This is a genomic window from Maribacter litoralis (assembly GCF_902506355.1).
GTDB classification, from domain to species: Bacteria; Bacteroidota; Bacteroidia; order Flavobacteriales; family Flavobacteriaceae; genus Maribacter; species Maribacter litoralis.
This window is the reverse complement of the sequence record NZ_LR733271.1, coordinates 1,183,358-1,414,043: the sequence shown is the minus strand read 5'-3', so window position 1 is coordinate 1,414,043 and position 230,686 is coordinate 1,183,358. Positions and strand designations below refer to the sequence as shown.

Annotated in this window: 188 protein-coding genes (2 of these 188 cut by a window edge); 109 read left to right on the top strand and 79 right to left on the bottom strand. The window is 35.9% G+C overall.

The features are described 5' to 3' along the window. Window positions 1-290, top strand: partial view of a TonB-dependent receptor gene (locus EXIGUO8A_RS05885; RefSeq protein ID WP_159302376.1) — the end only. 2,392 nt of this gene lie to the left of the window's left edge; only the last 290 of its 2,682 coding nucleotides appear in the window; its start codon lies off the left edge, out of view; it ends in the stop codon at window positions 288-290. 92 nt (window positions 291-382) lie between these two features. Next, window positions 383-823, top strand: a complete 441-nt coding sequence (locus EXIGUO8A_RS05880) for a hypothetical protein (protein WP_159302375.1) — start codon at window positions 383-385, stop codon at window positions 821-823. A gap of 52 nt (window positions 824-875) precedes the next feature. Here the strand turns inward: EXIGUO8A_RS05880 and EXIGUO8A_RS05875 are convergent, their stop codons facing one another. Next, window positions 876-1,916: an endonuclease/exonuclease/phosphatase family protein gene (locus tag EXIGUO8A_RS05875; RefSeq protein ID WP_159302374.1), complete on the bottom strand. Its 1,041-nt coding sequence runs from the start codon at window positions 1,914-1,916 to the stop codon at window positions 876-878. Window positions 1,917-2,023: 107 nt separating this feature from the next. Between EXIGUO8A_RS05875 and EXIGUO8A_RS05870 the strand changes: the two genes are divergently transcribed. After that, window positions 2,024-4,765 (top strand): peptidase associated domain and porin domain-containing protein, encoded by a 2,742-nt coding sequence (locus EXIGUO8A_RS05870; protein WP_159302373.1) that lies wholly within the window; start codon window positions 2,024-2,026, stop codon window positions 4,763-4,765. 14 nt (window positions 4,766-4,779) lie between these two features. Next, window positions 4,780-6,147, top strand: a complete 1,368-nt coding sequence (locus tag EXIGUO8A_RS05865; protein ID WP_159302372.1) for a DUF5689 domain-containing protein — start codon at window positions 4,780-4,782, stop codon at window positions 6,145-6,147. An 8-nt stretch (window positions 6,148-6,155) separates the two neighbouring features. On the opposite strand, the gene EXIGUO8A_RS05860 is transcribed toward EXIGUO8A_RS05865, so the two are convergent. From EXIGUO8A_RS05860 to EXIGUO8A_RS05850, 3 genes are all read right to left on the bottom strand, one after another. Continuing rightward, on the bottom strand, window positions 6,156-6,557 hold the full coding sequence (locus EXIGUO8A_RS05860; protein ID WP_116771332.1) for a response regulator: 402 nt from the start codon (window positions 6,555-6,557) through the stop codon (window positions 6,156-6,158). A gap of 162 nt (window positions 6,558-6,719) precedes the next feature. Next, window positions 6,720-7,127 carry a response regulator gene (locus tag EXIGUO8A_RS05855; protein WP_116771331.1) on the bottom strand — a complete coding sequence of 136 codons (408 nt, stop codon included), beginning with the start codon at window positions 7,125-7,127 and terminating at the stop codon, window positions 6,720-6,722. Between the two features lie 12 nt (window positions 7,128-7,139). Next, complete coding sequence (locus tag EXIGUO8A_RS05850; protein WP_159302370.1) at window positions 7,140-9,335, bottom strand: PAS domain-containing sensor histidine kinase; 2,196 nt, start codon at window positions 9,333-9,335, stop codon at window positions 7,140-7,142. Window positions 9,336-9,470: 135 nt separating this feature from the next. Here EXIGUO8A_RS05850 and EXIGUO8A_RS05845 point away from each other — a divergent pair, with 135 nt between their 5' ends. Both EXIGUO8A_RS05845 and EXIGUO8A_RS05840 read left to right on the top strand, forming a co-directional pair. After that, window positions 9,471-9,935, top strand: a complete 465-nt coding sequence (locus EXIGUO8A_RS05845; RefSeq protein WP_159302369.1) for an ankyrin repeat domain-containing protein — start codon at window positions 9,471-9,473, stop codon at window positions 9,933-9,935. 3 nt (window positions 9,936-9,938) lie between these two features. Continuing rightward, on the top strand, window positions 9,939-10,724 hold the full coding sequence (locus tag EXIGUO8A_RS05840; protein ID WP_159302368.1) for a nitrilase family protein: 786 nt from the start codon (window positions 9,939-9,941) through the stop codon (window positions 10,722-10,724). On the opposite strand, the gene EXIGUO8A_RS05835 is transcribed toward EXIGUO8A_RS05840, so the two are convergent. Both EXIGUO8A_RS05835 and EXIGUO8A_RS05830 read right to left on the bottom strand, forming a co-directional pair. Further along, on the bottom strand, window positions 10,708-12,324 hold the full coding sequence (locus EXIGUO8A_RS05835) for an Ig-like domain-containing protein (RefSeq protein WP_159302367.1): 1,617 nt from the start codon (window positions 12,322-12,324) through the stop codon (window positions 10,708-10,710). The genes EXIGUO8A_RS05840 and EXIGUO8A_RS05835 overlap by 17 nt on opposite strands. 45 nt (window positions 12,325-12,369) lie before the next feature. Continuing rightward, complete coding sequence (locus tag EXIGUO8A_RS05830; protein WP_159302366.1) at window positions 12,370-13,077, bottom strand: ComF family protein; 708 nt, start codon at window positions 13,075-13,077, stop codon at window positions 12,370-12,372. Between the two features lie 40 nt (window positions 13,078-13,117). On the opposite strand from EXIGUO8A_RS05830, the gene EXIGUO8A_RS05825 reads away from it, so the two are divergent. Beyond that, on the top strand, window positions 13,118-14,017 hold the full coding sequence (locus tag EXIGUO8A_RS05825) for a coiled-coil domain-containing protein (protein ID WP_159302364.1): 900 nt from the start codon (window positions 13,118-13,120) through the stop codon (window positions 14,015-14,017). 37 nt (window positions 14,018-14,054) lie between these two features. Further along, entirely contained in the window at window positions 14,055-15,599 is a 1,545-nt protein-coding gene (locus EXIGUO8A_RS05820; protein ID WP_159302362.1) for a glycine--tRNA ligase, read from the top strand. On the opposite strand, the gene EXIGUO8A_RS05815 is transcribed toward EXIGUO8A_RS05820, so the two are convergent. Next, window positions 15,600-17,690: a TonB-dependent receptor gene (locus EXIGUO8A_RS05815; protein ID WP_159302361.1), complete on the bottom strand. Its 2,091-nt coding sequence runs from the start codon at window positions 17,688-17,690 to the stop codon at window positions 15,600-15,602. A gap of 26 nt (window positions 17,691-17,716) precedes the next feature. Further along, window positions 17,717-18,238 carry a DUF3575 domain-containing protein gene (locus EXIGUO8A_RS05810; protein ID WP_159302359.1) on the bottom strand — a complete coding sequence of 174 codons (522 nt, stop codon included), beginning with the start codon at window positions 18,236-18,238 and terminating at the stop codon, window positions 17,717-17,719. A 128-nt stretch (window positions 18,239-18,366) separates the two neighbouring features. Here EXIGUO8A_RS05810 and EXIGUO8A_RS05805 point away from each other — a divergent pair, with 128 nt between their 5' ends. Further along, window positions 18,367-19,131, top strand: a complete 765-nt coding sequence (locus EXIGUO8A_RS05805; protein WP_159302357.1) for an exodeoxyribonuclease III — start codon at window positions 18,367-18,369, stop codon at window positions 19,129-19,131. A gap of 70 nt (window positions 19,132-19,201) precedes the next feature. Continuing rightward, window positions 19,202-20,242, top strand: a complete 1,041-nt coding sequence (locus tag EXIGUO8A_RS05800; RefSeq protein WP_159302355.1) for an aldo/keto reductase — start codon at window positions 19,202-19,204, stop codon at window positions 20,240-20,242. A gap of 104 nt (window positions 20,243-20,346) precedes the next feature. Here the strand turns inward: EXIGUO8A_RS05800 and radA are convergent, their stop codons facing one another. The 6 genes from radA to panC form a co-directional block, all read right to left on the bottom strand. Further along, on the bottom strand, window positions 20,347-21,708 hold the full coding sequence (radA, locus tag EXIGUO8A_RS05795; protein ID WP_159302353.1) for a DNA repair protein RadA: 1,362 nt from the start codon (window positions 21,706-21,708) through the stop codon (window positions 20,347-20,349). 72 nt (window positions 21,709-21,780) lie between these two features. Further along, entirely contained in the window at window positions 21,781-21,951 is a 171-nt protein-coding gene (locus EXIGUO8A_RS05790; protein WP_157490896.1) for a hypothetical protein, read from the bottom strand. A 48-nt stretch (window positions 21,952-21,999) separates the two neighbouring features. Next, on the bottom strand, window positions 22,000-23,142 hold the full coding sequence (locus tag EXIGUO8A_RS05785; protein WP_159302351.1) for an alpha/beta hydrolase: 1,143 nt from the start codon (window positions 23,140-23,142) through the stop codon (window positions 22,000-22,002). A 28-nt stretch (window positions 23,143-23,170) separates the two neighbouring features. Next, window positions 23,171-24,136, bottom strand: a complete 966-nt coding sequence (locus EXIGUO8A_RS05780) for a lysylphosphatidylglycerol synthase transmembrane domain-containing protein (RefSeq protein WP_159302350.1) — start codon at window positions 24,134-24,136, stop codon at window positions 23,171-23,173. Window positions 24,137-24,138: 2 nt separating this feature from the next. Beyond that, complete coding sequence (gene panD, locus EXIGUO8A_RS05775; protein WP_071340572.1) at window positions 24,139-24,489, bottom strand: aspartate 1-decarboxylase; 351 nt, start codon at window positions 24,487-24,489, stop codon at window positions 24,139-24,141. 8 nt (window positions 24,490-24,497) lie between these two features. After that, complete coding sequence (gene panC, locus EXIGUO8A_RS05770; RefSeq protein WP_159302349.1) at window positions 24,498-25,343, bottom strand: pantoate--beta-alanine ligase; 846 nt, start codon at window positions 25,341-25,343, stop codon at window positions 24,498-24,500. 102 nt (window positions 25,344-25,445) lie between these two features. Between panC and EXIGUO8A_RS05765 the strand changes: the two genes are divergently transcribed. The 8 genes from EXIGUO8A_RS05765 to EXIGUO8A_RS05730 all read left to right on the top strand — a co-directional run bounded on the left by EXIGUO8A_RS05765 (window position 25,446) and on the right by EXIGUO8A_RS05730 (window position 37,513). After that, complete coding sequence (locus EXIGUO8A_RS05765; protein ID WP_071340570.1) at window positions 25,446-26,255, top strand: glycogen/starch synthase; 810 nt, start codon at window positions 25,446-25,448, stop codon at window positions 26,253-26,255. A gap of 5 nt (window positions 26,256-26,260) precedes the next feature. Further along, on the top strand, window positions 26,261-28,180 hold the full coding sequence (locus EXIGUO8A_RS05760; protein WP_159302348.1) for a DUF4270 domain-containing protein: 1,920 nt from the start codon (window positions 26,261-26,263) through the stop codon (window positions 28,178-28,180). 156 nt (window positions 28,181-28,336) lie between these two features. After that, entirely contained in the window at window positions 28,337-30,181 is a 1,845-nt protein-coding gene (glmS, locus tag EXIGUO8A_RS05755; protein WP_159302347.1) for a glutamine--fructose-6-phosphate transaminase (isomerizing), read from the top strand. 259 nt (window positions 30,182-30,440) lie between these two features. After that, complete coding sequence (locus tag EXIGUO8A_RS05750; RefSeq protein ID WP_116771313.1) at window positions 30,441-33,230, top strand: TonB-dependent receptor; 2,790 nt, start codon at window positions 30,441-30,443, stop codon at window positions 33,228-33,230. Window positions 33,231-33,248: 18 nt separating this feature from the next. Further along, on the top strand, window positions 33,249-34,883 hold the full coding sequence (locus tag EXIGUO8A_RS05745) for an SGNH/GDSL hydrolase family protein (RefSeq protein ID WP_159302346.1): 1,635 nt from the start codon (window positions 33,249-33,251) through the stop codon (window positions 34,881-34,883). 169 nt (window positions 34,884-35,052) lie between these two features. Beyond that, the gene (gene atpD / locus EXIGUO8A_RS05740) at window positions 35,053-36,561 is read left to right on the top strand and encodes a F0F1 ATP synthase subunit beta (protein WP_116771311.1); all 1,509 of its coding nucleotides are present in this window, start codon (window positions 35,053-35,055) and stop codon (window positions 36,559-36,561) included. Window positions 36,562-36,639: 78 nt separating this feature from the next. After that, complete coding sequence (locus EXIGUO8A_RS05735) at window positions 36,640-36,918, top strand: F0F1 ATP synthase subunit epsilon (protein ID WP_116771310.1); 279 nt, start codon at window positions 36,640-36,642, stop codon at window positions 36,916-36,918. A gap of 70 nt (window positions 36,919-36,988) precedes the next feature. Continuing rightward, the gene (locus EXIGUO8A_RS05730) at window positions 36,989-37,513 is read left to right on the top strand and encodes a hypothetical protein (protein WP_159302344.1); all 525 of its coding nucleotides are present in this window, start codon (window positions 36,989-36,991) and stop codon (window positions 37,511-37,513) included. Here EXIGUO8A_RS05730 and EXIGUO8A_RS05725 read toward each other — a convergent pair whose 3' ends face one another. The 4 genes from EXIGUO8A_RS05725 to EXIGUO8A_RS05710 form a co-directional block, all read right to left on the bottom strand. After that, entirely contained in the window at window positions 37,514-38,047 is a 534-nt protein-coding gene (locus tag EXIGUO8A_RS05725) for a GNAT family N-acetyltransferase (RefSeq protein WP_159302343.1), read from the bottom strand. Further along, window positions 38,048-39,847, bottom strand: coding sequence for a M61 family metallopeptidase (locus tag EXIGUO8A_RS05720; RefSeq protein WP_159302342.1), 1,800 nt, complete (start codon window positions 39,845-39,847; stop codon window positions 38,048-38,050). A 99-nt stretch (window positions 39,848-39,946) separates the two neighbouring features. After that, entirely contained in the window at window positions 39,947-40,348 is a 402-nt protein-coding gene (locus tag EXIGUO8A_RS05715) for a response regulator (RefSeq protein ID WP_116771304.1), read from the bottom strand. Beyond that, entirely contained in the window at window positions 40,345-42,999 is a 2,655-nt protein-coding gene (locus EXIGUO8A_RS05710) for a PAS domain S-box protein (RefSeq protein ID WP_159302340.1), read from the bottom strand. The genes EXIGUO8A_RS05715 and EXIGUO8A_RS05710 overlap by 4 nt, the downstream gene beginning before the upstream one ends. A gap of 297 nt (window positions 43,000-43,296) precedes the next feature. Here EXIGUO8A_RS05710 and EXIGUO8A_RS05705 point away from each other — a divergent pair, with 297 nt between their 5' ends. From EXIGUO8A_RS05705 to bioD, 3 genes are read left to right on the top strand one after another with little or no spacing between them, the layout of a single operon-like run. Then, window positions 43,297-44,454, top strand: coding sequence for an aminotransferase class I/II-fold pyridoxal phosphate-dependent enzyme (locus EXIGUO8A_RS05705; RefSeq protein WP_159302338.1), 1,158 nt, complete (start codon window positions 43,297-43,299; stop codon window positions 44,452-44,454). 5 nt (window positions 44,455-44,459) lie between these two features. Beyond that, window positions 44,460-44,843, top strand: a complete 384-nt coding sequence (locus EXIGUO8A_RS05700) for a putative signal transducing protein (protein WP_159302337.1) — start codon at window positions 44,460-44,462, stop codon at window positions 44,841-44,843. 6 nt (window positions 44,844-44,849) lie between these two features. Continuing rightward, a complete protein-coding gene (gene bioD, locus EXIGUO8A_RS05695) occupies window positions 44,850-45,467 on the top strand; it encodes a dethiobiotin synthase (RefSeq protein WP_159302336.1) in 618 nt (205 codons plus the stop codon). Here the strand turns inward: bioD and EXIGUO8A_RS05690 are convergent. Further along, the gene (locus EXIGUO8A_RS05690; RefSeq protein ID WP_159302334.1) at window positions 45,462-46,943 is read right to left on the bottom strand and encodes an ArnT family glycosyltransferase; all 1,482 of its coding nucleotides are present in this window, start codon (window positions 46,941-46,943) and stop codon (window positions 45,462-45,464) included. The two genes, bioD and EXIGUO8A_RS05690, sit on opposite strands and share 6 nt — an antisense overlap. Before the next feature lie 63 nt (window positions 46,944-47,006). Between EXIGUO8A_RS05690 and bioA the strand changes: the two genes are divergently transcribed. The 4 genes from bioA (at window position 47,007) to EXIGUO8A_RS05670 (ending at window position 51,618) form a co-directional block, all read left to right on the top strand. Next, window positions 47,007-48,281 (top strand): adenosylmethionine--8-amino-7-oxononanoate transaminase, encoded by a 1,275-nt coding sequence (gene bioA, locus EXIGUO8A_RS05685; protein ID WP_159302333.1) that lies wholly within the window; start codon window positions 47,007-47,009, stop codon window positions 48,279-48,281. A gap of 8 nt (window positions 48,282-48,289) precedes the next feature. Beyond that, the gene (locus EXIGUO8A_RS05680) at window positions 48,290-49,483 is read left to right on the top strand and encodes a beta-ketoacyl synthase N-terminal-like domain-containing protein (RefSeq protein ID WP_159302331.1); all 1,194 of its coding nucleotides are present in this window, start codon (window positions 48,290-48,292) and stop codon (window positions 49,481-49,483) included. An 89-nt stretch (window positions 49,484-49,572) separates the two neighbouring features. Then, complete coding sequence (gene bioB / locus EXIGUO8A_RS05675) at window positions 49,573-50,667, top strand: biotin synthase BioB (RefSeq protein WP_159302330.1); 1,095 nt, start codon at window positions 49,573-49,575, stop codon at window positions 50,665-50,667. 78 nt (window positions 50,668-50,745) lie between these two features. Then, on the top strand, window positions 50,746-51,618 hold the full coding sequence (locus EXIGUO8A_RS05670) for a cupin-like domain-containing protein (RefSeq protein WP_159302328.1): 873 nt from the start codon (window positions 50,746-50,748) through the stop codon (window positions 51,616-51,618). Between the two features lie 5 nt (window positions 51,619-51,623). Here the strand turns inward: EXIGUO8A_RS05670 and EXIGUO8A_RS05665 are convergent, their stop codons facing one another. From EXIGUO8A_RS05665 to EXIGUO8A_RS05650, 4 genes are all read right to left on the bottom strand, one after another. Then, window positions 51,624-52,100, bottom strand: a complete 477-nt coding sequence (locus tag EXIGUO8A_RS05665) for a regulatory protein RecX (protein ID WP_159302326.1) — start codon at window positions 52,098-52,100, stop codon at window positions 51,624-51,626. A gap of 26 nt (window positions 52,101-52,126) precedes the next feature. After that, entirely contained in the window at window positions 52,127-52,933 is an 807-nt protein-coding gene (locus tag EXIGUO8A_RS05660; protein ID WP_159302324.1) for a DUF3667 domain-containing protein, read from the bottom strand. A gap of 106 nt (window positions 52,934-53,039) precedes the next feature. Next, complete coding sequence (locus tag EXIGUO8A_RS05655) at window positions 53,040-54,587, bottom strand: Rne/Rng family ribonuclease (RefSeq protein WP_116771292.1); 1,548 nt, start codon at window positions 54,585-54,587, stop codon at window positions 53,040-53,042. A gap of 263 nt (window positions 54,588-54,850) precedes the next feature. Further along, a complete protein-coding gene (locus tag EXIGUO8A_RS05650; protein WP_027065813.1) occupies window positions 54,851-55,141 on the bottom strand; it encodes an HU family DNA-binding protein in 291 nt (96 codons plus the stop codon). A 127-nt stretch (window positions 55,142-55,268) separates the two neighbouring features. On the opposite strand from EXIGUO8A_RS05650, the gene mutY reads away from it, so the two are divergent. Genes mutY through EXIGUO8A_RS05625 form a run of 5 tightly spaced genes read left to right on the top strand, consistent with a single transcriptional unit; the run spans window position 55,269 to window position 59,666 of the window. Beyond that, entirely contained in the window at window positions 55,269-56,318 is a 1,050-nt protein-coding gene (gene mutY, locus EXIGUO8A_RS05645; protein WP_159302323.1) for an A/G-specific adenine glycosylase, read from the top strand. A gap of 27 nt (window positions 56,319-56,345) precedes the next feature. Continuing rightward, window positions 56,346-56,810 (top strand): single-stranded DNA-binding protein, encoded by a 465-nt coding sequence (locus EXIGUO8A_RS05640; protein WP_116771290.1) that lies wholly within the window; start codon window positions 56,346-56,348, stop codon window positions 56,808-56,810. A gap of 20 nt (window positions 56,811-56,830) precedes the next feature. Then, on the top strand, window positions 56,831-58,159 hold the full coding sequence (locus EXIGUO8A_RS05635; RefSeq protein WP_236564438.1) for a gliding motility-associated protein GldE: 1,329 nt from the start codon (window positions 56,831-56,833) through the stop codon (window positions 58,157-58,159). Next, a complete protein-coding gene (gene gldD / locus EXIGUO8A_RS05630) occupies window positions 58,149-58,709 on the top strand; it encodes a gliding motility lipoprotein GldD (protein ID WP_116771288.1) in 561 nt (186 codons plus the stop codon). Before EXIGUO8A_RS05635 ends, gldD begins: the two co-directional genes overlap by 11 nt. Window positions 58,710-58,718: 9 nt before the next feature. Further along, a complete protein-coding gene (locus EXIGUO8A_RS05625) occupies window positions 58,719-59,666 on the top strand; it encodes a pyridoxal-phosphate dependent enzyme (RefSeq protein ID WP_159302321.1) in 948 nt (315 codons plus the stop codon). A 6-nt stretch (window positions 59,667-59,672) separates the two neighbouring features. Here the strand turns inward: EXIGUO8A_RS05625 and EXIGUO8A_RS05620 are convergent, their stop codons facing one another. Further along, on the bottom strand, window positions 59,673-60,095 hold the full coding sequence (locus EXIGUO8A_RS05620) for a hypothetical protein (RefSeq protein ID WP_159302319.1): 423 nt from the start codon (window positions 60,093-60,095) through the stop codon (window positions 59,673-59,675). A 1-nt stretch (window position 60,096) separates the two neighbouring features. Further along, window positions 60,097-60,450 (bottom strand): heavy-metal-associated domain-containing protein, encoded by a 354-nt coding sequence (locus tag EXIGUO8A_RS05615; RefSeq protein ID WP_159302318.1) that lies wholly within the window; start codon window positions 60,448-60,450, stop codon window positions 60,097-60,099. Window positions 60,451-60,605: 155 nt separating this feature from the next. Between EXIGUO8A_RS05615 and EXIGUO8A_RS05610 the strand changes: the two genes are divergently transcribed. Together EXIGUO8A_RS05610 and EXIGUO8A_RS05605 are read left to right on the top strand one after the other, a co-directional pair. Continuing rightward, window positions 60,606-61,496, top strand: coding sequence for a DMT family transporter (locus EXIGUO8A_RS05610; protein ID WP_159302317.1), 891 nt, complete (start codon window positions 60,606-60,608; stop codon window positions 61,494-61,496). A gap of 68 nt (window positions 61,497-61,564) precedes the next feature. Beyond that, window positions 61,565-62,308, top strand: a complete 744-nt coding sequence (locus tag EXIGUO8A_RS05605) for a head GIN domain-containing protein (RefSeq protein ID WP_159302316.1) — start codon at window positions 61,565-61,567, stop codon at window positions 62,306-62,308. Between the two features lie 70 nt (window positions 62,309-62,378). On the opposite strand, the gene EXIGUO8A_RS05600 is transcribed toward EXIGUO8A_RS05605, so the two are convergent. Together EXIGUO8A_RS05600 and EXIGUO8A_RS05595 are read right to left on the bottom strand one after the other, a co-directional pair. After that, entirely contained in the window at window positions 62,379-64,451 is a 2,073-nt protein-coding gene (locus EXIGUO8A_RS05600; protein ID WP_159302314.1) for a M16 family metallopeptidase, read from the bottom strand. Between the two features lie 8 nt (window positions 64,452-64,459). After that, window positions 64,460-65,782: a M16 family metallopeptidase gene (locus EXIGUO8A_RS05595; RefSeq protein WP_159302313.1), complete on the bottom strand. Its 1,323-nt coding sequence runs from the start codon at window positions 65,780-65,782 to the stop codon at window positions 64,460-64,462. Window positions 65,783-65,964: 182 nt separating this feature from the next. Here EXIGUO8A_RS05595 and EXIGUO8A_RS05590 point away from each other — a divergent pair, with 182 nt between their 5' ends. The 6 genes from EXIGUO8A_RS05590 to EXIGUO8A_RS05565 all read left to right on the top strand — a co-directional run bounded on the left by EXIGUO8A_RS05590 (window position 65,965) and on the right by EXIGUO8A_RS05565 (window position 73,381). After that, window positions 65,965-66,420 carry a DUF4199 domain-containing protein gene (locus tag EXIGUO8A_RS05590; RefSeq protein ID WP_159302312.1) on the top strand — a complete coding sequence of 152 codons (456 nt, stop codon included), beginning with the start codon at window positions 65,965-65,967 and terminating at the stop codon, window positions 66,418-66,420. A 95-nt stretch (window positions 66,421-66,515) separates the two neighbouring features. Continuing rightward, the gene (rplU, locus tag EXIGUO8A_RS05585) at window positions 66,516-67,196 is read left to right on the top strand and encodes a 50S ribosomal protein L21 (RefSeq protein ID WP_159302310.1); all 681 of its coding nucleotides are present in this window, start codon (window positions 66,516-66,518) and stop codon (window positions 67,194-67,196) included. A 41-nt stretch (window positions 67,197-67,237) separates the two neighbouring features. Next, window positions 67,238-67,498: a 50S ribosomal protein L27 gene (gene rpmA, locus EXIGUO8A_RS05580; protein WP_116771278.1), complete on the top strand. Its 261-nt coding sequence runs from the start codon at window positions 67,238-67,240 to the stop codon at window positions 67,496-67,498. A 211-nt stretch (window positions 67,499-67,709) separates the two neighbouring features. Further along, the gene (locus EXIGUO8A_RS05575) at window positions 67,710-69,305 is read left to right on the top strand and encodes a tetratricopeptide repeat protein (RefSeq protein ID WP_159302308.1); all 1,596 of its coding nucleotides are present in this window, start codon (window positions 67,710-67,712) and stop codon (window positions 69,303-69,305) included. A gap of 166 nt (window positions 69,306-69,471) precedes the next feature. Next, window positions 69,472-72,339, top strand: coding sequence for a TonB-dependent receptor (locus EXIGUO8A_RS05570; RefSeq protein WP_159302306.1), 2,868 nt, complete (start codon window positions 69,472-69,474; stop codon window positions 72,337-72,339). 28 nt (window positions 72,340-72,367) lie between these two features. Then, window positions 72,368-73,381, top strand: a complete 1,014-nt coding sequence (locus tag EXIGUO8A_RS05565; RefSeq protein ID WP_159302304.1) for a phytase — start codon at window positions 72,368-72,370, stop codon at window positions 73,379-73,381. Here the strand turns inward: EXIGUO8A_RS05565 and EXIGUO8A_RS05560 are convergent. Then, window positions 73,373-73,894, bottom strand: coding sequence for a 5' nucleotidase, NT5C type (locus EXIGUO8A_RS05560; RefSeq protein WP_159302302.1), 522 nt, complete (start codon window positions 73,892-73,894; stop codon window positions 73,373-73,375). The two genes, EXIGUO8A_RS05565 and EXIGUO8A_RS05560, sit on opposite strands and share 9 nt — an antisense overlap. Before the next feature lie 154 nt (window positions 73,895-74,048). Here EXIGUO8A_RS05560 and EXIGUO8A_RS05555 point away from each other — a divergent pair, with 154 nt between their 5' ends. Both EXIGUO8A_RS05555 and EXIGUO8A_RS05550 read left to right on the top strand, forming a co-directional pair. Continuing rightward, entirely contained in the window at window positions 74,049-74,378 is a 330-nt protein-coding gene (locus EXIGUO8A_RS05555) for a CCC motif membrane protein (RefSeq protein WP_159302301.1), read from the top strand. A 126-nt stretch (window positions 74,379-74,504) separates the two neighbouring features. After that, window positions 74,505-75,089, top strand: coding sequence for a DUF3332 domain-containing protein (locus EXIGUO8A_RS05550; RefSeq protein WP_159302299.1), 585 nt, complete (start codon window positions 74,505-74,507; stop codon window positions 75,087-75,089). A 73-nt stretch (window positions 75,090-75,162) separates the two neighbouring features. On the opposite strand, the gene ahcY is transcribed toward EXIGUO8A_RS05550, so the two are convergent. After that, entirely contained in the window at window positions 75,163-76,479 is a 1,317-nt protein-coding gene (ahcY, locus tag EXIGUO8A_RS05545; protein WP_159302297.1) for an adenosylhomocysteinase, read from the bottom strand. A gap of 82 nt (window positions 76,480-76,561) precedes the next feature. On the opposite strand from ahcY, the gene EXIGUO8A_RS05540 reads away from it, so the two are divergent. The 9 genes from EXIGUO8A_RS05540 (at window position 76,562) to EXIGUO8A_RS05500 (ending at window position 83,572) form a co-directional block, all read left to right on the top strand. After that, window positions 76,562-77,200, top strand: coding sequence for a 4'-phosphopantetheinyl transferase family protein (locus EXIGUO8A_RS05540; protein WP_159302296.1), 639 nt, complete (start codon window positions 76,562-76,564; stop codon window positions 77,198-77,200). Between the two features lie 17 nt (window positions 77,201-77,217). Next, on the top strand, window positions 77,218-77,478 hold the full coding sequence (locus EXIGUO8A_RS05535; RefSeq protein WP_159302294.1) for a thiamine-binding protein: 261 nt from the start codon (window positions 77,218-77,220) through the stop codon (window positions 77,476-77,478). Continuing rightward, a complete protein-coding gene (pnuC, locus tag EXIGUO8A_RS05530) occupies window positions 77,462-78,094 on the top strand; it encodes a nicotinamide riboside transporter PnuC (RefSeq protein ID WP_159302292.1) in 633 nt (210 codons plus the stop codon). The genes EXIGUO8A_RS05535 and pnuC overlap by 17 nt, the downstream gene beginning before the upstream one ends. Further along, window positions 78,055-78,618: an AAA family ATPase gene (locus tag EXIGUO8A_RS05525; RefSeq protein ID WP_159302290.1), complete on the top strand. Its 564-nt coding sequence runs from the start codon at window positions 78,055-78,057 to the stop codon at window positions 78,616-78,618. The genes pnuC and EXIGUO8A_RS05525 overlap by 40 nt, the downstream gene beginning before the upstream one ends. Beyond that, a complete protein-coding gene (locus EXIGUO8A_RS05520) occupies window positions 78,615-80,153 on the top strand; it encodes a DUF4301 family protein (protein ID WP_159302289.1) in 1,539 nt (512 codons plus the stop codon). Before EXIGUO8A_RS05525 ends, EXIGUO8A_RS05520 begins: the two co-directional genes overlap by 4 nt. Window positions 80,154-80,348: 195 nt before the next feature. Then, window positions 80,349-80,651, top strand: coding sequence for a hypothetical protein (locus tag EXIGUO8A_RS05515; protein ID WP_159302287.1), 303 nt, complete (start codon window positions 80,349-80,351; stop codon window positions 80,649-80,651). 152 nt (window positions 80,652-80,803) lie between these two features. Continuing rightward, the gene (locus tag EXIGUO8A_RS05510; protein ID WP_159302286.1) at window positions 80,804-81,106 is read left to right on the top strand and encodes a hypothetical protein; all 303 of its coding nucleotides are present in this window, start codon (window positions 80,804-80,806) and stop codon (window positions 81,104-81,106) included. 621 nt (window positions 81,107-81,727) lie between these two features. Beyond that, window positions 81,728-82,045, top strand: a complete 318-nt coding sequence (locus tag EXIGUO8A_RS05505) for a hypothetical protein (RefSeq protein ID WP_116771262.1) — start codon at window positions 81,728-81,730, stop codon at window positions 82,043-82,045. Window positions 82,046-82,219: 174 nt separating this feature from the next. Further along, window positions 82,220-83,572, top strand: a complete 1,353-nt coding sequence (locus EXIGUO8A_RS05500) for a sigma-54-dependent transcriptional regulator (protein ID WP_159302285.1) — start codon at window positions 82,220-82,222, stop codon at window positions 83,570-83,572. Here the strand turns inward: EXIGUO8A_RS05500 and EXIGUO8A_RS05495 are convergent. Next, on the bottom strand, window positions 83,547-86,003 hold the full coding sequence (locus EXIGUO8A_RS05495) for an ATP-binding response regulator (RefSeq protein WP_159302284.1): 2,457 nt from the start codon (window positions 86,001-86,003) through the stop codon (window positions 83,547-83,549). The two genes, EXIGUO8A_RS05500 and EXIGUO8A_RS05495, sit on opposite strands and share 26 nt — an antisense overlap. Before the next feature lie 396 nt (window positions 86,004-86,399). Between EXIGUO8A_RS05495 and EXIGUO8A_RS05490 the strand changes: the two genes are divergently transcribed. Both EXIGUO8A_RS05490 and EXIGUO8A_RS05485 read left to right on the top strand, forming a co-directional pair. Further along, window positions 86,400-88,562: a TonB-dependent receptor gene (locus tag EXIGUO8A_RS05490; protein WP_159302282.1), complete on the top strand. Its 2,163-nt coding sequence runs from the start codon at window positions 86,400-86,402 to the stop codon at window positions 88,560-88,562. A gap of 96 nt (window positions 88,563-88,658) precedes the next feature. Next, a complete protein-coding gene (locus EXIGUO8A_RS05485; RefSeq protein ID WP_116771258.1) occupies window positions 88,659-89,324 on the top strand; it encodes a beta/alpha barrel domain-containing protein in 666 nt (221 codons plus the stop codon). Window positions 89,325-89,327: 3 nt separating this feature from the next. Here EXIGUO8A_RS05485 and EXIGUO8A_RS05480 read toward each other — a convergent pair whose 3' ends face one another. Continuing rightward, a complete protein-coding gene (locus tag EXIGUO8A_RS05480) occupies window positions 89,328-89,765 on the bottom strand; it encodes a Rieske (2Fe-2S) protein (RefSeq protein WP_159302281.1) in 438 nt (145 codons plus the stop codon). Between the two features lie 132 nt (window positions 89,766-89,897). Between EXIGUO8A_RS05480 and greA the strand changes: the two genes are divergently transcribed. After that, window positions 89,898-90,374 carry a transcription elongation factor GreA gene (gene greA / locus EXIGUO8A_RS05475; RefSeq protein ID WP_116771256.1) on the top strand — a complete coding sequence of 159 codons (477 nt, stop codon included), beginning with the start codon at window positions 89,898-89,900 and terminating at the stop codon, window positions 90,372-90,374. Between the two features lie 79 nt (window positions 90,375-90,453). After that, window positions 90,454-90,846, top strand: a complete 393-nt coding sequence (locus tag EXIGUO8A_RS05470; protein WP_116771255.1) for an HIT family protein — start codon at window positions 90,454-90,456, stop codon at window positions 90,844-90,846. Here the strand turns inward: EXIGUO8A_RS05470 and EXIGUO8A_RS05465 are convergent. Then, entirely contained in the window at window positions 90,833-91,189 is a 357-nt protein-coding gene (locus EXIGUO8A_RS05465) for a hypothetical protein (RefSeq protein ID WP_159302280.1), read from the bottom strand. The two genes, EXIGUO8A_RS05470 and EXIGUO8A_RS05465, sit on opposite strands and share 14 nt — an antisense overlap. Before the next feature lie 2 nt (window positions 91,190-91,191). Further along, window positions 91,192-92,340 (bottom strand): sensor histidine kinase, encoded by a 1,149-nt coding sequence (locus EXIGUO8A_RS05460; protein ID WP_159302279.1) that lies wholly within the window; start codon window positions 92,338-92,340, stop codon window positions 91,192-91,194. A gap of 126 nt (window positions 92,341-92,466) precedes the next feature. Here EXIGUO8A_RS05460 and EXIGUO8A_RS05455 point away from each other — a divergent pair, with 126 nt between their 5' ends. Together EXIGUO8A_RS05455 and aat are read left to right on the top strand one after the other, a co-directional pair. Further along, window positions 92,467-92,844 (top strand): DUF3127 domain-containing protein, encoded by a 378-nt coding sequence (locus EXIGUO8A_RS05455; RefSeq protein WP_159302277.1) that lies wholly within the window; start codon window positions 92,467-92,469, stop codon window positions 92,842-92,844. Window positions 92,845-92,980: 136 nt separating this feature from the next. After that, on the top strand, window positions 92,981-93,613 hold the full coding sequence (gene aat, locus EXIGUO8A_RS05450; RefSeq protein ID WP_159302276.1) for a leucyl/phenylalanyl-tRNA--protein transferase: 633 nt from the start codon (window positions 92,981-92,983) through the stop codon (window positions 93,611-93,613). Here the strand turns inward: aat and EXIGUO8A_RS05445 are convergent. The 5 genes from EXIGUO8A_RS05445 to EXIGUO8A_RS05425 form a co-directional block, all read right to left on the bottom strand. After that, window positions 93,605-94,294, bottom strand: a complete 690-nt coding sequence (locus tag EXIGUO8A_RS05445) for a DUF2490 domain-containing protein (RefSeq protein WP_159302274.1) — start codon at window positions 94,292-94,294, stop codon at window positions 93,605-93,607. The genes aat and EXIGUO8A_RS05445 overlap by 9 nt on opposite strands. Then, the gene (locus EXIGUO8A_RS05440) at window positions 94,281-94,868 is read right to left on the bottom strand and encodes a hypothetical protein (RefSeq protein ID WP_236564437.1); all 588 of its coding nucleotides are present in this window, start codon (window positions 94,866-94,868) and stop codon (window positions 94,281-94,283) included. The genes EXIGUO8A_RS05445 and EXIGUO8A_RS05440 overlap by 14 nt, the downstream gene beginning before the upstream one ends. Window positions 94,869-94,887: 19 nt before the next feature. Next, window positions 94,888-95,451 carry a DNA-3-methyladenine glycosylase I gene (locus EXIGUO8A_RS05435; protein ID WP_159302272.1) on the bottom strand — a complete coding sequence of 188 codons (564 nt, stop codon included), beginning with the start codon at window positions 95,449-95,451 and terminating at the stop codon, window positions 94,888-94,890. A 38-nt stretch (window positions 95,452-95,489) separates the two neighbouring features. Continuing rightward, on the bottom strand, window positions 95,490-96,449 hold the full coding sequence (locus EXIGUO8A_RS05430; RefSeq protein WP_159302271.1) for a sodium-dependent bicarbonate transport family permease: 960 nt from the start codon (window positions 96,447-96,449) through the stop codon (window positions 95,490-95,492). 294 nt (window positions 96,450-96,743) lie between these two features. Continuing rightward, window positions 96,744-97,058: a hypothetical protein gene (locus EXIGUO8A_RS05425; protein WP_159302270.1), complete on the bottom strand. Its 315-nt coding sequence runs from the start codon at window positions 97,056-97,058 to the stop codon at window positions 96,744-96,746. Window positions 97,059-97,155: 97 nt separating this feature from the next. On the opposite strand from EXIGUO8A_RS05425, the gene EXIGUO8A_RS05420 reads away from it, so the two are divergent. Then, window positions 97,156-98,079: a LysR family transcriptional regulator gene (locus EXIGUO8A_RS05420; RefSeq protein WP_159302269.1), complete on the top strand. Its 924-nt coding sequence runs from the start codon at window positions 97,156-97,158 to the stop codon at window positions 98,077-98,079. Window positions 98,080-98,084: 5 nt separating this feature from the next. Here EXIGUO8A_RS05420 and cutA read toward each other — a convergent pair whose 3' ends face one another. After that, entirely contained in the window at window positions 98,085-98,402 is a 318-nt protein-coding gene (gene cutA, locus EXIGUO8A_RS05415) for a divalent cation tolerance protein CutA (protein WP_159302267.1), read from the bottom strand. Window positions 98,403-98,615: 213 nt separating this feature from the next. On the opposite strand from cutA, the gene EXIGUO8A_RS05410 reads away from it, so the two are divergent. From EXIGUO8A_RS05410 to EXIGUO8A_RS05390, 5 genes are read left to right on the top strand one after another with little or no spacing between them, the layout of a single operon-like run. Further along, on the top strand, window positions 98,616-99,302 hold the full coding sequence (locus EXIGUO8A_RS05410; RefSeq protein WP_159302266.1) for a TetR/AcrR family transcriptional regulator: 687 nt from the start codon (window positions 98,616-98,618) through the stop codon (window positions 99,300-99,302). Next, window positions 99,295-100,977, top strand: a complete 1,683-nt coding sequence (locus EXIGUO8A_RS05405; protein WP_159302264.1) for a peptidase domain-containing ABC transporter — start codon at window positions 99,295-99,297, stop codon at window positions 100,975-100,977. Before EXIGUO8A_RS05410 ends, EXIGUO8A_RS05405 begins: the two co-directional genes overlap by 8 nt. Then, entirely contained in the window at window positions 100,970-102,322 is a 1,353-nt protein-coding gene (locus EXIGUO8A_RS05400; protein WP_159302263.1) for an HlyD family secretion protein, read from the top strand. The genes EXIGUO8A_RS05405 and EXIGUO8A_RS05400 overlap by 8 nt, the downstream gene beginning before the upstream one ends. Window positions 102,323-102,324: 2 nt before the next feature. After that, complete coding sequence (locus EXIGUO8A_RS05395) at window positions 102,325-103,728, top strand: TolC family protein (RefSeq protein ID WP_159302262.1); 1,404 nt, start codon at window positions 102,325-102,327, stop codon at window positions 103,726-103,728. A gap of 57 nt (window positions 103,729-103,785) precedes the next feature. Next, window positions 103,786-104,397: a thioredoxin family protein gene (locus EXIGUO8A_RS05390; protein ID WP_159302260.1), complete on the top strand. Its 612-nt coding sequence runs from the start codon at window positions 103,786-103,788 to the stop codon at window positions 104,395-104,397. Here EXIGUO8A_RS05390 and EXIGUO8A_RS05385 read toward each other — a convergent pair. The 6 genes from EXIGUO8A_RS05385 to EXIGUO8A_RS05360 all read right to left on the bottom strand — a co-directional run bounded on the left by EXIGUO8A_RS05385 (window position 104,380) and on the right by EXIGUO8A_RS05360 (window position 109,793). Further along, a complete protein-coding gene (locus EXIGUO8A_RS05385) occupies window positions 104,380-105,108 on the bottom strand; it encodes a hypothetical protein (protein ID WP_116771243.1) in 729 nt (242 codons plus the stop codon). The two genes, EXIGUO8A_RS05390 and EXIGUO8A_RS05385, sit on opposite strands and share 18 nt — an antisense overlap. 67 nt (window positions 105,109-105,175) lie before the next feature. Next, entirely contained in the window at window positions 105,176-105,886 is a 711-nt protein-coding gene (truB, locus tag EXIGUO8A_RS05380) for a tRNA pseudouridine(55) synthase TruB (RefSeq protein ID WP_159302258.1), read from the bottom strand. A 23-nt stretch (window positions 105,887-105,909) separates the two neighbouring features. Further along, window positions 105,910-106,707: an undecaprenyl-diphosphate phosphatase gene (locus EXIGUO8A_RS05375; protein ID WP_058104916.1), complete on the bottom strand. Its 798-nt coding sequence runs from the start codon at window positions 106,705-106,707 to the stop codon at window positions 105,910-105,912. Next, a complete protein-coding gene (locus tag EXIGUO8A_RS05370) occupies window positions 106,708-106,971 on the bottom strand; it encodes a DUF3098 domain-containing protein (protein WP_159302257.1) in 264 nt (87 codons plus the stop codon). 9 nt (window positions 106,972-106,980) lie between these two features. Next, window positions 106,981-107,859 (bottom strand): cell division protein FtsX, encoded by an 879-nt coding sequence (locus EXIGUO8A_RS05365; protein WP_116771240.1) that lies wholly within the window; start codon window positions 107,857-107,859, stop codon window positions 106,981-106,983. Window positions 107,860-107,921: 62 nt separating this feature from the next. Then, on the bottom strand, window positions 107,922-109,793 hold the full coding sequence (locus EXIGUO8A_RS05360) for a T9SS type B sorting domain-containing protein (RefSeq protein ID WP_159302255.1): 1,872 nt from the start codon (window positions 109,791-109,793) through the stop codon (window positions 107,922-107,924). 117 nt (window positions 109,794-109,910) lie between these two features. Between EXIGUO8A_RS05360 and EXIGUO8A_RS05355 the strand changes: the two genes are divergently transcribed. From EXIGUO8A_RS05355 to EXIGUO8A_RS05340, 4 genes are all read left to right on the top strand, one after another. Continuing rightward, window positions 109,911-110,771 carry a UbiA family prenyltransferase gene (locus EXIGUO8A_RS05355; protein WP_159302253.1) on the top strand — a complete coding sequence of 287 codons (861 nt, stop codon included), beginning with the start codon at window positions 109,911-109,913 and terminating at the stop codon, window positions 110,769-110,771. 82 nt (window positions 110,772-110,853) lie between these two features. Further along, on the top strand, window positions 110,854-113,832 hold the full coding sequence (locus EXIGUO8A_RS05350; RefSeq protein WP_159302252.1) for a leucine--tRNA ligase: 2,979 nt from the start codon (window positions 110,854-110,856) through the stop codon (window positions 113,830-113,832). Between the two features lie 258 nt (window positions 113,833-114,090). Continuing rightward, window positions 114,091-115,191, top strand: coding sequence for an alanine dehydrogenase (gene ald, locus EXIGUO8A_RS05345; protein WP_159302250.1), 1,101 nt, complete (start codon window positions 114,091-114,093; stop codon window positions 115,189-115,191). A gap of 135 nt (window positions 115,192-115,326) precedes the next feature. Continuing rightward, window positions 115,327-116,022: a zinc metallopeptidase gene (locus EXIGUO8A_RS05340; RefSeq protein ID WP_159302249.1), complete on the top strand. Its 696-nt coding sequence runs from the start codon at window positions 115,327-115,329 to the stop codon at window positions 116,020-116,022. Window positions 116,023-116,091: 69 nt separating this feature from the next. On the opposite strand, the gene EXIGUO8A_RS05335 is transcribed toward EXIGUO8A_RS05340, so the two are convergent. From EXIGUO8A_RS05335 to EXIGUO8A_RS05320, 4 genes are all read right to left on the bottom strand, one after another. Beyond that, on the bottom strand, window positions 116,092-116,598 hold the full coding sequence (locus tag EXIGUO8A_RS05335; protein ID WP_116771235.1) for a ferritin: 507 nt from the start codon (window positions 116,596-116,598) through the stop codon (window positions 116,092-116,094). Window positions 116,599-116,706: 108 nt separating this feature from the next. Next, a complete protein-coding gene (locus EXIGUO8A_RS05330) occupies window positions 116,707-117,021 on the bottom strand; it encodes a hypothetical protein (protein ID WP_116771234.1) in 315 nt (104 codons plus the stop codon). Window positions 117,022-117,060: 39 nt separating this feature from the next. Next, window positions 117,061-117,531: an Lrp/AsnC ligand binding domain-containing protein gene (locus EXIGUO8A_RS05325; RefSeq protein ID WP_116771233.1), complete on the bottom strand. Its 471-nt coding sequence runs from the start codon at window positions 117,529-117,531 to the stop codon at window positions 117,061-117,063. Window positions 117,532-117,669: 138 nt separating this feature from the next. Further along, on the bottom strand, window positions 117,670-119,043 hold the full coding sequence (locus EXIGUO8A_RS05320) for a saccharopine dehydrogenase family protein (protein WP_159302248.1): 1,374 nt from the start codon (window positions 119,041-119,043) through the stop codon (window positions 117,670-117,672). Between the two features lie 81 nt (window positions 119,044-119,124). On the opposite strand from EXIGUO8A_RS05320, the gene EXIGUO8A_RS05315 reads away from it, so the two are divergent. The 4 genes from EXIGUO8A_RS05315 (at window position 119,125) to pckA (ending at window position 124,038) form a co-directional block, all read left to right on the top strand. Beyond that, a complete protein-coding gene (locus EXIGUO8A_RS05315) occupies window positions 119,125-119,517 on the top strand; it encodes a DUF423 domain-containing protein (protein WP_159302247.1) in 393 nt (130 codons plus the stop codon). A gap of 62 nt (window positions 119,518-119,579) precedes the next feature. Continuing rightward, window positions 119,580-121,046 (top strand): SLC13 family permease, encoded by a 1,467-nt coding sequence (locus tag EXIGUO8A_RS05310; RefSeq protein ID WP_159302245.1) that lies wholly within the window; start codon window positions 119,580-119,582, stop codon window positions 121,044-121,046. Continuing rightward, window positions 121,047-122,168 carry a glycerate kinase family protein gene (locus EXIGUO8A_RS05305; RefSeq protein ID WP_159302244.1) on the top strand — a complete coding sequence of 374 codons (1,122 nt, stop codon included), beginning with the start codon at window positions 121,047-121,049 and terminating at the stop codon, window positions 122,166-122,168. A 253-nt stretch (window positions 122,169-122,421) separates the two neighbouring features. Next, window positions 122,422-124,038, top strand: coding sequence for a phosphoenolpyruvate carboxykinase (ATP) (pckA, locus tag EXIGUO8A_RS05300; protein WP_159302242.1), 1,617 nt, complete (start codon window positions 122,422-122,424; stop codon window positions 124,036-124,038). A gap of 56 nt (window positions 124,039-124,094) precedes the next feature. On the opposite strand, the gene EXIGUO8A_RS05295 is transcribed toward pckA, so the two are convergent. Genes EXIGUO8A_RS05295 through EXIGUO8A_RS05285 form a run of 3 tightly spaced genes read right to left on the bottom strand, consistent with a single transcriptional unit; the run spans window position 124,095 to window position 127,173 of the window. Further along, window positions 124,095-124,838 carry a uroporphyrinogen-III synthase gene (locus EXIGUO8A_RS05295; protein ID WP_116771227.1) on the bottom strand — a complete coding sequence of 248 codons (744 nt, stop codon included), beginning with the start codon at window positions 124,836-124,838 and terminating at the stop codon, window positions 124,095-124,097. An 8-nt stretch (window positions 124,839-124,846) separates the two neighbouring features. Next, window positions 124,847-125,500 (bottom strand): DUF4271 domain-containing protein, encoded by a 654-nt coding sequence (locus tag EXIGUO8A_RS05290; protein ID WP_159302240.1) that lies wholly within the window; start codon window positions 125,498-125,500, stop codon window positions 124,847-124,849. Then, a complete protein-coding gene (locus EXIGUO8A_RS05285) occupies window positions 125,500-127,173 on the bottom strand; it encodes an ArnT family glycosyltransferase (RefSeq protein ID WP_159302239.1) in 1,674 nt (557 codons plus the stop codon). The genes EXIGUO8A_RS05290 and EXIGUO8A_RS05285 overlap by 1 nt, the downstream gene beginning before the upstream one ends. A 135-nt stretch (window positions 127,174-127,308) precedes the next feature. Here EXIGUO8A_RS05285 and EXIGUO8A_RS05280 point away from each other — a divergent pair, with 135 nt between their 5' ends. The 3 genes from EXIGUO8A_RS05280 to EXIGUO8A_RS05270 are packed head-to-tail and all read left to right on the top strand — an operon-like array spanning window position 127,309 to window position 129,809. Then, complete coding sequence (locus EXIGUO8A_RS05280) at window positions 127,309-128,037, top strand: polyprenol monophosphomannose synthase (protein WP_159302237.1); 729 nt, start codon at window positions 127,309-127,311, stop codon at window positions 128,035-128,037. 3 nt (window positions 128,038-128,040) lie between these two features. Beyond that, window positions 128,041-129,378, top strand: a complete 1,338-nt coding sequence (locus EXIGUO8A_RS05275; RefSeq protein WP_159302236.1) for a dihydroorotase — start codon at window positions 128,041-128,043, stop codon at window positions 129,376-129,378. After that, a complete protein-coding gene (locus EXIGUO8A_RS05270; protein WP_159302234.1) occupies window positions 129,375-129,809 on the top strand; it encodes a DUF4296 domain-containing protein in 435 nt (144 codons plus the stop codon). Before EXIGUO8A_RS05275 ends, EXIGUO8A_RS05270 begins: the two co-directional genes overlap by 4 nt. Here the strand turns inward: EXIGUO8A_RS05270 and EXIGUO8A_RS05265 are convergent. Further along, the gene (locus EXIGUO8A_RS05265) at window positions 129,790-130,797 is read right to left on the bottom strand and encodes an NAD-dependent epimerase/dehydratase family protein (protein ID WP_159302233.1); all 1,008 of its coding nucleotides are present in this window, start codon (window positions 130,795-130,797) and stop codon (window positions 129,790-129,792) included. The genes EXIGUO8A_RS05270 and EXIGUO8A_RS05265 overlap by 20 nt on opposite strands. A 104-nt stretch (window positions 130,798-130,901) precedes the next feature. Between EXIGUO8A_RS05265 and tyrS the strand changes: the two genes are divergently transcribed. The 3 genes from tyrS to EXIGUO8A_RS05250 all read left to right on the top strand — a co-directional run bounded on the left by tyrS (window position 130,902) and on the right by EXIGUO8A_RS05250 (window position 133,347). Beyond that, window positions 130,902-132,197: a tyrosine--tRNA ligase gene (gene tyrS, locus EXIGUO8A_RS05260; protein ID WP_116771221.1), complete on the top strand. Its 1,296-nt coding sequence runs from the start codon at window positions 130,902-130,904 to the stop codon at window positions 132,195-132,197. A gap of 99 nt (window positions 132,198-132,296) precedes the next feature. Further along, on the top strand, window positions 132,297-132,830 hold the full coding sequence (locus EXIGUO8A_RS05255) for a hypothetical protein (protein WP_159302232.1): 534 nt from the start codon (window positions 132,297-132,299) through the stop codon (window positions 132,828-132,830). Window positions 132,831-132,900: 70 nt separating this feature from the next. Then, entirely contained in the window at window positions 132,901-133,347 is a 447-nt protein-coding gene (locus EXIGUO8A_RS05250; protein WP_159302231.1) for a hypothetical protein, read from the top strand. Between the two features lie 3 nt (window positions 133,348-133,350). On the opposite strand, the gene EXIGUO8A_RS05245 is transcribed toward EXIGUO8A_RS05250, so the two are convergent. The 6 genes from EXIGUO8A_RS05245 to EXIGUO8A_RS05220 form a co-directional block, all read right to left on the bottom strand. Then, window positions 133,351-135,789, bottom strand: a complete 2,439-nt coding sequence (locus EXIGUO8A_RS05245; RefSeq protein WP_159302230.1) for a DUF3857 domain-containing protein — start codon at window positions 135,787-135,789, stop codon at window positions 133,351-133,353. A gap of 168 nt (window positions 135,790-135,957) precedes the next feature. Beyond that, entirely contained in the window at window positions 135,958-136,935 is a 978-nt protein-coding gene (locus EXIGUO8A_RS05240; RefSeq protein ID WP_159302229.1) for a LuxE/PaaK family acyltransferase, read from the bottom strand. 74 nt (window positions 136,936-137,009) lie between these two features. After that, on the bottom strand, window positions 137,010-137,333 hold the full coding sequence (locus EXIGUO8A_RS05235) for a T9SS type A sorting domain-containing protein (protein ID WP_159302228.1): 324 nt from the start codon (window positions 137,331-137,333) through the stop codon (window positions 137,010-137,012). A gap of 178 nt (window positions 137,334-137,511) precedes the next feature. After that, window positions 137,512-137,820 (bottom strand): T9SS type A sorting domain-containing protein, encoded by a 309-nt coding sequence (locus EXIGUO8A_RS05230; RefSeq protein ID WP_159302226.1) that lies wholly within the window; start codon window positions 137,818-137,820, stop codon window positions 137,512-137,514. Window positions 137,821-137,968: 148 nt separating this feature from the next. Beyond that, on the bottom strand, window positions 137,969-140,788 hold the full coding sequence (locus tag EXIGUO8A_RS05225; protein WP_159302224.1) for a TonB-dependent receptor: 2,820 nt from the start codon (window positions 140,786-140,788) through the stop codon (window positions 137,969-137,971). 97 nt (window positions 140,789-140,885) lie between these two features. Next, a complete protein-coding gene (locus EXIGUO8A_RS05220) occupies window positions 140,886-143,255 on the bottom strand; it encodes an autotransporter outer membrane beta-barrel domain-containing protein (RefSeq protein ID WP_159302222.1) in 2,370 nt (789 codons plus the stop codon). Window positions 143,256-143,472: 217 nt separating this feature from the next. Here EXIGUO8A_RS05220 and EXIGUO8A_RS05215 point away from each other — a divergent pair, with 217 nt between their 5' ends. From EXIGUO8A_RS05215 to EXIGUO8A_RS05195, 5 genes are read left to right on the top strand one after another with little or no spacing between them, the layout of a single operon-like run. Next, window positions 143,473-144,159 (top strand): response regulator transcription factor, encoded by a 687-nt coding sequence (locus EXIGUO8A_RS05215; protein WP_071340491.1) that lies wholly within the window; start codon window positions 143,473-143,475, stop codon window positions 144,157-144,159. After that, complete coding sequence (locus EXIGUO8A_RS05210; protein ID WP_159302220.1) at window positions 144,160-145,230, top strand: sensor histidine kinase; 1,071 nt, start codon at window positions 144,160-144,162, stop codon at window positions 145,228-145,230. Between the two features lie 52 nt (window positions 145,231-145,282). Further along, window positions 145,283-145,951 (top strand): tRNA (guanosine(46)-N7)-methyltransferase TrmB, encoded by a 669-nt coding sequence (trmB, locus tag EXIGUO8A_RS05205; protein ID WP_159302218.1) that lies wholly within the window; start codon window positions 145,283-145,285, stop codon window positions 145,949-145,951. A gap of 4 nt (window positions 145,952-145,955) precedes the next feature. Continuing rightward, window positions 145,956-146,585 carry a LysE family transporter gene (locus EXIGUO8A_RS05200; protein WP_159302216.1) on the top strand — a complete coding sequence of 210 codons (630 nt, stop codon included), beginning with the start codon at window positions 145,956-145,958 and terminating at the stop codon, window positions 146,583-146,585. Window positions 146,586-146,592: 7 nt separating this feature from the next. After that, window positions 146,593-146,937, top strand: a complete 345-nt coding sequence (locus EXIGUO8A_RS05195; RefSeq protein ID WP_159302214.1) for an MGMT family protein — start codon at window positions 146,593-146,595, stop codon at window positions 146,935-146,937. A 2-nt stretch (window positions 146,938-146,939) separates the two neighbouring features. Here the strand turns inward: EXIGUO8A_RS05195 and EXIGUO8A_RS05190 are convergent, their stop codons facing one another. Together EXIGUO8A_RS05190 and EXIGUO8A_RS05185 are read right to left on the bottom strand one after the other, a co-directional pair. Beyond that, the gene (locus EXIGUO8A_RS05190; RefSeq protein ID WP_159302213.1) at window positions 146,940-148,286 is read right to left on the bottom strand and encodes a sensor histidine kinase; all 1,347 of its coding nucleotides are present in this window, start codon (window positions 148,284-148,286) and stop codon (window positions 146,940-146,942) included. Then, the gene (locus tag EXIGUO8A_RS05185) at window positions 148,286-149,650 is read right to left on the bottom strand and encodes a sigma-54-dependent transcriptional regulator (RefSeq protein WP_159302211.1); all 1,365 of its coding nucleotides are present in this window, start codon (window positions 149,648-149,650) and stop codon (window positions 148,286-148,288) included. The genes EXIGUO8A_RS05190 and EXIGUO8A_RS05185 overlap by 1 nt, the downstream gene beginning before the upstream one ends. 201 nt (window positions 149,651-149,851) lie before the next feature. Between EXIGUO8A_RS05185 and EXIGUO8A_RS05180 the strand changes: the two genes are divergently transcribed. The 13 genes from EXIGUO8A_RS05180 (at window position 149,852) to EXIGUO8A_RS05120 (ending at window position 176,755) form a co-directional block, all read left to right on the top strand. Further along, window positions 149,852-151,192, top strand: a complete 1,341-nt coding sequence (locus tag EXIGUO8A_RS05180; RefSeq protein ID WP_159302209.1) for a TolC family protein — start codon at window positions 149,852-149,854, stop codon at window positions 151,190-151,192. A 72-nt stretch (window positions 151,193-151,264) separates the two neighbouring features. Continuing rightward, window positions 151,265-152,515 carry an efflux RND transporter periplasmic adaptor subunit gene (locus EXIGUO8A_RS05175; RefSeq protein ID WP_159302207.1) on the top strand — a complete coding sequence of 417 codons (1,251 nt, stop codon included), beginning with the start codon at window positions 151,265-151,267 and terminating at the stop codon, window positions 152,513-152,515. Window positions 152,516-152,577: 62 nt separating this feature from the next. Then, window positions 152,578-153,273 carry an ABC transporter ATP-binding protein gene (locus EXIGUO8A_RS05170; RefSeq protein ID WP_058104953.1) on the top strand — a complete coding sequence of 232 codons (696 nt, stop codon included), beginning with the start codon at window positions 152,578-152,580 and terminating at the stop codon, window positions 153,271-153,273. A gap of 148 nt (window positions 153,274-153,421) precedes the next feature. Beyond that, window positions 153,422-155,839, top strand: a complete 2,418-nt coding sequence (locus tag EXIGUO8A_RS05165) for an ABC transporter permease (protein ID WP_159302205.1) — start codon at window positions 153,422-153,424, stop codon at window positions 155,837-155,839. 23 nt (window positions 155,840-155,862) lie between these two features. Then, complete coding sequence (locus EXIGUO8A_RS05160; protein ID WP_159302203.1) at window positions 155,863-158,337, top strand: ABC transporter permease; 2,475 nt, start codon at window positions 155,863-155,865, stop codon at window positions 158,335-158,337. Window positions 158,338-158,401: 64 nt separating this feature from the next. Beyond that, window positions 158,402-160,801, top strand: a complete 2,400-nt coding sequence (locus EXIGUO8A_RS05155; protein ID WP_159302201.1) for an ABC transporter permease — start codon at window positions 158,402-158,404, stop codon at window positions 160,799-160,801. Between the two features lie 154 nt (window positions 160,802-160,955). Beyond that, window positions 160,956-163,388, top strand: a complete 2,433-nt coding sequence (locus EXIGUO8A_RS05150) for an ABC transporter permease (protein ID WP_159302199.1) — start codon at window positions 160,956-160,958, stop codon at window positions 163,386-163,388. A 37-nt stretch (window positions 163,389-163,425) separates the two neighbouring features. Continuing rightward, window positions 163,426-165,855: an ABC transporter permease gene (locus tag EXIGUO8A_RS05145; protein WP_159302197.1), complete on the top strand. Its 2,430-nt coding sequence runs from the start codon at window positions 163,426-163,428 to the stop codon at window positions 165,853-165,855. A 254-nt stretch (window positions 165,856-166,109) separates the two neighbouring features. After that, a complete protein-coding gene (locus tag EXIGUO8A_RS05140; RefSeq protein WP_159302195.1) occupies window positions 166,110-168,509 on the top strand; it encodes an ABC transporter permease in 2,400 nt (799 codons plus the stop codon). Window positions 168,510-168,725: 216 nt separating this feature from the next. Then, entirely contained in the window at window positions 168,726-171,110 is a 2,385-nt protein-coding gene (locus EXIGUO8A_RS05135) for an ABC transporter permease (protein ID WP_159302193.1), read from the top strand. 34 nt (window positions 171,111-171,144) lie between these two features. Then, window positions 171,145-173,553: an FtsX-like permease family protein gene (locus EXIGUO8A_RS05130; RefSeq protein WP_159302191.1), complete on the top strand. Its 2,409-nt coding sequence runs from the start codon at window positions 171,145-171,147 to the stop codon at window positions 173,551-173,553. 15 nt (window positions 173,554-173,568) lie between these two features. Further along, window positions 173,569-176,022 carry an ABC transporter permease gene (locus tag EXIGUO8A_RS05125; RefSeq protein WP_159302190.1) on the top strand — a complete coding sequence of 818 codons (2,454 nt, stop codon included), beginning with the start codon at window positions 173,569-173,571 and terminating at the stop codon, window positions 176,020-176,022. 67 nt (window positions 176,023-176,089) lie between these two features. Further along, window positions 176,090-176,755 carry an ABC transporter ATP-binding protein gene (locus EXIGUO8A_RS05120; RefSeq protein ID WP_159302189.1) on the top strand — a complete coding sequence of 222 codons (666 nt, stop codon included), beginning with the start codon at window positions 176,090-176,092 and terminating at the stop codon, window positions 176,753-176,755. A 268-nt stretch (window positions 176,756-177,023) separates the two neighbouring features. Here the strand turns inward: EXIGUO8A_RS05120 and EXIGUO8A_RS05115 are convergent, their stop codons facing one another. After that, entirely contained in the window at window positions 177,024-178,700 is a 1,677-nt protein-coding gene (locus EXIGUO8A_RS05115) for an amidase (protein WP_159302187.1), read from the bottom strand. Between the two features lie 215 nt (window positions 178,701-178,915). On the opposite strand from EXIGUO8A_RS05115, the gene EXIGUO8A_RS05110 reads away from it, so the two are divergent. The 4 genes from EXIGUO8A_RS05110 (at window position 178,916) to EXIGUO8A_RS05095 (ending at window position 182,025) form a co-directional block, all read left to right on the top strand. After that, window positions 178,916-180,058 (top strand): Mrp/NBP35 family ATP-binding protein, encoded by a 1,143-nt coding sequence (locus EXIGUO8A_RS05110; RefSeq protein ID WP_159302185.1) that lies wholly within the window; start codon window positions 178,916-178,918, stop codon window positions 180,056-180,058. A 2-nt stretch (window positions 180,059-180,060) separates the two neighbouring features. Beyond that, window positions 180,061-180,300 carry a NifU family protein gene (locus EXIGUO8A_RS05105; protein WP_116771196.1) on the top strand — a complete coding sequence of 80 codons (240 nt, stop codon included), beginning with the start codon at window positions 180,061-180,063 and terminating at the stop codon, window positions 180,298-180,300. A 72-nt stretch (window positions 180,301-180,372) separates the two neighbouring features. Continuing rightward, a complete protein-coding gene (locus EXIGUO8A_RS05100; protein ID WP_159302184.1) occupies window positions 180,373-181,431 on the top strand; it encodes an NAD(P)/FAD-dependent oxidoreductase in 1,059 nt (352 codons plus the stop codon). 261 nt (window positions 181,432-181,692) lie between these two features. Beyond that, entirely contained in the window at window positions 181,693-182,025 is a 333-nt protein-coding gene (locus tag EXIGUO8A_RS05095) for a 2Fe-2S iron-sulfur cluster-binding family protein (protein WP_159302183.1), read from the top strand. A gap of 424 nt (window positions 182,026-182,449) precedes the next feature. Here EXIGUO8A_RS05095 and EXIGUO8A_RS05090 read toward each other — a convergent pair whose 3' ends face one another. Further along, window positions 182,450-184,189, bottom strand: a complete 1,740-nt coding sequence (locus EXIGUO8A_RS05090) for an ABC transporter ATP-binding protein (RefSeq protein WP_159302182.1) — start codon at window positions 184,187-184,189, stop codon at window positions 182,450-182,452. Window positions 184,190-184,373: 184 nt separating this feature from the next. On the opposite strand from EXIGUO8A_RS05090, the gene EXIGUO8A_RS05085 reads away from it, so the two are divergent. Genes EXIGUO8A_RS05085 through EXIGUO8A_RS05070 form a run of 4 tightly spaced genes read left to right on the top strand, consistent with a single transcriptional unit; the run spans window position 184,374 to window position 192,263 of the window. Beyond that, window positions 184,374-185,417, top strand: a complete 1,044-nt coding sequence (locus EXIGUO8A_RS05085; protein ID WP_159302181.1) for a TPM domain-containing protein — start codon at window positions 184,374-184,376, stop codon at window positions 185,415-185,417. Between the two features lie 48 nt (window positions 185,418-185,465). Next, a complete protein-coding gene (locus tag EXIGUO8A_RS05080; protein WP_159302180.1) occupies window positions 185,466-187,646 on the top strand; it encodes an acylase in 2,181 nt (726 codons plus the stop codon). A gap of 57 nt (window positions 187,647-187,703) precedes the next feature. Then, complete coding sequence (locus EXIGUO8A_RS05075; RefSeq protein WP_159302179.1) at window positions 187,704-188,591, top strand: ABC transporter ATP-binding protein; 888 nt, start codon at window positions 187,704-187,706, stop codon at window positions 188,589-188,591. A gap of 33 nt (window positions 188,592-188,624) precedes the next feature. Beyond that, entirely contained in the window at window positions 188,625-192,263 is a 3,639-nt protein-coding gene (locus EXIGUO8A_RS05070; RefSeq protein WP_159302178.1) for an ABC transporter permease/M1 family aminopeptidase, read from the top strand. Window positions 192,264-192,311: 48 nt separating this feature from the next. On the opposite strand, the gene EXIGUO8A_RS05065 is transcribed toward EXIGUO8A_RS05070, so the two are convergent. From EXIGUO8A_RS05065 to aqpZ, 7 genes are all read right to left on the bottom strand, one after another. Next, on the bottom strand, window positions 192,312-192,965 hold the full coding sequence (locus EXIGUO8A_RS05065) for a hypothetical protein (protein WP_159302177.1): 654 nt from the start codon (window positions 192,963-192,965) through the stop codon (window positions 192,312-192,314). Between the two features lie 116 nt (window positions 192,966-193,081). Then, window positions 193,082-193,249, bottom strand: coding sequence for a hypothetical protein (locus tag EXIGUO8A_RS05060; RefSeq protein WP_201304106.1), 168 nt, complete (start codon window positions 193,247-193,249; stop codon window positions 193,082-193,084). 449 nt (window positions 193,250-193,698) lie between these two features. Next, window positions 193,699-194,763 (bottom strand): dipeptidase, encoded by a 1,065-nt coding sequence (locus tag EXIGUO8A_RS05055; protein ID WP_159302176.1) that lies wholly within the window; start codon window positions 194,761-194,763, stop codon window positions 193,699-193,701. A gap of 2 nt (window positions 194,764-194,765) precedes the next feature. After that, window positions 194,766-195,878 carry a D-TA family PLP-dependent enzyme gene (locus EXIGUO8A_RS05050; RefSeq protein WP_159302175.1) on the bottom strand — a complete coding sequence of 371 codons (1,113 nt, stop codon included), beginning with the start codon at window positions 195,876-195,878 and terminating at the stop codon, window positions 194,766-194,768. A 5-nt stretch (window positions 195,879-195,883) separates the two neighbouring features. Next, window positions 195,884-196,351, bottom strand: coding sequence for a RidA family protein (locus EXIGUO8A_RS05045; protein WP_159302174.1), 468 nt, complete (start codon window positions 196,349-196,351; stop codon window positions 195,884-195,886). Between the two features lie 10 nt (window positions 196,352-196,361). Continuing rightward, the gene (locus tag EXIGUO8A_RS05040) at window positions 196,362-197,678 is read right to left on the bottom strand and encodes a gluconate:H+ symporter (protein ID WP_159302173.1); all 1,317 of its coding nucleotides are present in this window, start codon (window positions 197,676-197,678) and stop codon (window positions 196,362-196,364) included. Between the two features lie 97 nt (window positions 197,679-197,775). Continuing rightward, a complete protein-coding gene (gene aqpZ / locus EXIGUO8A_RS05035) occupies window positions 197,776-198,471 on the bottom strand; it encodes an aquaporin Z (RefSeq protein ID WP_116771183.1) in 696 nt (231 codons plus the stop codon). Between the two features lie 365 nt (window positions 198,472-198,836). Here aqpZ and EXIGUO8A_RS05030 point away from each other — a divergent pair, with 365 nt between their 5' ends. Then, window positions 198,837-200,102, top strand: coding sequence for an aminotransferase class V-fold PLP-dependent enzyme (locus EXIGUO8A_RS05030; protein ID WP_236564436.1), 1,266 nt, complete (start codon window positions 198,837-198,839; stop codon window positions 200,100-200,102). A 1-nt stretch (window position 200,103) separates the two neighbouring features. On the opposite strand, the gene EXIGUO8A_RS05025 is transcribed toward EXIGUO8A_RS05030, so the two are convergent. Further along, entirely contained in the window at window positions 200,104-201,000 is an 897-nt protein-coding gene (locus EXIGUO8A_RS05025; protein ID WP_116771182.1) for a metallophosphoesterase, read from the bottom strand. 111 nt (window positions 201,001-201,111) lie between these two features. Here EXIGUO8A_RS05025 and EXIGUO8A_RS05020 point away from each other — a divergent pair, with 111 nt between their 5' ends. Then, the gene (locus EXIGUO8A_RS05020) at window positions 201,112-203,484 is read left to right on the top strand and encodes a GAF domain-containing protein (RefSeq protein WP_159302172.1); all 2,373 of its coding nucleotides are present in this window, start codon (window positions 201,112-201,114) and stop codon (window positions 203,482-203,484) included. On the opposite strand, the gene EXIGUO8A_RS05015 is transcribed toward EXIGUO8A_RS05020, so the two are convergent. Further along, entirely contained in the window at window positions 203,473-204,690 is a 1,218-nt protein-coding gene (locus tag EXIGUO8A_RS05015; RefSeq protein ID WP_159302171.1) for a Pycsar system effector family protein, read from the bottom strand. The two genes, EXIGUO8A_RS05020 and EXIGUO8A_RS05015, sit on opposite strands and share 12 nt — an antisense overlap. Window positions 204,691-204,745: 55 nt before the next feature. Here EXIGUO8A_RS05015 and EXIGUO8A_RS05010 point away from each other — a divergent pair, with 55 nt between their 5' ends. Further along, the gene (locus EXIGUO8A_RS05010) at window positions 204,746-208,468 is read left to right on the top strand and encodes a metallophosphoesterase (RefSeq protein ID WP_159302170.1); all 3,723 of its coding nucleotides are present in this window, start codon (window positions 204,746-204,748) and stop codon (window positions 208,466-208,468) included. Between the two features lie 5 nt (window positions 208,469-208,473). Here the strand turns inward: EXIGUO8A_RS05010 and EXIGUO8A_RS05005 are convergent, their stop codons facing one another. Genes EXIGUO8A_RS05005 through EXIGUO8A_RS04985 form a run of 5 tightly spaced genes read right to left on the bottom strand, consistent with a single transcriptional unit; the run spans window position 208,474 to window position 218,183 of the window. Next, window positions 208,474-209,334 (bottom strand): hypothetical protein, encoded by an 861-nt coding sequence (locus EXIGUO8A_RS05005; RefSeq protein WP_159302169.1) that lies wholly within the window; start codon window positions 209,332-209,334, stop codon window positions 208,474-208,476. After that, on the bottom strand, window positions 209,327-210,226 hold the full coding sequence (locus tag EXIGUO8A_RS05000) for an AraC family transcriptional regulator (RefSeq protein WP_159302168.1): 900 nt from the start codon (window positions 210,224-210,226) through the stop codon (window positions 209,327-209,329). The genes EXIGUO8A_RS05005 and EXIGUO8A_RS05000 overlap by 8 nt, the downstream gene beginning before the upstream one ends. Before the next feature lie 5 nt (window positions 210,227-210,231). Continuing rightward, window positions 210,232-211,581: a vanadium-dependent haloperoxidase gene (locus EXIGUO8A_RS04995; RefSeq protein ID WP_159302167.1), complete on the bottom strand. Its 1,350-nt coding sequence runs from the start codon at window positions 211,579-211,581 to the stop codon at window positions 210,232-210,234. Between the two features lie 4 nt (window positions 211,582-211,585). Then, complete coding sequence (locus EXIGUO8A_RS04990; RefSeq protein WP_159302166.1) at window positions 211,586-214,837, bottom strand: VCBS repeat-containing protein; 3,252 nt, start codon at window positions 214,835-214,837, stop codon at window positions 211,586-211,588. Further along, window positions 214,830-218,183: a VCBS repeat-containing protein gene (locus tag EXIGUO8A_RS04985; protein WP_159302165.1), complete on the bottom strand. Its 3,354-nt coding sequence runs from the start codon at window positions 218,181-218,183 to the stop codon at window positions 214,830-214,832. The genes EXIGUO8A_RS04990 and EXIGUO8A_RS04985 overlap by 8 nt, the downstream gene beginning before the upstream one ends. A 275-nt stretch (window positions 218,184-218,458) precedes the next feature. On the opposite strand from EXIGUO8A_RS04985, the gene EXIGUO8A_RS04980 reads away from it, so the two are divergent. Next, entirely contained in the window at window positions 218,459-220,111 is a 1,653-nt protein-coding gene (locus tag EXIGUO8A_RS04980; protein ID WP_159302164.1) for a solute:sodium symporter family transporter, read from the top strand. Between the two features lie 356 nt (window positions 220,112-220,467). Here EXIGUO8A_RS04980 and EXIGUO8A_RS04975 read toward each other — a convergent pair whose 3' ends face one another. Both EXIGUO8A_RS04975 and EXIGUO8A_RS04970 read right to left on the bottom strand, forming a co-directional pair. Then, the gene (locus EXIGUO8A_RS04975; RefSeq protein WP_159302163.1) at window positions 220,468-222,078 is read right to left on the bottom strand and encodes a RagB/SusD family nutrient uptake outer membrane protein; all 1,611 of its coding nucleotides are present in this window, start codon (window positions 222,076-222,078) and stop codon (window positions 220,468-220,470) included. 19 nt (window positions 222,079-222,097) lie between these two features. Beyond that, entirely contained in the window at window positions 222,098-225,220 is a 3,123-nt protein-coding gene (locus EXIGUO8A_RS04970) for a SusC/RagA family TonB-linked outer membrane protein (protein WP_159302162.1), read from the bottom strand. 321 nt (window positions 225,221-225,541) lie between these two features. Between EXIGUO8A_RS04970 and EXIGUO8A_RS04965 the strand changes: the two genes are divergently transcribed. The 4 genes in view from EXIGUO8A_RS04965 to EXIGUO8A_RS04950 are tightly spaced (at most 52 nt apart) and all read left to right on the top strand, a layout consistent with a single transcriptional unit that may run on beyond the window. After that, complete coding sequence (locus EXIGUO8A_RS04965; protein ID WP_159302161.1) at window positions 225,542-226,564, top strand: LacI family DNA-binding transcriptional regulator; 1,023 nt, start codon at window positions 225,542-225,544, stop codon at window positions 226,562-226,564. Window positions 226,565-226,575: 11 nt separating this feature from the next. After that, a complete protein-coding gene (pgmB, locus tag EXIGUO8A_RS04960; protein ID WP_159302160.1) occupies window positions 226,576-227,238 on the top strand; it encodes a beta-phosphoglucomutase in 663 nt (220 codons plus the stop codon). A gap of 52 nt (window positions 227,239-227,290) precedes the next feature. Continuing rightward, window positions 227,291-229,594 (top strand): glycoside hydrolase family 65 protein, encoded by a 2,304-nt coding sequence (locus EXIGUO8A_RS04955; RefSeq protein WP_159302159.1) that lies wholly within the window; start codon window positions 227,291-227,293, stop codon window positions 229,592-229,594. Window positions 229,595-229,632: 38 nt separating this feature from the next. Then, on the top strand, window positions 229,633-230,686 hold the 5' portion of the coding sequence (locus EXIGUO8A_RS04950; RefSeq protein ID WP_159302158.1) for an alpha-amylase family protein. Its footprint extends 722 nt past the window's final position; only the first 1,054 of its 1,776 coding nucleotides appear in the window; it begins with the start codon at window positions 229,633-229,635; its stop codon lies beyond the right edge, outside the window.

Genomic DNA, 230,686 nt, shown 5'->3' with positions numbered 1-230,686 from the left:
ATAATCTTTATTCTGATGTTGGTGCGGTTAAGGAAAATTTAGAATTACCTTCTTATAACTTATTAGATGCAGGTCTTACATTTACAGTTCCTTTAGGAGCTGATAAATTGAAGCAGTTGAAAATTAGAGGTAACATTAATAACCTTTTCGATACTGAGTATTTGTCTACTTTAACTACTGCTAACTTTGCAGAAGCAGGAGAAGAGTTGTATGACGGTATAGCGGTTTCTAACCAAGGTTACTTTGGTTGGGGTAGAACTTGGAACCTTACATTGCGTTACGATTTCTAAGAATCCAATTACATAATTTATTAAACCCTGACTGCTAAGTCAGGGTTTTTTTTGCTCAAAATTCAGTACATTTAAAACCTAAATAACATACTATGTACGAAACTATACACATACTTCATTCTTACCTGGGCTATATAGCATTGGCCGTACTAATATTAGCGGTAGTTAATGCAATCTCGGGGCTCGTTTCAAAAAGAATCTTTGATATGGGTAAAGACTTAAGAGTAAGTCTTTTTGCATTAATTCTTTGTCATATTCAATTATTGGTAGGTTTAATATTATACTTTGTTTCTCCAAGTGGATTAAGCGCAATACAAGAATTTGGTATGGGTGGTTTAACTTCTGCGGCACGTTTGCTTGCGGTTGAGCATCCGTTTATAAATATTTTGGCGATTGCTGCAATAACCATTGGTTGGTCTAGGCACAAGAAGTTTGTAGAAGGAGACAAGAAGTTTAAAAGCATTGCTATTTTCTACGGACTAGGATTATTGCTGATATTAAGTAGAATTCCTTGGGGTCAATGGTTTAATTAAGGTTATTCAAATAATAATATAGGACCAAATTGAATTTCAATTTGGTCTTTTTTTATAGGTTCATTTTTCTAATAAGGTGTAAGTACACCGGAAAATGATCACTATATCCGCCAATATAACTTCCGCCTGCATAAGTCCGTAATGGGTAACCTTTATATTTACCTTTTGGATCCATTAAATAACTAGGGGTGAAAATTCCAGCTTTCCAATATCTGTAACCCTCATTTGGATTATTGATTAAACTAGAGGTCATATAAAGCTGATCAAATAAATTCCATTTATCTCTATAAGCCAAAGAGCCTCTACCTTTTCTAAATAGTTTTTCCATGGGTCCGTAAAGACTGGTTGAATCTAACTTTTTGGTATTCTTTTTAACCTTTAGTATTTTTTTAAAGCTTGGGTCAATGGGGTCGTCATTAAAATCTCCCATACTTATGATTTTTGAATCAACATCTTGTTTTCTCACCGAGTCGATAATGCGTTTGTTCAGCTTGGCAGCTTCTAGTCGAAAAGGTCTACTTCTTGCTTCCCCACCACTTCTAGACGGCCAATGATTGACCATAAAATAGATTTTTTCATTGTCCAATAATCCTTCAACAATGAGCTGGTCTCTTGTATAATCGCGTTTACCTTCCATATTGAACAACAGTAATCTGTGGCTATTAAAGCTAACTGGAACAAAAGCACTTTTTTTGTAGAGTAAAGCAACATCAATACCACGCTCGTCTGGGGAGTCGTAATGGACAATGCCGTAATTGAATTCAGATAAATTTTTATGATGCACCAAATCTTCAAGTACACCTAAATTTTCTACCTCACAAACGCCAATAACATCTGGGGCAGTTCGGTTGTCCTCAGAGCCAATTTCAGAAATAACTTTAGACATTTGATCAACTTTATGCAAATAGCGTTCCTTCGTCCATTGGTCTTTTCCCTCAGGCGTTCTATCGTCATCGTAAATTAATGTGTCATTTTTTGTATCGAAAAGATTCTCTAAGTTGTAAAATGCAATGGTTCTAATTTGATAAGAATTATTGTTCTGAGCAAAAGATAAAAAGGTCAGAAAAAAGAAAACTGATTGTACAAAGCGCATTTTTACAGGTATTTTGTCTTAAATATCCGTGAGTATACGGATTTTTCATGTTAATTATTTCTTAAATAGTATCTTAATGGCTTATTAGTAAGGCGTTAAGCTATAGAATGATTAAGCATACCCTGTTTTTAATATTAGTATTTAAAATATTTTCCGTTCAAGCCCAAGGTAATTTATCAATTAAGGGATTCATAAAGGATAGATTGAAAGTTGAAAGTATTGAAAATGCTCAAGTAACTCTAGAAGGTGAAAACGATGTAGTTAATACCGATGAATTTGGTGGCTTTATATTGAACTTTTCAAGTAGAGGAGAATACATACTTCGTATTTCAGCTTCAGATTTTAGTATTAAACGTGTTCCTGTTTTTCTTGAAGAAAAAAATATTGATTTGGGTGATGTTCTTTTGCAACGTGATATTACCATAGAAAAATCTATAAATCTGGTCACTATTACAGACGACGAGCTGTTAGATGATGAAGTAAACTCAAACGCATTGGCTTTGTTGCAATCCACAAAGGATATATTCTTAAATAGGGCGGCATTTGATTTTGGGCAAGCATTTTTTAGAGTAAGAGGTTATGATTCGCAGTATGGCGAAGTTCACCTAAACGGATTGCCAATGAACAAAATGTATGATGGCAGACCTCAGTGGAATAACTGGGGAGGCTTGAATGATGTTATAAGAAATCAGCAATATACAAACGGATTATCTGCATCAGATTTTACTTTTGGTGGAATTCTTGGTAATACAAATATTGATTTACGCCCAACTGGATTGCGACCCGGTACCAGATTGTCTTCCTCTATATCAAACAGAACATATAGTGGTAGACTTATGGCCACCTATAACTCTGGGCTTAACAATGAAAAATTCGCCTTTATACTTTCTGCCTCAAGAAGATGGGCGAAGCAAGGTTATATTGAAGGTACTTTATATGATTCTTACGCTATCTATGGTTCTGCAGAGTATTTGTTGAATGATAAAAGCACATTGTCTGCCACTGCAATTGTAGCATCTAATAGAAGGGGCCGTTCTTCTGCGATTACTGAGGAAGTTTTCGAAATTCAAGGAAATAGGTATAATCCGTATTGGGGGGTTCAAAATGATAAAATAAGAAACTCGAGAGAACGCCATATTCGTGAACCATTGTTTTTGCTCAACTACCAATACGAATCTAAAAAGCTACAGATTAAAGCTGGGTTGGCGTATCAAACAGGAATCTATAAAAGAAGCCGCTTAGGTTATTTTAATGCTCCCAACCCAGACCCTACATATTATCGTTATTTACCCAGTTTCTATCTGAATTCGCCTATCGGAGCCAATTTTGAAAGTGCCAATCAAGCAGAAGAAGGTTTTTTAGACCATCCGCAATTAGATTGGGAAAATATTTACAAAGCGAATACCAGTGGAGGTCAGAATGGTGAAGCTGCTTATGTCTTTTACGATGATACCACCAAAGACAATCAACTTACCGCCAGGTTAACTTCGAACATAGAAATTAATAGTCATTTGCAGTTAGATTTAGGCGCAACCTATAGAAAACTGAATTCTAAAAATTATGCTCAAATAGAAGATTTACTTGGGGCGGAATATCATAAGGATATTGATGTATTCTCAGAAACTTTAAATGACGTAACATCGGATATAAATAAAATTGAAGGTGACATATTCAATTACAATTATAATTTGAGTGGTAATGATACCGATATGTTTACGCAGCTAAGTGTAGATTATAATAAGGTGAAGTCATTTATATCTGGTAGGTATACTTTGGTCGACTACCAAAGAGAAGGTATGTTTAAGAATGAACGTTTTACAGATAATTCGTTAGGTAAAAGTCAACAAGTTAGTTTCTCTAATTGGGCGGTAAAAACCGGTGCATCATATACAATCACTGGAAGGCATTGGGTTTCGGTTAATGCGGCATATATTAATAAAGCACCTACACTTCAAAATGTATTTATTAATCCTAGAGAGAATAATAATGTGGTACCGAATATTCAAAGTGAAAAAATAACGAGTGTAGATGCAAACTATTATTTGAGGATGCCAAAACTAACGGGAAGATTGACTGGGTTTTTTACTCGTTTTCAAAATTTAACAGATGTCAATTTTTTCTTTGTTGATTCTGGTGTAGGTTCAGATTTTGTACAAGAAGTGTTGACAGATTTAGACAAGTTACATTTAGGCACTGAACTTGGTTTGGAGTATCAGTTATCTAGTGCCGTAAAATTATCGTTAGTGGCTTCTGTGGCCAAGCATATGTATGCTAGTAATCCGTTTGTGACCATAAATTTTGATACAGCTGGCGCTAATGAAGATTTAATCGATATATCTGGTGCTAAATTTTTGGGACAGTCTGCAGTTAAAGATTATAAATTGGCACAAGGTCCGCAAAAAGCAATTGCGGTAGGTATAGAATACAGGGATCCTAAATATTGGTGGGTAAGTGCTTCGGCAAATTATTTAGCAAACAATTATGCTAACATTTCTACGATAACTAGAACTCAGAGTTTTTTAATTGATCCAGAAACGCAATTACCATTTCCTGATGCTACAGATGAAAATGTGGAGAAACTATTGAAGCAAAAACCACTTGATAATTTTTATTTGCTGAATATCGTTGGCGGTAAATCATGGCTTAAAAAGGGAAAATATATAAGTGTGTTTGCAAGTGTCAACAATGTTTTCGATACGTCTTTTAGAACTGGGGGTTACGAGCAAAGTAGAAATGGAAATTATGGTCAATTAAAGCAAGATAATTTAAGTGGTAGTCCCTCTTTTGCTCCAAAATATTGGTACGGATTTGGAAGGTCCTATTTTCTGAATTTTGCATTTAGTTTTTAATACCGCATAGTAAAATGATTATTAAGAATATTATTTATAGGATATTGGGTATGGGCATTTTGCTCGTATTTATGTCATGTGTTAAAAACAGGAATTTTGATGCTCCAGAAATCATATGCTCAGAAGGGGAATTCGAAAATATAGACATTTCGGAACTTAAGAATTTCTACAAAGGGGAGACCGTTCAAATACAAGATGATTTGGTGATAAAAGGTTATGTGATTTCATCGGATAAGGAAGGTAATTTTTTTAATACTATATATTTTCAAGATGAGTCAAGTAATCCGTTAGATGGAATGCAAATCGAGTTAGAATTAAGAGATTCTCATTTGTTCTTTAATGTTGGTCAGCAAATAATTATAAAATTAAAGGGAATGTATTTGGGCGAATCTAATGGTGTTTACAAAGTTGGCGGTGTATTTACTTCTTTTGGAAATCGTAGCGTTGGTAGATTGCCTAAAAATGTTGTATTTGATCATGTTTTGCTATCGTGCAAAGCGAATGATGGTATTGTTCCCCTTAGTACTTCAATATCAGAATTAAATCAAACCATGATAGGCACTTTGGTTGAAATAGGTAATATTGAATTTAAAGAAGATGAGTTGGGTAAAACATTTGCCATAGAAGAAGAGGAAACAATACGTACTTTGATAGATTGCAATGATAATGAATTGTCTATATTGAATAGCGGTTATGCCGATTTTCAAGCAGAATTGCTTCCCGAAAAAATGGGAACGGTTACCGGAATTCTAACGTATAATGATAACGAGTATCAGCTAATTATTAGAGATGTATACGACTTGGATTTTAACGAAGAACGATGCGAAGATTTTATAGGCGAATTTACTTCTACCTCTATTTTAATATCTGAAATTGCAGACCCTAATAACAATGCAGGCGCCCGTTTTATTGAACTGTATAATGCATCAAGCGATAGTTTGTCATTAAAAGGTTGGACTTTGCAACGTTATACAAATGATAATGTAGAAGTTAGTTCATCAATAGATTTGTCTGAATTAACGATAGAGGCAAACGGATTATTGGTCATTTCACCGAATGCAGAGGAGTTTGAAATTGTCTATGGCTTTGTTCCAGACCTTGGGGTAGGTACCAATTCACCTGCAGATTCAAATGGGGACGACAATATTGTTCTTGTTGATCCTTTTGGTAAAATCATAGATATATTTGGGGTTGTTGGGGAAGATGGTAGTAATACCAACCATGAATTTGAAGATGGTAGAGCATTACGAAGACCAGAAATAGTAAACGGTAACGCCATCTTTAATGCAAATGAATGGCAAATATTTAATGATACCGGTGAGATGGGTACTGTAAACGAGCCAAAAAATGCCCCAATGGATTTTACACCCGGTGAGAGATAAGTTTAAGATTATTCCTTAGAAGCAATTATTTTTTTAATAGCATCTTCTGTTAATGGCTTAACAAGGTAATCTTTTACCAATTTATATTTTTTAGCTTTTTCCATAAAGCTTGGGCTTATGAAAGAACTGGTAATATAAATTTGAATATGACCAATTTTGTCTATGGGTAGCGCTTCAAATTCTTCTAAAAATGACCAGCCATCTCTGTTGGGCATATTTAAATCTAGAAATATTACATCTGGTAAGGTAATATTTTCCACAAGTAAACCTACTAGACCATCAATTGCTTCTTGACCCTCTGAGTAATACAAAATATTATCACAGAAATCATAGTGTTTAAGGGTGGTCTTTGTACTTACCGAGAAAAATTCATCGTCATCAATGATACAACAACTAGAAAATATGCTCATTTAAAACTGTTCAATAATAAATCTAAATTAGATTTAGGTTTTTAAATATAAAATATTGCTAATGACTAAGTTATATAAATATTTAGATTGATTTTCCTTATGGTAAATCAAAGTTCATCTAACTTATCAACAATTGTGGGTGGTTAAAATAACCAATATTATCTAACTCTCAACCGTAGCTCCTAGAATTTTAGAAAGATCATCTGGGGTAATAGGTTTTAATATGTATGTATCTACTTGCTCGTAGTCTTTAACACGTTCAAGATCTCTCGGATCTACCGATGAGCTAATAATGTAAATAACTATTTTTCTAGATTTTTTACTTTTACAGTTTTTAAACTCATCTAAAAATTCCCAGCCATTTAAAACGGGCATATTCAAGTCTAAGAATATAACATCTGGCAGAGGTTCATCTGTTAATGATATCTTCATTAAACCGTCAAGGGCATCTTGGCCATTAGAGTATACCATAACGGTATTTGCAAAATCAACTTCTTTTATAATTCTTTTGGTGCCGTAAACGAATATTGGGTCATCATCTATAATACAGCAAATGTCAACTTTCTTCATAGTTTGTAATAATTAACCTTGGTTTAGTTCAATGAAAATGGTTGTACCTTTGTCTACAACACTTTCAATATTTATAGTTCCGTTCATAGATTCAATTTGATTTTTGGTAATGAATAAACCTATTCCTTTTGCATCTTTATGCTTGTGAAAGGTTTTGTACATACCAAAAATTTTATCTCCATGTCTATTTAAATCTATTCCTTGACCGTTATCGGTAAAGGTAATAAGTACTTTGTCTTTTTTAGTTCTTGATTTAATTTCAATAACCGGTGTGCGCTCTACAGACCTATATTTAAGGGCATTTGTAAGAATGTTTAAAAATATACTTTCTAGGTAGGCAGGTACGGCATTTACAAAATGGGTCTTTGAAACATCTATTTTCAATATAGCACTATGTTCTTCAAGTATGCCGTTTATGCTTTTTGTAATTTGATTAATGGTGTTGAGAACGCTAATGCTTTGTAATTTTTCAAGCGCCCCGGTCTTAACCTGTACCACGTCGTTTAAATGTGCAATGGTTTCAGATAGGCTTTCTGTGGCACTGGTAATCATTCTATTCAAGTTTTTACGCTCGTCTTCATCTTCTTCCTCGTTTAAGAACTTGGTCAGCATGGTCATATTTGTTGAATGTGACCTTAAATTGTGTGAAACGATATGGGCAAAATTGGTAAGACTTTCGTTTTGGCTTTTGGTAACTTCAACAAGGGCTTCAAGTTTTTTTTGCGATTCAATTCTGCTTGTAATATCCAAAAATTGGACTATGGCATGACTTGGCTTATCATCATAATCAAAAACAGGTGTAACACCTATAATGGCGTGTACTATATTTCCGTTTTTGTGAAAATATCTTTTTTGTAGGTGCAGATTCTTATTGGATCCATTAAAAACTTTGGTTTTGAACAATTGGCTGTCGGTCAAATCTTCTGGATGTGTAATATCGGTGGCCTTCATTTTTAGAAGCTCACTTTCAGAGTATCCCAAGCTATACGATAAACTTTTATTTACTTTTAACCATCTAAGATCAGGGCTAACCAAAGCCATACCAATTGCAGCATGCTCAAAAGTTTCTGAAAATGACTTAGTACTTCTGGCAAGTTTTAATTCAGCACTCCTAAGCTCTGATATGTCCCAATTTGCACCGGTCATTTTAATCGGCTTTCCATTAATGTCTTTTATGGTTTTAGATAAGCCTTTAATGTATCTTACCGAGCCATCTTTAAGTTTGATTCTAAATTCTTCATCAAAGTCTTTTATGCCTTTAACTGCTTTTTGTGTGGCAAATAAAGTTCTTTCTTTATCATCTGGGTGTATAGTGTTTGACCAAGCTTCAAATGCTCCCGAAAATTCCTTTTCAGCAACATCAAAAATACTGTACATCTCTTTGTCCCACTGTAAAGTATTGTTGACTAAATCATATTCCCATATTCCTATATGGGCAGTTTCTGTCGTAATTTTAAGACGTTCAGATATTTCTCCATGCGCTATTTCCATTTGTTTGCGTTGGTCAATATCTTGAAATGTACCAACTAGTTTAGCGGCTTTCCCATTGAGCATTTCTACTTCCCCTTTTGCGCATACCCAAACTTCTTTTCCAGTGGCCGTAATAATGATGAGTTCTGTGTCAAAAGGTTTGCCTTCAGCTATGGCTGTACTTACTAAATTGGTGATATTCTCTCTATGGGCTCCTTTTTTGTAAAAGTTGATACCTTCTTCCAAGTTAGGTTCAAAATCTTCACTTACTTCGTGTATATCTTTGGTAGTTTTGGTCCAATACACTTGTCCGCTTTTAAGATCAAGTTCCCAACAGCCGATTCTGGCAACCTCTTCTGCTTTATGTAATAATTCTATTTCCTTTTTATAAACCGTAATGTCATCTAGAAAAATAATGATTCGGTCAGTTTCATTTAATTCATTCTTAATAGGTGTAATTTTCCATTTAAACCATTTAACATCGCCGTTAGGTAAAACAAATTTTTGGTCATCATTAATGTGCTCATCTCCATTTAAAGCATATTTTATTGCATCTTTAAAAGGTTCTGGAGTGTCTATAGTGACATCAAAAATATTTTTGTTGGATATATCTGTTTCATGGAAACTAAAATTACTTAGCCATTGGTTAGAGTAGCTAATATAGTTTAACTTAGTATCCACGATAGCAATTGCATTGGGGGACTCTTTTACAAGAAAGTCAACGGCTAATGTTTTCAAAGTATATGAATTTAGTTTTAAAGGTACATATTTCCACTTTAAGTAGGAAAAAATAGTTACTCAGTAAGAAAATACTTCAAAAATTAGTAAACTAACAATGTGATTAATTAATAAGATATTTAAAAATTCAATTTTATGAACGAGTTTTTTTTTAAATCCATAAGAGAAGGTAGTCTTGTCGAAGTAAAGTCAATGTTAGATAAGAACCCTGTACTTGTAAATAGTAAGGATACAAGAGGTTCTACGCCATTAATATTGGCAACTTATTACGATGAAATGGAAATTGCTGAATTACTGCTAGATAGAGGTGCAAAAATAGATGCAGTAGATGCTTCTGGCAATACAGCTTTAATGGGAGTCTGTTTTAAGGGATTTACCGACATAGCAAGATTGTTAATTGAGAGGAAAGCAGAAGTGAACGGGCGCAATGCAATGGGGGCAACATGCCTTATTTATGCCGCACAGTTCAACAGGTTGGAAATTGCTAAGCTTTTAATTGCCAATGGTGCAGATAAAACCATTAAGGACAATAGAGGTAATACTGCTCTGGATCATGCTAAAACACAAGGGTTGACCGCTTTTGTGAACTTGTTGGAATAAGGTATGGAAAGTACAGGTGATAGTTTAAAAATAGCAATGGTACAATCATTGCTTCATTGGGAAAACCCTAGTGCCAATAGGCAGATGTTCAGTAATAAATTTGAGCAGATTGCCGAAGATGTCGATATCATAGTACTGCCTGAAATGTTTTCAACGGGCTTTACCATGTCTCCAGATAATATTGAAAAGGAAGAAGGTGAAATTACTTTACGTTGGATGCAAGAAATGGCAACTTTAAAAAATAGTGCCATTGTCGGTAGCATTGTATTTAAAGAAAATGGCAGCCATTATAACCGGCTTTTCTTTGTTAAACCAGAGGGTGATTATTTAACGTATGATAAGAGACACACTTTTACATTGGCAGGTGAAAATGAAAAGTATTCGGCAGGTACAGAAAGGTTGGTGGTTGAGTATAAAGGTTTTTTAATTTGCCCTTTAATATGTTATGATCTTCGTTTTCCTGTTTGGAGCAGAAATACCGAAAATTTTGATATTTTGTTATACACGGCTAATTGGCCAGCAAAAAGAATTTCTGCTTGGGATGGTCTTTTAAAGGCAAGAGCTATTGAAAATATGGTATACTGTATTGGTGTAAACCGTATCGGTACTGATGCTGTTGGACATCACTATCCTGGTCATTCCAGTGTTTACAACCCTTTAGGTGAGCTTAAATCATTTACTGAAAAAGAGGAAATCATAATTGTAAAAGTTGATAAGTCTGAGGTGGGTCAAATAAGAAATAACCTAAGATTTTTAGACGATAGGGATCAGTTTACTCTATTAAATTAAAGGTTTCAATTTTTTCCCAATTTGCCCTTAGTTCTATTAAATTAGGATAATAGCTTATTTTTTCCGGTTGTCTTTTTTTCAATAAGCTACCAGTATCCCACTTTCCATTACCGTTCATATCATAAATAACACGCGCTTGATATTTACCGGGATTAAGGTTGTCAAAATGATATTCTTGTGGCTCTGTAGAATAAATTTCACGTTGTAACTCTCCTTTTTCATTGGTGAGCTGAACGATTATAGGGTAAACTATAGAATTGCCGTTTAAATTAAGGGTTAAGTTTCCATAATCTGCAAGCCCCTTTGTTTTAAAGGAAAATGCAACCGAGTCATTTGTGGTTTCAAAAAAATCGGTTACTGCCCCTGGTATCAATTCCATTCTATAACTTTGATCAGGGTCTATTTTAAAGTCAAAATTCAATAAGCTTTCTAAGGTGTCTAGTTTTACTTTATAGGCTATTTCTATAGAATCTTTATCCATTAATTTTATTTTGGTGCTATCAAAACTTACTAATGGTGTATTGCTTAACAGGTTAATAGGTTGATCAAATTCAATATTACCGTTTTGACTCATTGAAATTTTCAAAGAATCGAATGCTACCTTTCTGCTTTTCACCTTAAAAGTATCTTGTACTTTTAATTTTTCATTGGTAAGTGTAAACATTAACGAATCCATCTCATAAGGCGTAAACCAAAAATTTAAGGTGTCTTTCTCCCTATCCTTGGTTATTTTTGTTCTAACTGTATCCGGTATTTCTGTAAGCGTATTGATAACGATGTCAGAACCTTCTCCGTAATAACCAAAACTAATTTTATTACTGGCTTCCATACTTGGTACGGCAACACTATAATCGGGAATTTCCTTAAAGAGAGTCAATAAATAAATTGAATCTGTGGGTAAATTAATCGTGTCTCTTACAAAGGCTATTTTATCTGTTTTTTGGTCAAATACATTGTTATTTGCCACATCCTTTACCCCGAATAAGGCGTATTTTCCTTCCTTTAAATTTTTAAGATTAAAAATTACGGCACTATCAAGCGTATTGGTAATATAGTTTGGGGGTCTTTTGTAAATGGTAGAATCGGTATAACTAGTGTCAATTTTATATAGCATTACACTGATAAAATCGTCTGCTTTTTTGTTAAAAGCATCTTTTACCACCCCTTTAAGCTCTAACGAATCTATATAGTCTCCGGTGGAGAAAACATATGTAAAGAAAGATTTCGGGTTTTCTTCGTTGTTATCCACAATACCTTGTCCAAAATTCAGGGTATAGGTGGTGTTTGGTTCTAAAGTATCCTTAATGGTGATTTCTACATATTTATTGGCATTACCAATAGGGGAAAGCACTGGCGAATTTTTTAACGGAGGAGATATAATAAGTTGTTTTTGTATATCATTTAGTTTCACCAGTTCATTGAAATAAAGTCGAATTTTTTGACCTTTAAAATTGGTAGTCATATTAGGCGGTTCTGCCCTTGTTAACTCAGGTGGGGTAACATCTTTTGGTCCGCCGGTTGGGTTTCCGCGCTGTGCACATTGGTATGATACCAATATGATAATGAAAACAAATATAAAACCTAAAATTTTTCTGCTCATTAGTGTACTTATTGACCGCAAAGAAACAACATAATTTATAGAAAACTAGTTCTTAGGAACAACTGCCATACTTGAAATATAAATGTTTACTCCTTCGATGTCACTAAAAGTATTGGCGCAAATTTCCATAGTTGCACCGGTAGTAATTACATCATCAACTAATAATATATTTTTACTGATCAAAAGTTCATGATTTTTAATCTCGTATAGCGACCTATTGTCGTACCATCTATTTAATCTGTTTTTCTTTGTCTGTGTTTTAGTATTTGCTGTTTTTACGAGTATATCGTCTGCATAATCAGCGTTAATATGCGTAGCGATCTGTTTGGCAAAAAGGGCTACTTGGTTATAACCGCGTTTCTTTAATTTTTTACGGTGCAAAGGAACCGGAATTACGTAATCAATATGCAACAAGTCTCCTTGTTCTTTTAAGATTTGACCGTGCCAGTCTCCCAAAAATTTACCAATACCCTCTTGATTTTTATATTTCAAATGATGTATTAGGTTTTTGACAATTCCAATTTCGGTAAAGAATAAGAATGAATTTGCTTTTTTTATGTTAATTCGACCATAAAAAATACGGTCAACGGCATTTTCTTCGTTAAAAGTATACTCGGTAAGAGGTAATTGATGTCGGCAAGATGTGCAGAGAAGAACCTCTCCTCTATATAATCGTGCATTACATCCAAAACATGATATGGGTAACAGTATGTTGGTAACATCCTTTAGTATATTTGAAATTCTGTTTTGCATCAAACTTTACAGATTACTTAACCTACAGCCCGCTTATTAAATGGACAGTCAAGATAATAAATTCAATTATAAAATAATGCTTGCTGCATTTGCTGCAGTAATTATAGCATTATTAATTGCATTCTACTATAGCTACGCCCAGTCAAATGCTCAAATAGACTTTTTAGAGCAAGAAAAAGAGATTTTGGTAAGGGATCTTACTATTATGAAAGCAGATGTAGATCGTTTGTCTGCAAAAAGTGAAATGAACGAAATAGAATTACAAGATTCTAAATTTAAAGTTCAGGAGCTTTTGGATTCTGTGGGAAGATTAAATTTTACCGTACAAAAATTACGAGAGTTCAAAACAGAATTGCGTAGGTTAGAATCCAAGAATGATAGCTTAATCTTAAAGAATAATTTTCTTCGCTATAATAACATGCTACTTACAGATAAATACGATGAGTCTCGTAAGCAAATTGAAAAGCTTAGGGCGAACAGTAGTTCGTTGGCAGAGGCAGAGGCTTTACAAAGAAGAAAAATTTTAGAACTCAATCAAAAATTGAAAACCAAAAGCTATTTAAAACTGTCTAATGCAGAAGGTAGTGGTTTTAGATTAATAAGGGGTACAAGGCCGACCAAGACGAACAAAGCTTCTATCATTGAGAAGTTAAGGGGTTGTGTTACCGTTATGGCAGATGAGAGCGAAGCAAATAGTGAAAAGATAATTTACTTTCAGTTTCTTGATCCTAATAAACAGATAATAGAAGATAATGCCAATACCATAACGGTCAACGGTAACATATATAGTAAAAGAGTAGAGTTTGTTTTTACAGGATTGGAGACGCCTATATGTGAATCCATTACCATTCCCGAAGGCTCTTTAATTGAAGGTAACTACACTATTAATGTCTTTGAAGACGAACGATTGATCACTTCTTCAGAATTTCAATTGAAATAATTATTATTTTTTTAGGCTATTATCCTATTTTTGCCGCATGGCAAAGCAAGAAGATGATTTTAAGCGTGTAATTTCTCACGCAAAGGAATACGGTTATGTATTCCAATCTAGTGAAATTTATGATGGGTTAAGTGCTGTATATGATTACGGTCAGAACGGTGTTGAACTTAAGAAAAACATACGTGACTATTGGTGGAAAGCCATGGTTCAGCTTAACGATAATATTGTTGGGCTAGATGCTGCAATTTTTATGCATCCGTTAACTTGGAAGGCATCTGGGCATATAGATGCTTTTAACGACCCATTAATAGATAATAAAGATTCTAAAAAGAGATATAGAGCAGACGTTTTGGTTGAAGATTATGTAGCCAAAATTGATGCTAAAATTGAAAAAGAGGTCAAAAAAGCTCAAAAACGATTTGGAGAGGCTTTCAATAAAGAAAAATTCTTGCAAACCAATCAACGTGTTGTTGATTATCAAGAACAGGGCAAATCAATTTTAAGTAGATTGGGTAAATCTTTACAGAATGAAGATTTAGCCGATGTAAAAGCACTAATTGAAGAGTTGGATATAGCTTGCCCAATGTCTGGATCTAAAAATTGGACAGATGTAAAGCAATTCAATTTAATGTTCGGTACTAAGCTAGGGGCCAATGCAGAAAGTGCGATGGACTTGTTTCTTAGACCAGAAACCGCCCAAGGTATTTTTGTCAATTTCTTGAACGTACAAAAATCCGGCCGTATGAAATTACCATTTGGTATAGCTCAAACCGGTAAAGCGTTTAGAAACGAAATTGTAGCAAGACAGTTTATTTTTAGAATGCGTGAATTTGAGCAGATGGAAATGCAATTCTTTATTCAGCCGGGAACTCAAAAAGAGTGGTATGAAATTTGGAAAGAAAAAAGAATGAAATGGCACTTATCTCTTGGGTTAGGGCAAGATAATTATCGTTTTCATGATCATGAGAAACTAGCTCACTATGCAGATGCTGCTTCAGATATTGAATTCCGTTTTCCTTTCGGTTTTAAGGAGTTAGAGGGTATTCACTCACGAACAGATTTTGATTTGGGAAGTCATGAGAAATTCTCGGGTAAAAAATTACAGTATTTTGATCATGAGGTAAATAGAAATTATGTTCCTTATGTACTTGAGACATCAATTGGTCTAGACAGAATGTTCTTAGCGGTTTTCTCCAATTCACTACAAGAAGAAGAATTAGAAAATAATACCACTAGAACAGTTTTAAAGTTACCTGCAGTATTAGCGCCTGTAAAAGCTGCTATTTTACCATTGGTCAAAAAAGATGGTTTGCCAGAAGTGGCGCATAAAATAGTAGATGACCTTAAATGGGATTTTAATGTAACTTATGATGAAAAAGACGCGGTAGGTAGACGTTACAGAAGACAAGATGCTAATGGAACTCCTTTCTGTATCACTGTAGATCACCAAACATTAGAAGATCAAACGGTAACTATTAGACATAGAGATTCTATGGAGCAAGAACGTGTTGCAATTTCTTCGTTAAACGGTATTATTCACGATGCTGTAGATATGAAGACCTGGTTGAAAAAAATGGAATAGTTAAAGGGTGTAGTTTATTTTTACGCCGCCATAATAATTGATATTGTTCCCGGGGTAGAAATACCTTGGGGCATTTCCTCCAAATCCACTTGCGTTTATCAGTACCGATTGTGCATATCTAGTATCGGTAATATTATTGATCCCAAAATCGAACCCTACTCGTAGTTGTTCTGATATTTGGTTCTTGTAACCAAGCTTAAAGTTCAGTAGGTTAAAAGAATCGCTGTACAATGAATTTGCATCCGTAAGGGGTATTTCATCCACAAATTGATGGGTAATATTTAAAAAGAGTCCATTCCCGAAATTAGTTCGTATTCCTGAATTTATCTTGTTTTTTGGTACTCCCGTTAAGTCATTATCAGAATAGTCTTCGTTAGCTTCATCATCTATAAAATCAATGAATTTATGATTGCTGTAGGTGTAGCTGATGAAAGGTGAAATTTCTATCTTATCGGTAACATTGAACTTGTAACTCCAGTCAAAATCGATACCTTGGTGCTTGGTCTTTCCTGCATTTCGACCTATATACTGATTATCGCCGACACGTTTGGCCACCAATAAATTTTTAATTGGCATAACATATAGGGCAATATTGAATTTATGCCTATTATCCTTACTCTCGTGTTCAATACCTAGTTCGTAATTTGTGCCGGTTTCCTGTACAATATCCGGATTGATAATACCATCAGGCGCTAGGGTTTCCTCTAAACTAGGATTGGAAAATCCGCGACTGATATTGGCATATAATTGGTTGGTAGGAGACAGTGTATAGTTGATATCTAAACTAGGTAAAAACAAAGCTTTGAAATTCCTATTTGCACTGGTGTTAGACTCGCCCAAGTTGAACAGGTCTCTAAAATCATATTGCGTTTTATTTATATTAAGGCCTAATTGAGCGGTTAGCTGAGATGTAAATGAGTAAGATGCGGTGGCAAACCCATTGAATTGATGTCTAAATTCTTTGTTTTGAGATAATTTATCTCCTTCCAAACTACCATTGCCATCATTTTCTTCATAAAGGTTTTCAAATGTTTGCCAATTGTATTCGTCCTTATAAAGTTCACCACCAAAAGTATAAAATATAGAATTTTTCAAAATATCTAAATTTCCTGAAAATAATGTTCTTAAGCCATAACCATTGGTATATTCATCTAGAATATTAAAAGGGGCTGGTTCATAATGATCTAAATAGGTGTAGAATAAACTAGTGGTGTTTTTGAGGTTTGAACTGGCATAGTAGGTATGAGATAACCCAATAAGACTATAGTTGTTGTCCTCATAGCCTTGCGAAGCTTTCCATGTAAATGCAGCTTGGGTAGGGTCATCATTAAAGTTTTCTTCATTTATTGAACTTGCTATCTGGGCAGAATAATCTATATGATTTACCAATAGCCCTAGTTCGCTTTTTTCAGAAAGTTTAAAGATTGTATTTAAAAGATATCCGTCACGTTCAAACCTGTTGTTTTCACGATAGCCATCAATTTCCATATGTCCATATTGAAATGTCATATAGAAATTATCTTGTGCATGGGTGAAGCCTAAACTATTCTTAAACAATCCGTAAGAACCAATGGTAGTGTTATTGGTTAATTTGGTGGGTTGATTACTTAACTGTTTTGTGTTCAATATTATGGCGCCGCCTAGATTGGTGCCAAACCCTGTTCCTTTAGGTCCTTTAATGACTTCAACAGAAGTAAGGTTTTCTAGATCAAAAGCTTCAATGGTAGATGAACCTGTTCCGTTTGTGATAGGAATGTTATTGTAGTATAACCTTAATTTATCGGTACCGTATAAAGTTCGTGATCCAACCCCTCTTATGGTAATTCTATTGGTGTTTAAAGCTCCTGATAATGCATAAAGTCCGGATACTTGATTTAATGAACTTATGAAATCAACAGGACTATAGTTAGAGAATGTCGTTGTACCTATAATTTGTGAAGGAACAATGCCAATAGCATTTTTAGCAGTTAAGGTGTCTATTACTATGACTTCGTTTAAACGGGTAATGCTGTCATTTTCTGTAGTTACCTGTGTCAGGGCTATTAAGGGTGATATGAGAACGGATAGAAAGCAAAAAAGTGTCTTTTTCATAAGAGATTAAATCTCAAAAGTACCCATTAAAACCGGAAACCTAAAGATAATCCCACTCTGAACATAAAGTCATCTTGGAAATCTTCTGGATTAATATTTCTACCCAAACCTCCGTTTATTTCAATCGTGAATTTTTGACTTCTAGTAGCCCATTTATAACCACCTCCAAGTCCAAGGGCAACTGTAGAATAGTCATAGTTTCTGTTACCTAAATTGTCAGAATCATCATCATCTTCCCCAGTGTAGTAAAGTCCGAATACTTCTGCAAAAAGTCCGCTTTTGGGTTCAAAACCAAAGTAAGCCCTTAAATTGGGACCAATACCGAAGTTGCCATTGTAATCTGTAGATTTTCCATCAAAATAAATAGTACCTCCAATACTGGTATCTTCATTTAGATAATATTCATAACCCATTTCAACCGTAGTGGTCACTAAAAACTGACCAATGTTCAATTTAACCTCATGGCTGTTGTCGTCATTATAATAAGCTTGTGCAAAAGAAGAAGTTGTTGTAATTATCAAAAGAGTCGTAAAGAAGAACTTGTACATGAATAAATTTTTATTAAATAGAATTGGCTTAAGTAATTTCTTTTAAAGTTGTGAAATTATGATTTTATAAGAAAGTATGCACCTTTAATCCTTAACTCTTTTTTATTTTTAGGCTAAAATTTAGATAGATGAAAATCATATCCTATAACGTAAATGGTATTAGGGCGGCAATAAGAAAAGGGTTTTTGGATTGGTTGGTGGCTGTGTCACCAGATGTAGTGTGTCTTCAGGAAATAAAGGCTAATGAAGAGCAGCTGGACCTTACTTTGTTTGAAGAAGCTGGCTATAAATACAATTATTGGTATAGTGCGCAAAAGAAAGGGTATAGCGGGGTTGCCATTCTTTCAAAAACAAAGCCCGATGCTGTTGTATTAGGTACCGGTATAGAATATATGGATTTTGAGGGTAGAAATATAAGAGCTGATTTTGGCGATATTTCCATTATGAGCATGTATTTGCCTTCAGGAACAAACATTCAAAGATTAGAGCATAAGTTGATGTATATGGCAGATTTTAAGACATATGTTGATGACCTTCGGAAAACAAATCCAAATTTAATAGTGCTCGGGGATTATAATATATGTCATGAAGCTAGAGATATACATAACCCTGTAGGACTTAAAAATGTTTCTGGTTTTTTACCAGTTGAGAGAGAATGGATAGGGGATTTTATAGACAGTGGTTTTATAGATAGTTTTAGGGAGTTTAATTCTGAGCCAGATAATTATACATGGTGGAGTTATAGGGCAAATGCCAGAAATAATAATAAAGGTTGGCGATTAGATTATGCAATGGTAGCTTCTTCATTAAAAGACAGGTTGTTAAGGTCAGTAATATTATCAGAGGCAAAACATAGTGATCATTGCCCAATTTTAATTGAGTTAGATAGTTGAGCATATAGGTGCCATAACCCTGATTATATTTAGTAGTTTTGTAGTTGTTGAAAGCCATTAAAAGAGTTGAATGATCTATACCAAATTACCGCACACTGAAATTGAAGTAAGTAAAATTTGTTTAGGTACCATGACCTGGGGAAACCAGAATACCGAAGAAGAAGGTCATGAACAAATAAATTTTGCTTTAGATAAAGGAATTAATTTTTTAGATACTGCCGAGTTGTATCCGGTACCTGCACATAAAGATAGGTATGCCGATACCGAAAAGGTTATTGGAAATTGGTTTAAAAAGAATGGAAATAGGGAGAATATTGTTTTAGCCTCTAAAATTGCTGGAAAGGCAGAAATGACAAAGTTCATACGTTCTACAGGCTTTACAAGGGAATCAATTATAGATGCGGTTGAAGGAAGTTTGGCTAGATTGCAAACAGATTATATTGACTTGTACCAATTACATTGGCCAGACCGTAGTACCAATTATTTTGGACAAAGAGGGTATAAGCATGACATCTCAGATTATTGGGAAGATAATATTCATCAAGTTTTGGAAACCATGCGCGACTTAATTAGAGAAGGTAAAATTAAACACGTAGGGATTTCAAATGAAACTCCTTGGGGCACTATGCGTTTTTTGGAAGAAAGTAAAGTTCACGGAACTTTGCCTAGAACAATTACAGTTCAAAATCCATATAGTTTGTTGAATAGACTTTTTGAAGTTGGCATGTCTGAAATAGCCATGAGAGAGCAGGTAGGGTTGCTAGCGTATTCACCTATGGGCTTTGGTGCGTTAAGCGGCAAATATTTAGGCGATAGAATGCCAGAAGGTTCAAGGCTAAGTTTATTTCCTCAGTATAATAGATATATTGGCGATACGGCTGTTGAGGCAACCAAAAGGTATTATGAACTAGCCCAGGCAAACGATATGACTTTGGCGCAAATGGCATTGGCTTTCGTAAATACTAGACCTTTTGTAACTAGTACTATTATTGGTGCAACGAATTTGAGACAATTGGAAGAAAATATTGGAAGTATAGACGTTGAGCTGTCCAGTGATGTACTTAAAGGCATAGAAGCTATACATAATTCCATACCTAACCCTGCACCATAAATGGAAAATTTAGTTCTTCTTAAAATCGGGTTCGGACAAATTGTTCTTGTTGTTGTGGTAATCGTTATAATTATGGTTTTGGCCAGAATAATGAGAGATAAGCGCTAACCAAATAAGTTACCGGCAACTTCTTCAATTTTAGAAGCCAATAATATTCTTATTTTGGTGGCTTTAAGACCTATTTTATTATTTTTTGAAATGATAATAGTATCGTAGCCTAATTTTTCAGCTTCAAGAATACGTTGTTCAACCCTTTGTACGGGTCTGATTTCGCCGGCAAGACCAACTTCTGCAGCAAAACAAATGCCTTTATCGATTGGTATGTCTTCATTGCTTGATAAAATTGCAGCGATTACAGCCAAATCAATTGCTGGATCATCTACTGAAATTCCACCAGTAATATTCAAGAATACATCTTTAGCTCCTAATTTAAAACCCGCTCGTTTTTCTAAAACGGCCAATAGCATGTTCAAACGTTTTGCATTGTAGCCAGTTGTAGAACGTTGAGGTGTGCCATAGACCGCGGTACTTACCAAGGCTTGAATTTCTATGAGTAAGGGTCGCATTCCTTCAACGGTAGAGGCTATAGCGGTACCACTTAATCCGTTATCACTTTTGGAAATCAATACTTCAGATGGGTTATTGACTTCTCGTAAACCACTACCTTGCATTTCGTAAATGCCAAGTTCTGCGGTAGATCCAAATCTATTTTTTAATGATCGTAGAAGGCGATATACATAATTACGGTCGCCTTCAAACTGAAGTACGGTGTCTACCATATGCTCCAATATTTTTGGTCCTGCAATAGACCCATCTTTGGTGATGTGCCCAATAAGAATTACCGGAGTATTGGTCTCTTTCGCAAATTTTATAAGTTCTGCGGTACATTCCCTTATTTGAGAAATACTTCCCGCAGCAGACTCAATATAATCGGAATGAAGCGTTTGTATAGAATCGATAACAACGATATCCGGTTCGGTGGCTTCAATCTGTTTAAATATATTTTGCGTCTTTGTTTCGGTTAGAATAAAGCATGTTTCACTATTTGGGTGAATTCTATCGGCCCGCATTTTAATTTGCTTTTGACTTTCTTCACCTGAAACATATAATGTTTTATAGGGTAGTTTTAATGCAATTTGAAGTAATAGGGTACTCTTGCCTACACCTGGTTCACCACCTAGCAAAACCAAAGCTCCAGGTACCAAACCGCCACCAAGAACCCTGTTGAATTCAAGGTCAAAAGTATTTAGGCGAACTTCTTTTTCAATGCTGATCTCGTTGACCAAAAGCGGTTTTGATACTCGTTTTGCGGTCTGAGACGGAGTTTTCCAACTTGATTTTTCCTCTTTTTGAACAACCTCTTCAACTACGGTGTTCCATTGTTTGCAAGCAGAACACTGCCCGACCCATTTGGCATATTGGGTACCACAATTTTGACAAAAAAAGGCAGTTTTTGTTTTGGCCATCTTTAGCTTTTAAAAAGAGGCTAAAGGTAGCAAGAAGTTTGCGAGGAGTAAATTCTAGAATGAAATTTAGAATTAATTTTTACTCGACCTTTCTTTTTTAAAAGCGCTAAAGGCGAGAAAAAATGAAGCCCATGCCATAAAAAGGGCAATGCCGTTATAGGCTAGATTAAATTCTCCTTTTAATCCAAAATAGGTAAATAGTACTCCGGAGAACACGAAGTACATTGCGTCAATTTTAATCATAATTAAGTAGGTTAGGCTAATTTGGGAGTAGCCGTTTATTAATTCTGTTTAAAAGCCGAAATCGGCTTTTAGTGCGTCCATTTTTTCAAGGGCCATTTCTTTAGTTAAAAAATCTATTTCTTTCATTTGAAAAGACTTTTCAAATGTTCTTAATGCTTTTTTAGGTTCGCCAAGTTGTTCATAGTACTCTGCTTCAAAATAAAAACCAAGCATAGTCTCGGGGTATTCTTTTTTACAGAGGTCGGATAAAGGTTTTAACGATTCAAAATCTTCTTTTTTTCTAGAGGCAGCATAAATTGCCATAATGTCGTTCAATTCAACTGGTTTGCTAAAGCCAAACATATCAACAATACCTTGGTATTTATTCTCTAAATAATTGTAAACAGGTTCTTCACTGGTAAGAATCTGTGTTTTATATTCCTTAGGGCTTATGGGCTTAAACATGCCAAAGATATTGTCAAAGGCTTTGCCTATACCGTAAGTCGCTACAGAGATATGGTCAGCATTTGTATATTCATCAAAGAAATAATGTAAAGACTCTTTTTCTATAGATTTAATATCATTGTGCATAGTCAATATTCTCTGCTTGTCATTACTTGCTTCCCCTTCAACAATAAGTTGGTAAAAAATTTGATTGTCAAAAGCACCCAGTCGCATGGGTACTCTGCTTTCCATTTCTGGGGCAAGTGTGGGTGAAATACTTACATAGCCATCAAATATAGAATTGTCTTTAAAGAGCCAGTAGTTCATGAAGTTCGCAGTGATGTCATACCCTACGATCATCTTAAAAGGCGCTGTGCTGTAGTTAAGGTCTAGGTAAGGTATAAGTTCCATACCAATAAACTCATAAAAGCTTTTGCCTTTCTCAGAAGGTAAACCACTTTCTGGATCAAAAGCACAATCTTCATATCTAAGATCGTTTTTGCTTTGGTCAATACCTACAACTATACTTTGGGGCATACCATGAAATCTACTATAAAATTTAGAGGTAGCTACAACTTGCTCGAATAGATACTCGCCATCAAGTGCTATAATTATTGGGTATTTTTTGGTTTCGTCTAAATTCTCTGGAAAATAATAATGAACATCTCTACGTTCTTGAAGTTTAAACGATTCGAAAATTTCTTGTGTTACTTGCGCAAAGGAGGTTAAGCCAAATAAGAGTGCGAAAATAAAAGATAGATTACGCATAAGGGGTTATTGATTAGATGTAAGTAAACTACTTGCTTCTGTTCAATAACGGTAATAGCAGAAAAGATATTGCACCAAAAACAACTATCATTAAAGTCTGTGCGATCCAAATTATCCATCCAAAGGCATCACCCGATACAGAGCTAATACCAAAGATTGCCAAAGCACTGCTAACGGCAATAGGGTAAAGCCCTATACCACCGTTAGTTGTAGCCATGGCAAAAGCCCCTGCAACAAAGGCTACCAAAAGTTGGCTTAAGGAAAGTGAAATGGTTTCGGGAACGGTAAATTTTATTATCCAAAGCATACCGATATAGCATCCCCAAATGAAAAAAGTGTGTAAAATGAACAGCCATTTATTTTTCATTTTAAAAATGCTGAATACTCCGTCAAGAAGTCCTTTTACAAAGGTTTTTATTTTATTGGCAAATTCACTTTTAGATCTCTTGATGATAAAAATACAAACGAATAATAAAGCGATACCACCCAATGCCAAAAAAAGAAGTCCGGTAACATTAAAACCACGTTCTTGTAGTATGCCCATAATTACATCTGTCTGAAGTAGAAAAGCCAGGGTTACAACCAATAGAAGCATAATTACATCAATAACCCTTTCGGTTACAATGGTGCCAAAACCTTTTTCAAACGGAACGTTTTCATACGTGGATAATGCCGTTGCCCTTAGTATTTCTCCAGTTCTTGGAATACCAAGATTGGCAAAATATGAAGTTAGAATGATTAAAATGTTGTTTATGAGCTTGGGTCTGTAGCCAAGTGGTTCTAAAAGGTAGTTCCACCTTATGGCTCTAGACACGTGACCGAGTATACCTAGTAATACAGATAAGAATACATATAACGGATTTGCTTCCTTAATGTAAAAGATAATTTCCTTTCTATCTTCGGGTGTAGTGGAGTTGTAAGAATACCAAACTAAAAAAACTCCCAAGGCTATTGGGAGTATAATTTTAAGATTCTTTTTCAGTGTATTGGTCAACTTTAGGTCAATAGGTTGTTTGCTTCGTTAGGGAAAACTAAAGAAGGGTTAAATTTCTTTGCCTCTTCAATATCCATCCAAGTATAAGAAATTAATATTAAAACATCTCCTACGGCAACTTTTCTGGCCGCAGCACCATTTAAGGTTATTTCACCACTTTTTCTAGGACCCGGTATAATATATGTTTCTAGTCTTTCACCGTTATTATTGTTGACAATTTGAACTTTTTCACCACGAATAAAATTAGCGGCATCCATTAAATCTTCGTCAATAGTAATACTACCAACGTAATTAAGATCGGCACCGGTAACCTTTACACGGTGTATTTTAGATTTAACTACTTCTACTTGCATAACTTTTACTAATTTAAGGCTATGTTATCTATTAAACGTACGTTCTCTACGTAAACGGCAATAAACGCCCTGTATTTTATATTATTTATTTTATCAGTTACTGGTGTTAAGGTTTCAACATCGGTAATGTCGAAATATTCAAGCTCAAAATCGTTTGTTCTTTTAAACTCGTTAACTACCCAGTCTTTAATATTCAGTACATTATCCGTGCCAAATTTATTTTTGGCAGTCTTTAATGTCTCATAAATGAACGCAGCTTTTTGTCGTATTTCTTTACTTAACCTTTCGTTTCTAGAACTCATGGCTAAACCGTGGTCTTCTCTTACAATTTCACAACCAATTATTTCAACAGGTATTTGTCTTATTTCAGTAAGTTTCTGGATAATACGTAATTGTTGAAAGTCTTTTTCGCCAAAATATGCTTTTGTTGGGTGTACCACTATTAGTAATTCTTCAACAATTGTACCTACACCATTAAAATGGTCGTCTCTAAATTCCCCTTCCATCACCTTGTCCAGTCCTTCAAAATCATAAATTTTTGGAATAACGGTTTCAGGGTATATTTCAGAAACGTCAGGGGTGAATACTATAATGTCTTCTGAAATTTCAGAAATCAAAAGTAAATCTGCATCTAATGTTTTTGGGTATTTGTTCAAGTCCTCTAAGTTGTTGAACTGCGTAGGGTTTACAAAAATACTAACAACCACCTTGTCATTTTCAGAAACCGCTTTTTTTATCAACGATGCATGTCCTTGATGAAGGGCTCCCATAGTTGGCACAAGACCTAGGTTTAGGCTGCTACCAAGTTCGTTCAGTTTTTCTGTAAGTACTTTTTTGGTCTTAATTACCTGCATTGAAAATTGCATTAGCGAGCAAACTTACTATAATTACTGCTAATCTCTATATTTTTTGTAATTTTGCGGTTACGTTCCAGTGAAAAATAAAATATAACCTTTATGAATGGTAAAAAGATATTGTTTGTATCTTCTGAATTAGTTCCTTACTTACCCGAAAACGAAGTTTCCTTAATGTCTTATGAAGCACCTAGAATGGTCAACAGTAATGGTGGCCAGATTAGAATTTTCATGCCTAGATATGGAAACATTAATGAAAGAAGACATCAATTACATGAAGTAATTAGGCTTTCTGGAATGAATTTGGTCATTAATGATATGGATATGCCATTGATTATTAAAGTGGCTTCTATTCCAAAAGAAAGAATACAAGTTTACTTTATTGACAACGAAGAGTACTTTAAGCGTAAAGCCACTTTTACAGACAAGCAGGGAAACCTTTTTCCAGATAACGACCAACGTGCAATATTTTTTGCAAAAGGTGTTATGGAAACTGTAAAAAAATTGAATTGGTCGCCAGACATAATTCATGTTCATGGTTGGATGGCTAGCTTGCTTCCATTGTATTTGAAGAAATACTATGCTGATGAGCCGCTTTTTGGTGACAGTAAAATTGTTTTGTCGGTTTACGGTAAAACTTTTGAAGGGGCTTTGGATAAGGACATGATCAAAAGAATTTCTTTTGATGGTATACCAGAAGAAGAAATTGCTTCTTTAGGCGAGCCAACTTATAATAATTTGTTAAAGGTAGCTGTTGATTATTCCGATGCTGTAATTTTAGCTTCTGAGGATATTCCAGAAGAATTAGAGAGCCATATTACCAACCAAGAAAAACCCGTGTTGCCATATGTACCTGTTCAAGAGTTTGAAGAGGCGTATGCAAATTTTTATAACACCGAAGTTTTAAAATAATCTGCATGAATTTTATTGCTAAGTCCGCTTTCCCCAAATTTTTGGGATTGTTTTTGATGTTGGTTTTTTTAGTTTCTTGTGAGCAAGATTTAACAACCGTAGGTACTGGTGTAGTTGGTAATGAGCCTTTTGCTACTGGTAAAGAAGTCTATGATGTGTTTGCTTATAATAAAAACATAGAAGCGGTACAGACCAATAAGTTGGCTGTTTATCAATTGGGTACGTATAATGACCCAATTTATGGTAAAACCGAGGCGTCTGTAACTTCGCAATTTTTTCTTAGTACGGCAAATCCTACTTTTGGGAGTTTTTCTCAAGATAAGGAGGATAGGGCGGGTACTACAGATGAGGCTATAACAACAGTTCAGGAAAATGAGACGGTAAAAGAGGTATATCTTTATATTCCCTTTTTAACAAATTCGTTGGATACTGATGGAGATGGTGTTGCCGATGAGTACGATGCCGAGCCAGAGAATAGTGATAATGATAACGATGGCGATGGGGTTTCGAACATTATAGAAACCGCATCGAATACAGATCCTTTAGATGATACAAGTGTGGATGCTGATCGTGATGGTCTAAATGATACAGACGGCGCCACTATATTTGCTAACAATTTTGCTGAAAAGGTGGAGTTGGATAGTATTTATATTAACGGAGTTAATTATGATGATGTAGCTAAATCTCCATTGCCAAAATTTAATTTAAAGGTTGAGCGATCAACCTTCTTCTTAAGAGATTTGGATCCAAATGCCAGTTTTCAAGAAGCACAACAATATTATTCTAATCAAGTGTTTTCACCAGATTTTGTTACAGGTGATCCTTTGTTCCAGGGTGAAGTAGAAATCATTGATGAGGAAATTTTAATTCAGAATGAAGATGATGAATCTACAGAAGATGTAGATGAAGCGCAAACAAATACCAAGTTGCCACCAGGAATTAGAGTAGCATTGGACAAAGATTTTTTTCAGGAAAATATTTTGGATAAGGAAGGTAGTTCAGAATTAATCAGTCAATCTAATTTTACTGAATTTATTCGTGGTCTTCATTTCTCTATAGTAGATGGTGATGGTAACGATGTACTTTTCATGTTCGATTTAAGAAGTTCAAATATTACCATGACGTATAGTTACACAAACTATGATACCAATGGTACCATAGATGATACTAGTGACGATAACCCAAATAATATTTTAGAAAGAGATTTTACTTTTTCATTTTTAACTCAAAATACATCGACTGGTGTAATTTCTGGAAACGCTGTAAATACTTTAATTACTGAAAATTACGGACCGCAGATATTGCAGGCTTTGGATAACGATGAAAATGCAGCAAGAATATATGTTAAAGGGGGTCCTGGTACATATGCGGAAATTAATTTGTTTGAAGAAGATGGTGGTGAAAATATTCTTGAACAAATAAGAAGTGAAGATTGGGTAATTAACGAAGCAAATTTGGTGTTCTATATTGACAGAGATCAATTGGATGCTGCAGGTAGTACATTAGAGCCGCCAAGACTTTATTTGTACAACGCTGAAAACAAATTCCCTTTAATTGATACATCGACAGATGTTGCTTTGGCTGAAGCGGGTTCTCCTAATCTGTTTGCTTTTTACCCAAATTATGGTGGCGTTATAGAAAAGACTAATGGTAAAGGTGTACGTTATTCTGTAAAAATCACCGATCATATTAATGATATGGTCGTTAGGGATTCTACAAACGCTACATTAGGTTTAACTTTAGCTACAAATATCCAAAATTGGAATATATCAGATGCAAAAGTTGCAAATGGTGAAGAAGAATTGCCAATAACTTCAACGGTAACACCATTAGGGACTATTCTTTACGGTAGTAATTTAGAAGCCACTGATCCAAATTTTGATAAAAGATTAAAACTGGAAATTTTTTATACACAAGCAAATTAGTAAGTGTTTCTACATTTATTGAAATTAATTTAGCTGTCTACATACCACTTATACATAATTATCGTTGTTTAAACTAAATAATTAAATTCTAATGGTGTAATTAATTAGTTTTGCGACAATTAGAATTCAATATAAAATACTCAAATAGAAAGTAATATGTGCGGAATTGTTGGTTACATAGGACATAGGGAAGCTTTTCCTATAATAATAAAAGGACTTCAAAGATTAGAATACCGAGGTTATGATAGTGCAGGAATTGCATTGTATGATGGTAATCAGATAAATCTTTCCAAAACAAAAGGCAAGGTAGAAGACTTAAAGTATAAGGCAAAGAGTATTTCTCAGGCTGGTACTATCGGTATTGGTCATACACGTTGGGCAACACATGGTGTTCCAAATGATGTTAACTCTCACCCGCATTATTCCAATTCAGGTGATCTAGTAATAATTCATAATGGTATCATTGAAAATTATGAATCCATAAAACAAGAGTTGACCAAACGTGGTTATATCTTTCAGTCTGATACCGATACAGAAGTATTGATTAATCTAATTGAGGAGGTTAAGAAAACCGAAGATGTAAAGCTTGGTAAAGCGGTTCAAATAGCACTTAACCAAGTTGTTGGTGCATATGCAATTGCAGTATTTGATAAAAATAAGCCAGATGAGATTGTAGTGGCTAAGTTGGGTAGTCCTTTAGCTATTGGTGTTGGTGAGAAAGAATTTTTTATAGCATCGGATGCTTCTCCGTTTATTGAGTTTACTAATAACGCGGTTTACCTAGAAGATGAGGAAATGGCCATTATTAGACTTGGAAAAGAAATAAAGCTTAGAAAAATTAAGGATGATGCAGTTGCGTATCCAAGAATTCTAGAGCTTCAAATGAATCTTGAAGAAATTGAGAAAGGTGGTTATGATCACTTTATGTTAAAAGAGATTTATGAGCAACCTAGAGCTATAAAAGATACGTATAGGGGGCGTTTGTTGGCAGACCAAGGTTTAATTAGAATGGCGGGAATTGACCTTAATATGGAAAAGTTCTTAAATGCCAATAGAATTATTATTGTTGCTTGTGGTACATCTTGGCATGCAGGTTTGGTGGCAGAGTATATATTTGAAGATTTAGCAAGAATTCCTGTAGAAGTAGAGTATGCTTCAGAGTTCAGGTATCGAAATCCTGTTATTACAGATAAAGATGTATTAATTGCAATTTCACAATCTGGTGAAACTGCAGATACTTTAGCGGCAATCAAATTGGCTAAAGAAAAAGGTGCATTTGTATTTGGTGTTTGTAATGTGGTAGGTTCATCTATTGCAAGGGAAACAAATGCCGGAGCCTATACACATGCCGGCCCAGAGATTGGGGTTGCCTCAACAAAGGCGTTTACTACTCAAATTACTGTATTGACTTTAATGGCTCTAAAATTGGCTAAGGCAAAAGGCATTTTTTCAGAATCTAAGTACCATGAGTATTTAACTGAATTGGAAACTATACCAAGTAAGGTTGAAAAATCTTTGGAATCCAATACATTAATTGAAATTATATCAGATGTCTATAAAGATTCAACTAACTGTCTTTATTTAGGAAGAGGGTATAATTTTCCTGTTGCATTAGAAGGTGCGCTTAAATTAAAAGAAATCAGTTACATTCATGCTGAAGGATATCCGGCAGCGGAAATGAAGCATGGTCCAATTGCACTTATCGATGAGCATATGCCAGTTTTTGTAATTGCTACAAAAAAAGGACATTATGAAAAAGTGGTAAGCAATATCCAAGAAATTAAATCTAGAAAAGGTAAAATTATAGCAATTGTTACTGAAGGGGACGAACAGGTAAAAGAGTTGGCAGATCACGTAATTGAGGTGCCGGAGACTTTAGAAAGTTTGACGCCGTTATTGACTACAATACCTTTGCAATTGCTCTCGTACCATATTGCGGTAATGAGAGGTTGTAATGTAGACCAACCTAGAAACCTTGCAAAATCTGTAACGGTGGAATAATTAAAAATATTAATATAATTATCAAAAGGGGTATGATCTTAATCATGCCCCTTTTTTTATTCGTACTGTAACTTATTTTTTATTGACTAGATTGAGTTTTAGTCAATTGTAAACAAAAAGTTAATTATGGTTTTACCAACAAAAGAGGGGTAAAATTATTAAAATAATACTATGCATGCATAATTTTTTTCAAATTACTATTATTGGTATGAAATAATCTGTATCTTAACCCACAACTAATTTTAAACTTTAATTAAGAATGAGAGCAATACTACTTTTAGCATTGATGATTATGGGTACTGTAGGGTATTCCCAGACCAATATCAGTGGTAATGTTGTTGATCAAGACAACGTGCCTATCCCCGGGGCCAATATTGTAATTGTTGGCAAAACGATTGGAACAGTAACAGATTTTGATGGTAATTTTAATTTGGCAACGTCAGAAGTGCCTCCATTTAAAATAGAAGTGTCTAGTATTGGATATACCAGTAGCACAGAAGATATTACGAGTGCCAACCAAACTATTACTGTAATTTTAAATGAATCACAAACCTTTTTAGATGAGGTGGTAATTTCTGCATCAAGAACTCCAGAACGTATTTTTGAATCGCCGGTTACGGTAGAGCGTATTGGTATATCAGAAATTAAGAATTCTACTGCCGCAGATTTTTACGGTGGACTTGAAAACTTAAAAGGGGTTGATGTAAATACAAACAGTTTAACTTTTAAATCTGTAAATACAAGAGGTTTTGCGTCTTTTGCCAATACGCGTTTTATGCAACTTGTAGATGGTATGGATAACTCAACACCGGCATTGAATTTCCCTATTGGCAATTTGGTAGGTTTAATTGAGCCAGATGTTTTAAGTGTTGAATTGTTGCCGGGTGCATCATCTGCACTTTATGGAGCAAATGCCTTTAATGGTATTTTGTTCATGCGTAGTAAAAGTCCTTTTGATTATGAGGGTATAAGTGTCTCTATTAAGCAGGGTATTACATCTCAAAAAGCTGCAGGTGATAATTCGTATACCGATTTTGGTATTAGAGCGGCTCATAAATTCAGTGATAAATTTGCTGCAAAGGTTAATTTCGGTTACTTAAAAGGAACGGATTGGGCAGCTAATAATACCGATGATAAGATTGTTACTGGAGGTACAAGGGATAACTTGAACTATGATGGTGTCAATGTATATGGAGATGAAGTTTCTACAAATATAAAGGAAGTTGCCTTGACTCTTGAAGGTCTGGGTGTTTTACCTTCTGGTGCAAATGCATTGGTGCCTTCAGAAATTGTTAGTAGAACAGGATATAACGAAAGTGATCTTACCAATTATAATGCAGAAAGTATTAAAGCCGATTGGGGTTTGTATTATAGACCGATCGAAGATAATAGTTTAGAGATTTCTTATGTAGGTAAAGTTGGAACGGGAAATACAATATATCAAGGTACTAATAGGTATAATATTGCTGGTTTCTTTCAAGAACAACATAAATTAGAAATCAAAAATGACAACTTTTTTGTAAGAGGTTACGTGGTTGGCGATAAGGCCGGTGACTCATATGATATGGTGTTTACGGGTATTAACATCAACAGATCTTGGAAAGATGATAATACTTGGTTTGGTGAATATACTGGGGCATATGTACAGGCTACTTTGGCAGGTGCTACTGACCAACAGGCACATGCTGCAGCAAGGGCACAAGCAGAGTCTGGAAGATTGTTGCCGGGTACACCAGAATTCGAAGCAGCTTTTAATAGGGTGATAAAAGATCCAGATTTAAGTGTTGGATCACAGTTTTACGATCAGTCTAAATATTATCATGCAGATGGTAATTATAACTTCAGTCATTTAATTGATTGGGCAGAAATTCAAGTTGGGGGGTCGTTTAGAGAATATAGTTTAAATTCCTTAGGTACCATTTATACAGATTCTGAAGAAGACGGTCCTATTGATTATTCCGAATTTGGAATTTACTCTCAGGTTCAAAAGACATTGCCTATGGCCGGAGAAAAAAGTTTAAAATTAACAGGGTCTATTAGATATGATAAATCAGAATTTTTTGATGGTTTTTACTCTCCAAGATTATCTGCAGGTTATACGTTGAACAGAAATCATAACATTAGAGCGTCTGCTCAAACAGGTTTTAGAAACCCAACTACTCAAGATCTTTTTATTGGATTGGATGCTGGTAGGGCAATTTTGGTAGGGTCTGCACCCGATAATTTAGAGCAGTATTCAAGAGATTTCGATGTAAGTGCATCAGGTCAGTTGTTAGGTCAGCCTTCGTCGGTTACTCAGACAGGTGCTGCGCCTTATAATAATTCGTATTCTGCTGCTTCTGCAACGGCATTGGCTGAAACAGGGGATCCATCTGTACTTGAGGTTGCTAATCCAGATCTGGTAAAGCCAGAAAAAGTAACATCTTTTGAAATTGGGTACAGAGGTAAGGTCGATAAGTTAGTTATAGATTTTAGTACATATTATAACAGCTATGAAGATTTCATCTCACAAGAAGTGGTAGTTGCTCCTTACTATGGAGAAGTTGGTGACGGCGGACTTTCTGTAGCGGCAATAGCGAATGGAGATTTTCAGGCGTATAGTACTTATACAAATACCGATGCGAATGTTAATTCTTACGGAGCATCTTTAGGTCTTGATGTAAAGATTTTGGGCAATTTTGATTTAGGAGGTAGTTATACGTTTACGAAATTGGATTTCGATCGTGATGCCAACCCAGATGTCATGTTGAACTTCAACACTCCAGAACACAAATTCAAGGCTTCTTTTGGTAATAAAGAGCTTTTCGAAAATTTCGGATTTAATGTATCGTACAGATTTAGTGATGATTATTTCTGGGAAGCTACTTTTGGAAATGGTGTTATACCAGAGTTTCATGTAGTTGATGCGCAAATCAGCTATGAGGTTCCAAGTATTAAATCTGCATTCAAATTAGGGGGTACAAACCTTACGGGTAAAGAATATAATACTGCGTTCGGTACAGGACTTATTGGATCTATGTACTACTTATCTTGGACTATTAACAACTAATTAAAATCAAAAGTTGAAATGAAAAACTTAAAATATTTATATATTTCTTTGGGTGTCTTGGCTTTTACGGCTTGTAATGATCCTGAAGATGTAGACCTTGAGCCAGAAGTAATGGCTGAAGAACTTCCGGCGTTAACCGCTGGATCGGCAGATTTTTCTAACTATGTTTCTTTAGGGAACTCGTTAACGGCAGGTTTTACCGATGGAGCATTGTTTCAGGCAAGTCAAACATATTCTATGCCTAATTTATTATCGCAGAAATTTAGTCTTGCGGGTGGAGGTAGTTTTACGCAACCTTTGACCAACGACAATATTGGTGGCCTTGCTTTGGCTGGAACAAGAATTCAAGATCCAAGATTGGTCTTTGGGGGAGCAGGTCCGGTTTCTTTAGAGTCCTTGATTGGTGATGTAACTGTAACAACAGATATCGCCTTGAATAATCCAACAGGTCCTTTTAATAATTTAGGTGTTCCTGGTGCAAAAAGTTTTCATTTATTGGCGCCAGGCTATGGTAATATAGCTAATGTTCAATTAGGTTTGGCAAATCCATATTTTGTTAGAATGACCGGTACAACGCCAGATATTAGCGTGTTGGAAATGGCAGTAAGTCAGTCACCTAGTTTTTTCTCTTTGTGGATAGGAAATAATGATGTTTTAGGATATGCCACCACTGGTGGTGATGGTACAGATCCAATAACACCGGTGTCAGGTGCTCCGGGTCAAGGTTTTGATGGGAGTTATGGAGCTTTAATAGCTACTTTGACTGCAGGTGGAGCGCAAGGAGTTGTGGCCAACATACCTAATGTTACCGATGTACCTCATTTTACAACCGTGCCTCATAATCCTTTGGATCCTACAAATCCGGATTTTGGAGATCAGATTGCAACCTTAAATGGTATTTTTGGGCAGTTGAATCAGGTGTACGCTTTTTTAGGTGTGCCAGAAAGATCAATAGAGTTTTCTGAAACTGCAGCTAGTGAAGTGGTGATCAGAGACGAAACGTTGGTTGATTTGTCTGCTGAGATTGCGGGTGTGTTAGCAGCGAGTCCTACATTTCCAGCATTTGTTCAATCGTTTGGCTTGCCGGTTGAAGCGGCACCTTTGGTTGCAGGTTTGTTGGGTAGCACATATGGTCAAACCAGAGAAGCTACTGCAGATGATTTATTTGTATTGCCAAGTTCATCTATTATAGGTACGGTAAACACAGAATCGGTTGCTGCTCTTATGGCTGCAGGCTTACCTCAGGCATTGGCAGGTCAGTTTTCTGTTGAAGGAATTTCATTGCCGTTAGAAGACAAATGGGTATTGATACCAAGTGAGCAAGAAGAAATAGCGGTAGCTACGGCGGCATTTAATCAAATAATCGAAACAACGGCGAATCAAGCTGGTTTGGCATTGGTCGATGCCAACGGGTTATTAAATCGATTAGCTAATGGCGGAATTACAAGTGGTGATTTTACCTTAACTTCTAGTTTGGTTACAGGTAGTGCGTTTTCTTTAGATGGTATACATCCAACAGCTAGGGGTTACGCTTTGTTGGCAAATGAGTTTATGAAAGCAATAGATGCAACTTACGGTTCTAATTTTGAAGCATCGGGCAATTTGTTGAACGTGGGCGATTACCCTACGAATTACCCTGCAACGCTACAATAGTTGTATGTAAAATACTAAAATATAAAAGGTGCTTTAAGGGCACCTTTTTACTTTTGTAAAAAAGAAAAAAAACAATTTTTCTTTAAATCTGAAAACTATATCTTTGCAGCCTGAAAATGAGAGCATATTTTTCAGGTTTTATTAAACGTAATATATAAACATATAAGTAATGTCAAAAGTTACAGGTAAAGTTTCGCAAATCATTGGCCCCGTAGTTGATGTAGAATTTCAATCAGGTGCAGATCTTCCTAAAATCTATGATTCCTTGGAAATTGAAAATAAGGATAAATCAAAATTGGTTTTGGAAGTACAATCTCATGTTGGCGAGAATACGGTAAGAACTATTTCTATGGATTCTACCGATGGTCTTAGTAGAGGGGTTGAAGTTGTGGCTACAGGTAGTGCGATTCAAATGCCGGTAGGTGATGACGTATATGGTCGTTTGTTCAATGTAATTGGTGATGCTATCGATGGTTTAGGTGATTTGCCTAAAGCTGGTGAAGATGGTCTTCCTATACATAGAGAGGCGCCAAAATTCGAAGACCTTTCTACGTCTACCGAGGTTTTATTCACAGGTATTAAGGTTATCGATTTGATTGAGCCTTATGCAAAAGGTGGTAAAATTGGATTATTTGGTGGTGCAGGAGTTGGTAAAACCGTATTGATTCAAGAATTGATCAACAACATTGCGAAAGGTCATGGTGGTCTTTCTGTATTTGCTGGTGTAGGTGAAAGAACTCGTGAAGGAAATGATTTACTTCGTGAGATGTTAGAATCTGGTATTATAAAGTACGGTGATGATTTCATGCATTCTATGGAAGAAGGCGGATGGGATTTGACCAAAGTAGATAAAGAGGCAATGAAAGGTTCAAAAGCAACTTTCGTTTTCGGTCAAATGAACGAGCCACCAGGAGCACGTGCTAGAGTTGCACTTTCCGGATTGACAATTGCTGAGTATTTCCGTGATGGAGCAGGTGAAGGTCAAGGTAAAGATGTACTTTTCTTCGTAGATAACATTTTCCGTTTTACACAAGCAGGTTCTGAGGTATCGGCACTATTGGGTCGTATGCCATCTGCGGTAGGTTACCAACCAACATTGGCAACTGAAATGGGTGCTATGCAAGAGCGTATTACATCAACAAAAAGAGGTTCTATTACATCTGTACAGGCGGTTTACGTACCAGCGGATGATTTAACGGATCCAGCACCGGCAACAACGTTTGCTCACTTAGATGCAACAACGGTATTGTCACGTAAAATTGCAGAGCTTGGTATTTACCCTGCGGTAGATCCTTTAGATTCTACTTCTAGAATTCTTACAGCTGAAATTTTAGGAAAAGAGCATTATGCATGTGCACAGAGAGTAAAAGAGCTTTTACAACGATATAAAGAGCTTCAAGATATTATTGCTATTTTGGGTATGGAAGAATTATCTGAAGAAGATAAATCTGCCGTAGGTAGAGCAAGACGTGTACAACGTTTCCTATCTCAACCATTCCACGTAGCGGAGCAATTTACAGGTATACCAGGTGTTTTGGTAGATATAAAAGAGACTATCAAAGGATTTAACATGATTATGGATGGTGAATTAGATCACTTACCAGAATCTGCTTTTAACCTTAAAGGTACAATCGAAGAGGCTATTGAAGCTGGTGAAAAAATGTTGACTGAAGCGTAATTAAGTTCAGAGTTAAAGGTTCAGAGTTCAGAATTGAAACTCATAACTCATAGCTCATAACTCATAACTAAAAGAGATATGTATTTAGAAATTGTATCACCAGAAGCAACATTATTTGCAGGCGAAGTAACTTCGGTTACGGTACCAGGTATAAACGGTGAGTTTCAAATGTTGAAAGACCACGCCCCTATTGTTTCTTTGTTACAAGAAGGAAAAGTAAAGGTAGCTGGTAATATAACATTAGATAAAGATTATGCTTCTAAGTTTACTAAAGATGCTGCCGGAAATACGGTTTTAGAAATTTCTAGCGGTACTATTGAGCTTAAGAATAATAAAGTAATTGTACTAGCGGATTAAGTCACTAGTTATATTAGTTATAGAGAAAAAGCCATACGATAAGTATGGCTTTTTTCGTTATTCAATATAAGTGGTTAAGAAGAATATAATTATATCAGAAGGAAATCGTCCTCTATGGCAACTTGTCATTGCAGCTATACATTATACCGCAATAATTACATTGTTATTTTTTTATTTTATTGATTTTGAATTTTCTTTTGAAACAGAAGTACTAAAAAAAGGAATACGGACTATTGAATTAGTTATTTTTCTTCTACCTAGCGCACTGGCTTTTTCAGTAGTAAAGGATGTACTATTTGATTTGAATTATAAAAAGTACAAAATTCAGTATTGCGTAGGACCAATAAAATTTGGTAAATGGAAAAAGCTACCTGAAATTGAGTATGTTTCTGTTTTTAAACAACCTTTGGCTAATGGTAATTTTGTATTCGAAGCAAACTTATGGTATAGCACAAATAAGCATTTTAATATATTTGAAAGTGAATTAAAGAATCCGGTATTTTTATTGGGTAAAAACGTTGCAAAAGCTCTAAATGTAGATTTATTGGATGCAACTGTTCCTAATGATTATAAATGGATAGAAATTGAGAATTAATCAACCAGTCTTCAAAGAAATCAATTCCCAATCCTGCCCTAAAGAACTGTAAGTACAAATTTTCTCAAATCCTACGGCGTAATGTGCCCCAAGAGAACGGGCGTTAGTTGCGTCAACTTCGGTGATAATGGCATCATATTTTGGGTAAGAGGCAATTTTCATAGCGTTGTAAAGTCCGCGGAAAATCCCCATTTTTCTATGGGTCTTAGCAACACATATTTGACCCATGGTAATAAAATTTTGAATGTTTACGTTTTCTAATTCGGTAAACATCGGTCTTAAAACAGAGATTTCATGTTTAAAGTCATCGGTCATTGAAAGGGCATAACCAACTACCTTATCTCCATCTTTTGCAATAATATGCGGACAAGCATTATTCATTCTAGTAAGTACATCTAAAGTGTGGTGTACAGTAACGAAACCTTCTTTTTCCATTTCATCGCTAGAAACAGAAGATTTTAAATTCATCTGCTGTAAAGAAAGAATCTGTATTAATTCTTCATTTGTTGTGGCGGTGGTATATATCAAATTCATTTACTCAATTTTTAACCACTCTTTGCGGGCTTTTAATACTTTTTTTGAAGGAGCTTCTTCATTTTTCTCAATTAAACTAATAGTGTAGTTCGGGTTAGCGGTCAAGGTGACTTCGGTTTTCCTTTCCATACCATCCCGTAAAAAGGTTATTGTAAGATTGTCATTTGGCTTAAATTCATTTTCTATGAATTTGTTGAACTGAATGCCGTTGGGAAATTTATCTCCATTAATAGCGGTAATGATATCGCCTTTATCTAGCCCAGCAATATAAGCGGGACTACCAATTTTGGTGTTGCTTCGAATTTTACCATTAAAATCGTCTGTTATAGATACAGCGGCGCCAAAATAAGCAGCTTCTTTGTTTTGAGATAAACTTACCCCTACGGTTTTAAATAGTTCGGCATAGCTTGGCATTTCGCTTTTGTAGATGAAGCTATTAAAGAAGTTATTACCAAAATCTTCCCCAGCGTAGGTGTTCAAAGTTTTGTTCAAGTTTTCAATGGTATATGAATTTTCAGATTTCCCGTAGGTAGTCCACACCAGTTTCATAAAATCATCTAAATTTAAACCGCTCTCTCTTAAAGAAAGGTCTAGGGCTAAACCTAATACACTACCATAAGAATAATAAGAAATAAATGTGTTCTCTCTATTCACAGGATCTACAGAAGTTGCCGCATCTACAAATGGAGCTTGGTAGCTCATTTCTATAGGATTGAAAAATTGACGCGCAGGAGAGTTCCAAACATAATTGAATGTGCCGGTTAATCCTTCAACATACTTTTCGGGAGTAATCAATCCTGCTCTGCAAAGTATCAGATTGGTGTAGTAGCTAGTAAAACCTTCTGCAAACCAAAGCTCACCGCTCATGTTAGCTTCTTTAAAATTAAAAGGTTCTAAAGATTTTGGTCGTATACGTTCAACGTTCCAACTATGAAAAAATTCATGTGAAACTGTGCCGATATTACCATCCATGCCGCCATTTGCCAAAGTTCTAGTGCTAGTTAAAATGGTAGAATTTCTATGCTCCATACCATCACCAGAAGCATTTGGTATATAGCAGGCTAAAAATGTATACGATCCATAATCAAATGTAGGTAGTTCACCAAAAACCTCTTTTTCAGCTAGAACAACTTTTTTTACTTTCTCAAAATATTGATCAGCTTCTTCTTCGGTACCAGAGTCGTGCAAAGCTAATTTAATGGTTTGACCGTCTACAGTGAATTCGCGAACCTTATGGTTGCTCAACTCCGTTGGGCTATCCATAAAATAATATAGGTTAGGCGCGCTATACGTATTGTTGTTTACATGCGGTAGTTGCGTGGCCACCTTCCACTTAAGGTCATCTCTGGTTTTAAAATCTACTTCTATTTTTCTGTCTTTTAGAGAAGAGGCGTACATAAATGTAGCCGGTATATTTAAATGTGCATGGGTTTCGTCTATTTGCGAATAGGTGCCATCACCTCTATTTGCATATAGTGTATATGTAATTTTAACAGTACCGTCATGTCCAGAAACGTTCCATTCATATGGGGTAGTTCTGGTAATATTTAAACTATTTGCTTTACCGTCAGTTGCCTTGAAATCATATACATTTTTGGCAAATTCATGAAGTGCGTATCTACCTGGTGAGGTTCTACTCATTCTGAGCGATAAGGTGTCTTCAGCTACACCAACGAACGATGCCGTAATGTTCGCTTCATGATGAATAGCATTCTCAAATGATATGGTGTAAGCGTTGGTTTGAGCAAAAGTGCCAAAAGTGTGTAGAACAAAAAAAAGAAAAATAATTAGATAGCGCATACTTAGTTTTTTAGCTAAGATAATGAAGCTAATACACGAATTATGGCAAAGTGAATTTTAAAATGAATTTATGGTAGGTAAATGTAGGTTTTAAAGAACCTAGTGCTCCTCAAATTTTTCTACAATTATATTTTTAATGCCTTTTAAATGAAATTCAGTAATTGGTTTGGTAACAAAATCGGCAACCAGGTCCTTTTTCTTTAAGAGTTCAATATCATGTCTATAGGAAGATGAAGTTAGAACAAAAACCATGCAGTTATTTGTATTTGCTATGGTTTCTAGATTGTCCATAAATTCCCAACCGTTCATTACGGGCATATTGAGATCTAGAAAAATAATGTAGTTATAGGAGTCGGAATAATCGTTATTAAGATATTCCATAGCGGGTTTACCATTTGAAAAAATGAGCTGTTCACCTTTTATTTCAGCGTGATTAATTCCCTTTTCAAGCAAAAATGTAAAAATGGGGTCGTCCTCAACAATTATAAGTTTGTTTTTCATGTATTTTCGTCTAAATCGATCGCATTTATCGTATTGTCAACAATATCTTTAATGACATGATCAATTTCATCTGCAGATGTTAATATAAAATTGAGAATCTGTTCTCTTTCTTCTTGTTTTAATTTTTCTTTATCGTCTCGTAAAAGCTCAACTAAGCCCATTAAGCGTGCCACGGGAGCTCTAACGATATGAGATTGAGTCCAGGCAATTTTTTTCAATTGGGCATTTTGTTCTTCAATTGCTTTTAAATGTTGAACCTTGGTTGTAACATCTTTAGAATTGGCAACAATACCTTTTAACGTAGGTTCGTCAATTTTATTCGTAATAACGGTCTCTAGCCATACCCAATGACCGTCGCCATGCTTAAACCTAAACGGTTTTATATTTACCTGAGGTATTTTTAAAACCTTAATGAATTCGTTGTAAACGGTTTCATAATCATCTGGGTGAATATAATCGAAAGCATTAGTACCTATAAATTGTTCAGGTGTAATGTTCAATACTTTTATTGAGGTAGGACTAGCATAGGTGAAGTCGGCTTTTTCATCTATTAAGCAAATCATATCGCTACCTTCTTGTACTAAGGTTTTGAAACGTCGTTCACTTTGTATTAATTGCTCTTTGGCTTCTCGTTTTTCATGTATATCCCTAGATGTTACAATGACACCTTCTATTGTAGGTGAATTTAATTGGTTAGATGCATTAGCAATAAACCATCGCCATTCACCTTTTTTATTTTTAAATCTATATGGTGCTATTTGAACCGATTTTTGTTCAGCAATTAAACTAAAAGATTTTGCTACCTGTTCAATATCATCGGGGTGAACATATTCAAAAGCATTGGTGCCAATCAATTCCTCTGGACTTATTTGAATGACATTTATAGAACTTGGACTTACATATGTAAAATTGCCTTCAAGGTCTGTAATGGAAATAATATCACTACTTTCCTGTACTAATGTTTTAAATAGCCGTTCACTATGCGCTAACTGTAGTTCGGCTTTTTTCTTTTCGGTATTGTCTTTAGCAATGCAGTAATAAACACGATCTTTTTCGTCCCAGTTAGAAGACCAAAGCATAGGTACTACATGACCATTTTTATGTACATATCTGTTTTCAAAATTGACTACTTTTTCTCCAGACAATACCGATGCGGCAGATTGTTCGGTTACTAAATGGTCTTCTTGGTATACTAATTCTATATAATTTGTTCCAATAATCTCTTTGGGTGCATACCCCCATACTTCTTTGACTGCTTTGTTGATGCTTAAGAAATACCCTTCTTCATCAATTGTACATATTATATCTAAAGAAGTATCCATTATTTTTTGCATCTCCGCTTTTGCACTGATCAATACTTGTTGTGATAATATTTCTGAAGTAATGTCTTTTGAAAAACAAGCGATACCAATTGTTTCTCCCTCTTTATTATACATGAGGTCAAAAGAAGTAAGTCCGTAAGTTGTCCAAAATTTATCTGGATCCTGTATTTTTTGTTTTACCGAAAAGCTTCCCGTTTTAAGTGCTTTTTTATAGTAAGACCTCCATTTTTCGGTTACACTTTGTGGTACACTTTCAGAAAATACTGAGTTGCCTTCTTCAAAAGGCTTGCCTTGTATTTTCTTTACAAGTTCGTGAAATGCAGTGTTTGCGGTAATCAGGTTAAAATCCAAGTCAATTGACCACATGAGATCTCTTGTACTATTGATCATAGCTTCTTGGTTGTTCTTAACGCGTTGAAGCTCTGTGGTAAATGTTTTTTTCTGGGTGATATCTTGTATGGTGCCGTACATGGATAACGGTTCTTTAGCGTCGTTCCATTTAAGCACTTTTCCTTTTTCATGTACCCATTTATATTCCCCATTTTTTTGCAACAATCTATATTGCACGCTGCAATCTTTAGATGGGTATTTTAGGCACTCCAGCATTTTTTTCTGTACTAGGGGTAAATCGGCTGGGTAAATAAGCTTAAACCAATCATCGGTCTTAAAGTTGTCTAAGGTATTTTGGTCAATGCCAAAAATAGCGATGCCTTCTTCATTTAATGTGAAAGTATCTTTTACTAAGTTGCGTTCCCAAATTCCTATTCCGGTAGCAGAAACGACATTATCTAATAATCGACCTTTTTTTTCAAGTTCAATTTTTTGCTTTTGCTCAAGTACTTTGGCCTTTCGTAACTCTAACAGATGAACAACTTGTTTGGCTAGGGTTTGTAGTCCGTCTATTTGGGTGTCATTTAGTTGCCTTGATTCATAATCGATAACACATAATGTACCAAGTCGGTGTCCATCGGCTGTGGTTAATGAGGCACCGGCATAAAAACCTACATTGGGATCTTCTGTAACAAGTTTATTGTCTTGAAATCGTTTGTCTGCATGAGTGTCCTCTACTACTAGTACATTTAAATCGTCGGTAATAACATGCTTGCAAAAAGATTCTTTTAAAGGAGTACCATTACCTTCAAATCCGAAGTGCGATTTAAAAAACTGCCTTTTATCATCAACTAATGAAATTAAGCTTACAGGGGTGTTACAAATAGAAGCGGCTAAAGATGTAATTTCATCATAGATAGCTTCAGGATGAGTATCCATAACATCGAAAGAAATCAATGCTTCTAATCTATTCGTATCTAAAATATTACTCCCTTTCATTATTATCTTTGTAAGAAGATAGTTACTTATTCTAATACCTTAAAATTAAAGTAAGAAATTTCTTTAAAAAAAGACGCAAAAATAGTATTTGATTTTGTAAATCAATCATTTTCTATGACTTTTTATCTGATTTTTTTGAAAGGATAAGTAATTATTAATCAGATTGATAAAATGAAATTCGTAATCATTTTAATCAATGTTTAAAGTATATTCAATAGGTTTTGAATGTTGATATAAAATTTACCGGAAATCTTCGATTTAGTTATAATCAATTCAGAGAAAAGCTATTTTTGTGAAATGATCAAACTGCCAGGTAAATTAAAGAGTTTTTTAGAAACACGTAAGAAAGAAGATGCTTTTAGAACACTACAAGCTACAGATGGGTCAATAGACTTTTTGTCAAACGATTATTTAGGTTTTGCAACTAATGAAACCTTATTTTCAAAAACATTTCAATTGTTGCTTACAGAAAGTGTTGCAGCCAATGGTTCGGGTGGATCTAGACTTTTATCTGGAAACCATAAGTTGTATTCTAAGCTTGAATCACAATTGGCTACTTTTTATAAATCGAATGTAGCTCTAGTCTTTAATTCTGGTTATGATGCCAATATGGGGCTTTTTAGCTCTGTTCCCCAAAAAGGAGACTTGGTTTTTTACGATGAATTTATACACGCAAGTATACGGGAAGGTTTGCGTTTGAGTAATGCGAAGTCTTATAGTTTTTCACACAATAACCTATCAAGTTTAAAAGAAAAAATAGAACTAAATACGGCTCGAAATGAATATGAGGAATATACCGTGTATATTGTTACTGAAAGCGTTTTTTCTATGGATGGGGATTCGCCCGATTTAAAAGCATTTGCCAAATATTCTAAGTCAAACGGGTATTATTTAATTGTTGATGAAGCCCATGCCGTTGGAGTTTTCGGTGATTATGGAGAAGGGCTCGTACCTTCTTTAAAATTGGAAAAAGATGTTTTTGCCAGAACGGTAACTTTTGGCAAAGGATTTGGCTGTCATGGTGCGGCAATACTTGGTGCTGACGATTTAAAAGATTTTCTGGTGAATTTTGCGAAACCTTTTATATATACCACGGCACTAACACCACATACGCTAGCTACGATTATAACCGCACATGAATTTTTAGAAGAACTGGGAAAAGAACCCAAAAGAATATTAATGGAAAACATTGAATTCTTTAAAAAGCAGATTGTCACTCATAAATTAGAAGAATCATTTATACCAAGTAATTCGGCTATACAAGGTTGTATTATACCGGGGTCAAAAAGTGCAAAACAAGTAGCGAAAAAGTTATTGGATAAAGGCTTTAATATTAAAGCCGTTCTCGCCCCAACAGTGCCAAAAGGTCAAGAAAGATTAAGAATTTGCTTGCATAGTTATAATTCAAAGGAAGAAATTGGACTTTTGATAAAATTATTGGCTGGTTATATTTAAAGAATATGGAGAGTAAATTCTATCAATTGGCATCTTTTGAATATGTTGCAGATGTTCAGATTGTAAAAGGCAAATTAGAGTCAGAAGGTATACCTGTATTTCTTAGAGATGAAAATACCTTAAATTCAGACCCATTGATCAGTAATGCCATTGGTGGTGTAAAGTTACAGGTATATTCAAAAGATAAGGACAGGGCTATAGCTATATATGACAATATAAGAACTTATGCTTTGGGTAATGATGGTAAACCTATTGTATGCCCAAACTGCAAAGCTCAAAGGTCTGAACCATATTATAACAGGAAGGGCATATTTTATAAACTTTTTCCATTTTTCGAGAAAAGAAAATATAAGTGCCTAAATTGTAACATGATCACTAATTCAAAGTAAAAGTATATGCAAAAGATTTTTGTAACAGGAATTTCAACAGAAGTAGGTAAGACCATTGCATCGGCAATTTTTGTTGAAGCTTTACAAGCAGATTATTGGAAACCGGTTCAAGCAGGAGACTTAGATAATACTGATACGGATAAGGTAAAGCATTTAATTTCTAATGATAAATCTAAGTTTCACCCAAGTAGTTATAATCTTAAATCACCCATGAGTCCGCATGCGGCTGCTGAGATTGAAGGGATAACTATTGATAGGTTCCATATTACCGAACCTGAAACAGATAATAATTTGATCATAGAGGGGTCTGGAGGTATATTAGTGCCGCTTAATGATGAGGACACCATGTTTGATATCATAATGCCAGATTATAAGGTCGTTGTTGTATCTAGAAATTATTTGGGGAGTATCAATCATTCTTTATTGACCATAAAATGGTTATTACATAAAGGTTATGAGGTTTCTGTGTTGTTTAGTGGAGAACCTAACCCACACACCGAAAATATTATTTTGCATAAAACAGGTGTTTCCTTAATAGGAAGAATAGAAGAGGAAAAAGAATTTACAAAAGAGGTGATTAAAAAATACGCAGATAAATTTCAGGGTATTTTAAGTACTTTATAATCGCTGTAAGATTTCGGCATTATCAACTGTGGCGATTACCTTATAATGTTTAGCTAAATAGGTATCTATATATTCATTTTCCTCAATTTCTTTTTTGTCAAAAATTCGTCTTCCCTTTCGTATGACAACTGTTTGGGGTCGTAGTTCATGCATAATGTACTTAATTTCTTCAACGGAATTTTTTCTGGGGTTACCGTAAAAAGTAAATAATTCATTTCTGCAAATATTACTTGGGTGAGTAGATGCTGTTGTAGGTGGTAACGTGTTTAAATTCCAATACCCGATGTGGTACTCGAAAAACAGAACGTTTTCGGTTTCTAAATTATGTTCTAAAATATACTGGGGTACGGCAAAGCCTTCCCCGTTAAAAATTGTGCCTTTTTCAATTTTATTCTTTAACACGTTTACATACTCCAAATAACTTTCTGCAGGTATCAGTAAGGCGATGAAGGCTAAATAAGCAGGCAATTTTGGTTTATACTGTCTTATTAAATTGTAAACGACTATGCCTACCAAAATTAATAGCATGGGGTGTAGTTGGATCAGGTAGTGCCCATTTATCCTTCCTCCTTTTACAAAGGAAAATAAAACACCTATAATGGCAATCAACAGAAGTTGTACGTTTCTACTTTTAAATTTTAGTTTTTTGCTTTTGTATGCATAGAGCAAGAATATGCCCGTTATTACGAAAATGGGGGCAAGTTTAAAAACAGAATAACGTCTGGCTCCCGTATATTCTAAAGGGGCAAGAATTACAGATTCCCACCAAATATAGGTTTGGTTACTTAGGTAGTAAGGTATTATAGTAGCTAAAATAACGGTCAAGGCTCCAATTCCGAATAAAACCACATATAAAAAAGGAATATTCCTGTTGGTGAAAAAAGCTTCATAACATAAAAAAAGACCTATAAATAGAATAGGAAAAGCCATGTTTAGCTTTACCATAACCGTTGCACCCATCAACAATCCTGATAAGAATATAAAAAGGGCAGTTTTTTTATTCTGCAAAATATATAGTGCAGGTACAAAGAGCGCAATACAAATATGTTCGGACATTACTCCTTGTAAGCTGCCAAAGAGACTGAGTAAAAAAATACAGCATGCGCCAATAATGATCGATGCTTTTTTTGATACAAATGTCAATGCTATTTTATAAGTAAAGAATGCGGTAATAGCTACTAGAATAACGCCTGCAAACCGAATGGCTACAAAGCTTTTGCCAAATATGGATATGATAGTTGCAAAAAAGGCAAAGGTCAATGGTGGTTTTAGATCCCATAGTTGGGTATATGGTAAAAAACCATCTGCCCATGATTGTCCTAGAAGTATAAAGGTGCTTTCATCACGGTCTACATAGTCTCTAAAGAAAAAAGGAAAGCGAATGAAAAAAGTAATTAAAGAAAGTAGTAAGAATACGGTAGTATTCTTCAATTGGGAAAAATCTAAAAATGCATTTCTGTTTCTTTTTGAGGGCATCTAATTATTGCGGTTTATTTCCCGATCTTTGCAAGATAGATAAAATGGCGAATTATAAATTCTATGACTGGAGAAAATCTATCAACAAGAGATAAAAAACACTTATGGCACCCGCTAACACAACACAAGCTTGGTAAACCCCAGCTTCCCATTGTAAAGGCAAAAGGTACTTTGTTGTTTGATGAAGAGGGAAAAGAATATATTGATGCAATTGCATCATGGTATACCGTAATGTATGGTCATGCTAACGAACAAATAGTTGCAGCGATTACCAAGCAGATGCAAACGTTAGACTTTGTAATGTTCAGTGGTCTTACCCATGAGCCCGCAATTGAACTGTCTGAAAAGTTAATGGAAATTCTACCTGATAACCAGGCAAAAATATTCTTTAATGACAATGGCTCTACGGCAGTTGAAGCAGCTATTAAAATGGCGTTGCAGTTTTTCCATAATAAAGGCGAAAAGCGAGATACACTTATTGCTTTTGAAGACGGTTTTCATGGTGATACTTTTGGTGCTATGAGTGCATCGGGACTTTCGTCTTACAACGGACCGTTTGAGGATTTTTTGTTAAATGTTGAACGTATTCCTGTTCCGACCGACGATAATCTAAGCGAGGTAACAGATAAGCTCTCACAAACACTACATAAAAATAAGTGTGCTGCATTTGTTTTTGAGCCTTTAGTGCAAGGGGCTGCAGGCATGAAATTCCACTCCGCTAAAGGGCTAGACACTCTAATTGAACTATGTAGAGAACATGAAGTTTTATGCATTGCCGATGAAATAATGACCGGGTTCGGTAAAACGGGGAAAAACTTTGCCTCTGAAAATATAGCCAATGCGCCAGATATTATATGCTTAAGCAAGGCTTTGACGGCCGGGATGTTTCCATTAAGTATTACCAGTTGCTCCCAAGAGGTGTACAACGGGTTTTTAAGCGATGACGTACATAAGGGTTTTTTTCATGCTCATACATTTAGTGCCCACCCACTAGGTTGTGCAGCAGCTTTGGCAGGTATAAAGTTGCTTAATTCACCTCAAATATTAGAAAGACGGGAAGCTATTAACCTAGCGCATAATCAGTTTTTGTCACAGATAAAATCGCATAATAAAGTCAAAGATGTAAGGGTTATGGGTGTAATCTTGGCCATTGATTTAGATATTAAAACCGAGCGTTATGGTAATTTACGGGATGAGTTGTATAATTTCTTTTTGGAAAGAGGTGTTTTGTTAAGACCTTTGGGCAATACTGTTTATGTATTGCCACCATTTGTAATTACAAAAGAAGAATTACAAAAGGTGTACAAAGCAATAATTGAGGCGTTAAATACATTTTAGATTTTACATTGAAAGAAAAAATATCTATAACATCGATAGCTTCACTTTCCCCTTTGGGATCTTCTCAAGAAGAAATTTGGAAAGCTTATCAGAATAACGACCATTACTTTTCTTTGGCGGATATAAATAATGCTAAAACTTGGGTAGCTCCATTGGCAGAATCTGCAAATGCGCTGGTGAAAAAATTAAGGGAATCTGATAGTAAGTACAAAAAGTTAGATAACAGTGTGTTGTTTGCCATGGCAGCTTCTAGAATGGCCATTCAGCAATCTGGTTGGACTAATACTTCTGAATTCGGAATAAATATGGGGTCTTCAAGAGGGGCAACCAAATTGTTCGAAGAATATCATGCTGAATACTTAGAAACAGGTATTTCATCAACTCTAAGTTCTCCAACAACTACCTTGGGTAATATATCTTCATGGGTATCTCATGATTTAGGAGCTACAGGACCAGAAATATCACACTCCATTACCTGTTCAACAGGTTTGCATTCTGTTTTAAATGGCGTGGCGTGGCTAACAAGTGGTATGTCAACTAAATTTTTGGTGGGTGCCAGTGAAGCGCCGTTGACCGATTTTACCATTGCCCAAATGAAGGCATTGAAGATTTATGCAAAAGCATCCGAATTGAATGATGATTCGGATGTTAAGCGTAGCCAAAACTACCCTTGCCAGGCATTGAACATGAACAAGGAATACAATACTATGATTTTAGGAGAAGCAGCCTCGGTAGCTTGTTTGGAAAAGGGAGTTGTAGACCATGCTTTGGCAATTATTGAAGGAGTAGGATTTGCGACCGAAATTTTAAAACACAATACATCTATTTCTGCAAATGCTGTATGCTTTCAAAAATCTATGAAAATGGCTTTGGGTGGAATAAATCCTGCTGAGGTAGATGCCATTGTTATGCATGCACCCGGAACAATCAAAGGAGATTCTTCCGAATACAATGCTATCAAAGAGGTATTTGGGGAAAACATGCCGCAAATGACAACCAACAAATGGAAAATTGGTCATACGTTCGCCACTTCTGGTATGCTAAATTTAGAATTGGGGGTATTAATGATGCAAAACAATAAGATGATTTCAGTGCCATTTATAGACCATAAAAATAGAGGTGGGGATCTTAAAAAAGTTCTAGTAAATGCCGTAGGCTTTGGTGGTAATGCGGTTAGTATTTTAGTCTCTAAGAAAGAATAGAAAGTTTAAATCGTTAATTTAAAACTCTCCGATTATTTTTTCAATTTAAATTCAGTTATTTTTGAACCCTGGTAACAACCTAAGATTATATGAGCGAAGCAAGACATAATTGGTCAAAAGAAGAAATTTTAGAAATTTACAATAAGCCTTTAATGGAGCTACTTTATGAAGCTGCAACTGTGCATAGAAAAAATCACGACCCTAATACGGTACAGGTTTCTACATTACTTTCCATAAAAACCGGTGGTTGTCCAGAAGATTGTGGGTATTGTCCGCAAGCGGCACGTTATCATACCGATATTGAGGGTAATGACCTAATGGCTGTTTCACAAGTAAAAGCTCAAGCGCTAAGGGCAAAGGCATCTGGTAGTTCAAGAGTGTGTATGGGTGCTGCTTGGAGAAATGTAAAAGACGGTCCTGAATTTGAGCAAGTTTTGGAAATGGTACGTACCATCAATAAGCTTGACATGGAGGTTTGCTGTACCTTGGGTATGATTACCGAGAACCAAGCAAAACGATTGGCAGAGGCAGGTTTATACGCTTACAACCACAATTTAGATACTTCAGAAGATTATTATAAAGATGTTATTTCTACACGTGCCTTTGAGGATCGTTTAGATACTATTGAAAATGTTCGTAAAAGTAATGTAACCGTTTGTAGCGGTGGTATTATTGGTATGGGTGAGGCATTGGAAGATAGAGCAGGCATGTTGGTCGCTTTGACATCATTGAACCCGCAACCGGAATCTGTGCCTATTAATGCTCTGGTAGCCGTAGAAGGTACCCCAATGGAAGATATAGAACCTGTTTCTATTTGGGATATGATACGTATGGTAGCTACTACTAGAATAGTTATGCCAGAGACCCAAGTTCGTTTATCGGCTGGGCGTACTGAAATGAGTAGAGAAGGGCAGGCAATGTGTTTCTTTGCAGGAGCAAACTCAATTTTTGCAGGCGATAAGTTGTTGACTACTCCCAACCCAGATGTAAATGAGGATATGGAGATGTTTAAAATGCTAGGTCTTAATCCGCAAAAACCATTTACCAAAGTGTCACAACCAAAAACTGTAGAAGCAGAGGATTCACAATTAAAACCATTGGGCGAAAAACCTAAATGGACAAGACCGGGCCATTCAATTGAGCGTAACGAAAATGCCAAGCAGAAGGTCAAAATTGTTGAATAACACTACATTAATACATTTTTAAGAAAATATTTTCTTAACGTTAATTACCTTTGGCTTCCCTAAAAAAACCATGAGTAATTGAAGTTAGCAAACATTCCTAGGGTAAGTAATATTACTAAGGACAACTTTATTGAAAACTACTTTAAGCCTCAAAAGCCTGTTGTTTTGGAACAGGCTATTGCAGACTGGCCTGCATTTACCAAATGGAATTTGGATTATATGAAAGAGGTCGCAGGTGATATTACCGTGCCGCTATATGATAATAGACCGGTTCAGCATAAAGATGGTTTTAATGAGCCACACGCCAAAATGAAAATGGCGGAATATGTTGACCTTTTAAAAAAGGAACCTACCAAATACAGAATTTTTCTTTGGAATATTTTAAAGGAAGTACCGGCCTTGCAACAAGATTATCGTTTTCCAGATTTTGGATTAAAGATATTGAAAGGGCTGCCAATGTTGTTTTTTGGAGGAAGAGATTCATATACCTTTATGCATTATGATATTGATTTAGCCAATATTTTTCATTTTCATTTTGATGGAGAGAAAGAGGTAGTGTTGTTTCCGCAATCGGAAACAAAGAATCTTTACAAAGTGCCACATTCCCTCATAACTCATGAAAGTATAGATTTTTCAAATCCTGATTATGAGAAATGGCCGGCATTAAGAAACGCTAAAGGTTTTAAAACAACATTAAAGCACGGGGAAGTCTTGTATATGCCAGAAGGTTTTTGGCATTATATGAAGTATAAAACACCTGGTTTTTCTATGAGCCTACGCGCTTTGGCACGTAATCCTAAAAATTTAGGAAAGGCATTTTATAATATTTTGATCATGCGTCATTACGATGTGTTAATGCGAAAACTTAAAGGTCAAGATTGGATAGATGCTAAAAATGAGAAGGCTATTACAAACACAAATAAGAATACTAAGGTACTAGTAGAAAATTAAGACTTTTAGGGTATAAGTTCTTTTAGTTTTTCATAAACTAAATGACTTTCCCAGCCCCTGTATAAGAGGTAATCGGCTAATTTTTTTCTTCTTTTTTGAGTATTGGTTTCAGTAATTTGATCAAGTCTTTTTTTAGCTAAGTTATCTAAAGTAGTTAAGTATACTTCGGGTTCAATCTCCTTTAATGCTGTTGTTATATTGTATTTAGAAATATCTCTAAACTTAAGTTCCCTAACAATTCTATTTTTGCCCCATTTTTTAATCTTGAATTTGCCACGGGCAAAGCTTTTTGCAAAACGCTCTTCGTTTAAAAACCTATCTTCAATAAGTTGAGCTATAATGGTATCGATAGCTAATGGGATCATACCCATTTCCTTTAGTTTAGAAACCACTTCTTTATGGCAACGCTCTTGGTAAGCACAATAACTTTCTATCTTTTTAGTAGCTTCTTGAATGGTGTAGCCTTTAGTTTTTTGGTTCAATGGTGATATTTAAATAAAATTTGAAATTAGGAAGATAATGCAGCAAAGATATAACCAAAAGCTATAAGGAGTAAAAATATTAAGCCAACTGCTAGTCCTACTCCAACCAATATTAGTAAAAATAAAATCACCTTTAAAATTGATTGACCAATGGCAAGTTTATATAGTCTTCCATAAACATAAGTATAATAAAAAATCAATAGAGGATATATTAAAAGAAACAGGCTAGGATGAACCCAAATCGCTATAAAAAATATTAGAGAGGTAGTTAAAAAACTAAAACCTTGAATGTAACAATTGGCTACAATATGTTCTGCATAATTATAAGGTTTTCTGTATACTAAAAATGCTATCAATGTGTATATGGGAAGTAATAGGATAACCATTATGTTAAAATACTTAAGCATAAATTTTGAGCTTTCGGTTGATTTGGCCAACTGCTCTGCCTTAAATTCTGGATCTGCAAATGGTCCGCCCAGTGTTTCTGCATACCAATTAATTTGTGATTCATTAAAATCGTTCATTACTGATATGTACTCTTCATCAAAAGAATTAAATACAAACAAGTTGATTGCCATACATATGGTTAAGAAAGCAAAAGGATTCAAGAATTTTTTACGTGTGCCGCTATAATATTCTCTAAGTAGCACTCCAGGTCTTAAAATCAAGTATTTAATGGTAACAAAATACTTGTTGTCCCACCCAATATAATTTTGAAAGGCGTCTTCTATAATACGTTTAATGGTTATTCTTTCAGAGACTATTTTGGCACCACATTGGTTACAGTAAAATGATTGATGAACTAGAGCGGAAGAGCAATTTTTGCAGGACATTTGTAATGGTTGGTTAGGAATTTAATTGTTAAAATACGTAAAAACCCAAAACAAAAAAAGCGACTCTTTTTGGGAGTCGCTTTTTAACGTATAAAGCCATATTGACTTAATATATTGTTTTGCCGTCTTTATTTTTAAAACGGTATTCTAGATACGTATACGCATCGCGCGGTTGAATTTTAATCCATTTTTTATACTCTAAGAACCATTTTGTTCTCATTGATGGAAAACCTTTTGTAATATAGGCTGCTATAAAAGGGTGTATATTTAAAGTTATACTGCTATCCTTTTTAGGGCCTTTAAGAAGTTTTTCAAGGTCCGCTGTAATTTTATCTATTAAAACAATAGGTGCTTCCACCTGCTTCCCAGAATTATTGGGATCCTCTTCAGTTGTTTTAATATTCATTTCAGGTCGTACCCTTTGTCGGGTAATCTGAATTAAACCAAATTTACTAGGAGGTAGTATTTTATGCTTGGCACGATCATCTTTCATCTCATCTCTAAGATGCTCAAAAAGCTTTTTCCTATGTTGTGGTTTTACCATATCAATAAAATCCACTACAATAATACCGCCCATATCACGAAGACGTAATTGTCTTGCAATTTCTGATGCGGACAAGAGATTTACCTCTAAGGCAGTATCTTCTTGGTTTTTAGCTTTGTTTGATCTGTTGCCACTGTTTACGTCTATTACATGAAGTGCTTCGGTATGCTCTATAATTAAATAGGCGCCTTTGCTCATAGCGGCAGTACGGCCAAAAGACGTTTTGATCTGTCTTTCGATTCCAAATTTTTCAAAAATAGGTACATTGGTGTTATAGTGCTTAACAATGCTTTCCTTTTCAGGAGCAATTTCGGCCACGTATTCTTTTATTTCATTGAATAAGGTGGCGTCATCAACATGTATTCCTGTGAAACTATCATTAAATACATCTCTTAAAATAGAAGATGCTCTATTGAGTTCAACAAATACTTTTGCTGGTGTTTGTGCACGTTGTAATTTTTTACACATTGCTGACCATTTGTTCAGCAAGTTTTCTAGATCTTTGTCAAGTTCTGCGACTTTTTGTCCTTCTGCGACCGTTCTTATGATAACACCGAACCCCTTGGGTTTAATGCTTCTTACAAGTCTTTTTAACCTATCTTTCTCTTCTTTGCTACCTATCTTTTGAGATACTGATACGCGATCGGAGAAAGGAACCATAACCAAATAACGTCCGGCAATTGATAGCTCAGAACTAATTCTTGGTCCTTTTGTGGAAATAGGCTCTTTTACAATTTGCACCAATAAAGATTGGTTTGCTTTTATGACATCGGTGATGACACCATTTTTGTCAATATCGGTCTCGAACGGAAAATTACCTAAGGAGTAATCTTTTAGTTTTCCTGTGCTCACTTGTTTAATGAACTTCAGCATTGAAGACAATTGAGGACCAAGGTCGTGGTAATGCAAGAATGCATCTTTTTCATAACCAACGTTTACAAACGCTGCGTTAAGACCGGTCACCGGTTTTCTTATTTTAGCAAGAAAAATATCGCCAACAGAGAAATCATTACTGTTTTCCTCTTTATGCAGTTCAGTGAGTTTTCCGTCCTTCAACAAGGCAAAGTCAACAGATTGCGAACTAGATCTTACGATTAATTCTCTATTCACCTGAATATATTTTTAGTTGTTCCAACTATAGTATAGGGAACAAACTGATTAAACAATACCATAGACAAATACTAGTGTATTTGCCGAAATCCAATTACTGGATCTCTATGTCAATGAACGTTCTTTTAAAAAGAAAAAGTAGTTTTTAAAACTACTTTTTCTTGTGTCGGTTAGCTCTTCTACGCTTCTTGCGCTTGTGTGTAGCTACCTTATGTCTCTTTCTTTTTTTACCACTTGGCATAAAGTTCTTTTTTTAAGATTAATTATTTTACGTGTACGTTGCTCTTTACTCCTTCAACGAAAACCTTTGCAGGCTTAAATGCTGGAATGTTGTGAGCGGGTATTTTAATAGTTGTGTTCTTGGAAATATTTCTACCTGTTTTTTCAGCTCTTGTCTTAATGATAAAACTTCCAAAACCTCTTAGGTATACATTGTCACCACTTTCTAATGATGTTTTAACCTCTTCCATAAAGGATTCAACAGTTGCCTGTACATCTCCTTTTTCAATTCCCAGCTTATCTGAGATCTTCGATACAATTTCCGCTTTCGTCATCTTTCAATATTAGATTTTCTGTATGTTTTTTCGGGTTGCAAATATATAAATTAAATTCAATCTTTCTTTCTAATGGGTTAATTTTAAGTGTATAAACTGCTACTTTTATCACTTAGTATTACAGAGCATGTCATTTTCGGGTAAAATTTTAGATTGGTATCATAAAAATAAGCGCACTTTACCATGGCGCAAGTCCACCGATCCGTACAAAATATGGCTGTCGGAAATTATTCTTCAACAAACGCGAGTAGCCCAAGGAACCCCGTATTACCTAAGGTTTGTAGAAACTTTCCCTACCGTTGACGATCTTGCAAATGCAGAAGAAGAACAGGTTCTTAAGCTTTGGCAAGGTTTGGGTTATTACTCTAGGGCAAGAAATTTACATGCAGCAGCAAAAATGGTTGTGGATGAATATAACGGTAAGTTTCCAGATAATTATAAGAAACTTTTAACATTGAAAGGGGTTGGTGATTACACGGCCAGTGCCATTTCTTCCATTTGTTTTAATGAACCACATGCCGTTGTAGATGGTAATGTGTATAGAGTATTGTCTCGTTATTATGGTATAGATATACCTATAAATAGTACAGAGGGCATTAAGTATTTTAAAGCTTTGGCGCAAAAGGTCATGGATCCTGATCATATAAGAGATTACAATCAGGGTATAATGGAGTTTGGTGCCATACAATGTTCACCTAAAAAACCTTTGTGTTTACATTGCCCCTTAAACGATAGTTGCGTGGCACTTGAAAAAGGGTTGGTGCATCAATTGCCTGTAAAGTTGAAGAAAACAAAAGTGAGTAATAGATACTTCAATTATCTTATACCAATATATAAGGATACAAATGGAAAAAAATATACACGTCTTCAACAAAGAAAAGGGAAAGGTATTTGGCAAAACCTTTGGGAGTTTCCTTTAATAGAATCTAAGTCATCGTTGGAAAATAAAGATATCGTATTAAAGAGTAATGTGATTTTTGGCGATTTAGACATAAATGATATACATATATATAATGATACGGATATCGTGCACAAATTATCTCATCAACATTTATATACCAAATTCTGGATCGTTGATGTAAATACAGATTTTGATCATAAGATTTCCGTTGAAAAACTATCTGAATTTCCTGTTCCGGTTTTGATCGCAGATTTTATAAAAGCATTTAAATTTTAGTACTTTTGATTTTTATATCTTTAAGTTATGAGCGGTACATTAAATAAGGTAATGTTGATTGGGCATTTAGGCGACGAAGTTAAAATGCATTATTTTGAAGGTGGTGGTAGTATTGGTAGATTTCCAATAGCTACAAATGAAACGTATACCAATAAATCTACCGGCGAAAGGGTTACAAATACAGATTGGCACAATATAGTTGTTAGAAATAAAGCTGCTGAAATCTGTGAAAAATATCTTAGTAAAGGAGATAAGGTATATGTTGAGGGAAGATTAAAAAACCGTCAATGGCAAGGTGAAGATGGTAATACCAGATATTCAACTGAGGTGCACGTACAAGAATTTACGTTTTTGACGACCAAAAAAGAAGGTATGCAAAATAATGGTGGTTCAGCGCCAAGTGCACAGAAACCCGCTAGTACTGAAAACAGAACGCCATCACAAAGTCCTGCACCCTTAAGTCAAGACGATGATGATGATTTGCCATTCTAACAATATTTAAATAGCAACTATTGGATCCAGACCCCATACCGTTTTTAATGACAACGTTGGTTGTGAACGGTGTCTTTGCAATGAATATAATAGTACTGTTTGTACTTCTTCTTTGCTCTGCGCTAATTTCGGGAGCAGAGGTGGCCATGTTTGGTTTGTCTACAACTGAAATTAAAGAGTTGCAAGATGAAAAAACGGCAAAAAGCTCTATTCTTATCAAACTATTGGAACGCCCAAAAAAATTATTGGCTACCATTTTAATTGCCAATAATGCCATAAATATTGGGGTTGTACTTTTGTTTAGCGTAATTGGAGATACTTTATTTGAAAATGTAAACCAGACCTTGTTAGGTGTAGTATCGGTTCGCTTTTTGTTAGAAGTTGTTGTAGCTACTTTTTTAATATTGATGTTCGGTGAAATTCTACCTAAGGTTTATGCCAATAGAAATAGAATGAGTTTTTCGCACTTAATGGCTTTTCCGTTAAGAATATTGGACTTTGTTTTTTCTCCCTTAAGTTTACCCATGCGTTCAGGTACCTTGTTTTTGTATAATAAATTGGGCAAACAAAAATCTCATCTTAGTATAGATCACTTATCGCAGGCGCTAGATTTAACTTCGCAAGGCGATACCACTAAAGAAGAGAAGAAAATATTAGAAGGTATTGTAACTTTTGGTAATACCGATACCAAACAAGTAATGAGACCCCGAATTGATATTTTTGCCCTGAACGAACAAATGAAATTTCCTGAAGTTCTTGGGGAGATTAAAAAACACGGTTATTCTAGAATTCCTGTATTTGGCGAAAACATAGATTCGGTGAAAGGGGTTTTGTATGTAAAGGACTTGCTGCCATACTTAGATCGAAAAACATTTAATTGGATGACCTTGATCAGGGAGCCATATTTTGTGCCGGAAAATAAAAAGTTAGATGATTTACTTTCAGAATTTCAAGAGAAGAAAAATCACTTGGCAATTGTGGTCGATGAATATGGGGGCACCTCTGGTTTAGTATCCTTAGAAGATATAATTGAGGAAATAGTTGGTGATATTAGTGATGAATTTGATGATGAAGACCTAATTTATTCTAAATTGGATGACTACAATTATGTATTTGAGGGTAAAACACCTTTAAAAGATTTTTATAGGGTCATTCGCTTGGAAGATACAGACGATTTTGAGGAAAATAAAGGTGAATCAGAAACGTTGGCCGGCTTCGTTTTAGAAAAGGCAGGGAGTTTTCCAAGACGTGGTGAAAAAATTATGTTTGGCTCTTATACTTTTGTTGTAGAGGCAATGGATAAAAAAAGATTGAAACAAATAAAAGTAACCTTACCGCATGAAGAGTAAGTCATTAGTAGGATTTTTAATACTATTTCTTTTAATACTTAGCTGTAAAGACGAACAGGTGATACCTAAGCCGAAAGCTAAAATGCGCTTAGAGTATCCGCAGGGAAAATTGGCAGATTTAGAAACAGAGAATTTTAGCTTTAAGTACAATCAGTTGGCAGATGCTGAATTAAATGGTGATAATGCTTTTACCATTGCTTATCCAGAAATGAAAGGCGCTATTTTTCTTAGTTATAAAAAAATAAATGGCAATCTATCTCAGTTGATCAATGATTCTAAAAGGCTAAGTTATGAGCACGCCGCAAAAGCCGATAATATTGTTGAGCAGCCATATGTAAACCCAAATGAGAAAGTGTACGGTGCTTTGTTCGAAGTACAGGGCAATGCAGCTTCTCAATCCCAATTTTTTGTCACCGATAGTACAGAACATTTTTTAACAGGATCTGTATATTTTTATTCAAGACCTAATTATGATTCCATTCTTCCGGCGGCTTCTTATCTTCAAAATGATATTAGAAGCATTATTGAAACCTTAAGATGGAAAAAGTAACCACCAGTTATGACCAAGCAAAACCTTTTAGAATGTCATCAAAGAATAACCCCATTAGTACATAATACAGCTGTGCTAACATCTAGATTAATTGATAAAGAGATCGGTGCGCAAGTATTTTTTAAATGCGAGAATTTTCAAAGAGCGGGAGCTTATAAAATACGTGGTGCTACAAATGCCATATTGCAATTATCGGAAGAACAGAAGAAAAACGGAGTGGTAACCCACTCGTCTGGTAACTTTGCGCAGGCTTTATCTTTAGCGGCACAAAGTGTAGGTGTTACTGCGCATATTGTAATGCCCAATACTGCGCCAGAAGTAAAGAAAGTGGGTGTTAGGGAGTATGGTGGTAACATATATGAATGCGAACCAACGGTAGAAGCTAGGCAGGCAATGGCAGATGAAATCGCTACTAAAACTGGAGCTACGTTCGTGCACCCTTCTAATGATAATGATGTTATTTTAGGTCAAGGTACCGCCGCATTGGAACTTTTGCAAAAACAACCCGATTTAGATTTTATATTCTGTCCTGTAGGTGGTGGCGGACTTATTGCCGGCTCATCTTTGGCGGTAAAATACTTTGGAGAAAACTGTAAAGTGTATGGCGCCGAACCATTTGAGGCAGATGATGCCTATCGTTCGCTTTTAAGTGGAAAAATCGAAAGTAACGAGACTACAAATACAATTGCGGACGGATTAAAAACCATGTTGGGCGATAAGAATTTCCCGATTATTAAAGAATTGGTTTCTGGTATCGTCCGTATTACAGAAGATGAGATTGTTGAAGCTATGAAGCTGGTATGGGAGCGTATGAAAATTATTATTGAACCTTCTAGTGCCGTAACGGTAGCTGCCGTTATAAAACAAGCTAAAGAAAGCCCAGAAGTTTTTCAGAACAAGAAAATCGGAATCGTAATTTCTGGGGGCAATGTAGACCTTTCTAAATTGCCCTTTTAAGTTTTATTACTTGCTTAGAATTTTTTCTGCATTTGCTATGCTAGAATTGATGTTCTCTTTCACTTGCTTTACTTTTTCTTCCTCTTCTTCAAGCCATTGCTTTTTTTCGTCGGTAAGTTCTTTGCCGTTCAAAATTTCATCGGCATCAAAACGATCGCCAAATTCCTGCATCCAATCCATCATAGATCTATTGGCTTCCTGTAAATCTTTCATTGCTTTTGCCTCTACTGACCCTGATCCCAATGAATCTGCCATAGGTTTTAATTGACCTACAAGCTTTCCTATGGTTCCCATTTTGGGCATTACTTCGTCATGTATGGCCATTACTTCGGTCATTTTAGAAGTTTCTTCTTCGGCTTTCTTAGTTTCCTTGCAAGAAGTAAAGGATATAAAGATTGCTATCGTAACTATATAAAGTATATTTTTCATTCTATTTTTCTTGAAGGTTGACAGAGGTAATAGTGTAATTGTAGTCTTTAACTTTTGTATCGGTGATAATCGATTTTACTTCTTCGATAGATATTAGAGAAGGGTCAAAAACGATATTTCCATTTTTGTTGTCAAAACTGATATCGGCAGAAATAACACCGTCTTTCTCTTTTAGATTGGATGCAATTTTATCTGCACAACCTTCTTGGCATGCCATACCATCAATACCGATTTCTACAGACTTTGTTATTCTATTTTCGAGTTTAATAACTCCATTAGTATTATCCTGTGCAAATGAAACCGCAGTAGATAATGTGAAAACAGTTATAAAAAGGGCTAATAATTTTATTTTCATTACAAAGTTTTTGCGAATACTTCGTTGAAGTAAACTAGTTTGTATTGTAAAGATACCAAATATGTAAAATGCTTTGAATAATCATTTGTAAAAATAAGGACTTAACTAGATGGTTTTTTTAGAAAAAACCGCACTTTTGTTGTAAAGCAAAGCAATTGAAGAATATAGACCAAAAATGGATTTACCTGGTAATTCTGTCGTTTATTTGGGGTTCATCCTTTATTTTGATTAAACGGTCCTTAATAGGTTATACTCCTTTGCAGGTAGGTGGTTTACGCATTGTTTTTGCATCTTTGCTCTTGTTTGTGCTAGGTTATAAATCTTTGAGCACCTTATCTAAAACAGATTGGAAATGGGTCGCTATAGCAGGACTCTGCAGTTCTTTCTTTCCGCCGTTCTTTTTTGCATTGGCACAAACGGAGATCAATAGTGGTATTACTTCAATATTAAATTCGGTAGCACCTTTGTTTACAACACTGGTAGGTATAGCATTATTTGGTTTGGCATTAAAGGGAAGGCAAGTTTTAGGTGTGCTCATAGGTTTTTTTGGCACAGTTGTGTTGATAGCTGCGGGTATGGAGAATAATACGGAACAAAATTATTGGTATGCCCTTTTTATTATATTTTCTGCCTTAGGGTATGCATTCAATATCAATATTATAAAAAGATATTTGTCGCACTTAAGTCCGTTGGCAGTTACCACGGCTAGTTTTGGCGTAGCATTTTTTCCGGCTTTGATTATTCTCGTTTATACTGGAGTGTTTCAGCAGTTTGTTGGTAATGGTGCTATGCATGAAGCTGTATGGTATGTTATGGCATTGGCATTTTTAGGCACCGCTTTGGCCAATATACTGTTCAATAAATTGATAAAATTATCGAGTCCTGTTTTTGCAGCCTCGGTAACATATTTAATTCCTTTAGTGGCTGTTCTTTGGGGATTTTTAGATGGTGAGAATATAAGCCTACTTCAGTTGTTGGGTGGTCTTATAATCTTATTCGGGGTATGGTTGGTCAATCGAAAAAAAGTAGTGGTTCAACAGAAATAACCATGTGTACTGTAACAATATCTTCTTTAGGTTGTCTTTGTATAGAACTAATCAAAAAAACGGAAATCATGAAAAGAATAGTATTTGTAGCTCTGGCAATCACTTTTTTGGTAAATAATACTCAGGCACAAGAAAAACAAATCGAAGTAAAAGCATTCGATAAATTAATAGTTAGTCCGCATATAGAATTAAACCTTGTTGAGGGTGAAGAGGAAAACGTGGTTATTGAAAACGCAAAAGTTCCTTTAGAAAAAATAAATGTAGAAGTAGAAGGTAGAACTTTACGATTGTATTTAGATGGGGCAAAGGTGGTTACAAAGTCCGAGCGTATTTCAAGCGATAATTGGCGGGGTAGTAAACCTTTGTACAACGGTACTATGGCAACGATTACGGTAACCTACCGAAAATTGGAAAACTTATCGGTAAGGGGAGAAGAAATCGTTAGATGTAAAAATCTGTTTAATGCCGATGATTTTAAAATGTCATTGTACGGTGAGGCAAAAGTATACTTTAACGAAGTTTCAATAGATGAACTTACCGTTGCCATTTATGGTAGCAGTTATTTGGAAATGGGAGGTGGTAAAGTATCTCGTCAGGTATTTAGGGCATATGGTGAAAGTGAGGTAAATACTGAAAGTATGGTTGCCGATGAAACTAAAATTACGGCTTACGGAGAAAGTAATTTTAGGGTGAACGTAGTAGATAGGTTGAAAGTAACTTGTTATGGGGAAACGAATATTAATTATACCGGTAACCCAGATGTGGATAAGGGTTTAATTTTTGGTGAAGCTAGAATAAGAAAAATAGGCTAGTTAAAGCATTTATATATAAAGCAAAAAACCCGCTATTAGCGGGTTTTTTTAGTTGTAAGTTTCTTGATTATTATTCAAAATCGGATGGAGAAACGCCATCGTTTATCTTAATTTCAGAAACTATGAATTCAAATGATTGCGGACCTACGGTCTGTATGATTTTAAAAGGGAACAAAATACCCGATACCTCTTTATAATCTTCAAAATTGGTGATACTTGCAATCTGTTGTCCTTGCATTTCATTTGTGGTGATCTCTTGTAGTTTTAATCCGGTTTCTACATCGTAAAAAGCAGATTTTTTCTCGTTGATCATTACCTTATAGGCGTTTTTATCGCCAACCATTTCCATTCCTTCAAGAGAAAGAGATTTCGCCGTTAGGTACTGAAGTTCGGAAATAGGGGTAGATTCTCCTTTGAACGTGGTAACCTCCTCTTCGGTAAGGTCTTTTCTTTGTCCTTGAACGATCATATAGCCACTATCACCATTTAGAACTTGTTTACTTACGGAATTCCCCATCATTTGAACGTCTTGCATCAATTGATTGCTAGATGTTTTTTTGATATTTAAACTAAGCTTCATTCCTTGCATTTCGGCTTCGGCCATCATTGCATATGTATTCACGCTTTCAAGTTTATCTTTTCCGCCAACGGCCTCAATATTCTTTTCAATAATTGATTGTGCAGATACGCCCTCAGGAACTGAAGTTTCGTAATTAGGGGTTTCTACTCTGTCCGCCGTTTTAGAGTATGCAAGTACAGGCAATTTCTTACCCATAAACTGTACATTCTGAAGGTTGCTTAGAATTTCACTTCCTTTACCAACAACGATTACTCGGGCATTATTGACATTGAAATATTTTTTTGCCGCGGCTTCAACTTCCTCTTTGCTGATGTTTTCTAACTTTTCTAAAAAGGTTTTATAAAAATCTTTAGGTAGATTTTCCTTTTCAATGTTCAAAGCATAACGGGCAATGGTTTCCGGATCTTCAAGAGCCATAATAAAACTACCTGCATAGACAGCTTTAGTATTTTTTAATTCTTCGTCGGTAACCGGTTTGGTAATGATAAGCTCCAGCTCTTTTAGCATTTCTACTACGGCACTATCGGTAACCATGTTTCTTACTTCTGCTGTGGCTCTGAATCTGGATGGTCCGTACTTGTCGTTACCAATAGAAGAGTAGGCACCGTAAGTATAACCTTTATCCTCTCTTAAGTTAGAGTATAATCTGCTATCAGACCCTCCTCCTAAAATTTCATTTGCCAATAGAGCGGCAATGAAATCATCATCGTTCATTTTTAGGTTTACAATATTCTGAACCGTAATCTCAGATTGTACCGCATTTGGCATGTCGACAAAGTTGATCTGTGTATTGGGTACATTTTTTGGCTGAGAATAAGAGAAACTTGGTGGTACGGCCTTGGTCCATGATGTAAAATGAGTTTCTGTCAATGTTTTTACTTCATCAAAATTGACATCTCCAATAATGATTAAATATGCATTTGCCGGAACAAAGTATTCTCTGTAATATTCCTCAACATCGCTGAGTGTGACATTATTTACGGTTTCTTCGGTAACAAATTCACCATAAGGATGATTTTTACCATAAGCTAAGGCTCTTTGAACTCTACTAGAAACGGAAGACACTACTTTCTCTTCAGATTTAAGTCCCGTAATAAGTTTGTCTTTCTCCTTATCAAATTCCTCTTGAACAAATTTTGGATGTATAGCTGCATCTGCCATAAGTTCCATCATTCTTGAAAAGTATTTTGAAAGCGATTGTGCATATGCGCCTTGAGCGCTAAAATAAAGTCTAGCGCCTAAAAAATCGATTTCTTCGTTAAACGCTTCTTTGGCAATGTTTTTAGAACCTTGTCCTAAAAGGCTGCCGGTTAAACTGGCAACACCAGCTTTATTGCCCTCCAAAATTGGCGGATTGTCTATAGATAATTGCATAGATACCCTTGGTAATTTGTGGTTTTCCACTACCAATACTTTTAAGCCATTATTTAGGTTAAAGGTTTGTGGGGTGCCTAAATTTATTTCAGGGGCGGGACCTGGCACCGGCATTACCGTGCGGTCTATTTGTGCCTGTACAGCAATACAGGAGAATAATGCTAAGAGTAATATATATGTATTTTTCATGGTCGTGTTTAATTTGCGGTATTTTGTTCAGGTAAATATTCTAATACCAATCTTTGATTGGGTTTTAGATACTTATTGGCTACCTCTTTGATTTCTTCTCTGGTAATTGATCGGTATATTTCTATTTCTTTATTGATCAATGAAGTATCGTCATACTGCATATAATATTCCGCTAGCGAATTTGCGATACCCTCAATACTAGAATTGCTATTTACAAACTGATTCTCAAACTTGTTCTGTAATTTTTGATAATCGTTTTCAGAAATGAGCTCATTTCTCAACTTTGTTACTTCTTCTTCAATAGAAATATTAAGAGTGCTTAAACCTGTTTCACCAACGGGAAGGGCAAAAATGATATACATACCATAATCTTCTAAAGTAACGGGTATGGCACCAATTTGTAAAGCCTGTTTCTTGTCGTCTACCATTTTCTTATAAAGTTTAGATGATGGACCGTCACTTAGGTAGGTAGAAATCATTTTTAAAACCTGGCTATCTCTATTTTTAAGTCCGGGAGTTCTATAGGCGATCATAGAAGCCGGTATCTGAATATTAGAATCGTAGGCTTTTGCATTGATCTCAGTGGTTATTGGCTCTTCTATAGGGAAATTTCTTGTAATTTCTTTTCCTTTAGGAATATCTTCAAAGTAATCTGAAATCAATTTTTTAGCATTTTCCTTCTCAAAATCGCCTGCAATAACCAATACGGCATTATTTGGGCTATAGAATTTTTTCTGAAATGCTATGAATTCATCTAATGTTGCCGCATCCAAATCTTCCATTTTACCGATTACGGTTTCTTTATATGGGTGATTCTGGAAAAGGTTTTTCTTAATGTTTTCAATAAACTTACCGTACGGCGAATTGTCAACACGAAGTCTTTTTTCTTCTTTGACAACTTCATTTTGGGTATCCACCCCTTTTTGATTGATTACGGGATGAAGCATTCTTTCAGATTCTAACCACAGTCCTAATTCTAGGTTGTTAGAAGGAAAAACTTCATAGTAATAAGTTCTGTCCTCGTCTGTGGTTGCGTTTCCTGACCCTCCGTTAGAAGATACTATTTTGTCCCATTCGCCTTTTTCAATATTTTCGGTTCCCTCAAATAATAAATGTTCAAAAAAATGGGCGAACCCTGTTCTTTTTGGGTCTTCATCTTTAGAGCCCACATGGTACAAAACCGAAATGGAGATAATTGGGGCGGTGTTGTCTTGATGAAGAATAACATGTAGATCATTGTCGAGATCATACTCTTCAAAAGCGACTTCTTGTGCGTTTCCGGCAAATCCTTGTAGAAGCATTGCCGAAACCAGTAGTAATTTCATTTTCATTGAAACTGTATTAGGTTAGTGTTTAATTATTCTGTTCCATATGTATATGTTCATGTCATTTTGTTACAACATTTTATTTTTTTTGTAGGAACAATCCTCAATATAAGTATTCTTTAACATATAATTTTAAATTAATTGTTGTTTATTCTTTATCTTAAAAGTCTAAACAAAATTATTTTCAAATGAGCCATTACGCCCTACCTATAAGATTTGGAGTTGCCGCCAGCGGTTGTTTAATTGCGTATTTTTTAGTACTGTCATTACTTGGTCTTCATGTCAATGTTTTTTACAGCCTTTTCAATGCAGTTATAACAGGTTTTGCCATTTATGAAGCAATTAAATTCTATAAGTTAAAGAAAGGTAATGCGTTTAATTATGCCGGTGGTTTTATGGCAGGTTTAATAACCGGTGGGGTAGCGACGTTAATATTTACCTTATTCTTTGCGTTGTATTCTACAGAGTTGCAACCAGGTTTTTTAGAAGAACTATCTACAAAATGGGCAAACAATTATAAGAGTTTTGAAGCTATCGTTTTTTTGGTAGTTGCCACAATGGGGTTTACTACAAGTCTTGTATTGACACTTGCTTTTATGCAACTGTTTAAGACTTCGAATACTACAAAAATAAAGAGTGTGTAAAATTCTAAAAAAACACTTGTAAATTCACGATTAAGAACTATATTTGCACCCGCCTATGGAAAAAATCCATCAGGTTTAATAATACATTTAACAATATGTACGCAATTGTAGAGATGGCAGGGCAGCAGTTTAAAGTTGCAAAAGACCAGAAAGTGTACGTTCACCGTTTACAAGCAGAAGAAGGTAAGAAAGTTACTTTTGACAACGTTCTTCTTTTGGATGATGGATCGAACGTTACTATCGGCGCCCCGGCTATAGACGGAGCCGCAGTAGAGGCTAAAGTCGTTAAACACCTAAGAGGTGACAAAGTAATCGTTTTTCATAAGAAAAGACGTAAAGGTTACAAAAAGAAAAATGGACATCGTCAATCTCTTACTGAGATAGTGATTGAATCTATTATTTCTAAAGGAGCTAAGAAAACTGAAACTAAAAAAGCGGCAGCGCCAAAAGCTAAAAAAGCAGATGGTAAAGCGGCACCAGTTGATGTTTCTGTAGCATCTAAGCCAAAAGCTAAAAAAGCTTCGGGCAAAGGTGATGATTTAAAAAAGATAGAAGGTATCGGTCCAAAAATTGCCGAAACCTTAAATAATGCAGGTATTTCTACTTTTGCTGATTTAGCAAAAACAGACGCAGCGAAAATTTCTGAAATTATTGCTGATGTTCGTGGAAATCACGTAACCGACACTTGGCCAAAGCAAGCTGAATTAGCTGCTGATGGTAAATGGGACGAGTTACAGAAATGGCAAGACGAATTAGACGGTGGTGTAGCAAAATAAGCTAAATCACTAAAGTATAACAATATTTAAAACCTCAGACAATGGCACATAAGAAAGGTGTAGGTAGTTCTAAAAACGGTAGAGAATCAGAATCGAAACGATTAGGAGTTAAGATTTATGGTGGTCAAGCTGCTATCGCTGGTAACATTATCGTTAGACAGCGTGGAACAAGACATAATCCTGGTGAAAATGTTTATGCAGGAAAAGATCATACATTACACGCACGTGTAGATGGTCTAGTTAAGTTTGAAAAGAAAGCAGGTGGAAAATCTTACGTTTCCATTGAGCCTTTTGAAGCTTAAATAAAGTTAAGTTTACAATATTAAAGCCTTTGCATTCAGTTGCAAAGGCTTTTTGTGTTTGTTGTTTTCGACGTTAAATTATCTTTAACGATAACTTAATATCCTTTGTTATTGTTCTAAGTATATCTATAGGCATATTTACTGGTTTAAATTTTGCTGAACAAGCAATGTTCTTCATTGGTAAAGTTTAAATGCTCAGTCAATAGATATTATGTATTCTAAATTTTTGCATGTAGTACTAACAGTAGCCTTTTCATTTTCAGGTTTGTTATCTGCGCAAAACAAACAAGAGCTTCTGCTTTTTGATAGCAAAGAGCTCGATTCAACCTTTCTATCTTACAAAAATCAACTGAAAATAGCCCAAGGGCAAAATGATGATTTTAAAATAGCAACGAGCTATTGGAGATTAGGAGAGTTTTATTTTAGGGTAGGTGTATATTCTGAGGCTACAGATCAGTTCAATAAGGCTTTGCTCATATTGCAGAAAAAGCCGAACGATACTTTGCAGGTACATATAAACAATGCACAAGGTAGTATGCATCTTGCATTAAAAAATTACGATAAAGCTGAGGCGAGTTTCTCTAAAAGTTTGAAAATATCAAAGGTTATTGATTTTAAAAAAGGACTAGCAAGATCTACTGGTCTACTAGGTAGTTGCTATGAAAAGAGAAAAGAGTATAAAAAGGCATTGGCTTTTGAAAAGCAAAGTTTGACGGAATTTAAACTGCTGCAGGATTCTATTGGTTTGGCAACGGCCAATGAAAATATAGGTAGTATTTATGAAGATTTAGAAAATTTTGATCTGGCCTCGCAATTCTTCAGCAAGGCTTATGGTTATACCAAGGGAAGTAAAAATTCTTTAGAGGCTAACATACTTAACAACATTGGCGATGTGTTCAGAAAACGTGGCTCATATGATCAAGCTATTGTATATACGACCAAAGCTATGCATTTAGCGAAAGAGATTAACGACAAGAATAGATTGTCAAGTGCATACAGAGATCTATCAAAAACTTACGCACTGTTAGGTAAGTATAAAGATGCTCTTGAATACTTAGAGATGGCCGAGCAAATAACTTCCAATATTTTTAACGGGCAGAATAGCAATCAAATAAATGTACTACAAACGGTATATGAAACCAATCAAAAAGAAACGAGGATAATGCTTCTCGAAGAGGAGAATAAAGTCGCAAAGGCAAATAGAAATTTTTGGATCGTTGCCGTGATTTTAATTTCTATAATAATTTTTGTTTTGCTTCTGTTCAGGGCAAAAAAACGCAAGGAAGAATTTAGGATACAACAATTTCAAAAACAGTTATTGCAAGCTCAATTAGAAAAAAAAGCAATACTGCAAGAAAACTTGCGCAATGAGGTGCAATTAAAAGCTTCTGCTTTATCAAAGTATAGTCTACATCTTTCGCATAAGAATAAATTATTATCTGATCTAGCTTCCACACTTATAAAGCTTGCTGATAGAAAGAATATGGACAAGTCGGCTAAAATAAAGCAACTGGCCAATGATATTAATGAAAATGTGAAGCAAGACAATGAAGCAAGGCAATTTCAAAACTACTTTAGTGAAATACATCCTGAATTTGGAAAAAAGTTGATTGATGTGTGTAAAGAAAAGTTGTCTCAAACAGAAATGCGTTTGGCTATGCTGTTACGCTTAAATTTATCATCTAAGGAAATTGCTTCAATTCTACGGGTTACACCAGATAGTGTGCGTGTGGCAAGATATAGGTTACGTAAAAAACTACGTATAGATCCAAAGACAAATCTGATACATTTTTTACTTCAATTGTAATCGATTTTAGGTGTTCTTATGTGTATGGTTAAGGTCATGTTAATTTAGTGTGATTGTTGCCTTCATGTTTCCTTTAAAAATGAAAATGTTTACGCTTTGTTAGAATGGGCTTAACCTTGTAAACAGCTGGTATACATATTTTTGTCTTAGTTCTAACAAACCTAAAATGAAAATGAAAAACCAACTGAATTTATTTTTTGTAACGCTATTATGTACAGTTTTTAGCTCAATGGCGGTTGCGCAATCTGGAAATATTCAAGGTACAATTTCAGATGAAAATGGACTTTACTTACCCGGTGCAAGTGTAATGATTTCTTCATTATCTAAAGGTGCAATTTCAAATTTCGATGGCAAATTTACACTGGTAGATATACCAGAAGGCACCTATATGCTAAAGGTTTCTTATTTGGGATATGATGATACCGAAAAAGAGGTTGTTGTCAACAATGGTGAAACAACCGATGTCGCCATATTTGTAGCTCCTAAAACTACAGAGCTAGAAGGTGTGGAAGTAACGGCATATGGTTTGGGAGGAACATCTAAAGCTTTAAATACCCAGAAAAACAACATTAATATTACCAATGTGGTTTCAACAGATCAGATTGGTAAATTTCCCGATGCCAATATTGGTGATGCCGTAAAACGTATACCAGGTATTACAATGCAAGTGGATCAAGGTGAAGCTAGAAATATTATTATACGTGGACTTTCTCCTCAATTAAATTCGGTTACCCTTAACGGTAGTAGGGTTCCTTCAGCGGAAGGAGACAATAGAAATGTACAGATGGACTTAATTCCTTCTGATATGATACAAACCATAGAAGTTAGTAAGGCGGTTACTCCAGATATGGATGCCGATGCATTAGGTGGGTCGGTAAATTTAATTACCCGTACGTCCCCACAAGGTTTTAGATTGTCCACTACCCTTGGTTCTGGTATTAACCTTATTACGGATAAGGCTATACTCAATGGTTCTTTTATTATTGGAGACCGAAGTGAAAATGGAAAATTTGGATGGATGGCTTCGGCTTCATTTAATGACAATGATTTTGGGTCGGATAATATAGAAGCGGAATGGACAGATGAATTTGAATATTATACAGGTGTAGATGATGCTGAAGGAGAGCCTATATTAGAGGAAGTGGACGTTGATCCTTATGCCAATGTGTTTGAACAGAGAAAATACTTGGTGCAAAGGGTGAGAAGAAGTTTTTCGGTAAATATGGATTATAAGTTCAATGCCAACAACACTATATTTCTTAAAACGATGTACAATTGGCGAGATGATAGGGAAAATAGATTTGCACTCGGACAAGAAATTTTAGACGCTGAAGATATTGAACTTGGCGATTTTACCATAACCGATGGTGTGCCAACAAGGTTTCCGGCAGAAATTGTAAGACAATCTAAGGGAGGTATAGATAATGATCGAAATAAGAATCGAAGGTTGGAAGATCAGCGTATGCAAAATTATAGTTTGGGCGGTGATCACCTTTGGGGATCATTAAAAGTAGATTGGATGGCTTCTTATGCAAAGGCTTCTGAAGAAAGATTAAATGAGCGTTATGCAGAGTTTGAAAGTGAATATATCGTTAATAGCGATATAACCAATTCAAGATATCCGCGTTTTTACGCTGCAGATCAAACGGATGCTACAGAATTTTCAAATTTTGAATACGGAGAAATTACTGAAGAGAATCAGTATACGGAAGAAGAGGACTTTAATATGTTTGTCAATTTTGAAATTCCTGTTGACTTATTTGGGTACGAATACGGAATAATCAAGTTTGGTGCAAGGGGTAGGTTTAAAACAAAATTAAGGGATAATGACTTTTTTGAGTTTGACCTAGAAGACACTTATGAAACCTTGGCAAGTGTGCCTTTAAAAGACTATACTGATCCAGATTTTTATGCAGGCAGCCAATATGCGATAGGTTCTTTTGCTAGCGAAGAATGGTTAGGTGGTTTAGATCTGGAGGATGGCGAATCTGTGCCTGATGAATTTTTGAGAGCTAATTTTAACGTAGAAGAGAATGTTTACGCTGGTTATGCAATGACCAACCAAAAATTATCGGATAAATTGGGACTTTTGGTAGGTTTAAGATTAGAGAATACCAATGTTACCGCTACCGGAAACCAAATAGAAGACGAAGAGAATGTAATAGGTGAAATTACCCAAGAAAGTAATTATACCAATATAATGCCTGGTGTTCATTTAAAATATGACATAAACGATAGAACCATTTTACGTTTTGCTTGGACCAATACTTTGGCAAGACCAAATTATGAAGATATTGTGCCTTCATTGGACATAGTTTCTGGAGATGAAGAAATATTTGTTGGAAATCCGGAGTTGGAAGCTACCACATCTATGAACTTCGATGTTATGGGTGAGCATTATTTTGAAAGTGTAGGTTTATTGTCTGCAGGTGTATTTTATAAGGATATAGATAAGTTTATATATACTTTTCAGCAAGAGGCTGCTGATGATAGTTTTGGTGTAGGCACAGAAGGTTTTGAGGTATATCAGCCATTAAATGGAGACGGAGCCTCTGTAACTGGTTTTGAAATGGCTTTTCAACGTCAGCTGGACTTTTTGCCCGGCTTTGCCAAAAACTTTAGTCTTTACATCAATTACACCTACTTGTCTTCTAGTGCAGATGGTATAAGAAATGAAGACGGTGATGAACGTGAAGATATAGACTTGCCGAATACAGCTCCTAATATGTTCAATGCTTCTTTAGCCTATGCTGATAAACGATTCTCATCAAGGCTATCGGCAAATTTTTCAGATAGTTATATAGATGAAATTGGAGGCAATGATTTTGAGGATAGATATTATGACACGCAATTGTTTGTAGATTTTAATGCATCATATCAAATAAACACAAACCTAAGTCTGTATACTTCAATCAACAATATAACCAATCAGCCATTAAGATATTTTCAAGGTGTTAAGGATAGAACAATGCAAGCGGAGTTTTATGGTCAAAGAATAACTTTTGGCTTAAAATATGATCTATTCAATAAATAGTAACGCTTTACAATAAAAGAATATCAAGATGAAAAAAGTACCCTTTTTACTAGTGTTACTTATACTATTCGTATCATGTAACCAAAGTAAATTACCAAAAATAGCACCAGATGTTATTACAGAATTTACCTTAAACGATACAGATGATCCCGCTATTTGGGTAAATCCAAATAATCCAAAAGAGAGTATAGTTTTTGGTACTGATAAGGAAACCAACGGCGCAATTTATGCCTTCGATTTAAATGGTGAAATTATAAAGGAGAAAACGATAAAAGGTATACAGCGTCCTAACAATGTCGATATAGAGTACGGATTTCGTTTAAATGATTCTACCACCACCGATATTTTGGTGTTTACCGAGCGTGAAAAGCAACAGGTCAGAATGTTTTCGGTACCAGAAATGCAACCTTTGGATCAAGGTGGTTTTTCGGTTTTTGAAGATGAGGATAACCAAAACAATAGACTTCCTATGGGCGTAAGTTTATATAAATCTTCTAAAAATGGGGCTGTTTATGCCATTGTGGGTAGAAAAACCGGGCCGGCAGACGGTTATTTATATCAATATGAATTAAAGTCAGACAGTACGGGTGTTTCATCAAATTTTATAAGGAAATTTGGTGGCTTTAGTGGTGTTAAGGAAATAGAAGCCATTGCTGTAGATGATGAAATGGGCTACGTTTATTACTCTGATGAAGGCGTTTGTATAAAAAAATATTATGCAGAACCTAGCATGGGAAATAAAGAGATTTCTTGTTTTGGTGGCGACTATTTTGATGAAGATATAGAAGGCATTGCAATCGCCGCTTATGACGATGGGCACGGTTATTTAATTGTTTCCAATCAACAAAAAGGGGAGTTCAATATTTTTGATAGAGAAACCAACCAATTTATTAAAGCCATAAATTTATCTACCACAGAGACCGATGGCTGTGAGGCAGTAACCATACCCTTGAACGAAACCTTTAAGAGCGGACTTTTCGTAGCCATGAACGACGAAAAGAATTTTTATTTTTTCGATTTGGGTAAATTGGGGTTACAATAATTTCTCCCCAATTTCAAACCAAGTATTTACACGTTCAAAACCGGTTGTGTTTACATTATGTGGAGATGTAAATTGTAGGCTTCTACCATCAAAAGTTTCTAAGTTGAAACTTCTGTCGTCTATGAGAACATCTCCTTTAAGAATGTGCTTATGACCACATAAAATGCGATTTTGCCAAGGTATAAAAGGAAAGTGTTCGTCTAACCATTCACTTTTTTCTTCTAATGAATTTGGAAACTGCATAGCTGCAGATGCTATATATACCTCGTGTTTATCGGCTAATCTTGCAAGAATTTCTTGACTGCCGGCTATTGGTTTCAAATTTCTAAAAAATCCTCTTCTGGTGGCATGTTTTCGAACACTTTCCTGGTGTGCTTCTGGCACCATATGCCATACTTCTGATCCTTTACATGTGTCTGAAGTAAGCTCACCTTTAAATTCTGTATTGTAGATTTCTATATGGGCGCCATAGGTATCGGCTATGACCTCGTCCATATCAACAAATATTATCATTATGCTATATTTTAAGCGAAGTACGTGAAAATGCCGATAACAGAAAAGAGTTAGCTAAAAAGTATCGGTCAATGGGCATAATCTTTACCAAAATATAAGATTGATTTAAAACTTAATGAATAACTTTAAGAAAACATTTCAATTAAATATCGCTATGGAAAGTAAAAAACTACCGAATTCTGCATTCATTTATGTATTGTCCGTTCTTAGTTGTATTATCTGTTGTCTTGGTGGGTTTGGTATTGTACCCGCAGTTATTTCTTATTATTTAGCTTCAAAATCTGAAGGGATATATAAAATGAATCCTGAGGCCTACGACAATTATGCAACCGTAAAAAAAGGTAAAATAATTGCAATCATAGGTGTTGTATTAAATGTTATAATAATTGGTATTGCTATTTGGACGTTAAGTACAATTGGCTGGGATGCATGGTCTGAAGAGTTCGTAAGAAAATGGAACGAAGGTTTGGAGAGGGGCATGTAGATAGCATAAGAACAATGTGTAATTATTTTTCGATTATAGCGATAGCGTTAAAAATCTGATTTAATCAGAGAACTGTCTTAATTAAAAGTGATTAAATTGTATCTCTAATTCTAAACAATAAATATCATGAAAAAGTCAGTTATCTGTATTGCTATGGCCGGTACGTTGTTATTCTCTAGTTGCTTGGGTTCTTTCAGTGCCTTTAATAATCTTAAAGATTGGAACCAAGGTGTTTCTGATAGTAAGTTTGTAAATAACCTGGTCTTTTGGGGGTTGAACATAATTCCTGTTTACGGTTTATTCTTTTTAGGAGATGCCGTTATATTCAATGTAATCGAATTTTGGAGCGGTTCTAACCCTATTGCAATGGAAGAAGGAGAGTCGGAGACTCAAATGGTAGAAAGAGACGGTAATACTTTTGACATGACCGCAACAAAAAATAGAATGCAAGTAACCGTGGTCGATGGTCCCAAAAAAGGAAAGAAAATTGATTTGGTATATAAGCCAAGTGAAAAATCTTGGAATGCCATTAGACCTAATGGTGAAATAATAAAACTATCTTCTTTTGAAGAAGGATTTTACATCGTTTACATGCCAAATGGAAAAGAGGTAAAAATAAATCCTTTAGATTCTAAAGAACAAGGTTTGGCTCAGATTAAAGAACAAACAGATTGCTATTATCTAGAAGGTATGTTAGCTGAAAATAACTAATCTAAAGAAAGTATAAAGCATAAAAAAAGTCCTGATGAAAATCAGGACTTTTTTAGTTTCTAAAACCAATGTTTTAGTATCTGTAATAGTCTGGCTTGAAAGGTCCTTCTACGGTAACACCAATATAGTCGGCTTGATCTTTCTTTAATTCGGTAAGCTCTGCACCTAAACGAGATAGGTGAAGTTTTGCTACTTTTTCATCTAAATGCTTAGGTAGCATATACACTTCGTTCTTGTAGTTCTCACTATTTTTCCAAAGTTCAATTTGCGCCAGAGTTTGGTTGGTAAATGAATTACTCATTACAAAACTAGGGTGACCTGTAGCACAACCTAAATTCACCAATCTACCCTCTGCTAAAATAATTATGTCTTTGCCATCAATAGTATATTTATCAACTTGTGGCTTAATTTCATCTTTAGTGCTTCCGTGGTTTTTGTTCAACCAAGCCATATCGATTTCATTGTCAAAGTGACCAATATTACAAACAATGGCTTTATCCTTTAGGGCTTCAAAATGTTCAGCTCTAATAATATCTTTATTTCCGGTTGTAGTGATTACGATATCTGCGTTACCTATAACCGTTTCCAGTTTTTTAACTTCAAATCCGTCCATACATGCTTGTAATGCACAAATAGGATCTATTTCGGTAACAGTAACAATAGAACCGGCACCTTTAAAAGAAGCTGCTGTACCCTTACCTACATCTCCGTAACCTGCAACTACAACTCGCTTACCTGCAAGCATAGTATCGGTAGCTCTACGAATAGCATCTACTGCACTCTCTCTACATCCGTATTTGTTATCAAATTTAGATTTGGTTACAGAATCGTTTACGTTAATAGCGGGCATTGGTAAAGTTCCATTTTTTACACGCTCATATAATCGGTGAACACCCGTGGTGGTTTCTTCAGAAAGTCCTTTAACACCAGTGGCCAATTCTGGATACTTGTCCAAAACCATGTTGGTAAGGTCACCACCATCATCTAAAATCATATTCAATGGCTTTCTATCTTCGCCAAAGAATAAAGTTTGTTCTATACACCAGTCAAACTCCTCTTCGTTCATACCTTTCCAGGCATACACAGGTACACCCGCAGCGGCAATAGCTGCAGCAGCTTGATCTTGTGTAGAGAATATATTACATGAGCTCCAGGTAACATCGGCACCTAATGCGGTTAAAGTTTCAATTAAAACTGCAGTTTGTATGGTCATGTGAAGGCAACCGGCAATACGAGCACCTTTTAAAGGCTGCTCGTCTTTATATTCTTCACGTAGCGCCATTAGGCCTGGCATTTCTGCTTCTGCCAATTCAATTTCTTTTCTTCCCCAATCTGCAAGGGAAATATCCTTTACCTTATAAGGCACATACGGAATAGTTTTCGTGCTCATATCTTTATTATTTTATACTTTCGTTAATCTATGTACAGCAATTTTTAATTCGTGCAAAGGTACGAATAACACTAAGAATCCCATGCCGCTTTACAAAACAATAACAGTAAACAAAGAAACCTCTGTAGCCATATGGAAGGTTGAAGAGTCTGAAGAAGATCTGTGGAAAGGAATTGAACTTACCGATCATTGTCAAAATAGGTTCAATGGTATGAAATCTGATCTTCACCGAAAGGCTTTTTTGAGTATTAGGCATTTGCTGTCTTTATACAATTATGTAGATGCAGATCTGGTGTATGACGAGAATGGCAAACCACATTTAAAGGATGGTAATTTTATTTCAATTACACATTCACATAATTTTACGGCGGTAATCATTAGCGCATCGGAAGAAGTAGGTATAGATATTGAAATGCAGCGCGATAAAATACTGCGAATAGCACATAAGTTTACTCCGTTCGAAGAATATCGTACGCTGGCGAATACGGCAGCAATCATTAGAAAATTGACTATAGTTTGGGGCGCCAAAGAATCTCTATATAAAATTTACGGGCATAGGGGCGTAAGTTTTTTACATCACATCAACGTACAAGATTTTATATTTAACGCAGGGCGAACAACGGCGCAAATAATTTTTAACGGGGAATCTTCGGACTACGGAATTAAATTTCTGGAATTCGAAAATTTCACCTGTGTATATGCCACTAAAAATAAGAATTAATATTTAGGCTACATTATATGGATATATCGGTAGAGTTGACGTTTTCGCCACTACAAGACGATTTTGAGCAACACATTATAGATTTTATAAAAAAATTAAGGGCAAGTGGATTAACCATACTTGAAAACCCGTTAAGTACACAGGTTTTTGGTACTTATGATGAAGTAATGGCAGTTCTTAATACCGAAATAAAAGCTGCTTTCGAGCTCATGAATCGCGGGTTGCTGTTCATGAAAATTGTAAAATCTGATCGTAGCGAATATGAGCCCCATTTTTGATTATCTATTTGGGCAATATGCCGATTATAGTACGTTGGATATTACCCTCGAGATTATAGCCGTAATATTTGGCTTGCTATCTGTAATATGTTCTAAGCAAAACAATATTTTGGTTTATCCTACTGGCATGATAAGCACATCCATTTTTGTATACCTGCTTTTAAAATGGGGGTTGTTGGGAGACATGATGATAAACGCATACTATTTTATAATGAGTTTATATGGTTGGTATATTTGGACAAGAAAGGTTGATGAAGACCATTATACCCCTATTACCAGAATAACGAAAAAAGAGAATGGTATATCGGTGATTATATTTATAAGTACCCTGGTATTTGTATTTACCGTCTACCAGATTTTCGATAAATGGACTAGTTGGACCGCCTATGTTGATACTATAACAACAGCTATATTTTTTGTGGGTATGTGGTTGATGGCCAAGAGAAAAGTAGAAAATTGGATATATTGGATCATTGGAGATCTTATATCTGTACCATTATATTTTTACAAGGGATTTACGTTTACAAGTTTTCAATATCTCATCTTTACAATATTGGCCGTTTACGGTTATAACGCATGGAAGAAAAATACAGACAAGAACCTTCAAATGTCTTAAAAGTTGTTCTTTTTGGACCAGAATCTACGGGCAAGACTACATTGTCAGAACAATTGGCAAGACACTACCATACCGTATGGGTGCCAGAATACGCCAGGGAATATTTACAGGATAAATGGAACAACGAACGTAAAACCTGTGAACCTCATGATTTATTGCCCATTGCCGAAGGGCAAATGCGCTTAGAGAACAATTTGGCCAAAAAAGCAACTGAAATTCTTATTTGCGATACAGATTTGTTGGAAACCAAAGTATATTCGGAAGCATATTATGTTGGTGATTGTGACCCTGTTTTAGAAAAGTATGCATTGCAGAATACATATGACCTTTATTTATTGACCTATATAGATATTCCGTGGGAAGAAGATGACCTAAGGGATAAGCCCAATGAAAGGGAAGAAATGTTCAATTATTTTAAAGATACTTTAGAAAAATACGGTAAAAATTTTATTACCTTGAAGGGAAACAAAAAGCAACGTTTAAATAAAGCCATTAACCATATAGATAAGTTATTAAATCAATGATAGAACTTACAGAAAAAGACCAAAAACAGCTAGAGAAAAAAGGAATTTCAAAAGAAACGATGCTTGGTCACATCAATACATTTAAAGAGGGCATACCCTTTGTTAATTTAGAGAATGCCGCTGTTATAGGTAACGGTATTCTCAAATTTTCTAAAGAAGAAGAAAAAGAACTCATTACTTTTTACGACTCAAAATTAAAAGATCTTGATATTTTAAAGTTTGTGCCGGCTTCAGGTGCCGCATCTAGAATGTTTAAGGCACTGTTCAATTTTTTAAATGCTTATGATCCAAATAAAGAATCTCTAGAAACTTACTTGGAAAGAACCAATGATAAGGATATAAACAAGTTTTCAGATGGTTTAGAACGTTTTCCCTTTTATGAAAAGGTGATGGATAGTATAGGTACTTCTTTTGATTCTCAAGGAGAAAAGGTATACAAGTTTATTTCTGAGCTATTAGGGGAGAATGCATTGAATTATGGTTTTTACCCAAAAGGGTTACTACCATTTCATAAGTATGAAAATGCTACTGCAACTCCATTTGAAGAGCATTTAAAAGAGGGTGCACTGTATGCTGGATCTAATGGAAAGGCAAAACTCCATTTTACCATATCTGAACAACATGAGGAAATGTTCGGGGAAGAGTTTAAAGCATCTGGACCAAAAGTTTCTGCAGATACAGGAATTACGTATGATGTAGATTACTCTTTTCAAAAGGCATCTACAGATACCTTGGCGGTAGATATGGACAATAAGCCTTTTAGAAATGAAGATGGTTCTGTATTGTTTAGACCGGGCGGTCATGGTGCATTGATTCAGAATTTGAACGAACAGGACGCTGATATTATTTTTATAAAGAATATTGATAATGTCGCCGTAATGAAAGATGCCCAAGCGGTGGCAGATAGTAAAAAAGTATTGGCGGGAGTCTTACTTAAAGAACAGGAAAAAGCATTTGAATATGCGGCTTTATTGGATAAAGGTGGGGTGAATGATGAAACCATTGAAGAAATTAGAAATTACTTGTCAACGAATTTAAATGTTCGTTTTTCAGATGAATTCGATGCGGCATCAAATTCGGATAAGGTAAATATATTAAAGGATAAGATAAATAGACCAATTCGTATTTGTGGAATGGTAAAAAATGAAGGTGAACCTGGTGGTGGTCCGTTTTGGGTAACCAATAGTACCGGTGAAATTTCATTGCAGATTATAGAATCTGCCCAAATAGATATGGATAACCCCGCACAAGCCGATATTTTAAAGAACGCTACCCATTTTAACCCGGTGGATCTGGTTTGTGCCGTTCGTAATTATAAAGGTGAAAAATATGACCTTCTTAAGTTCGTTGATGAAAAGCAAGGATTTATCACCGGTAAAACAAAAGACGGTAAAGAATTAAAGGCACTTGAGCTTCCCGGATTGTGGAATGGTGCAATGGCATTTTGGAATACCATATTTGTTGAGGTTCCTTTAGTAACCTTTAACCCCGTTAAAAGTGTGGTAGATCTTTTAAAAGAGTCTCACCAGGCATAGAACTAATAAGTTTTAAACGACAAAAAAGTGTGTAGATTCTACACACTTTTTTTGTTTACGCACATTTTTACTCACCTATACAAATAAAAGAACAAATGTAAACCACTTAAAATCAATTACTTATAATTTAAATTAGAGTTGGCATCATTTTTCTAATAGACATATCAAGAATGTTTAATTAAAAAATGTAGAAAGATGAAAAAATTAGTATTTGCCACAGCTTTAGCCATAGGTAGTTTAACAATAGGTACTGCCGCTACACCGATTATATTTCACGATGGTATTATGGAAGATGTCTTTATTCAAGATTATACCGAGATAAGTACATCAGATTTACCAACGCCGATTGTAAATGCCCTAGCATCAGATTATCAAGGGGCGATGTTGAATAAGGCTTATGTAGATGATGAAAATAACTATAAATTAGAAATTACTTCTCAAGATGGTTCTTCTGTAGTGCTTTATGCAGATGCAGAGGGTAACTGGTTAGAAATGTAGTATTTATAAGTTTGAGTTAGTTGTTTGTGAAAAGCTGCCTAGGCAGCTTTTTTCAATTTAGTGCTTGTTAATTATGGGAATGGAAAATCCATATGTCAGATTCTTCCGTAAATAATTATAGAAGCAGAGTTATTAACGATTAAAAAATTAGCATGAAGAATTACGCATTATTAGTATTCTTGACTTTAGGAATAACATTGAACAGTACAGCAATGACTGGTTCTAATTTTATAGAAAATGAAGTTGCTATCATTACAGATGAATACGTAAAAATAAAATCGAGTGAGTTAACACCACCGGTTATTGAAGAAATATTAAAGCAATACCCAACTTCTAAATTAGGAGGGGCTTATAAAAATGATAGAGGTGAATTTAAATTGATCATGGTGCTAAAAAGTGGTACTAGAAGAACCGTTTATATAGATCAGTACGGTAATTGGATCAGTAAAAAATAACTTGAAATAAGTTGTAGAAATAAAAAAAACTGCAAAAAGCGGTTTTTTTTTATTTAAAATGTGACCTATCAAAAAATGTTGTGTCTAAATAAGTGAAGCAAATTATGAAACAATGGTCACATTAGTATTTATTTTGATTTTAAGCACCGTTTTTATTTTCTCATTAGGGATGATATCTAAACTATGTTTTGAAAGATAAATAAGAATAATATCACTTTCGCGTAAACACTAACCGTTAACTATGAAAGTGCCACCAAATAATTGTATTTGAAATAATCCCCCGGATTAGCATTGCCAATATTAGTTGTTGTTGTTGAATTGATTGAGGTGTTGATTAAAAATTTTAAAACAAGAGTTTGATAGGTGGTTTGAGGGGGGCTGCGATTTTGCAGCTCCTTTTTTTGTCTTCAATAAGTTCTTAGGTCATATGATTATGTGACATTTTATTGTGTAAAAATTATACAGCAGATAGCATTGGGCACAGTTTTACCCAATCATTATTGTTATATAAAAAATATAAGCACTTCACTATCAGTTACTTGATGCATTGTAGATATAGTGGCATTCTTTTTTCATAGTTAATAGTATTGAAATGTATTATTAACTAAAAATATTAGAAAGATGAAGACTTTATTTTTATTAGGAGCAATGACAATAGGTGGTTTTGCAATGAATGCACAAGATGCATTATTAGCTGAAAACGGAATTCAACATAATCAAGTAAATGAAATGTTGGTAGTAGCAGATGACTTTAAAGAGATATCTGTATCAGAAGTTCCACAAGCAGTATCAGATGCGGTAGCGAAGAATTTTCCAACCGCAAGTTTAGATAAGGCATACACGAACGAAGAAAAACAATATAAGTTGGTCTTATCTCTAGAGGATGGTACACAAGGTACTGTTTATGCAGATGAAGATGGTAACTGGATAGATATGTAATTATAGAGAAACTTGTTTGTTCAAGTTGGTTTGGTCAGGAAAGGGTAGCTAAGTGCTATTCTTTCCTTTTTTTTTGCTCTATCGAAAGGATCAAAGAAGCTTTATGATAATTTTAAAAAACAAATAGTCGGCATATGGTATTTTTACGTAGATACATAGAATACCAAACTAACTATGCCCAGAATTTTAATTTTAGAAGACGATACATCTTTTGCCCAAATGCTTAAAAAGTTTTTGGAACGAAAGAATTTTGAAGTCGTACTGTGTCAGACTGGGGTAGATGGCGAAAAGCAACTTAAAGAACAAGAATTTCAATTGGTTATAACCGATTTGCGCTTACCGGACTATGACGGAATAAAGTTGGTGTCTCAATTAAAAGGTAGTATTCCGGTAATAGTAATGACGGGCTATGCCGAAGTGTCTACAGCGGTCAAAGCAATGAAAATGGGTGCTTATGATTACTTGTCAAAACCATTTACGCCTGATCAAATGTTAGCGGTTATAGACGGGGCATTACAGGCTAAGCCAATTATCCCAAAAGAAACAGAGGTTACTAGTAAATCAAAAACTACAGTTGATAAATCTAATAGTAACTCTGGGTCAAATGAATTGATTCTAGTAAGTGAAGCTACCAAAAAATTAGATGAGCATATTTGTTTGGTGGCACCAACAGATATGTCCGTTTTAATTATTGGAGAAAGTGGTACCGGTAAAGAGGTTACCGCAAAAACCATTCATAAAAAAAGTAATAGACGAGACAAGCCTTTTATAGCTTTAGACTGTGGGGCAATACCGAAAGAATTGGCTGCAAGTGAATTTTTTGGCCATTTAAAAGGAAGTTTTACCGGGGCCATAGCAGATAAGGTTGGAAGTTTTGAAGCGGCAAACGGCGGAACCTTATTTTTAGATGAGGTAGGTAATCTATCCTATGAAAATCAAATTCAATTACTAAGAGCTTTACAAGAACGTAAGATTAAAAGAATAGGCAGCAATACCGAGATACAAGTAGATGTCAGAATTTTGTCTGCCACCAACGAAGATTTAAAAGCTGCTGTGGAAAAAGGTGCATTTCGAGAGGATCTTTATCATAGGTTAAATGAGTTTTCGCTTCAGATACCTGCATTAAAAGACAGGCATGGAGACCTTACTGTTTTGGCATCTCATTTTTTAGAAAAGTTCAACCAAAAACTGAATAAACATATTGATGACTTTTCAGATGAAGTTTGGGATGTTTTTAATGCATATCACTGGCCGGGTAATATTAGGGAATTACAAAATGTCATTCAACGTGCCGTGTTATTGACCACAACTAATGAAATAGGGGTTAATACATTGCCAGTAGAATTAATGAGCCCCAAAACAGAAACTGCTGATTTAGGGAATATATCAAAAGCGGATTTTGAAAAAGAGCAAATAGTAAATGCTCTAAAACGTACCAATTACAATAAATCAAAAGCGGCTAAATTACTACAGGTAACAAGAAAAACGCTGTACAATAGAATTAACTATTATGATTTAGACTTGTAGGTAAGTCTTTTGAGAGGGAATTGACTAAGTCTTTTGCAATAGCATCAAATTCTTGATATTTTCTTTTTAATTGAATACTAGTAAGTTCATCTTTCTTCAATACTTCAAAAGTTTCTAAAATAGGAATAGCATGCTGAACTTCTAGTTGTCGAAACATGGGCAACATTCTATGCGCTGTTTTATTTAAAAGTTCAATGTCGAATTTATCTATAGCGGTTTGAAGTTGACTAAGATTTTCTTCAGTGTCTTTTTTGAAAATCAAGAGCACTTCGTCAATAGCATTTTGATCATCGCCCAAATATTGTTTCAAGGTAGATAAGCTATATGGTTTATTGGTGTCACTGTTCTTTTCTTCTGTAGTTTGTTTAACCGTAGAATCAAAATTGATATTTATAATTTCATTCAATTTTTGAAGTAATTCGGTTTTTGAAAACGGTTTTAAAATGAGTCCAGAGAATCCTTTTTCAGTAAAATGTTCCAATGAAAGATCTCGTCTTCCGGTCATTGCCAAAATTGGTTGGTTGCTGTAGTATTCGTTCGATCCAGAATTTAAGAACTCTACTATTTCATAACCGGTAATTGTAGGCATTTCAATATCGGTCAACACTACATCGAAATCAGAATCAGCTTTAAAATTATTAAAATCTGTAAATAGCTGTACTTCAATTCCGGCAGATTTCAGCATTTTTCCAATAAGTTTAAGAAAAGAAGAATCGTCGTCAAAAACAATAATTTTTAAAGTATTGGTCTGCAAAGAAATTTTTGGTGTATCGGTAATTTCTTCACCAATTTCAACTGGTATTTCAAGGGTAAACGTACTTCCTTTATTGATATCGCTTTCGAGAATAATTGTACCTCCTAATAATTCGGTTAATTTTTTTGTGATGGTAAGCCCTAATCCGTATCCTCCATATTTTTTATCGGTATCATTTTCTGCCTGGGTGAATTCCTTAAAAATCAGTTTTTGTTTCTCTTTAGATATGCCTATTCCGGTATCGGCTATTCGTAAAATGAGATTTTTCGACTTTTTATGATCTACAATTGCTCCGGTAACGGTAATAGACCCTTTATCTGTAAATTTATAGGCGTTTCCTAATAGATTGAATATAATTTGACGTAAGCGAAAGGCATCGGAGATTATAGGTTGTTCTAAAGAATCATCTAGGTTGAGAACCAAATCAATAAGCTTGTTCTGGTTTTGTGCAGCTATGCTTTGGGCACTTTCCGTAATCAATTTATCAACTTTAAAAGTAGTATTCTTGGTAACCATTTTTCCAGCTTCCAATTGAGAAAAATCTAACAAATCGTTCACTAGATTGTTTACATAAGTAGTAGCGGATTTTATTTGGTTGATGTACTCTTTGTTTTCTTTTTTGTCGTTGCTTTCCTCAATGATATTAGTGTAGCCGCTAATGGTGTTTAGGGGGGTTCGCAGATCGTGACTAACCGTTGCGATCAATTGTTCTCTGCTTTTTAACAATGATTCTGAGTATGCCTTTTCTTTTTCCAGTTTCTCTCTGTACAAGTTTGCTTTCCAAAAATCTTTATTTAAGATAAATGTAAAAATACCAACTACCAGAAAGCCGAGTATAGCGGCAATAACGGCTAAACGTATACTTCTTTTAAGCAGGTTTTCTTTTTTTATAGAGTTGGCTATGCTATTCGTAATGATTTCTTGCTCAAATGAAGAGAGTATGGTTCGTAATTGCTGAGAAAGTTCAAGGTCGGTTTTGTTAATATTGGTTTCACTGGTAGCCAATGTATTTTCGTTTATGGCATTTTCTTGTTTAACATCTTTTAAAATATTTTTAGAGACTTGAAGTACACTATCCATAGTCTGAGCATTATTTTGAGAATTTGCATCAGATGGTACATTGGCATTAAGATAATCGGCCACCTTTTTAATAGTACTTTGTGCTTTTGGCGAAAGCTCTTCTAAATTGGGAGCTAAGCCTTCAGGTTTTATAATTCCTAAAGATTCTTCTAGTTTGTCAAATTCTTCAAGAGCAGAATTTATAGCTGTTCCTGTTTGATCTTTTAGCCTAATGGACCGCAGGGCGTTAATATTGGTTACTTTTCTGTTTAAAAGGGCGCCAAGACTATCTAATAGACCGTGTTGGTAATCACTGTCGGTAAGGTTCTTTATTTCTTCAATATTGGTACGTATAGAATCTATTTTATTTTCATAGGCGGTAAAATTGATTTTGCTTTTGGTTTGTAAAGCAAGTTTAGACAGGCTTTCGGCTTCGTAGAGTTGAGCAAGAAAAGAATTCGTTTTAAGTAATTTATTGTCTTTTTCGGTCGTGTTCTCGGTAGCTATATATTCCTGGACCTCGGTATAAATGTAGTAAGATGCAATAATGCCCAATATGACCAAAAGAAAATAGCTAATGGTAATTTTAAGAGTGAATTTATTTTTTCTAGAGTCCATGTATTGTTTCTAATTATAAAGAAAATTGTAGAGTAAGTTCTTTATCTAAATACGATAAAACCATGGAAATAAGTTCTAAAATGATGTTAATTAAACAAGTTGTTATTTTTTTAAATTAATTTATGAGAGTTTAAATTACTGCATTACATTTGCGGCATCTCAAAGGGGTGCCGAATTCTAGAACTATTTTAGAATAAAGCTGAGATTATACCCAAAGAACCTGGGCGGGTAATGCTGCCAAGGGACCGAGCGTTAAAAAAATGTCCGGTGGACATTTTTAGCGAGGGGCCAGCCTGTGTTATGGCTGACTTCATTTTGGAAAACAAAGTCTTTAAATAGGCAAAAATCAATTTTAACTTAGAATAATAGCCCCTTTTATTCGTAATTATTTTACGAATGAAACTTACTATTTTCACAATTGCGGCGCTTTTCGCGTTTAATTTGGGTGTCAGTGCCCAAGAACAAGTAACCGATTCTTTAGAGGGTCAAAAAGTAGTCTTAGACGAGGTGTTCGTCTCTGCGATTAGGGTAACCAAACAATCACCCGTTACATTTACAAACCTTACGAAAGAGGAAATTAAACCAAGAAATCTTGGTCAGGATATTCCTGTGCTCATGAATTTTTTACCATCTGTAGTTACTACTTCAGATGCAGGTGCCGGTGTAGGTTATACCGGTATAAGGGTAAGGGGTAGTGATGCTACCCGTGTAAACGTAACCATTAATGGTATACCATATAATGATGCCGAATCTCAAGGTACGTTTTGGGTGAACATGCCAGATTTTGCTTCTTCTACAGAGAGTTTACAGCTGCAGCGAGGTGTAGGTACATCTACCAATGGCGCAGGTGCATTTGGTGCTAGCTTAAATTTGTTGACAGATGGTTTTTCACAAGATGCATATGGTCAAATATCCACTTCTATTGGTAGCTACAATACGTTGAGAAATAATTTAAAGTTCAGTACGGGACTTTTAAATGATCATGTTGAAATCTCTGGTAGGTTATCACAGATAAATTCAGATGGATATATTGATAGGGCCAGAACAGATTTGGAATCCTATTTTTTACAAGCCGCTTATAAAGATGATAATACATTGGTTAAAGCATTGATTTTTGGAGGTCATGAAATTACTTACCAAGCTTGGTATGGTATAGATGGTGAAACGTTGGAATCTGATAGAACTTTTAATCCTTCAGGAATTTATACAGATATAAATGGTAATACGCAATTCTATGATAATGAAGTGGATAATTACAAGCAAGATCATGCACAACTGCTGTGGAACGAACAGATTTCGGAGTTCTGGAGTACTAATATCGCTTTACACTATACCAGAGGAAGGGGTTACTTCGAGCAGTACAAAGAAGACGATGATTTTTCTACCTATGGTTTTGAGCCGATTACTGTTGATGGTGAAGAGGTAAATACTACCGATGTCATTAGAAGACGTTGGTTAGACAATGATTTCTACGGAACGGTCTTTTCGGCAAATTATAAAAAAAACATGCTCGACCTAATTATGGGCGGAGGTTTCAATACATATGAAGGCGATCATTTTGGTGAAGTTATTTGGGCTAGATATGCAAGTAACAGTAGTTATAAAGATCGTTACTATGACGATAGTTCTTCTAAAACAGACTTTAATCTGTATACAAAGGCAAATTATCAATTAACAGATCAGTGGTCATTATATGGAGATGTACAGTATAGAACTGTTGGTTACAAAGCGAACGGAGAAGATACAGGTCTTGTTGATGATACATTCAATTTTTTCAATCCAAAGGCAGGGGTAACTTTTGATTTAAACGCCAACAATAATTTCTATTTGTCATATGCTGTTGCCCATAGAGAACCTAATAGAAATGATTATGAAGGTGGAAATCCAAAACCTGAAAAGTTAAATGATTTTGAGTTGGGATGGAGGTACGTGTCTCCTTCCGTTCAGGTAAACACCAATATATATTATATGAACTATAAAGATCAGTTAGTATTAACGGGTGGTTTAAATGATGTTGGCGCACCATTAAGAGAAAATGTTGGTGATAGTTATAGGTTTGGATTAGAGGTCGATGCAAATATTAGATTAGGAGATAAATTCAATCTGCGTCCAAACATAGCTATAAGCGATAATAAGAATAAAGACTTTTTTATTGATAGGGATGACGAGCTACAAGGTTTAGGAGATACAAATATTGCATTTTCACCAGGGTTCGTGGCAGGGAATATTCTTAGTTACATGCCATGTGAAGCATTGAATCTTTCTTTGTATTCAAAATTTGTTGGAGAGCAGTATTTAAGTAATACCGATACTGAAGCCTCTAAGTTGGATTCTTATTTTACCAATGACTTTAACGTCACCTATGAAATAAAGATGAACGCTTTTGTAAAGTCTATCGTTGTGTCTGGGTTGGTTAATAACGTCTTTAATGAGAAATATGTTTCTAACGGGTATACTTATGTTGACAGTTGGTCTACACCAGGTAACTCTTTTGAGGTACAAGGGTATTACCCGCAAGCGGGCACTAACTTTTTGTTAGGCGCAACAGTTAATTTTTAATTGTCGAAATAAGAATACAAAGTTGTCTTAAAAATTTATTGATAATGTAGGGCGTATAGATTAATAATCTAAATTAGGATACTGATTTTTAAGATTATGGAGCGCAACATTCCGGTATTCGGCAGTAGGCTTAGAAACAATATAGTAACGGTACCAGAGGTCATATCCCAATGCTCTGGTATTCGTGTATTCGGGCAATCTATAAAGTCATTTCTGTTTAGCACAGATGTGGCGATTATTAGAAATACCAACGCCAATGCTATTATAGCAGTGTATCCTTTTACACCGCAACCGGTAATCTCAAATGCGTTGATTTTAGCTGCCGATAAACCAATTTTTTGTGGGGTTGGCGGCGGACTTACAACCGGTGTGCGATCGCTAGAATTAGCAATACATGCAGAATTTCAAGGTGCTTTAGGGGTGGTTCTAAATAAGCCTACCCCTAATAGCCTTATAACAATGCTCAAAGAAAAAATTGATATACCAGTAACCATAACCGTGGTTTCTGAAAACGATGATTTTAAGGGAAGGTTAGCTGCAGGGGTTGACATTTTTAATGTTTCTGGCGCAGGTAAAACAGCGGAAATCATTAAGCGGATAAGAGATTTAGATGCCGATGTGGGTATCATTGCAACTGGAGGAAAAACGGAAGAAACCATAGTTCGGGCAATTGATGCAGGGGCAAATGCAATATCGTATACTCCACCAAGTACGGGCGAGTTATTTAAGGAAATAATGGACAAATACCGCGCTGAAGAATAGCGTTTAGTTAGAGATAATTACACTGCCTCCGCTATAGTTGGCATTGTATTCTAACATGTCATAATATCGATTTTCATCATCTGGTCTATTCAATAGTTGACCGGTAAAAAGACTGTACTGATAATCTTCACAAGAACAAGTGGCGATCTGCCCGTCTAGTTCCATTGTAGAACAATCATTAGGGGCATGATTTGGGCAACTAGCTTCAAACGCCCTAAACTGATCAAAACCTGCATTGATAACAAAAACACCTCGTGTACCTGCAAGGTCACTTTGAATATAAACGGCACTCCCTGTATTTGTAAGAGGGCTGTAAGAAGGAAGGTTTAAATTTGCCTCAAATCGAAAACCAATTTCTTGTAAATACGGATTTCTGGTGGTGCCATCATTACTGCAAGCAGTGAAAATCAATAGAATTAGGATGCTTAATCTGCTAATCATGCTATAATTTTGTTTTAGGAAACTTCAGCAAATGTGCGTAAAAATTATGTATATTTGTGTTAAATCCTCTCTTAAAAAGCCGATTTAACAGGCATTTGCAGAGGATTTGTCTATTTATAAAACGAGGAAGTTATGAGTAATATATCATACTATACTGTTGAAGGTTTACAAAAGCTTAAGGCAGAACTAGATCATTTAAGAGATGTTGAACGCCCAAAGGCGTCGCAAGCAATTGCAGAAGCAAGAGATAAAGGCGATTTGTCAGAAAATGCCGAATATGATGCCGCAAAAGAGGCGCAAGGTTTATTGGAAATGAAAATTTCCAAAATGGAAAATACGGTAGCCAATGCACGTATTATTGATGAATCTCAATTAGATACATCAAAGGTATTGGTACTTTCTACCGTGAAGTTGAAAAACCAAAATAACGGTATGGAAATGACCTATAAACTGGTAGCTGAAAGTGAAGCCGATCTTAAGACGGGCAAAATTTCTGTAAGTTCACCAATAGGCAAAGGTCTTCTTGGTAAAAAAGTAGGAGATACTGCAGAAATAACTGTTCCTAGCGGAGCAATTAAATTTGAAATTCTTGAAATAACAAGAGCTTAAAATTTATAAATAACTATATTTAATCCTATCCTTTTTTAAAGGGGTAGGATTTTTTATTTCCATTAAATTGAATAGAATTATGCCAACGATTTTTACTAAGATCATTAATGGTGAAATACCATGCTTTAAAGTAGCGGAAGATGAAAACTTCTTAGCTTTTTTGGATATTAACCCTAACGCTAAAGGTCATACTTTGTGTATACCAAAAAAAGAGGTAGACAAAATATTGGACTTAGATGAAGAAACGTACATAGGGCTAATGTCATTTTCAAGAAAAGTGGGTAAGGCTCTCGAGAAAACAGTGGATTGTAAACGTATTGGAATGTCCGTTATTGGTTTAGAGGTTCCCCATGTTCATGTACATTTAATTCCGTTGACCGAAATGAAAGATGCTACATTTCAGCACAAGGTGAAATTAAGTGATGAAGAGCTGAGCGAACTTGCCGAAGCAATTGCCGCTAAAGTTGAATAGCTCCTGTAATAAAAAGGTAAACAGCCCCTGCAACCAAAGCGATCATAACCAACATAAGACTGTAAAACAGTAAAGTTGGCTTTGATGATTTTTTAGCGGGTATCGCTGTTTTTTCATAATAAGCGAACATACGTTCTATATCATCTGTCCAGCTTACCGGGTAAATGGTAGAATGGCAGGTATTACAAACTAATTTGTTGCTAAGATCACCGGTAATTTTATGAAAAAAGCTTCCGTAGGTATGTTTTTGATAAAAAGTAAGATTTAAATCCTGATTAAAACACTCAGGACAGTTATTGGTGAGTTGAGCTTCTTTAATAACTTCAAATTTTTCCTTCGCCATAATTAGTGAGCCACTTTTAAAGAAATTTGCATTATAGTCCCTTCTTTGCCAGATGATAACACCTTTATTTTGCCATCGTGGTACTCTTCCACAATTCGTTTTACCAAAGAAAGTCCAAGACCCCAGCCTCTTTTCTTAGAGGTGAATCCGGGTGTAAAGATACTATTATAGTTGCTTTTTGAAATACCGTGCCCGGTATCAGCTATCAAAATATTCACGAATTTGTTATCTGGCACTATTTCAATGGCAATACTACCCTTGCCTCGCATAGCATCTATACCGTTTTTTACCAAATTTTCAATAGTCCAATTGTATAATGAACTATTAAGCATAACAGGCAAATAATCTACTTTAGAACTAAATGAAAAATGAATGAGCTTAGAGCTTCTTCGCTTTAAATAATCAAAAGCGTCTTGGGTTTCTTTAACAATGTCGCTTTCAACAAGTTTTGGTAAGGATCCTATTTTAGAAAAACGTTCGGTAATGGTCTGTAATCGATCAATATCTTTTTCAATTTCTTTGGTAATACTCGGGTTGATGTCTTCAGTTTTCAAAAGCTCGTTCCAGCCTAATAGAGAAGATAAAGGTGTACCGATTTGGTGTGCGGTTTCTTTTGCCATACCTGCCCATAGTTTGTTCTGTTCAGAAGCCTTGTTGGTCTTGAACAGAAAATATATCACAGCGGCAAATAGAAAAATGATTAGAAGTAACGCAATGGGGTAATATTTTAATTTGGTCAAAACATCAGAATTGCCATAATATAGCGTAGCTAAATGTTCACCTTGTTGGTCAATTGAAATAGGGGTATTCTCGCTTTTGAATCTTTTTAACTGACTTTGAATGTAAACGGAATCTTGTGCCTTATTGGGCGGAAAATTATTGACCCTAATAGATTCGTCTTTGTTGATTAAGATCATTGGGGTAGAGGTATTGTTTTGAAATACCTTTAAGTGGAGACTGCCTAGATCTACGGTTTCAGACGATTGTAAAAATTCTGACTGCGCTGTTGCCCAAATTTCCATTTTTAAACGCTCTTCTTCTTTGAATTGTCTAAAAAAACTATTGGTATTCCATAAGATAAGACTAACCACTGCAAAGGAGCCTACCAATAGAAAAATGTTGGAAATTTTGTTTTTAGGAATAAAGTTCATCCAATAGTTATCTAATACTAAAGATAACCCTAATTGTGAATAATTGTTGTGTTGATATCATTGTACCATGTTTTATTACCGCATCATTTTATGTATTTTTGAGCTCTATTGTAAAAAGAGTTCAAGATGGAAATAGAAGGTAAAGTTAAATTGATAGGAGAAACCCAAACCTTTGGGTCCAACGGGTTTAGAAAAAGAGAGTTGGTAGTTACTACAGACGAGCAATATCCACAACATATCATGATAGAATTTGTTCAAGATAAATGTGATTTGTTGAACAGTTATGCTGTAGGGCAAGATGTAAAAGTTAGTATAAATCTTAGAGGAAGAGAATGGACAAACCCTCAAGGTCAGGTAAAATATTTTAACTCCATTCAAGGATGGCGTATAGAAAATGTTTCTCAGCTGGCACCAGCACCAGGTATGCCACCTGTACCGCCAATGGAAGCATTTGAACCAGCCGATAATTTGAACGAAGAGGATCATGATGATCTACCTTTCTAACGATTATAGCGTAAAACAGTAAAGGGTTTTACCTTTTAAATATTAAACTTGTTCAACTTTAATGGTTGAACAAGTTTTTTTGTTTTCACACCTTTGGTTATTTTGAACAAGAACTAAAAAAGCAGTAAAAAAAGCCATGTATTTTTTAACGGATGATTTAGTGTTTCCCCCGGTGGAAAGTGCCAATGTTGAAGGTTTATTGGCGGTAGGCGGAGATCTTTCTCCAGAACGGTTGCTATTGGCTTATCAAAACGGAATTTTTCCGTGGTTTGACAACGATTCCATTATTTTGTGGTGGTGTCCAGATCCTAGAATGGTGCTATATCCAAATGAGATTAAAATCTCAAAAAGCATGAAAAAGGTTATTAGGAATAAGCAGTTTAGCCTTACCAAGAATACATGTTTCGAGCAAATTCTAGAATATTGTTCTACTGTACCTAGAGAAGGGCAAAATGGCACTTGGATAACGGATGAAATGAAAATTGCCTACCTTAAATTACATGAAAAAGGTATAGCCAAATCGTATGAAGTCTGGGAGAATGATAATCTTGTCGGTGGTTTGTACGGTATAGATCTTGGTCATGTTTTTTGTGGCGAGAGTATGTTCAGTTTAACATCTAACGCTTCAAAATTTGCCTTTATAAAACTTGCCGAAGAGTTAGGGCAAAAAGGGTATAAAGTAATAGACTGCCAATTACACACAAATCATTTGGCAAGTATGGGCGCAAAAGAAATACCTAGAAAGGAGTTTATGGCATTGTTAAAGTGAGAAAACAATACTGTTCAAGAAAAGAAATACGTGTTCAGTGTTTTCTGTATAGTTTTCCATTCTGAACTGTACGCCCAATTGTGCTTTTAAATGGTTTGAAATAGACCAACCTATTTGCGATGTTATGCGCTGGTCATACATTGCTTTGGCACTTTTTTCAATGCTTAATAAAGATTCTGTGGTAGCCACTAAGTATGGTTCTCCAATATCTGTTCTTAAACCTTTTAAGGGAATGTCAATGGCAAAACGATATCTAAAACGATGAATAAGTGTAGAAGGTTGTATGCGCTGCTCAATTCTAAACCGGTTACCAAAGCGGACACTATTGGTAATTTTGGTAATGTTGAATTGTTGCGTTAACCGTAGTTCATTTTCCTTGTCATTTTCAAATACTTCTCTAAATCTATATTGTACTCCTAGGCCTATGCTCTTATAGGGATCTATTGTTAAAGAGGAAAAATGGGTTATTTCTATTTTGCGTACAGTTAACTGAGATTTGTTATTGTGATAGGTATAATTTCTATTCGATAAAGAAAAATTTTGTTTAAGTAAAGGGGTTACTTTGTAGTTTAAAGCTACTTCAGGCTCCCAATATGCAACAGTGTTATTTTGAGATTGAACATAACGTACACATAAGAACAGCAATAAGGTAAAAATGAACCGAAATCTAGTACAGTACATGGTCATAGTTAGGAGGAAGAGAGGTTCTTATATCCATGAAATTTCCATCGGCATCAAATAGAATCTCATAATCTAAATAGCCTTTTTCTTTTCGTCCAACAACTACCAGTTCGTAATTGTTAGAGGGTAGTATCAAGTTTTGAAATGCGTTTTTAAAAGTGTGATCAATAGGATCGGTATTTGAAGGATATTGCTGTTGCAACCTTTTAATACGATATTTAGTGAAATTATTGTTCAAATACTCTTCTATTCTGGCATAGGTATCATTAGGTATATCGTCTGGCTTAATTAGTATTTCAATATCTTCAAGATTGCCTTTTTTATCAAATTCAATGCTGTACCAAAGCTTGTCTTTTTTCAATTTCGCCTCATAACTAACTTTAGTGCTATCCGTCTCCTTATAAAACTTAATACGCCTATAATCTGTAACATTTTCTTCTATGGTAGTGATAGCTACAGCAGGAAACTGAGATTTTAAAATACGATGTTCCCTTTCGTATTTATACTGAGCCTGCCCAAATTGACTGTAAAAAAACAGAGTGGTTATTAGTAATAGCGTTTGAATATTTTTCATGATAACGGTGTTATGTTACTTATACTTCAGTGTATCTAAAACAATCTAGTTGATGATCATTTACCATGCCAGTAGCCTGCATAAACGCATAAATAATAGTACTGCCCACAAACTTAAAACCGCGCTTTTTTAGGTCTTTACTAATGGCATCTGATATGGGTGTATTGGCAGGGGCATCTTTGTAATCTACTACTTTGTTCTTAATAGGTTCATTGTTTACAAATTCCCAAATATAACTACTGAAACTACCAAATTCTTTCTGAATTTCCATGTAGGCAATTGCATTGGTCACCGTTGCCCTAACTTTTAATTTGTTTCTGATAATGCCCTCATCTTGTAGTAAAGAGAGGATTTTGGTTTCAGGATATTTAGCAATTTTCTTATAATCGAAATGATCGAATGCAACCCTAAAATTTTCTCGTCTTTTTAAAATAGTGATCCAGCTTAAACCAGCTTGAAAGGTTTCCAACACTAAAAACTCGAACAGTAAATCATCGTCTTTAACGGGTACGCCCCATTCTTGGTCATGATATGCTTCATAAAGCGTATCGCCTTTGCACCAACCGCATCTTTCTTTATTCATGAAATAAAAGTACTATTAATTGAGTTCTGGTCAAATTTTTACCAGTTAACAATATATAAATAAAGGGGCATACCCAGGGTTATGTTGAACGGAAACGTAATAGCTAGTGCCATGGGTAAATACAAGCTAGGGTTTGCTTTTGGTGCCACTAGGCGCATAGCGGCCGGTACGGCGATATAAGATGCACTGGCCGCTAAGATGGCAAATAGAAATCGATTACCGACGCTCACGGTAATTATTGAGCTTACCATAGCAACCAAACATCCGTTTATTAGTGGTATCACTATGGCGAAAAGGAAAGCGAACCAACCTTTTTTGAGAAAATCTGCTAATTTTTTGCCACTTGTAATACCCATGTCCAAAAGGAACACCGCTAAAAAACCTTTAAAAATATCAGTTGTAAATGGAGCTATGCCCCTTGCGTGTTGGTCACTGGCCAAAAAACCAATGATCAAGCTGCCAATAATTAGAAGAACACTACCATTGGTGAGAGAATGTCTTAAAACATTAGGTAAGGATATTTTATTTTGTTTGTTTTTTTGGAAATATGACATTAGCAGTACTCCAATAATTATAGATGGAGCTTCCATAAGTGCCATTACAGCTACCATATGCCCGCCAAACTCAATTTGTTCCATTTCAAGAAAAGATACCGCAGTTACAAAAGTTACGGCACTTACAGAGCCATAAGAAGCTGCTATGGCTCCAGAGTTGGCAACACTAAATTTTCTTCTTAATATAAAATAGGTGTAGATAGGTACGAACAGTGCTAAGAATACACCGAATAATAAGGACCATAGAATCTCTATGTCCAAGTTGCTGTGTGAAAGTTCCTGGCCACCTTTAAACCCTATTGAAAACATTAAGTAAAGTGATATGAATTTTGATGAATTAGGAGGAATTTCCAGGTCACTTTTTAGTTGAACGGCTATAACTCCCAAGAAGAAAAAGAGCAGGGCCGGGTTAGTCAGATTATCTAACAATAAATTTAAATCCATAAAAGTTTATTTGTAAAAAGGTTAAAGGGAGTTACTTGATCTAAATGTCATAAACATAACTCCCTTTTTTAAAAGAAAGATTGAATATTATTACAGGGCGTTCAGTTTTCGTTCACCCTGGTCTTAATAAATAATATTAAAGTGATTATACTACAAGAAACTAAGATTTGGGTTAAAAACAGCCCATTGTTTTTATAGGAAAGTAGGATAAGGGTTCCCATAAATAGAATGGTGGCTAACAGGGGTAGACTTACTTTTTTAAACATAATGTTTTTTTTAAGAAAGAAATTAAGACTATTCGTTTATGGTTATTTCTAGTACACCGTTAATTGTAACCGTTACGTTTTTACCAAATTGATCTCTAAAAAACTCATTTGAGATTTTCTTGTCATTTTGAAGTTGACCTATTCTACTGTCAGGAAATTCTGTGTTTGATTTTAAAAAACCTTCGCAAAGAGATAGGCGTTGTAATTTGTGAAAGTTTATTTTTTCATTGATGAGGTTCTTTACGATATCATTAGCCTCAGAAACTGTAAACTCACCATCTACGAGTTGAATGTTCTGTTTTTTGATAGTTTTTTTGACTTCGTCTTTAACTTCTGCGTTCATAATATTTAGTTTATAGAATTTGATTCGGGTACAAATCTTATATTTTTTATTCATTTAATTTTATTTATATTTATTATGTCATACATAAAAATATTTTATGAATTATACATTGCATCAGTTAAAGATATTCTTGCAAATAGCTGAAAGTAAAAGTATTACAAAGGCTTCTGAAGAGTTGTATCTAACACAGCCAGCAGTGTCTATTCAGTTAAAAAATTTTCAAGATCAGTTTTCTATTCCTTTAACAGAAGTTGTAGGGCGAAAGCTTTATGTAACTGATTTTGGTAAGGAAATTGCAGTGGCCGCCAAAAGAATACTTCAAGAAGTAGATGCTATTAATTATAAGATTCTATCCTATAAAGGAGAGTTGGTAGGTAAATTGAAATTTTCTGTAGTGTCTACCGGCAAGTATGTAATGCCGTATATGATTTCAAATTTTTCACACCAGAACAAGGGTGTTGATTTAGTAATCGATGTTACCAATAAATCTCAAGTAATAGAAAGTTTAGAATTGAATACGGTAGATTTCGCCATGGTGTCCGTTTTACCTAAAAAACTTAAGGTGGAACGTATAGAGCTTATGCAAAATAAATTATATCTAATTGCCGGAAAAAATGGATTAGGGAGCAAAACCCTTTCTAGAAAGAAAATATTTGAGCAATCACAATTAATTTATAGAGAGGCTGGCTCTGCAACAAGGGCCGCAATGGAAAATTTTATAACTAAGAAAAAATTCGAGGTTCGTAAAAAAATTGAACTTACCTCTAATGAGGCCGTAAAGCAGGCGGTAATTGCAGGTTTGGGTTTTTCGATTATGCCTATAATTGGGCTAAAGAATGAACTCAAAAATAAAGACGTGCAAATTATACCGATCAAGGGTCTGCCTATTGAAACCAAATGGAATTTAATTTGGCTTAAATCAAAAAAGTTGTCGCCCACCGCTTTGGCATTTTTAGACTATTTGGAGGAAGAAAAAAATCAAGTAATTGAAGATAATTTTAGTTGGATAGATGCTTACTGAGTTTTTTATATTTTTGCTGTTTGATCTCGTAGTAATTGAATTTGTTCATCATCCATGTAAATAATGGGAACAGCATAGATTAATGGCATGTTTTCAGGGTACTTTTGCCTTAATACCTTGTTGATCGTAGTAAATAATAGCGCTTTTGTTTTTCCTTCTATGATTGTTTTCTTCTCGAAAGTGATATCTCCGTTCTCTTCATTTTTATTGAAAGCTTTATTGCTTATGATGTTGGCGCTATATATTAACTTTTGAGTTAAAAGTAGTCTCGCAATTTCTTCTGCCTGTTTTTTTGTCTTGACAATTATACGTGCTAAAATCATATGTATAAATTTTATTGATTTCGATTATTTCCAATAAACCCAATTTTTCTTTTCATGTTGCAAAGTAAATAGTAAGAGGGTAATGAGAGTTTTTAGTTCGGAAAATAAGAATGTAAGGGCTGTCAAAAAGGTGTTACTATTATAAATTAATGTTAAACTATTAATATATGATAGTATTGCTATTATATTTGCAATCGACTTAATTTAAATATTATGGATAGGCTCTTACAAGGGGTACAAATAAGAATCAATGAGAAACTTTTTCTAAAAGATCCAGAGTCTTCTAGTCTGGGTAAAAGAATAATTGAGTTTAGTATTCAATTGATAGATGAAATAGGCTTTGAAAGTTTTACTTTTAAAAAACTAGGAAAGGAAATTGGTTCTAACGAAAGTAGTATATACCGTTATTTTGAAAATAAACACAAGCTTTTATTGTATTTGACCTCATGGTATTGGGGTTGGATGGAGTATCAATTGGTATTCGCAACCCACAGTATTAAAAATCCGAAAGAGAAATTATTAAAGTCCATCATAATCATTACAAGGGAAATCAAAGAAGATTCGGCATTTTCCCATGTTAATGAAGTGCTTCTGAATCAAATTGTAATTAACGAATATTCCAAAGCGTACTTGACAAAAGAAGTTGATGCTGAGAATAAAGAAGGATATTATGCTATCTATAAGAGATTGGTGGGGCGTTTATCAGAAATGATTGCAGAAGTAGATGCAGATTATGAATACCCAACAAGTTTAGCTAGCACCATTTTGGAAAACGGATTGCACCAGCATTATTTAAGAGAGCATTTTCCATCGCTTACAGATTGCAATGAGAGAGTAACGCCAACACAATACTTGACCCACCTTGTATTCAATACATTAAAACAAAACTTAAATGAGTAATAAAACACTAACTGCTTGGCAGCGATTTTTAGGTCTATTAAAATTAGATAAAAAAGATATTTTTCAGGTGTTTTATTACGCCATATTTGCAGGGGTTGTCAACTTATCATTACCATTGGGTATACAGGCAATTATAAATTTAATGCAAGGAGCCCAAATAAGTTCTTCTTGGATAGTGCTTGTAATATTAGTGACTTTAGGTGTTGCTTTTGTGGGCGTGCTACAACTTATGCAAATAAGAATTATTGAAAATGTACAGCAAAAGATTTTCACCAGGGCATCTTTTGAGTTTGCGTATCGTTTTCCGAAAATTAAAATGAGCGAGTTGCATAACTACTATCCGCCAGAATTGGCAAACAGGTTTTTTGATACATTGACCATTCAGAAATCCTTATCAAAGGTATTGATAGATTTTCCTGCTGCCTTATTGCAGATTGTATTTGGGTTGTTGTTACTTTCTTTTTATCACCCATTTTTTATAGTGTACGGCATGCTGCTGCTGCTGCTGATTTATGTAGTGTTCAAATTTACCGCACAAAGAGGATTAGATACCAGTTTAGATGAATCTAAGAGTAAATACAAAGTTGCGCATTGGCTTCAAGAAATAGCAAGGTCTATTGTAAGTTTTAAGCTGTCGGGCAAAACGTCTCATGCCCTCGATAAGAACGATACTTTGGTGGTCAACTATTTAAATGCAAGAGAAAGTCACTTTAGGGTTTTGGTGTTGCAGTTTATTCAAATGATCGGTTTCAAGGTATTGGTTACGGCAGGTCTATTGTTGATCGGAGGGTTGTTGGTGCTAAACCAAGAGATGAACATTGGTCAGTTTGTCGCGGCTGAAATTATAATCCTTTTAGTGATCAGTTCGGTAGAAAAACTGATTTTAGGTTTGGAAACATTTTATGATCTCTTGACATCTCTAGAAAAAATGGGGCAAGTGGTAGATAAAAAATTAGAGGCACAAGAAGGTGAAAAACCCTTTATGGAAAATCAAGCTTTTACGGTTGAGTTAAGTGAAATTACATATAGTGTACCACAACCAAAAAGGCAGATCATCAATAATTTAAGTTTAACCATTTCTCCTACGTGTACCATTCTCTTACGAGGTAATAGCGGTTCTGGAAAAAATACGTTGTTGCGTTTAATAGCAGGTATCATTGAGCCAGATAGTGGCGGTGTGTATGTTAACGGAGTATCTCTAAAAGGAATGAACTTAAATTATTACCGTTCTCACCTAGGTCAGTCTTTACCAGAAGAAACTCCTTTTGAAGGTACTATTTTGAATAATATCACCTTTGGTGATAAAGACACTACCAATGAGCAAGTTTATTGGGCATTGGATAAGGTAGGACTTACCGATTTTGTCAAGAAGCAACCAGAGGGTTTAAATACGGTGCTGTATCCAGAAGGTAAACAGATACCTTATACGGTTTCCAAGAAAATAGTATTGGCTAGAAGCATTGTTCGTAAACCAAAATTATTGATTCTCAAAGATCCTTTAGATCAATTTAATATAGAGGAGGCAGACCGTATTTTGAACTTTTTAAGCGATCCATCTAACGGTTGGGCATTGCTTGTAGTTAGTGAAAATGATAAGTGGATTAAAAAATGTTCACGAATCATAACCATGGAAAAAGGACAGATTATTAACGAAATCCAAGGAACAGATGCTTAATATATCTCATAATAAACTTAACGAAAAAGTCTCTATAGCGAGATTTAAATCGGTTACCAAAGTAAACCACAAGAGGCATTACAAGCATTTTAATAGATTTCTCTTTGCATTTGCCGCTGTAGGTATTATCGTATTGTTTTTGCCTTGGACCCAAACCATTACCGCTAGGGGCAATTTAACTACGCTGACCCCGGGGCAAAGACCACAGACCATTCAATCTCAGATACCGGGTAGAATAGAAGAATGGTATGTTCAAGAAGGGGATTATGTTGAAAAGGGAGATACCATATTGTTCATTTCTGAAATAAAATCGGAATACTTTGATCCAGATTTGGTCGAGCGCACGGGGCAACAGTTAAAATCTAAAAGTTCATCGGTTAGCTCATATGGCGAAAAAGTGAAATCGTTAGATAATCAAGTTGCCGCCTTAATCAATGAAAGAAGATTGAAATTAGAGCAGGCAAAGAATAAGTTAATGCAGGCAAAGCTAAAAGCACAGAGTGATAGCATCGATTTTGAAGCCGCAAAGACCAACATTCAAATTGCGGAACGGCAGTTTGAAAGAACCGCTCAACTACAGAGCGAAGGTTTGAAAGCGGTAACCGATGTGGAAGAAAAGCGTTTAAAGTTGCAAGAAACACAGGCGAAATTACTTTCACAGGAAAACAAGTTATTGGCCGCCAAAAATGAGATTATCAATGCCGAGGTAGAAATTAACAGGGTAGAGGCTTCGTACACCGATAAAATCTCTAAGGCACAGAGCGATAAATTTACTGCAATGTCCAATCAATTCGATTCTGAGGCACAAGTAAGTAAGTTGGAGAACGATTATACCAACTACCAAATGCGAAGCGCATTGCGTTATATTAGAGCTCCACAAAATGGGTACATCAACAAAGTACTAACGGCAGGTATAGGTGAGACATTTAAAGAAGGAACGCCTTTAGTAGGTATTATGCCGGCAGAGTACGATATGGCGGTAGAAACATTTATAGAACCCATTGATTTACCTTTAATTCATTTAGGGGAAAAAGTTAGGATACAGTTCGATGGATGGCCGGCCATTGTATTCAGCGGGTGGCCTAATGCTTCATATGGTACCTATGCAGGCAAGGTAGTAGCAATAGAAACCTTTATTAATCCAAATGGAAAATATAGGGTGTTATTATCTCCTGATGAAGAAGACCAGGCATGGCCAGAAGCGTTACGAGTGGGTTCTGGGGCAAATACCATTGCATTATTGGAAGATGTGCCAATTTGGTATGAACTATGGCGACAGTTAAATGGTTTCCCACCTAACTATTATCAGCCAGAAGGCGCACAAGATAAACCCGTAAAAAAATAATGATGAGAAGCGTTTTTTTCTTTTTCTGTTTATGTGTCAGTTTTTTTGCATCGGCCCAAAATGCAGATACTATTCCGTTGGGGTTTAAGGAATATTTGGGTTATGTAAAAAAGTATCACCCAATTACCAAACAGGCCGAAATGGTTATGAGTGTTGGTCAAGCCAATCTTATGAAGGCCCGTGGTGGGTTCGATCCCAAAATATCGGTAGATTATTCAACAAAGGAATTTAAGGGAACCGAATACTATGATCTTTTAAATTCTACATTTAAGATTCCTACATGGTACGGCATAGAATTAAAGGGGGAATTTGAGCAATACTCGGGTGAATATTTAAACGCGGAGAGAAATGTGCCGGATGACGGACTCTACAGTGCTGGGGTAGCCCTTTCCTTAGGTCGCGGTTCTTGGATCAACGAGCGTATGGCCACTGTGAAAAAAGCCAAAATTTTTAGGGAGCAGTCAAAAGCGGATAGGGATTTGTTGGTCAATCAAATTTTATTCGATGCTTCTTTGGCATATTTCAATTGGCTGCAAGCCTACAGGAATAGTTTACTGTTCAATGATTTTTTAGAAAATGCTAAAGTAAGACTAGAAGGCGTCAATAAAAGTGCCGATGCAGGTGAAATTGCCGCCATTGATACTGTAGAAGCTAAGATTGCCGTGCAAAATAGAGCTTTAGAAAGAGAACAGGCGAATGTAGTTTTGCAAAACGCACAATTAGAGCTCTCCAACTTCTTATGGATGGGAGAAAATATTCCGATGGAATTACAACCAGGTGTGGTGCCAGATCTGTCGTTGGATGTAGAGATAGATCAAGCGTTGGAAATTTTAGGAAAACCGTTGGATAGTTTTCAGCTAGAGAATCATCCCAAATTAAAATCGCTAGGATATAAAATAGATGGTTTGCGGGTAGATAAGCGATTAAAGACTAATAAGCTCTTGCCTAAAATAGACGTGGAATACAAGTTTATTACAGATGAGCCAGAGTATTTAAACTCTTTTGAAACGCAAAACTATAAAGGCGGATTGAATTTTGAGTTGCCTTTATTTCTTAGAAAAGAACGAGGGGATCTTAAATTGGCAAAATTGAAATTACGGGATGCACAGTTTGAAATGGATAATGCCGAGGTGCAAATACAGAATAAGATTTTGGCTATCTATAATGAGTTGGCCTCTTTTGAAAATCAGAACATATTGATTGATGATATTGTTGCCAGTTATGAAGCGTTGTTGGCTGCCGAAGAACGAAAATTCAGTTTCGGGGAAAGTTCGCTGTTCTTGATAAATTCTAGAGAATCTAAATTGATAGATGCAGTTTTAAAGCAAAATCAGGTAGAGAACAAATATTTTAAAGCTAAAGCAAAGTTGTTCAATAGTCTAGCTGTCAATCCTGAAAATTTGTAAGTAATCTGTTTTTACTGCTACTAATGTGGTCGATCAAAATGTGAAAACATAAATATTATGGAGTTGTTACAGGAAGATAGTATTGCAGAAGGATTAAAAAATAGTTTTAGTTACATTGAATATAGGACACTGGTTTCAGAATTAGCTGAAAAAGGAGCATCTACAGGTCCTGAACAAACCGAGGCATTATCTCAATACACGCAATTGAACAATAGTCGAATGCGTAGATGGGACAAGACCTTGAAGTTTACCGATGAGGTCATTCAAAAGATTAAGGCTGTTGACCAAAAAGTTTCATGGGTTGTATTATCTGAAAGTTGGTGTGGAGATGCCTCGCCTGCACTACCTGTAATGCATAAATTCACCGAGATAAATCCTAATATTTCTTTGTCAATAATTCTTAGGGATGAAAATTTGAATATAATGGATCAATTCTTGACCAATGGAGGTAGGTCTATTCCGAAATTGATAGCCATAAATGTGAAAGAAAATAAAGTTGTGGCCACATGGGGGCCTAGGTCTAAGAAAGCTACAAAACTGGTGGAAGATTACAAGACAGCGTATGGCAAGTTAACGCCGGAATTTAAACGAGATCTTCAAATCTTTTATAATAAGGATAAAGGGCAAAGTATTATTAAAGATTTACTAGAATTACTTCCCTTGAAATAAATAGGTAATTGTGCCTTTTTGCGTGTCTTTTTCAGAACTGTTGAAACGTGCTTTTAAGGCGTATTTTATAGCGTTTTCAACCAAACATCCGTTAGATGTACCTGAGCTTTTAGCGTTAAAATCAGCTTCGGTAACATAACCTAGGGCATTTACTTCAATATTAATGACAACTTTACCTCCTTCGATACAAGTATATATTGGAGGCGGTAATTTATAGTTATTTCTGTCAACCAATGAATAGGATACAGATGTTCGTCTGGCTGCAAGATTATTGGTGAATTCTTTTTTCTGCGCTTCTTTTTCTCCTAAAAGCTGTTTTTTTTCCTCTCGCTTTTTGGCTAAGGCCTTAACCCTTTCAGAATACCCGGTGTCGTTATAAATGCTTTCGGTAGGGTCACCGTCGCTCATTTCACTACGTTCTTCCATTAACTCTTCTAAAGTCTGTAATGGCTCTGGGTTGCCGTAACTAGGTTTTGCAGTTTCGTTAAAGGCTAAATGACTTTTAATAGGGTCAGATGCTACTTGTTCTTCCAAAGGTTCTTCTTCTTTCAGAATTTCTTCCAAAACTTCTGGGTCCATCACCATTTCAACAACATAGTCTTCGTGAGTCTCTTCTTGGCCGCCAAACTGAATACCATACAATACCAACACTACAATAGACAAGCTAAAGATAGTGGCAAGTAGAGATAATTGTTTTCTGTTCAGTTCCATGAATATATAACCTTAATAATACCAAAATATTTTAGAAGATCGATAAATGACAAGCAATAGTTTGTGGCTAGTTTTCTTCTGAACCTAATAATATATCGGCAAAGACCAAAGGGTCTTGAGCATTATCTACGTTAAAATCACCTATTTTGGTTCTTCTTAATGCAGTTAAATGTGCACCAGAATGTAATGCTTTTCCAAAATCATGTGCCATAGACCGTATATAAGTACCCTTGCTACATGCAATTCTGAAATGGACATTTAATTTGTCAATACTGGTAATTTCAAAAGCGCTTACATGTACTTTACGCTTAGGTATATCAACGGTTTTGCCTTCTCGTGCCAACTCATATAAACGTTTGCCATCTTTCTTTAAGGCAGAAAAAACAGGCGGTGCTTGTTCAATGTCACCTGTAAATTGGGCGGTTGTTTGTTGGATCAGTTCCGGGGTAATATGTTCAGTGCCGAAGGTTTCGTTGATTTCTGTCTCAAGATCATAAGAGGGTGTTGTACCGCCTAAGGTGATGATACCGGTATATTCTTTTTCTTGACCTTGGTATTCGGTAATCTTCTTCGTGAACTTACCGGTACAAATGACTAAAAGTCCTGTCGCCAACGGGTCTAGAGTACCTGCGTGCCCAATTTTAAATTTCTTTAAACTGAATTTTTTTCTAATCGCCCATTTCAATTTGTTGACCGCCTGAAAAGAGGACCATTCTAGAGGTTTGTCGATCAATAATACCTGACCGTTTAAATAGTCTTCTTTGGTCAAATCTTGCATGTATAAGGGGTGTTTTTTAAGTACTACGGATTAGTAAATCCGTATATAACGGCAATCAATCCTACAATAAGGCAATAGATGGCGAAATAGGATAGCTTGCTTTTTCTTACCAATTGGATCATCCAAGTACAAGCGGCAAGTCCGGCAACAAAGGCTGCAATGAAACCAGCGCCCATGGCTACATTATTTTCTCCATCAAAAGTTAAATCGCCACTCATAAGGTCTTTTGCAATTTTTCCAAAGATCAATGGTACAACCATTAAAAAAGAAAACCTAGCCGCTTTAGATTTATCCACCCCCAAAAGAACGGAAGTAGAAATAGTAGCACCGCTACGTGAAATACCGGGTAACATGGCTATCGCTTGTGAGATGCCAACAATAAAGGCATTGCCAAAACTTACTTTTTTATCTGTATCCTTGGCTTTGTCGGCGAAATATAAAAGTACAGCGGTAATGATCAGCATAAAGCCTACAAATCTAATGTTGCCACCAAAAAAGGCTTCTAATTGTTCTTCAAAAAAAAGACCTACAAAAACAGCAGGTAACATGGAAACTATGATTTTAGCAGAGAACTGACTTTCTTCGTTCCATTTAAACTGAAACAATCCACTTATAATTTCCCAAATATCTTTTCTAAAGACAACAATGGTACTTAGTGCCGTAGCAAAGTGGAGAACCACGGTAAACAATAAGCTTTCTTCTTGCACGGAGTTGTCTCCTAAAATGGCTTTCCCCAATTCTAAATGACCACTTGATGAAACAGGTAAAAACTCGGTCAATCCTTGTATGATACCGAGTATAATAGCATCTAAAGTATCCAATTAATCTTTCTTTTTATGCGGGTTCAACAAAATGGCATATATCTCTATACCCAAGCCAATAAGTACTAGAGTAGGGGCAAGTCTAATTCTTCTAAAATTAAATATTTCAGGATTGAATACATTAGGGTCGTCACTTCCACCACCGCTCATTAAAATAAAACCTAATGCAATACAGGCAAGTCCAATGAACATGAACATGTAATTTTTCTTTTGAAAAATAAATTCCTGTTTAGGTTGCTGTTCAACTTTGTTCTTTTTACTCATGCCGCAAATTTAATAATATAATTCGTCCGTTCTAAGATTTAAGAAACGTTGGGTAGCGAAATAGGTGCTAATGAAAGAAATAAGTATGCCTAATAGAAAAACACCAACAAATAAGGTGATTAAAATATAAGGTTCTTCTAAAAGTCCTAAATCCTCAAAATTGGTATTTACATAGTATACAACACCACCTATAGCTAATAATGCAATGGTTGCGCCGATCATACCCAATTTAATATTTTGCCAAATAAAAGGTTTACGAATAAATGTTTTGGTTGCGCCGACCATTTGCATGGTTTTAATGATAAATCTTTTTGAGTAGATAGATAACCGAATAGAGCTGTTGATCAACAATACCGCAATAAAAGTAAAAATTGCACTGGCTACTAAAATCCAAAATCCGATTTGTTCTACGCTTTTTGCGACCATGCTTACCAATACCCGGTCATAGCTAACTTCATCGACGAAACTTTTTTCAGAAAGTGTTGCGGCAATCTCTTCTACTTTTTCCGCGGTTACAAAATCTGCGTTAAGCTTTACATCTATAGAGTTTTTAAGCGGGTTGTAACCTAGGTAATCCACAAAATCCTCACCAATTTCTTCGCTATGCTGTTTGGCAGCTTCTTCTTTAGAAACATAGGTTGAAGACTTGGTGTACTCTGACATTGCCAAAGTTTTTTGAAGTTGTTCCACTTCAATTTCCTTGGTGTTTTCTTTTAAAAATACAGAAATAGTAATCTGCTCTTTAGAACGATCTGCCATTTTTTTGGTATTCAAAACCAATAATCCTAATATACCTAATAGGAACAAAACCAAAGCAATACTCAGCACCACAGAAAAGTAAGAGGAGATAAGTTTGCGTCTTTGGTATTTTTCGAAAGAGTTTGCCATAGTGCTTAAAAGTGCAGTAAAAATAGCAAAGTAAAGTTAAATGGAACTTAAAAAAATAAGCCTTAACGTTTTAAACTAAAGTGACCCTTAAATTGGGAGGAATCTGCCTTAATAAGATACCAATAATCATCTTCTGGCATTTGTTCACCTTGAAAAGTACCATCCCATGAAGTCGAATCTGAATTCCCGAATTTTAAGAGCTTGCCATAACGGTCAAAAATAGATATGGCTATGTTGCTAAAGACTTCTAATCCGTCAGGTGCAAAAGTATCATTGAATGTATCGCCATTGGGTGTAAAGAATTTAGGAATGACCAAGTGATAAAAATCTTCTGAAACTACGCCACAATCAGTGTTGTCTTGTACATAAATGGTATAGAACCCACCTTCAACGGCATCGAATATGGGGCTGGGTTGAAAAGAAATTCCGTCTAATGAATATTCAAAATTACCGGTATTCATTGTAGCGACCAATATTGATGCGCCATCAGATTCAATTGTATCTATTATTGGTAGGTCTATCTGCTCTACATTAAAATTACGCATGGCAGAACACCCATTGGTATTCGTAATCAGAACATTGTATTCGCCGGCTGCGGTTGCATTGATTTGCTGGGTAGTTTCGCCGGTGTTCCATAGATAAGTAGCATCTTCCACTTCTGCATCTAAAGTTGTAAAAGAATCTTCACATAAAAATGTGCTCGTGTCATCTGGTACTATGGGTAGCGGGTTGACAGTTAAGGAAACAGCTGTTCTAGTTGTAGATGCACATTCAATTGCTGTGGAATTTGCTTCTGCGTAATAAGTACCACCAACACCAATTTCTAAGGTATTGTTTTCTGCCAATACTAAATTACCGCCGATCTCTGCATCATACCAATTAACAATATAGTTGCTTTGTGTGCTTACGGATAATGTGCCTAATTCTCCTTCGCAAATTATGATATCGCCATTGCTTGTAGGTGCATCTGGTAAAGGTAAGACGGTAATATCAAAAACATCTGAGACGACATTACAAAGGTCGTTGTTGATATTGACCGCATCTTCTGCAATTTTTGTTCTAAAATAGGTAGTGGTCGTTACGGCAGGGGTATTTAAAACCGCACTATTTTCCCCTGTAATATCTGTCCACGTTTGCTGATCTGTACTTTGTTGCCATTGGTAAGCATGGGTACTGAAAACAGACGAATCAGGTGTAGCGGTAAGGGTTCTTGAAACACCGCCTTGAGTTTCGCAGACCACTAAGCTGGCTTCATTATTTGAGGTTGAAACGGTAACATTATCTCCACAAGTTCTAAATAAAATATCATCTATGGCAAGGTCATTGCCACAACCGCCGTTACTATTGTTTCTCATTTTTAAAATGACCGATGTTTGTCCTGGTTCGGTTTTGAATACCAAAGCATACTGGTCCCACTCTGTGGTGCCGGTATTGGTAATGTTTCCGGTGTCACCTTGGGCAAGCAAGTTTGAATCCGTTTCGTCCCAAATTTGAAAACGAACATTTACCGGTATGCTATTGCCTTCGCAACTGTTTGCAGGTTGTAGGTTGATTAGCCACGAAGAAAATTCATAAGTGGTATTTTCACATAAACCGGTAACTTCACGTTGATAGAACTCCCCGGCAGTAAAACTGGCATTGACGATAAAGGCTTTACCATTGGTGTCTCCTGGGGTATGATCTTGTAGGGAAAGCCAATCAAAGTAATTTGTTGTACTAGTTATGGTGTAATCGCCATCATTAGGAGTGCCAGTAGTAAATTGATATGAAGTAGTGCCTGCCGGTAATTCCGGTCCATCAGTAGTGCCAGCCCCAAAATCTTCAGTAAAAATGGGGTCGCCAGAATTTCCTCCGCAAAAACCTAATTGTGCTTGCAATGAATTTATGCAGTAACACGTTAGTAGAATAGTGAGTATAAAAAATCTAGAGTACATCATATTTACTGGTTAAAGATATACTTTTTACTACGATGTATAAATAATCTTAAATCATGATAGAGTACCGATTTTTGGATTAGTGTTTTTACGAAAATTATAACCTAATTTTATCAGATGTTTAGTTTATTGGATTTAAAAATATCCAGACCCGGACTTTGGTTTCCTACAATTTGGATTTATTTAGTTCCTTTTGCGAATGAGGTAGATTTTTGGTTGAATGTTAATTTTTGGCTCGGACTTTTCTTTGTCACTTTCCCATTAAATTATTTGGTCTACGGTCTAAACGATTACAATGATATAGATGCTGATGCTGTTAACGCTAGAAAAGGAAATTTTCTATTTGGTGCAAAAGCTTCAAGGTCACAACTAAAAGGTGTACTTACTAAAATTACAATTCTCACATCCGTGTTTGTAGTTGCGTTCACTTTTATATCCGGATTTAAAATGTTCTTGCTTCTGCTGTTTATGGTCGTCGTAAATATCCTTTATAATTTTAAACCGTTCAGAATAAAGGAACGACCTCCTTTTGAAATACTAATTCAGGTAGGGTATGTAGTTACCGTATTCTTTTCAACAGAACTAAATAATTTAGAAACGCTGCCATGGCAAACATTGGTGTATTTGTCTTTGTTTGCATTTCAAGCACACATTGCGGGCGAAATAATGGATATGTATCCAGATTTAGCTTCGGGCAAGAGAACAACCGCTACATTGATAGGACGAAATAACTCAAAACTACTAATGCTCTTGATATTGGTATGCGAATCTGTTTTGGTTTGGTATTGGTTTGAAGATGTGGTGTTGGCATCATTTCTAGGTCTCTTTTCTGCATTTATGATATTAGATATTTTAGTGGTATTTAAGGGCAGGGCGTATACATTGCCAGAAATGAAATTGTTTGGTTATCTCATAAACATATCTGCATTGGCATCTATGCTTTGGGTACTCTATAGTGGTAAATTATTGATGGTTTAACCCAAAAGTATCAACGATGTTATTCTTTCGCTTTTAGCAGAATAAACCTATTTTTGCGGCTTACAGAAAAGAAGTAAAGATCATGCAATACAATTTCAACGAAATTGAAGCCAAATGGCAAAAATACTGGGCAGAAAATCAAACATTTAAAGCGGAGAACGATTCTGATAAAGAAAAATTCTATGTGTTGGATATGTTTCCTTACCCTTCTGGTGCAGGACTCCATGTTGGGCATCCGTTAGGGTATATTGCAAGTGATATTTATGCACGATATAAGAGGCATAAAGGTTTTAATGTATTGCATCCGCAAGGCTACGATTCTTTTGGTTTACCGGCAGAGCAATATGCCATTCAAACAGGTCAGCATCCTGCAATTACTACGGCAGCCAATATCAAAACTTATAGAAGGCAGTTAGATCAATTAGGTTTTTCTTTCGATTGGAGCAGGGAAGTAAGAACTTCTAGTCCCGAATATTACAAGTGGACACAATGGATATTCATACAGATATTCAATTCGTGGTATAATAAAGATACCGATAAGGCAGAAGATATAGAAACCTTGATTTCGAAATTTTCTTCGGATGGAAACGCCAATGTGAATGCCGTATGTGATGATGATATTGAGACATTTACAGATGATGAATGGAAAGCGTATTCTGATGTTAGAAAACAAGAAATTCTTTTAAAATATAGATTAACATATTTGGCGGATACTGAGGTAAACTGGTGTCCTGCACTAGGTACGGTATTGGCAAATGACGAAATCGTAAACGGAGTATCAGAGCGTGGTGGTCACCCAGTTATTCGTAAAAAAATGACTCAATGGAGTATGCGTATATCTGCCTATGCACAACGTTTGTTAGATGGGTTGGATAAAATAGATTGGCCACAACCTTTAAAAGATTCGCAAACCAATTGGATTGGAAGAAGTCAGGGAGCTTCAGCTATTTTCAATGTTAAGGATCATGATGAAAAAATAGAGGTATTTACAACAAGACCCGATACCATTTTCGGAGTCTCTTTTATGACTTTGGCTCCTGAGCACGAATTGGTTGGTAAGATAACTACGGCGGAGCAAAAAGCTGAGGTAGAGGCATATATAGAAGCAACTGCAAAGCGTTCTGAGCGTGATCGTATGGCAGATGTAAAAACCATATCGGGTGCATTTACAGGTGCTTATGCAGAACATCCATTTACCAAAGAACCTATTCCTATCTGGATTGGAGATTATGTATTAGCGGGTTATGGAACAGGAGCTGTGATGTCCGTTCCATGTGGTGATCAGCGCGATTATGATTTTGCAAAACATTTTAATATACCAATCCCTAATATTTTTGAGGGAGTGGATATTTCTGAAGAGGCATTTGCCGATAAGGAGAAGACTGTTATTGCTAATTCTGATTTCTTAAACGGATTACCATACAAGAAAGCAATGAAGCTGGCTATCTATGAGTTGGAAAAAATTGGACATGGCGAAGGAAAAATAAACTATCGTTTGCGCGATGCCGTTTTTAGTCGCCAAAGATATTGGGGGGAACCTTTCCCAGTGTATTATGTAGACGGAATGCCGCAGATGATTTCTCCAGAACATTTACCAATTGAGTTACCCGAAGTGGAAAAGTACTTACCTACTGAAACCGGTGAACCACCATTAGGTAATGCTGAGGTTTGGGCATGGGATACCGTTGCAAATAAAGTTGTCAATAATAGCGAGATAAATAATACCACAGTATTTCCGCTAGAGTTGAATACCATGCCAGGTTGGGCAGGTAGTTCACAATATTTCAATAGATACATGGACCCGCATAATAGCGAAGAGATATTCTCCGAGAAAGCTATTAATTACTGGCAAGATGTAGATTTATATATAGGTGGTAGTGAGCATGCAACTGGTCACTTATTGTATTCTCGTTTCTGGCAAAAGTTCATGTTCGACAAAGGTTTGGTGCCTAAAGATGAATTTGCTAAAAAGCTTATTAATCAAGGGATGATTACGGGGACTAGTGCTTTTGTGTATCGATGGGATTATTCCGTTAATAATAATAGTGAGGTTAAGAGAATTCCAATTTTTGTTTCCTCGAGCATTGCTAAAAAAATGCTAGATGAGTCATTGTTACTTGAAGATTTAATTCCTGGCTACGAATCACTTCGTGAAGTAATATTCAAAAACCATCAAGAGAATAGAGATGAAAAAGGAATACTTAAAATCTCGGATTCTTCGAAATCTATAGCTAGAATTCATGCTGATGTATCATTGGTTAATGCTTCCGATGAACTTGATATTGAAGGTTTTAAAAAGTGGAGAGATGAATATGCTGGTGCGGAATTCATTACGGAAGAGGATGGTTCTTTCAAAGTAGTTCGCGAAGTCGAGAAAATGTCCAAGTCCAAATACAACGTTGTAAATCCCGATGCTATTTGTGAGGAATATGGGGCAGATAGCTTGCGTTTGTACGAAATGTTCTTAGGTCCGTTAGAGCAATCTAAACCCTGGAACACGGCAGGTATTACGGGAGCACATGGATTCTTGAAAAAAATGTGGCGTCAATACCATACTGGTACAGATGGTGCATTTGTTGTTTCTGAGGAGGAGCCTTCTAAAGAATCATGGAAAACATTACATAAGACCATTAAAAAGGTAGAAGAAGATATTGAGAATTTTAGTTTCAACACATCCGTATCTACATTTATGATCTGTGTAAATGAACTTTCATCACAAAAATGTGTAAGCAGAAAAGTATTGGAGCCATTGGCAATTTTAGTGTCTCCTTATGCACCTCATATTGCAGAAGAATTATGGAGCAAGTTGGGTCATACAACATCTATAGCTACGGCGCCTTTTCCGAAATTCGAAGAAAAGTATATTAAGGAAAGCGATAAGGAATATCCAATTTCTTTTAATGGTAAAATGAAATTCACCATGCAATTAGCTTTAGACTTAAGTAAAGATGAAATAGAAGCAGCGGTTATGGCACATGAAAAAACACAACAGCAACTTGCGGGTAGAACACCTAAAAAGGTAATTGTTGTACCTGGCAAGATTGTGAATATCGTCGGTTAATTCTTCGGTTTTAAAAACAAGAAAAGAGGCAATGAAAATTGCCTCTTTTTTTTGTTTAATTATTCGTTAAAGATGTTTCTGGTTTTTAGTGTTATATTGAATGATTAGGTATGAAATTAAATATACCCCTTAAAAAATAGGGGTGTGTTAGCTGTAATATGATAATTATATCAAGTAACCCCTATGTTTTATCGATTTATTGTTTGATATATGTATAATTAGTTTCAATTTTGCACCTTAATATAAAATGATAACATCATGATCGTTGGTATTCCAAAAGAAATCAAAAACAATGAAAGCAGGGTAGGTATGACACCGGCCGGAGTTTTCGAATTGGTAAAGAACAACCACAAAGTATATGTACAATCAGATGCCGGTGAAGGCAGTGGATTCTTTAATCAAGATTATCAACAAGCAGGTGCTATCATTTTAGATACCATAGGTCAGGTTTACGCCATGAGTGAAATGATCGTAAAGGTTAAAGAGCCTATTGAAGAAGAATATGATCTAATCCAAAAAGGGCAAATTCTATTTACATATTTCCATTTTGCATCTAGTGAGGCATTGACCAAGGCAATGATCAGGCAAAAAGCTATTTGTATAGCCTATGAAACCGTTGAGGATGAAGAGGGTACATTGCCACTATTAACGCCTATGTCTGAGGTTGCCGGTAGAATGGCCATACAACAGGGAGCGAAGTATTTAGAGAAACCTGTTAAAGGTCGTGGAGTACTCTTGGGCGGTGTTCCCGGTGTTGCTCCCGGTAAAGTTTTGGTATTAGGTGCTGGTGTAGTGGGTATACAAGCTGCTAAAATGGCAGCAGGTTTAGGAGCTCACGTTACTATACTTGATATTAATATGAAGCGCTTACGATATGTAAACGATGTAATGCCGCCACATGTGGTTACAGAGTTTTCAAATGAGTTTAATATTAGAAGGTTAATTAAAACGCACGACTTAATTATTGGTGGAGTGTTGTTAAAAGGAGCGAAGGCTCCCAATTTAATAACTAGGGATATGTTAAAGGAAATGCGACCAGGCACCGTCATCGTAGACGTTGCTGTTGATCAAGGTGGATGTGTTGAAACTACTAAGCCTACAACGCATGAAGACCCAATTTATATAATAGATGATGTGGTACACTACTCCGTAGCTAATATGCCAGGTGCGGTACCGTATACGTCAACTATGGCATTAACCAATGTAACCTTACCATATGCATTGAAATTGGCTAATTTAGGTTGGGAGGCAGCCTGTGCTAAAGATACATCTTTAAATAAAGGATTGAATATTGTAGAAGGAAAAGTTGTATATCAAGAAATAATTGAAGCTTTTGGTTGGGAAGAGGTCGTAGCCTAATCTGTACAATTTGTCAGTAAAATATGCCCCGTCATATCCGAAAGGAATTTGGCGGGGTTTTTGCTTTTAAATATCTAGATTCTAATTTAAGAATGAATCTTTAGTATATTTAATCGATTTAAAATTTGAAAAATTATGATGGGATATTATATATTGATCGGAGCAATAGCTTTGGTCAGCTGGTTAGTTAGTAATAAATTAAAGAGCAAGTTTAAGCATTATTCAAAAGTCCATTTGCAAAATGGGATGAGCGGTGCTGAAATTGCAGAAAAGATGTTGGCGGATCATGGTATACGCGATGTAAAAGTGGTTTCCACTGCGGGTATGCTTACAGATCACTATAACCCTGCCAATAAAACCGTAAACTTAAGCGAAGGTGTTTATAATCAAAGAAACGCTGCTGCTGCTGCGGTTGCAGCCCATGAAGTTGGTCATGCCGTACAGCATGCTCAAGCATACGAATGGTTAGGTATGCGATCTAAATTAGTACCGATTGTTAGTGTAACATCTAGCATGTCTATGTGGGTCGTATTCGGTGGATTAGCGTTAGGAGCCGCCGCCGGCGTAGGGTTTGGCTATTGGGTAGCTGTTGCCGGTCTTATAATGATGGGTTTGGCAACATTGTTCAGTTTTGTGACCTTGCCTGTTGAATATGATGCAAGTAATAGGGCATTGGCATGGTTAAAGAACAAGAACGTAGTTACTCCGCAAGAGTACAAAGGTTCTGAAGATGCATTGAAATGGGCGGCACGTACCTATTTAGTGGCTGCAATTGGTTCTTTGGCAACATTGGTATACTGGGGACTTCAAGTATTCGGTGGCAGAGACTAAGATTAAAGTATAACAATAAAAAAGGGAGTCTACATTGTAGACTCCCTTTTTTATTGTCGATAAAGCTATCTATTTAATACGCTCATCAATTAATTTGAGTGCAATACCTTCTCTGCCTATAACGTCAAAAAGGTCTAGAATGTCTCTCATGGTTTTTTCTTCTTCAAGTTGTTCTTTAACAAACCACTGTAAGAAGTTCTCAACAGCAAAATCTTCTGTTTTCTTAGCCTGGGAAATTATTTTATTGATCGATTTTGTTACTGCAATTTCTTGCTCTAAAGCAGTTTCAAAAATTTCCTCTAAAGAAGAAAAGTCATGGTTGATATTTGATATTTCTGGGGAAATAGCATTACCACCACAATCGTTGATGAATTTAAAAATTTTCATCATGTGCTCACGTTCCTCATTTGCTTGACGGTAAAAAAATTCTGCACTACCCGTATATGAATGCTGATCACACCATGATGCCATTGCTAAATAAGATGAAGAGGCTTTGCCTTCCATTTGTATTTGGTCATTAAGGGCATCTAAAGAAGTGACCTTAATACTCATGTTTAATCTCGCGATATCTTTCATTTCTCTTAAAATTTAGTATAAAAGTAATGACTATATAATGAAATATAGTATCTGCGCCTCAATTTGAATTTAATTTAAGACCAATTATAAATAAGAAACACGGTGGGTTTATGAAGTAGTTGCAATATGGTCTACATCTAACGATATAAAACTATATTCGACCAAAGATTTTAAGTCTAACAGCTCAACGGTATTTAATACGAATAAATGTTCTTTGTTGCAAAGCATCAGTACTTCAAATCCGTGTTTGTTGAGGTCGGAATCAAAGTGTTCTTCAATTGAAATGTTTCGCACTTTGCTTCTCAATGCCAAAAACTGGCAAAAAGATAATTTAATGGTCTTTTGGTTCATGTCAAGATAATGACACTTCTCCTTATCCGATTGATAAAGGGTATAAAATTTAGATTGAAAAACCACTTTCATGGGATCAAAGCTAAAGCTTATTTAGATTAAATCAAAATATTAAATTGTGATTTGCCTATCAATTTGTTGTGCCAAAGAAATAAAGGTTTCTGTTCTTGAGACGCCTTCTATTGCTTGAATTTCCTTGTTCAAAACCTGCATAAGATGTTCGTTGTCACGACAAAGAACTTTAATCAGTATTGACCAGTTGCCAGTAGTATAGTGGCATTCCAATACTTCGGGTATTTTTTCTAACTGCTTAACCGCCATTGGGTTGCTCATTGCTTTGTCTAAATAGATGCCTATATAGGCCATTGTGGTGTAACCTAATGATTTTGGATTGACAATGAATTTAGAGCCCGATAATAATCCTGATGCTTCTAGCTTTCGTAAACGTTGGTGTATGGCAGCACCTGAAATACCGATACTTCTAGCAATTTCAAGCACGGGTTTACGGGCATCTTCCATTAAAAATCGTAAGATTTTTTTATCGATTCCGTCAATTTTAGCCAAAGAAGAAGATGTTTTCATGTTTTGTTAAATCAATTACCTCAACCTAGCGGTTAGAGGTATGTATTATTTTAAGGCAAGCCTTAAGTAATAGAATTCTCAATGAGGGTTTAAAACATAAAAGTACTTATTTGCTTTCAATATGTTAGTTAAAATAACCTAGGTAACTACAGAATTGGGGTTGTAACCTAAATAGGGCACTTCATATTCCTTAAAATTAACGCCGTAAGATTCCAATTCTTTCAGAATAGGTTCGTATACCTCCTTTGAGATAGGTATTTGAACCCCTGGTGTAGTTATTTCGCCGTTTAAAATTTTTAATGCTGCCATGGCAACCGGTAAACCTACGGTTTTTGCCATTGCGGTAAAGGTTTGGTTCTCTCCGGTTACCACCAGTTTAGAATCTATTTGTTTCTTTTCCCCGTTCAATTCATAACCGAACTTATGGTACATAACGATCATATCTTTTTCTTCTGCCTTAAGTGTCCAGCTGTCTTCAAGAATTTTCTGTAGTGCTTGTGCAGGTGTAGCATTTGGTATGCCTATAACTCGGGTTTGGTCAAATATGTTGAGCTCTATTAATTTGTCCCATCGAATATCATCTTGGTCCAATTTTAAATAATGTCTAAGCTTAAGTTCTACAGAATCGGTTGGGGAATACGGTAGAAAGAGGTTGATGAAATCTCTATAGCTCATGTTTTCTGAGTTTTCTATAGTATAGGTATCATCTGTAACTCCTAGTTGTATAAACATATTCCATGCCTTTGAAAATCCTACACGACGCATGGTTCCCCTGTAAATTGTTAATGCATCTTCTAATTGATAAGCTTCCCGATAGTTGAGAGAATCTCTATTGGCATAGCCTTCAAATCTTCCGTAGCCTTCAATTTCAAAAAACTCGGTTCTTCTAAATAAGCGGTGGTAAGGTATATATTTATAGGTGCCTTCTTGTATAAATTTTGCGGTTCCTCCTTGCCCTGCTAGTACCACATTTCTTGGGTTCCAGGTAAATTTATAGTTCCAAAGGTTATTGTCGTGTTCAGGCGCAACCAATCCGCCACAGAAAGATTCGAAAAGAATAATTTTGCCGCCCTTGTCACGAATACGGTCAATTACTTGCATGGCGCTCATATGGTCAACGCCCGGATCTAAACCAATTTCGTTCATAAATACCAGTCCCGCATCCTTTACTTTTGAATCTAACGCCAGTAAATCAGCACTTACATATGATGCTGTAACCAAATGTTTTTTTAATGCTATGCAGTCTTCTGCTACCATGATATGAAAACGGGCAGGTAGCATAGAAATAACTATGTCCGCTTCTGCTATAGAATTCTTTCTATCTGTTTCCTTAAAGATATCCAAACCAATAACCGTACAATGTGTATGGTTCGAGATTGATGATGGTATAGTGGTCGGGTTGATGTCGCCAATGGTAATTTGCAGGTTTTCTGATGCTGCTTTGCCCAGTAGATAATCTAATAAGTAAGAAGTAGATTTACCAGCGCCTATAACAAGAATTTTTCGCATCATACGATTTCAGTATTTTTGATTGGTTAAGATTTACTAAGGTATCAAATTGTTACATTTATAAAAAAAGTTACAGATAAAGTTATGAAAAAAACAATTTTAGTCACTGCATGCTTGTTTGGGATGCTTGCGGTTGTGTTTGGAGCATTTGGGGCACACGGGTTAAAAAAGTTGGTCGATGCACAGGCGGTAGCAGCATTTGAGACTGGGGTGAGGTACCAAATGTATCACGCCTTTTTTCTGTTTGCACTGGGGTTATTGCCTGAGGGATTTATGAAATCTAATAAAACCGCCTATATATGCACTGTTATAGGGGTCATATTGTTTTCATTTTCCATTTACCTACTGTCATTAAATGCTTTGGTGGAGTTCGATTTTGCCGTTATAGGAATAGTAACTCCTATCGGGGGGCTGTTTTTGATTGCGGCATGGGCGCTTACAGGTTACGGAATATTGAAATCTAAAATGATAAAATAGAAAGACAAATACGTCATTATAGTACTTAAATAATGTATTTTCAACCCATTAATGGCGTTGAAATGAGTAAAACTAAATTATTGGGACTAGTCTTAGGTCCCGTTTCCTTTATTCTTATACTTTTCTTTTTTCATCCTGACGGACTTTCAGAACAGGCAAATGCTGTTTTGGCTTCTACCATTTGGATAGCTATTTGGTGGATAACCGAAGCTATTCCTATTGCTGTAACCGCATTGTTGCCACTAGTATTGTTTCCGCTGTCTGGAGGGTTAGATTTGTCGTCTACCTCTGGTTCTTTCGGGCACAAATATGTGTTTCTTTATATGGGCGGTTTTATTATCGCCATTGCTATAGAAAAATGGAACTTACATAGAAGAATAGCCTTGAACATTATTCAATTAATTGGTTCAGATGTTAGAAAGATTATACTGGGTTTTATGGTAGCCACCGCTTTTTTGTCTATGTGGATATCCAATACCGCAACTTCAGTAATGATGTTACCTATTGGCTTGGCGATCATTAAACAATTACAGGATAACCCAGAAACTGTTGAAGACGAAAACCAGACCTTTGGTAAGGCGCTTATGCTGGCGATAGCCTATAGTGCATCAATTGGTGGCGTGGCAACCTTAATTGGTACTCCGCCAAATTTAGTGCTGGCCGGAGTGGTGTTAGATACGTATGGCTATGAGATTACATTTATGCAATGGTTTGCATTTGGTTTGCCTATATCGATTATACTCATTTTTATTTGTTGGAAATACTTGATAAAGTATGCGTTTACTTTTAAACAGAAATCCTTTCCCGGAGGTAAGCAAGAAATACAGCGCTTGTTATCCAATCTTGGTAAAATTACCTACGAAGAGAAAGTTGTCGCATTTGTTTTCGCTCTTACTGCATTCTGTTGGATCACCCGTTCATTTTTATTGCAAAAGATATTACCTGGCTTAGATGATACTATCATTGCTATATTTTTTGCGATAGTATTGTTCTTGATTCCTTCAAAGAAAAAAGGTGAGCAGTTGATCAATTGGGAAGAAGCGGTAAAAATGCCTTGGGGAATTATATTACTTTTTGGTGGGGGAATGGCTCTTGCCAAAGGTTTTGAATCTAGCGGACTTGCAGTGTGGATCGGTGAGCAAATGACATCATTGTCTGGTTTGCCTATACTCATATTGATTTTAGTATTGATTGCCGCGGTTAACTTTTTAACGGAAATAACTTCTAATCTAGCTACCACGGCCATGCTTTTACCGGTTTTGGCACCTATGGCCTTAACGATAGATGTACACCCGTTCGTGTTAATGGTAGGCGCGGCTGTAGCTGCTTCTTGTGCTTTTATGCTGCCAGTAGCCACACCACCAAACGCCGTGGTTTTCGGATCAGGTTATTTAAGAATACCGGATATGGTAGGAAAAGGTTTTTTTATGAATATAATTTCTATTTTTATACTGACCTTTTTTGTATATTTTATTCTCCCAGAATTATGGGATATTTCAATAAATAGTTTCCCCCAGAAATTCGAATAAATGAAACTATTATTAATTCCAGATAAGTTTGAGGGCTCGTTAACAAGTGAGGCTTTTTCTGATGCTTTTGTTTCCGGTATGAAAAAATCGGGAGTGCCCTTTAGTACGCATTATATTAAGGCTACGGATGGTGGCGAAGGCTTTTTAAATACCATCTCGAAATACAAGCCCTGTATTTCTGTGGATGTAATCAGTGAGAATCCTAAAGGAAAACCCATACGATCATATTATTTGTACAATAAGCAAAGTAATTCTGCATACATAGAATTGGCAAATGCATCTGGTTTGCAATTGCTATCATATGATGAGCGCGACCCTATGGTTACCAGTACCTATGGAACCGGACTTCAGATAAAAGATGCGGTTGAAAAAGGGGTGAAGCATATTTATGTTGGTCTTGGGGCTAGTGCTGCCAACGATGGCGGTATTGGTATTGCCAGTGCCTTAGGATATGATTTTTTAGATGAAAGGGGAGAGGTGTTGATGCCTACAGGGTCTAGTTTGCAATTGATTCAGTCAATAACGGAAACCAGGGTCTCTGATAAATTAAAAGAAGTGAATGTGCATACGGTGCATGATGTTGTAAATCCGTTATTTGGTAAAAATGGTGCTGCCTTCGTATACGCAAAATATAAAGGAGCAAGTGAAAACACCATAACTGAGCTTAATAAAGGTTTAATACGTTTGAACCGGGTGGTTTCTGAAAAATATAAGGTACAGTATAATGATTTACCTGGAGCCGGAGCTGCCGGTGGTGCTGCTTATGGATTAAAAGCATTTTTAGGAGCCGAGTTTTTAGGGGCTATGGACTTTAGTACTGAGCTTTCTGGACTAAAAGAACTATTGAACCAAGAAAAATTCGATTACATCATTACTGGCGAGGGTAAAATAGACGAGCAGAATTTACACAGTAAGTTGTTACAAGGGGTAATCATGCTAGGTAAAAATTATAATATTCCGGTTATTACTATGTGTGGTGCACTGCAAATACCAAAAGATGCTTTAAAGGAAAAAGGCGTTTTTGATGTGGTTGAGATCCAAGATAAAGACAAAGATCTTGAATATAATATGAAGAATGCTGCTATGCTTTTAGCTGCTAAAACTGCAGAATATTTCATCTAAAAATAAACAAAAAAAGACGTTTTTTTTATTTATTTCTTAAAATTTTAAGGTGGAAATAACAATAATGCAAATATTGAGCGTTATTGCTTTATAATGTGTATTAAAAAGAATAAAGTACCTGCGAATAATTTTCCTTTTTCGTCTATCTTTAATTGAATTCGTATTTCTATAGGGGCATTTGCTAATTGAGCGCTGAAAATCAGTAGTTCAGCTTTTATTTTTTTTAGTTTTACACGAACAAATTTTCTAAAGCATGAAAAGCTCAATGACAAATGCGAATACCATATCCCTAGAAAACTACGGGATTACACACGCCAATTTTCATTATCAAGAAACCCCTGAACAGCTTCAAAAAGCTACTCTAGAAATGGATATGGGAGTTGAAACAAGGAATGGAACACTTGCGGTCAAAACTGGTGAATTTACAGGTAGGTCTCCTATGGATAGATTTATCGTAAAAGATGACATTACTAAAGATAAGGTCTGGTGGGGTGATATCAATATTGCATTTGAAAAGGAAAAATTCGATGCACTGTACACTAAAGTGATAGACTATTTAAATAGTAAAGAACTTTTTGTTCGGGATAGTTACGCATGTGCAGATGAAGACTATAAGTTGAATATTAGGGTCATTAATGAGTACCCTTGGTCAAATATGTTTGCCTATAATATGTTCTTGCGTCCTACGGAAGCCGAATTGCAAGATTTTACTCCTGAGTGGACGGTGATCAATGCTCCTGGTTTTATGGCTGATCCTGCTGTTGATGGCACAAGACAGCATAATTTTGCAATTTTAAACTTTACCGATAAAATAGCATTGATCGGTGGTACAGGTTATACCGGTGAAATCAAGAAGGGTATTTTTTCTGCGTTGAATTTTATATTGCCGGTCTATAAAGAGACTTTACCGATGCATTGTTCTTCCAACGTTGGGGAAAATGGTGATACCGCTATCTTTTTTGGATTGTCAGGTACAGGAAAAACAACGCTATCAACCGATCCAAATAGAAAGCTGATAGGTGATGATGAACATGGCTGGACCAGTAGAAATACGGTCTTCAATTTTGAAGGAGGTTGTTATGCCAAGGTTATTAATTTATCTGAAGAGCAAGAACCGGAAATTTACGGAGCCATCAAGCCTGGTGCAATTTTGGAAAACGTTGTTTTGGACGATAACGGAAATGTAGATTTTGCCGATACCTCAATTACTCAAAATACAAGGGTGAGTTATCCAATTCACCATATTGATAATATTCAGCAGCCATCTATAGGTAAGAATGTTAAGAATATTTTCTTTTTGACTGCCGATGCATTTGGTGTACTGCCTCCAATATCTAAATTAACCCCTAGTCAGGCTGCATACCATTTCATTTCTGGCTATACGGCAAAAGTTGCGGGTACAGAAGCTGGTGTGGTAGAACCGGTACCTTCATTTTCAGCATGTTTTGGAGCACCGTTTATGCCTTTGCACCCAACTAAGTATGCAGAAATGTTGAGTAAGAAAATGAAAGAATCTGGTGTAGATGTTTGGTTGGTCAATACGGGGTGGACAGGTGGTCCTTACGGTGTTGGTACACGAATGAAGCTGAAATATACAAGAGCTATGATATCTGCAGCATTAAGCGGTAAGTTGGGCTTATATTCCTATGATAAATACCATATACATTCCGTATTCGGTGTTGCGCAGCCAAGAGAATGTCCTGGTGTACCAACTTCGGTTCTGAGTCCTAGAGCTACTTGGAACGATGATGAAAAATATTATACCACTGCGTTTAAGTTGACAAATGCTTTTAGGGAAAACTTTAAAAAGTTCGAAAGCTACGCCAGTGAAGAAATAAGAAGAGGCGGACCACAACGGTACGCATTTTAAGACACAAAAAAAGCCTTGCATTGCAAGGCTTTTTTAATATGTAATTCTTTGCGTTATTATTTATTAACGCTCATAATATACTTTTGTAACGCCATGGTCATAGATGGTGTTTCTGGCGTTGGAGCTTTAATATCTATTCGGAGTCCTGCATCTGTGGCAGCATCTACGGTAGAATTTCCAAATACAGCTATTCGCGTATTTTTTTGGTCAAAATCTGGAAAGTTCTGTAATAAAGATTCAATACCGGAAGGACTAAAGAACACAAGAATGTCATAATAAACATTTCTTAAGTCAGATAAGTCGCTTATAACCGTTTTGTAAAAGATAGCTCTTTTCCAGTTGATACCTAAAGATTCTAAAGTCTCGGGTACAATAGGCTTAAGTACATCTGAAGAAGGAAGTAAGAATTTTTCATCTTTATACTTCTTGATCAACGGTACTAAATCAGAAAACAATCTCTTACCAACATAAATCTTACGTTTCCTATAGACCACGTATTTTTGAAGGTAATAGGCAACCGCTTCAGATTGGCAGAAGTATTTCATTGAATCTGGCACTTTAAAGCGCATTTCATCTGCAATTCTAAAGAAATGGTCTACTGCATTTCTACTTGTTAAGATAATCGCTGTAAAATCGTTCAGATCGATCTTTTGCTGGCGCACTGTTTTGGCGTCAACTCCTTCTACATGAATGAACGGTCTAAAATCAACCTTTACTTTCTCTTTGTCAATAAGCTTGGAATAGGGGGAGTTTTCCATTTTTGGCTCAGGTTGAGAGACCAAAATCGTTTTTACTTTCATATGCTGCACTATTTTAGAAAGCTTCCCATAATAACTAAGGGTGCAATTTCGAGTGCGCAAAGGTACAAAATAAAATAGAAAAAATACGTACTTATAAATTTTTGATAGTTGTTTAGAACTGCTATCCAGCCAATTGTGTTGATTGCAAAAAATAATATCAACGCGATAATAATGGTAATTTTTGAGTCTATAAAAACATAGGCTAAAAATACATTGGCAATAAATAGAATAATACCAGAATAATTAAAGTAGGTTAATTTCTTAAATATCAGCTCGTTAAAAGTTTTGTACGAATTGAAAATGAATCCGTTGAACAGTTGTGCCATGGTTTTTGCACCGATAAATAAGAAAACCCCTGCAAGTAGTAAAGGAAAAATATACGGGTTTTTTGCTTCGGTAGGATTGAAGTATGAGCGCCAAATAAAAAAAATAAAAAGTGTAGTATTGATCACTTGAAAGACACTCATTAGAAAATGAAACCAATTAAATAGCTTTTCTTTCTTCGTATATGTGCTAATGTACTTATTGTTGAACGGGAGTATAATGAAATTTAAAAATCGAGGATAATAGATACTTTTCGCAATTATTGGGAATAAAAGACTCACCACAAGTGTTATGGTGATCCAATCGGTTTGTCCAAATGTTCTTGCAATAGGTTCCATTATTTTACAGAAATTGGTTTACCGTTTAATCCGTATAACAGATCATTTTCAGATATCACGACCCTAAAGTACCCAATGTTTTCCTTTTTTGTTTTTGGTAACTGAAATTTAAATACCGTAGTATCCTGTTTTTTTAATCTTGTAATAGTATTTTGGGTCGTTTTAGGATGTATTCTTAGTGTTTCTAATGGGTGTTTGTAGTCATCCATATAGGTAATGGCGAATTTCAGTTTTTTTAGGTCAATGTCTTCTTTGTACGGGTTATACACTTTAAGAGTTAAAGGCTCATCAGTATTTAACGTTACCTCATCGTTCTCGATAATACAGTCTAATTTTCGGTAAGATTGAAAGTTAGAAATGTATTTTCCCTTATAGAGTCCGCCACTCTCCCTTGTATAAGTAAATGTTGGGTTGTTTAAATATTTAGAAACATAGGCAACATCTTTACCACGTACTTGTTCTTCTGCATCGTTAATTGAATATTGGTTTTTACGATACATAAAGTTGTTTAACGAAAATGTTGGTGTGCCGTTAGTGTAAAAGGCATACATGGGGGCGTTTCTGTATGAGTTTTCGAAAACTACAGGTATGTCTCCAACTTCATCTTCAATGGCTTTTGCCCATTCTTTATTACCATGGCTTTCATAATAGAAATTAAATAGAAGCGGTTGATAAGCAAGTCCTATTCTCAAATAGATGATCAACACGGTATTAACGAGTCCTAATCTAAAAATCCAGGTTAGCGCCTGTTTATTGTTTAACATGTAGTTAAAGGCGATAACTATTACAGGAATACAAACAATAATGATCCATTGCGTTTGCACTCTTCTATTGAAACTAGATACAAAGAAGAAAATTAACACGCCATACGTTAGGTATATCAATGCTTTATTGAACAGATCGTTCCCTTTGGTTTTAAATAATGCTTTATAGACAAACGGAAATGTTAAACCGAAAATGGCAACCAAGTTTACAAAGAAGCCTAAGGTATATTTCTCGAAACTATATGCTCCGTTCGGTCTTTCGTATAAATGATATTTTATGGATACAAAGTCATTTTCGTATAACCAGTAAAAATGCGGCACATAGCAACATAACGCAACAATTACGGCAAGCCAAGCATATTTGCTGGTGGTTAATTTTAAATTAGATAGTAGTACAAAGAAAATAACTAAAACCGCATGGTACTTACTATACATTAGTGCAGCCATAAAAACACCCATTATTATGGCCAAGCCCCAAGTTGGGTTTTTTATAAAATGCTTGTAAGTCAGTAAAAAGCAACTTGTAAAAAATAAAAGAGGGGTGTCTGGTAATGTAAAAAATCCGTAGGCATTTAGCAGCGTCATTGAAAACACCAGTACAAAAAAATGCTTGATGTAATCATTCTTTTTTGGGTTGTCGATCATTAGCCAAAGAAGAATTATGTTCACTGCAGAGAGTATACAGCTCATAAAACGTACGCCTAGCTCGCCGTTGAAAAAGAAACTACTGATCTTTACAAGTAGCGCTACCATGGGTGGGTGATCAAAATAGCCCCATGCCATGTTTTGGCTGTAATACCAGTAATAGGCCTCATCAAAAATGAGTTGCGTAAAACTAGATTGTAAAAGGTTTAGAATGAAAATAACAGCTAAAAAATAGTAAAACTGCTTAGGTATTTTAGTCAACATTTGCATAAAGTACTAAGTGGTAAAATTACAAATTTAAGACTACCTACCTAGTTTAAATATTTCATAAAGATATTGTAGGCCATTTTAAGACGACTTTTAAAACCTTACTTTTGTCGAAACACCTAGAAATAACTTATGTCCAGTAGTATAGTAATCATACCTACTTATAATGAAATTGAAAATGTAGAGGCTATAATTAGGGCTGTATTTGTCTTGCAAAAAGAGTTTCATGTACTTATTGTAGATGATAATTCCCCAGATAAAACAGGAGATTGTGTTCGCGGGCTTAAAGAAGAGTTCAAGGGGAAACTATTTTTGGAGACCAGATTGGAGAAGTCTGGTTTAGGTACCGCCTATATACATGGTTTTAAATGGGCAATAGCAAAAGGCTACGAATATATTTTTGAGATGGATGCCGATTTTTCGCATACTCCTTCAGATTTGCTGAGACTTTTAAAGGCATGTGAAAATGGTGCGGACCTAGCAGTAGGTTCTCGTTACAAAAAAGGGGTGAATGTAGTTAATTGGCCATTGTATAGGGTATTGTTATCTTATGGAGCCTCAGTTTATGTGAAGTTGGTAACCGGTATGCGCGTAGATGATCCCACTGCAGGTTTTGTTTGCTATAAAAGAGAGGTTTTGGAAGCTATAAATTTAGACTCCGTTCGTTTTGTGGGTTATGCATTTCAAATAGAGATGAAATTTAGGGCGTACTTAAAACATTTTAAGATAGAAGAAGTTTCCATTATTTTTAGAGATCGAGTATTGGGAAAGTCAAAAATGAGCTCTTCAATTATCAGTGAAGCTATTTGGGGAGTATTTATAATGAAAATGAGAAGTTTATTTTTGAAAAATAAGTTTTAAAATATGGGTAAAATAGTATTGAAGAACGGTACAATTGTTAATGAGGGAATAGTACAGGAAAGTGATATTCTTATTGTTGATGATGTAATTTCAAAAATAGCAAAAGATATTTCAGATGCCGATGCAGAAGTCATTGATGTTTCTGGCATGCATATTTTACCTGGGGTAATAGATGACCAAGTTCATTTTAGAGAGCCTGGCCTTACCCATAAAGGAACAATAGCTACAGAAAGTAGGGCTGCACTTGCGGGTGGTATTACCACGTTTATGGAGCAACCCAATACCACGCCACAAACAACGACCATAGAAAAATTGGAAGAAAAATTCGCTACTGCCTCAAATTCGGCCTTCGCAAATTATTCCTTTCTTTTTGGTGGCACCAATGACAACCTTGAGGAGTTAAAAAGGTTGGATAAAAACGCCTGTTCGGGCATAAAATTATTCTTGGGATCCTCAACGGGTAATATGTTGGTTGATGACGAAAAAGTCATTGAAAATATTTTCAGTAATACAGAAATGGTCATTTCTGCCCACTGTGAAGATGAAACCACCATACGTGAGAATTTAGCGAAGTATAAGTCGCAGTATGGAGACGATATTCCTGTTGAATTGCATCCTATTATAAGAAGTGAAGAAGCCTGTTATCTTTCCTCTTCAAGAGCAATTGCTTTGGCTAAGAAAACGGGAGCCAGATTGCATGTGTTTCATTTATCCACAGGAAAAGAGACCGATTTGTTCCGTAATGATATTCCGTTGGAACAAAAGAAAATTACCGCCGAGGTCTGTATTCATCATTTATGGTTTACAGATGCCGATTATGCAAATAAAGGCACATTGATCAAATGGAACCCGGCAGTGAAAACAGCAACCGATAGAGAAATGTTGTGGAATGCCTTATTAGATGACAGAATAGATGTTATCGCTACAGATCACGCTCCTCATTTATTGGAAGAAAAAAACAATGTATATACCAAAGCACCTTCTGGTGGACCATTAGTGCAACATGCATTGAATGCCATGTTGGAAAAGGTGAAAGACGGAACAATAACCTTAGAGAAAATGGTGCAGAAAATGTGTCATAATCCTGCGATATTGTTTCAGATAGAAAAACGTGGATATATCCGTGAAGGGTATTATGCAGATTTAGTTGTGGCAGATTTAAATAACCCATGGACGGTTACGAAGGAGAATATTGCATACAAATGTAAATGGTCTCCTTTTGAGGATACTACATTTTCATCTAAAGTAATACATACGTTCATAAACGGTCATTTAGGGTATAGCAAGGGTCAGTTTTCTGAAAAAAGAAATGCAAAAAGACTTACATTCAATAGACCATGAGAAAAATTTTATATCTAATCGTAGCGGTATTGATGTTTTATGCGTGTGCAGAAGAACTCATAGAAAAACCGGATAATTTAATACCAGAAGATAAAATGGTGACCATCATTAAAGATATGGCCATTGTCAATGCCGGTAAAGCTACAAACTTGGGTAAATTAAGAGAGAACGGTATAGATCCAACCTCGTATATATTTAAAAAGTATGAGATCGATAGCGCTCAATTCGTAAACAGTGATCGTTACTATGCGTCAAAACCACTGGTGTACGAGAACATGTATAAACAAGTGGAAACAGAACTGGAAGATCAACGGTTAAAATTGGAGGCAGAAAAAAAGATTCGTGATAGTATTAGCCAAGCAGCGAAAGTTAAAAAAGCGGTAGAACTTAAGGAGAAAGATTCAACTTCGCTTAAGAATGTTCAGCAATAAATAACTTTGAGGAAAAGACGACTTGTTTGTCAATAGGCTCAAAATTGGTTTGTATAACCTGTTTAATTTTAGAGTTGTCGAAAGTGCTAGGATGTTTTAATCCATAGATCGTATTTTTTGTAATGGTTCTGGTGCCAGAGGTAAAAATAGTTTTTAGTTTATCAAATATTCTTCCAATATTCAATTGCCAAAACTTAAGGGCTTTTGTAGGAGGTCTTTTTTCCATGGCCAAAGAAATTTTATGTAGTATTTCTTTGTAAGTTAGATTCTCGGACACTAGAATATAACGCTCACTATGTATACCAGAATTCATAAGGGTGATCATAATAGAAACAACATCCAACACGCTAATAAAACCAGAACCGCCAGGTGGATAATAACTATAGCCTTTTGATGCGGTTTTAAAAAAAGAACCACTACCGGAATTCCAAAATCCCGGACCAAGAATTACACCGGGATTTACAATTACCACGTTCAAATTTTCTTGTGCACCACGCCACACTTCCATTTCGGCAAGGTGCTTTGTAATGGCATACGGGTTTGCGTTCTGCCTAGTCCATTCGGTCTCTTCGTTAGCCGCTTCGCCGTTGAGTGTTCTACCAATGGTGCCAATGGTACTTACATGACATAATTTTTCTACACCCGCGTCTATGCAAATGTTAACGATGTTGGCAGTGCCTTCTCTATTAATTCGTTCCAGTTTTTTAAAATCAGACGGGTCAAAAGAGATAAAGGCAGCACAGTGGTATACATGTGTAATGCTCGTCATCGCATTTTCTAAAAAAGGAATATCTAAAATATCGCCCTTGATCCATTCAATTTTATTGAAAAGGGAAGTTGCTTCATTAGAATAATAACCAAACACTTTTTTTACCTGAGAAAGTTTGTCGGCAGATCTATATAATGCCCTAACCGGTATATTGTCCGTTGTTAATTTCAGTAGCAAATGCGACCCCACCAAACCTGTGCCTCCTGTTACTAATACCATATTTCAAATTTAGGGAATACAGGTGGATAAATTCATGCTTTAATCTACTGTGTACTGGCAAGAATTCCATTTATATTTGCAATTCAATTAAAATTAAGCAAGAGATGACAAATTTTGTCAAAGAATTACAATGGCGCGGTATGTTACATGATGCTATGCCGGGCACAGAAGAACATTTATTGGAAGGTATGCAATCTGCATACGTAGGTATTGATCCTACAGCAGATTCTTTACATATAGGTCATTTGGTTGGGGTAATGATGTTGCGCCATTTTCAATTGGCAGGGCACAAACCCTACGCATTGATCGGCGGCGCTACGGGTATGATCGGTGATCCCTCTGGTAAATCTGCAGAACGTAATTTACTTGATGAGAAAACATTACGCCATAATCAAGAGGCATTAAAAGAGCAATTATCGCGTTTTTTGGATTTTTCTGGAGAAGAGGATAATGCTGCAGTGTTGGTGAATAATTATGATTGGATGAAGAACTTCTCGTTCTTGGAATTCATTAGAGACGTAGGTAAGCATATTACCGTAAATTACATGATGTCTAAAGACTCTGTAAAAAAACGTCTTTCTGCAGAATCAAAAGAAGGTATGTCATTTACAGAATTCACATATCAATTGGTACAAGGGTATGATTTTCTTCACCTGTACAAAGAGCATAACTGTAGTTTGCAAATGGGTGGTAGTGATCAATGGGGTAACATTACAACAGGTACGGAATTAATTAGAAGAATTGCAGGAGGAAAAGGGTATGCCCTAACCTGTCCGTTAATTACAAAAGCAGATGGTACCAAGTTTGGAAAAACTGAAGGCGGTAATGTATGGTTAGATGCGGAAAGAACATCACCTTACAAATTTTACCAATATTGGTTGAATACATCAGATGAAGATGCCGATAAATATATAAAGATCTTTACGTTTTTAGGTCAGCAAGAAATTGAGGAACTAATTGCACAACACAAAGAAGCTCCGCATTTAAGACTGCTTCAAAAGAGATTGGCAGATGAAATAACCGTTATGGTACATTCGCAAGAAGACCTTGACAATGCTGTTAAAGCTAGTCAAATTCTATTCGGTAAATCTACAGCATCAGATTTAAAAGGGTTGAACGAAAAAACATTTTTAGAGATATTTGATGGCGTTCCACAAGCCGAGCTTACTAAATCTGAATTAGCCGATGGTCTTGATATGATCGGGGCTTTGGCCGCTAAAACTAATTTCTTGGGATCAAACGGTGAGGCAAGAAGAGAATTGAAACAAAATTCTATTTCAGTAAACAAAGAAAAGGTAAAAGAAGACTTTTTAATAACTGCAGATGATTTGATCAATGATAAGTTTGTATTGCTACAGAGAGGTAAGAAAAATTATTTTGTGCTTGTATTCAATGACTAATATATAGTTGTTTTTATCCTTAAGAGACTATTTAAGTATCCCCTTAGTTATTAAAATAATTAAGGGGATACTTCGTTATTATGCATAAACCCCTGAATTATGATTAAGAAGTACATCTCGATTATTTGTCTGTTCGCCATTTTTTCTTCGTGTGATAAACTAGATGAATTAACAAAATTTGATATGGAATATAGCCAGCGAGCTACCATACCTTCTTCTGCAGGTATTGATTTACCTTTTGATGTTTTTACCCCCGAAATGGAGACAAATTCAGAATCTACTTTTGCGGTCAACGATACTAGGAAAGATCTTATTGAAGAAATTAAATTAACCGAGTTGGAAATGGTGATGATATCACCTGATGGTGCCGATTTTAGTTTTCTAAATGCTATTGAGGTTTATATTTCAGCAGAAGATCTCGATGAAATACGAATTGCATATCTAGAAGAAGTTCCAGAAGATGCAGGCAACGTAATAACTTTAGATACGTCTGATGCAGATTTAAAGGAATATATTAAAAAAGATGAATTTAGTTTGCGTTTAAATACGGTGACGGACGAATTGATCAGTACGGATCATGAATTAGAGGTAAATTCTACATTCTTTGTAGATGCCAAAATATTAGGGCTTTAATTTAAAGCCTCTCTTAACGCAACTAAATAAGCATTAAGGTATCTTGTAACTACTTACAAGACTTGGTGCTATGAAAAAAATTACCGCTTTACTAGTATGTATTGTTTTACTGCTTTCCTGTTCCAGTGATGATGACTATGGTTTAGAGTCAACCCAGTTTGTGTATGCTGAACAGCAATGGACATTGGTTAAAATGACCGGTAGTTTTCAAAATTCAGAAACTATTGGCAGTGAAATGGAATGGCAAGAATATTATACTTTTTCACCAGAAGGTACTTTTATAAAATCTAGAACTGTTGATGAGGTGGTGTACGAAGCAACAGGTAGTTTTGAGGTGATTGAATTTGATAATGATCCTAATCATTATTTAGAGCTTACTTACCAAACCGGAAACACATTAGTAGGTAATTGTACAGCAGATGATAAAGAACTTTTAGTGTACAGAAATTCGACTATAATTTCTAGCCTATGGATGGCTTGCGATGGACCAGGTTTGGATTATGAGCTGGTCAAATAATACTTATTGTACCGTATTTTTTATAAATGATTCTTCTGTAATTGATTCACTATGCTCATAAGTAGTAACGAAAGTACGTTTAACCCTATCGGAATACAGAAAATAAGGAATCCAAATAGCGGTAGATATTGCTGCTCTGAAAATATCAGAAACAACAGTTGGATCGGGAATGCCAAATTGATTCAATAGAAAGCTTTCCAATAAAATAATACCAAGATTACAACCGTAAAAAATCATCATCATTTTTGGTGTGCTGGTTCGTTTTTTAAACAGCAGAATAATAGTAAGGATTACAAATACCAAAAATGCAAAGTTGTAAAAAAGTTCCATGCCTAAATACAGTTTTAGAAAACCTACGTTGTCATAACCCGAATATTCAAACCCTTCCCAAATACTACGGTCAAAATATCCTGTATCAAAAATTTGAACTATAATGTAGAAAGGAGTAAGTACTAAACCGATAATGGGCAAAATTAACCATCCACCAAATTGTTGGGCAGGTAAAGTTGCTATATCATCCTTACTTGGGTTAAAGTTTTTGAAAATTTTGAGTGCAAAAAATATGCTTATGGCAATGGCTGAAATTGCTATGATTATCGAAAGCCAGCTAATATCAGATGTAGAGGCGTTATACGTGTACGTTAATTGTGTACCAATATCTTCTCTTACACTGTCAAGACCCTTTAAAAATGTCTCAGTCTCATTTGCTGGTATAACATCTGTTTTTAATTCATAACTGTAATGAATGGTAACCATGTTTCCGTTAACATCTATACTTTTTTTAAAGCTGTAAAAGTCATTGTCTAATTCAATATCTTTTAAGTTTATGAACCATGGTTCTGGCATTAAAATACGGGTTACCTGGGTAAAACTAAACGGTATGCCGGCATTGTAGGGCATATTTCTTTTTAATGAGTTGTTATAACTAATTAAGCCATCTAGTACCAAAGAATTGGTATCGAAGTATATCGTCTCCTCTTCCTCAATGGTGTTCCATAAGTTTTCAATGGAATAGTATTCGTTTGTTGTAACTATATTTTCATAAGGTCTTGAATCGTCCAGTACCGTAACCTTGCCAATAGAACTTATGTTAGGGTAAAGATTACTGTAGAACCCTAAGTATTCTTTATTGATATTTTGTTCGGTATTATTTTTAAAATAAGATCTTATTTCGTCAGCTTTACTGCCAAAGTATTCTGTTTTAACTTCAAATTTTGCATTACCACCTATAGAGTCCAATGTGATATCTTCTACAATATTAATTCTTGGTGTTGTAGAAGTAGGTATTTTTTTTAATTCGTTACTGCCCTCTTTTAAGACTAATCCAAATTTGTAGTTTGGCGTGTAAAGACGATAAAGGTCTCCGCCTTGATTGGCTATGGTGGGGTCTACGAAGTATTCTTTTTTATTGTGTTCAAAATAGACAATACAATGATCAAAAATAAAGTGGCTAGGGGCGTACTCGTCTAAATGTTCATTTGATCCACTGTCAACCAAAATAGGATAAGCATCCACTCCCTGTTGTTGCAATAATGTAGATAATAGCATGGATTTGTCTTTACAATCACCATATCTACGGTTCAAAACATCATGTGGGTTGTGGGGTTTAAATGCATCTACACCGGCCTCAAAACCTAAATATCTAACATCATCTTGCACAAACCTAATCAGTTTTACAATAACATCTTGTTTGGAATCTAAATTTTCATCTATTGTTATGGGTAGTTTTAAAGGCTTTTTTGGTTTTTGGTAATGTGGAGTTAATAAGTTGGAAACATCTTTCCAACTATCAAAGGTTGAAATGGATATTCTTTTTTGCACATTATACCAGTAAGGGGTATTACTATCATAACTTACAAATTCATTGCTATTATTTTCCCATGAATATTCTGTCCCGAAACTGGTGTTTTCTATTTTAGGCTCATTAGCACCATTGAGTAATCTATAAAATATTGGCTGGTTTCTATCGGTTAAGACCTTGCTGTATATTTTGTTGATAGGTATAGTATATTCTTCATAAACCAAATTAGCGTAATTGCCTTTATTTATAGGGTTGAAACCTTTAAGCGTGTAGGCATATTCAACGATGTCTCCAACTCTTATATCTGAAAGATTGATTACAGCGGTTAAAGAACCGTCATATAATGAACGTTCTAAATTGGTCTCTCTTTGGAAAGTGTTTATAGCAGCGTTTTGTAGTTTATTGATTATATCACCATTTCGTACAACCTGTACCTTGTGAAATGCAATAGTTTGAAATGCAGGATCAAAAATGGCATTGATGTCAGACATTTCTTGTATGCCTTCGTTGTTTAAAATCTTAACGGCATAATGTACGTATTGTTCTTTTTGAATTATATTATCTTGATAGTCTAAAACCAAATATTTGTATGCACCTTCATTATTAGGATTTTTTTCTTCTTCGTATGTGATTGGGGTCACCCAGTTTGGCAGAGATGTTTTTTTAATATTTTGTGCATTAGTAGAAATGACGAATAACAGTTGGATGAAGAGAAAAGTATAAAAGCGCATTAACATTTATTTACTGTAAATATGTTAATAGACAACGTCTTGGTTTTACAAAACGTATAATTTATATAAATAGAGTTATTAAAGCACCATGAGGTTGCACCCCCGTATGTCACTGTTATCAAATCTACCGATAATTTCAAAAGTACCGTTATGATTTATTTTGCCAAGATCCTGTGTGGCAATAAAAGAGCAAGAATTAATATTCGCCAGGTCAATGACATTGATACCGCCAGATTTACCATTTTGTAGATAGGTAAGTGGGTCTTCGGTATCGCGTACTAAAATCTTCATCCAGGCTGGGCAATCAAAAACACCATTGCCTTTGGAGTATGCTTGAGAAAGTAACTCGGTCATTCCGTATTCAGAATGTATGTGCTCTACGCCAAAGCCTTTTGAAAGTAACTCATGTAATTCTTGACGCACAATTTCTTTTCGGCGCCCTTTCATACCTCCGGTTTCCATGATTACGGCATTCTTTAAGTTTAACTGATAATTCTCGGTAAATTCAAGCAATGCAAAAGAAACTCCTATAATCAATATTTTGGTATCTGTTTTTTGTAACTCTAACAGTAATCGGTACAGCTCTTCATATTCATTTAGAAAGAAACCACTTTTGGGGTGATTAGATTTTTTGATCAAATCATCTGCCATGTAGATCAAAGAAGACCCTGTACGTTCTAAATAAGAAGGTAAAAGGGCAAGCACGCAATAATCTTCGATGTCACCATAGAAATGGCTAAAAGCCTTTAGATAACTTTTCTCGTATAAACTTAAATCGGTAACATGGTGTTTGCTCGTTTCGCTACCCGTGGTTCCGCTACTTGTAAAGGTAATTTCAGTAGCATCGGTACTGCTGAGAACATTTTTAGATTTAAAAAACTCAATGGGTAAAAAAGGTATCTGTTCTAAGGTATGAACAGTGTTTGGGTTTACATTTAAAAAAGAGCAGAAAGCTTTGTATGCTGTATTGTTCGCATATTGAAACTTAAAAATACGCAGTGCTTGGATTAAAAAATCATCTGCTGTGCGTATATCAAAAATAGCATTATTGTTCATGGTTCTGACCGATTATGACAAAGGTACTGAACCAAATTATTTTAATGGATTTGAGTTGAAATTATGTCGGCAAATTATTTGACTACAAGTTTACGTGTAATCGATTTATCATTTTCCGTTACCTGCACTACATAAACACCTGGAGATAGGCTTGAGATATTCATGGCTTTGGCAGATAATTTTTCTCTCAAAACTAATTCGCCGAATACATCGTATATCCTTACATCTTTTAAAGAATTCTGTTGTGTAGTTACGTAAACAACATCTGCAATTGCTGGGTTTGGGTATAATTTAAAACCAGTAATTTCATCATTATGTAGGTTGTTGATATCTATGGTGTCTTGGGCATACAAACCAACGGAGACTGCCATAAATAGCATAAAGTAGATTTTCTTCATTTTTTATTGATTTGGGATCAACACTGTAAAGGTAGATAGAAGTGTAACTAGAACACTGAAAATGTTGTGAAAGCTAAATTTATGTAGGTCAATGAAATAGCCTTTGCATTTCGTCGTAAATATGTGCAGTTAACCGAAAGAGGTTTCTTTGAAAACTTGTGGGTAGTAGGGGCTAAGTTTATTTAACGATCAACTTACGTGTGCACATTTTGTCTTTTTCAAGAACGCGTAACACATAAACGCCGGCATCTAAATCAGATAAATTTAATTCTTTACCTAAAATGGTTGTCTTTAGTAATAATGTGCCAAAAACATCGTAAATGAATATTTCTTTTGGTGCATTTATGTTTGTGGAAATATAAACTTTACCTGTTGTAACCGGATTTGGGTACATACTAAAACCACCAATATCACCATTGCTTTGGGTGCTTTGCCCATAGCAGAAGGAAGTGAAAATAAAAAAGATGATTAGGTAAAGGTGCTTCATACGCTACTACAATACAAATGGTATACCACAAATATATAAATATTGATGACTGAATGTCAATGTGGTAGACCCTTTCTTCTAAATTTTTCGATGAAATGCAAAAAAGCCCGCAATTTGCGGGCTTTTTCTAAATGAATGCATTTTCTTTTTAGAAAGAAAGGCTATATCCTAAAGAGAATGATAATCCTGGATCTCTAAAAGAAGAACGGTTTGTGATTCCACCGAAAGACTCATATAAACTTTCTCGTTCATCGCCAAGTAAGTTATTCGCCTTAAAGCTAACTTTAGAACGTTGCTCTTCTCCAAATTCTTTAGAGATATTAAAGTTTAAGCTATTAAATGGCTGAATGAAAACATCGGCATTTTGACCGAAACCGATAATTTCCAAGGTTTTACCTTGAACATTATAAAAGAGACCGGTTTCAAATCCGTTCTCTCTATTATTATAGTTTAGGCCAACGTTTATCAAGTAAGGAGACTGACCTTGTAATTGTCTGGTGTCATCAATAGTTTCACCATCTCTAGCGAAAATTAATCTAGTTTCATATTCTTGATCTTCCCCTTTGGCCATTTCAATTTTAGAGTCTATAACAGATATGTTTAAGTTAAGACTTAAATCACTTAGGCTTTCGGAAATAAAATTAAAGTTTTTACGTGCTTCAAGTTCAACTCCAAATACATCTGCAGACGGTGCATTACGAGGTGTAATTTGATTAGGAGCAACATTACTATAGGCAACAATTTCGATTGGGTCTTCGAATTTTTTGTAAAAACTACTAAAAGCTACCATTTGGGCTCTATCTCCAAAAACTTCGAATCTAAAATCAAAATTATCAATATAGGTAGGGGTTAAATCTGGATTACCGATAAATAATCTACCCGTTAATAAATCTGTGATTTGAACAACAGAAAGCTCTTTAAAACTTGGTCTTGCCGTAGTTTTTGAATAAGAAAATCTAAAGTTTACATTTTCTTTTAAACCGTAAATTAAATTAGCGGATGGAAAGAAATCTAGTTCATCTATGGTCTTTTCATCATCATATACTTCTGTACCTGTATTATTTTGACCTGTAAAGTGAGTTATAAACTGCTCTGCTCTTACACCTAATATTGCTCTGAATTTTTCAGAAAATTTAAATTCGTTAGATAGGTATGCTGCGGTAGTTTGTTGATCGGAATCATAGCTGTTAGCAGGCTGAAAATTACCTCTAATATAAGATCCAGAACCACCTTCTACTGTCCATATATTTTCATCTGCTAATATTGCATCTGGATCTCCATTTAGATCTGCAGTAGCAAAATTACGGAAAGCTATATTGTAGTTTTGAATATCATACTCTCTTTGTTTGTAGCTATAAAGACCACCAAACTTAAGCATAGACTTATTACCGAACATTTCATAGCTTTTAGAAAAGTCAACTTTTCCAACAGCATTTACTTCTTTAAGATCTCTCCAAAGGCGTTGTGGAAAACCTGCATCAGAACTAATAGAGAAACCATCTGGATCAATAATGAATGTAGTTAATCTTACATCTTTATCATTAACATTTACCAAGGTTGGCGATAAACTCCACTCGGTTATAAATGAAGCATCATCAGATGTATGTTTTCCAGAAAGTAAAAGGTTAGATACTGCGCGTTCGTAATATTCTAAGTTATCTTTAACTACATCAATATCATTAGAAAGCTGTGTTTCTTGATTGAAAAATGCTGCTTTGGTTTCTCCATTTTGTATGTGCAGTAAATTCAATTTGTATTTTGACCTTCCGGTTTTATAAGACAAGCCTGTTAAAAAGGAAGTCAAAACATTATTAGAGCCTAAATCTCCTTGTTGTATTCTGTCGAATCGTAATTCATTAACATCAGAATCTGGACTTTTTTGGTAGATACCATTTTCAAATCCTTCATAAAAGGTAGTGGTGTTCTTGTGATCTATAGAAGCGATAAAGCCAAGTTTATTATCACCAACATCAAACTGATTTCCATAGCTGAATCCTAAGCTGAAATCTGGTTTCGAATTTTCTCTTTGGGTAGCAAGTGTTTTATCAAAAGAACGTGTAATACCTTCTAAAGTTCCGTTTTCTGCTGAATTGGAAGGATTAGGAATATCAGTTTCTTTAGATATCGGTAAGTCCCTAGTTCCATCGTCAAATCCTAAAAAGTCTGTTCCGCCACCTTCATAGGTAACATAGTTGTCCTTAAAATGCATGTCAGGATTAAAACCAACCGAAGCTGAAATAGACATTTGTTTTTGAGTTGGGAAATCTTTTGTAACGATATTTACAACACCACCGGTAAAATCGGCAGGTAATTCTGCAGCTGCAGATTTAAGAACTATTACATTTTCTAGAATATTAGTAGGGAAAATGTCCATTTGCACCGTATTCTTATCCGGATTTAAACCAGGTATATCCATACCGTTTAAGATAGATTTGGTATAACGATCTCCTAAACCTCTAACAAATACATATTTTCCTTCTTGTACAGATACCCCTGGTACACTTTTAATAGCGGAAGCAATATTACTTGCACCTGTAGTTTTTATCGCTTCAAGTGATAATCCGTCCATTAACGTAACCGAATTTTTCTGAAGATTTAAAACGGATGCTTCTGTGTTCTTGCTTACCGTAGTAGTAACGACTACTTCGTCTAATTGTGAAGATGCCGGCTCTAATGTTACATTGACTTCGACCGTTTTATCGGCTTCAACTACAATATCTGAAATTTGTTTTGTAGTATAACCAAGATAAGAGAATGTTAATGTATAGGTGCCTGGTTCGGCCTCAAGGGTATAAATACCGTCAAAGTCAGATGAGGAACCTATCGTTGTACCTTGTATTAATACATTGGCAAATGGGAGTACATCATTAAATTCGCCATCCATCATTTTCCCTGAAATGGTACCGGTTTGAGCAAAGGACCACTGTGCTAGTACAAGGGATGTTACAAAAAGAAATTTTTTCAACATTTTATTTAAATTTATAAGGCTCAGTTATTTAATAAAATAGTCCAAAGGCTTATTTAAAGCCTTTGGACATATTGTTTTTATTTTATGTTTTTTAGAATTATAAGCCTAATTCTGTTGCAGCCGAAGCCCATGCAAAGGCTGATAAATCAGCACCTACAGTTGCTGTTTCCACTGCAGTAGCGTTGTCTGTAAATTTAGTTTCGTCTCCTGCATTGAAGTCACCGGCAAAAACCTCACCGATTGTTGTCAATCCTTCAGGAAGAACTATTTCCCAGTTTGTGAAAGCGATACGATCTGCAGAAAGTTCAGTTGCAGAATCTTCTCCACTGATGCTTACTGTAGCTTCAGCATTGAATCCAGAAGCGAAAACATTGTTAAGGTTGGCGATAAGACCATCTCTTAAGTCAGCATATTTACTAGAAGTACCTGCACCTATAAGAGTAATGTTCTCCATTGTAAAACCACCTTCAGTAGCTGCACTACCTTCAGGACCGTCAAGCTCAAGACCAGAACCAGATTCAGTTCCCATAACAACAACACCATTGGTAAGTGTACCGCTCCAAGCTTGATCAGTATCAAAACCGTCATCACCTTGAGACCATACGATAGCGTTGGTTACGTTAACAGAACCACCGAACCACTCGATACCATCATCTTGGTTGGCAACAACTTCAATATTTTCTATAACTGTACCAGAACCAACACCACCAAGTGTTAACCCGTTGATTTCATTATCCTGTCCAATAGTGATACCACCGTGACGGATAGAGATGTACTTAAGGCTACCTGAGTTATCTTCAGAATCTGTACCACCGTACTGTCCATAAGACTCATCAGCAGGTAAACCTTCAATCTGAGCAGTTTCAAGATCACCGTTTACAGAGATAGGAGCGTAACCTAATACAATAATACCACCCCAAAGACCAGTATCTGCAACGTCTAAAGTACCTGTGGTTTCACCTTGAGAGATACCATCCAATACAGAAGTAAAGATAATTGGCTCGGTAGCTGTACCTTCAGCTATTAATGTAGCGCCTTGATCAATAACAAGAGCAGAAGCAAGAGTTTCTAAACCTTCTTCACCTTTAATGATAGTACCTGCCTCGATAGTAAGGGTTACACCTTCGTTTACGATAACTCTACCATCTAATATGTATATGTTTTCAGCTGTCCAAGTTTCGTCTGAGTTGATTATACCTGTTTTAGTGATCGTCACGCCTTCTGGTGAAACAGCAATAGCACCTTCGCTAGCAGCAAATGTCCAAGAAAAAGCATCAACATCAGCACCAACAGTTCCTGACCCTACTGCAGTAGCGTTGTCTGTAAATTTAGTTTCGTCTCCTTCATTGAAATCACCTGCGAAGATATCACCGATAACCAATCCTTCAGGAAGTACAAACTCCCAGTTAGAGAAAGCGATACGATCTGCAGAAAGTTCAGTTGCAGAATCTTCACCACTAATACTTACTGTAGCTTCTTCATTGAATCCGTAAGCGAAAACATTGTTAAGGTTGGCGATAAGACCATCTCTTAAGTCAGCATATTTACTAGAAGTGTTTGCACCTATAAGAGTAATGTTCTCCATTGTGAAACCACCTTCAGTAGCTGCACTACCTTCAGGACCGTCAAGCTCAAGACCAGAACCAGACTCGCTACCCATAACAACTAAACCGTTAGTAAGTGTACCGCTCCAAGCTTGATCAGTATCAAAACCGTCATCACCTTGAGACCAAACGATAGCGTTTGAAACGTTAACAGTACCACCAAACCACTCGATACCATCATCTTGGTTGGCAACAACTTCAATATTTTCTATAACCGTACCAGACCCAACACCACCAAGTGTTAACCCGTTGATTTCATTATCCTGTCCAATAGTGATACCACCGTGACGAATAGAGATGTACTTAAGGCTACCTGAATTATCCGCTGGATCTGTACCACCGTACTGTCCGTAAGACTCATCAGCAGGTAAACCTTCAATCTGAGCAGTTTCAAGATCACCGTTTACAGAGATAGGAGCATTACCTAATACGATAATACCACCCCAAAGACCTGTATCTGAAACGTCTAAAGTACCTGTAGTCTCACCTTGAGCGATATCGTCTAATACAGAAGTAAAGATAATTGGCTCGCTAGCAGTACCTTCAGCTATTAATGTAGCTCCTTGATCTACAACAAGAGCAGAAGCAAGAGTTTCCAATCCTTCTTCACCTTTAATGATAGTACCAGCCTCGATAGTAAGGGTTACGCCTTCATCAACAATAACTCTACCATCTAATATGTATATGTTTTCTGATTCCCATGTTTGATCTTCAGTTAAAACACCGGTTAAAGTAATTACTTCACCTGTTGGCTCTTCAACTATTGGATCGTCATCGGTAGTAGTTGGAGTGTCATCGTCGCTGCTACATGAGGTAAGAGCAAATGACGTAATTGTCAATAGAGAGAAAATTAATTTTTTCATTTTGTCTTTTTGTTTTATTAGTGTTGTAAGCATATTGAATATGCTGTTTATTAAACACGGCAAAGAAAGAGATGGGGTGTAATGTTCGGGTTAGATCAATGTTAAACATTTATTTTGTTAATGTTATCTAAACGTTACTACATTAAATCAATGTTAACTGAGGTATCAGTAATAGTATTATCTTTACTTTTGAGCGAATCAATCCATTTTAAAAACCATGAAAAAGAAGGATATTAGGATACTTTTAGTTGACGATGAACCAGACATCCTAGAGATTATAGGTTATAATCTATCCGCAGAAGGATACGACGTTTATACTGCTAAGAACGGTACAGACGGTGTTGCGAAGGCTAAGAAAAAACTTCCACACCTTATTATGTTAGATGTAATGATGCCAGAGATGGACGGTATAGAGGCCTGTGAAATTTTAAGAAGAACACCGGGTATGGAAAGTACCATAATCACCTTTTTGACCGCTAGAGGTGAAGATTATTCACAAGTAGCCGGTTTTGATGCCGGGGCAGATGATTACATTACCAAGCCTATTAAGCCCAAAGTTTTGGTAAGTAAGGTAAACGCACTTCTTCGAAGAATTAAAAATGAGGAAAACGCTCAAGAAGATATTACCAAGGTGGGCGATATTGTCATTAATAGGGAAGAATACAAGATCATTAAAAAAGGTAAAGAGATAATTTTACCTAGAAAAGAATTTGAATTGTTGGCCTTGTTAACTTCTAAACCAAGTAAAGTGTTTAAAAGAGAAGTTATTTTAGACAAAGTTTGGGGTAACGAAGTGGTTGTTGGTGGTAGAACTATCGACGTACATATTAGAAAACTTCGTGAGAAAATAGGTGAAGACCATTTTAAAACCGTAAAGGGAGTAGGATATAAGTTTGTACTCTAAATGGCTGCGCCCCTACGTTCTAAAAAATCATACCGCTTTGCATTTCGTTCTTCGCTATATATTGTAATAATTGGAATAGCCGCGCTTGCCGCATTACAATGGAAATTTAGTACCATAAATTGGGTTATTTTACTTTCTGCGGCATTGTTTTTCTTTATTATTTCATTTATTACCCTACAGTTAAGAATAGAGAAATTTATTTATAGACGAATTAAAAAAATCTATGACGATGTAGAGTTGTTAGAGTCAAGTACTATACCCTCGTATCCTGTAACTACGGATATGAGAACCTTAACGCAAGAAATTGAGAAGTTTGCGAAGGATAAGAAAATTGAAATCGATACCCTTAAAATTCGCGAAGAATATCGAAAAGACTTTCTGGGCAATGTATCTCATGAACTTAAAACACCATTGTTTACCGTACAAGGTTACATTGAAACCTTGTTGGATGGTGCGATCGATGATAAGAATGTACGTAAGAAGTATTTGATAAGGGCGAATAAAGCAGTAGATCGATTGATTTATATCGTAAAAGATTTGGACCTGATTACAAAGTTGGAAGTCGGGGATCTTAATTTGGATAAGCGCTCTTTTGATATTATAGATTTAATACAAAGCGTATTTGACCTTTTAGAAATGAAGGCGGCCAAGAAAAACATTACGCTGACATTTGATATGGAGTATGTTGATCCAATTTTTGTTTTTGCAGACAAGGAAAAAATTCAACAGGTACTTACAAACCTTTTGGTCAATTCCATTAAATACGGTAACAATAATGGTACAACCGAAGTAAGTGTGGAGAATTTGGTTAAAAACAAGGTCATTGTAAGGGTCACCGATAATGGAGAGGGTATACCGGCAGTACATATTCCTAGACTTTTTGAGCGATTTTATCGCGTAGATCAAAGTGGTAGCCGTCGCGAAGGTGGCTCTGGTTTGGGGCTTGCCATAGTAAAACATGTTATAGAGGCACACGGCGAAAAAATTTATGTGGAAAGTGCCGTTGAGGTAGGATCTGAGTTTTCTTTTACCTTAGAGAAAAGTATCGTTCAAATAGAGGAAGTACTATAATCGCTAACCCTTGCTTTTTTCTTAGATTTGTCGCAGTTTATATGTAAAGATTGTGGGAAGTAAGAATAAGTTAAAACGATTTCAAGAAAACGAGACCTTTTCAAATGTAATTCAACCAACCAGAGATGAGGTGGTAAATGGTTTTCCGTTAAAAGGAAAATGGAATACCCATTTCAAAAATGACAATCCTATTGTATTGGAATTGGGCTGTGGTAAGGGAGAGTATACCGTTGGCCTGGCAAAGAAATTTCCAAATAAGAATTTTATTGGTATCGATATTAAGGGCGCTCGTTTTTGGAAAGGAGCCAAAGAAGCTATTGAAGGTAATCTACCCAATGTTTGTTTTATACGTACACAAATAGAATTGATCGATCATATATTTGGTGAGGCCGAAGTTTCTGAAATCTGGATTACCTTCCCAGATCCACAAATTAAATATAAACGCACAAAGCACCGCATGACCAATTCGGTATTTTTAGAACGTTACAGACAGGTGTTAAAAGCAGATGGAACCGTTAATTTAAAAACCGATAGTGAGTTTATGCACGGTTATACACTAGGTCTGCTGCATGGTCTTGGTCTAGAGGTACTTTACGCCAACCATGATGTGTATAAAAATGAGGGTAGCCCTAAAGAAGTCTTGGAAATACAGACTTTCTATGAAAATCAGTATCTTGAAAAGGGAAAGCCAATAACCTTTGTTAGGTTCAGGGTAAACTAAACCAATGCAACAACTACCAACCTTATTTGTTTTTACTTTTGGTGCAGCCTTTTTTGCATCGTTACCACCGGGTCTACTTAATTTGAACGCTGCTAAAACCAGTGTCGAAAAAGGGAAGGCCAATGGTATTATTTTTGGGCTAGGGGTAGCATTGGCCGTAATGGTTCAAACCTATATTGCCGTTCGCATAGCTAAACTAATATCAAGAAACCAGCATGTTATAGTAGTTCTGCTTCAGTTGGCATTAGTGATTTTTTTAATTTTGGCGATTGTATTTTTGATAAAAGGGAAGAAGCAAAAAAGTAAACCTTTAATGCTCGTGGAGACCAAAAAACGCAATAGCTTTTCCAAAGGGGTATTCTTGGCGATGATCAATTTGTTGGCCATACCGTATTATAGCGGTCTTAATACCGTATTCCATTCCCAGGGTATAATGACCTATGAAATTATAGATGAAGTATTGTTTATACTTGCTACGGGTAGTGGTACTTTTTTAGCCATGTATCTGTATGTCATTTATTTTAATAGATGGGAACATAGAACAGCATCGTTCTCTAAAAACAGTAATTATATATTAAGCGGTCTAATGGTCCTGTTGTTTATATTTACTGCATTTAGATTATTCAAAAATTAGCATAGATATGAAACCTGAAAATGAGAATTTCTTTGAAAGGGTCTATCAGGTGGCTAGGTTAATTCCTGAAGGTAGGGTAACCTCATATGGTGCCATCGCTAAATATTTAGGTGCCGCACGTAGTGCCAGAATGGTAGGTTGGGCAATGAACGCATCGCATACTATGGAAGATATTCCCGCGCATAGAGTGGTAAACAAAGCAGGCATATTAACCGGTAAGCATCATTTCGACGGTACCAACCTTATGCAACAGTTGTTAGAGGCAGAAGGTGTTCAAATAAAAGATTTACAGATCGTTAATTTAGACAAACATTTCTGGGACCCGTTTACAGAGCTTAAAGCAGAATTATAGTATTATTGAAAGGTTAGTGTAAACGTTGTTGTTTCATTAGAAGTTACACGAATAGATCCCCCGTGCAAACGCATAATCTGTTTACTTAAACTAAGTCCGATTCCGGTACCAGTACTTTTGGTCGTAAAAAAGGGAACAAATACTTCATCTAACATTTCTGGAGAAATACCGGGGCCATTATCCGTAACCGTAATGTATTTTTTACCTTGAGGCGATATGCCGGCTATGATTACTATTTTGCCATCCTCTTGTCCTTCTAACGCTTGTTGTGCATTTTTTCCTAAATTAAGGAGTATTTGGGTCAGCTGTTTTTCATCAATATACAGCTCTAGATTGTCAGGTTCTATGGTTATTTCAAGAATTATATCATGTGCATTGGTATACTCTTGTAGCAAAAGGCGAACTTTCTCTAAAATTTTAGAGGCAGGTATTAATTCTCTATCAGGTTCGGGTACACTTAAAAATGTGCGGTAAGACTGTACAAAACTCATTAGGTCATTACCTTGTTCCTTTATCACTTCAAGACCTTTGGCAGAATTTTTTATTTGTAGTTCACCAAATTCATCGGGCGTAGAAAGTTCGTTTCCTTTTTTGAAATATTTTAAAATAGATTCAGAGATAGAGGTAATTGGGGTAATGGTATTCATGATTTCATGGGTAAGTACCCTGATCAATTTTACCCACGAATCCGTTTCCTTATCATCTAGTTCTTTTTGAATGTCATGTACAATGACCAATAACAGTTGTTTTCCTTCAATGGAAATGGGCGTACATTTTAGGGTCAATTCTTTTTTTCCTCGTTCATTGCCTAAAGAGTGTATGGTACTCTCAAAAGGTTGCAATGCTTCAAACAGTTCATAGAGTTCTGGGTCTATTTGCTTTAACTGTTTTACATGGTTCAGAGGTCTATAATTAAGAAGGTCTTGTACTGTAGGGTTGGCGTATAGAATATGCCCTTTATCGTTTACCGTGAAAATACCAATATCTGCCTGTCGTAAAATTTCTTGATAATATTGTTCTTGTGCCTGCTTTTTTAGGTGAATATCTTGAATCATATTGTTCAGCATATTCAGGCTATGGTTTAATTCTTCTATAGATTTTACACTTAATTTTTCAGGAAAACGCAGGGTAAAATCTTCATTTTTTATGGCATCAAAAAAATAGGCTATTTTTCTGTTGGTCTGGTTTACGTAATGTATAAGTGCGTATGTCTGTCCTATAAAAACGATACTTAAAATACCGCCAAGGAGATAATGTTCTTTGGCAAATAAAAATGCGGTTAACAACGCGCAAACGGCAATTAGAATAATCCTGAAAACCAGTTGGTAGTATATACTTTTGCTGACCATTATTTACCCGATTTTTTAAGTTTGTTATATAGGGTTTGTCTTGAAATACCTAATTGGTCTGCTGCAGCACTGTAATTACCATCATTATCGTTCAGTGCTTTGGTAATCATTAATAATTCCATTTCTTCAAGGGTTTTTGGTCCGGTTTCCATGGTAACGGTTGGTTTTGCGTCCAGTAGAAAATCGGTTGGTTTCAGCACATTTCCTTCCGATAAAATTACGGCACGCTCCATAGTATGTAAAAGCTCCCGTACGTTTCCTGGCCAGGGGTAGCCCATTAGTTTTTCTTGTGCCGTTTGGTTTATTTTTAAACTTGGTTTACCATATTTATGGGCATATTTTTTAAGGAAATAGTCTGCCAATACCAATACATCACCATCTCTGTCCCTAAGTGCTGGTACTTGTACTTGTATGGTATTTATTCTGTATAATAGATCCTCACGAAACAAGCCATCTGCCACCATTTGCTCTAGATTACAGTTGGTAGCACATACCAATCTAATATCTACGGGAATAGGTTTGTTAGATCCCACGCGAACGACTACCCTGTTCTGAATTACAGATAATAGTTTGGCTTGCATCTGTAGCGAGAGGTTTCCTATTTCATCTAAAAAAAGCGTTCCGCCATTAGCGGCTTCAAACTTACCGGCGCGATCGTCCTTCGCATCCGTAAAAGAACCTTTTACATGCCCGAAGAGTTCACTTTCAAATAAATTCTCTGAAATGGACCCCATATCCACAGAAATAAAAACCTCGTTATTTCTTGCAGATGATTTATGGAGTTCTCTGGCAATAAGTTCTTTACCCGTTCCATTTTCACCGGTAACCAAAATATTGACATCGGTTTTGGCAACTTTCTGTACAAGGCTCAATACACTATTAAGTGCTTTTGAATTGCCAATGATGTAATTGGTATTTTGGTTAATAACCTGCTTAAGGTTACTTTCTTTCTGCTTTAAGTGTTGCACTTCTTTTTGCGACTTTCTAAGTTCGTAGGCAGATTTTACCGTAGTTAAAAGTCGCTCATTGTTCCATGGTTTCAGTACAAAATCGGTTGCTCCCTCTTTAATGGCTTCAACAGCAAGCTCCACGGCACCATAGGCGGTCATCATAATAACCGATATATGAGGCGCCTTCTTTTTTATTTCCCTAAGCCAATACAATCCTTCATTTCCTGTATTTACTCCCGCAGAAAAATTCATGTCCAATAATATGATGTCTATTTCCTTAAGGTTGGGAAATGATGAAAGTAAATTAGGGTTAGATATGGTTTGCACACTTTTATACTCAAACTGTAGTAATATCTCAAGAGCACTAAGTACACTTTTGGTATCATCTATTACAAGGATATTCGCGTCGATCATGGGTATATGCTATTAACTCATTTAAATCTACATATAGAAGTTTGTATTTTCATACAAGTGTAAAAATATTTGACAATATCTGTACAACATTTTTACACTGGTAAATTATGGTTGATTTTTATTTAGTTGTAATAAACTGTAAATCAATTATTTAAAATTATGGCACGCATATAGTATAGAGAATGGCATACCAATTAAGAAATGAACAAAAAAATTATAATAACGACACTTTTACTTTGCTCCATTTGGGCATCTGTTTTTGCACAAGAGCGTTGGACGTTAGATGAATGCGTTGCCTATGCGTTGGAACACAATTTACAGCTGAACGATTTTAAATACACCAACCAATCTAATAAGGAAACCTACAGACAATCGGTTCGTAATTTGTTGCCTTCGGTAAATGCATCATCTAGCTATCTTGTGAATTATGGTAGAGCGGAAGATCCAAATACGGGTACATTTGTGAATCAAGATTTCTATTCCAATAATTATTCTTTAGAATCTTCTATCGATTTATTTCAGGGATTTCAGAAAATCAATGCTATTAAGGCTTCAAAATTATTGTTCAAGGCAACGGAAGAAGAAGTGCTTCAGCAAAAATACTTATTGGCATTTAGGGTCATGCAGGCTTTTTATGATATACAGTTTTTTGAGGGCTTGGTAGAAATTTCAAAAGAACAACTAACGGTATCACAAACAAATTACAACTTGGTAGAAAAGCAAGTGGAATTAGGTTTAAAAGCAGGTGCCGATCTTTATGAAGCAGAGTCTTTATTGTTGACCGATAAATTGAACGTAACACAAAGTGCCAACCAATTGGCATCGGCAAAACTGACCTTGATCCAACAAATGAATTTAGAAAATACTTCTGAAATTGAAATAGCGAAAGAATTGCCGGAAGTTGGCGTTGCGGAAATGGAAATGAAATCTGATTCAGTATACACCGAAGCCCGAGAATTTTTACCATTGATAAAAGCACAGGAGTTTAGAGCTAAAGCGGCAAAAAAGCAGGTAGCGGTTTCTAGAGGTAGACTGTACCCGTCGCTTTCATTTTTTGCTGGTATTGGTACCGGTTATTTCGAGACCACAAGAGATACCTTGGGCAAAACCTTACCTTTTAGACAACAGTTTAGAGATAATACTTCGCAGTATATTGGGGTAAATTTAAGCGTGCCAATTAGTAACGGTTGGTCGGCAAGATCGCAGGTGAAGCAGTCTAAAATAGAAAAGTTACGTGCCGAGAATAATTTAAAAACACAAGAACAAGAATTGTTTCAAACTATTCAGCAATTAGTACAAGATTATAATTCTTTACTGGTTGAGTTGGTACAGAGCAATCAAAAAATGGAGGCGCAAAATTTAGCCTTCACCATAGCGCAAAAAAGATATGAAAAAGGCTTGATAAATGCCTTGGAACTGTTTACCGCCAAAAATTTATACGCCAGTGCACAAAACGAAAATTTACAAGTGAAATTGCGATCGGAAATCAATAAAAGCACATTGGATTTTTACAGGGGATTACCAGTATTCAATATAGATTAGTATTAAGTAAATAGTATTAAGTAAATAGTATTAAGAGGGAGATTTAATACGAACAACGAACAAACGATTACCATGGATATAAAACTAGAAAAGAAAAAAGGATTAAAACCAAAACACTACGGCTATATTGCCTTAGGCGTATTGCTATTATTTGTTGGCTACCAACTGTTATTTGCCAGTTCGGTATCGACCTTTAGAACAGAAAAAGATAAACTGTCAATTGCCGCGGTTTCTGATGGTAAGTTTGATGATTACATTACTATAAATGGTAATGTAGCGCCAATAGCCACTATTTATATGGATGCCTATGAAGGCGGGCGCGTAAGTGAGAAACTGATTGAAGAAGGTGCCATGGTGAAGAAAGGCGATATCATCTTGAAGCTTGAAAACATGAATTTGTACGAGCAGATTTTGGCAAGCGAAAGTAATTTGGCATTAAAGCAAAATGATTTGCGTTCCACAAAATTGAATTTCGATTCTAGACAGGTAGAAGGAAGAAAATCTTTGGCAACGGCAAGTACAGATTTGCAACGCTTAAAAAGAAATTATGAACAGAACAAAGCATTGTTCGAAGAGGAATTGATTTCAAGAGAAGCTTTTCAGTTATCCAAAGAAAATTATGAGCTGTCTCAAAAACAGTATGAGATCGTAAAATTGCAAACCGAGCAAGATGATGAATTACGTGAAACATCATTAAGAGGCTTGGATACCGATTTGGCGCGTATGCAGAAAACTTTAGGTATGGTGTACCAAAGGTTAGATCACTTAAATGTACGAGCTCCAGCTGACGGTCAATTGGGATTTTTAGATGCAGAAATCGGTCAGAGCATTTCACAAGGGCAACGAATAGGTCAAATCAACGTGTTGACAGATTATAAAATTGAAGCGGATATTGACGAACATTATATTGATCGTGTAAAGAGAGATTTAGTGGCGGTTTTAGAGCGTAACGGTACCGAATTTCCATTACGATTGCGAAAAGTATATCCAGAGGTAAGAAACGGAAGATTTAAGGTTGATTTGGTTTTTACCGATAACAAACCAGAGACCATTCGTTCGGGTCAGAGCTATAATATTAAATTACAATTAGGCGAATCTAACGATGCATTATTATTGCCAAAAGGAAGCTTTTTTCAAAGTACGGGCGGACAATGGATTTTTGTTGTAAACCCTGATGGTGGAGAAGCCATCAAAAGAAATATTAGAATAGGGAAACAGAATTCTAGATACTATGAAGTATTGGAAGGCTTGGAACCCGGAGAAAAAGTAATCACCAGTAACTATGATAATTTCGGGGAAGCTGAGAGAATAGTTTTGAAATAGAGAACCAACTGTCACATCAGAGTAATCTGAGCGTCATTATAACAAACAAAAAACGCAGGAATATGATAACCATTACAAACCTAAAAAAGAGTTTTAGAACAGAAGAAGTAGAAACCTTGGCATTGAACAGTGTCAACCTAAAAGTAGAAGATGGCGAATTTGTTGCCATTATGGGGCCGTCCGGTTGCGGTAAGTCTACCTTGTTGAACATTATTGGAATGCTGGACAACCCTACGGAAGGCAGTTACAATTTTGCGGGCAATGAAGTAGGCGGACTAAAAGAGAGCGAACGTACGCAACTGCGTAAGGGAAATTTAGGTTTTGTATTCCAAAGCTTTAACCTTATAGATGAGTTAACCGTTTTTGAGAATGTGGAACTACCCTTGATCTATTTGAAAATGGGTAAAGCAGAACGTAAGGAGAAAGTAATGAAAGTATTGGAGCGTATGAAAATAGCACATAGAGAAAAGCATTTTCCGCAGCAATTATCTGGTGGTCAACAGCAGCGTGTGGCAATATCAAGAGCGGTAGTAACCAACCCAAAATTGATTCTTGCAGATGAGCCAACAGGTAATCTAGATTCCAAGAACGGTATTGAAGTAATGAATTTGTTAACGGAACTAAACCAAGAGGGAACCACCATAGTTATGGTAACGCATTCAGATAGAGATTCGCACTACGCGCACAGAGTAGTCAATCTATTCGACGGTCAAATAGTAACCGAAAGTCAGAACAGGGCAATCGGTGCTATGATGTAGAGAGTTTATTCATCAATCAATCATTTTGTTGGTACTGTTCACTGATCAGAACCGAAGTGAAAAAACAAGCGCCAGCAAACCAAGCCAACCAAACTTATCCCCTCATCACGGATAATTCATTTGTAATCAATCAATCAAAACGAGAGCCATGTTCAGAAACCATCTTAAAATTGCTTGGAGAAGTATTAAAAAGGATACGCTATTTGCCACCATTAAAATTGGTGGCTTTGCTGTTGGTATAGCGGCTTGTCTTTTAATTGCATTGTTCATTAACAATGAAGTAGGTTATGATCGGCATTATGCAAAAAAGGACCAATTATATAGGGTAGTGTTAGAGGGCATGTATAAAGGTGAGGTGATGAAAAGCACCCACTTTCAATTACCTTTTGCCGAAGTCCTACAGAACGATTTTCCAGAAATAGTAAAGGCTGGGAAAATTAATACCATTGGCATTTTTGGTGCAGGCAATCGTGGTTTTCGTTTGGCAGGGGAATCTCAAAATAATCTGGAAACAGGTTTTATACTTGCAGACCAAGAAGCGTTTGAGCTTTTGGAAGTGGAGTTACAACAAGGTAATCCTAAAACGGCATTGGCAAACCCTAAAAGTATTGTCATATCAGAATCCAAAGCGGCTAAGTATTTTAATGGTGGTAAAGTAGTGGGCGAGACCATTATTTTAGATAATGACCAGACCAAACCTTATACGGTAACCGGGGTGATGAAAGATGCTCCAAAAAACTCACATCTAGCCTATGATTTTCTGTTGTCCATAGAGGATACCAATGCAAACTGGACCAACCAGAACTACTTTACCTATGTATTGGTAGATGACCATACAAACGTGCGGGAGTTAGAGCTAAAAATGGTTTCCATTGTTGAAGATTATATAATTCCCGCTCAGCGAGAACGTGGGCGTGCACCAGATTTTATAGAAGTATTGAGAACCATGAAGTATAAACTTCAGCCCATAACCGATATTCATTTGTATTCCGATATTAAAATGGCAGATGGTCTTAAGCATGGCGATATTCGTTTTGTATGGCTTTTTGCTGCCGTTGCCGGTTTTGTACTATTGTTAGCAGTCATCAATTTTATAAATCTATCTACTGCAAAATCTGCCAATAGGGCAAAAGAAGTAGGGTTAAGAAAAACCATAGGTGCCTATAAAAGCAATTTGGTAACACAATTCATGACCGAATCTGTGTTGTACAGTTTTGTATCCTTTTTACTCGGTGTAGTATTGGCTTGGGCGTTATTGCCAACGTTCAATAACATGGCATCAAAAACAATAGAAATGCCATGGTCGGCATGGTGGTTTGCTCCGGTAATAGTACTATCTGCTCTTTTGGTAGGGGCTTTGGCAGGATTATATCCCGCATTTTATTTATCTGCTTTTAATCCGGTAAATGTTTTAAAGGGAAGTCTTAGTATTGGCAGTAAGAGTGGCAAATTAAGAAGCGGACTCGTTATTTTTCAGTTTACAACTTCGGTGATTTTGATTATAGCTACGTTGATTATATACCAACAAATGGATTTTATACTTCAAAAAGAATTGGGCTATGATAAAGAACACGTGGTAATACTTGAGGGCACTGGTATATTGGGTGATAGCGCTGAAAATTTTAAAGAACAGTTACTACAATTACCACAGGTAAAGTCGGCAACAATATCTAACTATTTACCGGTTGATGGCGGTAATAGAAATGGAAATACCTTTAGAAGGGAGGATGAAGGAAATGAAGGCAGGGGCATACCCGCCCAAATTTGGAGGGTAGATTACGATTACATTAAAACATTGGGAATTACCGTAAAAACCGGAAGAGATTTTTCCAAACAATTTGCGTCAGATGCTTTGAATTCCATCATCATAAATGCCAACATGCAAAGAGAGTTGGGCTTGGAAGATGCCATTGGTAAAGAAATCAATAACAACGGACAGATGTTCAAAGTAATAGGTGTAATAGATGATTTTCATTTTAAATCTTTAAAAGAGGATATCTCTTCCTTGTCTTTGGTAATCGGTAAAGATTTAGGGGCTATTTCGCTAAAGTTGGAAAAAGGCAATGTGAATGAGGCATTGGCATCTATAGCAACGGTCTGGGATAAAAATGTCCCCAGTCAAGCAATAAACTACAGCTTTCTTGATCAAGAATTCAGTCGCATGCATGATGATGTGGAGCGTATGGGCAAAATATTCAACAGCTTTGCACTATTTGCCATTTTAGTAGCCTGTTTAGGTTTGTTTGCACTATCTGCCTTTATGGTAGAACAACGAAAAAAAGAGATCAGCATCCGTTTAGTTTTAGGGGCACCATTCAAGAGTATTTATAAGCTGCTTACCCTAGATTTTATGAAACTGATAGTTATTTCAATTGCTATTGCCATACCTGTTGGCTGGTATTTAATGAGCCGTTGGTTAGAAGATTTCGCCTATCACATCACTATTGGTTGGGGAATATTCTTTACCGCAGGATTCATAGCACTGACCATAGCTATTTTAACTATAAGCTATCAATCTATTGGAGCCGCATTGATTCAGCCGTTAAAAAGCTTAAGGAAAGAATAATTCATCATCAAAAAACGAGAATCATGTTTAAGAACTATATAAAAATCGCTTTTAGAAATGCATTTAGATATAAGGGTAATAGTATAATTAATATTTCTGGACTTGCGATAGGTTTAACCAGTGTTATTTTGATAGCCCTTTTTATAAGCGATGAATTAAGCTATGATCGTTTTTTTAATGATGCCGACCAAGTGTATAGGGTCAATTTAAATGGTAAAATGGGCGATGATGAGTTTTATGCCGGTTATACACCTCCGCCAGCAGGTGAGACTTTGGTTGACAATTTTCCTGAAATTGAAAGTTTTACACGTATATACAGACCAGGAGTTGATGTTCTTGAATTTTCTGATGGTTCTGAAAAACAAGTTTTTAACGAAGAAAATGTATTTGCGGTAGATGCCAATTTTTTAGAGGTTTTAAGTTATCCTATGTTAAAGGGTGATCCAGAAAAAAGTTTACTAGAAGGGAATAGTATAGTTGTCACTAACAGTATTGCGAAGAAATATTTTGGAGATGTGGACCCGCTTGGTAAAATCCTTTTTTATGGAAAGGAAAGAAAACCGTTGAAAGTTACGGGTGTTTTAGAAGACATGAGCAATTTACATGCCTCTGTAAATTTCGATATATTAGTTCCTGTTTCAAATTTTTCAAATGTAAAACGATTTAACTGGAGTTGGGTATGGTTACAAATGGCTACTTATGTAAAATTGACTGAAAAAGCAGCGGCAAATCCTGAAGTAATTGATCATTTAGAATCACAGTTTCCTGAATTGATTAGGTTACATGCGGCAAATGCTTTTGATAGAATAGGTCAGCCTTACGAAGAGTTTTTAGAAAATGGTAATAAATGGGATTTGCACTTGCAGCCACTAACCGATATTCATTTACATTCTGGTGAGATAGAATCGGTAATTTCAGAACAGAACAGTATTAAAAACTTATACATTTTTGCCATAATTGCTTTTTTTATAATAGTACTGGCTTCGGTTAATTTTGTCAATTTGGCAACAGCACAGGCATCTAAAAGAAGTAAGGAAATTGGTATTAGAAAAGTGCTGGGTTCTCCTAGAATTCAACTTATAAAACAGTTTTTGGCAGAAGCCATTTTTTACACCGTAGTATCCACGTTTTTAGCACTAATGTTGGTTTGGGTATTTTTGCCTTTTTTTAATCAGCTAGCTGGTAAAACCATCACTTTCAATACGATATTTGAAAATGGTATTTGGTTATTTATTATCTGTCTTAGTTTACTAACCGCTCTTTTGGCGGGCATTTATCCTGCATTTTATTTAACTTCTTTTAAAGCAGCGAATGTTTTAAAAGGAGTTTCCAAAGTATCGAACAGTAAAGACGGTTTTATTAGAAACGGATTAGTGGTTTTTCAATTTACTGTTGCTATAATCATGATTATAGCAACTAGTATTGTCTATCTGCAATTGAATTATACCCAAAATCGTGATTTAGGATATGATAAAGAAAACTTGCTTGTAATTCGTAATGCAGAAAAACTTGAGGGTAGCGAAGAAACTTTCAGATCAGAACTTGAAGAGTTTTCAGAGGTAAAAAATGCCGCCATTTCTTCAGGTATGCTTACCAGAGGCAGTTTTGGTGATTTTTACTTTCCAGAAGCAACTAATTCAGACGAAAAGGTCGCTACGGATATTATATTACAATCTTACTTGGTTGATCAACATTTTATGTCGACCCTAGATCTGAAGTTAATAGAAGGTAGAGCGTTTGATAATAACTTCAATGATTCGTTGTCAGTTGTAATCAATGAAGCAGCAGCAAAGCAAATAGGATGGCAAAACCCTATTGGTAGAATGATTCAATATCCTGGCGGTAAAATGGAATCATACAAAGTGGTGGGAGTTTTAAAAGATTTTAATTTAGAATCGTTGCATAGCCATATTACACCATTTGCCTTGTTTTCGAATACTTCAAAGAGTTATGAAACAGGCGTATCATACATCACTTTAAAGGTAAATTCAGAAAATATCGGAAAATTGATGTCTTCTATTGAAAATAAATGGAATGCTTATCAGCCTACTGTGCCTTTTGAATATTCTTTTCTTGATGATGATATAAACACTGCTTATATATCAGACCAAAGACAGGCAAATTTATTTGGTGTATTCTCTTTCTTAACCATATTCATAGCCTGTATGGGTTTATTGGGATTAATAGCATTTATAGCCCAACAGAAAACAAAAGAAATAGGAATAAGGAAAGTCTTGGGTGCAAGTATTGGTGAAATTGTACAGATGCTTGCCCGCGATTTTGTAAGGTTAATTGTAATTGCCATGTTGATTGCGACCCCTGTTGCATGGTACTTTATGAATAAATGGCTACAAGACTTTGCATACAAAATAGAAATACCTTGGTGGGTATTTCTATTATCCGGTGGTATGGCTTTAGTTATTGCAATGATAACAATGGGGTTTCAAGCGATAAAAGCTGCTATAGTAAACCCGGTAAAAAGCTTGCGTACAGAGTAAATAATAATCACCAATCCGCTTACACTCCTTTGGAGAGAGATAGGGAGAGGAAAAAACGAGAACCATGTTTAAGAACTATCTAAAAATCGCTTGGCGTAACCTAACTAAGAATAAAGGCTATTCAATTATTAATATTGGCGGACTAGCAATTGGCATGGCTTGTTTTTTAATGATCTTAATGTTCATTAACAATGAGCTTTCCTATGATAAGTATCATACAAATGGCGATCAAATTTATAGAGTGGTACACCATATGGGATCGAGTGATGTAAAAGACAAGTGGATTTGGGGAAATGCACCTATAGGACCGGCTCTAAAAGAAGATTTTTCTGAGGTAATTGAAAAAGTACAGTTTTCGGGTAGGTCGGATGTTTTGTTGGAATACAACTCTAATTCTTTTCAAGAGAGTGATTGCTTCTATGTGGATGCTTCGGTCTTTAATGTTTTTACTTGGCCATTACTTTCGGGGAATCCTAAAACAGCTCTAGAAGCACCATATTCTGTGGTGTTGACAGAAAGTACGGCCAAGAAGTATTTTGGGGATGAAGATCCAATGGGTAAGGTTATGGAAGGAGTTGGCGGTAGAGCCAATGATGGGCAATATACCGTAACCGGTGTCATGAAAGATGTGCCCAAAAACTCGCATTTTAATTTTGATGTTTTACTCTCTATGAGTTCGTTTTACCAAACAAGACCAAATATTTTTGAGTCTTGGGGATATGTGGATTTTTATACGTATTTCTTGGTAAACAATAATTTTAATGTTGAAGATTTTCAATCAAAAATGCCTGTGTTTTTAGATAAACACAGGTCAGAGGAAGAAAAGGAATATTACTATGATGTAGCATTTGAACCGTTAAAGGATGCCTATTTGAATTCAGATGCTGTTCGCCAACCTGGTATAGTTGGCAGCCTACCCAACATCTATATTTTTGGTGTAATAGGCTTATTTATACTTGTCATTGCCAGCATAAATTTTATGAATTTGGCGACTGCAAGGTCTATGGAACGCGCCAAAGAAGTAGGAGTTAGAAAAGTTATTGGTGCCGATAAGAAAGGATTGGTCTATCAATTTTTGGGTGAATCCTTAGTAATGGTTTTAATATCTGCTTCCATAGGGTTATTACTTGTTTTTGTGTGCATGCCTTGGTTATCGAATATTACAGGTAAGCAGTTTATAATAGATGATATCTTTAGCTCTTATATGTTGCCATTATATTTTGGTACGGCTATAATTACCGGTTTATTTGCGGGAAGCTACCCTGCTTTAGTTTTGTCGGGATTCAAACCCGCCAGTGTTTTAAAAGGACTGATAAGTTCCTCTCCGCAAGGGGTGAACTTACGTAAAGGTCTAGTAATTTTTCAATTCAGTTTATCTATTGCATTGATAGCAAGTACGGTTATCGTTTATTTTCAACTAAGTTTTATGTTGAACAAAAATCTTGGGTTTGACAATGAGCAACAATTGGTCATCGATTATAATTGGGACGGTGAAGTTTTGGATAAGATAGAAACCGTAAAAAATGAACTTAAAAGTTTGCCAGAAGTAACATCTGTAGCTAGTTCGCGCACAGTGCCAGGAGGTCATTTTCCGGCTGCCGGAACAGAGATAGAAACATTTGAAGGCAGTATGGAACATTTTGAGCCATTTTTGTATGAAATAGATTTTGATTTTATACCACATTATAATATTGAAGTAGTGGCAGGCAGAGCGTACTCAAGGGAATTTGTTTCAGATTCGCTAAGTGCTATGGTCGTAAATGAAGCTGCAGTAAAATCATTTGGTTATGCAGACCCTTCTGAAATTATTGGTAAAAAATTTCAGCAATGGGGTCGTGAAGGAACCATTGTGGGGGTCGTTAAGGATTTTAATTACATATCCCTACATCAAGAAGTAGCTCCGCTATCCATGCGTTACTCTCAATATGGAAGGTATATTTCCTTAAAGGTAAAGACAGATGATATGCAGCGGTCAATAGCCAATATTGAGGAAAAATGGGCAACTTTAGCACCACACAGACCATTCTTGTACAGCTTTTTAGATGATAGTTTTAATGAACAGTACCAAGCGGATTTTAGATTTAAAAAGCTGTTTACCCTATTTTCTTTTTTAGCCATATTCATAGCATGTTTGGGCTTATTTGGCTTGGCAACGTATAGTGCCATGTTGCGAACCAAAGAAATAGGGATACGAAAAGTATTGGGAGCAGAAGTTTCTAGTATTGTCACATTATTGTCAAAAGACTTTATAAAGTTGGTCATCATTGCAATTGTAATTGCAACGCCATTTGCATGGTACGCTATGGATAATTGGTTGAATGTTTATGCTTACAAGGTAGAAATCAACTGGTGGGTGTTTGCCTTGGCAGGTATTATGGCGGTTGCCGTTGCTATTATAACAGTAAGCTATCATGCCATTAAATCTGCACGGGCGAATCCTATCAAAAGTTTACGTACGGAATAAAACTTTATTGTAAATAATTTAGACACATTTTGTCCAAATATTTGACACTCAGTATTTTATCTTTACATATAAATACCTGACAATCAATAATTTGTATTAATGGCATGAAATTAGAATTTGATGAGTCGTAATCAAGCACCAAAAAACGAGAACCATGTTTAAGAACTATCTAAAAATCGCCTGGAGGAGTTTAAAGAAGCAAGCCTTTTTCACTTTTCTAAATACATTCGGACTAGCCATTGGTATGGCTGGGGCATTAATTATATCGCTGTATATCTACGACGAACTTAGTTATGATAAAATGTTTGCCGATGCAGATAGAATTTATCGCATAGATTCTGATATAAAATTTGGTGGAGCGGAAATCAAAGCTGGTGAAGCCGCCGCACCAATGGCAGAAACCTTAAGAAGAGATTATCCGCAAGTAGAATCTACTGTTCGATTCAGAACCGTAGGTAGTGCGTATGTAAAAAAAGAAGGTGGAAACAGAAGTGCCAAAGAAAACCATATCACTTATGCCGATTCTACCATGTTTGAATTCTTTGGGATAGAGTTGCTCGCAGGTAATGCAAAAACAGCATTAACGGGTACCAACTCCTTAGTGTTGACCAAAACTGCAGCCGAAAAGCATTTTGGTGCTACAGATGTCATTGGTCAGAATCTACTGTTGGATAATACAGATACGTATACGGTAACCGGGGTAATAGAAGATATGCCGAAAAACTCCTATTTCAATGATTATAGTGTGTTTTTGGCAATGGCGGGCAACGTAGCATCTAGAGAAGATAATTGGGGTGGAAATAATTATTTTACGTTTATAAAACTAATACCGGGAGCATCGGTAGAAGATTTTCAAGGACCCTTGCAAGACATGTTAGAGCGTTACATGTTACCATGGGCACAGAAATATTTTCCGGGGATGACGGCGGAGTCGTTTGCGGCATCGGGTAATTACATTCGGTACCACACCATGCCCTTGACCGATATTCATTTGCATTCAGATAAAAGTTCGGAAATGAGTGCTACAAGCAGTATTCAGAATATCTACATTCTTTCTTTTATTGGGCTGTTCTTGATTATATTGGCAAGTGTTAATTTTATGAATTTGTCTACGGCTCATTCGTTAAAGAGAGCCAAAGAAGTTGGAGTTAGGAAGACTTTGGGGTCGAATAAATTGAATCTTGTTTTTCAGTTTTTAACCGAATCAGGTTTAATAGCATTTGTGTCTTTGTTAGCGGCGTTATTAATATCAATGATAGCATTGCCTTTTTTCAATAGCTTCACGGGTAAATCAATTGTAATACCGTTTACTCAGCCCTTGTTCTGGTTGGCGTTATTAGGGGCAACATTTTTACTAGGATTATTTTCGGGCAGTTACCCTGCATTTTTCATGTCAAGATTTACTCCCGTTAAAACCTTAAAAGGTAATAGTGCAGAAAGTGTAGGTAATGGCAGGGTACGTAATGCCTTGGTAATCTTCCAATTTTCAATTTCGGTATTTCTGATCATAAGTACCTTGGTAGTATTTCAGCAATTAAATTATATACAGAACAAAGATTTGGGATTTACCAAAGATCAAGTGTTGTTAATTAATGAAATGGGTGCATTGGGGTCCAAAACGAAGGCGTTTAAAGAACAGATTGCGAATATGGGTTATGTAGAGAGCGCAACATTAAGCAATTTCTACCCAACACCTTCTTGGCGATCAGATACATCGTTCTTTGAAGAAGGAGCCAGAGATCAAGAAAGTGCCATTCAAATGCAAGATTGGACCGTAGATTCCGATTACCTCAAAACTATGGAAATGGAAATAGTTGCCGGGCGCGATTTTAATCCAGCCTATGCATCGGATTCCACAGCCATTATAATCAATGAAGCTACGTTACCTATTTTAAATGTAACGGCAGAAGAAGCTTTAGGTATTCGGATATCTGAGGAAATAGATCAAGAAAACCCTACCTACTATACCATAATTGGGGTGGTTAAAGACTTTCATTATAGAACGCTTCGTACCAATATTAGTGCACTGGGAATGCACCTAAACTCAGATGCAGAAAATATGGCGGTAAGAATGAGCGGTGGTAATTATGCAAACAATATTGCAGCTATTGAGAGTACATGGAATGCTATGGCACCAGGGCAACCATTCGATTATCGTTTTATGGATGAAGCCTTCAACACCACCTATGAAGCGGAACAAAAACTGAGTCAGATATTTTTCATTTTTACTATGCTGTCCATTTTTATTGCTTGTTTGGGATTATTTGGATTAGCTGCCTTTAATGCCGAAAAACGAACAAAAGAAATCGGTGTTAGAAAAGTGTTGGGAGCTACTGTAAGTCAAATTTCTTACCGGCTTACGGTAGACTTCCTAAAATTGGTTGGGGTGGCTATTTTAATCTCCCTACCCATAGGCTGGTTTGCCATGAATAAATGGCTTGAAGATTTCTCGTACCGTATAGATATGGGTATTGGCGTATTCTTGCTGGCAGCTATTCTTGCCATTATCGTAGCAATTGTAACGGTAAGCTACCAAAGTATAAAGGCGGCAATTGTAAACCCGGTAAAGAGTTTACGATCGGAGTAAAAAAGAACATCAATCTTCATCAATCAAAAAGAACATCATGTTAAAGAATTATATCAAAATAGCTTGGCGTAATTTAATAAAGAACAAGCAGCAAACTATCATAAACTTATTGGGTCTTACGCTGGGTACCGTAAGCTGTTTAGTAATATTGTTATATGTATTTGCGCAGTTGGGTTATGATCAGCACCATAACGAGGCGTCATCAATTTATAGGGTGGAGACAATTATAGATCGTGATGGTCAAGAATCTTTTGATTCCGCCACCTCATCGCCACCTATAGCATTTGCATTAAAAGAAGATTTTGCCGAGGTAGAAGAAGCAACCAGAGTTGTGTTGACCGATGCATTTTACAGTCCGCTAATAAGAGCGACAAATAGCAAAGATGCTTATTATGAACCAAGGGTCTATTTGGCAGACTCAACTTTTTTCAAAGTATTCAATTTTAAAATATTTGAAGGTGATGTGAAAACAGCTTTAGATGAACCCAATACCGTAATGCTGTCATCATACTTGTCCGATAAGTTATTCGGCAAAACCAGTCCTTTGGACAAAACTGTGGTTTGGGGCAGTGGAGAAAGTGCGCTAACCCTTACCGTAAAAGGAGTTTATGATGAAAAGGCTTTTAAAACGCATTTTAATCCTAGTTACATTGTAAGCATGAGTACTCCGGGAATGGGAACTTTTGTACAGAATTTTCAGAGCTTTGCAACCAATAATTTTGTGTACAGTTATGTAAAATTGACCTCAAATGGTAGTGGTTTAGGTTTACAACGAAAATTGCCTCAATTTATGGAAGATAGAGGAGCGCAAGATTTAAAAGATGCCGGTATGAGCAGTAAGACGCTAGAGCTTACAAAGGTTACTGATATTCACTTATCCTCCAATGGCAGAAAAAATCAGCTGGATCACGTATCTAATAGTACCTACCTTTATTTTTTACTGAGTTTGGCATTTTTTATACAATTGGTGGCATGTATTAATTTTATAAATCTAAGTACGGCTAGGGCTAGTAAAAGGGCGCGTGAAATTGGGGTTAGAAAAGTAGTTGGCGCAGGTAAAAATGCATTAATGCGGCAGTTTTTGGGAGAGTCTTTGTTACTGTCCATATTCGCCATGTTGATTAGTATTCCTATAGTTATATTGCTTTTGCCATTTGTAAATGAAGTAACACAAGAATCATTGACCTATACAAGCTTATATCAATGGCAGATTGTGGTATTATTATTGGCTATAGGGGTAGTTACAGGGTTGGCTTCCGGTGTTTATCCGGCTATTGTTCTATCTTCTATAAAGCCGGTAAGAGCACTAAAAAGCTCTGCTATTTTGCAATCTGGAAGTGGTACGTTTAGAAAAGCTTTGGTAGTATTTCAATTTGTAATTTCTATATGTTTAATAAGCACGGTAATTATTATAGGTCAACAGTTTAAATATGCCCAAACTAAAGACCTAGGTTATAAAAAAGATAACCTTTTAGCATTGCGGGTAGGGACCGAAGAATCATCTAATAAGATAGAATCTTTAAAAGCATCATTTTTAAAAGTACCGGGCGTATTGCAAGTGTCAAGTGGAAATTATTCGCCATCGGAAATTATATTGGCAGATAACGGATTTTACTTACCTGGCGGAAATAAGGAAAATAAAACAGTGGTAAAACGTAATGGTGTTAGCGATGGCTATTTTAACACCATGGGTATAGAATTGTTGAAAGGTAGGGATTTTAATGCTGCCGATACCGTAGACCAGATCATAGTGAACGAGGCTACGTTAAAAGCTTTTAATATTGATATTGAAAACGCGTTAAGTGCCACCTTGATGCAAAGTTATGGCGATGAAATTGACGAATTACGAATTATAGGTGTGGTAAAAAATTATCATTTTGCTTCGTTAAAAGAAGAGATACAACCTCTGTTCTTGCATAAGGAAACCGAACCTAATTGGCTGTTTATTAAGGCAAACACAGAAAATTATGGTCAGTTGCTACAAGGTTTGGAACAACAATGGAAATCTGCCTTAAGTAACATTCCTTTTGATTATAGATTTGTAGATAAAGAAGTAGAAAAGTTATACGAAGAAGAAAAGCGTTTAGGGTTTATCTCTGTAGGATTTACCATTTTGGCAATATTCATAAGCTGTTTGGGCTTATTTGGGCTTATCTCATATGTAGCGGAGCAAAAGAAAAAAGAAATAGGTGTACGCAAAGTGTTGGGCGCAAGTGTACAGTCTGTAGTTAAATTACTAACGAAAGACTTTATTAAACTGGTACTCATTGCTTTTGTACTGGCATCACCAATAGCCTATTATTTTATCTCTAGATGGTTAGAGGGTTTTACGTATCGTATTGAACTTAAGTGGTGGGTGTTTTTAGCAAGTGGTGTACTTGTTATGGTGATTACATTTTTGACCGTGGGACTGCAATCATTAAAATCAGCAGCTGCAAATCCAGTAAAAAGCTTGCGCTCAGAGTAATTTTTGAAATGAATGTTCAAAACTTGTTTTTGCATTGATAGTAATGGTGTAACATTCTCATTTTTAAGCAGTCTTTGTAAATATATTGTACAACTGTTGTCAAATTATTTTACATATTAATTTATGTGTTTTATTGTAAGCAATTGATAAACAATATATTAGTAGTGTGGCACGAATTTAGGTTTAAATTTATGGTCATCAATCAACAATCACTGTTTAGTACCAACTAAACATCAATCAAAAAACGAACGATCATGTTTAAAAACTATCTGAAAATAGCTTGGCGAAATCTTCTAAAGAACAAAGGGTATACCATTATCAATGTTGGAGGTCTAGCCTTGGGAATGGCAGTTACCTTAATTATAGGGCTGTGGATCCAAGACGAACTTACATATAATAGCTATTTTAAGAACAAGGATAGTATAGCACAAGTGTTTCAATCGCAAACCTTTAATGGCGAAACAGGTACGGGTCCTGCAATACCTAGACCTTTGGAAAAAGCGCTAAGAGATGGTTATAGCGATAATTTTAAGCACTTGATCATGTGCTCTTGGACCAACGACCATTATTTAAAATATGGTGATAAAAGCATATCCAGACCTGGTAATTATATGCAACAAGCGGGTCCTGAGTTATTTGGTTTAAATATCATAAAAGGAGAAAAAGACGGACTAAGGGAAATTAATTCTATAATGTTGTCCCAGTCTACTGCAGATGCTTTATTTGGTAGTGAAGACCCAATAGGTAAAACGGTAACCGTTAGCAACGAACATAAGCTGAATGTAAGCGCGGTTTATAGTGATATACCGGTAAATAATTCCTTTAACGATACAGAATTTATTATTCCTTGGGAGAAGTATTTGGCAGTTAATGAGTGGATTAAGAACGCAGAGGATTCGTGGGGAAACAACTCCTTTCAAATGTTCGTGGAGTTGGCAGATAATACTACTATTGAACAAGTAACGGATAGAATAAAAAACGTAAAAAAAGATTTAAACGAAGATACGGCTCAGTTTAATCCGCAGATATTTCTGTTTCCTATGAAAGACTGGTATTTGCGCAGCAGTTTTGAAAACGGAAAGCAAGAAGGTGGGCGTATAAAGTATGTTTGGCTCTTTGGTATTATTGGTGCATTTGTGTTGTTATTGGCATGTATTAATTTCATGAACTTAAGTACTGCACGGTCAGAGAAACGTGGTAAAGAAGTAGGTATTCGCAAATCGATCGGATCGCAGAGAGGTCAGTTGATCTATCAGTTTTTAAGTGAATCCTTCATCGTGGTGTTATTCGCATTTGTTGTGGCAATTTTATTGGTACTCTTATCATTAAACGGCTTTAACGACCTTTCTAGAAAAGAAATTGTATTTCCTTGGGGCAACGGATTGTTTTGGGGCGCTTCACTGATTTTCATTTTGTTTACGGCATTGTTGGCAGGTAGTTATCCTGCATTATACCTTTCTTCCTTTAAACCTGTTGATGTGCTAAAAGGCACCTTTAAAACTGGTAAACATGCCGGCTTGCCCAGAAAAATATTGGTGGTATTGCAGTTTACGGTATCCGTAGCCTTTATAATTGGCACGGTCATCGTCATGCAGCAGATAAATTATGCCAAAAATAGACCGGTAGGGTATGACAAAGAAGGTTTGATTCAAGTACCTACTTTCAGTCAAGATTTTGTGGGTAAGTATGATTTAATGAGAGCTGAATTTATAGGTTCGGGAGCGGTGGTTGAAATGTCGACTTCAAGTAGCCCAACCACCCGAATATGGTCTAACCGAGGCGGATTTGTTTGGGACGGGAAACCGGAAGGATTTCAGGAGGATTTGGCGTGGACAGAAGTATCTCCGGAATATGCAAAATCGTTAAATCTAAAAATAGTTGAAGGGCGCGATTTTTCAAGAGATTTTGCTTCGGATTCCTTAGGGATACTCATCAATGAAACTGCAAAGAAGTATTTAGGGATGGAAAACCTTATAGGGCAGTTTTTACGAGATGATGATGAAGAAGATCCCAATCCACCATTAAAAATTATAGGCGTTGTTCAAGATATGATTACCCAATCGCCTTATGAACCGGTAAAGCAAGGAGTGTATGTGTATGATAGGCATGATAATGCCAGTTATTACAACATGCGATTAAATCCAAACCAAAGCGCAACTCAAAATATAACAACCATAGAAAATGTGTTCAAGGAACATTTTCCAGATATCCCATTTGAGTATGATTTTATAGATGGGGAGTATGGGGAAAAATTTGCATCGGAAGAACGCATAGGAACTCTTTCTGGGGTATTTACAGCACTCGCCATTTTAATTAGTTGTTTGGGATTGTTTGGGTTGACATCTTTTGTAGCTGAGCAAAGAAAGAAAGAAATTGGAGTTAGAAAAGTATTGGGAGCTACCATATTTAATGTGTGGAACATGCTTTCAAAAGACTTTTTAAAACTGGTGGTTATCTCATGTTTTATAGCAGTACCAATCGCTTATTTCGTCATGAACGGATGGTTGCAAGAATACCCGTATAGAGTAATATTGAAATGGTGGATTTTTGCCATAGCCATGCTTGGCGCCATGTTGGTGACCATTTTAACCGTAAGCTTCCAAGCCATAAAAGCAGCAAAAGCAAATCCGGTGAAGAGCTTACGAACAGAGTAAGTTGTTACCTTTAAATAATTTTTCTACTAGAAACTAGGCTAGTCACATGGTGTCTATATATAGCTATCCATTGTAAATATATTGTACATCTTTTGTCAAAATATTTTACACGTTGATAATTGGAATAATATTCAAAACACTAATATTCAGATAGTTGAGGTTGTGGCACGAATTTGGTTTTAAAATGAAGCGTCATCAATCAAAAAACGAGCAATCATGTTTAAAAACCATTTGAAACTCTCTTTTAGGAATCTTTGGAAGAACAGATTGCTTTCTTCTTTAAATCTTTTAGGGTTAAGCATTGGTATTGGTGGTGTGCTAACGCTTATGTTTTCGGTATATGCTTATTATATAGCAGATGATATGATACCGGACCAAGACCAGATTTTTTATCTAAAGACACATTTGGCAGACGGTAATGATTACAATGAAGCGGTATATCCATTACTTGATAAGATAAAAAGCACTTCGCCAGAAGTAATTGCGGGTACACATTTACATGGTTGGGGTAATATTTGGTTAGAGGTAGGAGATAATGAATTTCAGAAAACAACTACATATGCAGATCCTGAATTTTTCGATGTTTTCGCACTGCCTTTAAAATATGGCTACCAAAGTACTGCGCTAAATGAAAAGTATTCAGTTGTTCTGACCGACAAGGTAAGTAAGCAATTGTTTGGGGAAGAAAATCCCGTGGGGAAGAGTTTAATTGCGGCAGACACTTTAAACTTGACAATTACAGGGGTGTTAGAACCAATAAGTCCTTATTCTTCTTTTCGGTTAGATGTTTTAATGCCCAACACGATATTGAAGGATAACGTAGCGTTTAAAAATCAGGTCAATTGGGACAGTAGTTTTTCTCCTGTATTTATGAAACTTCGTCCAGATGCTAACCTTCAACAATTTGAGAACCGTGTAGGTCAATTAGTCAATGAAAATTACGAAGACCCTACTGTCATTTCAAGAATGGAGGTGATACCACATGCTGAGGTCCGTATTGATTCTATACCTGTGGTAGAAATTATTATTGCAGGAAATATAGCTACATCTTTTTTTGTACTTCTTCTTGTCCTTGTAAACTTACTGAACTTGAATACCTCAACCATGTACCGTAGAACTAAGGATATTGCAGTACGTAAAATTTTAGGTGGTGGTAAAAAAGGAGTGATTACTCAGTTTTGTCTGGAAAACGGAATTTTGGTGTTACTCTCTATATTGATTTCTGGCGGATTGTTCTTTGGCTTTTTATTGCCAAAATTGAATGATATTTTCGGGGCTGATTTTGGACAGATTAATTTCAGTATCGCCAATGATTATCCAGTAGTATTAGGTGCTATTTTATTAGGTGTTTTAGTGACGCTAATAGTTGGTATTTTGCCAACCTTACGATTTGTTTCATTACCAATTTCACAAGGCATTAAAGGAAAAATAGATAGTGCAAAGGGGAGTTTTATATTACGAAATACATTTATCATTTTTCAGTTTTCCATAGCCATTCTCTTTATCTGTGTTGCCGTTATTCTAAACAGTCAAATCAGTTTTATGAAAAAGGCTGATTTAGGATTTGAAAGAGAACATGTGATAGTGGGTAATATTGATCTTGATTTTAAAGATATGGATGCTGCCAAGTCTAGCTTCAAAGCGCTTTTAAATGACTTAGAGGCAAATCCGTATGTAACCAATGTAGCTACAAGTCAAGCCATACCGTCAGATTACTACTTTAACTACACCCGATTTTATGATTCAAATACGGATACCGATGTGCGTCTTCGTCGTTCTCTTGCCGATGCGGGTTATTTAAGTACACTTAAGATTCCGCTAGTAACAGGTAGGAATTTTAATAGGGAAATGGATAATGGAGATGAAAGACCTGTAATCATAAATCGTAGTGCCATGGCCGCTTTTGGTTGGACGACTATAGAAGGGAAGCGGTTAAAATATAAAAATGACGATTTTATTGGTAATCCTGTGGTCGGTGTTATGGAGGATTTTCATTATCAAGACTTGCAAAATGCTGTTGAACCCTTGGTTCATTATTATCGAAGCGAGGACGAATTAGAGAAACATCGTTACCTGTCAGTTAAAGTAGTTGACGGTAAAGAAAAAGAGGTTAGGGATATGATTGCTTTAGCATTCTCTAAAATTGATTCTAGAAAAAATTATGTGCAAAGTAACCTTGGTGAAAAAGTAAGTGGACAATATCGTTTAATGGACGGTATGCTTAAAACCGTAAATGTGGTAGCGCTACTTACCATATTTATTTCATGTTTAGGTATGTTCGGTCTAATCTCTTTTATGGCAAAAAGAAGAATAAAAGAGATAGGCATTCGTAAAGTTTTAGGGGCAAGTGTATTGAAAATAGTGGTCTTACTTTCAAAGGATTATATGATTTTAGTAGGTATTGCAACTATTGTAGCGTTTCCCGTTGCGTGGTATATGATGAATGCTTGGTTGGGCGGTTTTGCATACAGTATATCAATTCAATGGTGGATGTTTGCTCTGTCGGGCTGTATTGCATTATGCATAACCGCATTTACTTTAGGTATGCAAGCCGTAAAAGCAGCTAGGGCAAACCCGGTAAAAAGTTTACGAACAGAGTAATGTAAAAATCATCAATCAATCAAAAACAAGAATCATGATAAAGAATTATCTCAAAATCGCTTGGCGAAACTTGCTTAAGGATAAGGTGAATACCGGTTTAAATATCACTGGGTTATCGGTAGCCTGTGCCGTCGCTATTTTATTGGGAATGGCAGCCATGTTTCAACTGTCGTATGATGGTTTTCATGAACAGGGAGAATCAATTTATAAAATGGTAAGAACTGAGCAAACACCTAAAGGACCCAAAGCAGGTACCGTTCATGCTGCACCTTTAGCGCCAACTTTAGAAGCTGAGGTGGCTGGTGTTAAGCATATTTCCAGATTTGTTCAAGATGGTACACTTGCCTTGTATAACGAGAAAGAAATAAATATGGATATTGTTTGGGTGGACCAAGACTTTTTTTCCATGTTTAGTTTTCCTGTACTTCATGGCAATGAAAAAGAACCGCTGGCAGATTTAAACGATGTAGTGCTTACAGAAGAAGGAGCACAGAAACTTTTTGGATCAACCGATGTCGTTGGAAAAACATTCAATCTTATGGTAAATGGAGAAGAAAAACCGTTTACCGTTAGTGCCATAGCTAAAGATATAGTGCCGCAAAGTAATTTAGACTTTCAAATTGCTGCCCGCTTTGAAAGTCATAGAGAGTACAATGAAGCCAAAGAACAGTGGGATAGGCAATATCACGAATTGTTCGTAGAGCTGAAACAAGGGGTTTTGGCGTCTTCATTTGAACAAAGCAGTAGATCGTTTGTAGATCTTTATTATGGTGAAGGTATTGAACGATTGAAAAGGGATGGCGCTACTGCAGACGAAAATGGTCGTTTTATAAATCTCGAGCTAGTTCCTTTACAAGATGTACATTTTGCAAGTTTTAAAAATGGAACTGTTGAGGTAAGTAGAAGTAGACCTTATTTAATTTTTGGTGTAGCCCTGTTGATTTTGTTCATTGCATGTATTAACTATATAAATATGAGTATAGCCAAGACCGCAAAACGTCTAAAGGAGATAGGTATGCGTAAAACTTTGGGTGCGCAAAAAAAACAACTATTTTTTCAGTTTTGGAGCGAGAGCCTGTTCGTGTTCATTATATCTATTAGCATAGGTGTAGTATTAAGTCTTGTGTTTTTGAATGATTTTAAATCTATGTTTAACACGCAGATTTCATCGAGTATGTTTTGGTCGCCCATGTTTTTAGCCGGGCTATTATTGTCCATTCTTGCAATTACTGTAGTAGTTGGTGGATATCCTGCACTCTTAATGAGTCGTTTAGGTACAATTCAGTCGCTAAAAGGAAAGCTCGAATCTTCGGGGAATAATCAAGTAAGAAATGTGCTGATGGTATTTCAGTTTAGTATTGCTATCATCATGATTGTGGGTACTTTGGTGTTATGGAGCCAAATTGATTACATGCGTAATAAAGATTTAGGGTTTGATAAAGAGCAGGTTGTATCTTTTCCCTTAAACGGAAAACGCAATAGTCATGACATGGTAGATTTGTTACGCGATGATTTGAGTGGTAATGCGGAGATTGTTTCCGTAAGTGGATCGGATAGTAACTTAGGACTTGGAAAAGATGGCAGTAGATCTTCTAGCGGTATCGGTTTTGAGTATAAAGGTCGTATCGTTATGACCAATTTTCTTATTGTTGATCATGAATATGTGCAAACCCTTGGTTTGGATATGGTTGCGGGAAGAAATTTTGAAAGTGCCGCAGATAGTTTAGGTGTGGTTATCAATGAGTCTATGGCAAAAGAATTAGGCGAGCAAGACCCGTTAACTTCACAATTGGAAATTGAGGATGGAATTTTTTATCCTGTGTTGGGGGTGGTAAAGGATTATAATTTTAAAGACTTGGATAGGGCAATAGCGCCAATGACCTTTTTTATGAGTAGGCAACAAGATCTTACCTATGGATTTGTAAAAGTAGCCCCAACCAATATGGCAAATTCATTTGTTGCCTTAGAAAATGCTTGGAAAAAATTAGAGCCCAATGCAGAATTTTTAGGTTCTTTTTTAGATGAGAATATTGATAGAACTTTTAGGCAAGAAAAAACCACGGCAAAAATGATTTCAAGCGGTTCTTTACTTGCTATTGTTTTAAGCTGTATGGGCTTGTTTGCGATGTCTTTATTAATTGTGCAACAACGTACCAAAGAAATAGGTGTAAGGAAAGTTATAGGTGCCAGTGTGGGTTCCATCACCTATATTTTAACCAAGGATTTTTTAAAATTGGTGCTAATAGCTTTTATCATAGCATCACCATTATCATGGTATATTTTAAAGGAATGGTTGCAAAATTATACTTATAGAATTGACCTAAGTGTTTGGTTTTTTATTGGGGCAGGTGCTATTGCCGTATTAATAGCCATGCTCACCATTGGTACAAGAACCATCAGGGCAGCAAGAGCAAATCCAGTAAAAAGCCTAAGAACTGAATAATAGATAATAACAACTATGTTACGTAATTACTTTAAAATAGCATTTCGGAATATATGGAAGAATAAAGCATTTTCCGTTATCAATATATTGGGTCTTTCCATTGGATTAAGTGCTTCATTCGTAATTGGTGCTATGGTTTTTTATGACCTTACGTTCGATAATTTTCATCAAGACGGTGATAGAATTTACAGGGTCACTACTTCGTTCGAAGGTGCTTCTGGTGTGTTTCATAATGCAGGCGTGACCGTTCCTTTGGCACAAGAACTCAAAGATTTAAAAATGGAGGAGATTGAAACTGTCGCACCATTTTTTACCATCTATCCTTTACACGTAGAAAATTCAGAAACTGGTAATAGGTTCAAAGAGCCCGATTTTGTAGTATATACCGAACCTTCATATTTCAAAACATTTGAATATGATTGGTTGGCGGGCGATTCAAATACTGCCCTAGCCGAACCAAATATGGTAGTGCTATCGCAAGAGCGTGCAAGAAAATATTTTCCAAATCAAGAAATAGGTAATGTTTTAGGTAAGTCATTAGTTTATAATGACAGTATACAAGCCACAGTTTCTGGGGTTGTTGCAGGGTTTAATGGTCGTACTGATATTGTTTTTGAAGAATTTATTTCATTAAAAACTGCAGCTACACAAGATATGACCAATGCAATAAATGAAGCAGGTTGGGACAATACAAATTCTGCTTCACAACTATTTATAAAACTTGCTGAAAATACAAGTGTAGACAATGTTCAAAAAACACTAACTCAAATTGCAGATGATCATAATGAACCAGAAAATTCTCATTTCGGTGGTAGTAAGAGTAAGTTCAATTTACAACCATTAAATGATTTACACTTAAATTCTTACTACGGTACTTTTGATTTCAATGATAGCCGAACAACAATGGGGGCATTAAAAAGCCTAATGTGGTTAGCTTTAATTTTGTTGATGTTAGGGTGTATAAATTTTATTAATTTAAATACGGCACAAGCAATAAAAAGAGCGAAAGAAATAGGTATAAGAAAAACCTTAGGAAGCACAAGGTTTCAATTAATTTATCAGTATTTGGGAGAAACATTTCTTTTGACCTTATCTGCAGCCGTAGTTTCATTCTTTCTTTCAAAATGGTTGTTACTTTTATTTTCAGATTTTATTCCAGCAGGATTAAGCTTTGATATTTTTTTAAACCCTTGGTTAGTATTGGGTGTTTTCCTTTTACTATGTGTAGTGACTATTTTATCTGGATTTTATCCTGCCCTCGTGTTATCAAAATATAAACCGGTTTCGGTTTTGAAACAACAAATTACGCCTAGTTCAGATAAGGGATTGTTAAGAAAGTATTTAACCGTATTTCAATTTGTAATTGCACAGATATTTATCATAGCTACATTAATGGTAGGTAAACAGTTAAACTATATAATGAAAAAAGATATGGGTTTTAATACAGATGCAATTGCATATTTTAAAACTCCATGGCAAGATACATCAGCAGTAAAAAGAACAAGGTTTGTTAATAGAGTGCAAGATTTACCCGGTATAACCAGTGCAGTACTTGCAGGTAACCCACCAGCTTCATTTACAACCATGAGTATGGGCGTAAAATTTATAGATGGCAGTAAGGAAGTTAGTTCAGATTTGCAACTTATGTACGGTACTTCTAACTATTTTGATTTATATAATTTAAAGTTATTGGCCGGTAGAATGCCTTTGAATGATTCTATTAATGAGTTCGTGGTGAATAAATCATATTTAAAAGCTGTAGGTGTAGAAAATGCGGTAGATATCGTAGGGAAAAATTTAATAGTAGATGGCGATAACTTACCTGTAGTTGGCGTCATGGAAGATTTTAATCAACATTCTTTAAAATATGGAATATCTCCGATGGCATTTACTGGGAGTTCATATACTGGTAAGTGGACACAGTTTAAAACAATTCATTTTAAATTGAATCCTAGTGAAGTTTCTAATTGGTCAGAAACGATATCATCAATAGAAAGCATATGGAAAGAAACCTATCCTGAGTCCGATTTTGAATATGCTTTTATGGACGATACCGTAAAACGGTTTTATGAAAGTGAGCAAAAAACGGCGACACTTTTAAAGTGGGCAACTGGTTTGGCTATTTTAATTAGTTGTTTAGGGTTGTTTGGGTTGGTCATACATACAACCGAACGTAGAACTAAGGAGGTCGGAATTCGAAAAATTCTTGGAGCCAACATATTTCAGCTTAATATGCTATTATCAAAAGATTTTTTAAAATTGGTCTTGATAGCCTTTGTAATCGCAGCACCAGTTGCATGGTACGGCTTGCATAATTGGTTGGAAGAATTTGCTAATAAAACGGAATTAAGTTGGTGGATTTTTGCTTTAAGCGGAGTTTCTATGGTAATAATTTCATTATTGATTATGACAATTAAGACTTTGAGTTCAGCGAACACCAATCCCGTAAAAAGTCTAAGAACTGAATAATAAATAAGATTTTAACCATTAACCACTAACTGACTATTTCACTAATCAACTAATTCACTACATAAAGATGTTATTACAATTAAGAAATATTTTCAAATGGGTTCAGCAGGGCGGTCAACGTATTTTCTTGTTGAAGGATATTAATCTAGAAGTACAAGAAGGCGAATTCATATCGATCATGGGTCCGTCGGGATCTGGGAAATCTACATTGCTTAATGTGATTGGTATGCTAGATACGTTTGATGAAGGGGAGTATGATTTTTTGAACGAATCGGTTCATACTTTAAAAGAGAAATATCGTTCTAGCTTGTATAAAGAGTATATCGGTTTTGTTTTTCAATCATACCATTTATTAGATGACCTTACGGTAGAAGAAAATCTAGAAATGCCTCTCTTATATAAGAAGGTGAAAGGTTCAGAACGTAAAGCATTGGTAGCCGATATGTTGGATAGATTCAATATTGTAGGTAAAAAAGATTTGTTTCCCACACAGTTGAGTGGAGGGCAGCAGCAATTGGTTGGTGTGGCACGTGCACTCATTGCAAACCCAAAACTGATTCTGGCAGATGAACCAACGGGGAATCTTAACTCGCAACAAAGCGAAGAGATTATGCAGCTTTTTAAGAAATTGAACGAAGAAGAAGGGGTGACCATCATACAAGTAACACACTCCGAGAAGAATGCAGCATACGGTTCAAGGATCATCAACCTTCTGGACGGAAGAAAGATTTAGTCTTGAAATGATGATTTATCTTAACTTTTTAAATATCAGGATAAATCATCAAATAATAATCTATATCTAAAATGTCACTTCGAGCGCAGTCGAGAACTTACTTGTTAGAATATAATTTACGAATGTCAGTTCGAGTGCCCCTTATTCAATTTTTTCATTGAATAAGGGGTGTATCGAGAACCTTTTGAAAACAAATAGTTTCCGTCTCAATTGACATTGCTTTATTCCAACAACCAACAACCAACAACCAACAACCAACAACCAACAACTAATCGGTATACCCGTCAGGGTGCATTTCGTCAAATTCGGTTTGGTCTTGAAATGCTTTTGCTAATAAAAGAATACTATCCTCATCGTATAAGTTACTAACTAAGGTGATGCTGGTAGGGTGCTTTTTTTCATCCAATCCAGTAGGTATAGAAATTGCCGGGTGACCGGTAAGGTTTGTTATTATTGAAAGTCGATTACCAGAGCTTGGTGAAATAAGAACATCATAATCTTTCATGAGATCTTGCATTTTTTCAATGAGCACTTGTCTTTGCCTATTGGCCTGTATGTATTCTACTGCAGGAATAAAACGTGCTTGTCGCAATGAATTTGCTCTAGAACGTTGCGTTTGCTCTACCATTTTATCTACCTCTTCGGCACGAACCATATCGTCGAAAAAAGCGCCTGCTTCTGCTCTAAGTATAATATCAAAACCATTGTAAGGTACATCTTTAGGTAAATCTACAGAATGTAAGGAAATGCCCATATCCTTAAATTTCTTCACAGCCTTATCCAGATTTGCTTTGCTATCCGAAGAGTCTTTTTCTATATCGTTTTTTAAATAGGCTACTTTGAGCGACTTGTAATCTTTGTTAGGGTTGAATCCGTCAGGATAATCTGTAGTCATTCCGTCTTTAGGGTCTTTTCCTGCAATAACACTATATACAATTGCGCAGTCTTCTGCACTTCTTGCCATAGGTCCTACTTTGTCCATAGACCAACTTAAGCTCATCACTCCGTGTCTACTAACCCTACCATATGTAGGTCGTAAACCTGTAATTCCGTTTCTTGTGCTTGGCGATAAAATAGAACCTAATGTTTCGGTACCTAATGCATAAGGAACCAAACCTGCAGAAGTTGCCGATCCAGACCCTGCTGAAGATCCTGAAGCACCTTGCGTAGTATCCCACGGGTTTTTAGTTTTTCCATCGAACCAAACATCACCGCGAGCCAATGAACCAGAAACCAATTTGGCTACTAGAATTCCACCTGCATCTTGTAATTTTTGAACCACGCTAGCCGTCATATCAATTTCTTGATCACGGTAAGGTTCAGCTCCCCACGTAGTTTTGTAGCCTTCCACTGCCATTAGGTCTTTTACACCGTAAGGAATACCATGTAGAATTCCGCGATACTTACCTGCAGCAAGTTCGGCATCCATCTTTTTCGCTTGTTCCAAAGCCATTTCTTCAGTTACGGTTATGGTACACTGTAAGATGTCATTATACTTTTTTAATCGTGCTATAAAAAACTCGGTCAATTCTAGAGAACTTATTTTTTTGTTTTTAATGAGAGATGCTAGCTGAGGTATGGAATAAAAAGCAAGGTCCGCCTTTTTTGAAGGAAGCGCTACATTCTCTGGTATTTCCCATTCCGGGAATCCGTTTTGTGGTTTTGGCTCAAAATTCATAGGTAGCGGGTCAAACCGAACCGCGGGCACTACATCGTAGTCTAGAGTATATTTTCGTAGCGAATCATATCCTTTTTTATTTCGCTGTAAATAGGGATATAAGGTGTCAATATATTTCTTGTCAAAATTTAAACCTATTAGTTTTTGAGAGCGCTTAACGTCTTTTTTGGAGAAATCGTTCTTTGAGCTGGAACAAGATGTAATTAATAAAGAGGTAAGTAGACTAAAAAATAAGAGTTGGGATAATCTTTTGATAGGTTGGTACATGTATGTTGGTTTTTTAAAAAGATTCTAATGTACGTTTTTTGAAAAGTAATAGTGAAATGCCAAATCATAAAAAAATGTGAATTGAAGATCTATTAATAAGAGGATCTGTTTATAATGGCATCTTCATTTTCAATACGCTAGCTTCATAATCTGATAACTAAGGATTATCTTTGTAACCTACTTGCCAATAGGCAGGTTTTGAATGAATTTATACAATGAAGATAGATAAGAAGGATGTTTTAAAAGCCTTGGAGCATATTACGGTTCCTGGAGAAGGCAAAAACATGGTAGAAAGTGGTGCGGTAACCAATATTCAAATTTTCGGTGATGAGGTAGAGGTTGATATTACCATAGCCAACCCTAGTTTACAAGCACGTAAAAAGACCGAAGTGGAGATTTTAAAAGTCATCCATAGAGAGGTTTATGAAAAGGCTAAAATTAAGATCAATATTAAGGTTGATGCTCCTGCGGCAAAACCAAAGGTGAACGAAATAAAAGGCAAGCCAATACCAGGTATTAATAATATTATCGCTGTAGCCTCTGGTAAAGGTGGGGTAGGTAAGTCTACGGTAACGGCCAACCTTGCGGTTACTTTGGCTAAAATGGGCTTTAAGGTTGGTTTGTTAGATGCCGATATATACGGACCTTCAATGCCAATTATGTTCGATGTTGCCAATGAGAAACCATTGGCGGTAAATGTAGAGGGCAAGTCTAAAATGAAACCTGTAGAGAGTTATGGGGTAAAATTATTGTCCATTGGGTTTTTTACCCAACGTGATCAGGCGGTTATATGGAGAGGACCTATGGCGTCAAAAGCATTGAACCAAATGATTTTTGATGCACATTGGGGCGAGTTGGATTTTATGCTGATCGATCTACCACCGGGTACAGGTGATATTCATTTGAGTATTATGCAATCGCTACCGGTAACCGGTGCTGTTGTAGTAAGTACGCCACAAGAGGTTGCACTTGCCGATGCAAGAAAAGGGGTGGCTATGTTTCAGCAAGACTCCATAAACGTACCTGTATTGGGTATCGTGGAGAATATGGCATACTTTACACCGGCAGAACTACCAGAGAACAAATACTATATTTTTGGTAAGGAAGGGGCGAAAAACCTATCGGAAGATTTAAACGTACCTTTTCTTGGAGAAATGCCATTGGTGCAAAGTATACGTGAAGCCGGCGATGTTGGTAGACCAGCGGCTTTACAGACGGCAACGTCTGTAGAAAAAGCGTTCGAAGAATTAACAAAACAGGTTGTTAGCGAGGTTGTTGCTAGAAACAAAACTATGCCACCGACCGAAGCAATAAAAATTACGACAATGGCGGGTTGCTCGCCAGTTAACAAAAAATAGATATGACTGCAACAGAGCTAAAAGTGAATGTGGAAAAAGCATTGGAAGAAATTAGACCTTTCTTACAGAGCGATGGTGGAGATATTAGTCTTATTTCTATTGAAGAAGAAACGGTTACAGTGCGTTTAGAAGGTGCTTGTGTTGGTTGCAGTGTCAATCAAATGACCTTAAAGAGCGGTGTAGAAATGACCATTAAGAAATACGCTCCGCAAATTCAGAATGTAATTAATATAGAAGGTTAAATCTTGATAATTGTCATGATATTTAAAACAATAGATTGATAATTTTGAGATGTATTACAAACAATTCCAGTAATGATTAAAACCGATATATTGATAATAGGCGCAGGACCTACGGGTCTTTTTGCCGTTTTTGAAGCCGGACTCCTAAAACTTAAGTGCCATTTGATCGATGCCTTGCCACAAGCTGGTGGGCAGTGTGCAGAAATTTACCCTAAAAAACCCATTTATGATATTCCTGGTTTTCCAGAAGTATTGGCGGGCGATTTGGTAGATAATTTAATGGAGCAAATTAAGTCCTTTCAACCAGGGTTTACGGTAGGCGAGCGTGCAGAAACCATTGAAAAATTAGAGGACGGTAGCTTTGTGGTAACTACAAATAAAGGAACTAAACACAATGCCCCTGTTATTGCTATTGCTGGCGGATTGGGAAGTTTTGAACCAAGAAAACCTTTGTTGGATAATTTATCAAAATTTGAGGATAGAGGGGTTGCTTACATGATTAAAGACCCTGAAGTATACCGTGATAAGAAAGTGGTAATTGCAGGTGGCGGAGATTCTGCTTTAGACTGGAGTATTTTCTTGGCAGATGTTGCTTCGCAAGTAACTTTGGTGCATAGAAGAAACGAATTTAGAGGAGCTTTGGATTCTGTAGAAAAGGTACAGGAGTTAAAGAATCAAGGAAAGCTTAATCTGATTACTCCCGCAGAAATTATTGCTTTAAATGGTGATGATAAACTAGAATCAGTATTGATCAGAAAAATATCTGATGCCAAGGAAGAGATGGTTTTGGAGGTTGATGATTTTATCCCATTATTCGGACTCTCACCAAAACTGGGTCCTATAGGTGATTGGGGATTGGAAATCGAGAAAAACGCCATTAAAGTAGATACGTTCGATTATCAAACTAACATACCGGGCATATATGCTATTGGTGATGTAAATACGTATCCTGGTAAATTGAAACTGATACTTTGTGGTTTTCACGAAGCAACACTAATGTGCCAAAGTGCCTTTCAAAAAATTCATCCCGATAAAAAATACGTCATGAAATATACCACAGTAGGTGGTGTAAACGGTTTCGACGGAACAAAAAAAGAAGCGCCCAAAGCGGTGGTGAAGAAGATTGAATAAAGTAAGTAAATTAGTTTGTTAGTGAAATAGCGATTTTGTGAAACGACGATACATCGTTTTGAAGACTTAAAGGTGTGGTAAAAATCACAAGATTTAGCAGTTTTAGTTTCCAAAAAATCTTTAAACTTGAAGCGTCAAATATTTATAAGAAAAAGAGTTGAGTTAATTGAAGAGTCAAATGAAATTTCGAGAATATTTTACGCACTAATTTGATAGTTAAACTAAACTAGTTCATTAAAGCCTAACTACTAAATCCTATTAATGACCGATATAAAAATTACAATTATAGACCGTGACGGAGTATCTCACGAAATAGATGCCCCTACAGATATGAACATGAACCTTATGGAAGTTGTGCGTTCTTATGAACTTGCTCCAGAAGGAACCATTGGTATTTGCGGAGGTATGGCAATGTGTGCATCTTGTCAGTGTTATGTGGAATCTGACCACGATTTACCAGAAATGAGCGATGATGAAGAAGCTATGCTATCAGAAGCTTTTAATGTTAAGGATAACTCACGTTTAGGTTGTCAATTACATATTTCTGAAGACATGGACGGACTCAAAGTAGAGCTGGCTCCAGAGGATCTATAAATGTCATTGCGAGGAAACGAGATGTAATCGAGATTGAAGAAGCAATCTGCTAAATGCTTGTTTTGAAAGTTATCGGTAGCGTTCAAACCTCACAAATGTGTTTAATTAGTAGCTGAGTGACATTATAGAATTGAATCAAAAATAGCTTAGGTACTAGTGAAGGTTCTCGATACAAATTTTCTCATACTTCAAAAATTCACTCGAACTGACATCTTTTTTAATTTCCAATAGCCATTATCGGAAACGTAATTCAAAGAAACGGATATCCGCGTTATACTCGCTATGACGAAGGGATTACTATTGCTGTCATTGCGAGAAGCATTTCGCGCCGAAGCAATCTGTTAAATTCGTGTTCCTAAGTTTTCGATTACCCTAATAACAACAGTTATTTTAATTTTCCAACAACGAACAACGAACAACCAACTTATATTCTAGCTTGGTATGTAAACAGATTATGGTATCTACCTTCTTTGGCGATCAGCTCTTCATGGGTTCCTTGCTCGGCAATTCGCCCGTTTTCAATAACTAAAATCTGATTCGCTTTTCTAATAGTACTTAAACGGTGGGCAATGACAAAAGTGGTTCTCCCTTTTGTTAGTTCAGCCAAACTCTTTTGAATTAAAGCTTCGCTTTCGGTATCAAGGTTAGAGGTAGCCTCATCTAAAATCAATATTCTTGGGTTTGCCAAAACAGCTCTTGCAATGGCAATACGTTGGCGTTGACCGCCAGATAATTTGACTCCACGCTCACCAATAACGGTATGTAATCCGTCTTCAAATCTATCGGTAAACTCATCAACATACGCTGCTTTGATTGCCGCTTGTAACTCTTCTTCAGTAGCATCTGGTCTTGGGAAAAGGATGTTCTCTCTAATGGTTCCTTCAAATAGAAAATCATCTTGTAATACCACGCCTAAAAATTGCCTAAAACTGGTAAGGTCCACTTTTGATAGGTCGGTGCCATCTATGGTAATTTCTCCTGAATCCGGATTTAAAAAGCTTGCCGCCAAACCTGCAATAGTAGATTTACCGGAACCGGAACTACCAACAAGAGCAATAACATCACCAGATTTTGCATTAAAGCTAATGTTGTGCAATACATCTTTATCTTCCTCATATGCGAAGCTAACATCTTTAAACGCCATATCTCCTTTTATTTGAGATAGTACAATGGTTCGGTCTTTTTCGTCAGATTCGGCTACTTTGTTCATTAATTCTTCGGTACGGTCCAAGCCTGCCAATGCTTCGGTAAGTTGGCTTCCAATATTGCTCATTTGTACAATGGGCGCTACCATTAGGGCAAGAAGAAAAGTAAACTCAAAATACTCGCCCGTAGTCAATTCGCCTTGCATCATTTTGTAACCGCCAAAGCCCATCATAATTCCCGTAGTAGCCAAACCTAATAAAAAGGTGGATGAGCTGGTCATAAAAGCGGTGGCCGTTAAACTCTTTTTTACATTTTGGTACAATCGGTCTACACCTTCTTCAAAAACTTTACTTTCCTGCTCCTCGGCATTAAATCCTTTTATAACTCGAATACCGCCTAAAGTTTCTGTCAGCCTTCCTTTTACTTCAGCGTTAATTTTTCCGCGCTCCCTAAATACAGGTCTTATGATTTTAAAAGCTTTTAAAGCTATAAGGGCAAATAGAATCAAGGGAACAAATGTTAGCAAGGTCATGGTGGGGCTAATACGCAATAATAAAATTAATGATACCACTGCGGTAATTGTACCGCCAACTAGCTGTACCAGCCCGGTACCGATTAAGTTTCTTACCCCTTCAACATCGCTCATTATTCTAGAGACCAATGAACCCGATTTTGTATTGTCAAAAAAGCGAATAGGTAGCGAAAGCACTTGTTTTTGTACCTGTGCTCGTAGTTCAGAGATCATAAATTGTGCTTGTATACTTAGCACTTTTGTCAAAAGAAATGACATGACTGCCTGTACTAAGAAGGCAAAAATTACAACGGCAACCAATATTTTTAACTGATCATAATTTTTATTGGGCACAATGTCATCTAAAAAATAGCGTAAAGACACGGGTGCTACAAAACTTGCGGCCTTACTGATGACGATTAGTAATAAGCCTAATAGAACCAATTTTCTACGGGGCCATATAATGGTTTTAAAAGCTGTTAATATGCTTACTTTTTTTTCTGCCATTGGGGTTTACTCTTTCTAATTCTTGTTTAATTGTTCTGTATTTCGGTCGAGCACAGTCAAGACCGACAGACATCGATCTGCAAGTTACTTCAATTCTAAAGTTTAACCGAATCTAGAATAGGTTTTGATAGTATGGTTAGGTCTCAATAAAGGTTTTTATATTTGATTACACAGACCACCAACGATGTTTAAAAAAACTATTCTTTTATTTCTTTTAGTAACTTTTTATGGTAATGCGCAAGAGCAATATTATGAATTGCGTGATTTTGTAACCGATAGTGCCAACATTTTTACTTCAGCTCAGGAGGCTGCTTTAAATCAGCGTTTGGTTGCTTTTGAAGACGCCACTACTAAACAGTTGGTAGTGGTAACCATAGAAGAGTTGGGTTTTGATACTATAGAATCTTACGCCAACGGTCTCTTTGTGCAGAACGGTATTGGTCAAGAAGGAAAGGACAACGGACTATTGATTTTATTTTCAGAGTTGGACAGGGAAGTTAGAATTGAGGTGGGTTACGGATTGGAACCATATATAACCGATGCCGTAGCTTCAAGAATTATTAGAAATACGATGATACCTAATTTTAAGGAAGAGGAGTATTTTACTGGTATTAATGAATCTGTAGATCAGCTTATTGAATTTTTAAATAACCCTGAGGCGTTAGATGAATTTAAACAAGAAATTGACGATGAAAATGACAGGGAAAAGCTTTACTTGAATATATTCCTTGGAGTTTTTCTATCAATATTTATTGGGGTAGGTGGTTTTTTCTTTCTTAGAAGTTATAGAAATATTATAGAGGTTTTTAGAGGAATATTTATGGGTAAATTAGGCGTGTTACCCGGTGTTTTTATGCTATTAGGCGGTTCTATTTCTACCATTTTTGGTATGGTATTTATGGTGGTGCCTCTTTTTGTGGGGTATAGTATTTATACGTCCGACCAAGAAATTGCCATGCGAATATTTGATCATCCTAAAATTTTACTATGGCTGTTACTGCCGTTTTTTGGTATAGCTGCTATCATTGCTTTTATTAAGCTAAAACTATCGGGCGAAGAAGATTTGAATATATCCTGGGTCAAAAATGATAAAACGTATTACAGAAAAACTTTCTCATCATCAGGCACACACTCTTTTGGTTCGGGCAGTAGCTCATCAAGTGGTGGTAGTTCTTTTTCTGGAGGAGGCGGTAGTTCTGGCGGCGGTGGCGCAAGCGGAAGTTGGTAAAAAATCAAGTACATTTATATACCCTAAAAATTCACTTAAATATTCCATATGAATAAACTAATCTATTTGTTGATTTTTGTTTTGGTTGCATCCTGTAAAGCTGAAAAATCAAACAATCCCGACATTGAAAAATGGGAAGCACAAGCGGCTAATGTAGAAATCATTAGGGATGATTTTGGAGTGCCCCATATTTATGGTAAAACCGATGCCGATGCGGTATTCGGATTATTATACGCACAGTGCGAAGATGATTTTAACCGTGTTGAGCAAAACTATATTTGGGCAACCGGTAGATTGGCAGAAGTTGAGGGCGAAGAAGCATTGTATAGCGATTTACGTGCTAAGCTATTCATGACCGAGGAGGAGGCAAAGGCCAATTATGAAAAGAGTCCTGCTTGGTTAAAAGAATTATGTGATGCTTTTGCTAATGGTATAAACTATTACCTATACACCCACCCAGAGGTAAAACCAAGATTGTTGACACATTTTGAACCTTGGATGCCCATGTATTTTAGTGAAGGTTCAATAGGCGGGGATATAGAGCGAATTTCAACAAAGAAAATCGCTGCTTTTTATGAAAGTGATATGGAACTGCCAGAAATGGAATTGATGCAATTAGAAAAAGAAAAAGAAGCCGAAGAACCTCAGGGATCTAACGGAATAGCTATTTCAGGTACATTGACCCAATCTGGTAATCCGTTATTATTGATCAATCCGCATACCTCGTTTTATTTTAGGGGAGAAGTTCATGTAGTTTCTGAAGAAGGATTAAATGCCTATGGTGCGGTAACTTGGGGTCAGTTTTTCGTTTATCAAGGATTCAATGAAAAAACCGGATGGATGCATACATCAACCTACACCGATGTTATGGATGAATTTAAGGAAACTTTTATTAAGAATAATGACCAGTTGGTCTATCAATACGGAGAAGAATTACGACCCGTAGCATCATCGGAAATTGTGTTGAAATATATAGACGGACAAGAATTGAAAGAGAAGAGATTTCCAGCCTACAGAACCCATCATGGTCCAATAACCCATGTTGCCGATGGGCAATGGACGGCTTCTGCCATGATGTGGGAACCGGTAAAAGCCTTGGAACAATCATTTATACGTACAAAACAAAACGGTTATAAAGGTTTTAGGGAAATGATGGATATTCGTACTAATTCTAGTAATAATACCGTGTATGCAGATGCAGAAGGGAATATCGCTTATTTTCATGGCAATTACGTTCCAAAACGCGATGTGCAATTTAATTATTCTGAGCCAGTTGATGGTAGTAATCCTAAAACAGATTGGCAAGGGCTGCATACGGTCGACGAAAATATTCTAGTGCTAAATCCTGATAATGGGTGGATTCAAAATTGTAACTCTACTCCTTATACTTCTGCATTGGAATTTAGTCCAAAGAAAGAAGACTATCCCTATTACATGTCTAGAGATCAAGAAAATTTTAGAGGAGTGCATGCCATAACGTTATTGAAAGATCGAAAAGGGTATACCATAGATAGCTTAATTCAATTAGCCCATGATCCATATTTACCGGCGTTTAAGGCATTGATTCCTGGATTGGTAAAGGCTTATAATTCACATGGCGATAAGAATCCGAAATTAAGCGAACCAATAAAAATTCTTGAAGAATGGGATTTTACTACTGGAGAAGATCAAGTAGCCATGACCTTGGCGCATTTTTATGGAACCGCAATGGGAAGTAGGGCAAAGCATCCAAATGGAATGAGTGATATGGAACGCATGACCTATTTTGGGACCCATACGGATGAATCTTTAAGAATATTCGAAGAAGTTATAGATGAACTTTCATCTGACTTTGGTACATGGAAAATGCCATGGGGAGAAGTGAATAGATATCAAAGAACTACGGGCGATATTGTTCAACATTTCGATGATGATAAGCCAAGTATACCAATAGGGTTCGCTTCTGGTAGATGGGGGGCTTTAGCGGCTTATGGAGCTCGCTATACAACAGAAGGTGCAAAAAAAATATATGGAACAAGGGGCAATAGCTTTGCTGCAGTAGTGGAATTTGGCGAAACCGTTAAAGCGAAAAGTATATTGGCAGGCGGGCAAAGCGGCGACCCAACTTCAGCACATTTTAATGATCAAATAGAAAGGTATAGGAACATCGATTGGAAAGAAGTACCGTACTATAGGAAAGATGTTTTAAAAAGAGCGGAAGAAACTTACAGGCCAGGTGAAAGAAATTAGTATATTTAGGTAATAATCAGTGTGTTAATCCAATTTGCACTAAATACCTAACTGTACATGGAGCTAAAAATTGAAAACTTAAGTAAAACGTATTCCAACGGAGTACACGCTTTAAAGAATATTACATTAACTATACCACAAGGTATGTTTGGTCTGTTGGGACCGAATGGTGCCGGTAAATCCTCTCTAATGCGAACCATGGCTACACTACAACAGCCAGATTCAGGAAGTATTACTATGGGGGATATAGATATATTAAAAGATACTGATAGGGTAAGGGAGGTTTTGGGATATTTACCGCAAGAATTTGGTGTTTATCCAAAGGTAACATCTTATAAAATGTTGGATCACATTGCTTCTTTAAAAGGTGTTTCGAATAGAGGTGAACGAAAAGATTTGGTTGAGGCGCTATTGAATAAAACTAATCTTTGGCACGTTCGCAAAAAAAGTTTAGGAACTTATTCTGGTGGAATGAAACAAAGGTTTGGAATTGCACAGGCACTGATCGGTTCTCCCAAATTAATAATTGTGGATGAGCCTACAGCTGGTCTTGATCCTGCAGAGCGAGTTCGCTTTCATAATTTGTTAAGTGAAATAGGGGAAAACACCATCATTATTCTTTCTACACATATTGTTGAAGATGTGGCTAATCTGTGCAAGAACATGGCTATTATTTGCCTTGGAGAGGTTGTAGCACAAGGTAATCCTACCGAAATAATATCTGGAATACAGGGTAAGATCTGGAAAAAAATGATCGACAAAAAGGATCTTGATGCGTATAAGGCAGAACATCAAGTTATTTCAACTCATTTAAAAGCGGGTAGAACAATTATTCATGTATATAGTGAAATGAGACCAGATGAAACTTTTGAAACAAGTCCTGCCAATTTAGAAGATGTTTACTTCACAGAAATTACAGCTAGATCAAACGCTGTTACCGCATAGATTTTTCTTTCCATCCACCTAAAACCGACCATCATGTTTACTGAAATATTCTTATTTGAAATAAAATATCGTATAAAACGTCCTGCAACTTGGGCTTATTTTGGAATCCTTTTTTTATATGGAATGATTATTTCCATTGGAGGATTTGAAGCAGGTTCTGAAAAAGTGTTCTTAAATGCACCTTCCAATATAGCATCAACGTTAAATGTGGTCAGTATTTTTGGAATTATGTTGGCAAGTGCCATAATGGGAGTTCCTATATATAGGGATATTGAACATGGTACCCAAAATTATTTATTCAGTTATCCAATTAGTGAAAAGGGATATGTACTGGGTAGGTTTACAGGGTCAATGTTTACATTGTTTTTAGTGAGTTTAGGTTTGATTCTTGGTTTTATGATCGGTTATGCTATTGGTCCTTATGCAGGTTTCGAACCGGCAGAGCGCTATGCAGATTTTAATTTATGGCACTATTTACAGCCCTCATTGGTTTTTTATTGGTCTAATTTTTTCTTTACGGGGTGTATTTTCTTTGCCTTGGTTGCATTGACAAAGCGTATTATGTTGGCTTATGCCGGCGGGGCAATTTTATTTATTATTTACTTGGTGACTTTAACGCTTACTCAAGATATTGAAAATAAAGAACTGGTTAGTTTACTTGATCCTTTTGGTTTTGGAGCATTAAATAATACAATTCAATATTGGACTCCAGAGGAGCAAAATACCTTAACAGTACCTTTTAAAGATACTGTAATGTGGAATAGAATATTATGGGTTGGTGTTGGTTTTTTAATATGTTTATTTACAGTTTTTAGATTTGACTTTCAGCGCTTCTTGAATAAGAAGCTAGGTTCTAAAAAGAAAGCTGCTAAAGAGTTAGATGGTTCATCTGCCGCAGTATTAACAAAAATACCGGTAGTGTCTCAGGTTTTTAGTAGTTCACATAATGTAAAGATGCTAGGGAATTTGGCATGGATGGAATTTAGAAATATAACCAAGGATCTTTTTTTTAAAGCTATTTTAATTGCAGCTGTTGGATTTTTGTTTTTTGATGGTTGGTTTGGTAATCCAACCTATGGTACACCAATGATGCCCATGACCTATTACATGTTAGAGATTAAGGATTATAATTATGTAGTGCTCATATTTATACTCATTGTTTTTATGACGGGTGAGGTTTTACATAGAGAGCGTAGTGTAAAATACGACCAAATTTATGGTGCGTTGCCTTTGCCGAATTGGGTAGTTTACGGTTCTAAGTTTCTTGCTCTGGTTTTTGTATGTTTCATATTGGTAAACATGATTTTAGTAAGTGGATTGTTAAATCAAATACTACAGGGCTATTATAACTTTCAATTAGGTATGTATTTTACCGATCTCTATTTAATAGAATTTCCAAAATATATTTCTTACGTAATGTTGGCATTTTTTGTCCATGCTTTAATCACAAAAAAGTTTTTAGGACATGTAGTAACCATAGCGATTTGGGCAGCGTTGTTTGCCATCAGCAGCCTTGCGGATATTGACTATAATATGTATCTATATAGTTATGCACCAAGGTACACGATTTCAGATATGAACGGGTTTGGACATTTTCTTTCCGGTCAAAATTGGTTCCGCTTATATTGGTTAGGTTTTGGTTGCGTACTGGCTATAATTGGGTTGTTATTTTGGAAAAGAGGAACTGATTCAGGAGTAAAGGCTAGATGGAAAGAGGCAAGACATCGTTTCGGCTTAAAGGAGAAAGTGGCAATGGTGGTAGCTATTTTGGTCTGTATTGGTGCCGGGTGGTATGTTCATTATAATGTAAGCGAATTAAATTCTTATAGAACAATAAAACAAGGCAGGGAATTAGCAGCTAATTATGAAAAAGAAATTAGTAAGTACAACTATATAAATCAACCAAAATTTACAGATGTAAAGGTAGATGTGGATTTAGTTCCAGAAGAAAGATATGCAACAATGTCCGGTACGTTTACCATGGTAAATAAAGGAGAGACCCCCATTGATTCTTTACACTTAAATTGGGGGGATAATCAATTACTGCACACAGAGTTGTTAAGGTTGGCAGTAAGTGATGTTGATTTAAAAGAAGGTAAAGTATATAGCAAGTCTAATTATAAACTTTATAAACTACCAAATAGAATGATGCCTGGTGATACTTTGGTCATGAATCTTGCGATAAAAAGGGGCTATAAGGGTTTCCCCAATGAGGGTTCTGGGTCTGATATTGTGTATAACGGTACTTTTTTGAACAATGATTTTTTTCCAACTTTTGGGTATAATTTACAATATGAACTAACAAGTGATAAATACAGAAAAGAATATGGTTTGCCGGAAAAGGAATATTCGGCACCTCCTCAAAATGATAAATGGGGATTAAGGAATTTATTGTTTAATGATGATGCAGATTATATAACTTTTGAAGGTACAGTTAGTACAGCTCCTGACCAGATTGCTATAATGCCTGGTTATTTACAAAAAGAGTGGAAAGAAAATGGCAGAAAATATTACCATTATAAAATGGAAGGTGAAATGGATTACTTTTTTAATGTTTCCTCTGCACGCTATGATGTTTACAAAGAAGATTGGACGGGAAATAATGGGGAAAAGGTTGCTATTGAGATTTTTCATCACCCAGATCATCCCTATAATGTAAAACGATTTGCTAGAGCTGTTCGACATTCCTTAGACTATTTTTCTGAAAATTTTGGGTCATATCAATATCGTCAAATGCGAATAATTGAATTTCCAAGATACCAGTCTTTTGCCCAATCTTTCCCAAATACAGTACCCTATGCAGAAAGTTTTGGATGGACCGGCGATTTTAGCGACCCTGAAGATCTGGATTATGCTTACATGGTTACATCCCATGAAGTAGCACATCAATGGTGGGGACATCAAATTACACCTTCTGCAACACGTGGAGCTAATCAAATTTCAGAATCTATGGCAGAATATTCGTCGCTTATGGTTATGAAAAAAGAATACGGTGTAGATGCCATGCAAGACTTTTTGAAAAGAGAATTGGATAGTTATTTACGAGGCAGAGCTGGTGAGAATAAATTTGAAAAAACTTTATTGGATAATGATACCCAAGCCTATGTTTGGTATAGAAAAGGAGGATTGATTCTGTATGCTTTACAAGATTATATTGGTGAAGATAGACTGAATGTTGGGTTTAAAAAATTTATTGATAGTGCTGCATTTAGACCACATGCACCTTTCGCTACTTCAAATGAATGGTATGGGTATATAAAAGAAACCACTCCAGATTCTTTGCAATATTATTTAAAGGATAGTTTTGAGAAAATAACTTTATATACGAATAAGGCAAAAGAGGCAACTTATAAAAAATTAGATGATAATACCTATGAAGTAAAAGTTACGGTTGAAAGTGAAAAAAATTATTTTGATGGAAATGGTAAAGAGTTAGAAGCACCTGATCAACCAAATTTATTAGATATTGCCATATTTCAAAATGATACTATTATATATGGAAAAACAAAAAAGGTGCCACTTATATTAGAGAAAAAATGGATTAAGCCGGGCACAAGTACCTTTACGTTTACTACTAATAAAAAACCGTTGAAAGCAGGAATAGATCCCTACAATAAAATGATAGATAGAATACCGGATGATAATTTGATTAGTCTAGAAGAATTGGAATAGTAAAAAATATCAAGTATATCGGTGATATGAATTAAGTTTAATAGCTTTCTACATAGACTCTTTAGTAACGATCAAAGTTGCTTTAGAGCCAGAAGACAGTAGCCATTTGTTAGAGTAGATTAATTCTCCTTTATCGTTATAGACATCAACTTGTGCGGTATTTGGTGCTGAAGAACCATGGTTAAGCGCCTCAAAATCCAAACGGTTGAAACCATCTTGAAGATCAACATTTATGCCTTTGAAGGCTCCGGTCAATAGCAGGTTGTGTTCTACGACCATATCGTTCATGTATATTTTTACACGATCGCCATCAACGTATTCGTGATCTCTACAAACAATACCAATATATTTTCCGCTGCTTTTTACGTCACCCAGATATTGGTCGGGAAAATACTGTCCCGATCCATTTAAGCGTTCTCCAGGACCAACTTTGGGATCTATTTTCATGCCAGTGCCTGCCTGTACCAATTCTTCATCGGGTAACATTTTTACAGGATTTTTTGAATTCATATCTTGACTAGGCTGCTCCTTTATTAAATTGGGCATGTTAAGAACTGATCCCGAACTAGGTGTGCCGCTTGAATTTACCGGATTAACTTTGTCAATTTTAAGCGGTTTTGAGGTAGGTAAATCTGTTTGGGCAGAGACCTGAGCCGCAAAAAAGGAAAACAAAACAATAAAAAGAAAACTAACTTTTCTCATTGTATCTTAAATATTGATGAAATAAAGATAACAAATACCCTGCCATGCGTACTTAAGGCTTAGTTAAAAATTAACGTATTGTCCCATAATTCGTTGAAATGTAGATGTTAATAGTGTTAGTCGGAGTCTTGTTCGGCTTTTTGTTCGGTATTTATGAAATCTCCATGAATCATTTTCTCCTCTTCATAAATTACATTTGATATTCCTATCATAATCGCTGCAATATAGAGTACAACCTTTCTTTTGAGCCAAAGAATGGCTTTGCTGATATTTTTGAAAAACATAATTGTGATGATAAATTAGCAAATACTGGTTTTATCATATGTACATTGAGTACATAGAAAGTAGTCTTAACGACTATTTCTATTATGCAGTTCTTGTATATTTTGAAGAGAAGATTTTAGTAAGAAATATAGTTTGACGTAAGGAGTTTACGTATGATAGAAAATGAAAGTGTTGACCTTTTAATTTGTGATGTAATTGTTGCTTGCAAATTTTTGATAGATAACAGTAAACATCAAAGGATGTGTCGATTACAGATGTTGCAGTGTCGTTATTATACTTAGAATCAACAGTATGGAGATCAAAGGAAGTATTTTTTAGCGTTGAGGAAAATAAAGAAACTTCAAAACGTACAACCGAAATAGTATCGGTGTTTAAACTAACAAAATTTGTTGAAAGTCCTAGGAACAGAAAAAATGATGCTATGTACGTATAAAAATTTCTCAATAGCTTATTTTAAATTTTTCTTCAGGAATGAAATAAAATTACCGTGCATTACTTTCTTTATATCCTGTTCATTATAACCTCTTTGCTCTAATAAATGTACGGCTTTTTGCAAATCTGCGATGGTGTCAACATCTGCAGGTCCTTGTTCTTTTCCAAATCCGCCATCAAGGTCAGAGCCTATACCCACATGTTCTGCATTACCGGCTAGTTGGCAAATATGATCAATGTTGTCAACCATTTGCTGAAGACTTACTCCTGCAGATTGCGGTTTGGAAACCCCTCTTTTCCAATTGGGTACCATCATCCAAGCATCAAGAACAACACCAATTATGCCTTTGCGAGCTATGATTTCTTTGATCTGTTCATCGGTAAATTGTCTGTGATGGTTTACTAATGCCCTACAATTATTGTGGCTAGCCCAAAGAGGGCCATCATAATTCACCATTGTCTCCCAAAAACTGATATCGCTTAAATGGGTGACATCAAGTATAATTCCCAACCTTTCAATTTCTTTAAGAAGTGCTCTTCCCTTAGTTCCAATGCCACCTACGGAATTGGTACCGTGAGCATATGTTCCAGGTCCGTAATGAGCAGGACCAATAGCTCTTAAACCTTGATGATATGATTTTTCCAGATAAGAGATGTCAATTATGGAGTCAGCACCTTCAAGACTTAGTAAATAGCCAATGGGTTTGTTTTCCTCGTTGGTTTTCCATAGTTCTAAATGGGTTTCAAGCTCTTTTTTATTGATAATCTGAACCATTTCTCCGGCAGCTTCCATGCTTTTGTACCACGCCAGTTGTCCCTGTGTTTGCGCCCATGCTTGTTGAGGTGATTTCCATCCAGGAAGGGTATTGTCCATATGAACATATCTTGCAATTTGTGTTGCCATGCAAAGACCAATATTTCCTTTTCGCATGGCATCAAGAGATACTGTATTATTGCCACGGTCAGGTTTATCTGTCATGCCCTGTTCAGCTTTTCTAATAGCTTCAACAGACCAAGTAAGGTCGCGGTTCCATTCCATCGCATTCATGGACAAGTCTAAATGGGCGTCAAATATAAACATGCTTAAATAGTAGATTTTTGTGTTCTTGCGCTTACCGGCCAAAAATCAATAACCTGATTGTCTTTTACAACGGTTAGGGTATCATATTTTGCTACGGTTGGGCAAATGTGTTTAGGTATGGCATAATGAACATCACCCACTTCTGGTATGGTAAGGTCATCATATTCGACCACCAAATGTTCTTCTGACTGACTTATTTGTTTGCTGTGCTTTAAGTCTAAAAATTCAATTCTAGGAAAAGGCATTTCTGGTGCAACTGACTTATGACCGAGGTCAAAACATAGAATACCTGTAGTTGGTTTGCTGAGTATGCGAGTCATTAATACTGCGGCAGGCAGAAATTTCATTTCTGGGAATGCATTACCGTATCCAGAATCCCAAAGCAATGTAGTACCAGGACTAGCATCTACATCTTTTCTTTTGCTGTGATAAGGAAAAGTGGGCGAACCACCGGCTACTATTTTAGGACTAGGTATTTGAAGTTTCTCAATGTTATTCTTTAAAGATAGTACTGGTTCAAAAGCGGCATTACAATCCGATTCTCTGGTAGCTGGATCCGTATTTCTTAAATGCCCGTCATAAACATGTAAACCTTCGGCAATTAAATGTTCGTTTTCATACAATTCGCGATACAAAGTAAGTGCCTTGTCATCAGGACTAATTCCTGTTCGGTTCATGCCATTATTGATGTCGATCCAAAGTGAAATTTTAATAGCGTTTAGGTGGGCTAATTTGCTTAGAACATGAAGGCTTTTGGTATTGTCAATAATCGTTGAAAATAGGGTGTTCGGATATTTTTTTATGAGCTCAACAAAGCGTTCTGCATTTGGACCTATGGGTTGCATAGCCAGCAATACGTCTTTCGCTTTGCAATCTCCAAGTAATTCCGCCTCGGCAATCGTAGCACATTTAAATTTTTGAATGCCAGCATCCATTTGCATTTTTATGATATTGGCATTTTTGTATGTTTTTACATGCGGACGCAAGCGATTAACATTACCCGTCATGGCAATCATTAGATCAATATTATGTTGAATTCTATTGGGATAGACCAATAATGAAGGAGAAATTGTATGCTCGGGATGTTGAATGGAATACCAGTTTTCTTTTGCCATAATTGTTAGTGATGTAATTCAAAATGAGCTTCAATTTCAACAGGAATTCCTCCAGGTAAAATCATACCAACGGCACTACGTACACCAACACCGTTATCCGGACCAAAAATATCTGCCATAAGTTCACTGAAACCATTTATGACCAAAGGCTGTTGACCAAAATCGGGAGTAGAATTCACCATTCCCAAAGTTTTTACGATTCTTTTTATTTTATCGATATCGCCAAAATGGGTCTGTATGGTAGACAGCATGGTTAACGCTACTTGTCTTGCAGCTACTTTTGCTTCTTCGGTGGTCATATCAAAACCTGCTCTACCTACAATTAAAGAGCCGTCATTTTTCATGGGTCCTTGCCCAGAAATATATAAAAAATGGTCAACGACCAATACTGGTTTATATAACCCTGCTGGGGGTGGTGCCGGCGGTAAAACCAGACCTAATTCCTTAATTCTTTCAGAAGGTTTCTTTTGCATAATTTTTATTTTAAATGAACATGTTAATCACTAGAACACCTACTAGCCCCATTACACCTACGGTAGTTTCCATAACTGTCCAGCTTCTTAACGTATCGTTTACAGATAGGTTAAAATATTCTTTGAACAACCAAAAACCGCTATCGTTAACGTGAGATAACATTAAACTACCTGATCCAATGGCTAGAACCATTAATTCTGGACTAACACCAGTACCTTGTACTAGTGGCAATACTATGCCTGCAGCGGTTAAACCGGCAACTGTTGCCGAGCCAACACAAACACGAATAACCGTTGCGATAAGCCATGCTAAAATTAATGGGGAAATAGAAGATTGTTCTAAAATACCACCAATATATTCACTAACACCACTATCGATCAATACTTGTTTTAACGCACCGGATCCCGCAATGATCAAAAGTACCATGGTAATACCGGTAATGGCACTACCAACGGAATCCATCACATCTTTCATGCTTTTACCACGTCCTAATCCTAAGGTGTAAATAGCAACCAAAACTGCAATTAACATAGCAATTGCTGGGTTACCCATAAATACCAAGATCTTTGTAAGAAAGAAATCTGCAGGTAATAGAAGTTGTGCTAGGGCGGCAACGGCAATTAGAATAACCGGTAATAATGCACTAATGATGCTATTTGCCATACTTGGCATTTCTTCTTCTTTAAGCACCACGGGGTTTAAAAATTCTTTTAAGGGTGTAGCGTTAATGTTCTTTAAGGTCCTTGAAAAGATAGGACCGGCAACAATGATAGCGGGAATGGCTACAATGATTCCGTATAGCAGTGTTTTGCCGATATCGGCATTGAACATTGATGCCAATGCTGTGGGTGCAGGGTGTGGAGGTAAATATCCATGGGTTACCGAGAGTGATGCAAGCATGGGCAACCCTACATAAAGAAGTGGTAAACCTGTAGCTGCGGCAATGGTGAATACCAAGGGTACTAAAATTACAAACCCGACGGAGTAAAACATAGGGATACCAACAATGAAACCGGTTAAAACAACCGCCCACTGAATGTTCTTTTTACCGAATTTTTCTACCAAATGGGTAGTGATTCTTTGTGCGGCACCGCTATCGGCAACCAACTTGCCCAGCATGGCTCCTAAACCTAAAATAATAACGAGGAAACCTAAAATGTTACCGATCCCTTTTTGAATGGAATCGACGACGCTAACAGGTTCCATACCTTCTGCAATACCCACGAACAAGGATACTATGATGAAGGTTATAAAGGCATTTAGCTTGAATTTGGCAATGAGAAGAAATAGGAGTAGAATTCCTAAAATAACAATGAATAATGGCATATTAAAATTGAGTTAGATAAGTTGATCATCTAAATATACCATAAAAAAAAAGCTCATCATATTTTATCTTTTTATGATGAGCTTAAACAATGTAATTCTATAATTTATCTGTTATCTCAGGCGAGATAGCTTTGTACACTAAACCTGCAATAGCAGCTCCTACGATAGGGGCTAGCCAAAATAACCAAAGTTGGTCTAAAGCCCAGTCTCCAACAAAAAGAGCCTGACTGGTACTACGAGCAGGGTTTACCGAGGTGTTGGTTACAGGAATACTGATAAGGTGAATAAGGGTAAGGCAAAGTCCGATTGCCAAACCTGCAAAACCTCTAGGAGCTTTGGTGTAGGTAGATCCTAAAATAACAAAAAGGAAAATAAAGGTTAATACCAGTTCGGTAATCAGTGCCGAAGTCATATCGAATCCTCCAGGGGAGTGTTCTGCATATCCGTTAGCGGCAAAACCTCCAAGTACAAAATCTGATTTTCCAGAAGCAATAAGGTAGAGTATGGCAGCACCTGCAATACCGCCCATTACTTGAGCGACTATGTATGGGAATACGTCTTTACCTTCAAAACGGCCACCTATCCAAACACCTATGGTTACTGCTGGGTTTAAATGGCAGCCAGATATATGACCTATGGCATAGGCCATTGTAACTACGGTTAAACCGAAGGCTAATGAAACACCGACAAAGCCAATGCCCATTTCAGGAAATCCTGCGGCAAGCACGGCACTACCGCAACCGCCTAATACCAGCCATAAAGTACCAATAAATTCTGCAATAAATTTTTTCATTTCAATAAGGTTTAATTGATTGTATTAGTTTAGAAACCAAAATTTTAATGAAGTCACAATTTATTGTGAGTTTTATTATGTATTTGTTGGATGTTGACGTGATAAGATCGGAATAAATTAAATATTGACTAATTATAATGTATGTAAAATCAATAATCTTTAAATGTTTAGTGATATCGTAGATTAAAGAGTTATCATGAATTACCTAAATTTTTCTTCACATTTATAATTCTTGTTGCCATAAAACAATAATAGGATAAATTCATTGAATTGAAGTGTACTGCATTGGTATTCATTGGTTTAGTTTTAATATTTTTAGAAGAGAGATTAAAAAATTAAAAACCTAGTTATTAAAAAATAATGTTATGATGAATAAAAGACAGTTTTTGACCAACATGGGTAAAGCGGCTTTTACTCTACCATTTTTACCTTACAGTTCTGTGGTAAAAGGAGGGGTGCCTATAAAATCATATGAATCGAAATCTGAAGATGGTTTTTGGTCAAGAATACGGGAGGATTATCTTTTAAAGCCAGATTATATTAACCTCGAAAATGGGTATTATAATTTTATTCCGACCCCGATTATGATGAAGTATATAGAACATTTAAAAATGGTTAACTATGAGGCTTCATACTACATGCGTACCGTACAATGGGAAAATAAAGCAAGTGTGCGTGATCGGTTGGCAAAATTTGTTGGCAGCACTCCAGAAGAATTGGTGATAACTAGGAATGCAACCGAATCATTAGACTTAATTATTGGTGGTTATCCATGGAAAAAAGGCGACGAGGCCATATATGCTTTACAAGATTATGGTTCAATGAAAGACCATTTTGAATTGATGGTTAAAAAATACAGTATTAAAACTACGGTGGTCGATGTTCCAAACAACCCAGAATCTGATGAAGAATTAGTGGCTATATATGAAAAAGCGATTACACCTAAAACCAAGTTAATGATGGTGAGCCATATGATTAATATTACAGGGCAAATATTACCAATTCGTAAAATTTGTGATATGGCGCATAAATATGGAGTGGAAGTTTTGGTAGATGGGGCGCATTGTATTGGTCATTTTAAAGTAGATATTGAAACATTACATTGCGATTATTATGGATCTAGTTTGCACAAATGGTTGAGTGTTCCTCTTGGGTCGGGCATGTTGCACGTCGCAAAAAATAAAATCACGAAAATATGGCCACTTTTTACAGATTGGGAAAATGATTCAGATCTTATTCAACGATTAAATCATACCGGAACATTGCCAGTGCATACAGATTTAGCTGTTAATGATGCTTTAGATTATATTGAGATGATCGGTATAGAACGCAAACAAAAAAGGCTTCAATTTCTACAGAAATATTGGAGCGATAAATTAAGGAACGTACCTAATATTACGGTAAACACACCAGTAGAGATACAGCGTAGTTGTGGTATTGCAAATGTGGGAATACCATCTATGGATGCAAAGGAACTAGCAGCTCAGTTATTAAGTGAGTTTAGAATATTTACGGTAGGTGTCGATTATGCAAATGTAAAAGGATGTAGAATTACACCCAATGTATATACTACCACAGATGAGTTGGATAGTTTTGTTGTCGCCATGAAAACAATAGCGAAAAGAAGCTGATTTAACTATCCATATAATCCGATAATTTCTGTGGTCCTTCCAATAAAATGCGAACCACACGAAGAGTACCGTCATCTGTGGTGTTTATCTGCCATTTGATTAAAGAGATATTGCCCTTTTCAATTTCAATACCGGTTATGCTTCTTGGGTGAACACAACTACCATCGTTAAAAAGAGGAATGTCGCCAGGTTCGGGAAAACGGGGTCTGTGCGTGTGCCCTACTACAGTTACTTTTAAATTGTTCTTGAGTATCCACTTTTTTATGCGTCGCTCGACCTTTATGAGTTCGGTATAGTTTCTAGCCGGTGATGTTGGATCTGCAATGCCCCAAACTTGAAGAGGTTTCCAAAGTATTCTCACTAAGAATCTACCAACTCGCCAAAATCGGTAGTTCCACCAATCTGCCTGGTGACCGTGGGTAAGAAAAACTTCTTGTTGGGTTTCTGTATGTTTTAGTATGATAGCTTCGTGGTACTTAATACCTTCAAAAAGAGATTTGTCCTTGTCGTCAATGGGCTCAAAATAGCTCGACAGGTGTTTTTTTACATAAGCTTCATCTTTATAGACCATATCATGATTTCCCCAGATCATGTGAAGTCTTTGCTCTAAATGAAATTGTTTTAAAAGCTTAAAAACGTTCTTATGCGCTTCAAAAATAGATTCAAAATAAATGTTTTCCCAAAGCTCGTCGCCATCACCTAGTTCACAATAGCTGAACCCTTCGGAATAATAGAATTTTAAGGCGTGGTAATAAATATTTCTATTGTTGGCAAATTCATCGGCAAAGCTATTGTCGCCCCTATGGCAGTCGCTAAAAAGAATGAATTTTGAGGCATCGTCAAACGGAATAGTTTTAGCGTTTTTATAAGCTCTATTAAGTCTGTTTTCCGATGACATGCAGTAGTTTTCGCTAAATATCCGAAAATCCCGTTAACCACAAGGCTATAGTTGACTAAAAAATAGGGTAGGTTTTGTAACTTTACAGCAAAATTGTAGACTAACCAAAGCATGGGAAAGCACGATAGAAAGAAAATGCCGTTTAAGCACCTCATAAGTTTTGAAAAACTTCTGTCGAAGTATGATGAACATTTGAGGGGCGATGATCCATTTTTGGCTGCTACGGCAGAACGAATACTTGCTGTTGAAAAAGGATTTCCTGAATTGCGAAATGGTTTTTCAGATTTTACTTTGTTGGAGAAACATAAAGACTTGATCGAGCGTATTTTGCAAGATACGTTTACCGAGGCTTTAAGTGGTAACGAAATTAAAGTGGCAACACTGCCATATCAAGATATAATTATAAAATCATCTAAACGGTTTCAAAATATAATCAATGAAGCTGGTGAAGGTTATGAGCCTGAAATACGAAATGTAGGCGATGATCTAGATTATATAATGAGCTGTGTGGTAGTGTTAAATTACTATTACGGCTATCAGTTAGATTTTAGTAGGCCTTATTTCTATGACATACCAGATGCCAATGGAGTAATGCGCCATTATCGTATTTTGTACAATGCAGATTTTATCGACATTATACCTACCGATAAGGCTAAGGAAATTACGCAAGAAGATGTCGATGAACTTTTGGCTAACCCTAATGATGCGGCACTTTGGATGGAAAAGATTCCGCCAGAAAGTTTTATCTCAAAAGGTTTTGTAATTGCAAACTTGTTCGATGTAACGATGGAACAAGCAATTTCAAACATTAAATCGAAGTTGATCTCTAAAGATACTTTACAGCCTGTAAAGTTTATGAACGACTTACAGGAGACGTTCAAGTCTTTTTTTCGTCTGCCTAATATTAAGGTGGGTTTTGCTTCTTTTGATGCCAAAAAAGAGCAATTTGAAGAAGTCGCCGGCATTGGTTTTGAGAGCTTTCTTTTAAGAGGCAAACATGCTGTTGATTGTAAACAGGCATTGTGTGTAGATTCTTATACCAAGCTAATTGATTATAATTCTTATTTCACCATTGCCGATATGGACCGTATGGTACAACAATCTGGCGATGTGCAACCATATAAAGGACTACAAGATCAGGGTGTGCAAAGTGCCATATTTGCACCAATAGCATATGAAGGAAATCTATTAGGGGTTTTAGAAATAGTTTCCCAAAAGAAAGGTGTGCTTAATGGTGTTAATGCACAGAAATTAGATGATGTATTGCCTTTTATTGTTTCGGCTGTTGTTCGTGCCAAAAATGAAGATAACAATAGAATAGACGCTATTATTCAAAATGAGTGTACATCGGTGCATTCTTCTGTGTATTGGAGATTTCAAGAAGAGGCCAAAAGATTCATGCTCGATGAAACAGAAGGTAGGTCACCTTCATTTAAAGAAATCGTTTTTAAGGATGTTTATCCATTGTTTGGTCAGATAGATATAAAAGATTCTTCTCATGCAAGAAATTTAGCCATTCAAAGAGATTTAATGATTCAGCTTTCTGAAATAGATGCTGTATTGAATATTGCCTTGAAAAAATGGAATTTACCAATTTACGAAGAGCTGATTTTTAGAGTGAACAATCACTTGGATAGTATAAAAGAAATGCTATATACCAATAGTGAACAGGCTATTTTTGATTTTGTTCAAGATGAAATTTCACCAGTTTTTGAACATCTTAAAAAATCCGATAAGGAAATTAAAAGCCATATACTAGCCTATGAGGCTAAAATAGATATGGGCACAGGTTCTTATTACGATCATAGAAAAAATTATGATGAAAGTGTAACACAGATCAATAAAACATTATCTGCGGTTATTGATAAGAGACAAGAAAGTGCACAGGCAATGTTTCCTCATTATTATGAGCGTTATAAAACCGATGGTGTAGAGCACAACATGTATATTGGCTCTTCAATATCAGAAAGTAAAGAGTACAATCCTTTATATCTTAATAATCTTAGGCTTTGGCAGTTACAGGTAATGTGTGAAATGGAAAATGCCCATTACTCATTAAAACCTAAATTACCGGTACCGTTAGATGCGGCTTCTTTGATTTTGGTCTATAATACATCATTATCCATTCGTTTTAGAATGGATGAAAAGCAGTTTGATGTTGATGGAACTTATAATGCACGTTACGAGGTAATAAAGAAAAGAATAGACAAATCTTACATAAAGGGTACAGAGCAAAGGCTAACTCAAAAAGGAGTGTTGTCCATAGTTTATTCGCAGAAAAAAGATGAGCTTGAGTATTTAAGGTATATCAAATTCTTGAAATCTAAAGGCTATTTTACAGACAAGATAGAAATTGTTGAGCTTGAAGGACTTCAAGGGGTATCTGGTTTAAAAGCGATACGTGCTCAAATTTTATACAAAAGAGAGCAAGAGCCGGAAAAGACCTATACCTACCAAGATTTGATGGATGCCCTAAAAGACTAGTACTTGGCTCAATAGTTCTAGTTTACGATCCGGACCAAAGAATTTAAAGGATACGGCAAATGCTATGACAGATAGGATCATACCTATCATAAAAATAGTGTAGGTCCATCGTAAAAGCGAGTATTTTCTATTTAAGACTATACCAAGAAAATAAAGGTCTTTGGTTAAAGAAGTATATATATAATCTTTATCCTTTAGCATTTCTTGTATGGCCCATTCGTACTCGCTCAATGCCATTTTATGAAAATTACCAAAGAACAATAAGTTCACATTTTTGTTTTTCACATCGTCTTTGGTAAACTCGCCACTGGTTACATTTGGTCTTGTGGCCAGTACGGCTAAAATCATGGATACAACACTAAAGAATACAAATATAACTGTAGGGTAAATAAGGTAATCGTTAGATGGGTTATCTAATTTCGGTATCAAATTGGACAATGCCAATGATATAATAATGGCATTTACAGATAGTAAGATATTCGCCTTGGTGTCAGCGATATCACTAAGGGTAATATGATTTTTTAATGTTACCCTGTACAAGGTTTGTATACCTCGATCTGGGCTTTCACTCTTAAACTGGGCTTTTAGCTTTTCTTTTTTGGCAAGTTTTTTTTCAGACTTTTTGTCTTTAATGAGCTTTCTTAAATTTTTGTCCTTTTTCTCTAACCAATTCTCTTTGGCGTAATCTGTATAATATTGGTGGTCAGTTCTAAATACTTGTATGTTAAGCTCTAACCATTCTTTTTGACTGTAATTTTTTAAGCCGAGTAATTTAAGTTCTTCACGTAGAAGATCAGAAGTTTCGAGGTAGCTACTTTGTGCAAAATGAGAAGAATCTGCATCACGAATAATCATTTCCATTTCATTGCTTGGCGTAGCATTCCATTTTGTAGATAGAATACACGATTTTACCTTCTCTATTTCTTCAACATTATAACCTTCTTTGGTCAAGAAATCTTCGGCAATTTCGCAACTGCTTTCTTCATGGTTTTTAGTGCCTTTAGTATAACCAGTATCATGTAGCCATGCCACAAGAAGCAAAACTTCCTTATCCTTATCAGATAGAGAGCAAGATTCAAGTAATTCTTTAGTACTTTTAACGACTCTTTGTGTATGTCTTAGATTATGGTATAAAAACTTATTGTCCAATTGATTGGTAAGTAAGTCCGTTACAAATTGTTGGGTACTATCTAAGATATTTGACATAGAAAATTGATAATAAATACCCAAATTACGAAATTTTAAAGAGGGCAAGGCTACTATGAAAAAGATTTATGCATATCTATCGGTTTTTATATTTATTACAAGTTGTGCAACCTATAGTACTAAATATGTAGATGAAAAATATGCCGTTGATGTTGACGATACCAAAGAAGTTTCACATACTTTTTACTTAATTGGCGATGCAGGTTTGTCTCCAATTGGTGGTATGAACCCTGCACTCAAAATTTTTAAAAATAGATTGAACAAGGCCGATAAGCATAGTACTGCCATTTTTTTGGGAGATAACATTTACCCGGCAGGGCTCCCTGATCCAAAGGATTCTACACAAGCTTATAGAGAGGCGAAAAACCATTTAGATGCCCAAATTAAAACATTGGAAGATTTTAAGGGAAGATCATTGTTTATACCGGGTAATCATGATTGGTATACAGAAGGATTGATCGGTCTAGAAAGAGAAGAAGATTATATTAAGCAAGCATTAAAGGAAAAGGAGAAAGATCCTTTTTTACCTGAAAATGGTTGCCCTATTGATGTTGTTGAAATTGGTAATGATGTCGCGATAATTACAATTGATACAGAATGGTATCTGACCAATTGGGATAAACGCCCGGATATTAATGATAAATGCGAGATAAAGAGCAGAGACAAGTTTTTTCTAGAATTGGAAGATGTCATTAAAGACTATCGTGATAGAACTACCTTAATTGCCATGCACCACCCATCAAACAGTTATGGGGAACATGGAGGGCAATATTCGCTAAGAAAGCAATTTTATCCAAAAAAGATGGCTGTACCCCTGCCAGTTTTGGGAACTTTTATTAATGTGTTGCGTAGTACTTCTGGAGCATCAATTGAAGATGTTAACAATAAACGCTATAGGGAATTGATGAAAAGAGTAACGACTTTGGCACAATATTCCGATCGAGTAATATTTGCATCGGGTCACGAGCATACGTTACAGTATATACTTGAAAATAACACACCACAAATTGTAAGTGGCTCAGGGGCAAAAGAAGGCTTTACAAAGTTGTTGAACGGTTCTCAGTTTAGTACCGGTAAAATGGGGTATGCAACATTAGAGGTATATAAAGATGGATCATCTAGGGTTCGTTTTTATGGTGTGGATGAAAACGAAAATGAAGAGTTTTTATTTACAAATGAAGTGCTACCGCCAACAAAAGTAGCCTATGAAGCTGAACTTACCGCTAATTTTCCAGATACGGTAGAAGCATCTGTGTATACGAAAGAGGAAATCGAAAAAAGTGGATTTTATAAGGGAATATGGGGAGAACGTTATCGTAAATATTACGGAACAAAAGTAAAGGTGCCCACGGTAAATTTAGATTCGTTAATGGGTGGTCTGGTACCAGTGAAAAAGGGAGGAGGGCATCAATCTAAATCGCTTCGTCTTCGTGCAAAAGATGGTAGGGAGTATGTTATGAGGGCGTTGAAAAAAAGTGCTGAGCTTTATTTACAATCCATGGCATTTCAAGATCAGTATGTACTTGATGACCTTAAGGAAACCTATACGCAAGAATTGTTACAGGATTTTTACACCGGTTCTCACCCTTACGGTCCTTTTACAACTGCAAGATTATCTGATGCAATAGGTATATATCATACAAATCCCGTTTTATATTATGTGCCAAAACAACCTGCATTAAATGAGTACAATGATACTTTTGGCGATGAATTGTATATGATAGAGGAACACACGGGAGATGGGCATGGTGATTTGGCAAGTTTCGGATTTTCCAACGATTTAAAAAGTACGGATAGCATGCTTGAAGATCTTCGTGATGATGAGAAATATGAGGTAGATAAGGATCTGTATCTAAGGGCGCGTCTTTTTGATATGGTTTTAGGTGATTGGGACAGGCATGTAGATCAGTGGCGTTGGGCAGAGTTTAAAGATGAGAAAAAGAACAAAGTGGTCTATAGACCTGTACCGAGAGATCGAGATCAGGTATACTCAAAAATGGGTGATGGTGCTTTAATGAATATTGCCACTCGTATAATACCGGGCTTAAGGTTAATGGAAGGTTTTAATGAGGAAATAAGAAGTGTAAAGGGCTTTAACTCTTCTCCTATGACCTATGTTTTAGATCTTACCCTATTAGGGGAAACAGAAAAAAGCCAATGGTTGGCGCAAGCTAGATATTTACAGGAAAACTTAAAGGAAAGCGATATCGATGAAGCGTTCAAATCTTTTCCAGAAGAAGTAAGGGACGAAACGGTAGAAGAAATTAAGAGAATACTTTTGGCGCGCCTAAAAAATATAGATGAAACTGCCAACGAGTACTACAAAGTTTTAAATAAGTATGCCGTGGTTGCGGGTACCGATAAAGATGATTGGTTCGAGATCAATAGGCTCAACGATAAAGAAACAGAGGTAAAAGTTTTTAGAAATATAAAAGACGAGAAGAAACGACTGTTTTACTACAAGGTATTTACCAAAGAAGATACCAAAGAGCTATGGGTTTTTGGTTTAGATGATGATGATATTTTTGAGGTAAAGAATCCGGCTAATTACTCGGGAGTAAAGGTGAGGATAATCGGTGGTCACAATAATGATATCTATAGGGTAGAAGATGGTAAAAAGGTTGCTTTATATGATTTTAAAAGTAAGAAGAACACCTTTGAAGAAACAGGAGGTGCAAAGGTTAAATTGTCGGATGAGTATAATTTGAATACCTACCAACCACTAAAACTAAGAAATAGCTTTAATCAGATTATACCAACAATTGGTTATAATCCAGATGACGGGGTGCGTATTGGTTTTGTAAATACCTATACTTACAATGGTTTTAGGCAAAATCCTTTTACCCAGCAGCACACTTTTGCAGCATCGTATTATTTCGCAACAAGCGGATTTGATTTTAAGTATCGAGGTGAATTTGCCCATGTGTTCGAGAATTGGAATGCTGAGTTGAAAGCACGATTTACGAGTCCGAATTTTGCTATCAATTTCTTTGGTTTTGGAAACAATACTGAAAATTTAGACGATGATTTAAGTTTGGATTACAACAGGGTAAAACTTAGGCAAATAGATTTTTCGCCATCATTGGTGTGGAGAGGGCAATTGGGAGCAAAAGTAAAATTGGGTCTATCATATGAGAATATAAGTGTTGAAGAAACCAATGATAGATTTATAAATACCTTTTATCAGCAAAATGGAGAAGAGACCAATAGCGATTTTGTAGGGGCTCATGCCTCTTACGCATATGAAAACAAGGATAATGAAGCTTTTCCAACCCTTGGGATGTCCACTTCGTTAGAGGCAGGTTTTAAAGAAAACCTTTCTAAAGACGGAGGTAATTTTGGCTATATAGTACCAAGTTTAAGTTTTGATTATAAATTGATACCAAGTGGCAGGTTAGTACTGGCTACAAAATGGAAGGCACATTTTAACATAGGTGATGAATATGAATTTTATCAAGCTGCGAGTATTGGCGGTATAGATGGTCTACGTGGGTTTAGAAATCAGCGTTTTACCGGTAAAACATCATACTACCAGAATACGGATATTAGATTTAGCCTTAGAAAAAAACGAACAAGGTTGTTACCCACTGCAATGGGACTCTTTGGAGGGTTTGATTATGGTAGGGTATGGTTTCCTGGTATAGATTCTGGAAGATGGCATACCTCTTACGGTGGAGGGTTTTTCTTAAATGCTTCAGATATTATATCTGTAAATACAGCAATATTTGCTAGCGAAGACGGAGCTAGGTTTACTTTTGGTTTAGGGTTCGGGTTTTAAAAATGTTATTTTTTTAAGGTGTAGGTATAAAGGTTACCACCTTCCCCGTGAGCTCGCTCATCTGATATCAATAAGGTAGTGTCGTTTAAAAAGCATACCGATTCTAATTGAGATCGGGCTCCTAAATCAATTTCTTGCATATTGCCCTTGGTGAAATCATCCCAGGTAAAATCCGTAAAAACAAAAAGCTTCCCATAACTAAGGGCTATGATTTTATCTCCTTTTGGAGATATATCAATTGAAGTTATTCGGCACGTATTCCAATCTGTACAAGGTATAAAAGTACCTACAAGTGTAGCTTCATAAGAACCTTTGGTATCTGGTACGGAGTAGATACGGGCTTCGCCCGTAAAGGAATGAGACCTGTTTTTGGTAACTATAAATATTTTGCCATTATGATGAAAAATAGCTTCTGAATCATAAAAAAGAGCGTCTTTTTTTGGAGGAAAACCTTTTTGGTCAGGGTAGTGCAACTTTATTTTTTCGGCATCTATTTTATCACCGGGCTCAATAGTAGGATTTGGCAATTTGTAAATGACCAAATCTTTTCGTTTGTTGGTGTTATTGCCAATATCACCTATATAAATATTACCGGCACTATCTGTAGTAAGGTCTTCCCAGTCTTGATTGTCTCCATTTTTTACCTTAAGGCTTTTTATTATATCACCTTTAAAGTCCACTTGGTACAGTTCATCTTTATTACCTCCGTCCTCAATTACCCAAACAGTAGAATCACCATAAGTGGCCAAACCAGAGTTTTCATTTAAACTACCAGGTAAATCTGCAATGACTCTCAATTGCCCATAATTTGAGCAAGAAGTAAGTATAGAGAATAAAAGTAAAAAGCTTAGTACTATTTTATTCATCTTGATCTGCTAAGGGCATAAATATTTCGGCTTTCCAGCGTAAAGCATCACCACCCATGTTAGGGTTGTTGAAAAAGAATTCAATGGGTTTTTTCTCTATGTCAATATTCTTTTCTTCGGCATAATCCAGTAAGGTATACCATGCTCTGTCAGAGGTCATATAGTTACCGTTATAAACCGCTTTGAGAGATTTCTTGCCAATAAATTCTTTGTATACCAAGTCCTTAATTATTGGTAAGGTATCGCTTTTAATGATAGGGTAACAAAAATTAAAACTAATGCTGTCATTTTGCATATCCCAATCTGTTGTTTCAATAAAAGGAACTCCATTAACCTTAATACCGTTACTGGCAATGACAGAGTTAATGAACGGATAACTTTCCATCATACCAAAAGCCTTTGTGCTTTGAGTAGTTTTGTGTTCGACGCAGGCGCAGTAAGTGGAAGGTAAATACTCTTCGCCCATAAAGGTAACTTTAAATTCCTTTCTGTGGGCATTGAGATTTTCTATAAAATCCGTCACCGTTTTTCTTGATTGTTTCTCAAAATCGGTATCATAAAACGGAACTTTAAGTTTGTTAGAGAAACTATGTTCAGCATCTTTTATATCAACGACCAATCGAGATGTAGAATCAGTAATAGGGATAATGTTCCAGTTGTAGATGTGGGTAGAATCTCCAGATACAATCTGTTGTTCCAAATGATCCAAGTTATTAAGTTGGCGCACAGAAGCCTCTGGTAATGTATTGTTCCATGCTTTTAAAGCTTGGTTGATCGTACCTGTATTTGATTTTGCTACAACTCTAATCTGATAATCTTGTGGTTTAATTAGAAAATACCAAAGTAATGCAATGGAAACCACTGCTATAATTATGGTTATGCCTTTTTTCATGCGATCTAATTATGTGCTAAACTTGAGTTTTTCTTCATTTCAATTTTGGAGTTCAATAGTGCTCCAATTTTTCTTCCTTGACCTACACCAACTTCAACGGCAGCTCGGTAGTGAATTCCGCCATACATTCTACTTATAGCAGCTTCATCTGCAGCTTCGTTAAAAGAATTGAATTTTCTTATAGGTAAACCATACGGCGTTTCCGTATCGTCTTCAAAGCTAAAGTCCTCTCCGAAAATACTGGTCAACGCTGTTGCTGCTGCACCTGAAACTACACTATGCCCGCTGGTATATTCTGGGAAAGGTGGTGTTTGTAGAATAGGTTTCCAGTTTTCATCAATATGCTGATTGATAAGGGTTTCTGGTCTAATTAGATTACTTCGGTATTTTTCGTCCCAACAGCTAATGAATCCATCGGCTATTGCCATTGATGTTTTGGTATAGGCGAAAACGGTATCATCAAAATTACTATTTGTCTTTTTAGCGGCTATTTTGGTAATACCGATCCAGTGTGCTCCAGGCGTAATTTTTTTGGTGGCGAACATGAGGTGACCTCTTGTAACGGAAACATAAGGGTTGCAATCCCAAAACTTGGCAATAGCAACTTCTTCAGACTCATCTCCGTTCTTGGTAATTTCGTTACTGATGTTATATACCTCAATAAGTTCTTTGTAGAAGTCAGAATCTTTTTCAAGAGAGAATGCTGGCGGTGGAATAGGTTTAAATTGAGAAGCCGAATCTATGATGAACGGGCGTATTTTGTTCCAATGGGGTTCTATACCATCCATGTAAGCCGGTGGTGTAGGTTGCCATCTTGCTTGGTCGTCAGTATCTACGGTAAACTTGGGCATAGTACGGGTTTGGCTGTAATTGTCCTTGCTCATCCAATCTTTTATGTGCTCTGCAACTTTTAATCCGTATGCTTTAGAAGCTTCAAATTCAGGCTCGTTCATTGTCTTCCATTTTGTGAACAAACTGTCTTGTAGAACATCAAACTTGTCTTCAGAGAAGATGAGCTGCCTGCTAATGTGCATATGGGCAATTAGCGCAGATAATTGCGGATTTATACCAGAAACAGTATCAATGGCCGGTATTGGTCTTAAATCTTTTAATTGCCCGGCTAAAGATTTATAATCTGGGTTGGTTTGTGCAACGATTTCATATGCAGCTATGTTTGGGTATGCAAATATTCTACTGGCCACAGGTGGTGAGAAAATATCATGGATCATGATATCTATAACGTGGTCAATAGAATTATGTAAATCGTCTGGAGATATTTTAATGGGTTCTTGTTTTTTCTCTGTACAGTTTACAAATAAGAAAACTGCTAATAGTATACATGCATACTTTTTCATTGTACTAAGGTTTGAGTATTTGGTACACCTCTGCTGCTTCGTCATTAAAGGTGAGCAAAATATAATTGTTGTTGTTGAATTTAATGATGTTCATATTTCGAATCGATTTTCCAGTTAAATCGAGTCCAATTTTATTCGCTAAGGTAATATTGTTGTTGTTACTTATCAATGCTCCGGGGAAAGAATCAAAACGGCCATGATACGGTTTAACACCAAAATAATTTCCCGCTGCCAAAACTTCGGTTTTATTATCGCCGTTAAAGTCAAATTCCAAGAACGACATTATCGGTGCCAATTGCAATTTATAACTAAATGGAACAAAGGTGAATTTGCCATTTTCATTTTTGAGGAAGCCAGAATTTAAAGTATGTACTTCTAGAATTTCTGCGTTTTGCAGCATATTTTCACCTAATATATCTTCCATGGATTTACCCGCGAAAGAACTATATGAGTTGAATTTTTTACGAAGTGATACCAATTGGCTAGATAATTCTTTCAAACCGTCTACCGGATAATCTTTACCGTCTTTAAAGGTGCTGACAATGGTTTCGGTAGCTCCGTTTTTATCAAGGTCTCCGTAGTACATTTTCATAGGATGTTCTTCTGACGTGGAGAATTTGGTATTTAATCCCCAATTGCCTAAAAGATAATCTTGATCACCATCACCATCAATATCAAAATTGATTACAGATTGCCATAAACCATTTAATTTTTCATTTTCTAACGGATGAATTTCTGTAAACTTACCTTCATTATTTTGAAAGAATTTAGGTGACATCCATTCGCCAACAAACAAAAGATCTTCCCAACCGTCATTGTTAAAATCGGTAACAATAGCATCGGTTATCATGCCTAATTGGTTAAAAGGATTTTCCGTGATGTCAAAATTACCGTCGGTGTTTTTTAGAAGATAACTATTTGGTCGGTTACCGTAGTCTGCACTAATAGATTGGTTGCAAACTATTATGTCAAGATCATTGTCATGGTCATAATCTAATTTAAGTAGCACCGAGGTGTTTTCAAACATTTCCGGGAATGCTTTTTTTGTAAAAACACTATCACGAGATATATAATAAGAATCTGTAAGTGGTTTCATTTCATTAAAGAAATCTGCACCACCAGTGCCTATGATTAAATCATTTATACCATCATTATTAAAATCGGCTATAATTGAAGTGATATCTTCTTTTATACTATCCATTTTTATTTCTGGATAGGTGATTTGCTGAAAAGTAGAGTCCCCTTGTACATAAACTTGAGAAGCAATATACTTTGAGCCACCAAAGAAAACATCATCTTTGCCATCAGCATTTAGGTCGCCTACGCTCAATGCCGGACCTCTATCAGACATTTGGTAGGGAATCAACTTTTGACGTAAATAATCGCTGTAAGAGTCCTCAACATGTATAAAGTCTATACCCAGGTTATTTAACGCCTTTTTGAACAACAATTGTTTTTGAGTATGCAGATTACTGTAATGAAAAGCTTTGTTCTGATTTGGACTAATGTATAACGTTTGGTTTGTGGCAATATTCGTTATGGTCTGGTAACTCTTGTCTGGCCATACGATTTTTACAGAATCTATATTGGAAATTTCACCGTAACCAAAATGAATTAAAGGTTCGGAAGAAGCCTGAAATCCACGTACGGTATACATTTCCTTAAACTGTTGAATACCGTTGGCGTACGAGAATACTTTGGTACCAATTCCGAATTTATTTTTTTCTCTGTAGTTCAGTTTAATTTTTAGCCAATTTGCCTTGTTGTTGGTAGTGTTCTCCTGTATTTCTGCAGGGCTGTAGAGATTATTGGTAACCAAATCTAAATCTCCATCATTATCTAGATCGCTATATGCCGTTGCTCCAGATATTATCGTGTCCTGTGAAATCCAAGTTTTGGACTCATCGATAAACTGAAGGTTGTTGGAGCCTTTAAAAATCATATTGCCAATAAAACCGGAAGGCATCATTTTAAGTGCTTTTTGATCTACAAGGTTGGTATTGTTGATTTTTGACCGAATATTTTCATTTGAAATGTAATTGATATAATCAAGGTCATTTGGTCGTTTTGGTATACCATTACTTATGTAAAGATCTTGCTCACCATCTTGATTGTAGTCGCCAAATAAGGCGCTCCAGCTCCAATCGGTAGCGGCAACTCCACTTTGCAAGGCAGTTTCTAAGAATTTGCCGTTTGGTTGATTCACAGAAAGCATGTTTCTGGTATATTGATTATGATAACCAAAGGTTTCGGTCTTCAATTTTTGAATTTGGATATCATCATCACCTTCCGAGGACTTTAATACAATTTCATCTTTACCCAACATGTCTAGAGAAATTAAATCTGGTAGTCCATCATGATTTATATCTGCGACATCGCTTCCCATAGAAAAACGGGTGGTATGCCCAAAAGCCTCTTTAATACTTTCCTTAAACGTTCCATCACCATTATTTAGGTAATAATAATCATCTTCGTGAAAATCATTACCTATGTAAAGATCAGGGTATCCATCTTGGTTAAAATCAGAAACGGCAATACCTAGGCCGTAACCATTGACACCACCATAAATTCCAGCTTCTTCACTAACGTCAGTGAATGTACCATTGTCGTTTCGTAGAAGTTTATCGCCCGTTTCATAAATTCTCTTGTGCCTAATTTGTGCATTGCCATAAGAATCTTGGGTATGTATGGCGTGGTTAAGAAGATAAATATCCAAATCTCCGTCTAGGTCATAATCTAAAAAGGCAGCAGAAGAACTGTAAGATTCAAAATCAAGTCCGTAATCAGCAGCACTTTCCTTGAAGGTAGCATCCCCTTGGTTTATAAAAAGCTCATTGTAGCCATTAAATCCGTTTAGACCAACAACGGCACAAACATAAATATCTAGTAATCCATCACCATTTACATCGCCCATAATGGCACCGGTATTCCAAGAACTGTTGCCTGCCACCCCTGCGTTTTCGGTAATATCCTCAAATTGTAAATTGCCTTTGTTGAGGTATAGCTTGTTCTTTACCTGGTTTCCGGAAAAATAAATATCGGGCAAGCTATCGTTGTTGATATCGCCAATGGCAACGCCACCTCCATTATAAAAATAGAGGTAGTCTAAAATGCTTAGGTCTTTGGTCTCGGTAAGGGTATTTTCAAAAGTTATACCTGTATCGTTCGCAGAGCGTTTTACAAATAATTCACCTTTATTTTGCTTGCAACCTAAGGCACATACCAAAACCAATATGTATAATAACTTATTATTCATTTAATTTATACAGTTTTGGAGTGTCATCATTAATAGCGGCAATAATAAATTTATTGCCTTTTTTATCCTTAATTGTTTTCAATTGCTTTACTTCATTTCGAATAAAGAAGCCACTTTCAGAATAGTTTTGCCATTCAAAATTTAGATTACCATCTCCTAAAAGTACATTTCCATAATTGGCATCTAGCCTAGAATATTGAGGTTTAAACTCAAAGTTGTTACCGGCCATAACCAAATCTAGGTTTCCATCTTTGTTTACATCTAAACATTGAATTCCACAAATACAAGAGAATTGAACCTGTGGAGGTAATAATTTAATGGTGAAATTGCCATTACCTTCATTAATGGCGATTACTGATTCAGAAATATTTACTTGTTTTTGAATCGTGTTGTCTAAAATGTTCTTTGGAAAAAGTTCTTGAATAGTTTTTGATGCATATTCAGAAGCTTTAATATTCTTTTTCTTTAGAGCCAATATTTGTGTGGTCAATTCTTTTTTCTGATGTAACGGATAATCGCCATTGTCATAGTTTTGCGTTGTAATTTGCTCAATGGTACCATCGTTGTCAAAATCGTTCACCCACATTTTCATAGGCTTGCCAGGTGCAGGTTTATAATGAATATTACTGCCCATATTACCAAGAATTAAATCTTGGTCGCCGTCATTGTCCAAATCGTATGCTTCAACAGCTCCCCACCAACCATTTAAGCTGTCTAACGAAGTTTTGGAGTCACTAAGTCTTCTGCCTGAATTTTTATAAATTTTGGGGCTTCCCCAATCAGAAACGGTTACCAGATCATCTTTACCATCTCCATCAATATCTACCCATATGGCATCGGTGATCATACCGGCATCTTTTAGGTCATAAGCAGAACGTTCTGTTACGTCGGTAAAAGTTCCATCCCCATTATTGGATAAGAACAAATGATCAGGATTTACGCCATATGTGCCGACGATACTTCTAGAACCAACAAAAACATCAACATCTCCATCACCATCAAAATCTGAAGGAGCAATAACCGCAATATTTTTATTGATACTAGGAAGTTTGTTGGCACTCAAAGTGAAATTACCCTTGCCATCGTTTATATAAAGTCTAATGCCGTATGTGCCTTGCATACCTATTTCGTTGCCACCTGTGCCAACCATAAGATCAAGGTCGCCATCTTGGTCGGCATCAAAAAAGGATGCTGTAATATCTTCTAGCGGTGCTTCTTCTTCAAAAAATCGTGTTATAGGTTTAGAAAGCGACCCGTTGCCTTTATGAAAGTACAGAGCGGCAGATTGGTTTTTTGCACCACCTATAAAAACGTCATCATTTCCGTCGCCATTAACATCTCCCACAGCCATCGCTGGGCCTTCTTCTGCTAAAGATTTTGATATTAACCCTTCGTTGTCAAAATCCATATAGTTATTTTCTTTATGGGTCAAGAATGTATTATTATCTATAGATTCTAGAAGCGTAGAGTTTTCGGTTTTGTTTACTTTATACCTTTCAGTAGCCTCCTCTTGATCAAAGGTTATCGTTTGGTTGGCTTTTACATCGCTAAGTTTTACAGTTGCATCGTTAGGCCAGATAATTCGAATGGAATCTATGGCTTTTGTAGAGCCTAAACCAATGGTCATAGGGTAGTCTACTGAAGACTGAAAACCTCTTGATGGCATTAAGGTCTGTTCAATAATATTGTCTGGGTAGTATAAACGCGCCACTGTGCCTATTCCGAATTTATTACCATCTATACCTTTAAACTTTAAGGTAATATAGTTGTTGTTAGATTGTGTTTCTGAATTATTCCGGTAAACAAAGGCTTCCATATTTACATTGTTGACCACCAAATCTAAATCGCCATCATTGTCTAGGTCGCCGTAAGCAGAACCATTTGATCTACTGGGTATTTCAAAACCCCATTGTTTGTTGTAATTGCTGAAAGTAATATCACCATTGTTTCTATAAGCATAATTTGGTAATGGTGTAACCGGCATTTTGTTTATGATGGAATCTATAGATTCTTTTCTTCCGGTCAATGCCATCTTTTGAATGATTTCGTTTGCAAAGAAATCAACGAAATCAAGGTCTGTAAGATCATGGTTAATACCATTGGTGACATAGATATCTTTTAATCCGTCATTATCCATGTCAAACATAAGTCCAGACCAGCTCCAATCTGTGGCTTCAACACCGCTGTAATATGCAATTTCAGAAAAAGAACCGTTTCCATTATTTAGCTGTAGCGTATTCTGTATGTATTGCTGATGAAAGTCTTTGCTCTGTTTTAGTTTAAAAATATTGTAACCTTCAAATTCCATGACCGACTTTACACGTTGATCCGGTTCGGGTAGCATGTCTGTTATGAAGATATCTGTTAGTCCGTCATTATTGATGTCGGCCATATCAACCCCCATAGCGGATAAGCTTAAGTGATTTGTCCATTTTTGAACCTCTTCTCTAAAAGTTCCATCTTGGTTATTGATGTATAAGTAATCCCTCTCATAAAAATCATTTGAAACATAAATATCAGGATATAGGTCGTTGTTGATATCTACGACCATTACTCCTAATCCAAAACCAATAAGACTACCATAAATACCGGCATCTTCACTAACATCCACAAATTTGCCATTGTCATTTCTTAATAGCATATCACCTACACCTCTAAAAATTTTAGGGACACCTTCCCAATCTTGGGCTCTTACTTCTCTTTGTTCCGCATACCCTAAGCTGCTGACTGGTATATTGCTATTGTTTAAAATATAGGCATCTAAATCTCCATCCTTATCATAATCAAAGAAAGAAGCATGGGTAGAAAATCCAGTTTCCGCTAAATTGTATTCATGGGCTTTTTCAGAGAAAGTTCCATCGCCATTATTAATATAGAGGTCATTGTCGTGATTGTTGCCTTCCATATTTCCGGCGTTACTGACATAAATATCTAAAAATCCATCATTGTTGATGTCTGCCATTACGACCCCGGTAGACCAAGGTTTATTACCTTTTATTCCGGCAGATTCAGATATATCTTCAAATTTAAGGTCCCCTTTGTTTAAAAAGAGTCTATTAGGTTCCATATTCCCGGTAAGGAAAACATCAGATAATCCGTCGTTATTAATATCACCTATAGCAACCCCGCCACCATTGTAAAAATTACGGTATTTAAAGATGTTGAATTCTTTAGAGTTGGCAACTTTATTTATAAAAGATATACCGGTTTCTTCCGGCTCTAACAGAGTAAATAGTGTGGGTTCGGTATTTTCTTTAGTAGTACCAGCATCTTCTTTAGAACCACATGATTGTAAGAGTGAAATAAATAAGCCAAGGCAATATAGCTTAAGAAAATTGGAGTTCATTCTTTTTGAGTTTGAAATAGAATTTTGAGTTAAAATGTAAACTGTAAAAATTGAGTTAGAAACCTGGGTAATAGATTGTTCAAAATTAATTTGCAATATAGCCAAATACCTATTATTTGTTAGGTTTATTTGCTAAAAGTAGACGTTAAAATTTAAAGAAATCGTTATAGTGTCCTTTGTAAAATACGAATAATGAGATTTTGCCGCATCTTTTTAGAAGTAATGGAAATAATCCAATATATTTAACCTTGACTTAGAAACAAACAACTCAACAAATGATAGGCATATTTTCTTTCTTAGGGTTCACCATATTGGTGGCCATTATTTCATATTTAGCAACGAGAACCACCAATGAACAGACCTCTGATGGTTATTTTCTTGGAGGACGAAGTTTAACGGCGGGTGTAATAGCGGGTTCATTGTTATTGACCAATCTTTCTACCGAACAAATTGTTGGGCTGAACGGAAGCGCATATACAGATGGCTTATCTGTAATGGCTTGGGAAACTTTAGCGGCAATAGCAATTGTGGTAACAGCAATTTTTTTATTGCCAAGGTATTTAAAAGGAGGGTTGACAACAATACCTCAATTTTTGGCCAAAAGGTTTGATGTGACAACGAAAACTATAACCTCTGGTTTGTTTTTGACAGGCTATGTAGTGGTATTGTTACCTGTTATTTTGTATTCTGGATCGGTTGCCATAAGCGGTATGTTCGATGTGCCCACATTATTAGGGGTTTCAGATAGTACGGCTTTAGTAATATGTATTTGGGGAATAGGTTTGATAGGATCTGTTTATGCTGTTTTTGGAGGGTTGAAAGCAGTAGCGGTTTCTGATTCGATTAATGCAGTTGGGTTGTTGATCGGTGGGTTGTTGATACCTATTTTTGGGTTAATGGCAATAGGTGATGGAAGTGTTTTTGGAGGTCTGGATATTCTGATAGATGCAAATCCAGAACGTTTTGATTCTACCGGTAATCCAGGGCAAGAAGTTCCTTTCGCAACAATTTTTACGGGAATGATGCTGGTTCAACTGTTTTATTGGGGTACCAATCAGCAAATTATTCAAAGAGCCTTGGGGGCTAAGACCCTTGCAGAGGGGCAGAAGGGTTTATTGTTGGCTTCATTTTTAAAGATATTGGGTCCGTTAATATTAGTATTGCCAGGAATGATAGCCTATCATTATTTTGATGGAGGATTAGATTCAAGTGACTTGGCTTATCCAGAATTAGTACGCGCTGTATTGCCTAAACCGTTGGTCGGCTTTTTTGCAGCTGTACTTTTCGGTGCTATTTTAAGTTCTTTCAACAGTGTATTAAACAGTTCTGTTACCTTGTTCGGTATTGATATTTACAAACAACATATTAATCCAGATGCACCAGAAACTACCGTAGTGAAATATGGTAAGATTTTTGGGATCTGTTTGGCCTTGGCTGCAATGTTTATTGCGCCACTTATTGCCAATGCAGGTAGTTTGTTTAATTACCTACAAGAAATCAATGGAATTTATAGTATTCCAATATTCACTATAATCGTTGTGGGGTACTTAACGAAGAGGGTGCCGGCAATTGCTGCCAAAGTGGGTATACTTTCAGGTTCGGCATTGTATATTATAAGTCAGTTCTGGTTAAAGAATAAGTTTGTGGATGCTGCTTTAGCAGATGCAAATGCTAAGGGCATCACTGATCCAATGCAATTAAAGTTGATTGAGGCAGAAGCCTATCCTCACTTTTTACATATCATGGCAATATTATTTGTCACCAATATTGTAATAATGCTTATAATAGGAGCTATTAAACCTAGAAAAGAACCTTTTGTTTTGGAATATACCGATCAAGTATCCATTACGCCTTACAAATATGTAAATCAAATGGGTATTATTATATGTTGTATTGTAATAGGTATTTACGTGTTTTTCGCGAAATAGTAAATTTTAATTTATTTATTAAAGCCACATCTAAATTTAGATGTGGCTTTTTAATTTTAAATAAGATTATTGTGTAATGGAGTACTTTATAAGTATAGGGTAAATACGATTGTGTAAGCACCATATTCTAGTTAATACGATGAAATGATTTTAGGAATTAGCGGTATATAGTGTGTGTCGCTAAATAGCTTCATGGTTAGGTGAAGATTAAAAAGGTTTGTTGATATATGGGTTTTGCTTTTACGATATGTTCTTTGGTCTAGTATTAGTTGTATAGTGAAATTTGCGGGTATAACATAAAAAAGCCCCCAATACAATTGGAGGCCTTTTCAACTTAAACTTAAATTTATCTATACTTAGTAACCTGGATTTTGAACCAAATTAGGGTTAGCAAGTAGTTGAGCTTGTGGAATAGGGAAGACATTGTAATCATCATTATTGATAGTTCCCTCCGCTTTAAATAACCAATCTCTACCAAATTGACCAAAACGAATTAAATCGTTACGTCTCCAGGCTTCTTGGTAAAGTTCTCTACCTCTTTCATCCAAAATATCTTGTTCGGTAACTGTACCTAACAATTCTTGCGTGTTACGAATTGTTCTTAATTCGTTGATCATCGCTGTAGGATCTCCGCCACTTCTAAAAATAGCTTCTGCTTTCATTAAATGAGCATCTGCATATCTAAACACAATTTGATGACTGATAGAAGCTTCACCATTTCTCGCAGCGTATTTTTGAATTCTAATACCTGTAGTTTCATCATTGTTGATGAAGTTAACATTACCGGCTCCGTCTTTGAAATCTCTTTTAAAGGTTAAAGGGGCACCTTGTCTGTCTTGTAAAGGAGTTCCATCTAAATCATATTGTTGATTGATTAAGAATCCGTACCCTACGTTTGATCCATTTACATATCCATCTAATTCAGAAGCATAAGGCTGATCAGCAAATTCAACACCAATAGTAGGTACACCACCTCTACGTTCTTCTTGTCCGTCAACTGGGTTTTGGTTAGCATCTAATTCGTTAGATTCGGCATCACCTTCGAACAGGTCGTAAAACTCTGCAAGTGTACTAAATCCGTTCCAACCACCACCTTGAATGCTGGTACTGTTGTAGTGAAGGCCCATAACTACTTTGTTAATAGTGTTTGCTTCAAGTGCCCAAATGGTTTCCGTGTCCGCATCTGGCAAGAAAAGGTCAAAATACCCTTCTTGCAAAGCGTAGCCATCAGCTGTAATTTCGTCAACCAATGAAATTACCTCAGCCATATCTGATGCTTCTGGAGAACCTCCTAGATAAATATGCTTATTCAATAAAACTTTTGCTTTCAAATAACGGGCAGCAGCTTTACTTGCTCTTAAATTAGCGTCACCACTTGCGGCTGCAGTAGCAGGTGCATTTGCAATTGCGGTGTCTATATCTGCTAAAATAAAATCTAACGCCGCCTGACCTGTCAATACTTCTGGTACAGAAGATGAGGGTAGAGATGTATCTCTATATGGAACCTGACCATAGTTGTCAAGAATTACCCACATACTGTAAGCTCTAATAAAGCTGGCATCACCAATATTTGTTGTTGAAGGGTTACTTCTAGAATCTAAAACCTGAGAGGCTTGTAGTTGGTTACCGTTCCATAATTGAAATACGTTTACGATAAAAGAATGTTGACCATTCCAATCGTGAGTATGTAATACTCTCCATAGACCATTATCTCCCCAGTCACCACCACGTGTAGGAATCAAATGCTCATCTGACGTTACTTCTTGAAGTGCAAAATAGTTGTCTTGACCGGCATATTGTCCGGCAAGTGAACCATATAGATTCGTTACAGTAGAAGAAGGGTCAGCTAACCCTTGAAACCCTTCTGATATGATCGAATCTGTTTCTTCTATTTCTAGGTCGGTACAGGAAGAAACCCCTACCAACGATAGAATAGATAGTGTTAAGATTTTAAAATTATTTTTCATGATATACAATTTTTTTTAATTAGAATGATGCGTTAATACCAAAAGTGAATGTTCTTGGTCTTGGATAAGAACCATAGTCAATACCTCTTGATGGTACACCAGAACCTAAATCACCAGTATTGGCAGTAACCTCTGGATCTAAACCGCTATAATCAGTGATTAAGAAAAGATTTTGTCCAGTTATAGAAAAACGTAAAGAATTCAAAGCTCCTTCACCAGATAATGGTACATTATAACCAATACTAGCATTTTGGAAACGTACAAAATCTCCTTTTTCTAAGAAACGAGTCGAGGCGTCAGCAGAAGCTCCTGGGTCTTCTCCGCTAGATAGTACGTTTTGTGTTACGTTTCTAGAGTTAGAAAGTGCACCAGCTGTAAAGTATGCGTTTTCAGTATTGTTGTAAACTGAGAATCCAAACTGACCTTGGAAGAATACAGAAGCATCAAAATCCTTAACTTTTAAGTTTAAGCTTAAACCTGTAGTAATATCTGGTAAAGCATCTTCACCAACAAAGGTCTTATCTTGGAAAGGATCACCAACACCATTGCCATCTATGTCTTGGTATGTTGGAGTACCTGCACTATCAAAACCAGTGAAGATTGGTAAAAAGTAAGAATACAATGATTGTCCTGAAGCAAAACGCTGTGCAAATGCACCTGTTAAACCAGGACCGTTAATTTCACCCGTGTCAATAAGTCCGTCAAAATTTTGAACCTCATTATCGTTATAGGCAATATTAAAATCTGCGGAAAAAGTAGCGTCATCAGTTCTTACGAAATCGTAAGCCAATGCAAATTCAATACCTTGGTTAATGATACTGGCATCAACATTCTGGAACTGGAACGGGTCAACTGCAGGTGCAGCTGGTGGAGTCTGTAAAAGAACATCTGTAGTTTCTGTTCTATAGATATCAATACTACCACTTAAACGATCGTTATTGAATCCGAAATCAAAACCTGCATTTAAGTTAAAAGATGATTCCCATTTTAAGTCTGGTCTATCTGTAGCAACGATTGCTGTACCATTTGCGTTAATTTCAAGATTTTGTTGAACTGTTAATTCTGAAAAACGTTGTCTTGCTACGAAGTTACCGTAACCTAAACCATCTTGGTTACCGGTGATACCCGCACTTAAACGTAATTTAAGGGTAGAAACGTTTTCGCCAACAAAATCTTCTTCGTTCATTTTCCAAGCAAATGCACCGGAAGGGAAATATCCGTATTGATTTTCAGGTCCGAATCTGGAAGAACCATCAGCTCTCATTGTTGCTGTAAATAAATATTTGTCGTTCAATGTATAATTCAATCTTGCAAAGAAAGACTGTAGCTCATCTGTATTGTCAAAAGAATCTGTAAAAACAGAAGTTACAGCGCTGTTAAGGCTTCTTCCTAATTCTTCTTGAGCTACAACCGTTGGTAATAATCTATTGATTAAAACTCCATTAGTGTTGGGAGCATAATACGCTTGTTGGTAAGATCCGGTTACTGCATTCTGTAAGTCGTTAACCGCACTTCTTAAATCTCTTCCCATAGCATTTAAATCACTAGTAGAATAACCTCTACCGCCAGAATTGAAACCAAAAGTTTGGAAATCTTGGTAACCAAAACCAACTAATGCCTCTAAACTAGAATTTTCAAATTCTTTGTTGTAGTTCACAGTTGCCTCTAAAGTTTTATTGTCTCTTTCTAAAACACCATAATTTCCACGACCTATATCTGAAACACCATTAATGTTGTTGATGTCTCTTGAGATAACAGATGTGTTAGAAGCTTCGGAAATGTCTATACCTGCATTTAATTTGGCAGAAATTTCAGGGGTAAAGTTGTATTGAACAGAACCGTTTAAAAGGTATCTGTTTGTATTGGTGATGTTCTGTGTATTGTCAAGTGCATTTTGCGGGTTAACATTTAAACCACCAGCGTTAAATCCTGAACTAGCTGGCCATGTTGGGTTAGCGGCATAAGCTCCACCTAAGACATCACCTGAAGCACCTGCCTGTGCACTAATTGGTGCTTGAGAATCATTAATACGTGCAATGGACATTTGTAATCCTAAAACTAACTTGTCTTCTAAGAATCTTTGGTTAAGATTTAATCTACCTGTAATTCTTTCTAAATCGGAATTTTCAACGATACCAAATTGTTTACCGTATCCAAAAGTAGCTCTTACGTTACCGCTTCCGTAGTTTTTAGAATAAGAAAGGTTTTGGTTTTGAGAAGCTGTTGATCTCAATACTACTTGTTGCCAATCTGTATCTGCACCGAAATTTACCGCACTTGCATCACCTCCTACCGAAGTGACTCCAGATAAAAATTCAGATGCATCTAAAAGGTCAAAAGTATTGGCAGCTTTAGATATACTTAAAGAGCTAGAGAAGTCCCACACGCCTTGGCTACTTCCTTTACCACTCTTAGTAGTAATAATAACAACACCGTTAGCTCCACGCGAACCATAGATTGCTGTTGCCGATGCATCTTTTAATATACTGATACTCTCAATATCATTAGGGTTAATGAAATTTAATGGGTTTTTAACGGCACTTTGACCAAAACCTGTTTCACCTTGTGGAGATGTATCTCCACCGCCTAATGGAACACCATCTACCACGAACAACGGATTGTTGTTTGCTCGTACAGAGTTAGATCCTCTAATATTAATTTGGATTCCTGCACCAGGCTCACCACTAGTCTCTTGAATGTTAACACCAGCAGTTTTACCTTGAATCAATTGTTCAGGTGAAGCGATGTTACCACCATTAAAGTCTTCTGCAGTCACTGCTGTTACGGATCCTGTTGCATCTTTTACGGTAGTTGTACCATAACCGATAATTACAACTTCTTCCAACGCCTCAGCATCTTCTTCTAAAGTAAAATTAATAGATGTTCTACCGTTAACGGCTACCTCTTGGGTTTTGTAGCCAATATAACTTACAATAAGTACGGCACCTTCTTCTGCGGTCAATGTATAATTACCGTCAAAATCGGTCTGCGTACCATTCGTTGTTCCTTTTACAAGAACACTAGCTCCTGGTAAAGGTCCACTTGCATCTGAAACAGTTCCAGATACTTCTTGTGCCTGTATAAATCCAAAGCACAAAAATGCGCCTAGAACCAACAGACTTTTTAGGAATGTAATCTTCATAAATTGTTAATTTAAGTTGAGTTAATTTAATTTCAATTGTTAAAAATATGCAAAATGACGTGTTGATGACAGAAAGCATTACTTAAAAAAGTTACGAAAACGGTTTCGTGTTGATAACTTTTATTTTTTGCGAGTATAATGAATGTTAAAGGGGGTTTTTATGATATTCTTAATTAAATGTTCGCTTTAATATGAAAATATGATTATTGTACAAATATATAAAAAATACATTTTTGAATATATTTACCATTTTTAGTCCATTGTTGAACTTTAACTTTTAGAAGAGATTAAGTTCTTATCTTAAATTTTTAAACATTCGTTTTGAAACCAAAAATCACATTAAAAGATATTGCAAAAGAGCTTGATGTATCAATTTCTACCGTTTCCAAAGCTTTAAAAAACAGCAAGGAAATTAGTAAGGAAACAAAGGATAAAATAAAGGCATTTGCAAAATTCTATAACTATCGTCCAAATAATATCGCTCTAAGCTTAAAAAATAAGAGAACAAAAAATATAGGCGTTGTTATTCCAGATATCGTTCATCATTTTTTTACGACCGTATTTAGGGGTATTGAAAAATATGCCAATGAAATGGGGTATAATGTAATTGTCTGTATTTCTGACGAATCTTTTGATAAAGAGGTCATAAACATGGAAATGTTGGCCAATGGAAGCATTGATGGGTTTATACTTTCATTAAGTGCGGAAACGCAAAAAAAGAATGATTTTACCCATTTAAAAGAATTGCTCGACCAAGGTATACCAATAGTTCTCTTTGACCGTATATCTGCTGAAATTGAATGTGATAAAGTTGTATTGAACGATTTTGAAATAGCGAGAGAAGCGGTAAGTCATTTTATAGCGACAGGGTCTAAAAAAATAGCATTGATTACTACCGAAAGATACTTTAATGTAAGTGAGAGTAGAAAAGAAGGGTATGTAGCAGCTTTAAAAACAAATGAAATTGAAGTGGATAACCGGTTAATTTTAACCTTACCGCATGATAGGGATAATACAAATTTGATTACTGAGTTTTTTCAGCATAATGAAATTGAAGCTATTTTATGTGTTAATGAGATGTTTGCCGTTCAATGCATGAGTATTATACAGCAATTGGGTTATGCCGTTCCAGAGGATATTTCCATAATTGGTTTTACCGATGGAATTCTTTCAAGGTATTCTTCTCCTAAATTAAGTACAATAGCACAACACGGCGAGAAAATGGGTGAATTGGCTGCCAAACTTTTAATAAATAGAATGGAGTCTGTTCAAATGGTTGAAGAGCCCTTTAAAACAGAAGTGATAAACGCTACCTTGATCAAAAGGGGTTCCACAATCAATTAATAATATTAATAATGGAAAAAGTAGGTTTTATATTCGATTTGGACGGTGTTATTGTAGATACCGCAAAATATCATTATTTGGCATGGCGTAAGCTAGCCAATGAGTTAGGCTTTGAATTTACCCATGAGCAAAATGAACTTTTTAAAGGGGTGAGTAGAAAAAGATGCTTGGAAATACTTTTGGATATTGGTGGTATAGAGGCAACACAAGCACAGTTCGATACTTGGATGGTAGAGAAAAACGTAGATTATCTTGCCTATATAGAAAAGATGGATGCCAGCGAAATTCTACCGGATGTGCTTAGGGTATTGGAATATTTAAAGAATAAAAATGTACCCATAGCACTTGGGTCCGCCAGTAAAAATGCCAAGCCAATATTGGAAAAAGTAGGTCTTTTACACTATTTCGATAGTATTGTAGATGGCAACAACGTAATGAAGGCAAAACCAGACCCAGAAGTTTTTTTGATTGCTGCAGATAACCTAGGTGTAGGGCCACAATCATGCGTCGTATTTGAAGATGCTGTAGCTGGTATTCAAGCAGCAAATGCTGCAGGTATGGTAAGTATTGGAATTGGAGATTCAGATATCCTTAATGAAGCAAAGCATAATTTTAAGGATTTCACAGAAATGGATAATCAGTTTTTAGAATTATTATTAAATAAAAATAAATAAAGATAGCTTTATATAGTTGCTTTATTTTTGATTGTAACACAACAAGAAACTCATGAATCAAGATTATATAAAACCAGATAATTGGTGCATTATCGAAGAAGGGTTCGACAAGGAAAATGTCAAATCTTCTGAAAGTATTTTTAGCATCGGTAACGGCGCAATGGGGCAACGGGCCAATTTTGAGGAGACCTATACGGGAGATACTTTTCAAGGAAGTTATATTGCCGGTGTCTATTATCCAGATAAGACCAGAGTAGGTTGGTGGAAAAACGGCTATCCAGAATATTTTGCCAAAGTGTTGAATGCACCAAATTGGATCGGTATCAAAATATTGATAAGTGGTGAGGAGTTGGATTTAGCCACCTGTAAGAAAGTTTCAAACTTTAAACGGGAGTTGAACATGAAAGAAGGCGTTTATACCCGAAGCTTTCAAGCGGTAACGGTAAATAATGTAGAAATTGATGTAGTGGTTAAGCGATTTTTGAGCCTAGATATTGATGAGGTAGGTGCCATTTCATATCAGCTAAAAGTGTTGAATACTGCTGCCTTAGTAGTATTTGAACCTTATCTAGACAGTGGTATTACCAATGAGGATAGTAATTGGGACGATAAATTCTGGAACACTACAAATATAAGCTCAAGCGATAATAGTGCTTTTATAGAGGCACATACCATGAAAACAGAGTTTAAGACCTGTACATTTATGGGGGCTTCTTTAACATTTGAAGGTGCTGAAGTAGCAGGGGTTGCATCAGAGAAGACAGATAATTTTGTTTCATTGAAATTTGAACAGAATATGGACCCCAATACTACAGTGACCTTAACGAAATTTGGCGGATTTACGGTGGCGAGAAATCACCCGAATGAGGAGTTGGTTCAAGTTGCCAAAAACAAGCTTAGTGAAGTTAGTGCTATCGGATTTGAGGGGCTTTTGCAGAAACAGAAGGAGGCTTGGGCGGCAATCTGGGAAATGAGCGATATTGTTATTAAAGGCGATATAAAAGCACAGCAAGGTATCCGATTTAATATATTTCAGCTCAATCAAACTTACTTGGGTACAGATTCTACATTGAATATTGGACCTAAAGGTTTCACAGGTGAAAAATATGGTGGCAGTACTTATTGGGATACAGAGGCGTACTGCATTCCATTCTATATGGCAACAAAAGATGATAAAGTTGCTAGAAAATTGTTGAAGTATAGATACAATCATTTAGAGAAGGCTATTGAGAATGCTAAAAAATTAGGATTTTCAAATGGTGCGGCATTATATCCAATGGTAACTATGAACGGTGAAGAATGCCATAATGAATGGGAAATCACGTTTGAAGAGATACATAGAAATGGAGCTATTGCCTTTGCAATTCATAACTATTTTAGATATACCGGCGATTATAGCTACATACCAGAAATGGGTCTTGAAGTCTTAATAGGTATTTCCAGATTTTGGCATCAACGTGTTAATTTATCTAAGGATAAGAATAAGTACGTTATGCTTGGCGTTACGGGACCTAATGAATATGAGAATAATGTCAATAATAACTGGTATACCAACTATTTGGCAAAATGGTGTATAAACTATACGTTAACCCAGCTTGACAAGGTGAAGAATGGCTACCCAGATGATTATGGTAGGGTTGTGGGCAAAACAAAACTTACCGATAGGGAATGCGAAAAATGGAAGAAGGTTGCCAATAAAATGTATTTTCCGTTCTCGAAGGAATATGGTGTGTTCTTACAGCAAGATGGTTTCTTGGACAAAGAATTGGTTAAAGTTGATGATTTGCCAAAATCCGAAAGACCAATTAACCAAAAATGGAGCTGGGATCGTATTTTGAGGTCGCCCTACATAAAACAAGCCGATGTTTTACAAGGATTTTACTTTTTTGAAGAAGACTTCTCTATTGAAGACCTCGAAAGACATTTTGATTTCTATGAGCCTTTTACCGTTCACGAGTCTTCTTTATCTCCATGCGTACACAGTATACAGGCTGCTAAATTAGGTAGAATGGAGCAAGCGTATAATTTTTATTTAAGAACATCTAGGTTAGATCTAGATGATTATAATAAAGAAGTTGAAGAAGGTTTGCATATAACTTCAATGGCAGGTACGTGGATGAGTATTGTAGAAGGTTTTGGTGGTATGCGGGTAATTAATGATAAATTATCGTTTAAACCGCAGATACCTGATCAATGGCAAGCATATTCCTTTAAGGTTAATTTTAGGGACAGAATCATTAAAGTCAATGTAACTTCGGAAAATACAACGTTTCAATTAATCGGCGCAGAAGAAGTTTCAATACGCGTCAATGGTAAAAAAGTAGTTCTTTTACCAAATGAATTGATTACCGTTTAACGTATAGTTGTCTAAAAAATAAAAATATATAGTGCCCCATGAACAATAAAATTGTTATTTACCATGTGTTTACCAGACTGTTTGGTAATACAAATACCAATAATAAGCCTTGGGGCACAATTGAAGAAAATGGAGTAGGTAAGTTTGTCGATTTTAATGAAAAGGCACTGTCGGAAATTAGAAATTTGGGTATTACGCATATTTGGTACACAGGTGTTCCACATCATGCGGTGATAAATGATTATACTGAAATTGGTATCTCAAATGATGATCCCAATGTGGTTAAAGGCAGGGCAGGTTCACCATATGCCGTTAAAGATTATTACAATGTTAACCCCGATTTAGCTATAAATCCTTCAGAAAGGTTAAAAGAATTCAAATTACTTATTAAACGTACTCATAAAGCGGGTATGAAGGTTATAATAGATATTGTACCTAATCATGTAGCTAGAAAATACGAAGGAAAGACTAACCCAAAGGGTATTTCCGATTTTGGTTTTGGTGATGATACTTCTGTAGAGTATCAAAAAGATAATAACTTTTACTATATACCGGGCACAGAGTTTCAACATCCAGATTGGCGAGATGGTTATATACCGTTAGGAGGTGATACACCTAAATTTTCATACCCTAAGTTGGTGGAGAAGCCGGCCAAGTGGACCGGTAATGGTTCTAGAAGTGCAAAACCAGATATGAACGATTGGTATGAGACCGTTCGTATAAATTATGGAGTAAGACCCGATGGTGGACTTGATTTTGACATGCTTCCTAATGATTTTGGAGAAAAAGATTATCAAGAACATTTTAATTACTGGAAGAAAAAGGTTGTGCCTAGTTCTTGGAGGAAATTTAGGGATATCGCCCTTTATTGGTTAGATATGGGTGTCGATGGATTTAGATATGACATGGCAGAAATGGTTCCTGTTGAATTTTGGAGTTTTATGAATTCATCCATCAAAATAAAAAACCCAGATGCCTTTTTAATGGCAGAAGTCTATAATCCAGATTTATACAGAACTTATATCCATAAAGGAAAAATGGATTATCTGTATGATAAAGTAGATTTTTACGATGGTCTAAAACATATAATGA

What these genes read in the sequence shown, in the direction of transcription:
- EXIGUO8A_RS05880 (WP_159302375.1), top strand. Translation starts at nt 383, where the DNA reads ATGTACGAAACTATACACATACTTCATTCTTACCTGGGCTATATAGCA.
- EXIGUO8A_RS05875 (WP_159302374.1), bottom strand. Translation starts at nt 1,916, where the DNA reads ATGCGCTTTGTACAATCAGTTTTCTTTTTTCTGACCTTTTTATCTTTT.
- EXIGUO8A_RS05870 (WP_159302373.1), top strand. Translation starts at nt 2,024, where the DNA reads ATGATTAAGCATACCCTGTTTTTAATATTAGTATTTAAAATATTTTCC.
- EXIGUO8A_RS05865 (WP_159302372.1), top strand. Translation starts at nt 4,780, where the DNA reads ATGATTATTAAGAATATTATTTATAGGATATTGGGTATGGGCATTTTG.
- EXIGUO8A_RS05860 (WP_116771332.1), bottom strand. Translation starts at nt 6,557, where the DNA reads ATGAGCATATTTTCTAGTTGTTGTATCATTGATGACGATGAATTTTTC.
- EXIGUO8A_RS05855 (WP_116771331.1), bottom strand. Translation starts at nt 7,127, where the DNA reads ATGAAGAAAGTTGACATTTGCTGTATTATAGATGATGACCCAATATTC.
- EXIGUO8A_RS05845 (WP_159302369.1), top strand. Translation starts at nt 9,471, where the DNA reads ATGAACGAGTTTTTTTTTAAATCCATAAGAGAAGGTAGTCTTGTCGAA.
- EXIGUO8A_RS05840 (WP_159302368.1), top strand. Translation starts at nt 9,939, where the DNA reads ATGGAAAGTACAGGTGATAGTTTAAAAATAGCAATGGTACAATCATTG.
- EXIGUO8A_RS05835 (WP_159302367.1), bottom strand. Translation starts at nt 12,324, where the DNA reads ATGAGCAGAAAAATTTTAGGTTTTATATTTGTTTTCATTATCATATTG.
- EXIGUO8A_RS05830 (WP_159302366.1), bottom strand. Translation starts at nt 13,077, where the DNA reads ATGCAAAACAGAATTTCAAATATACTAAAGGATGTTACCAACATACTG.
- EXIGUO8A_RS05825 (WP_159302364.1), top strand. Translation starts at nt 13,118, where the DNA reads ATGGACAGTCAAGATAATAAATTCAATTATAAAATAATGCTTGCTGCA.
- EXIGUO8A_RS05820 (WP_159302362.1), top strand. Translation starts at nt 14,055, where the DNA reads ATGGCAAAGCAAGAAGATGATTTTAAGCGTGTAATTTCTCACGCAAAG.
- EXIGUO8A_RS05815 (WP_159302361.1), bottom strand. Translation starts at nt 17,690, where the DNA reads ATGAAAAAGACACTTTTTTGCTTTCTATCCGTTCTCATATCACCCTTA.
- EXIGUO8A_RS05810 (WP_159302359.1), bottom strand. Translation starts at nt 18,238, where the DNA reads ATGTACAAGTTCTTCTTTACGACTCTTTTGATAATTACAACAACTTCT.
- EXIGUO8A_RS05805 (WP_159302357.1), top strand. Translation starts at nt 18,367, where the DNA reads ATGAAAATCATATCCTATAACGTAAATGGTATTAGGGCGGCAATAAGA.
- EXIGUO8A_RS05800 (WP_159302355.1), top strand. Translation starts at nt 19,202, where the DNA reads ATGATCTATACCAAATTACCGCACACTGAAATTGAAGTAAGTAAAATT.
- radA (WP_159302353.1), bottom strand. Translation starts at nt 21,708, where the DNA reads ATGGCCAAAACAAAAACTGCCTTTTTTTGTCAAAATTGTGGTACCCAA.
- EXIGUO8A_RS05790 (WP_157490896.1), bottom strand. Translation starts at nt 21,951, where the DNA reads ATGATTAAAATTGACGCAATGTACTTCGTGTTCTCCGGAGTACTATTT.
- EXIGUO8A_RS05785 (WP_159302351.1), bottom strand. Translation starts at nt 23,142, where the DNA reads ATGCGTAATCTATCTTTTATTTTCGCACTCTTATTTGGCTTAACCTCC.
- panD (WP_071340572.1), bottom strand. Translation starts at nt 24,489, where the DNA reads ATGCAAGTAGAAGTAGTTAAATCTAAAATACACCGTGTAAAGGTTACC.
- panC (WP_159302349.1), bottom strand. Translation starts at nt 25,343, where the DNA reads ATGCAGGTAATTAAGACCAAAAAAGTACTTACAGAAAAACTGAACGAA.
- EXIGUO8A_RS05765 (WP_071340570.1), top strand. Translation starts at nt 25,446, where the DNA reads ATGAATGGTAAAAAGATATTGTTTGTATCTTCTGAATTAGTTCCTTAC.
- EXIGUO8A_RS05760 (WP_159302348.1), top strand. Translation starts at nt 26,261, where the DNA reads ATGAATTTTATTGCTAAGTCCGCTTTCCCCAAATTTTTGGGATTGTTT.
- glmS (WP_159302347.1), top strand. Translation starts at nt 28,337, where the DNA reads ATGTGCGGAATTGTTGGTTACATAGGACATAGGGAAGCTTTTCCTATA.
- EXIGUO8A_RS05750 (WP_116771313.1), top strand. Translation starts at nt 30,441, where the DNA reads ATGAGAGCAATACTACTTTTAGCATTGATGATTATGGGTACTGTAGGG.
- EXIGUO8A_RS05745 (WP_159302346.1), top strand. Translation starts at nt 33,249, where the DNA reads ATGAAAAACTTAAAATATTTATATATTTCTTTGGGTGTCTTGGCTTTT.
- atpD (WP_116771311.1), top strand. Translation starts at nt 35,053, where the DNA reads ATGTCAAAAGTTACAGGTAAAGTTTCGCAAATCATTGGCCCCGTAGTT.
- EXIGUO8A_RS05735 (WP_116771310.1), top strand. Translation starts at nt 36,640, where the DNA reads ATGTATTTAGAAATTGTATCACCAGAAGCAACATTATTTGCAGGCGAA.
- EXIGUO8A_RS05725 (WP_159302343.1), bottom strand. Translation starts at nt 38,047, where the DNA reads ATGAATTTGATATATACCACCGCCACAACAAATGAAGAATTAATACAG.
- EXIGUO8A_RS05720 (WP_159302342.1), bottom strand. Translation starts at nt 39,847, where the DNA reads ATGCGCTATCTAATTATTTTTCTTTTTTTTGTTCTACACACTTTTGGC.
- EXIGUO8A_RS05715 (WP_116771304.1), bottom strand. Translation starts at nt 40,348, where the DNA reads ATGAAAAACAAACTTATAATTGTTGAGGACGACCCCATTTTTACATTT.
- EXIGUO8A_RS05710 (WP_159302340.1), bottom strand. Translation starts at nt 42,999, where the DNA reads ATGAAAGGGAGTAATATTTTAGATACGAATAGATTAGAAGCATTGATT.
- EXIGUO8A_RS05705 (WP_159302338.1), top strand. Translation starts at nt 43,297, where the DNA reads ATGATCAAACTGCCAGGTAAATTAAAGAGTTTTTTAGAAACACGTAAG.
- EXIGUO8A_RS05700 (WP_159302337.1), top strand. Translation starts at nt 44,460, where the DNA reads ATGGAGAGTAAATTCTATCAATTGGCATCTTTTGAATATGTTGCAGAT.
- bioD (WP_159302336.1), top strand. Translation starts at nt 44,850, where the DNA reads ATGCAAAAGATTTTTGTAACAGGAATTTCAACAGAAGTAGGTAAGACC.
- EXIGUO8A_RS05690 (WP_159302334.1), bottom strand. Translation starts at nt 46,943, where the DNA reads ATGCCCTCAAAAAGAAACAGAAATGCATTTTTAGATTTTTCCCAATTG.
- bioA (WP_159302333.1), top strand. Translation starts at nt 47,007, where the DNA reads ATGACTGGAGAAAATCTATCAACAAGAGATAAAAAACACTTATGGCAC.
- bioB (WP_159302330.1), top strand. Translation starts at nt 49,573, where the DNA reads ATGAGCGAAGCAAGACATAATTGGTCAAAAGAAGAAATTTTAGAAATT.
- EXIGUO8A_RS05660 (WP_159302324.1), bottom strand. Translation starts at nt 52,933, where the DNA reads ATGTCCTGCAAAAATTGCTCTTCCGCTCTAGTTCATCAATCATTTTAC.
- EXIGUO8A_RS05650 (WP_027065813.1), bottom strand. Translation starts at nt 55,141, where the DNA reads ATGACGAAAGCGGAAATTGTATCGAAGATCTCAGATAAGCTGGGAATT.
- mutY (WP_159302323.1), top strand. Translation starts at nt 55,269, where the DNA reads ATGTCATTTTCGGGTAAAATTTTAGATTGGTATCATAAAAATAAGCGC.
- EXIGUO8A_RS05640 (WP_116771290.1), top strand. Translation starts at nt 56,346, where the DNA reads ATGAGCGGTACATTAAATAAGGTAATGTTGATTGGGCATTTAGGCGAC.
- gldD (WP_116771288.1), top strand. Translation starts at nt 58,149, where the DNA reads ATGAAGAGTAAGTCATTAGTAGGATTTTTAATACTATTTCTTTTAATA.
- EXIGUO8A_RS05625 (WP_159302321.1), top strand. Translation starts at nt 58,719, where the DNA reads ATGACCAAGCAAAACCTTTTAGAATGTCATCAAAGAATAACCCCATTA.
- EXIGUO8A_RS05620 (WP_159302319.1), bottom strand. Translation starts at nt 60,095, where the DNA reads ATGAAAAATATACTTTATATAGTTACGATAGCAATCTTTATATCCTTT.
- EXIGUO8A_RS05615 (WP_159302318.1), bottom strand. Translation starts at nt 60,450, where the DNA reads ATGAAAATAAAATTATTAGCCCTTTTTATAACTGTTTTCACATTATCT.
- EXIGUO8A_RS05605 (WP_159302316.1), top strand. Translation starts at nt 61,565, where the DNA reads ATGAAAAGAATAGTATTTGTAGCTCTGGCAATCACTTTTTTGGTAAAT.
- EXIGUO8A_RS05600 (WP_159302314.1), bottom strand. Translation starts at nt 64,451, where the DNA reads ATGAAAAATACATATATATTACTCTTAGCATTATTCTCCTGTATTGCT.
- EXIGUO8A_RS05595 (WP_159302313.1), bottom strand. Translation starts at nt 65,782, where the DNA reads ATGAAAATGAAATTACTACTGGTTTCGGCAATGCTTCTACAAGGATTT.
- EXIGUO8A_RS05590 (WP_159302312.1), top strand. Translation starts at nt 65,965, where the DNA reads ATGAGCCATTACGCCCTACCTATAAGATTTGGAGTTGCCGCCAGCGGT.
- rplU (WP_159302310.1), top strand. Translation starts at nt 66,516, where the DNA reads ATGTACGCAATTGTAGAGATGGCAGGGCAGCAGTTTAAAGTTGCAAAA.
- rpmA (WP_116771278.1), top strand. Translation starts at nt 67,238, where the DNA reads ATGGCACATAAGAAAGGTGTAGGTAGTTCTAAAAACGGTAGAGAATCA.
- EXIGUO8A_RS05575 (WP_159302308.1), top strand. Translation starts at nt 67,710, where the DNA reads ATGTATTCTAAATTTTTGCATGTAGTACTAACAGTAGCCTTTTCATTT.
- EXIGUO8A_RS05570 (WP_159302306.1), top strand. Translation starts at nt 69,472, where the DNA reads ATGAAAATGAAAAACCAACTGAATTTATTTTTTGTAACGCTATTATGT.
- EXIGUO8A_RS05565 (WP_159302304.1), top strand. Translation starts at nt 72,368, where the DNA reads ATGAAAAAAGTACCCTTTTTACTAGTGTTACTTATACTATTCGTATCA.
- EXIGUO8A_RS05560 (WP_159302302.1), bottom strand. Translation starts at nt 73,894, where the DNA reads ATGATAATATTTGTTGATATGGACGAGGTCATAGCCGATACCTATGGC.
- EXIGUO8A_RS05555 (WP_159302301.1), top strand. Translation starts at nt 74,049, where the DNA reads ATGGAAAGTAAAAAACTACCGAATTCTGCATTCATTTATGTATTGTCC.
- EXIGUO8A_RS05550 (WP_159302299.1), top strand. Translation starts at nt 74,505, where the DNA reads ATGAAAAAGTCAGTTATCTGTATTGCTATGGCCGGTACGTTGTTATTC.
- ahcY (WP_159302297.1), bottom strand. Translation starts at nt 76,479, where the DNA reads ATGAGCACGAAAACTATTCCGTATGTGCCTTATAAGGTAAAGGATATT.
- EXIGUO8A_RS05540 (WP_159302296.1), top strand. Translation starts at nt 76,562, where the DNA reads ATGCCGCTTTACAAAACAATAACAGTAAACAAAGAAACCTCTGTAGCC.
- EXIGUO8A_RS05535 (WP_159302294.1), top strand. Translation starts at nt 77,218, where the DNA reads ATGGATATATCGGTAGAGTTGACGTTTTCGCCACTACAAGACGATTTT.
- pnuC (WP_159302292.1), top strand. Translation starts at nt 77,462, where the DNA reads ATGAGCCCCATTTTTGATTATCTATTTGGGCAATATGCCGATTATAGT.
- EXIGUO8A_RS05525 (WP_159302290.1), top strand. Translation starts at nt 78,055, where the DNA reads ATGGAAGAAAAATACAGACAAGAACCTTCAAATGTCTTAAAAGTTGTT.
- EXIGUO8A_RS05520 (WP_159302289.1), top strand. Translation starts at nt 78,615, where the DNA reads ATGATAGAACTTACAGAAAAAGACCAAAAACAGCTAGAGAAAAAAGGA.
- EXIGUO8A_RS05515 (WP_159302287.1), top strand. Translation starts at nt 80,349, where the DNA reads ATGAAAAAATTAGTATTTGCCACAGCTTTAGCCATAGGTAGTTTAACA.
- EXIGUO8A_RS05510 (WP_159302286.1), top strand. Translation starts at nt 80,804, where the DNA reads ATGAAGAATTACGCATTATTAGTATTCTTGACTTTAGGAATAACATTG.
- EXIGUO8A_RS05505 (WP_116771262.1), top strand. Translation starts at nt 81,728, where the DNA reads ATGAAGACTTTATTTTTATTAGGAGCAATGACAATAGGTGGTTTTGCA.
- EXIGUO8A_RS05500 (WP_159302285.1), top strand. Translation starts at nt 82,220, where the DNA reads ATGCCCAGAATTTTAATTTTAGAAGACGATACATCTTTTGCCCAAATG.
- EXIGUO8A_RS05495 (WP_159302284.1), bottom strand. Translation starts at nt 86,003, where the DNA reads ATGGACTCTAGAAAAAATAAATTCACTCTTAAAATTACCATTAGCTAT.
- EXIGUO8A_RS05490 (WP_159302282.1), top strand. Translation starts at nt 86,400, where the DNA reads ATGAAACTTACTATTTTCACAATTGCGGCGCTTTTCGCGTTTAATTTG.
- EXIGUO8A_RS05485 (WP_116771258.1), top strand. Translation starts at nt 88,659, where the DNA reads ATGGAGCGCAACATTCCGGTATTCGGCAGTAGGCTTAGAAACAATATA.
- EXIGUO8A_RS05480 (WP_159302281.1), bottom strand. Translation starts at nt 89,765, where the DNA reads ATGATTAGCAGATTAAGCATCCTAATTCTATTGATTTTCACTGCTTGC.
- greA (WP_116771256.1), top strand. Translation starts at nt 89,898, where the DNA reads ATGAGTAATATATCATACTATACTGTTGAAGGTTTACAAAAGCTTAAG.
- EXIGUO8A_RS05470 (WP_116771255.1), top strand. Translation starts at nt 90,454, where the DNA reads ATGCCAACGATTTTTACTAAGATCATTAATGGTGAAATACCATGCTTT.
- EXIGUO8A_RS05465 (WP_159302280.1), bottom strand. Translation starts at nt 91,189, where the DNA reads ATGGCGAAGGAAAAATTTGAAGTTATTAAAGAAGCTCAACTCACCAAT.
- EXIGUO8A_RS05460 (WP_159302279.1), bottom strand. Translation starts at nt 92,340, where the DNA reads ATGAACTTTATTCCTAAAAACAAAATTTCCAACATTTTTCTATTGGTA.
- EXIGUO8A_RS05455 (WP_159302277.1), top strand. Translation starts at nt 92,467, where the DNA reads ATGGAAATAGAAGGTAAAGTTAAATTGATAGGAGAAACCCAAACCTTT.
- aat (WP_159302276.1), top strand. Translation starts at nt 92,981, where the DNA reads ATGTATTTTTTAACGGATGATTTAGTGTTTCCCCCGGTGGAAAGTGCC.
- EXIGUO8A_RS05445 (WP_159302274.1), bottom strand. Translation starts at nt 94,294, where the DNA reads ATGTACTGTACTAGATTTCGGTTCATTTTTACCTTATTGCTGTTCTTA.
- EXIGUO8A_RS05440 (WP_236564437.1), bottom strand. Translation starts at nt 94,868, where the DNA reads ATGAAAAATATTCAAACGCTATTACTAATAACCACTCTGTTTTTTTAC.
- EXIGUO8A_RS05435 (WP_159302272.1), bottom strand. Translation starts at nt 95,451, where the DNA reads ATGAATAAAGAAAGATGCGGTTGGTGCAAAGGCGATACGCTTTATGAA.
- EXIGUO8A_RS05430 (WP_159302271.1), bottom strand. Translation starts at nt 96,449, where the DNA reads ATGGATTTAAATTTATTGTTAGATAATCTGACTAACCCGGCCCTGCTC.
- EXIGUO8A_RS05425 (WP_159302270.1), bottom strand. Translation starts at nt 97,058, where the DNA reads ATGAACGCAGAAGTTAAAGACGAAGTCAAAAAAACTATCAAAAAACAG.
- EXIGUO8A_RS05420 (WP_159302269.1), top strand. Translation starts at nt 97,156, where the DNA reads ATGAATTATACATTGCATCAGTTAAAGATATTCTTGCAAATAGCTGAA.
- cutA (WP_159302267.1), bottom strand. Translation starts at nt 98,402, where the DNA reads ATGATTTTAGCACGTATAATTGTCAAGACAAAAAAACAGGCAGAAGAA.
- EXIGUO8A_RS05410 (WP_159302266.1), top strand. Translation starts at nt 98,616, where the DNA reads ATGGATAGGCTCTTACAAGGGGTACAAATAAGAATCAATGAGAAACTT.
- EXIGUO8A_RS05405 (WP_159302264.1), top strand. Translation starts at nt 99,295, where the DNA reads ATGAGTAATAAAACACTAACTGCTTGGCAGCGATTTTTAGGTCTATTA.
- EXIGUO8A_RS05400 (WP_159302263.1), top strand. Translation starts at nt 100,970, where the DNA reads ATGCTTAATATATCTCATAATAAACTTAACGAAAAAGTCTCTATAGCG.
- EXIGUO8A_RS05395 (WP_159302262.1), top strand. Translation starts at nt 102,325, where the DNA reads ATGAGAAGCGTTTTTTTCTTTTTCTGTTTATGTGTCAGTTTTTTTGCA.
- EXIGUO8A_RS05390 (WP_159302260.1), top strand. Translation starts at nt 103,786, where the DNA reads ATGGAGTTGTTACAGGAAGATAGTATTGCAGAAGGATTAAAAAATAGT.
- EXIGUO8A_RS05385 (WP_116771243.1), bottom strand. Translation starts at nt 105,108, where the DNA reads ATGGAACTGAACAGAAAACAATTATCTCTACTTGCCACTATCTTTAGC.
- truB (WP_159302258.1), bottom strand. Translation starts at nt 105,886, where the DNA reads ATGCAAGATTTGACCAAAGAAGACTATTTAAACGGTCAGGTATTATTG.
- EXIGUO8A_RS05370 (WP_159302257.1), bottom strand. Translation starts at nt 106,971, where the DNA reads ATGAGTAAAAAGAACAAAGTTGAACAGCAACCTAAACAGGAATTTATT.
- EXIGUO8A_RS05365 (WP_116771240.1), bottom strand. Translation starts at nt 107,859, where the DNA reads ATGGCAAACTCTTTCGAAAAATACCAAAGACGCAAACTTATCTCCTCT.
- EXIGUO8A_RS05360 (WP_159302255.1), bottom strand. Translation starts at nt 109,793, where the DNA reads ATGTACTCTAGATTTTTTATACTCACTATTCTACTAACGTGTTACTGC.
- EXIGUO8A_RS05355 (WP_159302253.1), top strand. Translation starts at nt 109,911, where the DNA reads ATGTTTAGTTTATTGGATTTAAAAATATCCAGACCCGGACTTTGGTTT.
- EXIGUO8A_RS05350 (WP_159302252.1), top strand. Translation starts at nt 110,854, where the DNA reads ATGCAATACAATTTCAACGAAATTGAAGCCAAATGGCAAAAATACTGG.
- ald (WP_159302250.1), top strand. Translation starts at nt 114,091, where the DNA reads ATGATCGTTGGTATTCCAAAAGAAATCAAAAACAATGAAAGCAGGGTA.
- EXIGUO8A_RS05340 (WP_159302249.1), top strand. Translation starts at nt 115,327, where the DNA reads ATGATGGGATATTATATATTGATCGGAGCAATAGCTTTGGTCAGCTGG.
- EXIGUO8A_RS05335 (WP_116771235.1), bottom strand. Translation starts at nt 116,598, where the DNA reads ATGAAAGATATCGCGAGATTAAACATGAGTATTAAGGTCACTTCTTTA.
- EXIGUO8A_RS05330 (WP_116771234.1), bottom strand. Translation starts at nt 117,021, where the DNA reads ATGAAAGTGGTTTTTCAATCTAAATTTTATACCCTTTATCAATCGGAT.
- EXIGUO8A_RS05325 (WP_116771233.1), bottom strand. Translation starts at nt 117,531, where the DNA reads ATGAAAACATCTTCTTCTTTGGCTAAAATTGACGGAATCGATAAAAAA.
- EXIGUO8A_RS05320 (WP_159302248.1), bottom strand. Translation starts at nt 119,043, where the DNA reads ATGATGCGAAAAATTCTTGTTATAGGCGCTGGTAAATCTACTTCTTAC.
- EXIGUO8A_RS05315 (WP_159302247.1), top strand. Translation starts at nt 119,125, where the DNA reads ATGAAAAAAACAATTTTAGTCACTGCATGCTTGTTTGGGATGCTTGCG.
- EXIGUO8A_RS05310 (WP_159302245.1), top strand. Translation starts at nt 119,580, where the DNA reads ATGAGTAAAACTAAATTATTGGGACTAGTCTTAGGTCCCGTTTCCTTT.
- EXIGUO8A_RS05305 (WP_159302244.1), top strand. Translation starts at nt 121,047, where the DNA reads ATGAAACTATTATTAATTCCAGATAAGTTTGAGGGCTCGTTAACAAGT.
- pckA (WP_159302242.1), top strand. Translation starts at nt 122,422, where the DNA reads ATGAAAAGCTCAATGACAAATGCGAATACCATATCCCTAGAAAACTAC.
- EXIGUO8A_RS05295 (WP_116771227.1), bottom strand. Translation starts at nt 124,838, where the DNA reads ATGAAAGTAAAAACGATTTTGGTCTCTCAACCTGAGCCAAAAATGGAA.
- EXIGUO8A_RS05290 (WP_159302240.1), bottom strand. Translation starts at nt 125,500, where the DNA reads ATGGAACCTATTGCAAGAACATTTGGACAAACCGATTGGATCACCATA.
- EXIGUO8A_RS05285 (WP_159302239.1), bottom strand. Translation starts at nt 127,173, where the DNA reads ATGTTGACTAAAATACCTAAGCAGTTTTACTATTTTTTAGCTGTTATT.
- EXIGUO8A_RS05280 (WP_159302237.1), top strand. Translation starts at nt 127,309, where the DNA reads ATGTCCAGTAGTATAGTAATCATACCTACTTATAATGAAATTGAAAAT.
- EXIGUO8A_RS05275 (WP_159302236.1), top strand. Translation starts at nt 128,041, where the DNA reads ATGGGTAAAATAGTATTGAAGAACGGTACAATTGTTAATGAGGGAATA.
- EXIGUO8A_RS05270 (WP_159302234.1), top strand. Translation starts at nt 129,375, where the DNA reads ATGAGAAAAATTTTATATCTAATCGTAGCGGTATTGATGTTTTATGCG.
- EXIGUO8A_RS05265 (WP_159302233.1), bottom strand. Translation starts at nt 130,797, where the DNA reads ATGGTATTAGTAACAGGAGGCACAGGTTTGGTGGGGTCGCATTTGCTA.
- tyrS (WP_116771221.1), top strand. Translation starts at nt 130,902, where the DNA reads ATGACAAATTTTGTCAAAGAATTACAATGGCGCGGTATGTTACATGAT.
- EXIGUO8A_RS05255 (WP_159302232.1), top strand. Translation starts at nt 132,297, where the DNA reads ATGATTAAGAAGTACATCTCGATTATTTGTCTGTTCGCCATTTTTTCT.
- EXIGUO8A_RS05250 (WP_159302231.1), top strand. Translation starts at nt 132,901, where the DNA reads ATGAAAAAAATTACCGCTTTACTAGTATGTATTGTTTTACTGCTTTCC.
- EXIGUO8A_RS05240 (WP_159302229.1), bottom strand. Translation starts at nt 136,935, where the DNA reads ATGAACAATAATGCTATTTTTGATATACGCACAGCAGATGATTTTTTA.
- EXIGUO8A_RS05235 (WP_159302228.1), bottom strand. Translation starts at nt 137,333, where the DNA reads ATGAAGAAAATCTACTTTATGCTATTTATGGCAGTCTCCGTTGGTTTG.
- EXIGUO8A_RS05230 (WP_159302226.1), bottom strand. Translation starts at nt 137,820, where the DNA reads ATGAAGCACCTTTACCTAATCATCTTTTTTATTTTCACTTCCTTCTGC.
- EXIGUO8A_RS05225 (WP_159302224.1), bottom strand. Translation starts at nt 140,788, where the DNA reads ATGTTGAAAAAATTTCTTTTTGTAACATCCCTTGTACTAGCACAGTGG.
- EXIGUO8A_RS05220 (WP_159302222.1), bottom strand. Translation starts at nt 143,255, where the DNA reads ATGAAAAAATTAATTTTCTCTCTATTGACAATTACGTCATTTGCTCTT.
- EXIGUO8A_RS05215 (WP_071340491.1), top strand. Translation starts at nt 143,473, where the DNA reads ATGAAAAAGAAGGATATTAGGATACTTTTAGTTGACGATGAACCAGAC.
- EXIGUO8A_RS05210 (WP_159302220.1), top strand. Translation starts at nt 144,160, where the DNA reads ATGGCTGCGCCCCTACGTTCTAAAAAATCATACCGCTTTGCATTTCGT.
- EXIGUO8A_RS05200 (WP_159302216.1), top strand. Translation starts at nt 145,956, where the DNA reads ATGCAACAACTACCAACCTTATTTGTTTTTACTTTTGGTGCAGCCTTT.
- EXIGUO8A_RS05195 (WP_159302214.1), top strand. Translation starts at nt 146,593, where the DNA reads ATGAAACCTGAAAATGAGAATTTCTTTGAAAGGGTCTATCAGGTGGCT.
- EXIGUO8A_RS05190 (WP_159302213.1), bottom strand. Translation starts at nt 148,286, where the DNA reads ATGGTCAGCAAAAGTATATACTACCAACTGGTTTTCAGGATTATTCTA.
- EXIGUO8A_RS05185 (WP_159302211.1), bottom strand. Translation starts at nt 149,650, where the DNA reads ATGATCGACGCGAATATCCTTGTAATAGATGATACCAAAAGTGTACTT.
- EXIGUO8A_RS05180 (WP_159302209.1), top strand. Translation starts at nt 149,852, where the DNA reads ATGAACAAAAAAATTATAATAACGACACTTTTACTTTGCTCCATTTGG.
- EXIGUO8A_RS05175 (WP_159302207.1), top strand. Translation starts at nt 151,265, where the DNA reads ATGGATATAAAACTAGAAAAGAAAAAAGGATTAAAACCAAAACACTAC.
- EXIGUO8A_RS05170 (WP_058104953.1), top strand. Translation starts at nt 152,578, where the DNA reads ATGATAACCATTACAAACCTAAAAAAGAGTTTTAGAACAGAAGAAGTA.
- EXIGUO8A_RS05165 (WP_159302205.1), top strand. Translation starts at nt 153,422, where the DNA reads ATGTTCAGAAACCATCTTAAAATTGCTTGGAGAAGTATTAAAAAGGAT.
- EXIGUO8A_RS05160 (WP_159302203.1), top strand. Translation starts at nt 155,863, where the DNA reads ATGTTTAAGAACTATATAAAAATCGCTTTTAGAAATGCATTTAGATAT.
- EXIGUO8A_RS05155 (WP_159302201.1), top strand. Translation starts at nt 158,402, where the DNA reads ATGTTTAAGAACTATCTAAAAATCGCTTGGCGTAACCTAACTAAGAAT.
- EXIGUO8A_RS05150 (WP_159302199.1), top strand. Translation starts at nt 160,956, where the DNA reads ATGTTTAAGAACTATCTAAAAATCGCCTGGAGGAGTTTAAAGAAGCAA.
- EXIGUO8A_RS05145 (WP_159302197.1), top strand. Translation starts at nt 163,426, where the DNA reads ATGTTAAAGAATTATATCAAAATAGCTTGGCGTAATTTAATAAAGAAC.
- EXIGUO8A_RS05140 (WP_159302195.1), top strand. Translation starts at nt 166,110, where the DNA reads ATGTTTAAAAACTATCTGAAAATAGCTTGGCGAAATCTTCTAAAGAAC.
- EXIGUO8A_RS05135 (WP_159302193.1), top strand. Translation starts at nt 168,726, where the DNA reads ATGTTTAAAAACCATTTGAAACTCTCTTTTAGGAATCTTTGGAAGAAC.
- EXIGUO8A_RS05130 (WP_159302191.1), top strand. Translation starts at nt 171,145, where the DNA reads ATGATAAAGAATTATCTCAAAATCGCTTGGCGAAACTTGCTTAAGGAT.
- EXIGUO8A_RS05125 (WP_159302190.1), top strand. Translation starts at nt 173,569, where the DNA reads ATGTTACGTAATTACTTTAAAATAGCATTTCGGAATATATGGAAGAAT.
- EXIGUO8A_RS05120 (WP_159302189.1), top strand. Translation starts at nt 176,090, where the DNA reads ATGTTATTACAATTAAGAAATATTTTCAAATGGGTTCAGCAGGGCGGT.
- EXIGUO8A_RS05115 (WP_159302187.1), bottom strand. Translation starts at nt 178,700, where the DNA reads ATGTACCAACCTATCAAAAGATTATCCCAACTCTTATTTTTTAGTCTA.
- EXIGUO8A_RS05110 (WP_159302185.1), top strand. Translation starts at nt 178,916, where the DNA reads ATGAAGATAGATAAGAAGGATGTTTTAAAAGCCTTGGAGCATATTACG.
- EXIGUO8A_RS05105 (WP_116771196.1), top strand. Translation starts at nt 180,061, where the DNA reads ATGACTGCAACAGAGCTAAAAGTGAATGTGGAAAAAGCATTGGAAGAA.
- EXIGUO8A_RS05100 (WP_159302184.1), top strand. Translation starts at nt 180,373, where the DNA reads ATGATTAAAACCGATATATTGATAATAGGCGCAGGACCTACGGGTCTT.
- EXIGUO8A_RS05095 (WP_159302183.1), top strand. Translation starts at nt 181,693, where the DNA reads ATGACCGATATAAAAATTACAATTATAGACCGTGACGGAGTATCTCAC.
- EXIGUO8A_RS05090 (WP_159302182.1), bottom strand. Translation starts at nt 184,189, where the DNA reads ATGGCAGAAAAAAAAGTAAGCATATTAACAGCTTTTAAAACCATTATA.
- EXIGUO8A_RS05085 (WP_159302181.1), top strand. Translation starts at nt 184,374, where the DNA reads ATGTTTAAAAAAACTATTCTTTTATTTCTTTTAGTAACTTTTTATGGT.
- EXIGUO8A_RS05080 (WP_159302180.1), top strand. Translation starts at nt 185,466, where the DNA reads ATGAATAAACTAATCTATTTGTTGATTTTTGTTTTGGTTGCATCCTGT.
- EXIGUO8A_RS05075 (WP_159302179.1), top strand. Translation starts at nt 187,704, where the DNA reads ATGGAGCTAAAAATTGAAAACTTAAGTAAAACGTATTCCAACGGAGTA.
- EXIGUO8A_RS05070 (WP_159302178.1), top strand. Translation starts at nt 188,625, where the DNA reads ATGTTTACTGAAATATTCTTATTTGAAATAAAATATCGTATAAAACGT.
- EXIGUO8A_RS05065 (WP_159302177.1), bottom strand. Translation starts at nt 192,965, where the DNA reads ATGAGAAAAGTTAGTTTTCTTTTTATTGTTTTGTTTTCCTTTTTTGCG.
- EXIGUO8A_RS05060 (WP_201304106.1), bottom strand. Translation starts at nt 193,249, where the DNA reads ATGTTTTTCAAAAATATCAGCAAAGCCATTCTTTGGCTCAAAAGAAAG.
- EXIGUO8A_RS05055 (WP_159302176.1), bottom strand. Translation starts at nt 194,763, where the DNA reads ATGTTTATATTTGACGCCCATTTAGACTTGTCCATGAATGCGATGGAA.
- EXIGUO8A_RS05050 (WP_159302175.1), bottom strand. Translation starts at nt 195,878, where the DNA reads ATGGCAAAAGAAAACTGGTATTCCATTCAACATCCCGAGCATACAATT.
- EXIGUO8A_RS05045 (WP_159302174.1), bottom strand. Translation starts at nt 196,351, where the DNA reads ATGCAAAAGAAACCTTCTGAAAGAATTAAGGAATTAGGTCTGGTTTTA.
- EXIGUO8A_RS05040 (WP_159302173.1), bottom strand. Translation starts at nt 197,678, where the DNA reads ATGCCATTATTCATTGTTATTTTAGGAATTCTACTCCTATTTCTTCTC.
- aqpZ (WP_116771183.1), bottom strand. Translation starts at nt 198,471, where the DNA reads ATGAAAAAATTTATTGCAGAATTTATTGGTACTTTATGGCTGGTATTA.
- EXIGUO8A_RS05030 (WP_236564436.1), top strand. Translation starts at nt 198,837, where the DNA reads ATGATGAATAAAAGACAGTTTTTGACCAACATGGGTAAAGCGGCTTTT.
- EXIGUO8A_RS05025 (WP_116771182.1), bottom strand. Translation starts at nt 201,000, where the DNA reads ATGTCATCGGAAAACAGACTTAATAGAGCTTATAAAAACGCTAAAACT.
- EXIGUO8A_RS05020 (WP_159302172.1), top strand. Translation starts at nt 201,112, where the DNA reads ATGGGAAAGCACGATAGAAAGAAAATGCCGTTTAAGCACCTCATAAGT.
- EXIGUO8A_RS05015 (WP_159302171.1), bottom strand. Translation starts at nt 204,690, where the DNA reads ATGTCAAATATCTTAGATAGTACCCAACAATTTGTAACGGACTTACTT.
- EXIGUO8A_RS05010 (WP_159302170.1), top strand. Translation starts at nt 204,746, where the DNA reads ATGAAAAAGATTTATGCATATCTATCGGTTTTTATATTTATTACAAGT.
- EXIGUO8A_RS05005 (WP_159302169.1), bottom strand. Translation starts at nt 209,334, where the DNA reads ATGAATAAAATAGTACTAAGCTTTTTACTTTTATTCTCTATACTTACT.
- EXIGUO8A_RS05000 (WP_159302168.1), bottom strand. Translation starts at nt 210,226, where the DNA reads ATGAAAAAAGGCATAACCATAATTATAGCAGTGGTTTCCATTGCATTA.
- EXIGUO8A_RS04995 (WP_159302167.1), bottom strand. Translation starts at nt 211,581, where the DNA reads ATGAAAAAGTATGCATGTATACTATTAGCAGTTTTCTTATTTGTAAAC.
- EXIGUO8A_RS04990 (WP_159302166.1), bottom strand. Translation starts at nt 214,837, where the DNA reads ATGAATAATAAGTTATTATACATATTGGTTTTGGTATGTGCCTTAGGT.
- EXIGUO8A_RS04985 (WP_159302165.1), bottom strand. Translation starts at nt 218,183, where the DNA reads ATGAACTCCAATTTTCTTAAGCTATATTGCCTTGGCTTATTTATTTCA.
- EXIGUO8A_RS04980 (WP_159302164.1), top strand. Translation starts at nt 218,459, where the DNA reads ATGATAGGCATATTTTCTTTCTTAGGGTTCACCATATTGGTGGCCATT.
- EXIGUO8A_RS04975 (WP_159302163.1), bottom strand. Translation starts at nt 222,078, where the DNA reads ATGAAAAATAATTTTAAAATCTTAACACTATCTATTCTATCGTTGGTA.
- EXIGUO8A_RS04970 (WP_159302162.1), bottom strand. Translation starts at nt 225,220, where the DNA reads ATGAAGATTACATTCCTAAAAAGTCTGTTGGTTCTAGGCGCATTTTTG.
- pgmB (WP_159302160.1), top strand. Translation starts at nt 226,576, where the DNA reads ATGGAAAAAGTAGGTTTTATATTCGATTTGGACGGTGTTATTGTAGAT.
- EXIGUO8A_RS04955 (WP_159302159.1), top strand. Translation starts at nt 227,291, where the DNA reads ATGAATCAAGATTATATAAAACCAGATAATTGGTGCATTATCGAAGAA.